Origin of the sequence: Paenibacillus sp. FSL K6-1330 (assembly GCF_037976825.1) — a bacterium.
In the GTDB taxonomy this organism is placed as follows: Bacteria; Bacillota; Bacilli; order Paenibacillales; family Paenibacillaceae; genus Paenibacillus_AQ.
Map to the genome: position 1 here is coordinate 3,785,317 of NZ_CP150269.1, position 230,686 is coordinate 4,016,002.

At 47.5% G+C, this 230,686-nt stretch carries 178 protein-coding genes, 6 pseudogenes and 1 riboswitch (2 of these 185 running past the window's edge); of the genes and pseudogenes, 32 read left to right on the top strand and 152 right to left on the bottom strand.

Annotated elements, in window-relative coordinates; genetic code table 11:
- On the bottom strand, positions 1 to 351 hold the 5' end (the start) of the coding sequence (locus NYE54_RS17060) for a helix-turn-helix transcriptional regulator (protein WP_339264749.1). It extends 528 nt beyond the left edge of the window; only the first 351 of its 879 coding nucleotides appear in the window; the start codon lies at positions 349 to 351; its stop codon lies beyond the left edge, outside the window.
- A gap of 193 nt (positions 352 to 544) precedes the next feature.
- Here NYE54_RS17060 and NYE54_RS17065 point away from each other — a divergent pair, with 193 nt between their 5' ends.
- Both NYE54_RS17065 and NYE54_RS17070 read left to right on the top strand, forming a co-directional pair.
- A complete protein-coding gene (locus NYE54_RS17065) occupies positions 545 to 1,114 on the top strand; it encodes an NAD(P)H-dependent oxidoreductase (RefSeq protein WP_339273527.1) in 570 nt (189 codons plus the stop codon).
- Between the two features lie 23 nt (positions 1,115 to 1,137).
- A complete protein-coding gene (locus NYE54_RS17070) occupies positions 1,138 to 1,440 on the top strand; it encodes a Dabb family protein (protein ID WP_339264751.1) in 303 nt (100 codons plus the stop codon).
- A 406-nt stretch (positions 1,441 to 1,846) separates the two neighbouring features.
- Here the strand turns inward: NYE54_RS17070 and NYE54_RS17075 are convergent.
- A pseudogene (locus tag NYE54_RS17075) lies at positions 1,847 to 2,206 on the bottom strand (MerR family transcriptional regulator); the annotation flags it as partial.
- 200 nt (positions 2,207 to 2,406) lie between these two features.
- Here NYE54_RS17075 and NYE54_RS17080 point away from each other — a divergent pair.
- Complete coding sequence (locus NYE54_RS17080) at positions 2,407 to 3,339, top strand: chlorophyllase (protein WP_339264753.1); 933 nt, start codon at positions 2,407 to 2,409, stop codon at positions 3,337 to 3,339.
- A 229-nt stretch (positions 3,340 to 3,568) separates the two neighbouring features.
- Here the strand turns inward: NYE54_RS17080 and NYE54_RS17085 are convergent, their stop codons facing one another.
- The gene (locus NYE54_RS17085) at positions 3,569 to 4,045 is read right to left on the bottom strand and encodes a MarR family transcriptional regulator (RefSeq protein ID WP_076322703.1); all 477 of its coding nucleotides are present in this window, start codon (positions 4,043 to 4,045) and stop codon (positions 3,569 to 3,571) included.
- 235 nt (positions 4,046 to 4,280) lie between these two features.
- Between NYE54_RS17085 and NYE54_RS17090 the strand changes: the two genes are divergently transcribed.
- Positions 4,281 to 4,682 (top strand): RidA family protein, encoded by a 402-nt coding sequence (locus tag NYE54_RS17090; RefSeq protein WP_063184662.1) that lies wholly within the window; start codon positions 4,281 to 4,283, stop codon positions 4,680 to 4,682.
- A gap of 24 nt (positions 4,683 to 4,706) precedes the next feature.
- A complete protein-coding gene (locus NYE54_RS17095; RefSeq protein ID WP_339264755.1) occupies positions 4,707 to 6,203 on the top strand; it encodes a monooxygenase in 1,497 nt (498 codons plus the stop codon).
- A 321-nt stretch (positions 6,204 to 6,524) separates the two neighbouring features.
- Here the strand turns inward: NYE54_RS17095 and NYE54_RS17100 are convergent, their stop codons facing one another.
- Positions 6,525 to 7,130 carry a TetR/AcrR family transcriptional regulator gene (locus NYE54_RS17100; RefSeq protein ID WP_339264757.1) on the bottom strand — a complete coding sequence of 202 codons (606 nt, stop codon included), beginning with the start codon at positions 7,128 to 7,130 and terminating at the stop codon, positions 6,525 to 6,527.
- Positions 7,131 to 7,325: 195 nt separating this feature from the next.
- On the opposite strand from NYE54_RS17100, the gene NYE54_RS17105 reads away from it, so the two are divergent.
- Together NYE54_RS17105 and NYE54_RS17110 are read left to right on the top strand one after the other, a co-directional pair.
- A complete protein-coding gene (locus tag NYE54_RS17105; RefSeq protein WP_339264759.1) occupies positions 7,326 to 8,105 on the top strand; it encodes a nuclear transport factor 2 family protein in 780 nt (259 codons plus the stop codon).
- 253 nt (positions 8,106 to 8,358) lie between these two features.
- Complete coding sequence (locus NYE54_RS17110; RefSeq protein ID WP_339264761.1) at positions 8,359 to 9,540, top strand: ABC transporter permease; 1,182 nt, start codon at positions 8,359 to 8,361, stop codon at positions 9,538 to 9,540.
- 137 nt (positions 9,541 to 9,677) lie between these two features.
- Here the strand turns inward: NYE54_RS17110 and NYE54_RS17115 are convergent, their stop codons facing one another.
- The 4 genes from NYE54_RS17115 to NYE54_RS17130 form a co-directional block, all read right to left on the bottom strand.
- Positions 9,678 to 10,373, bottom strand: coding sequence for a dihydrofolate reductase family protein (locus NYE54_RS17115; protein ID WP_339264762.1), 696 nt, complete (start codon positions 10,371 to 10,373; stop codon positions 9,678 to 9,680).
- Between the two features lie 143 nt (positions 10,374 to 10,516).
- Positions 10,517 to 10,888 (bottom strand): hypothetical protein, encoded by a 372-nt coding sequence (locus tag NYE54_RS17120; protein ID WP_339264764.1) that lies wholly within the window; start codon positions 10,886 to 10,888, stop codon positions 10,517 to 10,519.
- A 447-nt stretch (positions 10,889 to 11,335) separates the two neighbouring features.
- Positions 11,336 to 11,488 (bottom strand): hypothetical protein, encoded by a 153-nt coding sequence (locus NYE54_RS17125; protein WP_339264766.1) that lies wholly within the window; start codon positions 11,486 to 11,488, stop codon positions 11,336 to 11,338.
- A 929-nt stretch (positions 11,489 to 12,417) separates the two neighbouring features.
- Positions 12,418 to 12,981: a PadR family transcriptional regulator gene (locus NYE54_RS17130; protein ID WP_339264767.1), complete on the bottom strand. Its 564-nt coding sequence runs from the start codon at positions 12,979 to 12,981 to the stop codon at positions 12,418 to 12,420.
- 152 nt (positions 12,982 to 13,133) lie between these two features.
- On the opposite strand from NYE54_RS17130, the gene NYE54_RS17135 reads away from it, so the two are divergent.
- Entirely contained in the window at positions 13,134 to 14,327 is a 1,194-nt protein-coding gene (locus NYE54_RS17135) for an alpha/beta fold hydrolase (protein ID WP_339264769.1), read from the top strand.
- Between the two features lie 421 nt (positions 14,328 to 14,748).
- On the opposite strand, the gene NYE54_RS17140 is transcribed toward NYE54_RS17135, so the two are convergent.
- Complete coding sequence (locus tag NYE54_RS17140; protein ID WP_339264771.1) at positions 14,749 to 15,420, bottom strand: hypothetical protein; 672 nt, start codon at positions 15,418 to 15,420, stop codon at positions 14,749 to 14,751.
- A 649-nt stretch (positions 15,421 to 16,069) separates the two neighbouring features.
- Between NYE54_RS17140 and NYE54_RS17145 the strand changes: the two genes are divergently transcribed.
- The gene (locus NYE54_RS17145; RefSeq protein WP_339264773.1) at positions 16,070 to 16,363 is read left to right on the top strand and encodes a DUF3888 domain-containing protein; all 294 of its coding nucleotides are present in this window, start codon (positions 16,070 to 16,072) and stop codon (positions 16,361 to 16,363) included.
- Positions 16,364 to 16,597: 234 nt separating this feature from the next.
- Here NYE54_RS17145 and NYE54_RS17150 read toward each other — a convergent pair whose 3' ends face one another.
- From NYE54_RS17150 to ppsA, 4 genes are all read right to left on the bottom strand, one after another.
- A complete protein-coding gene (locus NYE54_RS17150; protein ID WP_339264775.1) occupies positions 16,598 to 17,263 on the bottom strand; it encodes a prolyl oligopeptidase family serine peptidase in 666 nt (221 codons plus the stop codon).
- 336 nt (positions 17,264 to 17,599) lie between these two features.
- Positions 17,600 to 18,124, bottom strand: a complete 525-nt coding sequence (locus NYE54_RS17155) for an AAA family ATPase (protein WP_339264777.1) — start codon at positions 18,122 to 18,124, stop codon at positions 17,600 to 17,602.
- 161 nt (positions 18,125 to 18,285) lie between these two features.
- Positions 18,286 to 18,528, bottom strand: coding sequence for a phosphoglycerate mutase family protein (locus NYE54_RS17160; RefSeq protein ID WP_339264778.1), 243 nt, complete (start codon positions 18,526 to 18,528; stop codon positions 18,286 to 18,288).
- Between the two features lie 365 nt (positions 18,529 to 18,893).
- Entirely contained in the window at positions 18,894 to 21,512 is a 2,619-nt protein-coding gene (gene ppsA, locus NYE54_RS17165) for a phosphoenolpyruvate synthase (RefSeq protein WP_339264780.1), read from the bottom strand.
- 143 nt (positions 21,513 to 21,655) lie between these two features.
- On the opposite strand from ppsA, the gene NYE54_RS17170 reads away from it, so the two are divergent.
- Positions 21,656 to 21,877, top strand: a complete 222-nt coding sequence (locus tag NYE54_RS17170) for a hypothetical protein (RefSeq protein ID WP_076323587.1) — start codon at positions 21,656 to 21,658, stop codon at positions 21,875 to 21,877.
- On the opposite strand, the gene helD is transcribed toward NYE54_RS17170, so the two are convergent.
- From helD to NYE54_RS17275, 21 genes and pseudogenes are all read right to left on the bottom strand, one after another.
- Positions 21,874 to 24,279, bottom strand: a complete 2,406-nt coding sequence (helD, locus tag NYE54_RS17175) for an RNA polymerase recycling motor HelD (protein WP_339264783.1) — start codon at positions 24,277 to 24,279, stop codon at positions 21,874 to 21,876. The two genes, NYE54_RS17170 and helD, sit on opposite strands and share 4 nt — an antisense overlap.
- 781 nt (positions 24,280 to 25,060) lie before the next feature.
- The gene (locus NYE54_RS17180) at positions 25,061 to 26,314 is read right to left on the bottom strand and encodes a (Fe-S)-binding protein (protein WP_339273529.1); all 1,254 of its coding nucleotides are present in this window, start codon (positions 26,312 to 26,314) and stop codon (positions 25,061 to 25,063) included.
- Positions 26,315 to 26,447: 133 nt separating this feature from the next.
- The gene (locus NYE54_RS17185) at positions 26,448 to 27,863 is read right to left on the bottom strand and encodes an FAD-linked oxidase C-terminal domain-containing protein (RefSeq protein ID WP_339264785.1); all 1,416 of its coding nucleotides are present in this window, start codon (positions 27,861 to 27,863) and stop codon (positions 26,448 to 26,450) included.
- Between the two features lie 194 nt (positions 27,864 to 28,057).
- Positions 28,058 to 29,251, bottom strand: coding sequence for a phosphopentomutase (locus NYE54_RS17190; protein WP_339264787.1), 1,194 nt, complete (start codon positions 29,249 to 29,251; stop codon positions 28,058 to 28,060).
- Position 29,252: 1 nt separating this feature from the next.
- On the bottom strand, positions 29,253 to 30,416 hold the full coding sequence (locus NYE54_RS17195; protein ID WP_339264789.1) for a YhfX family PLP-dependent enzyme: 1,164 nt from the start codon (positions 30,414 to 30,416) through the stop codon (positions 29,253 to 29,255).
- Positions 30,417 to 30,420: 4 nt separating this feature from the next.
- Entirely contained in the window at positions 30,421 to 31,527 is a 1,107-nt protein-coding gene (locus NYE54_RS17200; RefSeq protein WP_339264791.1) for an aminotransferase class V-fold PLP-dependent enzyme, read from the bottom strand.
- Entirely contained in the window at positions 31,524 to 32,456 is a 933-nt protein-coding gene (locus tag NYE54_RS17205) for a phosphotriesterase (RefSeq protein WP_339264792.1), read from the bottom strand. Before NYE54_RS17205 ends, NYE54_RS17200 begins: the two co-directional genes overlap by 4 nt.
- A gap of 12 nt (positions 32,457 to 32,468) precedes the next feature.
- Positions 32,469 to 33,764: a YhfT family protein gene (locus NYE54_RS17210; RefSeq protein WP_215162919.1), complete on the bottom strand. Its 1,296-nt coding sequence runs from the start codon at positions 33,762 to 33,764 to the stop codon at positions 32,469 to 32,471.
- A gap of 31 nt (positions 33,765 to 33,795) precedes the next feature.
- Positions 33,796 to 34,152, bottom strand: a complete 357-nt coding sequence (locus NYE54_RS17215) for a DUF2620 domain-containing protein (protein WP_339264795.1) — start codon at positions 34,150 to 34,152, stop codon at positions 33,796 to 33,798.
- Between the two features lie 27 nt (positions 34,153 to 34,179).
- Entirely contained in the window at positions 34,180 to 34,524 is a 345-nt protein-coding gene (locus tag NYE54_RS17220) for a PRD domain-containing protein (RefSeq protein WP_339264797.1), read from the bottom strand.
- A gap of 18 nt (positions 34,525 to 34,542) precedes the next feature.
- Entirely contained in the window at positions 34,543 to 35,460 is a 918-nt protein-coding gene (yhfZ, locus tag NYE54_RS17225) for a GntR family transcriptional regulator YhfZ (protein WP_339264799.1), read from the bottom strand.
- Between the two features lie 621 nt (positions 35,461 to 36,081).
- Positions 36,082 to 36,549, bottom strand: a pseudogene (locus NYE54_RS17230) (transposase); the annotation flags it as partial.
- A 364-nt stretch (positions 36,550 to 36,913) separates the two neighbouring features.
- On the bottom strand, positions 36,914 to 37,405 hold the full coding sequence (locus tag NYE54_RS17235; protein ID WP_339264801.1) for an NUDIX domain-containing protein: 492 nt from the start codon (positions 37,403 to 37,405) through the stop codon (positions 36,914 to 36,916).
- 219 nt (positions 37,406 to 37,624) lie between these two features.
- Complete coding sequence (locus tag NYE54_RS17240) at positions 37,625 to 38,215, bottom strand: GNAT family protein (protein WP_339264803.1); 591 nt, start codon at positions 38,213 to 38,215, stop codon at positions 37,625 to 37,627.
- Between the two features lie 236 nt (positions 38,216 to 38,451).
- Positions 38,452 to 39,924: a serine hydrolase domain-containing protein gene (locus tag NYE54_RS17245; protein ID WP_339264805.1), complete on the bottom strand. Its 1,473-nt coding sequence runs from the start codon at positions 39,922 to 39,924 to the stop codon at positions 38,452 to 38,454.
- Between the two features lie 456 nt (positions 39,925 to 40,380).
- Complete coding sequence (locus tag NYE54_RS17250; protein ID WP_339264807.1) at positions 40,381 to 41,685, bottom strand: dienelactone hydrolase family protein; 1,305 nt, start codon at positions 41,683 to 41,685, stop codon at positions 40,381 to 40,383.
- A gap of 178 nt (positions 41,686 to 41,863) precedes the next feature.
- Complete coding sequence (locus NYE54_RS17255; protein ID WP_339264809.1) at positions 41,864 to 42,292, bottom strand: DUF3021 family protein; 429 nt, start codon at positions 42,290 to 42,292, stop codon at positions 41,864 to 41,866.
- A 14-nt stretch (positions 42,293 to 42,306) separates the two neighbouring features.
- On the bottom strand, positions 42,307 to 42,753 hold the full coding sequence (locus NYE54_RS17260) for a LytTR family DNA-binding domain-containing protein (protein ID WP_339264810.1): 447 nt from the start codon (positions 42,751 to 42,753) through the stop codon (positions 42,307 to 42,309).
- Positions 42,754 to 43,547: 794 nt separating this feature from the next.
- A complete protein-coding gene (locus NYE54_RS17265) occupies positions 43,548 to 44,069 on the bottom strand; it encodes an AAA family ATPase (protein WP_339264812.1) in 522 nt (173 codons plus the stop codon).
- A gap of 348 nt (positions 44,070 to 44,417) precedes the next feature.
- Positions 44,418 to 44,903 carry an HIT domain-containing protein gene (locus NYE54_RS17270; RefSeq protein ID WP_339264814.1) on the bottom strand — a complete coding sequence of 162 codons (486 nt, stop codon included), beginning with the start codon at positions 44,901 to 44,903 and terminating at the stop codon, positions 44,418 to 44,420.
- A gap of 449 nt (positions 44,904 to 45,352) precedes the next feature.
- Positions 45,353 to 46,276 carry a 2-dehydropantoate 2-reductase N-terminal domain-containing protein gene (locus tag NYE54_RS17275; RefSeq protein ID WP_339264815.1) on the bottom strand — a complete coding sequence of 308 codons (924 nt, stop codon included), beginning with the start codon at positions 46,274 to 46,276 and terminating at the stop codon, positions 45,353 to 45,355.
- 147 nt (positions 46,277 to 46,423) lie between these two features.
- Between NYE54_RS17275 and NYE54_RS17280 the strand changes: the two genes are divergently transcribed.
- Positions 46,424 to 46,975 carry a TetR/AcrR family transcriptional regulator gene (locus tag NYE54_RS17280; protein WP_339264816.1) on the top strand — a complete coding sequence of 184 codons (552 nt, stop codon included), beginning with the start codon at positions 46,424 to 46,426 and terminating at the stop codon, positions 46,973 to 46,975.
- Positions 46,976 to 47,272: 297 nt separating this feature from the next.
- On the opposite strand, the gene NYE54_RS17285 is transcribed toward NYE54_RS17280, so the two are convergent.
- Both NYE54_RS17285 and NYE54_RS17290 read right to left on the bottom strand, forming a co-directional pair.
- The gene (locus NYE54_RS17285) at positions 47,273 to 47,641 is read right to left on the bottom strand and encodes a VOC family protein (RefSeq protein WP_339264818.1); all 369 of its coding nucleotides are present in this window, start codon (positions 47,639 to 47,641) and stop codon (positions 47,273 to 47,275) included.
- A 667-nt stretch (positions 47,642 to 48,308) separates the two neighbouring features.
- Positions 48,309 to 48,515 (bottom strand): hypothetical protein, encoded by a 207-nt coding sequence (locus NYE54_RS17290; protein ID WP_339264820.1) that lies wholly within the window; start codon positions 48,513 to 48,515, stop codon positions 48,309 to 48,311.
- Between the two features lie 144 nt (positions 48,516 to 48,659).
- On the opposite strand from NYE54_RS17290, the gene NYE54_RS17295 reads away from it, so the two are divergent.
- Entirely contained in the window at positions 48,660 to 49,253 is a 594-nt protein-coding gene (locus NYE54_RS17295; protein WP_339264822.1) for a TetR family transcriptional regulator C-terminal domain-containing protein, read from the top strand.
- Between the two features lie 416 nt (positions 49,254 to 49,669).
- Here the strand turns inward: NYE54_RS17295 and NYE54_RS17300 are convergent, their stop codons facing one another.
- The 30 genes and pseudogenes from NYE54_RS17300 to NYE54_RS17445 all read right to left on the bottom strand — a co-directional run bounded on the left by NYE54_RS17300 (position 49,670) and on the right by NYE54_RS17445 (position 84,164).
- Positions 49,670 to 50,245: a dihydrofolate reductase family protein gene (locus NYE54_RS17300; protein ID WP_339264824.1), complete on the bottom strand. Its 576-nt coding sequence runs from the start codon at positions 50,243 to 50,245 to the stop codon at positions 49,670 to 49,672.
- Between the two features lie 327 nt (positions 50,246 to 50,572).
- A complete protein-coding gene (locus NYE54_RS17305) occupies positions 50,573 to 50,782 on the bottom strand; it encodes a hypothetical protein (RefSeq protein ID WP_339264826.1) in 210 nt (69 codons plus the stop codon).
- Positions 50,783 to 51,429: 647 nt separating this feature from the next.
- Positions 51,430 to 52,353, bottom strand: coding sequence for an alpha/beta fold hydrolase (locus NYE54_RS17310; protein WP_339264828.1), 924 nt, complete (start codon positions 52,351 to 52,353; stop codon positions 51,430 to 51,432).
- A 738-nt stretch (positions 52,354 to 53,091) separates the two neighbouring features.
- Positions 53,092 to 53,685, bottom strand: coding sequence for an AAA family ATPase (locus NYE54_RS17315; RefSeq protein ID WP_339264830.1), 594 nt, complete (start codon positions 53,683 to 53,685; stop codon positions 53,092 to 53,094).
- A 660-nt stretch (positions 53,686 to 54,345) separates the two neighbouring features.
- Positions 54,346 to 54,750 (bottom strand): VOC family protein, encoded by a 405-nt coding sequence (locus NYE54_RS17320; protein WP_076321369.1) that lies wholly within the window; start codon positions 54,748 to 54,750, stop codon positions 54,346 to 54,348.
- A gap of 749 nt (positions 54,751 to 55,499) precedes the next feature.
- Positions 55,500 to 56,510, bottom strand: a complete 1,011-nt coding sequence (locus tag NYE54_RS17325) for an SGNH/GDSL hydrolase family protein (RefSeq protein WP_339264834.1) — start codon at positions 56,508 to 56,510, stop codon at positions 55,500 to 55,502.
- Positions 56,507 to 57,883: an FAD-dependent oxidoreductase gene (locus tag NYE54_RS17330; RefSeq protein ID WP_339264836.1), complete on the bottom strand. Its 1,377-nt coding sequence runs from the start codon at positions 57,881 to 57,883 to the stop codon at positions 56,507 to 56,509. The genes NYE54_RS17325 and NYE54_RS17330 overlap by 4 nt, the downstream gene beginning before the upstream one ends.
- Positions 57,884 to 57,916: 33 nt before the next feature.
- Positions 57,917 to 58,936 carry a glycoside hydrolase family 130 protein gene (locus NYE54_RS17335; RefSeq protein ID WP_339264838.1) on the bottom strand — a complete coding sequence of 340 codons (1,020 nt, stop codon included), beginning with the start codon at positions 58,934 to 58,936 and terminating at the stop codon, positions 57,917 to 57,919.
- A gap of 216 nt (positions 58,937 to 59,152) precedes the next feature.
- The gene (locus tag NYE54_RS17340; RefSeq protein ID WP_339264840.1) at positions 59,153 to 60,055 is read right to left on the bottom strand and encodes a carbohydrate ABC transporter permease; all 903 of its coding nucleotides are present in this window, start codon (positions 60,053 to 60,055) and stop codon (positions 59,153 to 59,155) included.
- A 112-nt stretch (positions 60,056 to 60,167) separates the two neighbouring features.
- Positions 60,168 to 61,067, bottom strand: a complete 900-nt coding sequence (locus tag NYE54_RS17345) for a sugar ABC transporter permease (RefSeq protein ID WP_339264842.1) — start codon at positions 61,065 to 61,067, stop codon at positions 60,168 to 60,170.
- 71 nt (positions 61,068 to 61,138) lie between these two features.
- Positions 61,139 to 62,545 carry a sugar ABC transporter substrate-binding protein gene (locus NYE54_RS17350; RefSeq protein WP_339264844.1) on the bottom strand — a complete coding sequence of 469 codons (1,407 nt, stop codon included), beginning with the start codon at positions 62,543 to 62,545 and terminating at the stop codon, positions 61,139 to 61,141.
- A 130-nt stretch (positions 62,546 to 62,675) separates the two neighbouring features.
- The gene (locus tag NYE54_RS17355; RefSeq protein ID WP_339264846.1) at positions 62,676 to 64,301 is read right to left on the bottom strand and encodes a response regulator; all 1,626 of its coding nucleotides are present in this window, start codon (positions 64,299 to 64,301) and stop codon (positions 62,676 to 62,678) included.
- Complete coding sequence (locus tag NYE54_RS17360) at positions 64,288 to 66,042, bottom strand: sensor histidine kinase (protein WP_339264848.1); 1,755 nt, start codon at positions 66,040 to 66,042, stop codon at positions 64,288 to 64,290. Before NYE54_RS17360 ends, NYE54_RS17355 begins: the two co-directional genes overlap by 14 nt.
- A 305-nt stretch (positions 66,043 to 66,347) precedes the next feature.
- The gene (locus NYE54_RS17365) at positions 66,348 to 69,422 is read right to left on the bottom strand and encodes a family 16 glycoside hydrolase (protein WP_339264850.1); all 3,075 of its coding nucleotides are present in this window, start codon (positions 69,420 to 69,422) and stop codon (positions 66,348 to 66,350) included.
- Positions 69,423 to 69,789: 367 nt separating this feature from the next.
- Positions 69,790 to 69,963, bottom strand: a pseudogene (locus NYE54_RS17370) (IS1595 family transposase); the annotation flags it as partial.
- 100 nt (positions 69,964 to 70,063) lie between these two features.
- Complete coding sequence (locus NYE54_RS17375; RefSeq protein ID WP_339264852.1) at positions 70,064 to 70,300, bottom strand: hypothetical protein; 237 nt, start codon at positions 70,298 to 70,300, stop codon at positions 70,064 to 70,066.
- A 670-nt stretch (positions 70,301 to 70,970) separates the two neighbouring features.
- Entirely contained in the window at positions 70,971 to 71,588 is a 618-nt protein-coding gene (locus NYE54_RS17380; RefSeq protein ID WP_339264854.1) for a hypothetical protein, read from the bottom strand.
- A 52-nt stretch (positions 71,589 to 71,640) separates the two neighbouring features.
- Positions 71,641 to 71,994 (bottom strand): hypothetical protein, encoded by a 354-nt coding sequence (locus NYE54_RS17385; RefSeq protein WP_339264856.1) that lies wholly within the window; start codon positions 71,992 to 71,994, stop codon positions 71,641 to 71,643.
- Between the two features lie 957 nt (positions 71,995 to 72,951).
- The gene (locus NYE54_RS17390) at positions 72,952 to 73,455 is read right to left on the bottom strand and encodes a DUF3600 domain-containing protein (RefSeq protein WP_339264858.1); all 504 of its coding nucleotides are present in this window, start codon (positions 73,453 to 73,455) and stop codon (positions 72,952 to 72,954) included.
- A complete protein-coding gene (locus NYE54_RS17395) occupies positions 73,445 to 74,008 on the bottom strand; it encodes a sigma-70 family RNA polymerase sigma factor (protein ID WP_339264860.1) in 564 nt (187 codons plus the stop codon). Before NYE54_RS17395 ends, NYE54_RS17390 begins: the two co-directional genes overlap by 11 nt.
- A gap of 768 nt (positions 74,009 to 74,776) precedes the next feature.
- Positions 74,777 to 75,925: a hypothetical protein gene (locus NYE54_RS17400; protein ID WP_339264862.1), complete on the bottom strand. Its 1,149-nt coding sequence runs from the start codon at positions 75,923 to 75,925 to the stop codon at positions 74,777 to 74,779.
- A gap of 242 nt (positions 75,926 to 76,167) precedes the next feature.
- A complete protein-coding gene (locus tag NYE54_RS17405) occupies positions 76,168 to 76,401 on the bottom strand; it encodes an XRE family transcriptional regulator (protein ID WP_339264864.1) in 234 nt (77 codons plus the stop codon).
- A 767-nt stretch (positions 76,402 to 77,168) separates the two neighbouring features.
- Positions 77,169 to 77,720 (bottom strand): dihydrofolate reductase family protein, encoded by a 552-nt coding sequence (locus NYE54_RS17410; RefSeq protein ID WP_339264866.1) that lies wholly within the window; start codon positions 77,718 to 77,720, stop codon positions 77,169 to 77,171.
- 276 nt (positions 77,721 to 77,996) lie between these two features.
- On the bottom strand, positions 77,997 to 79,457 hold the full coding sequence (locus NYE54_RS17415) for a multicopper oxidase domain-containing protein (protein WP_339264867.1): 1,461 nt from the start codon (positions 79,455 to 79,457) through the stop codon (positions 77,997 to 77,999).
- A 306-nt stretch (positions 79,458 to 79,763) separates the two neighbouring features.
- Positions 79,764 to 79,895, bottom strand: coding sequence for a hypothetical protein (locus NYE54_RS17420; protein WP_339264869.1), 132 nt, complete (start codon positions 79,893 to 79,895; stop codon positions 79,764 to 79,766).
- Positions 79,896 to 80,273: 378 nt separating this feature from the next.
- Positions 80,274 to 80,624, bottom strand: coding sequence for a VOC family protein (locus tag NYE54_RS17425; RefSeq protein ID WP_339264871.1), 351 nt, complete (start codon positions 80,622 to 80,624; stop codon positions 80,274 to 80,276).
- A gap of 302 nt (positions 80,625 to 80,926) precedes the next feature.
- Positions 80,927 to 81,238 carry a DUF6220 domain-containing protein gene (locus NYE54_RS17430; protein WP_339264873.1) on the bottom strand — a complete coding sequence of 104 codons (312 nt, stop codon included), beginning with the start codon at positions 81,236 to 81,238 and terminating at the stop codon, positions 80,927 to 80,929.
- A 15-nt stretch (positions 81,239 to 81,253) separates the two neighbouring features.
- Complete coding sequence (locus NYE54_RS17435) at positions 81,254 to 81,976, bottom strand: VOC family protein (RefSeq protein WP_339264875.1); 723 nt, start codon at positions 81,974 to 81,976, stop codon at positions 81,254 to 81,256.
- Positions 81,973 to 82,860, bottom strand: a complete 888-nt coding sequence (locus tag NYE54_RS17440; RefSeq protein ID WP_339264877.1) for an RNA polymerase sigma-70 factor — start codon at positions 82,858 to 82,860, stop codon at positions 81,973 to 81,975. Before NYE54_RS17440 ends, NYE54_RS17435 begins: the two co-directional genes overlap by 4 nt.
- Positions 82,861 to 82,889: 29 nt before the next feature.
- Positions 82,890 to 84,164 (bottom strand): NAD(P)/FAD-dependent oxidoreductase, encoded by a 1,275-nt coding sequence (locus NYE54_RS17445; RefSeq protein ID WP_339264879.1) that lies wholly within the window; start codon positions 84,162 to 84,164, stop codon positions 82,890 to 82,892.
- Positions 84,165 to 84,803: 639 nt separating this feature from the next.
- Here NYE54_RS17445 and NYE54_RS17450 point away from each other — a divergent pair.
- On the top strand, positions 84,804 to 86,621 hold the full coding sequence (locus tag NYE54_RS17450; RefSeq protein ID WP_339264881.1) for a DEAD/DEAH box helicase: 1,818 nt from the start codon (positions 84,804 to 84,806) through the stop codon (positions 86,619 to 86,621).
- Positions 86,622 to 87,114: 493 nt separating this feature from the next.
- On the opposite strand, the gene NYE54_RS17455 is transcribed toward NYE54_RS17450, so the two are convergent.
- Both NYE54_RS17455 and NYE54_RS17460 read right to left on the bottom strand, forming a co-directional pair.
- Positions 87,115 to 87,447, bottom strand: a complete 333-nt coding sequence (locus NYE54_RS17455) for a helix-turn-helix domain-containing protein (RefSeq protein WP_339273531.1) — start codon at positions 87,445 to 87,447, stop codon at positions 87,115 to 87,117.
- A 56-nt stretch (positions 87,448 to 87,503) separates the two neighbouring features.
- Complete coding sequence (locus NYE54_RS17460; protein ID WP_339264883.1) at positions 87,504 to 88,097, bottom strand: TetR/AcrR family transcriptional regulator; 594 nt, start codon at positions 88,095 to 88,097, stop codon at positions 87,504 to 87,506.
- 615 nt (positions 88,098 to 88,712) lie between these two features.
- Here NYE54_RS17460 and NYE54_RS17465 point away from each other — a divergent pair.
- Positions 88,713 to 89,885 (top strand): MFS transporter, encoded by a 1,173-nt coding sequence (locus NYE54_RS17465; RefSeq protein ID WP_339264885.1) that lies wholly within the window; start codon positions 88,713 to 88,715, stop codon positions 89,883 to 89,885.
- 72 nt (positions 89,886 to 89,957) lie between these two features.
- Here the strand turns inward: NYE54_RS17465 and NYE54_RS17470 are convergent, their stop codons facing one another.
- The 13 genes from NYE54_RS17470 to NYE54_RS17530 form a co-directional block, all read right to left on the bottom strand.
- Positions 89,958 to 90,461, bottom strand: coding sequence for a hypothetical protein (locus NYE54_RS17470; protein WP_339264887.1), 504 nt, complete (start codon positions 90,459 to 90,461; stop codon positions 89,958 to 89,960).
- Positions 90,462 to 90,687: 226 nt separating this feature from the next.
- Entirely contained in the window at positions 90,688 to 94,533 is a 3,846-nt protein-coding gene (locus NYE54_RS17475; protein ID WP_339264889.1) for a family 43 glycosylhydrolase, read from the bottom strand.
- Between the two features lie 264 nt (positions 94,534 to 94,797).
- Positions 94,798 to 96,627 carry a sensor histidine kinase gene (locus tag NYE54_RS17480; protein ID WP_339264891.1) on the bottom strand — a complete coding sequence of 610 codons (1,830 nt, stop codon included), beginning with the start codon at positions 96,625 to 96,627 and terminating at the stop codon, positions 94,798 to 94,800.
- Between the two features lie 20 nt (positions 96,628 to 96,647).
- Positions 96,648 to 98,090 carry a response regulator gene (locus NYE54_RS17485; RefSeq protein ID WP_339264893.1) on the bottom strand — a complete coding sequence of 481 codons (1,443 nt, stop codon included), beginning with the start codon at positions 98,088 to 98,090 and terminating at the stop codon, positions 96,648 to 96,650.
- Positions 98,091 to 98,196: 106 nt separating this feature from the next.
- Entirely contained in the window at positions 98,197 to 99,798 is a 1,602-nt protein-coding gene (locus tag NYE54_RS17490; RefSeq protein WP_339264895.1) for an extracellular solute-binding protein, read from the bottom strand.
- Positions 99,799 to 99,884: 86 nt separating this feature from the next.
- The gene (locus tag NYE54_RS17495; protein ID WP_339264897.1) at positions 99,885 to 100,781 is read right to left on the bottom strand and encodes a carbohydrate ABC transporter permease; all 897 of its coding nucleotides are present in this window, start codon (positions 100,779 to 100,781) and stop codon (positions 99,885 to 99,887) included.
- On the bottom strand, positions 100,775 to 101,725 hold the full coding sequence (locus NYE54_RS17500) for an ABC transporter permease subunit (protein WP_339264899.1): 951 nt from the start codon (positions 101,723 to 101,725) through the stop codon (positions 100,775 to 100,777). Before NYE54_RS17500 ends, NYE54_RS17495 begins: the two co-directional genes overlap by 7 nt.
- Before the next feature lie 460 nt (positions 101,726 to 102,185).
- Entirely contained in the window at positions 102,186 to 103,427 is a 1,242-nt protein-coding gene (locus tag NYE54_RS17505) for a Gfo/Idh/MocA family oxidoreductase (protein ID WP_339264901.1), read from the bottom strand.
- Between the two features lie 76 nt (positions 103,428 to 103,503).
- Positions 103,504 to 104,325, bottom strand: a complete 822-nt coding sequence (locus NYE54_RS17510) for a sugar phosphate isomerase/epimerase family protein (RefSeq protein WP_339264903.1) — start codon at positions 104,323 to 104,325, stop codon at positions 103,504 to 103,506.
- A gap of 38 nt (positions 104,326 to 104,363) precedes the next feature.
- Positions 104,364 to 105,533, bottom strand: a complete 1,170-nt coding sequence (locus NYE54_RS17515; protein WP_339264905.1) for a dihydrodipicolinate synthase family protein — start codon at positions 105,531 to 105,533, stop codon at positions 104,364 to 104,366.
- A gap of 199 nt (positions 105,534 to 105,732) precedes the next feature.
- On the bottom strand, positions 105,733 to 106,884 hold the full coding sequence (locus tag NYE54_RS17520; protein WP_339264907.1) for a Gfo/Idh/MocA family oxidoreductase: 1,152 nt from the start codon (positions 106,882 to 106,884) through the stop codon (positions 105,733 to 105,735).
- 258 nt (positions 106,885 to 107,142) lie between these two features.
- Positions 107,143 to 107,973, bottom strand: coding sequence for an AraC family transcriptional regulator (locus NYE54_RS17525; RefSeq protein ID WP_339273533.1), 831 nt, complete (start codon positions 107,971 to 107,973; stop codon positions 107,143 to 107,145).
- Between the two features lie 490 nt (positions 107,974 to 108,463).
- Positions 108,464 to 108,892 (bottom strand): MarR family transcriptional regulator, encoded by a 429-nt coding sequence (locus tag NYE54_RS17530; protein ID WP_339264909.1) that lies wholly within the window; start codon positions 108,890 to 108,892, stop codon positions 108,464 to 108,466.
- A gap of 158 nt (positions 108,893 to 109,050) precedes the next feature.
- Here NYE54_RS17530 and NYE54_RS17535 point away from each other — a divergent pair, with 158 nt between their 5' ends.
- Positions 109,051 to 110,361, top strand: a complete 1,311-nt coding sequence (locus NYE54_RS17535) for an amidohydrolase family protein (protein WP_339264911.1) — start codon at positions 109,051 to 109,053, stop codon at positions 110,359 to 110,361.
- A 344-nt stretch (positions 110,362 to 110,705) separates the two neighbouring features.
- Here NYE54_RS17535 and NYE54_RS17540 read toward each other — a convergent pair whose 3' ends face one another.
- The 3 genes from NYE54_RS17540 to NYE54_RS17550 all read right to left on the bottom strand — a co-directional run bounded on the left by NYE54_RS17540 (position 110,706) and on the right by NYE54_RS17550 (position 115,536).
- Positions 110,706 to 112,055 carry a lytic polysaccharide monooxygenase gene (locus tag NYE54_RS17540; RefSeq protein WP_339264913.1) on the bottom strand — a complete coding sequence of 450 codons (1,350 nt, stop codon included), beginning with the start codon at positions 112,053 to 112,055 and terminating at the stop codon, positions 110,706 to 110,708.
- Between the two features lie 805 nt (positions 112,056 to 112,860).
- Positions 112,861 to 113,064: a hypothetical protein gene (locus NYE54_RS17545; RefSeq protein ID WP_339273535.1), complete on the bottom strand. Its 204-nt coding sequence runs from the start codon at positions 113,062 to 113,064 to the stop codon at positions 112,861 to 112,863.
- A 318-nt stretch (positions 113,065 to 113,382) separates the two neighbouring features.
- The gene (locus NYE54_RS17550; protein ID WP_339264914.1) at positions 113,383 to 115,536 is read right to left on the bottom strand and encodes an amino acid adenylation domain-containing protein; all 2,154 of its coding nucleotides are present in this window, start codon (positions 115,534 to 115,536) and stop codon (positions 113,383 to 113,385) included.
- A gap of 229 nt (positions 115,537 to 115,765) precedes the next feature.
- Positions 115,766 to 115,860, bottom strand: a riboswitch (cyclic di-GMP riboswitch).
- A gap of 1,304 nt (positions 115,861 to 117,164) precedes the next feature.
- Between NYE54_RS17550 and NYE54_RS17555 the strand changes: the two genes are divergently transcribed.
- The gene (locus NYE54_RS17555; protein ID WP_339264916.1) at positions 117,165 to 117,503 is read left to right on the top strand and encodes a hypothetical protein; all 339 of its coding nucleotides are present in this window, start codon (positions 117,165 to 117,167) and stop codon (positions 117,501 to 117,503) included.
- A gap of 309 nt (positions 117,504 to 117,812) precedes the next feature.
- On the opposite strand, the gene NYE54_RS17560 is transcribed toward NYE54_RS17555, so the two are convergent.
- From NYE54_RS17560 to NYE54_RS17635, 16 genes are all read right to left on the bottom strand, one after another.
- Entirely contained in the window at positions 117,813 to 118,244 is a 432-nt protein-coding gene (locus NYE54_RS17560) for a universal stress protein (RefSeq protein WP_339264918.1), read from the bottom strand.
- Positions 118,245 to 118,249: 5 nt separating this feature from the next.
- Entirely contained in the window at positions 118,250 to 119,482 is a 1,233-nt protein-coding gene (locus NYE54_RS17565; RefSeq protein WP_339264920.1) for an MFS transporter, read from the bottom strand.
- Between the two features lie 221 nt (positions 119,483 to 119,703).
- Complete coding sequence (locus tag NYE54_RS17570; RefSeq protein WP_339264922.1) at positions 119,704 to 120,264, bottom strand: XRE family transcriptional regulator; 561 nt, start codon at positions 120,262 to 120,264, stop codon at positions 119,704 to 119,706.
- A 417-nt stretch (positions 120,265 to 120,681) separates the two neighbouring features.
- Positions 120,682 to 121,608: an alpha/beta hydrolase gene (locus tag NYE54_RS17575; RefSeq protein WP_339264923.1), complete on the bottom strand. Its 927-nt coding sequence runs from the start codon at positions 121,606 to 121,608 to the stop codon at positions 120,682 to 120,684.
- 676 nt (positions 121,609 to 122,284) lie between these two features.
- The gene (locus NYE54_RS17580) at positions 122,285 to 122,743 is read right to left on the bottom strand and encodes a cupin domain-containing protein (protein WP_339264925.1); all 459 of its coding nucleotides are present in this window, start codon (positions 122,741 to 122,743) and stop codon (positions 122,285 to 122,287) included.
- A 589-nt stretch (positions 122,744 to 123,332) separates the two neighbouring features.
- A complete protein-coding gene (locus NYE54_RS17585) occupies positions 123,333 to 124,706 on the bottom strand; it encodes a M20/M25/M40 family metallo-hydrolase (protein WP_339264927.1) in 1,374 nt (457 codons plus the stop codon).
- 199 nt (positions 124,707 to 124,905) lie between these two features.
- Positions 124,906 to 126,186 (bottom strand): ACP S-malonyltransferase, encoded by a 1,281-nt coding sequence (gene fabD, locus NYE54_RS17590; protein WP_339264928.1) that lies wholly within the window; start codon positions 126,184 to 126,186, stop codon positions 124,906 to 124,908.
- Between the two features lie 22 nt (positions 126,187 to 126,208).
- Complete coding sequence (locus NYE54_RS17595; protein WP_083659573.1) at positions 126,209 to 126,925, bottom strand: alpha/beta fold hydrolase; 717 nt, start codon at positions 126,923 to 126,925, stop codon at positions 126,209 to 126,211.
- A 40-nt stretch (positions 126,926 to 126,965) separates the two neighbouring features.
- Positions 126,966 to 127,937, bottom strand: a complete 972-nt coding sequence (locus NYE54_RS17600; protein WP_339264932.1) for a hypothetical protein — start codon at positions 127,935 to 127,937, stop codon at positions 126,966 to 126,968.
- A 33-nt stretch (positions 127,938 to 127,970) separates the two neighbouring features.
- Positions 127,971 to 138,272, bottom strand: a complete 10,302-nt coding sequence (locus NYE54_RS17605; RefSeq protein WP_339264934.1) for an amino acid adenylation domain-containing protein — start codon at positions 138,270 to 138,272, stop codon at positions 127,971 to 127,973.
- Positions 138,273 to 138,286: 14 nt separating this feature from the next.
- Positions 138,287 to 139,090: a CPBP family intramembrane glutamic endopeptidase gene (locus NYE54_RS17610; protein ID WP_339264935.1), complete on the bottom strand. Its 804-nt coding sequence runs from the start codon at positions 139,088 to 139,090 to the stop codon at positions 138,287 to 138,289.
- Positions 139,087 to 139,896 (bottom strand): type II CAAX endopeptidase family protein, encoded by an 810-nt coding sequence (locus NYE54_RS17615; protein ID WP_339264937.1) that lies wholly within the window; start codon positions 139,894 to 139,896, stop codon positions 139,087 to 139,089. The genes NYE54_RS17610 and NYE54_RS17615 overlap by 4 nt, the downstream gene beginning before the upstream one ends.
- A 4-nt stretch (positions 139,897 to 139,900) precedes the next feature.
- Positions 139,901 to 140,773: a type II CAAX endopeptidase family protein gene (locus NYE54_RS17620; RefSeq protein ID WP_339264939.1), complete on the bottom strand. Its 873-nt coding sequence runs from the start codon at positions 140,771 to 140,773 to the stop codon at positions 139,901 to 139,903.
- 68 nt (positions 140,774 to 140,841) lie between these two features.
- Complete coding sequence (locus NYE54_RS17625) at positions 140,842 to 153,033, bottom strand: amino acid adenylation domain-containing protein (RefSeq protein ID WP_339264941.1); 12,192 nt, start codon at positions 153,031 to 153,033, stop codon at positions 140,842 to 140,844.
- A gap of 28 nt (positions 153,034 to 153,061) precedes the next feature.
- On the bottom strand, positions 153,062 to 153,445 hold the full coding sequence (panD, locus tag NYE54_RS17630; protein ID WP_339264943.1) for an aspartate 1-decarboxylase: 384 nt from the start codon (positions 153,443 to 153,445) through the stop codon (positions 153,062 to 153,064).
- A gap of 766 nt (positions 153,446 to 154,211) precedes the next feature.
- A complete protein-coding gene (locus tag NYE54_RS17635; RefSeq protein ID WP_339264945.1) occupies positions 154,212 to 154,736 on the bottom strand; it encodes a CueP family metal-binding protein in 525 nt (174 codons plus the stop codon).
- A gap of 261 nt (positions 154,737 to 154,997) precedes the next feature.
- Here NYE54_RS17635 and NYE54_RS17640 point away from each other — a divergent pair, with 261 nt between their 5' ends.
- The 3 genes from NYE54_RS17640 (at position 154,998) to NYE54_RS17650 (ending at position 157,606) form a co-directional block, all read left to right on the top strand.
- The gene (locus NYE54_RS17640; protein WP_339264947.1) at positions 154,998 to 155,399 is read left to right on the top strand and encodes a DUF1877 family protein; all 402 of its coding nucleotides are present in this window, start codon (positions 154,998 to 155,000) and stop codon (positions 155,397 to 155,399) included.
- 415 nt (positions 155,400 to 155,814) lie between these two features.
- Positions 155,815 to 156,771: an ABC transporter ATP-binding protein gene (locus tag NYE54_RS17645; protein WP_339264949.1), complete on the top strand. Its 957-nt coding sequence runs from the start codon at positions 155,815 to 155,817 to the stop codon at positions 156,769 to 156,771.
- A 1-nt stretch (position 156,772) separates the two neighbouring features.
- A complete protein-coding gene (locus NYE54_RS17650; protein ID WP_339264950.1) occupies positions 156,773 to 157,606 on the top strand; it encodes an ABC transporter permease in 834 nt (277 codons plus the stop codon).
- A gap of 170 nt (positions 157,607 to 157,776) precedes the next feature.
- Here NYE54_RS17650 and NYE54_RS17655 read toward each other — a convergent pair whose 3' ends face one another.
- From NYE54_RS17655 to NYE54_RS17680, 6 genes are all read right to left on the bottom strand, one after another.
- The gene (locus NYE54_RS17655; RefSeq protein ID WP_339264951.1) at positions 157,777 to 158,703 is read right to left on the bottom strand and encodes a DUF2268 domain-containing protein; all 927 of its coding nucleotides are present in this window, start codon (positions 158,701 to 158,703) and stop codon (positions 157,777 to 157,779) included.
- A 440-nt stretch (positions 158,704 to 159,143) separates the two neighbouring features.
- Complete coding sequence (locus NYE54_RS17660; protein WP_076321415.1) at positions 159,144 to 159,518, bottom strand: cupredoxin domain-containing protein; 375 nt, start codon at positions 159,516 to 159,518, stop codon at positions 159,144 to 159,146.
- Positions 159,519 to 159,576: 58 nt separating this feature from the next.
- Entirely contained in the window at positions 159,577 to 159,771 is a 195-nt protein-coding gene (gene tatA / locus NYE54_RS17665) for a twin-arginine translocase TatA/TatE family subunit (protein ID WP_339264954.1), read from the bottom strand.
- Positions 159,772 to 159,845: 74 nt separating this feature from the next.
- On the bottom strand, positions 159,846 to 161,525 hold the full coding sequence (locus NYE54_RS17670; RefSeq protein WP_339273537.1) for a GMC family oxidoreductase: 1,680 nt from the start codon (positions 161,523 to 161,525) through the stop codon (positions 159,846 to 159,848).
- Between the two features lie 67 nt (positions 161,526 to 161,592).
- Positions 161,593 to 162,369, bottom strand: coding sequence for a gluconate 2-dehydrogenase subunit 3 family protein (locus NYE54_RS17675; RefSeq protein ID WP_339264956.1), 777 nt, complete (start codon positions 162,367 to 162,369; stop codon positions 161,593 to 161,595).
- Between the two features lie 346 nt (positions 162,370 to 162,715).
- Positions 162,716 to 163,141, bottom strand: coding sequence for a DoxX family protein (locus tag NYE54_RS17680; protein ID WP_076321417.1), 426 nt, complete (start codon positions 163,139 to 163,141; stop codon positions 162,716 to 162,718).
- Between the two features lie 407 nt (positions 163,142 to 163,548).
- On the opposite strand from NYE54_RS17680, the gene NYE54_RS17685 reads away from it, so the two are divergent.
- The gene (locus NYE54_RS17685; RefSeq protein WP_339264958.1) at positions 163,549 to 164,541 is read left to right on the top strand and encodes a lysylphosphatidylglycerol synthase domain-containing protein; all 993 of its coding nucleotides are present in this window, start codon (positions 163,549 to 163,551) and stop codon (positions 164,539 to 164,541) included.
- 193 nt (positions 164,542 to 164,734) lie between these two features.
- Here NYE54_RS17685 and NYE54_RS17690 read toward each other — a convergent pair whose 3' ends face one another.
- The 7 genes from NYE54_RS17690 to NYE54_RS17720 all read right to left on the bottom strand — a co-directional run bounded on the left by NYE54_RS17690 (position 164,735) and on the right by NYE54_RS17720 (position 173,625).
- Positions 164,735 to 166,348, bottom strand: a complete 1,614-nt coding sequence (locus NYE54_RS17690; protein WP_339264960.1) for a DUF4179 domain-containing protein — start codon at positions 166,346 to 166,348, stop codon at positions 164,735 to 164,737.
- Positions 166,332 to 166,850, bottom strand: coding sequence for an RNA polymerase sigma factor (locus NYE54_RS17695; RefSeq protein ID WP_339264962.1), 519 nt, complete (start codon positions 166,848 to 166,850; stop codon positions 166,332 to 166,334). Before NYE54_RS17695 ends, NYE54_RS17690 begins: the two co-directional genes overlap by 17 nt.
- A 581-nt stretch (positions 166,851 to 167,431) precedes the next feature.
- Positions 167,432 to 168,511: a ribosome small subunit-dependent GTPase A gene (gene rsgA / locus NYE54_RS17700; protein WP_339264964.1), complete on the bottom strand. Its 1,080-nt coding sequence runs from the start codon at positions 168,509 to 168,511 to the stop codon at positions 167,432 to 167,434.
- A gap of 14 nt (positions 168,512 to 168,525) precedes the next feature.
- The gene (locus NYE54_RS17705; protein ID WP_339264966.1) at positions 168,526 to 169,557 is read right to left on the bottom strand and encodes a phosphotransferase; all 1,032 of its coding nucleotides are present in this window, start codon (positions 169,555 to 169,557) and stop codon (positions 168,526 to 168,528) included.
- A 464-nt stretch (positions 169,558 to 170,021) separates the two neighbouring features.
- Positions 170,022 to 170,939, bottom strand: a complete 918-nt coding sequence (locus tag NYE54_RS17710) for a GNAT family N-acetyltransferase (protein ID WP_339264967.1) — start codon at positions 170,937 to 170,939, stop codon at positions 170,022 to 170,024.
- 295 nt (positions 170,940 to 171,234) lie between these two features.
- Positions 171,235 to 171,645 (bottom strand): helix-turn-helix domain-containing protein, encoded by a 411-nt coding sequence (locus tag NYE54_RS17715; protein WP_339264968.1) that lies wholly within the window; start codon positions 171,643 to 171,645, stop codon positions 171,235 to 171,237.
- A 198-nt stretch (positions 171,646 to 171,843) separates the two neighbouring features.
- Positions 171,844 to 173,625 (bottom strand): flavocytochrome c, encoded by a 1,782-nt coding sequence (locus NYE54_RS17720; protein WP_339264970.1) that lies wholly within the window; start codon positions 173,623 to 173,625, stop codon positions 171,844 to 171,846.
- A 176-nt stretch (positions 173,626 to 173,801) separates the two neighbouring features.
- On the opposite strand from NYE54_RS17720, the gene NYE54_RS17725 reads away from it, so the two are divergent.
- Both NYE54_RS17725 and NYE54_RS17730 read left to right on the top strand, forming a co-directional pair.
- Complete coding sequence (locus tag NYE54_RS17725; RefSeq protein ID WP_339264972.1) at positions 173,802 to 175,406, top strand: sensor histidine kinase; 1,605 nt, start codon at positions 173,802 to 173,804, stop codon at positions 175,404 to 175,406.
- Positions 175,391 to 176,176, top strand: a complete 786-nt coding sequence (locus NYE54_RS17730) for a response regulator (RefSeq protein ID WP_339264974.1) — start codon at positions 175,391 to 175,393, stop codon at positions 176,174 to 176,176. Before NYE54_RS17725 ends, NYE54_RS17730 begins: the two co-directional genes overlap by 16 nt.
- 63 nt (positions 176,177 to 176,239) lie before the next feature.
- On the opposite strand, the gene NYE54_RS17735 is transcribed toward NYE54_RS17730, so the two are convergent.
- Entirely contained in the window at positions 176,240 to 176,455 is a 216-nt protein-coding gene (locus NYE54_RS17735; protein WP_339264975.1) for a hypothetical protein, read from the bottom strand.
- Positions 176,456 to 176,577: 122 nt separating this feature from the next.
- On the opposite strand from NYE54_RS17735, the gene NYE54_RS17740 reads away from it, so the two are divergent.
- Positions 176,578 to 177,555: an Ldh family oxidoreductase gene (locus NYE54_RS17740; protein WP_339264977.1), complete on the top strand. Its 978-nt coding sequence runs from the start codon at positions 176,578 to 176,580 to the stop codon at positions 177,553 to 177,555.
- Here NYE54_RS17740 and NYE54_RS17745 read toward each other — a convergent pair.
- The 11 genes and pseudogenes from NYE54_RS17745 to NYE54_RS17795 all read right to left on the bottom strand — a co-directional run bounded on the left by NYE54_RS17745 (position 177,511) and on the right by NYE54_RS17795 (position 188,740).
- Complete coding sequence (locus tag NYE54_RS17745) at positions 177,511 to 177,771, bottom strand: hypothetical protein (RefSeq protein ID WP_339264979.1); 261 nt, start codon at positions 177,769 to 177,771, stop codon at positions 177,511 to 177,513. The two genes, NYE54_RS17740 and NYE54_RS17745, sit on opposite strands and share 45 nt — an antisense overlap.
- A gap of 220 nt (positions 177,772 to 177,991) precedes the next feature.
- Positions 177,992 to 178,306: a BCCT family transporter gene (locus NYE54_RS17750; RefSeq protein WP_339264980.1), complete on the bottom strand. Its 315-nt coding sequence runs from the start codon at positions 178,304 to 178,306 to the stop codon at positions 177,992 to 177,994.
- Positions 178,307 to 178,824: 518 nt separating this feature from the next.
- Positions 178,825 to 179,100: pseudogene (locus tag NYE54_RS17755) on the bottom strand (phosphoenolpyruvate synthase); the annotation flags it as partial.
- 134 nt (positions 179,101 to 179,234) lie between these two features.
- Positions 179,235 to 180,085, bottom strand: a pseudogene (locus NYE54_RS17760) (aminoglycoside phosphotransferase family protein); the annotation flags it as partial.
- A 308-nt stretch (positions 180,086 to 180,393) separates the two neighbouring features.
- A complete protein-coding gene (locus NYE54_RS17765; RefSeq protein ID WP_339264981.1) occupies positions 180,394 to 181,470 on the bottom strand; it encodes a Gfo/Idh/MocA family oxidoreductase in 1,077 nt (358 codons plus the stop codon).
- Positions 181,471 to 181,488: 18 nt separating this feature from the next.
- Positions 181,489 to 182,472 (bottom strand): Gfo/Idh/MocA family oxidoreductase, encoded by a 984-nt coding sequence (locus NYE54_RS17770; RefSeq protein WP_339264982.1) that lies wholly within the window; start codon positions 182,470 to 182,472, stop codon positions 181,489 to 181,491.
- A gap of 41 nt (positions 182,473 to 182,513) precedes the next feature.
- Positions 182,514 to 183,302, bottom strand: a complete 789-nt coding sequence (locus NYE54_RS17775) for a phytanoyl-CoA dioxygenase family protein (RefSeq protein WP_339264983.1) — start codon at positions 183,300 to 183,302, stop codon at positions 182,514 to 182,516.
- A 79-nt stretch (positions 183,303 to 183,381) separates the two neighbouring features.
- Complete coding sequence (locus NYE54_RS17780) at positions 183,382 to 185,040, bottom strand: extracellular solute-binding protein (protein ID WP_339264985.1); 1,659 nt, start codon at positions 185,038 to 185,040, stop codon at positions 183,382 to 183,384.
- A gap of 90 nt (positions 185,041 to 185,130) precedes the next feature.
- On the bottom strand, positions 185,131 to 186,045 hold the full coding sequence (locus tag NYE54_RS17785) for a carbohydrate ABC transporter permease (protein WP_339264987.1): 915 nt from the start codon (positions 186,043 to 186,045) through the stop codon (positions 185,131 to 185,133).
- 32 nt (positions 186,046 to 186,077) lie between these two features.
- Positions 186,078 to 187,028: an ABC transporter permease subunit gene (locus NYE54_RS17790; RefSeq protein ID WP_339264989.1), complete on the bottom strand. Its 951-nt coding sequence runs from the start codon at positions 187,026 to 187,028 to the stop codon at positions 186,078 to 186,080.
- A 551-nt stretch (positions 187,029 to 187,579) separates the two neighbouring features.
- Entirely contained in the window at positions 187,580 to 188,740 is a 1,161-nt protein-coding gene (locus NYE54_RS17795; protein WP_339264991.1) for a GntR family transcriptional regulator, read from the bottom strand.
- Positions 188,741 to 189,121: 381 nt separating this feature from the next.
- Here NYE54_RS17795 and NYE54_RS17800 point away from each other — a divergent pair, with 381 nt between their 5' ends.
- A complete protein-coding gene (locus NYE54_RS17800; RefSeq protein ID WP_339264993.1) occupies positions 189,122 to 189,619 on the top strand; it encodes a DUF1579 family protein in 498 nt (165 codons plus the stop codon).
- Positions 189,620 to 189,761: 142 nt separating this feature from the next.
- On the opposite strand, the gene NYE54_RS17805 is transcribed toward NYE54_RS17800, so the two are convergent.
- Positions 189,762 to 190,133 carry a helix-turn-helix domain-containing protein gene (locus NYE54_RS17805; protein ID WP_215157267.1) on the bottom strand — a complete coding sequence of 124 codons (372 nt, stop codon included), beginning with the start codon at positions 190,131 to 190,133 and terminating at the stop codon, positions 189,762 to 189,764.
- A gap of 245 nt (positions 190,134 to 190,378) precedes the next feature.
- Here NYE54_RS17805 and NYE54_RS17810 point away from each other — a divergent pair, with 245 nt between their 5' ends.
- Entirely contained in the window at positions 190,379 to 190,954 is a 576-nt protein-coding gene (locus tag NYE54_RS17810; RefSeq protein ID WP_339273539.1) for an NAD(P)H oxidoreductase, read from the top strand.
- A 1,064-nt stretch (positions 190,955 to 192,018) separates the two neighbouring features.
- On the opposite strand, the gene NYE54_RS17815 is transcribed toward NYE54_RS17810, so the two are convergent.
- From NYE54_RS17815 to sufC, 13 genes are all read right to left on the bottom strand, one after another.
- Positions 192,019 to 192,570 (bottom strand): OsmC family protein, encoded by a 552-nt coding sequence (locus tag NYE54_RS17815; protein ID WP_339264996.1) that lies wholly within the window; start codon positions 192,568 to 192,570, stop codon positions 192,019 to 192,021.
- A 115-nt stretch (positions 192,571 to 192,685) separates the two neighbouring features.
- Positions 192,686 to 193,090 carry a winged helix-turn-helix domain-containing protein gene (locus NYE54_RS17820; RefSeq protein ID WP_339264998.1) on the bottom strand — a complete coding sequence of 135 codons (405 nt, stop codon included), beginning with the start codon at positions 193,088 to 193,090 and terminating at the stop codon, positions 192,686 to 192,688.
- Positions 193,091 to 193,234: 144 nt separating this feature from the next.
- Complete coding sequence (locus NYE54_RS17825) at positions 193,235 to 194,200, bottom strand: ABC transporter ATP-binding protein (RefSeq protein ID WP_339265000.1); 966 nt, start codon at positions 194,198 to 194,200, stop codon at positions 193,235 to 193,237.
- A complete protein-coding gene (locus tag NYE54_RS17830) occupies positions 194,193 to 195,176 on the bottom strand; it encodes an ABC transporter ATP-binding protein (protein WP_339265002.1) in 984 nt (327 codons plus the stop codon). The genes NYE54_RS17825 and NYE54_RS17830 overlap by 8 nt, the downstream gene beginning before the upstream one ends.
- Positions 195,177 to 195,183: 7 nt before the next feature.
- The gene (gene opp4C, locus NYE54_RS17835; RefSeq protein WP_339273541.1) at positions 195,184 to 196,068 is read right to left on the bottom strand and encodes an oligopeptide ABC transporter permease; all 885 of its coding nucleotides are present in this window, start codon (positions 196,066 to 196,068) and stop codon (positions 195,184 to 195,186) included.
- A 66-nt stretch (positions 196,069 to 196,134) separates the two neighbouring features.
- Positions 196,135 to 197,088 carry an ABC transporter permease gene (locus NYE54_RS17840; protein ID WP_339265004.1) on the bottom strand — a complete coding sequence of 318 codons (954 nt, stop codon included), beginning with the start codon at positions 197,086 to 197,088 and terminating at the stop codon, positions 196,135 to 196,137.
- A gap of 99 nt (positions 197,089 to 197,187) precedes the next feature.
- Positions 197,188 to 198,936: an ABC transporter substrate-binding protein gene (locus tag NYE54_RS17845; protein ID WP_339265006.1), complete on the bottom strand. Its 1,749-nt coding sequence runs from the start codon at positions 198,934 to 198,936 to the stop codon at positions 197,188 to 197,190.
- Between the two features lie 768 nt (positions 198,937 to 199,704).
- Positions 199,705 to 200,196, bottom strand: coding sequence for a MarR family transcriptional regulator (locus tag NYE54_RS17850; protein ID WP_339273543.1), 492 nt, complete (start codon positions 200,194 to 200,196; stop codon positions 199,705 to 199,707).
- 119 nt (positions 200,197 to 200,315) lie between these two features.
- Entirely contained in the window at positions 200,316 to 201,785 is a 1,470-nt protein-coding gene (locus NYE54_RS17855) for an MDR family MFS transporter (RefSeq protein WP_339265008.1), read from the bottom strand.
- A gap of 96 nt (positions 201,786 to 201,881) precedes the next feature.
- On the bottom strand, positions 201,882 to 202,631 hold the full coding sequence (gene gpmA / locus NYE54_RS17860; RefSeq protein ID WP_339265010.1) for a 2,3-diphosphoglycerate-dependent phosphoglycerate mutase: 750 nt from the start codon (positions 202,629 to 202,631) through the stop codon (positions 201,882 to 201,884).
- 63 nt (positions 202,632 to 202,694) lie between these two features.
- On the bottom strand, positions 202,695 to 204,092 hold the full coding sequence (gene sufB, locus NYE54_RS17865; protein ID WP_076321436.1) for a Fe-S cluster assembly protein SufB: 1,398 nt from the start codon (positions 204,090 to 204,092) through the stop codon (positions 202,695 to 202,697).
- Between the two features lie 15 nt (positions 204,093 to 204,107).
- Positions 204,108 to 205,424 (bottom strand): Fe-S cluster assembly protein SufD, encoded by a 1,317-nt coding sequence (sufD, locus tag NYE54_RS17870; protein ID WP_339265012.1) that lies wholly within the window; start codon positions 205,422 to 205,424, stop codon positions 204,108 to 204,110.
- Positions 205,425 to 205,441: 17 nt separating this feature from the next.
- Positions 205,442 to 206,269 carry a Fe-S cluster assembly ATPase SufC gene (gene sufC, locus NYE54_RS17875; protein ID WP_339265014.1) on the bottom strand — a complete coding sequence of 276 codons (828 nt, stop codon included), beginning with the start codon at positions 206,267 to 206,269 and terminating at the stop codon, positions 205,442 to 205,444.
- Positions 206,270 to 206,501: 232 nt separating this feature from the next.
- Here sufC and NYE54_RS17880 point away from each other — a divergent pair, with 232 nt between their 5' ends.
- Complete coding sequence (locus NYE54_RS17880; RefSeq protein ID WP_076321439.1) at positions 206,502 to 206,894, top strand: metalloregulator ArsR/SmtB family transcription factor; 393 nt, start codon at positions 206,502 to 206,504, stop codon at positions 206,892 to 206,894.
- Positions 206,895 to 206,945: 51 nt separating this feature from the next.
- On the opposite strand, the pseudogene NYE54_RS17885 reads toward NYE54_RS17880, so the two are convergent.
- Together NYE54_RS17885 and NYE54_RS17890 are read right to left on the bottom strand one after the other, a co-directional pair.
- A pseudogene (locus NYE54_RS17885) lies at positions 206,946 to 208,742 on the bottom strand (heavy metal translocating P-type ATPase); the annotation flags it as partial.
- A gap of 236 nt (positions 208,743 to 208,978) precedes the next feature.
- Positions 208,979 to 209,197 (bottom strand): cation transporter, encoded by a 219-nt coding sequence (locus NYE54_RS17890; protein ID WP_076321441.1) that lies wholly within the window; start codon positions 209,195 to 209,197, stop codon positions 208,979 to 208,981.
- Between the two features lie 304 nt (positions 209,198 to 209,501).
- On the opposite strand from NYE54_RS17890, the gene NYE54_RS17895 reads away from it, so the two are divergent.
- Positions 209,502 to 210,455, top strand: a complete 954-nt coding sequence (locus tag NYE54_RS17895) for an AraC family transcriptional regulator (protein WP_339265016.1) — start codon at positions 209,502 to 209,504, stop codon at positions 210,453 to 210,455.
- 162 nt (positions 210,456 to 210,617) lie between these two features.
- Here the strand turns inward: NYE54_RS17895 and NYE54_RS17900 are convergent, their stop codons facing one another.
- Together NYE54_RS17900 and NYE54_RS17905 are read right to left on the bottom strand one after the other, a co-directional pair.
- Positions 210,618 to 211,568, bottom strand: coding sequence for a LacI family DNA-binding transcriptional regulator (locus NYE54_RS17900; RefSeq protein ID WP_339265018.1), 951 nt, complete (start codon positions 211,566 to 211,568; stop codon positions 210,618 to 210,620).
- Positions 211,569 to 212,085: 517 nt separating this feature from the next.
- On the bottom strand, positions 212,086 to 212,565 hold the full coding sequence (locus NYE54_RS17905; protein WP_339265020.1) for a DUF5946 family protein: 480 nt from the start codon (positions 212,563 to 212,565) through the stop codon (positions 212,086 to 212,088).
- 106 nt (positions 212,566 to 212,671) lie between these two features.
- On the opposite strand from NYE54_RS17905, the gene NYE54_RS17910 reads away from it, so the two are divergent.
- Entirely contained in the window at positions 212,672 to 213,586 is a 915-nt protein-coding gene (locus tag NYE54_RS17910) for a DMT family transporter (protein ID WP_339273545.1), read from the top strand.
- A gap of 125 nt (positions 213,587 to 213,711) precedes the next feature.
- Here the strand turns inward: NYE54_RS17910 and NYE54_RS17915 are convergent, their stop codons facing one another.
- Positions 213,712 to 214,548 carry an acyltransferase domain-containing protein gene (locus NYE54_RS17915; RefSeq protein ID WP_339265022.1) on the bottom strand — a complete coding sequence of 279 codons (837 nt, stop codon included), beginning with the start codon at positions 214,546 to 214,548 and terminating at the stop codon, positions 213,712 to 213,714.
- Positions 214,549 to 214,802: 254 nt separating this feature from the next.
- Here NYE54_RS17915 and NYE54_RS17920 point away from each other — a divergent pair, with 254 nt between their 5' ends.
- Positions 214,803 to 215,717: a dihydrodipicolinate synthase family protein gene (locus NYE54_RS17920; protein WP_339265024.1), complete on the top strand. Its 915-nt coding sequence runs from the start codon at positions 214,803 to 214,805 to the stop codon at positions 215,715 to 215,717.
- Positions 215,718 to 215,973: 256 nt separating this feature from the next.
- Here the strand turns inward: NYE54_RS17920 and NYE54_RS17925 are convergent, their stop codons facing one another.
- Positions 215,974 to 216,999 (bottom strand): SGNH/GDSL hydrolase family protein, encoded by a 1,026-nt coding sequence (locus NYE54_RS17925; protein WP_339265026.1) that lies wholly within the window; start codon positions 216,997 to 216,999, stop codon positions 215,974 to 215,976.
- Between the two features lie 266 nt (positions 217,000 to 217,265).
- Between NYE54_RS17925 and NYE54_RS17930 the strand changes: the two genes are divergently transcribed.
- Positions 217,266 to 218,327: a GntR family transcriptional regulator gene (locus NYE54_RS17930; protein WP_339265028.1), complete on the top strand. Its 1,062-nt coding sequence runs from the start codon at positions 217,266 to 217,268 to the stop codon at positions 218,325 to 218,327.
- Between the two features lie 42 nt (positions 218,328 to 218,369).
- The gene (locus NYE54_RS17935; RefSeq protein ID WP_339265029.1) at positions 218,370 to 219,377 is read left to right on the top strand and encodes a GDSL-type esterase/lipase family protein; all 1,008 of its coding nucleotides are present in this window, start codon (positions 218,370 to 218,372) and stop codon (positions 219,375 to 219,377) included.
- A 408-nt stretch (positions 219,378 to 219,785) separates the two neighbouring features.
- Here the strand turns inward: NYE54_RS17935 and NYE54_RS17940 are convergent, their stop codons facing one another.
- From NYE54_RS17940 to NYE54_RS17950, 3 genes are all read right to left on the bottom strand, one after another.
- Positions 219,786 to 221,324 carry an extracellular solute-binding protein gene (locus NYE54_RS17940; protein WP_339265030.1) on the bottom strand — a complete coding sequence of 513 codons (1,539 nt, stop codon included), beginning with the start codon at positions 221,322 to 221,324 and terminating at the stop codon, positions 219,786 to 219,788.
- A gap of 447 nt (positions 221,325 to 221,771) precedes the next feature.
- Complete coding sequence (locus NYE54_RS17945) at positions 221,772 to 222,683, bottom strand: carbohydrate ABC transporter permease (protein WP_339265032.1); 912 nt, start codon at positions 222,681 to 222,683, stop codon at positions 221,772 to 221,774.
- Between the two features lie 126 nt (positions 222,684 to 222,809).
- Complete coding sequence (locus NYE54_RS17950; protein ID WP_339265034.1) at positions 222,810 to 223,721, bottom strand: ABC transporter permease subunit; 912 nt, start codon at positions 223,719 to 223,721, stop codon at positions 222,810 to 222,812.
- 301 nt (positions 223,722 to 224,022) lie between these two features.
- Here NYE54_RS17950 and NYE54_RS17955 point away from each other — a divergent pair, with 301 nt between their 5' ends.
- Complete coding sequence (locus tag NYE54_RS17955; RefSeq protein WP_339265036.1) at positions 224,023 to 226,272, top strand: AraC family transcriptional regulator; 2,250 nt, start codon at positions 224,023 to 224,025, stop codon at positions 226,270 to 226,272.
- A 157-nt stretch (positions 226,273 to 226,429) separates the two neighbouring features.
- On the opposite strand, the gene NYE54_RS17960 is transcribed toward NYE54_RS17955, so the two are convergent.
- The 4 genes from NYE54_RS17960 to NYE54_RS17975 all read right to left on the bottom strand — a co-directional run.
- Positions 226,430 to 228,055 (bottom strand): hypothetical protein, encoded by a 1,626-nt coding sequence (locus NYE54_RS17960; protein WP_339265038.1) that lies wholly within the window; start codon positions 228,053 to 228,055, stop codon positions 226,430 to 226,432.
- A 49-nt stretch (positions 228,056 to 228,104) separates the two neighbouring features.
- Positions 228,105 to 228,242: a hypothetical protein gene (locus tag NYE54_RS17965; protein ID WP_339265040.1), complete on the bottom strand. Its 138-nt coding sequence runs from the start codon at positions 228,240 to 228,242 to the stop codon at positions 228,105 to 228,107.
- 322 nt (positions 228,243 to 228,564) lie between these two features.
- On the bottom strand, positions 228,565 to 228,834 hold the full coding sequence (locus NYE54_RS17970) for a hypothetical protein (protein WP_339265042.1): 270 nt from the start codon (positions 228,832 to 228,834) through the stop codon (positions 228,565 to 228,567).
- A protein-coding gene (locus NYE54_RS17975) for a glycoside hydrolase family 38 C-terminal domain-containing protein (protein ID WP_339265043.1) crosses the window boundary here: on the bottom strand, positions 228,806 to 230,686 show its 3' portion. 1,179 nt of this gene lie beyond the right edge of the window; only the last 1,881 of its 3,060 coding nucleotides appear in the window; its start codon lies off the right edge, out of view; its stop codon occupies positions 228,806 to 228,808. The genes NYE54_RS17970 and NYE54_RS17975 overlap by 29 nt, the downstream gene beginning before the upstream one ends.

Sequence of the window (230,686 nt, forward strand, 5' to 3'; positions counted from 1 at the left end):
ATCCAAAAAACGTTGAAGTTCCGGAGTTACCTTAGAGCGTTGCTTTGTACCGGTCAAGGGAAATTGCTTACGGGCCAGATGGTACAGATGCCTGCGTTCCGATTCATCTAACCGAAGCACTTTCGCTATTCGATCAAGGACCTCAGCGGATACGTTGATATGACGCCCTTGTTCCAAATAAGTGTACCAATCCAGCCCCACGTCTGCCAGCAGAGCTACCTCGCTGCGGCGAAGCCCGGGTGTTCGTCTGCGTCCGGAATCCGGCACCCCTGCTTGCTCTGGGGTTATTCGTTCACGGCGTGAACGCAAAAAACGGGACAATTCCTCATAACGGTCCAATCTGTTGGCCATGTTCTCCATACCTCCTACCCATTCATGAACGTAGGATTCCCAATCCTACGATAACTAGATCTCTTCCTAGCCTCCTCGGGTCCATATAGACTAGTTTATGACCTCCTTAGGAGGAATAGCAAGAATGGATAGACATGGGGGATCAGCCCTACCTGTTCAACGCCATTCAAACCCTATCATAGAGGTGATGAAAATGAAAGTAGCCGCCATAGTCGGAAGCATTCGCAAAGATTCATACAACCTGAAGTTAGCCCGTTATATTCAAAACCGTTATCAGCATCTTATTCAGTTGGATGTGCTGAACATTCGGGATCTCCCCTTTTACGATCAGGATATCGAGTCTGTTCCGCCCCAGCCGGTTATCGATTTTAAGGCGAAAGTCGCTGCTGCCGACGCGGTGTTATGGATCACTCCGGAATATAATTCGACCATTCCCGGCGTCATGGCGAACGCGATTGACTGGTTATCCCGCGTGGATCGAGTCATGATCGGGAAGCCCTCATGGATCGTCGGATCTTCCATGGGATTGTTGGGATCGGTCAAAGCGCAGGGCCATCTGCGTAACATTCTGTTCGCATCCGGTATTTCCTCGCCGCTGTTGCCTGGAAATGAAGTGTACATTGGTCTTGTTCATGAGAAGTTTAACGATAAGGGTGAGCTGACCGATGATCCTACCATTCATTACCTTGATCTTGTAACCGACAATTTCGTGAAATGGATGAAGGAGCTCTCCCAATTGAAGCAGCTCCAAAGTCAAAAATAAACAGAAACCTTGGAGGGAGTAAGATGTTTGAGCATATCGTGCTATTGAAATTCAAGCCCGATGTTTCAATTGAAGCAAAAGAAAGTGCAATAAAGCGCGCGCATGACTTTAAAGGGAACATTCCGGGGATCGTGGAACTTAGCGCCGGGATTAACGTTACGGAGGAAGTAGAGCATATGCAGGGGTTTACGTTGGGGATTCGTGTCACTTTTGAGGATCAAAAGGCTTGCCGGGATTATATTCAGCATCCCCTGCATCAAAGTTTATTGCAATCCATTGGCCCGTTTGTTGAAGGAATCGTCGTTATGGATTACCCGTTTGCTTAATGTTCCCGATACTTGTCATGCTGAAGCATGGCATCTCCGGGAGCACCACAGGTATCCAGGACATCATCCGCCACCTCGAAAAGTCGCATACCGCTCGAATGTTGGGAACGCTCTTCCGATTTGTTTAAGGTTCGTCGAGGCAGACACATGCAGACCGCGTTTCTTACACTCCAATGCAACTTCAATCGGAACCGCATTTATTCCGCTATTAGAGACGATGATGATGGTTTCTCCTGAGGTAAATCGTATCCGGATACCATAATGTTCAAATTTTCATGTTGCACCTGTAACTAAAATTTTCATCATTTTACCTCCAATATTTGATTTGTTGTAACCGCCACAGTTGTAACTGTTCTGATTACAACTCGTGTATAAAAAAGCCCGCATCGAGCTTTAATTATTGGGGCCTACCTTCTTTCAGCTTTATGTCAATAAAATCAACGATCTGCTGAAGCGAGGAAATTTGAATCATAATATGTTCACGTTGACTTCTTAATTGATCCACCAGTTCAGGATAATTAACGGAATCGGAGTCGACTGAGGCAGCCAAAAATGGCCGCATCGCCTCGAGCGACATTCCCGTTTTTTTGAGGCAGGTTATTTGCTTGATCCTATAAATGTCCTCTTTTCGATAAAAGCGATGCCTGTTTTCCTTCCGTTCTGCCTGAGGCAGCAGCATGATCTTTTCGTAATAGCGAATTGTATCCTCGGAAATACCGGTTTGCTCGGCGACTTGCTTGATCGTAAAAGTTTGTTCTTCCATTATGTCTCCTCCCTAATTTGCCGTTTTGAGCATTATACATCTTGGAGCATACTCCAAGTCAAACTTATTTCCATCATTTATCCTTAATCAACTTTTTTGTTTTCGCCCCTTGACTTGGATTCGTCTCCAACTTTTATTATGGGATCTGACAGGGAGAAAACTCCCGGCAAAAATCTATCTTAAGAAGGGCAGGAACATTAATTATGGAACTAAAGATTACCGCACCCTCTCCAGTCGTCTCGGTGAAGCCGATAGTGCTTTCAGCCCCAGGCCGTGGCGAGAATCTGCAAGTGAGAGCCTCCGCGCCGACGACCGGTCGTAACTTACCTATTATTGTTTTCTCACACGGTTCTGGCTCATCGTTGGAGGATTACGGCCCCTTGGTTGACTTCTGGGCTGCACACGGCTTCGTAGTCATTCAACCTACCCATCTCGACTCAAGGACATTGGGTCTCCCTCAGGACGATCCCCGCACACCACGGATATGGCGTTTCCGAGTGGAAGACATGAAGCGCATCCTTGATCAGCTTGATTTCCTGGAATCTGCCGTTCCCGGCCTCAGCGGGCGCCTTGACCGAAGCCGCATCGCCACAGCCGGACACTCCTTCGGCGGCCAGACGGCGGGCAACCTGTTAGGATTGCGAGTCCTCAACCCCGAGACTAAGAAGGAAGAGGACCTGTCCGACTCGCGTATCAAAGCAGGCGTGCTATTCGCCACCGCTGGGCAAGGTGGGGACAGCCTGACACCGTTCGCGGCCGAGAAGATGCCGCATCTGAACGTGAGCTTCGAGCACATGACCAAGCCCACCCTCGTGGTCGTCGGGGATCAGGACGACACTCCTAACAAATATCAGCTGACCGTTCGCGGGCCGGATTGGATGACCGACCCTTACTTCCTCAGCCCGGGAGCCGAGAGCCTGCTCACCCTTTTTGGTGCAGAACACTCACTTGGAGGGATCGCTGGTTACGAGGTTAAAGAAACAACAGACGAAAACCCAGAACGAGTTGCCCTGATCCAGAAGGTTACATGGGCTTACCTTCGACATGTACTCGATATTGAGCAGACCAACTGGTCGGCAGTGAAACAGACTTTGTCCGAGACGACCCATTCAATTGGTCGAATTGAATCCAAATAAAGCTCTAGAGAAAGACAGCGAGCTCCCCCGCCGGCCCAATGCCTGTGAGGGAGCTCACTCTCTTTTTCTGATCAGCACGCAAAAAATTAAAAGATTGTCGGTACCATTCCCCCATCTATTCGGATCGGGGATCCTTTGAAGGCGGAGGCCCCATCTCCCGCCTCGTTTGGCCGGATCGCTTCTTGCCTTCTAAAAGGCGGCGTATTCATGTACAGTTTGTTAAGGTACGTTAGCGATAGAAGTCAACCATATCTCCAAACAGCCGTTTAATAAATTCGAGCTCACTTTCGTTATATCTTTCCAAAAATTCGTACATTCTTTGCTTTTCCTTCGCATGAAGCTCATCATGAGCAGCAAATAGCTTTTTGCCGACAGGCGTTAGCCGAAAATACACTTCCTTTTTGTTGTCGTTGAGCTGGGCTTTTCGCACCCAACCTGCCTTTAGTAATTTATTTGCGATCTTGGAGGTATTTCCTTTACTTAAATTCATTCTCTCCGCGATGGAAGTGAGATTGATCGGCTCCTGCTCTCCGATGCACGCAATGGTGTGCAGTTCCGTCATATTCAAGCTGAATTCCGATTCAATATGCTTCCGGATATCCTCCAGGTATGTGGCAGTTATTCGGGTTTCATATTGCTCTTTTTGCTCAAGAAACTGAACGAAAAATTCATGAATGGCGGTTTTGTTCTTACTGGCAGTATCCATGATTATGCTGGCTCCTCGACTTATTTGTTTTATTATATCATAGATTGTTCTCTGAGAAACAAACGGGCATACTCATATTGAGCTTGGGGTTGACAGAATAAAGAGTGACCAAGTACAATGATATTGTTTCGTATGAAACAAAAATTATATATAACTTTTGTCACTCTCTTTTTAACAAACAATAAAAAAAGATTCTAACGAAACAATATTTAATGAAGGAGGAGCATACCTGCCTATGGAAATCGTGAATCCGAAGACATTGACGGATAAGGTTACATCTGTAATTTCTCATGTCGTGGTAACTACTGCCTCTAAACTGGCCTTCATTTCAGGTCAGGTTTCTGTAGATGAAACGGGAGCATTGGTCGGTTCAGGGGACTATTACGCGCAAGCAATTCAAGTGTTTACCAATCTTAAGTATGCATTGGAAGCCGCGCGGGCGGATCCATTGTACATTGCAAAAATGAATATTTTTGTGGTAAACCACAACCCGGAACTGATTTCGATTATTTTTGACGCCGGATTTCATGTGTTTGGCCCTAACTGGCCGAAGACAGCAAGTACCTATATAGGCGTTCAAGCACTAGCCGATCCTGAATGGCTTATCGAAATAGACGCTATCGTGATCTTCCCATAATATTTAAGAAAAGAGGTTATTTATATGAAATATGAAGTCATCCTTATCGGTGGCGGACCTGTCGGCATGATGTTGGCTGGAGAATTGGCATTAGCCGGTGTAAAGGTCTGCGTTATTGAGCGATTAAAAGAGACAACTCCATATTCACGTGCGCTTACCGTACATCCACGAACCCTTGAAATATTAGATATGCGTGGAGTGAAATCGAAATTAATCAGTAAAGGCCGCTTACTTTCAAGAGGGCATTTTGCCGGATTAGAAACTCCTTTGGATTTTTCGATGTTGGATTCTTCTTCCAATCACACCCTCTTTTTACCGCAAAGTGAGACGGAGCAGGTGTTGGAGGAATGGGCGCTTAGCCTTGGCGCAGAGGTCTGGAGAGAGGTTGAGGCTCTATCTGTGCATCAGGATGAGGATGGGGTTGACGTTAAGATCGCGGGACCTCATGGAGAAACAACGTTAAAATCTGCTTATGTGGTAGGTACGGATGGAGCTAGAAGTTTGGTTCGCAAACATGCAAATATATCATTCGAAGGTACAGATGCGACCTTCACGGCTATTCTGGGCGATGCCGTTCTATCTGATTTAGCTCCTATGAGTGTCATATCCCGGATTACAGAAAAAGGATTGGTCAGCATCATGCCAATCAATGATCATATCTATCGAGTCTTGATGATCGATATGGAGAGACGTAACATCTCTAAGGATGAGACCGTTACATTGGAAGAGTTTCGTTCATCGCTCATCCGTACGACCGGAAGCGACTTGGGATTGAACGATGTGAAATGGATGTCCCGTTTCGGAAATGCTACGCGGCAAGCGGGACGCTATCGGAATGTTCGATTGTTCTTGGCGGGAGATTCGGCGCACATTCATTTTCCCGCTGGTGGACAGGGAATGAACGTCGGCTTACAAGAAGCGATGAACTTAGGCTGGAAGCTTGCAGGAGCAATCAAAGGCTGGGCCCCGGACTGGCTATTGGACAGTTATCATGCCGAACGTTTTCCATGGAATACGGCCTTGCTCCGGAATACCGAGGTCCAAACCCTGCTTCTGGACGTGACTCCTCCTATCACGGAACTGCGAAGCATGCTGGCTGATCTGATTCAAATACCGGAGGCTAATTATCAAATCGCTGCACAAATTTCCGCAATGGATGTACATTATGCACCCGACGCCGAAGCGCCTCCCCATCCTTTAAACGGGAAACGGTTCAAGGATCTCAGCTTAAAGCTGAAAGACGGGCAATTGGTGAACTCCTATCCGCTCCTGCACAAAGGTACTTTTCTTCTGTTGCATTTCCATTCTAATGAACAGAATAGCGGCCAATGGGAAACGTATAGCCATCTTCAAGTTGTACATGCCTCTTTGGCTGAGGCTGACGCGGATTGGAACGACGTCCACACGGCGCTTATTCGGCCGGATGGACATATTGCCTGGGCGATTCCACTATCCGATCCGAATCCAATGCAAACCATAAATGAAGGAATCACTCGCTGGTGCGGAAACATTACGGATTAGTAATTCGTTTGAGGTGTGTAACTGCCTCCCCCTTACCCAGCTAAGGCAAGGTCTGTAGATGATTGAACAAGCACCGTCCTTTATGTCAATGGAATCAAGTTTTTATCCTCAGGTTGGGATAAAACTTGATTCCTTAAATCCCTCTACGTTATGGCTATCTTAGTTTTGATGGTATGTCATTAAAATAGACACCTCTTCAATATAAATCGGCGTTGCAATGGCCTTATCGGCAGGATCAAAAACCTCCAACTTAGAAAGTTACCATGGTTCTAAAAAAAGACGCCCCAGCGCTGAACCATGCTCCTTCTACCCTCGCTAATTTTATTCCTCGACGGCGATGCCGGCAGCTCTTAAATGCCCGTATGCAACGATTCTACTAAACTGAGATGAAACTTCATCTGCAGGAAGGGGTTTATCGTTTTTAATCCACCAAATTACAATCCCCATGAAAGACGATCCGAGGTATTCGAGCAGCAATTCCTTGGATATTGCTAATGGGGAGTTTCCCTGAGCAGGTTTCCACCCCTCCATTAATTTATCTTTAATGATATTCTCCATTTTCGCTTGAAACTGATAGATTCTATTCTCTTCAATTAACATGGAATGATAAAAGGTCATATTTAGGGAAATATGTTTCAGTACCGTTTGCATGACTGTTTCGAGTAGAGAAATACTGAAAGGATTCATGCTGATGGGACAAAGAACGACCGCATCCTTTAATTCGCTCAACAATTCATTCATACATGTATCTAATAAATCAGGTTTATTTTGGTAGTGGAGATAAAAAGTGTTTCGATTGATCATAGCCCGATCGGCAATATCCTGGATCGTTATCGCTTCATATCCCTTTTCCCGAATAAGCTCATAAAACGCTTTTCGAATCGATTGTTTCGTGCGCAGTATTCTTAGGTCGGTTTTCTTGTTCATTGTTTTCGTTCCCCCTAAATTTATTTTTAGGTCGTTAAGCGACAAAGTTTTATGAGTTGTCTGTTATACTTCAAAACTAAAAATATTGAATATTGAGCGTTGTATTAACCTCTACTATAATGAGCATCAGATAAATAAACAACATATTGTTCATTATTTATCTAATGACTAAAAAAATCCAAGGAGGATATTTCAATGACATCCAACCATCAAAATGAGCTTGTTCGTAAGGCAGTCGCCGTACTGGAAAGTTTTGAGAGCGGCAACCCCGAAGCGATTACGGCTTACGTTCATCCAGATCAATATATTCAACACAATCAGGCCTTACTCGATGGTCGTGAAGCCATGCTTGGCGCACTTGATCATTTAAAGGAGATTGGTACTAAGGTAAACATTAAGCGGATTTTAGTCGACGGAAATTATGTTGCTCTTCATTCTGTATATGATTTTCACGGCCCTAAAATCGTATATGATATCTTCCGTTTTGAGAATGGACTAATCGTTGAACATTGGGACAATTTGCAAGAGATGGTGGAGAAGACACCAAGCAAACATACGATGATTGACGGACCGATTACGATTAAGGATATCGACAAGACGGATGCCAACAAAGCACTTGTCAAAAGCTATGTTGAGAACATCTTGCTCGGGAAGAACCCTGACCTGCTTGCCTCTTACTTTGATGGAGATAACTACATTCAGCATAGTCCGCATATTGCAGACGGTCTTTCCGGTCTTCACGCTGCTTTGCAGGCTCTGAAGGAGAAAAATATTGAGTTTGAATATACTCATGTCCATCAAGTAATCGGACAAGGCAATTTTGTTCTTACAGTAAGTGAAGGTCTATTTGATGGTCAACATACTGCTTTCTACGATTTGTTCCGCGTAGAGGATGGAAAGATCGCTGAGCATTGGGACGTAATCGAGGCCATACTGCCGGCAGAAAAACGAAAAAATTCAAACAGTAGATTTTGAAGTTTGTGTAGCTGAATCGGAAGAAAGACATCGCCGAATTTAAGTACGGTGATGTCTTTCGCTTCACGAATGTACTTGAGTGATAAATCGTGTAATCAAATGGATACAGAAGCGTTGCTGCAACGCTATTTTTATTCATTGCAATGAAGTGACCGTGTGGTGCAGCCATATTTATGGTGAACCTTTCACAAATGAACATTGCGGTTGATAATCAACAATCTGTTCATTATAAAGAAATGAGGAGTAAAGGATCATGAAAATGCTGACACAAAAAATGATGTGGCTGGGAATGGTGCTCGTCCTGATCGTGTTGACCGTATTCGGGTTAGCGATGATGGGATCGGTGCTAGGATCGAAGTCAAAGGAGCTCCCGGTGGCCCTCGTTATCCTGGACCAGCCGACGGAGCTGTCGACTGGAGGAACGTTTGCGGTAGGGGAAATGATCCAGGAAAAGTTGTTGTCGAACCCGGCAATGCCCTTCGTCTGGCATGTCGTGGATTCCGAGCAAAAGGCTCGGGAAGGACTGGATAAACGCGAATATTACGGAGCGATGGTGATTCCGGCGGATCTGAGCAGCGGTTTACTCTCGTTAGCAACTCACTCGCCGATTCACCCTAATGTGAAAATCATCTCCAACGAGGGTATGAACACCCAAGCCTCGATGGTCGTAAGACAGGCAATGGGGCAAGCGTTGAAAATGATCAACGGGGAACTGTTGCAGCAGCTGCTTGGGCAAATCGGACAGCAAACGGAGCAGATTCCGGTTCAATCGGCTAAAGCTTTAATGACACCGGTGAACGTTCAGGAGGAAGTCGTGCATCCACCGGGAGCGAATAATGCGTCGGGGAATGCGCCGGGTTTGTTTACCCAGATTATTTGGATCGGCAGCATGGTGACCGGAGTCGTCTTGTTCCTGGCTAGCCAGAAGGCGGTCGCCGCGGGTTCAAGGAGATGGACCGTCAGCGCGCTGCAAGCTATCGGGGGGCTTGCGATCGTCGGCATAGCCTCGTGCTTCACCATATGGATGGCTTCGTCGTGGTACGGCATGGAACTGGCGAACACTGGGGAGACGTGGTTGTTCTTATGGTTGGCTGGATCGGCGTTCTTCTTGTTGCAATCCTCCTTGCTAAATTGGATCGGATTCCGGGCAATACCGCTGCTCGTACTTCTAATGTTCTTCTCCATGCCGCTGTTGAACATGGCTCCGGAGTTCTTGTCGCAGACGACGCGAGATTGGATCTATTCGTGGACGCCACTGCGGTTCGCGGCAGGAGGGTTACGGGAAGTAATGTACTTCGGCGGACTGGACGCAGTTGGCTCAAACGCCTTGATTTTGTGGGGCGTCGCCGTGGGATTTTTGGTTCTGCTGCTCGCTTCCGGATTTAAGGCCGGGCGAGCAACAGATGCGCCCCCTTCTTCTGTTACAGGTGATTAATATAAAGATAAGAACAATCCACGTTTCCGAAATGCCTATTAAGCGAGTATGTTCTTGTCGTCTTACAATTTATGCAGCACTTACTACGCTGTTTTATTGAACTTTCGCCCCTCTAGGTCGCTGGGTCAACCGCAAAACTAAGCTGGAACGTAGGTCAACCTGATCACCTGCTCGCCAATTCGATCGCTTGCCACGAGGTGCAGCGGCGGCCGCGGACCGCCGAAGAATGGCTTGCCGTGACCCAGCACGACTGGATGGAGATAGAGTCGATACTCATCAACTAGACCGAGCTCCGTTAGACTGTGGGCCAACTCCGGCCCGGCAACTTCAATCTTCCCTTCATGCTGAGCCTTTAGCCCACGTATGGCCGCTGCGAGGTCGCCCTCGATCAGAGAAGCGTTCGGACCGACGGACTTTAACGTCCTCGACACCACCCACTTCGGTTTGCTTTGCCACGCCGCTGCGTATTCCCTTTCCGGCGCATCCCATTCAAAATGGTCTCCGTCCCAATATCGCATGGTCTCGTACATGCGGCGCCCGTACAGAATACCCGTCAGACCGCGCACGTCGTCGATGAAATGACGGAATAGCACGGGGTCGGGCTGAAATGCCATATGGTCGACGAACCCGTCCAGAGACTGGTTCAACGCAAAAACAATCTTTGCCATGCGACTGACTCTCCTCCCTGGTTTTCTCGCACATTCATCATCAGGATTACAGGTTCCATATGCATCCTCCTCTAAGTATATTGTATCATCCAACAGCAAGCCCGGTTTCTCATGAATTGCTATAACTATCCTGACCGTTAACTTAATGAAATTGCATGGAAACATAGTTAGATACTTGTCTAATCGGTAATCGGCTCATGTTCTTGTCCATTACGGCAATCGGTACAAGTTCTCGTCATAGTCTCCGACTTCAATCTCTTCGATTCGTCCCAAGGATAAATATGGCTATAAAGGATCCTTTGATTTCTCTATTGATCTTTTGTTTTTAAGTGAAAAATTTCTTCTTTGTCATCCCATTTAATTTCTACTTTAATAGGCATAGTTTCGTTCGTTACTGCACAGCCTGAACAACTAGAAGGCATTTCAATTATTGCTCCTTTGTAGTTCCCCTCTTTAAGTACTTGTTTCCCATCATTAATGGTAATTTCTAAATTATTTAGTTCTTTGCCCGTTGCATTTTTATAACCAAAAATGAACTTTCCACTTTCCTTATCTCCAGTAATGTTTGCTGTGTATTCGCCACTCCAACTTTCACTCTCCCCAGTAAGCGAAATTGATTTAATATTGCATCCGACCAAAGTTAAAATCATAATCAATATCAACACATATTGTTTTTTCATTAAGTCCTCCTCTATAATATTGTTCTAAATAATATGACGCTGGGGACAAGTTATAAGTTCCAGTTAAAACGGTTTCACTTATATGCTGTACCACTAAACTGCCCGTTAGTTTAATATAAGGGCGTCTACCGCCGTCGATGAAATCATATCGGGAATGTAACAATTGTTCTTGTCATTGTGTTTTGACAAGAACTTGAAAACATAAATATAAAAAGCCGCATAATCCGCGGCTTCTAATGTTACTAGGTTTTTGTCACCCGACATATTACTCGTATCATCCCAATACTCGCCAGCGTAGTGTAAATGAGATGCCATATCCTCCAAATGTCTTGGAAGAACAAGTGGAAATTTGAGTTGATACTGTCAAAGCAAGTATCACTGGTAGACTGCTCCTTTATTTTATTTGGTATAGCTGCACCATTCGTCCCACGGAAGAAATTTGATGTTTTACTCCTGCCCGAAATAACGGTACATCGCTTGCGCATACCCCAGCAAAGTAATCGATTCTGCGCCTACTGCATGGAAACTCTCGCCTAAGGCTGCTTTCCGACGCGTGATGGCTTTAAAGAAAACCTGCGACACATCCGTCTGCATGTACATGATGCAAAGTCTCCATACCAAAATTCGGAAGCGCAATTTCTTGTCCGCGCCTAATCTTGTCAAATATCCAGTAATCATGATTGGCCGTTGGATTCATAATTACCCACCCTGGACCTGAAATCTGACCTGGCATGATAACGGTCTCCGGGAAACTCTCCTGTCGGTAAAAGGTTATGCAGGTATTACTCGCTTTTCGCTTTCTGAATCCCATATTCCTCTAATGGGAATTTAGACTGTTCTTCAATGACCGGCATTGTAGTTGCTTTTCCATGCGCCCAAATAAACGAGCAGAAAATATAGTGGGACAGATTCGTCTTTTTCAGGGCTTCTGCCACACATGTTGTATCTTCCAGCGTAAAATTGATGAGATCCACAACAACATCTGCATTTAAGACAGCAATTTTTCTTTCGAATTCTCCATTCGATTCCTTAGCTCGGTCAAGGATGATTTGTTCAACCTCTCCCCAAGCCGCATCTTCCTTGTAGGGTTTACTTTGTCCACGAGTAATACTAATGACCTGACTAACTTAAGAATACTACGCGTTACAAAGGGCAACAGTCCTTCTTTATCGTAGCAACGCAGAGTATGTGCTGAAATATTCATTTTCTCAGCCAATTGTCCGATTGTATAACTCATTTTTTTTCCTCCATTTTTTATGAGGTGTTTTATAAGTGTACAAGTTCTTGTCCTCGACTCCGGACAAGAACTTGTACCGATAAAACAAAAAAAGCCGCTATTTTAGCGACTTTCAATGGGAACATGTTCTTGTCTCTCGACACATATTTTTCCATCTAGCTAACCATAAGCTAATTTCGAACCACTCCTAATAGCCACTAACCCATTCATTGGAACAAGTGTTCCAGAGGAAACATGAAAGATGAAATCCTGTAGGGTTTCCGCGCTCAAACGCTTTTCCCTCCCGTAGATACTATGTGTCTACTCTATTGGCAAGTGTATGCTGCTTTAACATCTCATACATCCTATTGCACCAGAGTATACCTGCCTCCTCGAAATTAATCCCCATTTCTATAACAGAAATTGTAGAGAATAAAGGATGATTAACGTCAGGGTTCTGTTCTTGAAAAGACGAGATTCTCTCCTTATAATCCTTTAGCATGTGTTCATGTTGTTCTTTTTTCTTCCGTATCAGCTCAATCAATGCATCCGGACTTACTAACCAAGAACTGTATTGTTTCAACAGAAAGGTGTCTGTATCACCAACATCAGGAAGCTCTAACACCCAAGACTTTAAGGCGTCAATGCCACTAGGCGTAATTCTGTAAATTTTTCGGGGAGGACGATAGGACTCTTGTTCAATGGCTTGCAGTTCAATAAATCCGGCTTCCTCCAGTTTCGAGAGAGATGGATACAGCTGGTTATTGTTAATTTTGTAGAAATGGGTAATTCTGTTGTTGATCTGCTGCTTCATTTCATATCCGCTTAACGGTTCTCGTGCCAACAATCCTAATATGGTGTACTGGATATTATTCATGAAGTACTCCTTCCCCTCTCTATCTCTGAGTTCGAGTTCAGTCTTTCAATATATAGGTTAATTATAACATAAAACAATATTGACACAATGAATGAGATGAGCTAGTATTCTTTAATAGGTTATATATAACATATGTAAGGATTGTACTAATCATGAAACTTATTTTCGATGATCAGACTTTTTCGTTCGAATTACTTCGCACAATGGGTTACGCAGCTTTTGGTGGAGCGGACGTAGGCGAATGCCTATCTACCGCTTATCGAATCGGGGAAGGCAATTTTGAAAGCTGGTATGAGGAATGGCTTAAGACAGCAATCCGGGCTCATCGGGAAGCTGAAGAGAGCAGCAAGCAAGGCAATAAGACCAGCGCGAGAGAATTCTACTTACGTGCATCTAATTATTACCGCACTGCTGAATTTTTTCTCCATGGCAATCCGGAGGATAAGCGTATTCTTGAGACATGGAGCCTTAGCCGTAGCACATTCAGACAGGCGCTTTCTTTGTTTGATCATCATTGGGAGATTGTTTCGATTTCTTATGAAGATACAGAGCTGCCGGGGTACTTATATTTAGCCGGGAATCAGCCCGGGCCTGTCCTGATTGTTCACGGTGGATATGATTCCACTGCAGAAGAGCTTTATTTTCAAGTCGTTACCTCTGCTTTAGAAAGAGGCTATCATTGCTTGGTATTCGAGGGTCCTGGACAAGGAGCTGTTATCCGCGAGCAGCGAATTCCATTCAGGCATGACTGGGAGGCTGCTGTAACTCCAGTGGTCGATTACCTGACCAAGCGCCCAGAAGTCATCTCCGACAAAATAGCGTTAATGGGTATTAGTTTAGGTGGGTATTTGGCTCCGCGCGCGGCTGCTTATGAACACAGGCTCGCTGCATGCATAGCAAATGACGGTTTATTTTCCTTTCAAGTGGGGGCCATCGCTGAGGCGTTGGGTATAAATACAAGTGACAAATCCGATTTAAGTTCACCAGAGACGGAGAACTTAATCGCGTCGATTATGGCCAAAGATACAGGCACTCGATGGGGAATTGAAAATGGACAGTTCACGTTCCTTGCAACGAATGTAGAAGAACTCGTACGCAAAACTGAACCCTTTACCTTAGAGGGTGTTGCTGAGCAAATCATGTGCCCGGTACTCGTGTGCGAAGCTGAGCATGATCATGCCTTTGCAGGACAACCTGAACGATTATTCCAATCTTTAAAGGGTTCCAAAACATATATGAAATTTACTGCAGAAGATTCTGCTGAAGAACATTGCCATTTTGGAGCATTGAAATTGGCTAACCACCGCATGTTCACCTGGTTAGATCAAGTTTTGAATAAAGATTAAGTTTCTTTTAAAGAATACCGAAGCTTGGTGAAGATTACATCACCTCTTAAGTACCTTTCCCCAACACAGGAAAAAGGCGTTTGTTTTTCTGAAGTTGTCACAGAGCTGCCTGTTCCATATGTATGTTCTTTCTTTATAGCAAAGGAATCGAGTTCTTTTCCTCAGATAGGAACAAGAGCCTGATTCCTTAAATCCTGACCACCCGTCCAACGGGTGGTTTGCTTTTGGGGTATAACCCGTGTTTATATTATCCCCTTTAAGTAGACAGTGTGTAAAAAGCGCATTAAAGTCTACTCGGAGGGGATTTTTTTTATTGGCGAAACACCAAATAATGGAAGATGCATAATTCTGCCCGTTACTTGAATCAAAGCTCCAGCCTTTATAAGGCCGCCTCGACAATGATTGTGTGGATTGTTCCATATCAGTCATTTTTTGTGAGCCTTAATGTTCCCTCTTTCAAGGCAATCGTATCAGAACTTGCATTTATTATGTAAAAGTAATATTGCCTTGATTCCTTAATAGTTAAATTGTAATTCCCCTTTAATTGATCGAAATCTTGCGATGGATTTAGAACACCGTCTTTAACGTAACCAATTAACATATTTTGATTTTCGACCACCTCCGATTTATACTTTTCAAATATATATTCTACATAGTCACCGGCTTTTAGTTCCCACCCCCTTCCATTAGTATCTGTTAAGACGCTTATTGAACCATTTACAGTAATTATCTCAGGGGAAATATATACTCCGTTTTTTTCTTTTGTTTCTAACTCAAATATTGAGGAAGGCATAAAATTTCCTTCCATTATCTTTGTGATAATCCGGTTCTCAGGAAGACCATTTCGTGTTCTATTCTTTAATTCTTCTGGTGAGTACTCGACTCCATTAGAATCAATATATACCCCGTTTCGATATATCATATAACCGCCACTTCCTTCTTTTCCAATCAAATGGCGATTATAATCAGTTATTAACTCTGTTTGTTTTATTTCTTTAGGAATACAAGCAGTAATTGTTGTTAAACCAACAACGATTATACCGATAAACAAACTTTTTCGGATTTTTTTAGAATTATTACTATTAAACACCATAAATATGAATCACCTTTCGTTTAGACGTAATTACCAGACATGTTATATGTTAATTCTACTGGATAAGCTATGATTGTATTGAGCAATCCTGCCCGTTAGCTTAATGAAATTGCATGGAAACATAGTTAAATACTTATCTAATCGGTAATCGGCTCATGTTCTTGTCCTCCGACAACAAAACTTTTAGTTTTATTGATGCTTACTTGAATGTACCTATTTTGGGAAGCTACACAAAAGCCGCTATAATAGCGACTTTCAATGAGACTATGTTTTTGTCCCTCGACATCAACAAAACTCAGATTTTTTATCAGTAGGAAAAGTACCATTTAAAGAACTTAGCATTCAATTCCCTCCAATTTCATTTTTATATAAGTATTCATTGGATTGGTGGGTAAAACCTTCATCCTTTGTCCGTTATATCAACAAATATATCCATCAGATACTTAAACTGCTACCACACTATCCTGCCCGTTGGCTGAATAGGCTGCCGATTATGTCGGCAGCTGTCTTAGAGATGTATTGAAAAATGAAAAGGATCCTACTCACTTTTATGCTATTCCTTGTTTGTATTAATTGTTTTCAAACAACAACCTTTTCTTCAAACAAACCAACTCAAGACTCTGAAGAGCTTAGGTTACAGGATATGCTTATGAACTTACTTTCTCCTTTTATTGAGAAAGATTTGCATAACTATTATTATCCGAAGATTTTTAGTGATATCTCACCTGTTATCGCTCCCTGGAAAATTGGAGTGATTGAAACAAGAAGAGTAAATCATTTCCGTGGCTTTATATTGGAAATTACATTTGAAATTGAACCTACAGATGGTGGACACTGGATCCCAATAGGGAAGGACCGAATGACCTATGAAATTTCTTCTGGACCTAGGGTTAAATTGATTAATCATACTCACCTATCTACATATAAATATCCTCCAGAATAATTACAATATTATATTTAACGCATTATATTATTCTGCCAGTTAGTTTAATAAAAGGGCGTCTACCGCCGTCGTGAAATCATATCGGGAATGTTATCAAGTTCTTGTAATTGTGTTTTGACCAGAACTTAATAACATAAACATATAAAGCCGCATAATCAGCGGCTTCTAATGTTACTATGTTTTTGTCACCCGAACAGAGCTGCCGTCGAGCAAGTTTCCGTTAGTGTAACAACTTCATTTCCTTACCATTAAAGAATGACCTAGAAACCAGCTATATAATTCCGGATTATCGTATGTTTCTGTCCAGGAGTTGTGATTCGACTTAGGATAAATTGTGAAAGAGACATTTCCACCGTTTTCGCGAAGTGCGTCTACCATTTTTTTTGATTCAGCAATAGGAACTATATCATCCTTCGCGCCATGGAATGCCCAGGTGGGTGTTCCTATTAGTTCATGTACACGGTTGGGGTTACCTCCACCACATATTGGAGCGATAGCCGCGAACCTTCCTGGATATTCTGCTGCTAAGTGCCACGTCCCATAACCACCCATGCTTAGCCCCGTCAAGTATAACCGATCTGGATCTACGTTGTAGTTTGCAATGATCTCATCTACTAATGCCATCAATCCGTCTTGTTCAGCATTCCAAAAGGAATCCTCCGGGCATTGAGGGGAAATCGTAATGAATGGAAAAGAAGGATCGCGTTCTGCTATCATAGGAATTCCATGTGCTTTTACCAACTCCAGATCATCTCCACGTTCACCTGCCCCGTGAAGAAATAAGATTAAAGGCCACTTAATTGAGGATTCTTTTTCATAATGATCTGGCAAATGTAAGAGATATTTCATCCGCACTCTTTTTGTTATTTCTTTATCAAAATTATTTACGGTTTGACTCATTGTATCTCCCTCACTTTAGTGATATCTCCCATAGGGGCAAAAATAGAATTTCCCATATTCCCCGAAATTCCTTCAGTTGTATTTTAGCCTTAAACTAAAACAGTATAATCGGAACTTTTTAGTTCGACCATTTCTTTCCCTTGCTTAGTATAGCTACCATCAGGATATCTGATAGCGAGTCGCGGGTTCTGTTCCAAAACTCGTATGATCCTCCCGATCATCTTATCACTCCATTCGTGAATGCTATATAAATATTCCACTCCAAGGCAGCTGATCAATCTGACCAGCTGCCTTCTCATCTTTATTCAACTAACGTCCCCCATTAGCGTAATATGATTAATCTTCGGACCTACCATACAAACATTTTAGAATCGAATCAGCACATTCTTCTGAAGAATTTATGTGTGTGTTGACAGTACAGTCGTACTGTATATCTTTTGCCATCATTTTGTTTTGCCAGTCTGATTGATCTTCAGTTCTATCTCCACGTTCAATATTTCTTTGGCGACAAATTTCCAAAGGACAAAACACTTCAACAATATAAAAGGGGTACCCAGCAAATATGTTCTTAACTTTTTCATAATGGGGTTTTAACTCAGGTCTTTCTACCAAGATGCCATCGATAAGCACATTTTTACCATGATCAGAAAATAGTTTGGCGGTATGATACATCATAATAATTGCATCACTTAAATATTTCCAATAATCTTCTCGAAGATAGTTATCGCCAATTGTATTTTCAAAAAGATCGTTTGCAACCACATAAAAAAACTCATCCGATTTTAACTGAATAGCGTCTACTATAGATGTTTTTCCTGAACTGGTTACTCCGTTCAAGAATACGATTTTTCCTTTGCTCATCTCTAATTCCCCTATTCGTTCAACTTAAATACAGTTTAACAGTTTCAACGTATAAACAGGATTGAGAAAACAATTATAATTGAACTATGCTGCCCATTAGAGTAAGCAGCTGCCAACCGGCAAACTGCTCCATCTGTTCTCCACAAAGGTTTCCCCTTAGCTTAGCGACCAACAGATGGAGAAATAATGAAGTCCATACCATTTTTTATAATAGTTGCCGTCTCAATTGTACGTTTAGTTGGACTTACAAGAACTAAACCATCAGGATCAATTTTAATTTCATTTCGTAGCTGCGTTACTTGAAATTTGCCGTACTCTGTAAGACTAGGATGCGGAGTATTCAACCGATTTGGATAATCGTTGAGATGTTCTCCATGACCATGCCGAATAAATATGAATTCCATTTTCCGCCCTCCTAACATCAAATCCGATATTAGGTATTCTATGATTATATTCAGTAATCCACCCGTTAGCTTAATGAACTAGAGCAGTGAAATGTAGTTAAATGCTTGCTTAATCGGTAATCGGACCATGTTCTTGTCCCTCGACACTCAAAGTGTCACAATTGACATGTCTTCTACTTTTTTAATACGTAATTACGCTTGGCGATCAAACTTTAATTACATGGATATACACAATCTATCTGTAGAACCATTGCTTGCTAAAAGAAAAGCAGGATCAAAACGTAATAAAACACCGCCAGTAATACTGACGGTGTTTTGGTGTCTAAAACTTAAAAACGGCTTTCCAGTATCCCAACTTCTTAACATTACAATAATTCGATATACCCTTCTGTTCCATGCACGCGAATTCGTTGCCCATCTTTTATCAATTTGGTCGCGTTCTCCACACCTACAACCGCTGGCAAGCCATATTCACGTGCTATAACGGCTCCATGGGTCATCAGTCCGCCGACTTCCGTAACTAAGCCTTTTATAGATAAAAACAATGGAGTCCAGCTGGGATCGGTAAAGGCAGTCACAAGTATATCGCCATCTTCCAGATCAGCATCTTCCATATTCTGGATCACCCGTGCCCTCCCTTCGATAACACCCGAAGAAACGGCAAGACCTGCAATAGCTCCGGCGGGGATATTTTCCCTTTTGTACTGACCCGTAATGATTTCGCCATCAGACGTAATCACACGTGGCGGAGTTAGTTTTTCATATAATTTATACTCGTCCTTCCGCTTGCTGATAATCTGGTAATCTAATTTATTTGTGCGAACAACTTCTTGAAGTTCTTCAAAAGCGAGATAGTAAATATCTTCTTTCTCATAAAGAACGCCCGCTTGTACGAGTCGTTCCGCTTCCTTAAGTAAAGCTTGTTTATAAATGAAGTAGCGACTAACAATGTCGTATTTCGGATATTCACGATAACCGCTGAAATTCCGGATCAGGTCGATCATTTGTTTTGTCTCTTCGGCTTTTTGTTCACCATCCGGTAATTGTTTCAATCGGGCCAATAAATCCTCTTTTTTCTCCAAAGCTTCCTGTCGCCCCTGCTCAAATTTTCGTTTGCTGGCGCCAGGCTCAAGGTTTTTGATGTTACTGAGGATCATAGGCACCAGTATACTTGGTTTTTCACTCCAGCGTGTTCTTGTAATATCGATCTCCCCGGCACATCGCATTCCATATTTGTCGAGAAAAGCAGCAATAGCATCACGTACCTGCTGCCCACCTTCGAATTGAACCAATTCATCTAAAAAGCTATCATCCTTTACCTGTTCTAGAAACTCAATTATTTCCGGATAGGGACGAATCACATCTGCAACATCCAGTAGCTCCATTCCCATTTCAGAAGTGACGTTGTTAGGTACAGATAGGGAAAGTGTGTCTGCTACGTTTTTTTCACCTAACCAGTCATCCATTTTTTCATTGATCCATGCAGAAGCATGCATAGCGGCCATAATCACATTCAAATTTTTCAGATCTGACGCAAGCTGCCTCCGTTGCTGCATATCTTCCAGTATACAATCAAATACATCCAATCCTGATTTCGTTTGGAGGTTCTGTTTTAACGCTGATAACGATGTCTCACTGCTCTTAATCAAATTAGCAACAATTGCCGGATCGCTTCCTGCTTCTGCCAGAATATCCGTAGCTGACATACCTATATGGCTTTTTACGGGACCCGGTTCGCTCTGGTCATTCGGGTCCAACTTTATAAAATCTGCCCGCTCTATGATGGTAATAAGCGCGTCTTTTATGAGCGGATCGGAGTGTCCTAAAACACCCAATAAATTTTGCCTGCCAGTTGTCGAAGCCAAGCCCTTCGTGATATCCACAAACAGCCTTCCGCCAGCCGTTTTAAACATGGGGCTGGCACCTGTTAACACCCAAACGGATATCCCAAGCGGTTTAAAAGGATCCGTCATCATTTGCTGATGGCCGACAGACACATACACGTGATTCTCCTGGTCATTTGCTTCAGGAATGGGATATAAAGTGGTGATCGGCCGGCTCTGGACAATATAAAGGGTATCATCAGCCAAACACCATTCGATGTCTTGGGGCTGGCCGAAATGAGCTTCGATCTGTCTTCCTGTGCGTGCCAGTTGTAAAATTTGGTCATCCGTAAGCGTTTGACTCTTTTGCTGATCAGGATTGAGCTGCCGGGTCTCTGTCCCGCCTTCTTGCCGTCCGTAGATCGCGATTTTTTTGGTTGCAATCCTCTTGTCGACGATTTGCTCATCCCGCACTTTATAAACATCGGCAGAAACCAAGCCGGAGACCAGCGCTTCTCCGAGTCCAAAACTGGCATCGATTGAAAGCAACTTTCGGTTTCCGGTAATTGGATCAGCGGTAAATAAAATCCCTGAAGCCTGTGGGAAGACCATCCTTTGAACGATAACGGATAAATATACTTGACTGTGGTCAAATCCATTTTGCATGCGGTAGATGACCGCACGATCCGTAAATAGGGAAGCCCAGCATTTGCTGATATGCTGCAAGATGGCATCGATGCCGATGATGTTTAAATAGGTGTCTTGTTGACCGGCAAAAGAGGCATGCGGCAAATCCTCAGCAGTCGCGCTGGAACGCACAGCATACGCATGTTCCTCGCCAAACCGGGAGAGATAGCTAGTAACAGCTTCTACTACATCAGAAGGAATTTCTACTTCCGAAATGATCTGCCGGATCTTCCTGCTGATTTCCCCAATTTGGTCTCGATCATCTACTTTTAGCATGGTTAGGCGATCCAATAGAGCATGATACACTTCGTTTTGTTCGATGGCTTTTTGATACCCCACGGTTGTAACACAAAATCCCTCGGGTACTTGTATTCCTTCAATTTTTGATAATTTCCCCAAATTCAACCCTTTTCCGCCAACGAGTAAAAGCTGCGTATTTTCCATTTCCTGAAAGCCGAGAATGAAAGTACTCATTCAATATCTCTCCTAACCATTAAATTGATATAAAAACATTTGACAAGAGTTTACCAATGCAGTAATTGGCCAGTTGATGCTGTAACGTTGGAGGGATTATCACGACGATTGTATGGGATGATCCAGCAGTTGAAAGTGTCGTTATGAGCGATGGTTTTTTAGATCAACTGGGACCGGCGGATAAGGCCGGCGGGATAGACGGTGACGGTCCATTTATCATCTTCAGATCGGTGTCGAAGTATTATGAGTTTCGGAATGGCATTATTGACAACGGTGCTGTCCAGAATAACCATGATCATGGCGCCCAAAATTTGCAGAATCATGAGAGCAGCTTATCGCGGCCGACGTCATCCCCGATCCGTTAACAGGGTGCTTTCTCGTACAAATTCGCAGGCAATGCCTGCACGAACGGCGACCAATCGCCCGTCGTGTAAAGATGAAGCCGGTGCATGGCCCGCGTACAAGCCGTATAAAGAAGCTTGCGTTCGTTGTCCCGGCCGTAAGCTTCGGGCGAAGCATCATAGACCAAGACTGCATCGAACTCGACACCCTTGGCGAGATACACAGGAATGATCATCACTCCTTTTTCAAAGCCCGGCGTCTCCTTCGTAATGAGCTGCAGAGCTTCACCTCCATGAATCCGTAACGATTCATAGGCCTCCCGGCTTTCGGCTGCGGTCTTCGTAATGACGGCAATGGAATCGAAGCCCTCGTCCGTTAGCGCCGCGATGTCTGCCAGAATTTGCGAATCACGATTCTCACCGCCGTCCAGTCTCGTCAGAAGGGGCTTTGGGCCACCCCTTTCAAACGGTGCAATGTCTTCCCCGCCCGGAAGCATCGATTTCGTAAATTCAACAATCTCCTTGGTTGAACGATAACTACGTACAAGGCGGACAAGGCGTGTTTCGGTTTCACCGAAAAGGCAGACCAGTGGCGAATCGGCTGCGTCCAAACTTGTAGACTGCATATAAATCGCTTGCCCGAAATCGCCGAGCACCGTCATCCGGGCACGGGGAAACAGCTTTTTTAGATATTCATATTGAAACGCCGAATAATCCTGTCCCTCGTCAACGAAGACATGCCGGATTTCCGTGTTCGTCCGGACGCCTTCGATCAGTTCTCTTAAATACAAATACGGAGTCGCATCCTCGTGGAGCAACTCGCTTCGGAGCAGCGCTTCCTTGGTTTGCTCGCATATTTCAGCCCACAGCGGAGGGACGTCGGCCCCGTTCGTTTTCTCCCGATAAGGGGCTTCGCCCTCAAATAGTTGCCCATATAAACTCTTGATATCGACGAACGAGAATTTCTTTACGTTTTTCCTAAGGGCTTTAAAGCCTTCTTTCACGATCCTTCGGCGAAGCAGCTCTTCCTCCTTAAGGCCGAAGTCAAAGTCGCCTTCATCTCCCCGGCGTTCGTTCTCACGAGTGGCGTATTTTTCTGCAATTTCGAATACTTCCTTCTCTTTATGCAGCATTTCGAAAGCCTCCACGTACTGCTCGGTGTCAAGATAATTCAACTCTTCCTGTACCCAAGGAGCTTCTCGTTCCGCGCGTTCCAGCGAAGCAAGTTCATTCAGCAGCCATTCCTGCAAAAGTAGGACACGATTGAACAACGGCAGGGAGTGGTCATGGCCGTAAAACTCCGCCTTCATTCGCTCCGCGGTAATCAAATCGCGGTCCCGAAACCGAATACCGTTGAACCGCATGCCTTCCCGTCCCAACCACATTGCATAGTTTTGCAGGGCTTGCAGGAAAGCCTCGGATGCTTTATACCCGATCCCCTGAAGGCGAGCCTCGTACCCCGGCGCTCCTTGCGAGGTCAGCACATATTCGATCTGGTCAAAAGGATCCTCCGGCCGCAGCGAGGAGCCGAGCCAATAATCGAGATATTCCTGAAATGTCGTCTGCTGCATATTCTCTTCGCCGAGCTCCGGAAGGACGGTGGAGATATAACCGGCAAACATCGGATTCGGCGAGAAAAGAACGATCTGATCGGCCTTGATCGTCTGGCGGTGTTTGTACAGCAAGTACGCCACTCGCTGCAACGCCGCGGAAGTCTTGCCGCTACCGGCTGCCCCCTGCACGATAAGCATCCGGCTGCTGTCGTCGCGGATGATGGCGTTTTGTTCCTTCTGGATGGTTGCCACGATGCTCTTCATTTGCGAATTTGCGCCTTTGCCGAGCACCTGCTGCAGCATTTCGTCTCCGATCGTTTCGCTCGTGTCAAACATGTTGCGGATTTGCCCGTTTTGAATCTGAAATTGCCGCTTGAGCTCCATCACCCCTTCGAATCGTCCGGACAGCGTGACATAAGACGCCGGGCCGGGGGGGTAGTCGTAGTACAGGCTCGCGATTGGCGTGCGCCAGTCATAAATCAGAAAGCTCAATCCGTCTTCGTCGACGAAGGAAGAGACGCCGATATAAATCTGCTCGCTGAAGTCCAGACCATCCTCCTTAAAGTCGAAGCGTCCGAAATAAGGAGACGGGAGCAGACGGTTCATGCTTTTCCATTGCTCCGTCAGCAGCTTGTGTCGGCGCTCCCGTTCGGCCAATAACGCGGACTGCTGGTTAATCGTGTAGTAAGTCTCTTCGAAATCTCCGCCCGTGCTTGTGTTAATCGTAAGATCTTCCCAAAACCGCTTCCGGATGTCTGAAGCCTGATCACGCAGCCCCTCAACATCCGGCTCCAGTTCGGCGATTCTCGCCTGCAGCTTGTTCCGGACCTGTTCCAGCCGCTCCTGTTCCTCCTGCCAATCCTTCGCCTCCATTTCCCCTCAACACACTCCTTTTTCCGTTTTTTTTTGGGGGTAAAAAAGATTATTGACAAATCAAAATTCCAGATGTACAATTAAAGTAGGGATAAAATATATTGTTGTACACATTTTGATTGTCAATGACGCTAATGATTGTATCATAGCGTTAATTTGCATTCAATTGTTTTTTTGTTGTTACTGTTCGGCAGCGTTGAACACTGGCCCTGATTGTGGACAGTTTCAACAAAACACCGCTGAAAAGGAGCAATTGTCACTCGACAACTGCTCCTTTTTATATCTAAGCTTTAAAGAGAGATATACCGTTCTAACTAAACCTTTTACTCGACATATCCACTACCAGATTCTGCAACATTCCCAATATTTTCTACCGCAATGTAATATGTGCTGGCGGCACATTTGTCCAGGTCACTGTCCCAGTCGTATTTACATAGTTGCCGTAAAGAATCTTAGACCCACTCTCTGATGCTCTTAATGTATACATCATGCTTGCAGTTTCTGTACCAGTGGACGGGTACTGGTAAACTCTCAAATTCACAGAGCCGTATGAGTAATGATTAAAGGTGTCACTAGTGATGATAGTGTTCGGATTAGGTAAGAGATTGTAATAAGCAAAATATCCCTTTGCCGCAAATGGAGCGACAGTTTGTGAGGAATTGTGCTCCGTGATACTTCCAGTAACTACTACCCCACCCTCATCATTCACTGTTACTCCTGCAACCGGATCAGCATATGAAATTAATATATCTCCACATTTTTAGAGTTTAGAAGAATCGGTTCAAATTAATCGTTCATATAAAAAATCCACCACATGCTGCACTTCCATCTTATCGGTGTTGCTGTGCTTTTCTAAGCCCAACTTCATCTGCAGCAAACAGCCCGGATTGCTGGTCAACAGGTATCGCGCCCCGGTAGCATTAACGTTCTCCATCTTATGCTCCAGGATTTGACCTGCCATTTCCGGCTGCATCACATTGTAGATGCCGGCCGACCCGCAGCAGCGATCCGCCTCTTTCATCTCTTCGAAGATCACATTGCCCACCTGACGGATGAGCTGCCTCGGGGCCGCACCGCTACGCATGACGTTTCGCAAATGACACGAATCCTGATAAGTTACCACGATAGGTTCGCGGACTGACACCGATGATTCGGCAAAGGATGGAAGCCTTCCGTATTCCAGCAACAGCTTGCTGATATCCAACACCCTGCTTGCAAACCAAGTCGCTTGTTCTTTCCAAACCGCATCCTCGTGCAGCAGATGATCATATTCGATCAGCAAGGCGCCGCAGCCGCCGGCATTGGAAACAATGTAGTCCACATTCATTTCCTTGAATACCTTGACATTCGTTCTTGCCAAATCTCTGGCCAGTTCCATTTCTCCACTGTGGGCATGCAGCGCTCCGCAACAGACCTGCTCGGGAGGAATGACAACCTCAAACCCTGCTTCGGACAGCAGTTTAACGGAATTGCAATTCGTCTCGGCAAACATCACATCCATAATGCAGCCTCGGAACAATGCGACACGGGCTATTGGCGTGCCTTTGGCCGGATACACGGTCCCAAGCTTCTCCACGACTCCATGTACGCCAGCGTCAGGCAAAATGCTCTCCATTTGTTGCAAGTGGCGGGGAAACAGCTTCATCATGCCGGTTTCTCTTGCAACGCGTCGCAATCCGGATTTCTGATAAAATTTCATCGCTCCGCCAAGTACCTTCAAACGGTTGCGATGCGGGAATATGCCTTTAAAAAACAGCTTGCGCATTCCTTTGACCGGGAGCGAGTGGTTCGGATGATCCTCGATCGCATCCCTGGCCTTCTCAATCAGTTGACCGTATTTCACATCAGCCGGACATACCGGTTCGCATGCCCTGCAGCCGAGGCAGTGATTCATCTGGTCTCGGAACATGCCATCAGGCTCCATCAGTCCGTCAACAACGGCCTTCATTAAAGCGATGCGCCCGCGCGGCGACTCCGGCTCCACGCCGCTTTCCCTGAAAGTAGGGCATGCCGGCAGGCAAAAACCGCAGCGCATGCAGTTGGTCAATTGATCGTAATCCAGTTTTTCTAGCAAGGTGCGGGCCAAAGGATTGGCGTGATCGATTTTCGGTTTCTTGTCCAAGCTTGCTTGAGCCTTCGGCTGCAAATTGATTTGCGTGTTGGTTTGACTAGCCATGATGGATAATCACCCTTTTCTTGGTTTCCTTGGCAAACATTTTGCCCGGGTTTAATATGTTGTCAGGATCAAACGCCTTTTTGATCCCCTTCATGACCTCGACGCCGGAAGCGCCGATTTTCCATTCAAGGAACGGGGCTTTCACCACGCCCACGCCATGCTCGCCGGTTATGGTTCCGCCTAACTCAAGAGCGGCAGCGAAAATTTCCTCAAAAGCTTGCTCCACTCGATGAATCTCTTCTGCATCCCTCGCATCCGTCGTCGCCGTCGGGTGCAGATTTCCGTCGCCAGCATGACCAAAGGTAGCGATGGTGACATTGTATTTTTGGGCAATCTCCTTGATCCGCCGTACCATGTCGGCAATTTTGGAGCGGGGAACGGTAGCGTCCTCTAAAATCGTGGTCGGTCGCAGCCTTGCCAGCGCCGTAAACGCGCTTCTTCTTGCCGTCAGCAACCGCTCAGCTTCCTCTCGGTCAGCGGCAACCTGAATCGAGTCTGCCTGCTCCCGTTCGCATATTCGGCGGATCATCTCAATATCTCTTGCCACGGTTTCGGGATCGCCGTCTTGTTCGATTAGCAGAATCGCTTCCATATCCAGAGGTAGCCCTAGCTTGGCAAAATCGTCAACAACGCGTATGGTCGGATTGTCCATGAACTCCAGCGTCGCCGGAATGATCCGAGATTCGATAATCGCGGATACGGTGCGAGCAGCTCCATACAGGTCGCGAAACATGGCAAGCATGGTCATTTTGGATTTAGGCGGAGGAATCAGCTTGAGCGTCGCCTCCGTTATAATCGCCAGCGTCCCTTCGGATCCGACCAGCAGCTTGGTCAGATCGTACCCGGCCACGTCTTTCATCAGCTTTCCGCCAGTGCGGATGATCTCTCCGTTCGCTAGCACGGCCTCCAGTCCGATCACGTAATCCTTGGTCGTACCGTATTTCAAACCTCGAAGACCGCCGGAGCATTCCGCGATATTGCCGCCGATCGTCGAAATGCGCATGCTGCTTGGATCCGGGGGATAGAACAAGCCCAAGGATTCGATATGGTTAATAAAGTCCGCGGTAATGATGCCCGGTTGAACCCTGGCGACCAGATTGTCCGTATCCAGTTCAAGCAGCCGGTTCATCCGATGCATGACCATGACGACCCCGCCCTGAACCGGGACGGTGCCGCCGCATAAATTGGAACCGGATCCCCTGGAAATCAAGGGGACTTTATAGGCGGATAACACCTTCATGATGGCGGAAACTTGTTCCGTGCTTTTAGGATAGATCACAGCATCCGGGATTGCCTGCAGCATTGGTGTACCGTCATACGAATGGGTAATTCGGGCTTCCTTATCTTCCCGGAAGTGGGCATCGCCGACGATTGCTCGCAACTGCGCGGCGAGAGCCGAGTCTAACATATTAACGTTCCCTCCCTTTTGTTATCCAGCCGGCTGCCTTTCTTTAGAGCATCGCATCGTTGCGATGTCAGAAAGGACCCCGCAACCATCGTAGGGTCCTTTCATGGCAACCTTATAGCCGGAAACGAGTTTACCGGTTGTTTTTCTTTCCAGTCGTATTTCATGTTTCTTAGAAAATCAAATCAGAGCGAAGCTTAGCGTTTTAGGATCAACGACAAGAAGCTGGTTCCGTACTCGGGAGCTCCGATGCCGGCATATTCCGCCATCGTGGCTGCAATATCCGCCATCGTGCTTCGTTCGCCGATGAATACCGGATTAATTTGCTTGCCGACGATCAGTATCGGTGTCTGCTCCCGCGTATGATTGGAGTGACCGATGGTCGGATCATTGCCGTGATCGGCCGTGATGATGAGCATATCTGCATCTCCCATCTCAGGTATGAAGCTATCCAGGAACCGGTCCGAAACTTCGAGCACTTCCTTATACCAGAGGCAGTCCTCCTTGTGGCCGGCAAGATCGGTCTCCTGGACGTTCACCAGGAATATGGCATTTTGTTCAGCCTCCAGATACTTCCGGCGGTAGGTTGCCAGGACATCTTTCGTCTCTACAACTGGATCATTGAACCCGCCCGCCTGAATGACATCCGCCGTTTTTCCAATGCGATATACAGGCAGCCCGCTTCTTTCCGCCATATAAGCGAATTGTTTCTCGAATTCGACCCCATAGCCGAGATGCACCACTTGGTAGCCTTCGCCGTAAACGTTGGCCTTTGGTGCGTCCACTCCCCATTGGCCCGGGTGTTTTTCCATGACGACCGATAAAATTGTATCGATATCCGTCTTTGTATTGCCGAATACGATCACCCGGCTTGTATCCACATGAGCGCGGACGACTTTTCCGATCCTCACGACTTCATCAAAAGGCAGTTTATTCAAATCTCCGACGACATTGATGATGTTGCCGAGCTGCGATTCCAGGTTGTCGCCTACAACGACGGCGCCTTCCACAAGCAGAACCGTTGCGCCCGTAACTGGGATTTCCACTCGATATCCGGCTGCCTCAAGAGCAGACCTGAGCATTGGCCCGATCTCTGACATTAGGCGTTGGGCCGGCATACCGGGCTTGCTTCCCATCAGCTCCTGATGCCCCATGAAGGTATCGGCCCCGTAATGTGCCAGATTGCTGCGGCCATATGCCCCAAGGGGCTCACCTACACCGTCCACCAGCTTGCCAAGCCCTAATCGGTACAGGACCGGAATCTGAAGCGGCACTGTTTCCCGAATATGATTATACGTATGGGCATCCACATCCTCGGGCTTAAGTGTCAGGCAATCCTCCATAGCGCCAATACCGAATCCATCGAGTACAAGCAAGGTGAGTTTTCCCATATTACATCCCTCTTTTCTGGAAATGAACCATTTCCGGTCTGAGGCTGTTTACCCCTCTTACATAAGCGATATGAGCTCTGGTTACAAAAATCTGCGTACGGAACGCATAAATCACGGTATCGCCGACCTTCATCGGCTGCTCCCGATCCAAACATCCGTAGTAATCGATATTTTCTGCGGAATACTGGCTGACCTTCGCCTTCTGGGTTGTAATATCGAGCGGTGTCGAACCGTAAAGCGCCTTTTGCATATGCGACCGCGGATAAAATCCGCCGGCAATCGTATACGCGTACTCATCGTCCATGTGGGAAATCTCCGATACATAAACGATGCTCGGAATTTCAACAAGCTGATCATTATAAGCATGGAGCGGAGTCGTGCCTGTCAGCGCATGGCCCGGCTCGCCATGCGTAACGCCGTGGCGTTTCAGCAGCGGAATGGTATAACAGGTAGTCGCACTTGGCGCATTCACTTGCTCTACTTTAATGCCGTGCGACCGAAGTTTCTCCACCGCGGCCAGCAGCGTCTCCAAATTTGGCGTAAATGCAAAATCCGTGTTCTCCGCGTTGATCTGCAGCACGGGAAAGCTGGTCGCCCCTACAATACGGATTCCCCGCAGCTTCATCATCCCGGGCAGCAGCCCCTCAAGATCATGCAGCAAAAATCCGCCGAATTGTCCGGGAAATATGGCGTCTCCGGGCCGGATGACTCTTAGTATGACATCTTGTACCCGTCCAAGCGCCACAGCGGCCTCCGACAATTGGGCCGCCCGTTCCAAAGAGAACAAGGTTACTACTTCGGGTTTGATCTGGCGGAGCACATCCCCCCATTGGCTTTTGCTTGGCTGTACAATATGCCCAATATTCCCGATACGGCACCCGGCTTCGGACAGGGTATAAGCCTCATCGATGTCCACTGCCACCGCTTGCCTGATTCCGTTTTGTTCGATCAGTTTTCCGGCGTAACCTCCGCGTCCAATTTGTTTAGTCATGTAATAGAGCTTCATATCATGCTGATCCGCCGTTTCGGACAGAACGCGGGCATTATGCATGAGCCCATCCGCATCGATCACATACGTATTGGCCGGTATCTCCCCCCTCTGGTGAAGGATCGCCGCCGCACGGATCAACCCCTCATTCCGTTGTAAAGTCATATCTACAAACATGCAGTTACCCCCTAAATTCCTGCATAACATTTTCTAAGATGCGGATAACCGTATCTGCCGATGCTTTCATCGGGTTGATGCGAAGACCATAATCCTTGAGCTTGGGCTCGCTTTCCAGAAAGCTTCCCGATACCCGATATATCATCGGTACCAGCTCAAAGCGGGATTCCGCCCCTACCGGATAAGTGGCCGCGCCGTAATAGGATGCACGCTCGATAACCGCCGATGCAATCGGCTGCTCCAACTCAACGATGACGTTCTTCGACTGCGAATTCGTGATATATGCTTCCTGGATGCCTGCGACCTCTCCGGCTGCCAGTCGCTGGCACAGCTTCTCCACCTGCTCGTTTTGAATCGCCAGCATGACGGGGGCAAACACCATGCTGCGCAGCAGCTCATGCGCTTCGTATCCCTGCACTTGGCCTCCGCCGGAGTAGTTGCGTTCATGCAGCTTTTCGATCCCTTCCCGTTTGCCGATAATCACGCCAATCCCTTGGGGGCCCATCAGCTTAAATCCGGAGAATGTAGAATAGTCCGCCCCATATTCTGAACCGATTCCCTGCATTTTCATCGCGCAGTAATTATCATCAACCACAATCGGCAGATCGGGACGTTTCTGCTTAACGGACGCGATCAGGTCTTGGAGCCGGTACGTATCGGTCGGCTGCTGCCGCGCGTGCTGCACGTAAAACACCTTGGAATTCCGGTCGCTCTCGAGTAGCTCCGCTACGGCATCCATGTCATTGAAATCGGTATGGGACTGCCGCAGACCCATTAACCGGAAGGTTTCCTTGGTTGTGGTATACATCGGAGCCGTGTGAACGATAACCGAATCCCCCGGGTTGACCATCACGCTCAATATTCCCCGAATCGCTCCTGTTCCGCTTCCACGCACCAGCGCGCAATGCTCCCCGCCAAACGATCGGGCCAGCACCTTTTCGACGCGGGCAGTAACGAGCGGTCTATGGAACTCCGGATGCAGCCCCACATCGCCGATTTGGAAAAACTCATTGTTCGCAAACTCTTTCGTAATTTCATCAATTAACGTAAACTGCAGCTGCTGCGCTTGCTCCATTGTTCGGTTTTTCAGTACCGATTGTTCATATCTCATGCCGGCATGTCACCCGCCTTTCGAATGCTGAATGCCCGCTGCGGATTGGTCACCAGCAGTTTGTTGATCACTGCATCCGTGATTCCCCGGCCGCGCAAAGCAGGTACGAACGACCTTAACACCACGTCATAGCCCTGCCCGCCAAGCGCGCGCAAATGTGATTTTCGGGTCAGATCGGTAGACAACAGCAGCTGGTCCTCGTATCCCTGCTCGATAAACTTCAATAAGGATTCCAAGCGAGCGTTGTCGCTGCGGTAGTTTTCCTTGCCGATCGTATCCATCGCCACAAACGCGCCCGCCTTCAGCACATCCAGTACCACATCATGCTGCTCGTTAAGATCCTGGTGACCGATAATAACCTGATCCAGTGGCATCCCCTCTCCGATAAAAAGCTCGATCTGTTCCAGCGCGCAGGTTCCTAGCGTTGTATGCGTGGATAACGGTAGGCCGGTTTCCTTGGCCGCTGCGACGGCTCCGTGAAACAGCTCTGTCTCGACCGGTTTGAATTCGTTCAGGCTGCTGCCGATCTCGCCGATGACCCCGGGCTTGATACTCGTATCCGCAATGCCCGACCCAATTTCCCGAATCATCCATTCGGCGAATTGATCCCGGTTCCAGTGCAGCTTATCCTCAGGAATAAAAGGATCTTTATAGCATCCCGTGCTTGCAACAATATGGATATTTGAGACTTTACTGATCTCGGCAAGCTTTTGCGCATTTCGCCCCATTCCGTCGTTGGTGACCTCGACGATAGCACGGCCGCCATAGGCATAAAAGCTTTGCAAATCATCCAACACAAGCCCCGTGTCCTGCAGGCATGTATCCTCGTTCTTCTTAATGCGGCTCAAATCCACGTATAGATGCTCGTGACAGGCGCAAACGCCAAGCTCCTCCGGTCGTATGGGTCCAAGTACGGTCTGGATGTACATCTCTCTCTCTCCTTACTGTGGTGGTGTATATAATCCAAGCAGAACCAGTATGTTCCCAAGGATACCGACGGCGATAGCTCCCACAGGACCTACAGCCATGCGGACGATCGGTCGTCCCGCCGCCTCGTTCAACAAATAAAAGCCGGCAATCCCAAAATAGCCGAGTCCCGGCACGATAGCATTGGCTGCATTCGCTCCGCCGATCAGAAGCGCGACCTCAAGGACTCGTGTCATCGCAGTCCGGATACTTTCACCAGAGGCGCGGATACCCGGGTACCGATCCAAAAATTTGGCCATTTTGGACAACAGCTGAATTTCCAAGAAGATGACCAGGGCGCCGAGCAGCGCAGCCACGAGCGGATTCGGAGAAAATATTCCCACTCCGAACACGAACGTAAACCCGACCGGGCCGAATACGCCGGTAGCAATTGCCGTACTGGCGATAAGCGGTACAAACCCGATGGCTTTCGCCAAGGAGGCAATCCCGCCTTCCGTCAATTTCCCGTCCGCCAGCAGGCTAAGCGAGATCGGATCGCCAGCAATCAGCAGGAGGTTCGTGGCAGCCGCGGCCAAACCACCGCTGATCATGACAATCCACGAAAACTTTTTAATGCGCGTCACACGATCTGTAAACATGGAGGCTAACGTTGAGAGGCTCTGATCCTCGGATTTTTCCTTCATTGCAAACGCGATTAGAAACGCCATGCCCACGATCAACGCGATTCCTTCCGGACTCAAAACAACCGGTGTGCCGTCAATTTGAATAAGCTGCTTTGTATTGCTGAAAACAACGAGCTGTCTGGCCAAAGCCGCCACCAGGAATGCGACGACGCCTTTTTTGATCGAGAATTGGAGCGCGATGGCCAGAGCAGGGAATACCATAAAGGATACAACGACAGGCTCGCCGATTTTGTTAAATCCGTCAATAAAATTAAGCGGAAGCATTTCAAACGCTTTCACAACTGCCTGAAGCCCGAAATAAATACCTGCCCCATATACGCCGCCTAGCGCTCCGGCAGCGGCCGTGCTCAGTTTCCCGCGTTTAAAAGACAACCCGATGATATCAGTCCCGAGTAGTATGCTATGGATAAGCAAAATGCTGCCTGATATTGAAATGGGGATCCCGTAACCGATCACGAGCCCAAAGCTCATGGCAAAAGCGGTCACGCCCAGCTCCTTCCGGCTCATCCGCCCTTCGAGATTTTCAGGGACGATAGGTCTAAGTCCATCATTAAACACAGCGATCCCCAGATTGGCCATGATTGCAGTCACGATGCCCAGCCCGATTAACAACAAAGCTTCCAGCATAAGATGTCCCCCTAATCGTTAGACGTAACGCTTACTTAGTAAGTGCTTTCATCAGAAATTCTACTGCCTTCTCTTTATGGTCGCCGGTAAAACCGAATGCTTTCGCGCCTTGAGCGACGGCATAATCCACCTTTTCTTGCGTCGGCGGCTGCCCCGGCATGGAAATCGTGGCGCAATTTGACTTGCCTACCAACGCAATTGCCATGGCCAAAGCACCGCCTCCGCCCGTATAACAAGCACCCACATAATAATCGGCTTGTCCCATTTTCAGAGCCATTGCCGCTTCCAGATCGGATTTCACGGTTACCTCGACGTTGGATCCGCCATGCTGTTTGACCAAAGCTTCGATTTCTTTCTTTTCCACTTGCCCGCCAATCACAATTTTCATGAATCTTCTCCTCTTTTCCGTAAGTTTTTAAATTTCTGAAGCGTTTACAAAGTGCATGATCAGGTACTCTCTTTCCTCATCCGGAAGCTCGTCATCCATCTGGGATTCAATCCATTTCACATTCTCAACGGCTTGGGGAAAATGCGGAGAACGTCTGATTTCCTGCATGATCTCGTCCGGCGGAGCGTTCAGTTCCTCTTCCCGCTCGATCCGTGTGATGGCCATACCCAAATGAGTCACCAGCTTTTTGTATTTCTTCTCGTTGTCTTGTTGTACGAATCTTTCAATCGTAGCCTCACACAGCTTCATGGCGCTGGGTGTGATGGTGTTGGTTGAAAATAAAATATCAAGTCGTTCTCGCAAAGCACTCACGCTTCTCCACGCTCCCTTTCAGTATTTAGGAATGAGCATGCCAAGCTCCACCTGTTTCTGAATTTGTATGACATGATCAGTTGATATCTGATTAAACATAAACTCCATTTTCGTATTGTTTTTGTTGATGACGCACACTGCCTGACTCATTTCCTTGTCCATTTCCAACGCTTCTTTGGAGGAGAGCTCGGATAAAAAGAACGAACCGTTGTCGATTTCATCCACATTCCATACCATAGCGTCAATCGACTTGGCTTTTAGATGCTCCAGCAAGTGCATGTAGTTCAGGTTGATAAATTCGACGTTCTTGTCCTTTACTTCCAGATTCGTCAACACTTGTTGGTCGATGGAGTAACTGTCGATTCCGACTTTCATCCCATCTTGAATCCCGCTTGACTCCTCTGCAAAAACAACCGCATGGCGGGAAACGTATGAAGCGCCTCCGAATTCCTTCACAATGACGAGATCATCGGATTTGCGGATCGCAGACATGGCGGCATATTTGGACACGAGCGCGAAATCATATCGGCCATCAATGACATTGTCCAGACGAATGGTCGCTCCGCGCATAAACGCACAGTGCAGTGGGATGCCGATGTTTTCGAAGCTGGCGTGCATCGCCGTAGCCAATCCCTCGTACTTACGGGAATAGGGAAGTGGCATAACACCAATAATGCTGCTCACCCCGCAGCATTGAAGCAACAGGTCCATGTTTTTGTTACGGAGAAAGGTGCCGAGGTGTCCTCTGGACACAAGCGCAATGCATTGGCTCTCCTCCATTTTTTTCAAAACATTTTGAATCGTCCCACGGCCAACGCCGTATCTGCTCGACAACTCTTCTACTCTTGGAATACGGGAATCCAGTTCAATAAAGAGAAGCTCTTCCGCCAATTTTTTTAAAACAACGCTGCTTTTGGAGTTCAATCCTTGAATCAAGTTACCGTTTCACCCCCCTCAATATACAATATTCTGTATTTTGTATTGAACAAATCATAACATCGTGTTTCATTGACTTCAATACTTTTTTCTATTATACGTCAACTTATTTCACATGAGATTCAGGAGGTGGTTGATATTCCTTTGGTTAATGCGTTCCCATTTGGGAATAGAAGAGTATATTTGATAGAAAGGGCCAATACAACTCATCTATTTGAATTAATTGGAATCTTCTATTTTCGGAAAGTTTTATAAATTATTATAATATATAACAATTTGGGGATTAATTTCATGGTTCATATTATTAAAGCGAGCAATGATGAAACGTTCAACTAAACAAGCGCAGGGATCATTGCCGACAACCTGCAGCCCAACCCGAATAGGGTTTGGGTTGGCTACAGGGAGCACCCCAATCGGAGTGTATAAGAAATTGATCGAACGACACCGGAAAGGTCTCATATTACAATACAATGGTGATAGAACAACAGGATTCACTTACACGAGCATTTTGCATAATTCAATTTTCGATTCGAAGTCAAAGTCTGGCCGCATCCAAAGCTCCGTTTTTGAGATTTGGGTTATAAATGGACAGACGGGCAGAATTTCGGTGAGGCTTAAATTTTAAGCAGCGTTTTGAACGCGTTGCTTCGCGATGGCAAGTGCAGAGGCAAGTAACACAATGGCATTCAAATATTGGTGGGTCGTCACTTTGTGAATCCCGAAAACATGGAGTTGGTCTGCGGTTAAATAGGTCTTCATTCGAGAATTACAGCGTTCCACACTGGTTCGTTTATTGTAAAGTTCCTTCCAGCCTCGGCTTTCTCGATGAGGTAGTGCATAGCGCCTGAGATCCGTTTGACTGTTGATTTTGACGACCATTCCATAATTGCAGGATGAACAAGCGGCCATGCCTAAAGGGCAATCCACTTGACCTGTCGCATGCGGACAACGGAATTTCAAATGTGCCTTCTCCTGCCCCCAATACGTCATGAGAAAGCCCATCGAACAACGGGGTGTGCCTTTGCCGGTGATCCCCGCGGGCGGTTCCTTTTCATTTCGTGGATTCAGCGGGATAATCTATTCGCCCTTGAGCCACGCAATCCTGCCCGTTAGCTTAATAGAATGAGCAAGCTGCTGTAGCCTGCTCAATATTAAGCTTTATTCAACTAACGTGTCCCGTTAGAATTCCTGTAATACGAATAATTTGGGGTTTGAATAAAAACGAGCGCCTCGGTACGATGGGGTTGCGCACGAGGTCACTGCCTAAAAAAGCCCATCTGGAGGTCGCTCGATACCCTAAACACGACAAAACGGACATTCGTATCCTTCGGGCTTATGTGAAAATGATGCTGTCATTTTTTACATTCAACTCCTTTCATATTTCTCCAACCAGCTATTAGACGCAGGCAACTTCTGTTCTTTACGGTATTCTGCCCGTTAGCTTAGCACCAATCTACTTCGAAATACATGTTTGATGTTTGATTGTAAACTCGGGCTTATTTACGTAGTCCGCATAGTTTACGGCTCCGTTAAACTCCAAATAAGCCTGATAGCGAAATCGAACACTTGGCTGTGTAATCAAATCGAGAACTCTATCCTTCGCTACCCAACGGCTGTCGGTTGTTTCTTCAGAGAAAGATAATAATTTCCCACCAATAGGCTGACATACGAAATCAAATCCAACTTGTGTAGGAACATCAGTCACGCCGTCATACCATTTCTGTATCCCTGTATTCGAATAGACACCAACTAAACTGCCAACAGATACATCAATTCCGCTTTCCTCTTTGATTTCACGGATCAAACCATCTATCAGATTTTCTCCAACTTCCACTTGTCCACCAGGGTAAACCCAACCACCGTCACGAGTTTTTACTAAAAGTATATTTCCATGCCCATCTTCTACAAATCCACCAGTGGCTACTATATGCGTTGGAAATGGCATATTACGACCTCCTTATGAAAATAACAATTGTATATTTATTCCTCTGCCATCTTGAACTTTCCTGTCCGTTAGCTTAATGAAATTGCATGGTAACATAGTTAGATACTTATCTAATCGGTAATCGGCTCATGTTCTTGTCCTCGACTCGGGACAAGAACTTGTACCGATAAAACAAAAAAGCCGCTAAATTAGCGACTTTCTTTGGATAGAACTTCTCTTTTATTGGTGTTTAATCTTGCTATACTTACTTTCTATTTCATCAAATTCTTCTCTTGTTATCCCCAACAAAATATTATCATAAAATTTCCCACCCATATAAATAATTCGTCTTCTTCGTCCTTCTTCAATGAATCCGAGATTTTTATGGAATTTAAGTGATGCTTCGTTTATTTCAACACAGCTGGAATTGCATTTTTGCATCCGTAATTCATAGAAGCCATATCGCATAATAATTCTTGTTGCTTCTGATGCGTATCCATTGTTCCTATAACCTCTGTGCACTCCCAAGCCAAAACTAAACACTCCATTTTTGTGGTCTAATGAATTTAAGTTAATGAGTCCAACTAACTGATTATTTGATAGCGTTTCGATAGCAAACATCTTTCTATAATTGTCTTTGAAATTATCATACTTATCCGACACTTCGGCAACGTCTATATCATTCTTAGGAAGTTCGATACCCCATTCCATTAGCCGAATTGCTTCACTATCGGTGCTTTCCAATTTCCATTGTTCCCAATCACTTCTTTGAGTTGCCCTTAGTCTAATTTTAGTACCTTGCCAAAAATAACTTGATTCAATGATTGTCATAATTCATTCCCTATATTTGATATAAATGTAAATTACATCCTTTTCTATTGCGCCATATGTTGGACTTGTCAATTCACCTCTATCAGGCAAGATCATGATTATCCCAGAACGTCCTGTTATTCAACTATCCTGACCGTTAGTTGAACAAAAGCAGCCGATCGCGTAAACGGCTGGCTTCTCTTGTCTTCTATTGAACTAACGTTTCCCGTTAGCTTAATAAACTAAAGAGTCGGCCATTAACTAATCTCAGCAGTTAATTTTACAGCATCGATTCGATTTCCAGCTGGATCGAAATGTATGAATCGCAAATATCCATCGGGGTCTGTGTGAAATTCAAGTTGTTCGTCAATGTGCGCGGTAGCACATTTTAGTGTATTCGTTTGTTGAGAAACCGGAATTAGCTCGTATTTAAACCATGCCCCTTTATTTTTTTGCATGAACAGATAGAGTCTGTTATCCTCAAAGGTCACGACTACGGTGGATCTGGGGTCAATGCCGAAACGGTAGAATGTGTCGTAAAACAACCCGACTGCAAACCGTGGCGTATTGATAATAGTCAGTTGATCTAAAGCCTCGGTCAATTGATCTGCTTGCAATGAATCTATATTTCCTTCCGCAGTACTGTATATTCCCGCATACTTTTCAAGTGTATTTGGGGCTATATCTAACGGCTGTATAGCTCCGGGCTGGGCAACGTCTTCTCCCATCACGATCTTGGCTAAACATTGACTTATAATGTCTATGGGCGTGAGGTTGATATTGCTCAGCACGATAATAGCGATTTCCTCAGCGGTATAACGATTAAACTCCACATAAAACCCATTCATCGTTCCGTTATGCCAGACACGCTTTCTTGGCTTATTATTAATGGATTGCTCCGTTACAACCCAGCCATAGCTCCCGACAGGTGAGGTCATACTCCCGAATAATTGATCACGCACATGTTTTCCAATCAAATCATCCCTATATAACGCCCGATCCCAAAGATAAAGATCATCGATCGTTGAGTACATCACACCTGCTCCCACATGTAGGCACATGTCGACATACTCGGTTGGAATGATTCCTTTGCATATGGAGTACCCTGACGCAAATTGTTTCAGGAGTGTTCTTCCGTCTTCACATCCTGTATTCACTAAATTTAATGGCTTGCAGATGTGTTCAGATATATATCGTTCGTAAGATATCCCCGATGTCTTCTCGATAATGAAACCAAGCAAAATATAAGACGAACTGGTGTAACTGAATCCTTCTCCTGGGGGAAACTGAAGTGGTTTATCCTTAAACGAACCAATGGTTTGTTCTATAGTAGCATACAGCCTCATCGTTTCTTTCCAATAATTTGGGAAACTTGGATAATCAGGTATTCCTGAAGTGTTCGTCAATAAATGGTGGATCGTAATGATGTCGCCATTCGGATAATCTGGTATGTAAATTTGGATAGGATCATCAATGCGAAGCTTTCCCTGCTCTTGCAACTGCAACACCGCCATAGCGGTAAACCCTTTTGTAAGAGAACCGATACGAAACTTGGTTTGTGGGGTGTTGGGTACGTCGTGCTCAAAATTCGCCATGCCATATCCCTTTCGCAGCAATATCTTATTCCCTTCGGCTACCAAGACTGCCCCGTTGAAATACCCCCGATTCGCTAGTGCATCCATGTAATCGTTTAATTTTGCCACTGTGCGTAAAGCATTACTGGTTCTCATTTACTCTCCCCTTTGCTCTTGTGTATAATCTGCAACTGCGGTTTCAGCTTGGCAATTTCCATGTCTTGTTTAGTGCGTACGAGCTAAGCAGCCCAAGACCAATTTTAAGCTTAGTTTCACAATATCACAGGTATAGAAGTGCATATAGCGAGAAAATAATTATAATCAGATTTACCCCTTCCATTAAAGAAATCTGCCCGATAGCTTAATAAGCTAGAGCAGTTAAATGTAATTAAATGCTTATCTAATCGGCAATCGGGACAAGAACTTGTACCGATAAAACAAAAAAAGCCGCTAATAGCGACTTTCAAAGGGACCATGTTCTTGTCCACCGACAGTTCTGTTATCATTTCTTCACACTCATTCTTAACTTCATTGAAAATTTCTCCATATCCCCCCCTTACATCAATACGGTTCAAATTACAGATTCTTCTTACTAACTTATAGAACAGATACTCAATACGTCGCTTTTGGAGCAAACTGACCTTGATTCTTTAGAGCATAGTCAAAGAAACGAAGGATAAGTTCATTTTGTGTTTCAATCGCATAATATTTATCGATATCTGCTTCTTGGCCTTCTTGCAACAGGTTTGCCAATATAGGCGAGAATAAAGGCAGATCGGTTAAACTTAAATGCTTTGCGCCTTTAAAATGAACATTGTATGCACCTTTGAAATTTTTATTTGAAATTCTATTCGCGATATACGAAGAACTGCTGTCGAGCTGTATCCACACATCATCCGAATAAACGTTAAGAAGCGGGATGGTATAAGCTTCGGATTTTGCTTTTAATTCGTTTGTAACTTTATCATACACAAGCTCGCTAAAGAACGGAGCATCTATATTTACTACGGCGTCAATGTCATCGCGTTCTCTGCTCAGTGCTATGCTTGCGGCACCCCCCATAGAATGACCGAACACGCCTATTTTCTGTGTATCGATGCGTTCATATACAGAATCTTTTTTTTGCTCGGCTTGTTCCAGAATCGTATCCATGACAAAATCCATATCATCCGTTCGCAATTTCATCCATTTTTGAGTAAGCTCGAAAAACTCACCAACCGAATAAACCCCTTTATTTGCATTGTTGAATTCTTGCATGTACTCGGAGTTAATCATCACGACCTTTCCATCCTCGGAAACGGTATAAAAAGAATGATAGGGATGGTCAATTGAAACGACGACATAACCATAGCTCGCAAGTTCTGTAAAGGTAGAAGTATTGCTTGTTTTAATACCGAATGCTCCATGGGAGAACACAAGCAAAGGATAGGTTCCGTCTGCCTGTTCAGGATACCAAAATTCCACGTTAACAAACCGATTGTCTTTCTGATCCGTAAACTCTTCGATACGATTCTTGTCCACATAGCTGTAAGTGGCGGTCGCCACTGCATACGGACCTGTCACTTGCGGCAGCCTATGCTGTGGAAAAAGTAAAACAGGAACAAGGGTAATGACTACGGTCAGTGCTAACAAAAGGAATTTCCATACCGTAGAGAAAGCTTTGTAACGCGGGAGGTGTGTTTGTTTGCGCAGGAGCGCAACCATTTCCTTGAACGCTAATATAAAGAGCAAGCCTGCAAACAGTCCCCAAGTGTACTCCCATACGACAACTTTACCCAAGCTCAGCATCATGAATACTATAAACATTGCGATTCTCGTCCAACTCTTTATCTTGCTGCGGCTTTGCTTGGTTACAATGGAATAAACGGTAATTGCTAGCTCGAAGACCAACGTAACAACAAGTATTAAAATCTCCATAAGACTTCTCTGCTCCTCCTCCAACTTTTTATGAGTTGATCATAATAAATGGAAGAGCAGGTGTATACGCATAAACGATAAGCTGTAGCTGAGAGCCAATAGGTTGTAAAAAACAACGCAAAGTATTGTACTTACGCTGCGAATAAGACTTTATTTAGGAACGGTTTGTGTATATCTTCTAAACCTCGTTTTTAAATGTTTTTAGTCTTTCATTGATCTTTTGAGCTTCCTTTTTGTCATTCTTATACGTCAGCAGGCGAACGATAGCGTAAACTACGGCAATTTCCAAAGCCAATAATAGTATGTCGAAAGTGCCGTATACGAGATTCAATAGGACAGCCAGAGAAATTAATAGAGTTTCCAGAAAAAAGAAATGTAAAATCACTCGAAGGCGCATTTTATTCTCGCTAATCGCATGCGGCGTACATAAAATGATTCCGGTCAAAGCACCCAGAAAAGAGAAAGCCATAATTGTAAAAATCGTATTTAATTCGAAACTTGCATCAGGAGCATAGATTTGCCGCAAAATAGTGATGATTATAATGATGGAGGCGAATATAATTAAGAAACCTCTAAGCATTTCTTTTATGAGCTCGGAATACTTCATATAGTTCCCTCCTTTTATAATCCAAGCATATGTTTAAGTATTGGCACATACTGCCGTGAGATGACTACCTTCTCCCCGTTATCCAATAATGCTTGAAAACGGCCGCTGATCGACGGATGAATACTGGAAATCTTGGCTATATTTAGAATGGTGGATTTGGAAGCGCGAAAACAATGTTTCTCTTTGCAAAGTTCCTCCAGTTCATAAAGCTTTTGTTTGACTTCATGAACGTTGTTCTTACAATACGCAAACACTTTTCCGTCAACAGCTTCAAAATAATAAATATCACTAATTTTAATGCGGCTGATCTTATCCTCATGATAACCAAGTATAATGAGTGTTTCGGTTTTTATTTTATTAACGAGCTTATGTATTTCTTCGTCTACTTGGTGACACCTGATGCGGATCTCCTCTTCTTCTGTATTGTCTATTACTTCGATGAAAATTTTGATGAAAATCACCCTCGAAAATTCGAATTAAACTTGTTAACGTTTATAACGTTCGGTCTTTCGTTAGTTGTTAAAAGAAATTCACTCTTGATTATTCCCCATTTTTTCCCATCTCTTCGCTGAAATAACCTATGCCAAAATAGTGGCAAAATCCCTCTTTCACCCGCATTACGCAGCGATTGATATTCGAAATATCCTGCCGGTTAGTTGAACAAAGGTATGTGATCACGTTGATCGACTGCTTTCTTGTTTGATAACGCTAGCAATGAATCAATCCGATAGTTTTGATCGAATCCTTGATTCTCTATTACAAGAAAACATGGCTCTGTGATGTGTAAGTGCGTATCCAAAATGGTTTGCATGAAATTCCTCTTCTCCTATTGCCTGATGTAAGTATTGGAAAAACAGCACTCATGTTTCATTTGATGGAATTAAGTTTCAATTATGGTACTATATATTCTAATTGAAAGGTAATAAAATAAAAAGTACCCAATAAATAATTAGAATTATGTGAGTTTGCCCCACGCCATTGAGCAAATCTGCCCGTTAGCTTAATGAAACATAGTTAGGTACTTATCTAATTGGTATCCGATTATGTTCTTGTCCTTTTCGGCGATAAAATAAAAAAGTCGCTAATATAGCGACTTTCAATGGGACCATGTTTTTGTCCCCCGACATCAGACTACTTAGTGTGCCAGCTGAATATGGTAAATCACCTGAAAAGCCACTCTTATATGGGCAGATTTATACTTTACAAACGATTATAATTAGACAATTATCTAATCGGTAATCGGTATAAGTTCTAATTATGACCAGGCTTTTGGAAAGTCTTTTTCTTGTACCTTCTCTACAATTCTTTCAACACAATTTTCTAGTCCATTGGTGAACGTATCAACTTCAATATCGTAAATCTCTTCCTTATGTACAAAGTCCAATTGTGATCTAGATAATCCTATCCTGCGGTCCCCTCTTTCTTTTTCTCGACGTTCAAGCTCTGTTGTTGGACAATGAACACCCACAAACAATATAGGATACCCGGATAGAATTGCTTTGCAATCCGATCTTATAAATTCGTCATGAATAACATGGTCAATAATAAGATTAACAGCTTTATCAGAAAACATGGTAATCGTTCGATGAAAAAAATACTCGGTTTCAACCGGAATGAGCCGATCGTTGTCCCTATCTTCCATTCGTTCAATAACAACATCAAAATCGTCGATACTGTAATGGTAAAAATCAGGTAGCCGTTTAAGTAATTGTTTGGCTAGTGTTGTCTTCCCCGAGCTTGATACTCCATTCAGGAAAATAATATTCCCTCTTTTCATATGTCCCCCTCAGCTTACGTCATACTAAATGAATTACAAGATGAACGATAGCACTACCCCTCCAGCAAATCACAGATTAAAGACTCGTTGAAGTACTGCACTCTCGTACCAGATACGTAATCTTTGATAAAAGAAAGACCTATCCAGATTGTTGAATTATTTTTGGTAGCTTATTCTTCACATGGTTGAAATTTAAAGACCGCCGATTGTGTCGTCCGGCTGCTTACGTGTCTGTTTCGTTATCATTTCCCGTTAGTGATGTGCTTGATGAGAGAACCATATTTTTCACAACGTTCACGTACTTTCAGGTTCATCTCTACCAGGGTTATCATTCGCTCCTCTTAGACCTTAATTGTTTTCCTTTATCCAAGAACGCAACTTATCAGCATAGTAAGCGCGTTCATCTGGATCGGTCTGAGAACCCTTTGTCAGATAAAGTTGATCATTCACATATCTAGGATAAACATGGAGATGATAATGCCACACGTCTTGATTGCCAGCAGGCTCATTATGTTGCCGCGTAGAAATCCCATCACATCTATATGTACTTTTCATTGCAAACGCGGTAAGCTGAGCCGCACGGTGAATTTCAACAGCATAATCCGCAGGGAGTTCAAAAATGTTCTCGAAATGTTGATTAGGAACAACAAGAACATGTCCTTTATTGTTTGGCCACCATTTGCTCGCTATAAATGCCGTTACATATTCATTCTGGTAAATGTTATCTCTCTGTTTAGTTCCCATATTAACACGGCAAAATGGGCATTCGTATCCTTCAGGCTTATGAGAATATGTTTTCATTTTTTCTTGTTCAATCCCTTCATTTTTTTCCAATTGAGAATATAGACGCAGGCAACCTCTGTTCGTTGCGTTATTCTGCCCGTTAGCTTAATGAAATTGGATGGAAACATAATTAGATACTTGTCTAATCGGTAATCGGACCATGTCCTTGTTCTTTACGGCAATCGGTATAAGTTCTTGTCCCGATAAAACAAAAAAGCCGCTAAAATAGCGACTTTCTTTGGGACTATGTTTTTGTCCCCCGACAGCAAGTTTACCACTTATATTAGGGCTGCTAATTACAACGTATACTTCAATATAAGTACTACCAAATATTGGAGTTGCTTTCGAACTGGAAAATACTTCTTTAACAGAAATCCATTCCTTATCTTCCGTTTCATGATAAATAGCTTCTAATGGAGTCGGAAAAGATCTTTGATTATCTCCAAATAAATAATATTTCGATTTTCATATGAACTACCATAATATTTTAACAAAAAAATTTACTGAACATGTATTTCCGTTTTGATATCATTTTGACTTAAAAATTTCATTAAATCATTACTCAGCTGCACAATCTCATTGTTAGCATTATTCGCATAATCCGGCAACATCATATCGCTAACCATTTTAGTTCCTAGCCATGTCATAAAGAAAAGATCCAAAAATAAGTTTGGAAATTTAAGCACCATTTTAAGCATGGGTGGATCAATTGAAACGCCAGCTTTTTGTATTGCCTTTAGATACGCTTTTAAAGTGACTGTTATTTTGCGTGCCGTCTTTCTGGTTCTGGCTGTTTTTTTGTTCATTATCTTATTCTCAGATTGCAAAACGCTCAACATGGCAATGTCTGATACGGAATGTGTGATTAGATACGCTTGCATATCCTTTTTAATAACGTAGGGAAGCTTTGCTGTTTTAAATAATTTTGCGAGGTTTTCTATGCGTTCTGTCACTACACCATTAATTTCTCCAAATGCCGTTGCCGCTATAATCTTTGGTAGAAATCGAGCATGCAATACTCCATCTTTAATCTGTCCGCCGAAGCCGGGAAAAGCCGGTAAAAGTCTATCCCCTACGATATCCAGCCACGAAGAAAATCCAATTGAATTACTAGTCATCGTAACTATATTTTTGCTTTGATTATCTTTTAGTGCTAACAATGCCGATTCGGACCGATCATAACGAACGGCAACGAAAATAAAATCGTATACATCGTCATTTTCAAGCGTATCAATGACATTCACTTGTATCGATCTAACTGTACCTTTTTCTTTATATTGCAGGCCATTTTCTCTTAATGATTTAAATCTATTAGAATGTGCAAACAGGGTAACGTCAAACCCTGCTTCAATAAGTTTAATTGCGTACATGCTCCCGATGACACCTGCACCAAAAATTAAAATTCTATCTTGTTTTGCTGACATTAAAACCACCCCTACTTATTAACTTTTCCTTTTGATTATCAGACAACATGTTGTATGATGTGATCATAAATCTTTATTATTCCTTGATCAACCATCAGTTTTTTATTATTTGTCGGATGATATCTTATTCGCAAGTAGGAGGGAAACATGAAAAAGCAACCCCAAATAACGGAGAAAACAAAACAAAAGTTTGTAGAGGTTTTTTGTGAGTTATATAGCCAAAAGCCGATTGAGAAAATTTCGATTCAGGAAATTGCGAATAAGTCAGGATATAACCGCAGCACCTTTTATCAATACTTTACTGACATTTACGAATTGTTAGACTCTGTTGAAAATGACTTATTAAATGACATGAAAAAAGAATTGGCGAGTAAAGAACTATCGATGCATACGGTTCAAGATACGCTCTATTGTCTGGACAAAAGAGAACATCTCCTGGTTCTTAGTGCCCTTTTGGGCGATTATGGAAGTACCCATTTTTTAAAACGCTTAAAAAAAGAAATCACTTTGGATCAATTAGAATTAAACGTTCCGCAAAACCATTCCTTAACGCCATACTTAATTGAGTTTTACCTGACAACTTCCCTTTCTTTATTCCGTCTTTGGCTCCAGCGTCAAAAGGATTTATCGTCAGAAGAATTTTTCAAGTTAGTGGAGAACCTATATTCAAGAGGGATTACGCCCTATTTTAAAGAATGAGTCTGTCATTCAAACCAAATCCATATGTTGTATAACAATAAGATAGCATTGAAGACGCATATGTTCGTGAACCTGTTGATAAAACAAAATAGCATAACCAGGAAGAAGTGTTGCTGATAGCTTGACAATTCGTCAATATGAAAAAACTCCCCTCACAGTAACAGGATTTATTATTTCACCTGTCTACCGTATGGGGAGAATACAACTTTTAGGAATAAGGTCTTAATGTTGTAATAACATTTGGCTCACTGTGACAGAAGAAGTTATCACTATTGTTAAGCTAGATATACTTTTGGGTTAGGCTTTACTGTGAAGGGTAACTAGGTAACCGTCTGGGTCGGCAAATGTAAAAGTTCGTCCGAATGGTCCATCTATTGGTGAGGATGTAATCTTTACGCCTGCTGCAATAAGCTTGTCGTGGATTTCTTGCGTATTGGGGGCATGAAGCCACAGAGCGACACCAAGTCCAGGCTGATTACCTGAACCGAGTTCTGTTTCAGGCAACAGGTCACGAAGAGCAAATGCAATAGGCTTTGTTTCAAAGACTACAGCATGAGGTGGCCCTGCCTGTGAGCGAACTAGTCCAAGATAGTTTTGATAGAATTCTGCAGAGCTTTCAAGATTACTCACTTGAAGTGAAATGAAGTCGGGTCCAATTGCTGACATAATGTTAATGTCCTCCTTTGTTATATGGGGTTGTTATGTTGTAATACTGACTTGAGTAAAAAACAATCACAGATAGATTTGGATACTTCTCCAGGGATCTTTTCAAGGAAACCGCCAATACAATGCACATGTCAATGGAAGCTCTTTGTAACTATACGGCATGACTATAACGCACGATTCGTGTCTAGAGCTTTTGTCTCAAAAGCCAGAGCTCTCTACTCATAACTCGCTCGTAGGTTATCCGCCATCGCCTCGAGATAAGCATCGGCGATCCATTCGTTTCATTATAGAGTCATGTAAATAACCTCACTCTCACTTTGGTTGTCTTGATTATACAAGCCCCCTACTGCCAACAGTATGTCAGTAGTCCCATAGATGAGTTAGAAGATAAAATTAAGTTTCTGGTGAGAAAGATGGAGGTGTTATTTTGTTTACGAGTCCCTCCATTTAATTCTGCCTATTAGCTTAATGAATTAACGGCCGTTAATTCATTAAATAGATATCTAATCGGTAACCTCGGCTTATGTTCTTGTCCATTCCGGCAATCGGTACAAGAACTTGTACCGATAAAACAAAAAAGCCGCTAAAAATTGCGGCTCTCAATGGGACCATGTTCTTGTCCCTCGACAGGCCATCCTTTTCAGGATGGCCCCTTCTGTCTTGAAACCTAATCTCTGCCGGTCAACAGTCGTCTTCCTAACTGCAGTCGGGCTTCAAGTTCGATCCTGTTTTTGCAATCTTCGCAGTAATGCATTCCTTTGGAATTTCGTTTCACACGGTCGTAAGCTTGAGTCCCCTCAATGACATAAAACTCTCTTCTGCAACTATTACAGGTGGAACGAAAACGAAAAACTCCATCGATTTCTTCTTGCATTGAATCCCCTCCCGTCAATCAAGTCAAAGCCCAGTACTATTGACGTTATAACTGCGATGCGATATAACTGAATAAATTCTAAATAACACACTGTATTAATTATTTTAATGCAGTGTGCTAAATAAGACAAGGGGGCGTTTACCGTTGCCAAAAGTCGTGGACCACGCTCAAAAGAGAAAACTAATCGCCGAATCAGCATGGAATATCATTGAGGAAAAAGGGGTTGAACATGCGTCAATCCGTGCCGTTGCAGCTGCAGCAGGGTTGTCACCCGGCGCATTGCGGCATTATTTTTCAACACAGGACGAACTGTTGCTATTTATCGTAGATTATTATTTGACAAGAGGAGTTGCCAGAGCAGAAGAGCGCCTGGAAATAAGCCCTATTCCGATGAAGGCTGCGAGGGAAATTCTGTTACAACTGCTTCCTTTGGATGCGGAAAAACGAACTGCTGTCGGCGTCTGGTGGATCTTCGCCATCCGATCCCTCACGAGTTTGGCATTACAAGCTAAAAAAGACGAGCTCACTGACGGACTCCACTACTTGACTAAAGCTGTCCTTGAAATTCTAGCTAAGGCGAAGCTTCTCCCCTCTTCAGTGGACATTCAACTCGAAACATTAAGATTGGCCTCGATTGTGGAAGGCTTGACGATACTCGCATTGCTCCGCCCTGAGCTATACACACCGGAGACCGTTGAGCAGATCATCACCCGCCATCTTCAGGAGCTATGCTCGTAAGCTACGGATGGATGAGCACATAGACGATTCCTGAAAAAAACTTGCCGTTACTTATGGTACGATACTCCGTGTTTTGATCTTCAATTAATCTGCCCGTTAGCTTAATGAAATTGCATGGAAGCATAGTTAGATATTTATCTAATCGGTAATCGGCTCATGCTTTTGTCCTTTACGGCAATAGGTACAAGTTCTTGTCCTAGACTGGGGACAAGAACTTGTACCTATAAAACAAAAAAGCCGCTAAATTAGCGACTTTCTATGGGATTATGTTTTAGTCCCCCAACAGATTCAGTTCAATAGCAAGTTGTGATTGGCAATAGTTATCGAAAAAGTTAGCCGGCTTTGGAGTCGGCTAACTTCAATGTCTTCATTGAGATATCGTGTCACGTTAACGTAATCTACTTTTGGAAATAAGGTCATCTAACCGTCTGGTAAACGAGGCCTAAGGCTCCAGAATCAAATGTCTTGTTTTCGATAAGTTTAAGATTGATCTTCTCCTTGAGACCTTGGAATAACGGCAACCCGCTGCCGATCAGGACGGGAGAAACCGTAATTTTATACTCATCTATTAAATCAAGCTGCATAAGGTAGTGTGCGAACCTAGGACTGCCGAGGATGACCATATCCTTGCCTGGCTGCTGTTTGAGGTTCATGATCTCTTCCTCGACATCTTCTTTCACCAGTCTGGAATTGTTCCATTCGACTTTCTCCAACGTCGTGGAAAAAACGATTTTGGCTGTCTTTTCGATCCACTCGGCATGATTCCTTTCATGCTGCGAGGCTGATGGGTTCGAAGGCACAGATGGCCAGTAACTGTGCATCATCTGATAAGTCCCACGTCCCCAAATGACAGTGTCGGCAGTACTTAGAATTTCTTTCGCGTGCTTCTCCAAATCAGCATCGTAAGAAACCCAGCCAATGTCCATTTCACCGTTCGGCCCTTCTACAAAACCGTCAAGCGATGCGTGCAAAAATAGAACAAGTTTTCTCATTTTCAGTTCTCCTTTGTTCATAGAGATATCTACATTAACTATATTATAGGACATTTCAGCTTGGTTGTTTCTTATGGATTGCTAATCACAAATGGAGTATTTAGTCTAGATTGCGTTCCCGTTAGATATAGTTAGATGCTTATCTAATCGGTAATCGGCTCATGTTCTTGTCCATTACGGCAATCGGTACAAGTTCTTGTCCTTGGCTCGGGACAAGAACTTGTACCGTAAAAACAAAAAAAGCCGCTAATTGCGACTTTCAAAGGGAACATCTACTTTTCCCCCGGCACATGTACGTACCGGTTCCGGTCATTTGTAACACTCCCTTCACTCTTTCTTTTTTTTGAAGAAATCGAACTTGATCACATAATCAAAGAGAGAGGTGATTGCAACAGATCCAAGTGGAATCATTGCGTATGCCCAAGGCGGATTATTTGGAGCTTCACCAGGGGGTGCATCTATTAAAATCTCAAAAAGAACGACACAGTAAATTACGGCCAATACAATACCTGTTACGTTCCTATCTTTTTTACGCATAGCTATTTTTCACCTCCCTTAAACATGAACAACCACTGAAAATAAATCCTCTTATGAAAATTAAAAATAATTATATTGCTTTAATCTGTATTTAAACCATTTTCAAGCAACAATATGAGTTGGCCATGCCACGAGCATTCCTCCAAATTCATATGGGTAACTATTCCACAATTTATTTTAACACGAAATTGAATTCTACTGCCCGTTGCTCCGCCCCCTCCCACGCGATGCGGCAGTCGCCGGATTATCGCCGTTTAAGACGGCAAAGTCGTCAGCAATCTGAATCCAACAGGCGGCGCTTGGTGGAGGCATATTCATCCATGTCGGGACAAGAACTTGTACCGTAAAAACAAAAAAAGCCGCTAATTGCGACTTTCAATGGGACTATATTCTTGTCCCCCGACAGTAAGGAAGTTAGATTTGTTCTGTGAGCTCTTAAACCAGTTTTCTATAAAACTGCGACTGTTACAACCTAAAGGTGCATATTTTTACAACAGCAGCCGCAAGTAGTTGGCTGCTGTTGTAGTAAGGTTCGTTGTATTCAAGTCAATTAAATCAACTTGATGATTTTGTTGAACGTAGGATACAAGAGAAAATGCCGACCAACACGGACGCCTCAGATTAAACACCCTCATTTTGAGTTTACTTTAATTAAATTCCTTTTTAACAAAGTCAATGAGCTGGGACTTCAATGCATCACCGCGCTCTCCCTTATGGTACATATCTGTTCCGTGATAACCACTCTCATCCACAATTAGCTCTTTATCAGTTGCTCCGGATGCTTGATATAATTTTCGCACTTCTTTTTCAATTGAGCCTCCATAATCACCAGGTGAAAAAACAAACAAGGATGGTGCTTTAATCTTTTCGACACTTGGTATTGCATCAAGGGGCCCACATTGTGCAGGAGAAGAAAGAATAATGAGCCCCTCAATAGGCAGCTCTTGACGAACGCCTGCAATGATTGCTGTACTACCGCCACATGATGCTCCTGCCAAAAACACTTTTTGTGCACCCAATCGTTTGAGTTCGCTTAAGGCTGCTTCGGCATCACGATCTATATTCTGATTATCCTCTGGAAAATTCTGTGAGGCACCGTGATTACGATATTCAGGAATAACAACCAGATATCCACTGTCAGCCAGTTCAGTTCCCATGTCAAGAAAAGAGCAAATGCTATAGCCTTGCTCGTGTGCAAGCAGGACTCCTTTATTTCCGCTACCAAGCACAAGTGCTGACAGATACACCCCATCACTGGTTGTCAATGTAGTTGCTTTATCACGTAACTCATCTGGAACACAACTATTCACAAGATGCCCGTTAGAAGAACTCGCCGTTCGATCCGGCCAGGCAGGATCATACTCAACTGGTGGGTTTGATGGTATGTTCGTCACTTCAGCAAGTGGTGTTTCATTCCCGGTCTCAGTTGTGGGGGATGTATTTTGAGGTGGATTAGTTGAAAAATGGTCTTCATTTGACGATACAGGCATTTTTTCGGAGCATCCTGTAATCGTTGCTAACAAAATGAGCAAGACAAGTACCGTTTTTGCTTCTTTAAAAGATACGATCATAGATTTTCCATACCTCCAACTTTCACTGAATTTATAACAGATTGTTCTATTATTGGCTTTTTTCTTGGAATCCTCTGCCTTTGTCACTTGTATAGGGGATTGAACACCGTTTATTCCAGCTCGTTATAACAAAAACGTCTCTCGACGTACTTTCTCAGTATACAGACTTTAGCAGAAGTTTTTCATGCGAGATAAGGATGCTAAGCCTCGGATGTTTATACTTTTTTATCTGTTAATAAAATAGATTCGTCCATTGTATTGTCGCTTGCATTGTTTTCCAACGTCGTCACTTCTACACGTTCTAGAGTCTGGGCGAACATCTTTTCATTTCACGAAGAAATCGATTGATCTGATGCGCATTCTCCTAGAGCGAACACTGTTAAAAGCGTTACTACTGGAAAGCAAAACGATTGGAACATATTTTTTTCTTCATTTTTTGTACCTCCGTGTACTTCGATTTTTCTTCTCCAAAACAATACGAAAATCAATTTTTAGTTTCATATATTTGTTAATATTATTTATTAATATAGTCCAGAGATATCATCATTTATTGAACAAATTGTCAACAAATTGTCTCCGAGTTTCAATCAGTTAGATATTTATCTAATATGTATTTTCGATCATCAAATAATAAGTTCTAAAACCTCCCCGGATTATTCAATGAAACAAAACAACCCCCAATCAAATCATTTGATTGGGGGTTGTTTTGAATATGGTGTTATCTGATGGATACGCCATCTAGGAAACACTAACATTTCTTTTATGTAATTTCTTAAATACCGAGTATTCCTTATTGGACTTAATAAAACTTAATATCTTTTCGGCACATTCTGTTGGATTCATCTCTTCCGTATTTACTTCGAGGTCATATTCATCAAAGCAATATACTTTGCTAAACTGTGAAGCTGCTAGTCCAATCTGTCTATCTCCTCTTGTTTGCTCTCTTCTTATGAGTTCTTCTTTCGAGCATTTTACACCTATAAATAACGTAGGCTGATCGAAAAATTGATCAAGAAACTCATTAAACCTCTTGTCATTGTCGATTACGGTATCTACTATTACATTAAATCCCATTTCTGATAACAATTTAATTGTCGAATGATACACTGAGAATATGGAATCATCAAGTATTTGTGAGACAATCTGATGATCTATTTCTCTTGTAGGTTCATCTGGAAATTTATTATTAATAAAATCATTGTAATTATTAAAAAAATCATCAATTGATAAATGATAAAAAAGAATCTCTTTCTGATTTATCAGTTCAGTCGATATAGAGGTCTTTCCGGAACTTGAAGTTCCATTTAGATAAACTAATATCCCTTTCTTCAATTTAATCATCCCTTCAAAAAATAATCATTTCGTATCTTTCAGATAACGTTATATTCACAAATTTCATAAAATTATCCAACTCAGAAAATATTCGAGAAACGATTGAATTATCCTGCCAGTTAGTTCAACGAGCTGCCGAAGAAGCACGAATACCTCACTTTTTCTCCCCTTGTACCGTTTCTTCAGTTATTGGAACTTTTCAAACTCGTTTTTTAACCAGTACTGATTTTGGATGACAAGAACATTTATACTTTGCCGTCTTCGTTGCAACTTCGCTTAATTACCGATCTGTCTTTGGTTCGGGACAAGAACTGTTCCGATAAAACAAAAAAGCCGCTAAAATAGCGACTTTCTATGGGAGCATTCTTGTCCCTCGACAGGATCCCATAACTGCTCCCATCCCTGCTTGTTTAATCGTTAAAACACAAAAGTCCGCAGTTGCGCGGCTTTTAAGCGTGTATGTTTTTGTCGTCTTAAACCAGTTTTCTATAAAACTGCGACTGTTACAACCTAAATGGTGCATATTTCTACAACAGAAGCCGCAAGTAATTGGCTGCTGTTGTTGTAAGGTGCGTTGTATACAGGTCAATTAAATCAACTTGATGATTTTGTTGAACGTCAATTATTCTGTGGGATGGTGTTCGGTTATGTCCCCAAGAGTCACCCCCTACCGCTGAACCGTTGGATCGCTTCCTCGGTCACCGGCTGGAAAAGGTTAATGAGGTTGCCGTCGGGATCACGGAACAACACAGCACGGTTCCCCCACGGCATCGTGGTCGGTTCCTTTACCCACTCGTCGACAAACGGTTTCAAGCGCTCGTATTCGGCATCGACATCGTGGACGCGGAACTCGAGGATGACAGTGCGATTGTCGGCCGCCACAGCGGAACCAACGCCGAACAGCGGCACCGTCTGGGAGTGACCGATCGCCAGGGTACACGATGGCACAACGAGTTCCGCAAAGGCAGCCGCGGGACGTTCCGCCGAAACACCCATGACTTTCTCATAGAACTCAACAAGACGATCCACATCGTCGGTAATGATACGTACAGAAGCAAAATTCATAAAATACCATCCTTCCTATAATAAATGATACAGTACCATATCATTTTTGGGGCAAGAACAAGCTCTCCACCCCATTATGTTTACTTAATCGATAATAAAATAACGCTACTGACAACGGTATGTCAGTAGCGTTTTAACATTTTCGGGCATTCTCTATGCTAATGTTGATCTCCCCCCCGTTGTCGCATGCACCTGTTTTCGATATGGGCCCCAATTCATCTACCTGCAGACCGTTCTCTTTCAGACGTTAGGTCATTGATTGCCATTCCGCTTGACATGGAAATGCACACGTCCTGTCTGCCACCGGTCCCCCCCTAAAATTCCCCGTGTCGCTGCAATCTCTGACTCTCTAGTATGAATATTTTTACTCATAAATGAATAGATCCAGGATTACATTTGAACTGCAGTCATATGCATATCCTGCGTGGTATGCTCATGAGGTGATCATAGAAGAAAAACCGCCTTTGATTATGCGGCTGGATTGTGTGTATTCCTCTATTGTCTCCCGTTAGAACTCCTGGCACAAGACAAGCAAGATCAACTGATTGAAAACATTACCGTTCATCATCTCATCGTCGGCTTAGATATCGCTTAGGAGGTTCATGTGGTCGTGCAGTCAGCTTTAGAGGTATTGCTGGGACGAGGACCTCAACTTAAGTTGACAAAATTGACGTCCGCTCTATCGTTTCTATTCTGGCGTCATAAGGACTTGAGGCGTTCCCATTGGTCGTAGCAAATATAGTAGAAATTCATCCCTGCACGTTTCTTTGCACTGCCCGTAACGCAATTTCATGAAGATCACGGAAACGCCAGCCTAACAGCTCATACCCCTCGGCACCAGGGTGCAAGCCATCCGTCAGAAAGGTTTCATCCTCTGGGCCGAGCCAGTTCAAGCCATCTTGATAGAACAACTGGCGATCGCCCCGAGCCCTTAGCAGCTCGACGGTCTCACGGATGAGCTCACGCATCATAGGCAGGGTGAAGCCCAGCGAATTGAGCTGCGTTTCGCGGAGAGTGCCATAAATCGGAGAAATGACAAGCAGCGGGGTGTCCCTATGTTTGTCGCGTATCGTCTCCAGCAGACCAATCAGCAGCGGCTTGAACATACGTGGGCTTAAGGTGCCCCCGCCATAGATGTTCACCCCCGCACAAATGGAGATGAAATCGGCCGGCAAGTCGCGAATCAGCCGTCCGATCATCGGTTCCATATGGCAGTTGCCCGAGAAGCCAAGATTGGTCAAGCTGAAACCGCAGGCTTCGGCGGCAATGGCAGGCCAAGCGCGGGAAGGGCTGGAAGCCCCGACGCACTGGGTAATGGAGCTCCCGTACGTAATCCAGCGGGGCCGGGTGTCCGGCAGCGGGACTCCGATAGCTTGAGCCCCAATCCGCAGGCCGGTTACGGTCATTCCTATATTTTGCGGAAGCCAAATCTCCATATCCTTGGTTCCGTCCCCAAGTCCGCTGAACAAGGCTTCTGTCGCTCCGGCGGGTAGGCTGATCGTCTCGCATAATTCTCCTCCTGCCACGCAATCCATGGCGGCATTATCCGCAAGCGGTGCAAAAGATACTGCCACCTCGGTGGAGTCCGTGCGCAGCCGCAGGCGAATACCGGCACACATCTCGGCTTTGCCATCGATTCCCGCGGGTGGATACAGTTCGTAATCCATGTAAGGAATACGCCAGGGCTTGAATCCATTATCCCTGCGCTCGAGCGACACGGCCCCGTGGAACCACTCATCCGTTAATGGAAGCTGCTTCACGTCGCATTCCCTCCCTTCTGCTTCTCAGCCGGAATGAAATCTTCTCCCAGCCATACATCCTGCTCCAGCAGCCGCTGCTGAAGCTCGGCTATGGAAATGCCGCGCGAGACAGTGCCATCCCGCAGCGCCAATGCAGCCGCCGTTCCCGAGGCCTGGCCCATGGAGAAGCAGTTCGGCATGACCCGCAGGGAGCCTTGCACTGCTCGATCCGAAGATACACATCGACCGGCAACCCAAAGGTTGTCGATGCCAATCGGCAGCATGATCCGGTATGGGACGCCGTGTGAAACCCCTGGCGGAAGGTGGTTAAAAGTCATTTCGCTTTTGCTGTTGGCGAGATGAATATCGATGTAATATGCGTTGCGGGCAATGTCATCCGGGAAGGAGCGCGCAGCAATGAAATCATCGACCGTCAGGATATAGTCCCCTTCGATACGCCTAGTCTCACGGATGCCGAGCTGCTCCCCGCTCGCCACCATATGGGCGTGTTCAAAACCCGGCACGTAGCGGCGGAAGAACTGCAGCTGGCGTTCCGCCGTGCGGCGCCCTTCAATCGCCCCCCGCGTCAAATCCTCAGCAAGGGTGCCGTCAACGCCGAATACATGGCCGAAGTTGACGCCAACCAAATAGTCGCTGACCCAAGCAAGGCCGGAGATCGATTTGCGGCCCTCCGGCAGCGCGCCGTCCTCGATCGCCAGCTCCACCGTCTTGTGCAGTTGGCCCGTATCCCCGCTCTCCTCCAGGTACTGTTTGAACCTTGGACGGTCTACATTCGCAAGCAAATAGCACATGCTGCCAGGCTGAAGTTCGCCCGCTTCCCCGCCCTTCTGAAAAGGAACTCCCGCCAGTGCGGCAATATCCCCATCTCCCGAGCAATCGATAATATACCGGCAGGGAATGAAAGATCGTCCTGTCTTGTTTACGACAACGACACCCTCAACCTTCCGGCGGTCCTCAGACCGGACAACTTCGTAAACAAAGGTGTGATACAACGGCGTCACACCGCTTTCCAGAATGGCATCATCATAAACCCGCTTCAGCACTTCGGGATCGATCGGCACCCAATCCAGCATCTCTTGATATTCCTCGCGGTACTGGGGATCGCATGCCTGCTTCATTCGTTCCATCAGCTCAAGGCCGAGACCGCGGATAATCGGCTTCCGCTTATCCGTAAAGGGACAGAAAGCCGGAACGAGCGCAACCGTACCCATGCCGCCAAGGAAGCCTCTCTGCTCCACCAGCATCGTTTGCGCTCCCCCTTTCGCAGCGGCAATGGCCGCGGCGATTCCTGAAGCTCCTCCGCCGATCACCAGCACATCCACTTCGCAGGCAACCGGAATGCTGACGGATGGCAACGTAATATGTCCTTTCATAGAAACCTCTCCATTCTGTATAGCTTTAACTTGTCATAGTTGCTTATTGACTGTGCCTTCCAGACAAAGATGCAGCAAATCATCTACATGCGCAGTTGCCAGGCATTCTACGGTATCGGCCGCGCCGTAGTAGATTTTGACTTCCCCAGTATCCTCCAGAATCATGCCCCCCGGAAAAATAACATGATTGCGAAAGCCTCCATCGGTCTCATAATCAGCTTCCGGGGCAAGCAGCGGCGTCTCCGCCCTGCCGATAATCCGGCCGGGATCGGCAAGATCCAGCAGCAAAATGCCGGACGTATAACGCTTCTTCCAGCTGTCCTCCCAGCCGTTCTTGCCCCGCCTGCGATCAATGTCCACGGCATGGAATAGGGTCAGCCAGCCTTTGTCCGTTTTGACGGGCGGAGCGCCCGGGCCTACCTTGTCATTGGCATAGGCTACATCTTCAACCGCCAGCAGCAGCTTGGAATTGCCCCAGTATTTCAGATCAGGCGAGTCGCTCATCCACATGTCAAAGCGGTCAATCCCGCCCCGACTGTATACAGGCATCGGTCGCTCCAGCCGGACATACTTGCCCCCGATCCGCTCCGGGAACAATACCATGTTGCGGTTGTCCGGCAGCGACAGACTCAACACCTCGAAGGAGCGGAAATCCTCGGTGACGGCGATGCCGCCGCGCAGCCCATGCTTGGTATCGACCGCAAAGCACATATAGCATTGCTCGCCGATTACCGTTAGACGCGGATCATACACACGGATGACCTCTTCATCATGCCAGGACCAGCACGGCTTAGGCTGCACATCCCACTTTATGCCGTCATCACTGAAGGCCAGACCAAGATTCGTTGTATGATGAGGAGCAACAATCCCCTTAAGTTCATCGCCGTAGTCATTGCGAAAAACCATCACATATTTGCCTTTAAATTTGGTAACTCCGGCATTAAAGACCATCGCCGGACCGTAGGGCACATCACCCGGAGTCAGAATCGGATTTCCGGCATACCGCGTAATGATCGGGCTGGAAAACAAAGGTCCCACTATAGAATCTCTCATTTGCATCATGCTCCTTCTAAAGGTTCTTCAAAAAGTTCACTTTTGATCACGAAGTGAATCAGGAAGTAACTCGGCATCGAATCTTGCATTCATACGTGCCTTCCGGTGCTCACGTACCCAAAACGTACGCTCCGCTCCTCAGCCCCTGGCTTCATCCAACCTTCTCGGTGCTGAAAACCGGACTTTTTGTACACGCACTTATATATGGAATTGAGTTTAACCTTTAACTGAACCGGCCGTTACTTGAATAAAGGACTTATTCGCCACAATATAAGCGAGAAGCATCGGCAGGATCGACAGGCATGCTCCCGCCATCATCAAATGAATCTGCATAGCCGCGGAAGAACCGTAACGAAGATTCGCCAACCCGACGGTGAGCGTCTGCAGCTGCGGATTCGTCATTGTGAACACCAGCGGCAGAATATATTCGTTCCAGGCATGGCGGAAGGCAAACAGTCCTGCCACGCCAAGCCCCGGTGTTAGTAGCGGGAGAATGATCCGGAAGAAGGTTCGGACGAACCCGGAGCCGTCCACCATGGCCGCTTCATCAAGCTCGCGGGGAATCGCTTTGAAGAATCCCAGCAGCATAAAAAATGTGCTGGAATGGGCGCTGATCAGAATTAGGATCACTCCCCACAGCGTGGTATTCAAGTTCAGCGCGACCATCAAATCGAATTGCGGGCGCAGCACAATGGCACCAACGGATATAAACATCATCGACGCCTGCGTCGTCACATACAGGGATTTGCCGGGAAAATGGCGGCGATCCACCACATAAGCCGCCATGGCAGCGACCAGCAAGGTGCCGACGGTAACCATAATGCTGACAAATGCGCTGTTCCAGGTATAGCGGGCAAAATTGGCCTGCTTCCAGGCTTCGGCATAATTGACGAACTGCAGCTTGGCCGGCAGCAAGCTTCCTCCGGTCATCATTTCGGCGCCGGTCTTGAGTGAACCGGACAATGTCATCAACAGGGGAAATAATGTCAGTATCGCCGTTATCAATAAAAACAGCCACATCACCGCACGGCCCACTATTTTGCCAGTGTGACCGGAAGGCGGTCGGGCGGCGATTTTACCTCGCGCGTCCGGCTGTTGGGGTAACACCTGTTCGTTCATTTGCTGTTCCTCCTGCACGCCTGCAGCCGTTCATGATCAACCGATCTGCGGCTTGTTGTGAAATCGTAATGGCCCTATGCAAAGTTGCAATGTAGACTTTTTGAACAACCTTCTAATTCAACTTGTTCATTTTACGGCTTAATAAGAAATACAAGCCCGTGATCGCTCCCACAATAACTGCGGTGGCGAAGCCTACGGCGCTGCCGTATCCTAGCTGCTGCTCGACAGGAGAACCCGTGGATACCGGGAACAACAGTTTGTACAGGTAGAGATACATGACCTCGGTTTTGCCGATCGGTCCGCCTTCCGTGATGAGCATAATGCTCTCATAGCCTTTCAGGGATGCGATAATTGCGAGCATGATGACCAACTGGGCTATCGGAGCCAGCATCGGAAGCGTAATGCTCCAAAACCGTCTTCCGGCGTTTGCGCCGTCCATGGCCGCGCTCTCGTATAAATCCTGCGGAATGCTCTGCAGTCCGGCCAGAAACAGCAGCATATAATTGCCGACCGCGCCCCATACCGCCACAATAATGACCGTAAGCATCGCATGCTTCGGCCCGAGCCAGTCGATCGGCTGCGAGACCAGGTGCAGCTTCATCAATACGGTGTTAACCATCCCGTTATAGGAATTGAAGATCGTATAGAACACCACGGAGATAACCGCAGTGCTGATGATTGTCGGCATAAAATAGATTCCTCGCAGCAGATTTCCGCCCCGCAGCTTGCCGTTCAGGACGACCGCGAGCAGCAGGGACAACGGCAGCGTTAGCAGAAGCTTGCCTCCGGCGTAGATAAAGGTATTGCCAACCGATTCCCAGAACAGCGCATCGCGCATCAGGCGACGGAAATTGTCCAGACCAACGAACAGCGCATCGCCATATCCCGCATAGTCATAAAACATATAACGCAGCATCCATAACAAGGGATAGATGCCCAGAGCCAACGTCAAAATGATGCTCGGGGACAGAAACAGAGCATTCTCCCCCCCGCGTTTCCATTTAAAACTCACGATTCGTTCCTCCTTCGGGGAAAGAAAAGGGGCATCCGCCAAAAAGTGCGCGGCAGCCCCATCCTTGCCTGTTATTCTCCCTGCGGTTTAGTTGGATCAAAGGCAGGATTCAGCGTTACAGTGACCTCGCCTTTCTCCACCGCCTTGGACAATGCGGCGTTGTATCTTGTGTTTAAATCTTCCGTAATCGCTTTCAGATCTTCATCGGTAAGGATGTATTTGAAGAATGCATCAGCGTAGGTGGAACCCTCTGGAGTAACGTTTGGCGAAGCAGGCCAGAGCGAGTCGTGTTCCCCAACCAGGAAGCCTTCCATGCCATTGATCTCCGGATCTTTAGCTTGTTCTACAATGCTTGGCACAATGGCTATCCCGAAGCCTTTTTCATGATAGGTCTTCAGAACCTCGTCACCGTGCATATACTGCATGAATTTCCAAGCCGCTTCCTTATTGGCCGATTGGGCGCTGATGCCGAGCCACGTTCCGGCGGACACGATTTCGGAAGTTCCCTTGATCTGACCGTCCAGCGTTGGAGCCAACGCGCCCCCCCAGTTGATTTCAGTCGGGAATTGATCCATGTACACGCCCGGTTCCGTCGAGAAAGAAAGATACATCCCGATTTTGCCTGCGGCGAATTGGGCTCGCAGCGGATCGATGTCCAGCGCTTCCGCGCCAGGCAGAATACTTCCGTCTTTATACATTTGCTTGAAATATTCGATGACCTGCGAGTAAGGCTCGAAATCGAATTGACCTGTCTTCAGATCAAAGCCAAGTCCCTGATAACCGCTCAAAGAAAGAATTTCCCGGACGGAACGGTCAAATGCTTGCTTCGGATTTTTGAAGTTCAGTGCAAAACCATAAATGCCTTCGGCTTTCCCAACTTCAGTAATTTTCTTGGCATCGTCCACCATTTCCTGCAGCGATTTCGGAGGATTCTCGATGCCGGCTTTGGCAAAGAGATCCTTGTTGTAGACCAGACGCATGGTGAGGCCGGTGTTGGCGAGCGAGTACACCTTGCCGTCAAATCGGTTGACATCGTCGATCAGCAAGCTGCCGAACTTCGCTTTCAAGTCATCGGTAAGATACTCGTCAATCGGTTCAAGATACCCTTTTTTGACAAATCCGGACGTATTGGCGCTCTTTAGGCGAAGCACATCCGGCGCCTGGTTGCTGGAAAAGGCAATATCGACGCTTTGCGCGTAATTCTCGGACATGACCGTCAATTCCACCTGGATGTTATCGTCGTTTGTTTCATTAAATTTGTTAATTAATTCCTTAATATACTCCTGATCATGACGGTCGTCAGTCCAGTATTTAAGCTGTACGGGTTGGCCTGTCTCGGTTGATGGAGCTGCTGTTCCGCCGTCAGACTTGCCATTCGTCGTACCACCATTGCCATTGTTGTTGTCGTTCCCGCCGCAGCCTGCGATTCCTGCGGCTAGAACAAGACTCAAGCCGAGACCTAACCATTTTTTTCGCATACATTCTACCCCTTTGATTAACGTTTGTATTGTGAGCTCGTTTTTTATTATAGAATCCCGTACTCGGAAAAGGAGTGAGGCAAATTCACTCTCAAGGGATAGAATTCTATGGTCTCCTGCAGCAAGAGCCTCACGCCTCAGGCCGATCCATGTGATAGCCGGCCCTGAATTCCGACGGGGTCTGGCCAGTGATCTTCTTGAACATCTCGCTGAAATATCTGCGCTCCTCATACCCTACTGCCGCAGCCACTTCCTGCACCTGCGCCCCCTCTACCAGCAGCAGCCTCGCTTTCTGAATGCGTTCCGAGGTGATATACTGTGTGACCGTCATTCCGGTCACCTGCTTGAACAAGCTGGAAAAGTAGCTGGCGCTGAGATGCACATGGGCGGCGCATTCGCCGACGGTAATATCCTCGGACAAGCGGCCCTTGATATAGCCAATGGCCTTATAAATCACCTTCTGCCCTTCGGATAAGCTGTTTCGGCGAACCAGCTCGGCTCCCTCCGTGCACAAGACAAGCAGCTGACGCTGCAAAGAGGCCAGCGGCAGTCCCGCCGTCCCTTGCACCGTTCTGAATCTCTGAATGAGCGGCTGTATCTCCGAATAGGGAACCATTTCGTAAAGCGTGCGGATCGCTGAAGCAGCCAGCTCATCGTACAGGCTGAGGAGATAATCCGGATTTTGCCTTGAGATCCGTTTCTGCAGCGCTTCCGAAATCGCGGACAGCATCGCGTCCGTCCGGACGGCATTCCCAGAACGCAGGGCCAGCAGCAGCTCGTCCTTGTACTCCAGCGCCAGCGGCTCCTGACTGCCGCTCTGGAGGAAATCGTCATACATAATGGCCGCATTGCCTTCGGTGAACAGGTGATGGGAGAGCGCACGATGAGCCTGCCGGTAGGAATCCGGCAGCCCGCTGATCTCCTCCACTCTGCCGCCGACCCCGACCGAGACCGTGAACTTGGTATATCGTTCCATATTCCGGCAGCACTGCTCGGCAATTTCGATCGGACTGGACGGTCCTGTATCGTTCAGTACGGCCAGGTACTGGTCATGACGGGCTCGGAAAAGAACGCTGCGTGCATAATGGGCAAGCGTCTCCTGCATAATGTTCAACAGCGAAAACCGGATCAGCTCCATCTCCTGGATGGACTGCTCGGCAACCTGCTCCCGGAAGCGGTCAATTTCTATCAGCATCACCACGAAGCCGCGCGGCTCCAGCTCAATATTCAGAAACTCCCACCGTTCCGAGGCCTCTTCCCATGAAGTGCGGTGGCTTATGAGCAGCGCAAAGTATTCCTGTCGCAGCGCCGGCATGCTCTCGCGAAGCTTGTTCTCCATTTCCCTCAAACTTATCCGTTTGGACCTCTCTTCCATAACCTCTGCTTTGGCTCGCAGCACAGCCGACATCATATCTTCTTCTGTGAAGGGCTTCACCACAAAATCAAACGCCCCCAGCTGCACCGCCTTCTGCGCATATTCAAAGTCGGCATAGCCGCTGATCAGAATGACCTTGCAGCTGGGGTTCTCTTCCAGCACCAAACGCAGCATGCTCAACCCGTCCATGATCGGCATCCGAATATCGGTAATAACCAGATCCGGACGCAGCCCGTTGATCAGGGTAAGCCCCTCTTCCCCATTGCTCGATACACCTGCGACCCGAATCCCCTGCTCTTCCCAGTTCATCGCGGTCAGTCCGTCCACCACGCTTTTAATATCGTCGATAATGCAAAGACTGATCGCCTCAGGATTGCTCATCCAAATCCTCCCCTTTCTTGGGCAATGAAATCCGTATTTCGGTTCCGAGCTCCGGCACACTGTCTACGTGAAATTCCGCACCGTCCCCATAATAGAGCCGGAGCCGCCGGATCAGATTGGACACCGCATATCCCTTCTTCGACTCCTGCAAAAAGAGTTCGCGCACTTGGGTCTTGTCCATTCCCTTTCCGTTATCACGTACGGAAATCGTCCAGCGTTTCTCATCCCCGCTAATCTCGATTTCGATTAGGCCGCCGTTCTTCAGGTCGCGAAAACCGTGCAAAATGCTGTTCTCCACCAACGGCTGCAAAATGATGCGCGGAATCGAAAGCGATGACAGCTCCGGTTCGCGTACATGGATCTCATAAGAGAATAAGCCTTCATAGCAGCTTAACTGCAGTTCCAGATACTGGCGCACATGCTCCAGTTCTTTCGACAGTGTCGTAATTTCCTGGCCATTGTTCAATCCAAGTTGGAACAGGCGTGAGAGCGACATGACCATTTGCTGCGACGGTTCGATCTGCTTCAATTTCAATTTCCAGTAGATGGTGTTGAGCGTGTTGTACAGAAAATGCGGGTCCATCTGCGCCGACAGCGCCTTGATCTCTGCAGTTCGCTTATGCGTCTGGGCTTCCGTTACCTCATCTATCAACACCACAATCTGTTCCAGCATCCGGTTAAACCGAAATCCCACCTGAGCCAGCTCATCTCCGCTGCCGCTCTCAAAACGGGCGGTCAGATCGTTGTTCTCGACCCGCTTCATCACCTTCAGAAGCCCTTGCAGCGGTTTCAGCAAATAGCGTGAAAATGCGCCCGAAATCAACGTGGTGACGGTAAAAGCAGCCAGCGTAACTCCGGCGATCAGCCATTTGACAAAAACCATGTCCTGGAGCACGTCGGCTCGGGAACGGATGGTGGTCATCGTCCAATCCGCAATGCCGAGACGGGCATAATTAAGCAGATAGGTCTGGCCTTCCATTTCAAAGGGCTGACTTCCCTCCGAGCGGCTCATCATGCCACTCAAATTACCCGTCTCAACTGCCTGCCTGACCAGCGGTTCCTTCACGGGGTAAACCGCCTCTCCATCAGCGTTCAGCAAGAAGCTGGACGCCCCTTCCGCGGTGTTCCCCTGGACCAGCTTGCGGAAACCGTCCTCTCGGATATTCACGACAATATAAACACCGCTGACCGGGGTGTCAAAGATTGGCTCCAGAATAAGCGAAATGACGCGTTCCTTGCCGGAGAAGAGCATATCCTCATGACCCTCCACCCACAGGTTCTTTTTCTCCTGTTCGATGCGCGCATACAGAACGGTATCCTCGAATGCGGTGAGCCGATTTCGGTTCATGGACGAAGGATAGAACTCGCCAATCGGCGTAAATACGTAGATCGATTGGATTAGCGGCTCGGCGATCCGCGCCTGCGAGAAAACGTTGTCAAGATCGTTCAGATGCATGTAATATCTGCTGGCATCCCCGGAGCCGGCATCCTTCAGCATATCGTAGAAAGGCTGGCTGATCATAAACGTCATCATAATCAACATCAGTTTGTTCAGCTTCTCATCCACAATCTGTGCGGATCTGACCACCGTGTCCTGCGTGAGCTTCAGTGCATTTTTTTCCAGCGTCGCAGTCGAGATATAATAAGACAGTCCTCCGGTCATTAGAACAGAAAGCACGATGACGGCCAGAAAAGCGACCTTGAGTTTGTTGCGGAACGATTGCCTGCGGAGGTACTCCAAGCTTTTCACGCCTTCCGTTAAATTCTTTGCTTTGATTATGTCACTGCAGCCCCTGTTCGACAACGTAAAAAAACGAAGCTGTCCCGGGCAGCCATGTCATGGCTTTAGGGGCAGCTCCTTCTTAGGATCCCATGAACGGTGATCGACCTGTGGATCGGCTTTTTTTGAAGATTATTGAATTTATAAGCTTTCAACGGAGCTGAACAATTCTATAATCGCAAGAAAAACTATTGCTAAACGCGGTCTGTCTTCTGTGAATGTACGTCGATAGACGTCTTTCTTACCGGTACAGAATGTTTTGCTAACTAAATCGGGTCAGGCGTCAGAACCAAAGCATCATCAAAAGTTACGCCAGCCGAGGTGGTCCGAAACCCTATTTTCCCTGCTGTCAGTTCTGTTTCGGGATTGGTCCATTCCATTTTTAGTTCCCCATCCACATAACCTTTTATTGTGTTCCCTTCAATGGAAGCCTTCATCGTATACCACTGGTTCGCCTGAGCTGTAAACGGGGTACTGGATACAAGGGTCATGACGTTGCCCACGGATTTGTACAACTCCAGCTCTTGGGCTGTGGAATGGATTCGGAACATATAGAAATTACCTGCATCCTGTACCCTGAAGAGAATGCCTGCGTTGGCATTGGTGATGGGCATTTTCGCTTTGGCTTCATACGTATAATCCGTCCACGAATCGCCGGCAGTAATGACTGCAGTGGCTGCTTGATTCTGAATCAAGGCTTTTGTGCCGTCAGTTGTCACATTCCAGGAACCTGAAGCAGACGTCCAACCTACCGTATTTCCATCTTCAAAATCGTCGCTGAATTGGATGACCGTAGGATCCGGATACACGGGAGGTTCATTCACGTCCGTGACATGGATCGTAAAGGACTTCTCAACATACAGTCCGCCTGAATCTGTGCTCCTCACCTGGATGCTGTAGCTGTCCTTGGCTTCGTAATCAGGCGTTACGGCTAGAATCAACATATTGTCCGATATGGTGAAGCTGCTGTTGTCCACATCCCCTGCACCTGCTGTCAGCATATAAGTAAATGTTTCTTCCGCATCAGGGTCGCTGGTGGAAAAAGTTCCAACCATGCCTCCCGCCGTCGTGTTTTCAACAACACTGTTGTGTGAAAGGGCAATCTCCTCAGGCGCTTTATTGATGAGGCTAACCACGGCATCGTCAAAATGGACGCCGGCCGAGGTGGTCCGAAATCCGATCCCCCCAGCCGTCAATTCGGTGACAGGATTGGTCCATTCCATCTTTAATTCTCCATCCACGTAACAGGATATCGTGTTCCCTTGCATAACCGCCTTAACTGTATACCACTGCTTCTCAATAGCAGTGAACGGCGTACTGTTTACAAGCGTCAGTTGTCCATTCACGGATTTGAACAACTCCAGCTGTTGATTCGATGAATGAATGCGATACATATAATAATTGTTTGCATCCTGCACCCTGAAGACCATGCCCGCGTTGGCATTGGTGATGGGCATTCTTAATCTGGCTTCATAAACGTAATCCGTCCATGAACCCCCGCTATTAGCGGTAATCAGGGAGGTGGTTGTCTGATTCCCGCTGGACAGCACGTGATTCGTGCCGACTGTCGGGACGGTCCAGCCACCGGACATCGATGTCCAACCCGCCGTATTTCCGTCTTCGAAATTGTCGCTGAATAGCGGCGGCTTGGAATTGGCAAAAACGAGACCATATACATTGTTATTAACGGTAACATTCAAGTCGTCCAGGGTTGTTGCAAGCTTCCCTCCAACATAAACATCTGTGAACGTGACGCCGTTAACCCTTCCGCCTTTCGTGGCATTCCCGGAAATTCTGGATTTCTGGGTGCCGGTCTCGCGAACATTGATGTTCTTGACTACAACATTGCTTACATCGCCGGAAGTGCTGGTGGACACTCCAAGCCAATAGTTCCCGAATTGATTGATACCGACGCGTTCGATGTCGATATTCTCAAACGTAATATTTTGGGCGTAACCTTCCTCCGGGAGGGTATTCAGTTGGTATCCATGATCGATAAGCAATGCTCGGGCGCTTTGATACACATACGAATTTCGGATGGTTACGCCGATTTGCGGCTGGGCTACGCCCATGCCAATCTTGAAAGCCGCACATCTTGTCCATGCAAAAGCGTCATCAAAAACCACGTTTTCCAAATGTTCAAGCTCGCCCGGCCAGTCTTTGGACATCCCCGTCTGCAGCCAGGTTTTCGTGGAATAAGTGTCATCGTCCGAGATGGCAATCGAATGTTGAACAAGCACGTTCTGACTTTCATTAATATCGATAACGTCGTTCTCGATTTTGTATAAATCCTGGAATCCCTTAAGATTGTTTATGGTCACATTGTCGGAACGAACCACCATAAACGACCAGAAACCGGCATCCCGCAATATTAAGCCGTCAAAAGTAAAATTGGATGTTGCGATCGGAACGAGCAGGTTATTGAGGAACCCTTCATTTTTATTAGGCGCCGGCATCTTTCGCTCTCGCATCGCAATGCCTTTTCCATCAATGGTTCCCCGTCCCCGTATCGTAATATTGGTGGAATCTACGGCAGTACGAATAAAATACGTTCCATCCGCGTTTCGTGAATCCTTGCGAAAATCAATCACGTAGTCTTCCCCCCTGCCCGTGCCGACAATGACGGCGCCTCCAGCCAGGTAAAAGGTTACGTTGCTTTTTAATGTCAGGTTCCCGCTCTTATAAACACCTGCCGGAACGAAAACTACGCCGCCGCCGGCTTGATGGGCGTCATCGATCGCCTGCTGAATCGCGTCCGATGCCAGCGATGATCCCGTGTTATCCGCGTGGTATGGCGACTGTGTCACATTAAAAATCCCGGCACCTGCGGACGGGGGTATATCCGTTTCCAAGGGGTCTGCCGCGATGACAATCTTCTTCCTCTGGTCATTGATTTTTACGATGACATAGGTTGAGGATGAAAGCGTGAACGTCAGCTTGTTCCCGTTAACTGTGCCTTCGATGTTTTTAGCCTGAGGACTGATGGAGAATGATGTAATCGGCACATTGTTGGTAACTTCGATTCGGACCGTGCCGGAAAAAGAAAATTGGGCATAGTCATAGTCAGCCAGATAACTGATTACAGGAATCGCTTTGTTATCGGCTTTCAATGAAAACACGCTGGATGCGGTATAGATGGATGGCATCGGGTAATTTTGTATCGTGGCAGGTGCTATGGCGCTCTGTGCCAAAGATGTCGGATCAGCGGCATCCGTCATATCCATTGAAGAAATAGAATAGCTATCGATTTTGGCAGCTTCCGCAGCTCGGGGTAACAATCCTGTGATTATAACGGCAAGCACGACCAACAGACTAACTGCTTTTCTTGTAATGGTAATCATAAATACCTCCTCAAGATTATTCATCTGCCGAACAATAATAAGGCAGCGCAGCTCAGTTCGCCCGATTGTATTCTTGCTTGCGTTTTTTTGTGAAGGCGCTAACATTTTATCGGAAGCAAGCAACAGCCGCCCTTTCTGAGGTTCACCCCCCCTCCATCCAAACTTTTCACTGTCACGATGGATTATAATCCCTGCCCGCATAAAAAGGAGTGGGGCAAGCCCACTCTCCAGGGATACATTTTAACTGTTCTCCATGCAATCAAGAAAAAAATGATCTTACAAACAGCCCTCTGCAACGAACGAGAAGACCTCATATTTGGGTTCATTTTATTGAATGTATGATTGAGGGCTTATCTCTGAGAAAATGTGCTTTTCCGCCACGTTTACGTGGCTTACGTTTGGCAATATTCCGCTTGCCCTTTTCCGAGTACAGAAAGTAAGTCTCATCCATTTGAACAATAACTTGAAATGCTTCGGTCGGAATCTGCTTCAAAGCGGAACGAATCTCTTGCCGCCAGTAAAACAAGGTAGCGTGCGTGACTTCATCGGGATGGATTGAGGCAACACGAAGAGCATTCTTGGCTGCGCTTCGTGTTGCCTCAATCCAAAAAAAATCTCCTCGTAGCGAGGAGATCGGTACATTAGATTAGAGCAATCGCGAGCAGCGTGAACAGGCTTAATGTTAAAATGGAGCTGCGAGCCCCGAATCCGAAGGGGAAGAAAGCGGAGGTCGTTACAGTTCCGTTTCTTCGATCTGTCTCCAAGTACACATTATCACAATCCACTTTTACGATTCTTCCTACGTGTACACAACCGTCTCTTGTCGTAATGCGGACTTTCTGGTTCATGAATCGCATGCAGCTATAATAGGCTTCCATCTTATCACCTCTTTCTTTGACAACGCAGCATATGAACGCGTTGGACAAAAGGTCACGGCAGTTATACCCTCTACAATGAATGAGATCGAAGGTTACCGATAATAATGTAGATTCCGCTAGTTTACGAAATTTTGAGAAATTAAACCCTGTCAGCACAAGGCTGGCAGGGTTTAAAAAATGTTATTTGTTTAGAAAAAGAAAGATCTAGTTTTAATAACCAGCAAAATGAAAAGAACTAAGGCAGCTGTCATTTATCTCTAAGGGTTTCAATTCAAAAACAGTCTTCTGGTTCACCACTGCGTTTAGAATTGCTAGAGAAAATCGTAAAAACCGTTTAGACTTGCCTCTGTGTAAAGCATGTCATGTTGAAGCTTACTTCTCTCCGTTTTCATTTTTACTAAGTGCAGGAAAAAATATCCCCAATATGGATTAGTGATAAAAGTTTCGATTGCTTTTTCGCAACCATTCAGCCTTACCTGAAAATGCTGTTTAATTCCCTGCCATAGCATACTTACTCGATAGTTATGATGACTTATGACAGAAAACAAATTAACGACCATTTGTGAACATTCGAAAAAACAAGGTGGAGCTCTCACTGGCGCTGGCCGCAAAGCCAATAGGCGTCACGCGTAAAATCTCGCTTACCTTGCCTGCTGGGCAAACTTTATTATTATCTTCTTCCAACATGAAACACACCAATTACGGTTGTACCTTCAACATCATACAAAGGGATATCGCGACCATCTGGTGATCTACTGTTCTGTATCGCAATGGCATCCTGAGGTGACTTTGGTTGCTCACCGTCTAAATCTTTTTTCAACACGTATCCTGCAGTGCCATCTACACCTATTGCGCTGATTAATTCAGGTTCTGTTTCTGGAGAAGCAGCATCTGCGGAAGAACCGTATGTCTGTCCGTTTTTATTATTGGGATAGTTCATATTCTTAGCTCCAATATGAATAGAACCAATTATGTTTACTCCATCAACATCATACAGTGGAACATTACGACTAAGTTCACCGAGATAATCTTTTTTCAGCACATATCCTGCAATGTCATTTATACTTCCCATATGGATTAAGTCAGGTAGCAATTCAACGGAAGTGGCTTCTTTAACTGAACCATATGACTGCCCATTTTCATTTTCAGGATAGTTAGGAGAATTTGCGGGGCTTTGATTATTCGTGCTTTTAGCAAATGTGCTTTGGTACCCCAGTACACCTCCCACTACACAAACGATAATAACCAGACCAATCAATTTTCTGATGCCTTTAGAATGCACCCTCACATTTTTCACTCCTTTCTCACTCTTCACTCTGTAATCGTTCGTTCCGTCCTTTTCATTTTTTTTCGTAAAAATAACCTCTTTCTATTACCTGGTTTGTATCTTCGGTCACTTCCTCATCAATATCTAGGTTAGCGACTTCATCTCTTGGAAATTGTTTTGGAAAAGGAGCATAATAAAAAACTCCATGTTCAGTTACTACTTTTTCCGCTGGTTCCGTTCGAGCTTTTCTTTCGTATTCAATTTGCCAATCTTCTTTTTTTGGTGGAGTGGTGTCATTATCATTAATAGTCGAGTCTACAACTTGCTTATTATCTATAAGTTCTCTGATTATAAAAAATGCGCTCATTAATACAAGACAACATGATGCAATGATTATAGATCTTCTTAAATACTTCTTATTTTTCATGATCACTCACCCCTTCTCAGATGCTATTTGTTATTCAGGTGAAATTTGGAATAAAACCTCGAACACCCATTACTGTTTACTCTCGTGCTGCTTTTTTACTTGTTACATATCCTATAAAGGAACCAATCAAACTGGCAGCATACACTATTATTACACAGATATATCCGAATGTTTCATATGAAACCGAGGGTAGGAAATACCTTAACCCATATACTGGTCCTAAAATAATTATTCCTACTGGTATTGAAAAAAGTATTGAATCTATAAGATACATTACAAAAACACATGCAATAGAGACAAGATAGTAAATGGAGCTGAACTTAAGAAAACGAATGCTCAGTTTATCCCTATAGTTTTTGAAACCTCCCCATGACATCCACAAAATTAAAAAGAGAATAGTACTCACTAAGTTTATAGTTGATGGTGTGTTGCCTTTTAGGTATGCACTGAAATTAATAATCGTAAACGGTATACTAAGAAGTAAAGCGTAGAATAATTTCAAAATAATCATGGCTTTTTGAGGATTATAGCCGTGCTCAAAGTTATGGTTTCTATAAATTTAGACATCTTCACTTTTCCGTCCCCTTCCTTGCATGGAGGTTATTTCCTTCAACTGAGTAAACACCAATAAAGCAAAAAAAGTTACATAACAAAATTCATTCTTTTCTGAATGATGGTTATAAAAGTGAAAATCTGGCGTCCCATAAGACACGTTCTCCTTCAATCTTTATATCTGCAATATCCATATGTTTGTTCTCAACATGTAAGTGTACGTTCGAGTCAGGAGCCTTTGGATATGGTTCCTTAATCTCCAACTTATACCTTTGATCCGTGTGAGATGGTGCAAGTAGTTTGAAATCGGCAGCATTTTGTAATTTGTATGAATGATAAATTCACATATAATGTGTGAAAAAAAAGGGACCCATCCACATCGGACGGGTCCCTTGCTTCTTTTTCTTACGGCTTGGCGGCTCCGTTAATCTTCTCGAAGAACGGGGCCAGCATGGAGACGAGCTGCTCAAACTGCTGCTGTTCTTCTTTGGTCAGCTTTTCCTCATGTTTGATTCCTTTTTCATCGGTCATCTTCAGCTTTAATTGCACCATCTGCTTGAACAACTCCATAAACTCCTTCAATTCGTCTTCCGTGAGCTTGTCTTTTGCTACTTGAAGCATTCCCTCAATCTCTTGATAACTTTCCTGTGAACCGCCGTGCTGTTCAATGGTTTTAACAGATCCGAATATTTCATCGGCTAGATAGGAAGAAGCAAATACGGCAGAAGGAATCAAGATTGCTACAGCGGCAATACTTGCGAGCATGCGTTTTTTCATAGGAGATCTACCTCTCTTTTCGTTCACAAAATGTTGGTAGGACTGTCGGACACGTCCATACAAATCGGGTGGACAGTGCATCGAATCTGCCACCTGGCGAAGCTCTTCACGCAATTCCTTATCAATGGACATACGCGTCTCCTCCCGTCATTTCGAATCGTTTCCGGAGTTCTTTCAGTGCCAGATGATGCCTGGATTTCACTGTACCAACGGGGATCTGCAGAACTTCTGCGATTTCTTCCAGAGAATAGTCGTGAAAATAGCGCAGGATGACGACCACACGTAGTTTGTACGACAACTGGCGGACAAGGCTGAACAGCTCATGCTGCATTTCGAACTGCTGGACTGCTTTGTCCGTCCAGTCGAACTGTTCACAAGTCATCTGGCGGTTTCGTTCAAAGAGGCGAATTCGTCGCCAGGCCTTTCTTTTCCAATCCTGGACAAGACGGATAGTGATCCCGTGCAACCAAAACCGAAACGGCCGGTTCGGGTCGTACTTGTGAAACGACCGCCACATGCGCATGTAAACTTCATTCACGATATCCTCAATGTCCTGTTTGTTGTAGACGAGAAAAGCAACCGTCCGATAGACGTCTTGGTGAGTCGCCTGATAGACAAGCTGAAAGGCCGACTCGTCGCCCAACGTTGCTTTTTGAAGCCACGGAAGTAACTCTTTATCATTCATAGGGGCCCCTCCTGAACGTGTTACAACCCTTAATTCGCTCCCGTGGAGAAAAAGGTTCAGTAAGAGAATAAACTTTTTGATGATACTCACCATTTTAGGAACTTCTTAAGGTGTATCGCCAATTTTTTTGCACACGGTTACCCCTGTTGTCATGGACGCTGGTACTCCTCCAATGAAAAGCGCATTGCCCTTCAAGTAGAACAATCACATGAACTTTCTCTTTAATGGAATCTTATTAAAGGTTTTGGACTATTCTGCCCGTTAGCTTAGCACCAGGCAGGACATATGTACCAAACAACTTATTTTGTGAGCATGTAAAAAAGAGCTACTTTACGGCAGCTCCTTCAGTGTTTCTGTTGCAGACTTCCTTATTGAATTATCGTACCCGTTTGTTCAGCTACGAGAAACAATCTACTTCGAAATATATGTTTGATGTTTGATTGTAAACTCGGGCTTATTTACGTAGTCCGCATAGTTTACGGCTCCGTTAAACTCCAAATAAGCCTGATGGCGAAATCGAACACTTGGCTGTGTAATCAAATCGAGAACTCTATCCTTCGCTACCCAACGGCTGTCGGTTGTTTCTTCAGAGAAAGATTATAATTCCCCACCAATAGACGTAAAAACGAGTATAAAAAAGGCTAGCCAGAATTTCTGGCTAACCCGATAATCCGTAAATGCCGAATTATCGAATTCTCAAACGACAATTGTTAAGACTCGAGGCTTGCTGTAGAACTGATAATTCCGAGTGGCCGGTTCATCAACCAACTATCTATAAATCGTTGCCAAGAAGATTTGTCCATCCTCTTCCTCGTAATGAAATGACAGCTTGCCTGAACCAAAGTTGTAAATCATGTCATACACGCCATCAGCCTCATTGAAAAATTCATCATTCGGTTTGCCAAGCCACAATTTAACTGTTGACGGGTACAAATTTCGCTTTTCGGCAAAAAGGTTGAATATCATAAGTCTTGAGCTGGAATCCAGCTCATGGAGATAGGAATCGAAGCCTATCGCATAGTTCTGATAGACATAAAATGCACCCCATTCACCGTTTTCCCGCAGCTTGGCTTTTTTAAGTGTACTTTGGAGCGATTTATGAGTCATGCCGAGCTTGATTCCTGGCTGGTCGGGAAGAATCCCTTTCTTGGCAGCAGCCTTCAGGCTTTCGAGATAAGCGCGGTCACCGATTCCTGAATTTGGCCAGGATGGATGATCATAATCCATGTATCGCGTCTCCGTCAAACGCAATTCCAGCTTGCTCACGTTAAGTTTGAACGTATTAACGGCATACTTGAAAACAGCGTTATTGTAAAACTTGAACTGCACCCGTGCATCTGACAGCATGCGAACTCCGTCTTCCCGTCCTGCAGGATAGTAGTTATCCATTTTTTTGCCTTTATGATCGCCGAACTTCACGGGCATCAGCGACCCCGAACGAATAATGAAAGGGGTAACCAGATTGAAATTAGATGTCCCCCATTCTGTAATCATCAGAATATCCGGTGTGCCCTTTTCTTTGCTTCGAATCGTATAATGCCAGGTCTGGGGCAGCGTAACCGAATGCAGGCCAAGGTTCACGGATTGTATCGTACCATACGTCGCTCCTTTTTTGACGAGAGCTGCTTTATATGTACCTGTGTATTGCTTGTCCCCCGGCTTATTTCCGGTCCAGTAGTCCATTTCGGTCAAGGTTGATGATTTTTCATCTTGAGCGTAAATATAAACCGTATAGGAGTTCTGATACGCATCCCTTAAATTAAAAGACAATCTGCTTATCTGTTTTAATTTCTCAACAGGCATGCTCTTCCCCTGTGCCTGTGCGGAATCTGCTGAAATGAACATGCAAAGTCCTGCCAAAAAAATCGCCAGCAGAAAGGCGCACAGCCATGTTTTGTTGCGATAGTACTGAATCATCCTTCGATTTCCCCCTGTTAATAGAGATGATATGTAGTTTATGTCGTATTTAAGTGTATCATCTCCCTAGGGTATTTCCCACCCAAAAAACGTCGATTATTCATTGTTATAATAATAGTTTGTAATCCATACCCACTACTATTTTGCATTGCAAAATCCGCCACCAATCGGAGGCGGATCAATCCATTGCTCAGCTTAATGGATCACATTTGTAGTCTTAACGCAACCTACCACTTATTCCATTAATTCCCCTTTACTTCATTATCGTTCGGAATTAATTCATACAGGGCACGAACATCACAACCGATGGAATCGGCGATCGATATGGCAATTTTGAGTGGCATCACTCTTTTGTTTTCAATAAAGTCGTAAACTCGTTCCGGTTTAAAAAGCAAGTCTTTTGCCAGCCATTCCGCTGACTTTCCGGATTCCATCAATCGTTCATTCAGTAAGCAACGTCCTAGTTCAAATTTCAAGAAGCGACGACCTCCCGCATAAGATAATACTTAACCTTAAGCGTTGTCCATTGCCAGCATGAATATACTTAATAAAGGGCCCCATAACGAAGGATTTCCCCATGCGTCTGGCCAATTTGTTGGGCGAGTTCCATCGCCGGGTTATCGTACCCGTTAGTGAAGCATTTCCTGTTCTTAGAACACAATGATGAATTACATAAATACATCTTTATACCATAATCCCGCAAAGAAGATGATGCCAAATAAGCACATAAGAGCAAATAACGATAATATACCGACCACAGAAATCATGAATACTATTTTTGTGAGTTTCTTAATGGTCCATCCCCACCCATTCCGCTTAATTAGCCATTTGTTAGACACACTTATCTTGTAATTAGTTCTTCATCTTCATTCCTTTCCAGCTAACCCTGCCCGATACTTCAATGAATAGTAGAAAGTGTCCGGTTCCTTGAATTTCAATACATGTCCCTTATCGGTAATTTTTTTTCCGTCCCATGATAATGAAAATGAAAATGTGATCGGACTCTCTTCTCTCCAATCCGTTTCAATAGGTACACCTAACCAATCTCTAATGTAATCAGGATCAGTTAATACGTTCCAAACAACTTTCTTACTTGCATTTATATCTCTGCAATACTTGTATCTTTGCTCGTTAGTTCAGCAAGAAAAAGTTCCACGTCGAAGCAGCCGACAAATGTTTGCCGGCTACATCTTGTGCTCAGTATATATTCGTCTGGCAGTGCCAAGCCGTGGTGGCCTGGCAGTTAACGAACGGGCGTGTAGCGGAGCACTACGACGCCGGAGCCGAAGGATTTGGTCTCGGTCAGCTTCAGATTCAGTCGATCACGAACTCCCCCCAATAATTGGGGGCCACGTCCGGCAACGATTGGCTGTACCAGGAAGTGATACTCATCCACCAAGCCCAGTTGTGCCAGGGTGGAACCGAGGCCGGGACCGCCGTTAACGACTAGGTTCTTCCCTTCTGCCGTAAGCTGTGGCACCTCCTCGGAAACAGGCCCCTTCAACAAGAAAGAGTCCTGCCACGACACGTGATCCAGCGTCCGCGAGAAGACGTACTTGGGTTTCCGATCGAGCTTGCGTGCGAAGTCGACCAAGAGCTGAGGTCCGTCGCCGCTACTGGCAATGGCTGGCCAAGCACTTTCCATCAACTGGTAGATTTCACGTCCGAAAAGCAGACTGTCAGACTGGTCCATCAGGTCCACCGTATACTGGTGGAGATCCTCATCCGCAATCACCTGCGTGTGGTCACAACAACCGTCCAGTGTCACATTCATCATCAGGATTATACGTCCCATATGCAGCCTCCTTATGTCTACATTTTATCATCCAAAAGCAGGCCCAGTTTCTCATGTATTGCTAATGTGCACAGTGCGGGCCAGACCGAATTCAACTTTTGTGATACGGAGGATAATGATTAAACAATTCTTCCCGTTAGCTTAATGAAATTGCATGAAACATAGTTAGATACTTATTGAATCGGTAATCGGCTCATGTTCTTGTCCTTTTCGGCAATCGGTACATCTTTATATGTGAAAACAAAAACGGCGGCCAAGCAGCCACCGTGTCTTATATTAATGGTCATGACTTCCCTTGCTTAACTCTTTCGAAACTTGGGATTCGGTGCCTGGTTCGACAATGACAAACTGCCCCATCATACCGCTATCCTCATGATACAACAAGTGACAGTGATACATGTACGGCGTATCGGGATCAGGATAGCTTCCAAAGTCGACGGCCAGTCTGACTGTAGTGCCATTCGGAATAAAGACCGTATCTTTTCTCCCACGCTCATATAATGGTGGCAATTCTCCATTTTTGTCCATTACGGTGAATGCTGCATCATGAATATGGAAGTTATGATCCCACCCCTTATTCGTGATCTGCCATATTTCACGTGCGCCAGCCGGAACAACCTCATCAATACGATTCATGTCCATTTCCTTGCCATTAATTGCAGATTTCGTTGTAAGTTCAAATTTTCGTAGCTTTACATTTTCGGGCACATCGATGAGCGGCTCAGTGGTAAGGTGATTCGGGAGCTGCGACGAAGCCGATAAACTTGTATCCGCGATAATCTTTACGATATCAAACTCCCCATTCTCAATCCCGTCTTTTCCTGCAAAGCTGTGCAAGATCGTTTCTTCGCCAGCTTCAAACTCCACCACGATCTCAGTACGTTCACCCGGACTTAGCAACAAACGATCTAGTAAAACGGGTTCGGGTAAAAGCCCGGCATCATTGCCGACTAGATAAAATGAACGATTATCCGAAAAGCCGATATTATAAGCTCTCGCATTCGAACCATTCAGTAATCTAAAACGAACCTGACTTGCAGTGATCTCCAGGTAAGGATCGTATGTCCCATTGACTAAGATTTGATTGCCTAACAATCCAAACGGAGTCATACTCATATTTTCGTTAAAAGAACCGTCGCCCTTAAATAACTTATCCTGGATGATAATCGGGATGTCGTTAACACCATATTCCGAAGGCAACTTTTTAGATTCCTCATCCTCAACGATAAATAATCCTGCAAGACCGCGATAAACGTGCTGCGCTGTCTTCCCATGCAAGTGGGGATGATACCATGTAGTCGCGGCAGGCTGCTCGATGGTCCAATAAGGTTCCCAGGTTGCTCCTGCTTCGATCATCTGATGCGGTCCGCCGTCCATTACTGCTGGTAATCGCATCCCATGCCAATGCAAGGTTGAGCTTTCATTCAATTGATTGATCACATCGAAAGAAACTTGGTCGCCGCGCGAAACTCGGAGGGTCGGCCCTAAATAAGATCCGTTAATCCCCCAAGTGGGTGTCTGCTTGCCTTCCAAAAACTCAGTTGATCCTGACTGCATGGTTAAGGCAAAGTGTTTCTTACCCTCTGACTCCGTCATTGGCTCAAGTATTGGCGGAATTTGCAATGGATTTTTAAATTCGAGCTTACCGACGTTAGTGGTCGTATCCCCTTCACATCCGACTAAAGAAAATGCTGATAAAATGAGCAGCAGCGTGAGCAGTTGAAGGTATTTTTTCATTTTCTATACTCGCTTTCCTCATCGTTGATGAAATCAATTTAAATTTTGATCATTTTTTTATTGCTGTTGCAATCAACTCCTGAGCATAATCCCCAAATGGCATTGATAACAAGCACACTGACCATGGCAAAAGGATCCGTGCCAGGGCCCTGCAGCTAACGTGGAAGAATAGGTGATAGAATCGCATTGAGTACAATCACCCAGCGCAAAAAGTTCGGAAGCTTTCCCGTAAACGAAAGGAAGAGCATTAGAATCGGAAACAATTCAACAACCCGAACAAATGGCTTTGCCAGTATGACGAATCCATTAAAGAGCTCCGATGAACGTAACCGGAAACGTGTTCATTTGCCGCAACACAATCCGCACGATGAATTCAAAAAGTATAAACCCTCCTAACATGCCAACAACAAAAGTGAGAAACAGCGTTCCCTTCTTCATTCCTATGTCTCCCCTATGTCTCCTTTTATTCTCAATAGAACATGTGACTCGTTCATGTAATGATCATATTAGATGAATATTGTGAACTTATGACGAAAGGTTGCGGTACCTGTGAATTTTCAAAAAGATATTTCACGAGATCATTTCCCCTAAAGCCGCTACGTTCTCCCGGCTCCCCCATCGTAAAACGACAACAAAAAAGGCCAACCAGAAGATTCTGGCTAACCTGATAAACGAACCGCTAAAAAATAGTAACTTTCAATGGAACAGTGTTTTTTGTCCTCCGACACATTTACATAACTTTCTTATTCGATGTGTCACCTACTCGAACTCATCTGTAGAAGATTTTGAAATGCAACTTTTTGCTCATTTTATTTTTTAAAGATGGATAAGAATATTGATAAGTTTCCCGAATGGGTCCCTAACAAAAAAACGTCGAACCCCCCATGGCTCCTCAGTTGGTCCATACTCAATTGGAATTCCTGCTTCTTTGATCCGAGTTAACGCGTCATCAAGATCATCAACCTCAATTGACAGATCAGGCACAGGTGCCCCAGAGCCTCCCTCTAATAGGAAACTAATCTGAGTGCCCATTTTCTCATGCGAACCGTATGTTGCAATAAATCCCATATCCATTAGTTGATCAAGTCCAAGTACTTCCCCGTAAAAATAAGAAGCTTTGGAAATGTCCTGCGTCTTAACATTTGCAACTATTCGTTTGATCTTCATTTTTCATCCTCCTAAAGTTTTAATATCAAAAATCGATTTCGCTCTATCCATGTAGACGATTGGGAAATTGGAATATAGACGTGAATTAATGTTTTTTAGCTTTTGCTTTATTATTGTTTATGGCAAATTTATAGGCTGTCCCCACAGGATCGCCTATAAATTTGCTTAATCTAATGAATTTTGTTACAGATGCTGTCTACGCTAATCTATCCTTTCGTCATCTCCCTCATTATCAACAACGCGTTCAAGAACAAGCCTAGCGAGATGACGGGATGTGCCGCTGCGGCAAATCCGATTTCTTCCTAGAAGACAGCCGTCGCGAAGATCAAAAGGATTAGGCCGATCAACACCAAACTCTTCATTTTAATGCCCTTGGGCAGTCTGGCCGGAAAAGACAATATAAACAACAATACGGGGATAGGCGCGAAGTACATGGCGAAATTACCGTGCATCCCCCATTGTGTCGAATCTACGAAGAGCGCGAATCCAGCCAAGAAGACCTGTACCGCGATGCAGATCGCAAAAAGCACGTTCAATATGCTAAAACCTAGCCGCGCGTATTGAGCGGAAGCCGGCAGCGAAGAGCGGGTTACGGTCATTTTTTGTACTTCCATTCTTTAATTCCTCCCTTAAACCAGCCTTTCGGAAACCGCCCGAATAAAGTAAGGGTACGGGTCCAATTGAAACTCCCCTTCTTTAGGATCGAGAATGGTCATTCGAATAGGATGAACTTCCGGAATCTTCATCGAAGGATACCATCCGATGGCCAAATCCCCCAGGATGAACATACCGTGCTCGTCACCGAGCATCTGAAACGTCTTTCCGTCCCCGATATAACGCATGACGTCAAATCGAGAATCTAAGCGCTGAATGGCCTCCGATACGCTGCCGCGAAGCGGAAAACCGATCTCGCTGACATTCAGAATGGATTCGTGATTGAAAGGCTCTGTTGAAGCATTGTCCATTCGATGTCGGGCGATGAACTCCACCAGATTCCCCGAAGGATCTTCGAAATAGAAGGCATGGGCATCCGTCCCTTCGAAATAAGCGATATCTTCGTTTGCCTGGATCCCTGCATATGGAAGCGGCTTAGCGGAAAGCACCTGACAGCCTTTGGCCAGAAGCCAGCTTTTCGCTTCGCGAATTTGGTTCTCTGGGATATTCATTGCCAAATGATAGGACGGCAGTATCCCTCCCTCCTCTTCGTGGACGAAAGTCAATCGCGTTTCTCCGGCAATGATCGTGACTGAATGTTCCGTTATATCTGCTAGAGCCAATCCAAGTCTTTCTGTGTAGAACACCTTCATTTCAGCTAACCGGGCGGTTCTCAGTTCCAATTCGATGATTCTCATCTTACTACCTCCTCCACATTCTTGAGTTTGTCAGGATTTGCAACTACATAGATGGAATGAATCCGACTGTCCGAAGCCTCGAACGAATAAACGTATGCAATGCGTCCATCGATCACCATGACGATTCCCGGGCTTCCGTTCACTGTAGTGATGATATAGGAATAGTCGCTGTCCGGACGCCCGAACCAATCCATCCATTGCATATAAAACGGAATGACTTGCGCCGCTCCGACGACGGGCTGCTGCGCGGCCGGCGCCTTGCCGCCTCCATCTGTATAATGGACGGCGTCAGGCGACAACAACTGCAACAGCCGGTTCGCATCCCCCGTGATCACGCTTTGGATGAATTGCCGCACTTGCGTCTCCGTAACGGTGCTCGTTGCTATATCCAGCGGTTCATGGCGGATACCTTTCTTGGCCCGATGGAAAATTTGCCTGCAATTGAAACTGCTTTTCCCCACCATGCCTGCAATCTCGTCGTACGGATATTGAAATATTTCCCGCAGGAGGAACACGGCCCGCTCAACCGCGCTTAGCTGTTGCAGAAGCATCAAATAGGCCGTTGAGATCGTTTCCTTTTGTTGATAAATTTCAGAGGGGTCCAAGCTTGCGTCTTCAAGTTGCACGAGCGGCTCCGGCAACCAAGTCCCCACGTAAACTTCCCGTTGTTTCGCGGACGACTGCAACAGGTTCAGACAACGGTTCGTTACGATTTTGCACAAGTATGCCTTTACGTTCCGGATATTTGCGTCCGAAGGCAATTGGTTCATCGCCAGGAAAGCATCCTGCACGATGTCTTCCGCATCCATAACGCTTCCCAGCATTCGATAGGCCAGTGAGAACAATAACGTCCGATAAGTTTGATATAGTTGTTCCGTGTCCATACAGACCTCCTTTCCGAATATTCGTCTGTTTAGTGCGCGAGAATATGGAGTGCAGCTCGCTTCGCGCTTGCTGCCGCCCCGCCTGCCAAATATTCACCGTGCGACACCCAATCTCCAGCCACGTATAAGCCCTTGATCTGAGGAACGGCAGGCCCCGGATTCTCGACCCGCTTCATATGTGGAAAGTCATGAACGACCGTCATCTTGGGCAAATACTGCTCCGACACCACTTCCCGTCTCCAACCGGGATGAACGAGATCCATGGCTTGTTCAAGTTGTCTGCGGTCTTCCTGGGCATGGCTTCCTTGCACTTGGAACTTGATCATTTGAAACACTTGAACATCATCGTTCTCGCTGAGTTCCAGCCCTTTGATTCGGGATGAGTTGATCATAAGGACCGGCCGATCGATGCCGTAGACGAATTGGTGCTGAGGCGCGGGAAGTCGGCGGAGACCAATATCCAAGCAAGCGGCCGTGATCGGAATGGCCTGCTGCTCCCACGTCCGCAGCGAAGTCAGTTCGGCTGATGGAACCAGCCTGCTTGATATCTTCGGCGATGTCGTCAGGATCACGTAAGGAGTCTCAATCGTTTCGCCATTCTTGCATCGAACTCGCTGCACCCGCCCGTCATCATGCTCAACGGCATTGACTTTCCTGCCTGTAATCAAGACAACGCCGAGCCGACGTGCTTCCGAACACATTTCCTCGATCAGGGATCCCCAGCCTTTCTTCAAATAATACACTCCAGTGATGGAACGCTGCATCTGTCTGAACAAGGATCCCGCCACTTGTAAATCCGGAGCTTGCACATATGTTCCTCCTCGGGCCAGTACGTACAGAAGATGACGTACCATCGGGCTTCCCACGTGCTGTTCCATCCAGTCTCGCAGACTCATGTGTGGAATCGCGGCCGTGTCAAGCTTGAGGATCTTCATGAGGATAGCTCCGAACCTGTATTTGTCCGCAGCCGATAACAAGGGAGTCTTAAGCAGCGAACGGACCGCAGCCGGAAAAGGGTGCACCTGCTCTTTCCAGATTCCGTACGGGGTGAACTCGTCGACTTTTCGAAAAATATTCGGATTTACGTTCAATTCCCGGAAAATGTCGTACGCATCCCCGGCATAGAGTGCATGCGAACCCAAATTGAAGCGTATTCCGTCCTTCTTGTTTGTGATCGCCCTTCCCCCCATCTGATTCTGACTTTCCAAAACGACGACGCGTTTTCCTCCTCTTGCTAAATAAAGAGCTGCGGTCAGTCCGGCAATACCTCCACCAACAACGACCACATCATACTTTGCAATCATTCGAAGAAACCTCCTTCATGCGCTCTCATTAAACAAGACAGGAAGGAGGCCGAAAATGTGACAAAATAAAAACGGCGATGCAGTAAAAAGAGCAACCCGAATAACGCTGCCCCATTGAGTTACAAGAAAATATTTTACTTTAAAGAAAAAAGCCGCATATTATGCGACTTTCAAAGTATTCCATGTTATTGCCGCGCTCGTCCTCAATGTAACCGTCCAAAGATACGTTAGCAGCATAGATCAGTTTAGCCATTTCAATAACTCCCTCCAATTTTCAGTTTCCAACGAGACCAAGGCCTGCCCCTCTGAATTTGAATAAAGAAATATCCATTTCGATATTAACACATATTGGAAGTGTTCTGCCCGTTAAAACTTAATTAAGCGACTTTCTCGCACTGCCTTTTTTAATGGATTACGGCCTGCCGTGTTCATTATTATTTTCGCCTTTTCTCGGACCTACCCGTTGGAGCAACTGATACATAATGCTGCGATTCATTCGGCCAGTTCAGATTCTCTAGTGTGTAATACCTCTTCCATTCAAAGCTAAAAATGGGACCTAACTAATGGAAAACAATGCAAAAGACAAGTCTTCCTATTTTTTTTATCCCTATATTATTTAGGTTAGGAGAGTGATGACAGATGGAAACATTAGAAGTGTGGAAAGAGTTCCTTCGTCCGTATGATAGTTCAAACGATTATGTTAAAGAAATTATCAAAACTGGTCGTCATTTAAGTCGATCTGGAGCAGTCTACAATTATAGCCATGATGAAAAATCAATTCAAGCAAGTGTTGCTGGTAAAAGCGGTGGACATGAAGTGAAAATTCAAGAGTTAAAATACAGTTGTACATGTTCTGTAGCTTCGTTTTGTGAACATATAACGGCTACCTTTTTTTATACAGAACGTATGCAAAATCCCGGACAGTTAGGCGAATTTTTTGATTATTGGAAGACGATCGAAAAAAGAAGCGTATCTTCAGATCGCACGGAAAATCCATTATATAGTGACCAAATGAAGGCTATCAAAAAAAGAAAGACTCCTTTAAAGAAGACTACTGAGCTAACCTGTACATTACGACAATATCAATTAGAGGGTGCTGAATGGTTAGTACATTTAAATAAACATAAAATCGGAGCTTTATTAGCAGATGATATGGGATTAGGAAAAACCATTCAAACCATCGCTTTCTTTAATGAAGTACGTCACATACAAAAAATTTCATTAATTGTTGTACCTACTTCATTAATAGCTAATTGGGAAAAAGAAATCAGTAAATTCGCTCCCAATATTAAAGTCCACATTCACTATGGAACCGAAAGGGAAAAAGATAGCTTCAAAATGTATATAGATAAATTCGATATAATCTTAACAACTTATAGCACACTTACAAATGACCATATTCTCTTCAAGAACATGAATTGGCATATTATTTGTTTGGATGAAGCTCAGCATATAAAAGATGTCCAAACAAAAAGATCCAATATTATACGCTCTTTGAACTGTGAGGGTAAAGTTGCCTTAAGTGGGACTCCTATTGAAAATCGTCTAATGGAGTTATGGTCACTTGTTGAGTTTTTAAATCCAAAGTTTCTGGGTACAGAAGCAGTATTTAAGCAGCTATATGTCCAACCAATCGAACGTGAGCATAATCAAGAAAAGACACAACAGTTACAACAACTCATTCAGCCTTTCATTCTAAGGAGAACAAAAAGGGATGAAAAAATAAAAGGTGATCTACCTGAGAAAATAGAACAAAAGCAATACTGCTCATTAACTGATGAACAAGAAGAGTTATACAAAAAATTGATGCATGAAGTAAAAGAAGAAGCAAAGAAGTTAACGAGGAAAACACGGAAGCCATATATGATGACTATGATTGGAAAATTAAAGCAATTGTGTAATCATCCTGGATTATACTTAAAAGAAGAAAACATAACGAAAATCGCAGAACGTTCTAATAAAGTAGCCCTAGTTGATGAACTGATTAGTACTATTCTTGAGGCAGATGAAAGTGTAATTCTTTTTACTCAGTATGTAAAAATGGGAGAGTTACTACAGCAACATTTAACTGAAAGATTTGATGTCCATGTTCTATTCTTGAACGGTAGTACCTTACAAAAGGAACGGACGAAGATGGTGGATGATTTCCAAAGCAAAAAAACACCTATTTTTATTCTTTCATTGAAAGCTGGAGGAACAGGTTTGAACCTAACAGCAGCTAACCATGTTATACATTTTGATCGTTGGTGGAACCCAGCAGTTGAAAATCAAGCCACCGACCGTGTACACCGCATAGGACAACAAAACTTTGTACAAGTCCATAAACTAATTACTATCAATACATTAGAAGAAAAAATTGATAACATCTTAAGTTATAAACAAGAATTGAGTGAATCCATGTTATCATCTTCGGGTACAAATTCGATCTTTGAGGAAGTTATCGATAATTTAATTTAATTTATCTGAATGAACATATCCGATGAAATACTATAGGGGGTACTTTTTAACTCAAGTACGGTCAGGCGCGAACTAGTAAGGATGGGTTTAAATTTTTAGCGCTATTTCGTTAGACACAGGGTGGTAAACCGTATCTTATTCTCAAATATCATGGCTGCACTAACCTACCCCTTTAGTTGAGAAAAGACTGCCGCCCTTGCGATGTATTTTTATTGTCCGGAGTCACCGCTTCGCTTCATCGTTTTCCGCGCAGGATGAACCGAGCGTTCGCTCGTTATCCAAAAACAATAATTTTCATTGTTCTTTCCTCTTCTTCAACAGACCCCTCTTATTTGATTAGCTCAAACTTAGCATCACTTCAAACTGATGTTAAGAACCCACTTTAAAGTAGGGTACTTACTTAAAAGCAAGCATCAAAAAAAGCTGCCCGAATTCCCGTGGCAGCTTTTGCTTTCAGTGGATTGTAATTGTATACAAGTTCATTGAACCATGTTTATGATACGGACTCTTCATATTTCCGCTTATTATGATTTTTTCCCCAAGCACACATGACTTCTGCTACCGGAATCAATGTTCTGCCGTATTCGCTAAGAGAATATTCTACCTTGGGAGGGATCGCAGAGTAGACCGTTCGATCGACGATACCCTCCCATTCTAAATCTCGGAGATGTTGTGAAAGCATTTTTTGTGAAACATCAGGTATAAGCTTTTCCAGATCGTTGAACATCTTCTTGGATTCAATCAAATGCCATAAAATCATGGGCTTCCATTTGCCAGCTAAAACATGAATGAGTGTCTCAACTGGACATTCACGCCATTTCGAAATATGTAGCAATTGTATTTTGGTGTTTTGTGATGATGTTGATAGGGAGCAATCAAGGATTAACTGACGATAAGGTCTTTGGCTCCGTTCATTACTAAGGGCATAGATTGTTTAACGAATGATTCCGCACTTATTAGACGCCCCTCATTGTTCCAAACGTAAGCCGCCCCATACATCCCCCAGCTTAACATGATAGAAGCTGTATTTATTAAGAGTTGCGAGTTTGGACTCGATTGCATCTTGTCTTTGTCTATAAAGGAAAGAAGTATCGTTTGAATTTTTTCCTTTATTTGAATTTCAAATACAGCTCCAAGCGATGTATACCTTCTTTTGCACATAGTGCTTAGATCTTTGTGAAAATCGCATACACCCAGAAAAATACTCTGAATGGTTTCTTCATTTAATACTTCGTGACCGCTTATTCTACTATTTATGATTTTCATAAAGGATTCCATTAGTCTGGCCTCTAGAATTTCGAATTTATCTACAAAGTGCGCATAAAAAGTCGCTCTGTTAACAGTAGCCCGCTCTGCAATATCCTTAACGGTTATCGATTCAAAGTCCTTATCTTGAATTAATGAAGCAAAAGCGTCTTGAAGCAGTCGCCGTGTACGTATCACTCGAGGATCAGCTTCATTCTTTTTAATTGTCATGGTTAAGATCTCCCCTAATAAAACGACATTATAGAAATGGTGTTGTCTATACAACGGTTTATGGTTATTGATGATTGCGCACCATTCGGTTGATATTATAGCATATAAATACAACATGTGTTGTTCAAACAACTATTGTTGTATTGCAATGCAGAATGCCACTTTTCTAAAAGGAGGAGAGAACCCATGTCGGTTTCACTAACGTCAGTAACGATGGAGCACCAACTTTCTTATGATGTTATTCGAGAACACCGGTCAGTTCGGATCCCGAGATCAAGATTTCGCAGGAGGAATTGACCGAAACATTGCGGTACTCGGAGATTTGGAGCGTTATAAATTGCCGAGAAAATTTACTAAATGGCGGTCCATGCGGGTCACATGCCTGCAGAGACGGCTAAATCGTTCGTGGAATGCTATAGGAGTCAGTCAACAAGCTGGGGGGCTCCTTTGATTTGAGGATTACACCGAACCAATATATGAGTATATGCTCAAATAATGGCATAGTCCTGGCTTTTTATATTTTACCAAACCGAACGTCAGAATGCTTTGTTTTTATATTTCGATATTATTTTTAAAAACATGGTTGTTATTTAAAACACATCAGGAGAGTGAATTATGAAGAGTATATGGAAAGTTTACGTTCTAGCCTTGATCAGCTTTTTAGTTGGAACATCCAATTACATCATTTCCGGTATATTGGACCGGATCGCAGAGACGTTGGGAACAAGCGTCGCGACAGCAGGCCAGCTCATTACGGTCTATTCCCTTGCCTATGCGGTCGGCACGCCTATTTTGATGGCGATGACGGCCAAAATGGACCGGCGTAAGCTCCTCCTTTATTCGCTTGGCCTCTTTATTGCCGCAAATCTACTTACATTTATATTGTCCGGCTTCGGTCTCTTCATTACCGCCAGAATTATTACGGCGTTAGGCGCCGGGGTGGTCACCGTTAACGCGCTCAGCATTGCCGCCAAAATCGCTCCGCCAGGCAAGCAGGCCAGCGCCATCGCCAACGTCACCATGGGCATCACCGCTTCGCTCATCATCGGCGTCCCGCTCGGCAGAATGGTAGCCTCGGCTTTTGGCTGGAAAGCGGTATTTCTGGCCATCGCAATTGTCGGGGTCATCGCCATGTTTGTCATTGCTGCGGTTTTTCCACGGATGCAGGGCGACAAGCCCGTCCCTTTGATCAAACAATTTGCTTTGTTAAAAAAACCTCAGGTTTTGGTTGCTCTAGCGATTACTTTTTTCTGGTTGGGAGGATATTCCCTCGCCTACACTTACATATCCCCTTTTCTGCTAGAGGTGACTCTTTTAAATGATTCTTTGATTAGCGCAGCTCTGTTCGTGTTCGGCGTTGCCAGTTTGATTGGCTCGAAAGTCGGCGGCTACACCGCGGATAAAAGGGGCATCAAATACACGCTCGTTTCAGGGATGGTGCTTCACGTCATTTCATTGATTTTGCTATCCTTAGTCGGACAGTCGGTCATTGCCGTATTCGCCATTTTGATCCTCTGGTCTTTTGCTGCCTGGTCATCCGCTCCGGCGCAGCAATTTAACCTGGTTTCGCTTGTTCCTGAATCCTCGGGCGTCATGCTGAGCTTGAACAGTTCCATGATGCAGCTTGCCATGGCTGTCGGCGCAGGAATCGGCGGGCTGATCGTTAACCGTGTTTCTTTGGCATCCATTACCTGGTTCGCGGCACTCGGCGTAGTCATCGCCATCATTGCCGCGTTTGTATTGTCCAGCATGGCATCACGGCATTCGGCGGAGCAGTCAGCGGATTAAGGGTATGCTAAACATGGAATATTTGTTAAAGGACTCTACTCACTAAGTTGATCTCTCGGATCTTATTCATTCTTAACAAAAAAGGAGACTGCAAATGAACTGCACCCCAATTGTTGGACCAACAATGCGGTGTGGTTTCTTGTTGTTTAGGAAAATGGGCCGAGGTCTCGATGGAAGATAAAAAATCGTTTGAATCCAGCGCTTCAGCCATCTTTTTCGAACCTCATTCAGCGCGATGGCGATAATGATTGGCGCGGGAAAACCGAAGATCAGATTCAGAATACTTAAGGAGAGGGTATTCCAGATGATCTGCAGCGTAGCGTCGGACTGAAATAAAATCTTGAAATACTTGAGTCCCACCCAAGGGCTAGACAAAATGCCATCGCGGAAATTGTAATCCTTGAAAGCGATCACAAGCCCGCCCATAGGAAAATACCGGAATATCACGTAATACAGGATCCCCGGTACGAGCATGAGGAACAACGGAATATTCTGCCGAAACCTCTTGGTCTCGTAAAAGGCTTGTTTGGCCATCGGCACACTGTCCGTTTCGGCGGTCGCAGGTGTTGTTGGCATGTTCTAACCTTCTTTCTTGGTTAATTGCTTTTCGATGATGTTTATACTGTATCGCAGTCCCTCCGGTGCATACCTTAAGAATCTCTAGGTTTTTCTATAGATTTTTTTGTTTTTCGCGTACAGAAAAAAAAAGGACGCGTATTCGCTCGCGTCCTTTTTTGGCGCTTCCCTTTCCCGTTTGCGTTAGCTTTTCATTTAAATGCCAGAGCTTAATGCTTCCTTCAAATTATTGCCGGGACAACAAGAAGCGTGCGTCCCTAAGTAAATAGTTTGCCGCATCGTTCGATATGTGTTTTCCGTCTTGCGCCCGCACCTCGTTAACAAAACTGTTCAAATTGCCATTCTCCAGTTTTTTCTGCAGGCTATTGGCAATTCCGGCATTATCGATCTCCTTGCTCTCGGCAAAACGCGTCACTAATGCCTTTAGCGAATGGATATTTGCTACGGTATAGAACACAACGGTTTTATTGCCTGAGTTGCCGGCTAGATCAACTGAAGACACCACAAGCTCATGCCTTCCTAGCGGCAATGAAAAGAGTGGGATCGTGGTGCCGATCGGATAGGAATACGTATCCAGCGTCACCGTCGTCTTGCTGTTGTCGACCCCTGATGCCGTATCCAGCGTAGTCACTAAAGGGGTCAAATCCTCGCTATCTTCATAGGTGCCGCCATCTCCAGGAATGACAACTTCTATAGTCGGGTCTTTCGTATCCAGCTTAAAGCTGACGGCTTTCGCCATCTCCTCATTCCCTGCTGGATCAACCGAACGATAGGTAACTGTGTAAGTGCCGTCTTGGCTGAATGTGATTGGTGCCGTATAGGTTTGCCAAGTTGTCCCGCCGTCCAGACTGTAGTCGGTTTTTGCAACGCTATCCCGTGGAGCTTTTGCTGACAAACTTACCGTTACCGGATGCGTATACCAGCCATTTTGGCCATTCGGAACTTCTGGCGAAAGAGTCGCGGATGTGATCGGCGCAGTTTTCGATCCTCCCGTAACCATGACTTTGAAATCGTCGAAGTCGATTGAAGCGTTAGCGTAACCGTCGATGCCGAACAGCTGGCCGGTCAACTTACTGCCGCCTGTATGGCGGAAGAGGAAGTCAGTAGCCGCCGGAACAGGATCATCGTTAATATAAACGGTATAAGTCTTGGCGTCCCAGTTTGCCACCATTTTAATTTTGTACCATGTATTGTATGAAGTGTTCTTGACCGGCTTCTTGGACCCCCCATTCTGTACGATGATTTTACCCGTATCGAAAGCTGTGACCATGGAATAATTGCCGGTGCCGCTGTCATTTCTCACCATGGCACCATTGGCGTACTGAAAGCTGCTGTTTAATCTGGCACAATATTCGATGACGATGCGCTGATCCGCTTCTGCCTTGACCTCGCCTGCAAACGGCAGGAACAAATTTGCCTTGCCCGCAACAGCGGTTGTGGTCAGTCGAAGGAACTTATTCCCGTCCTCTTCTTGCACAGTGGCAGTAGCGCCATTGGTTAGAGCTTCGATGGTAATGCCGTAAGGGTACTTGCCCGTCTCATCGCCGGAGAAATCCCGGTAGGCGTTATAGGTCACGCCATCCTCGGTAAGGTTAAGTGAGCCAAGCAGGGCTACTTCCGCTTCAGCAAGGCGATCCAGCGCCTCCTCAAACTGCTCTTCACGCAGATCAGGGTCTACAGACATCTCTTCCGCATGATCCAGCTCAGCCAAGAGAGCATTATACGCATCTTGACTATAGGTTCCCAAGCCTTCGCCCAGCGGATAAGAGAAACCGACTATCCTGCTGCGCATGTTATCTACAATCTCATCAAGACCCCATCCAGGGATCACTTCTACGGAAACGGCAGCAGGAATCTTCTCGCCATTCAGTGTTAATATGACAGGTACCTGAATCGTGCCAAGTGAGTTGAAGTGTATTCCTTCCAGCTTCCAGCTGACCTCGGCGATGCTTATCTCACCCTTGTAATTGACGTCAATAACGCCGGGCAGCCTCGGTGTCACTCCGGAGGGAGTTTTTACTTGAGAAATAATCTGAGGAACCTGAGACGGATCGGGTGTTACCGTTAAGTTGAATTTTGCTTCCTTGCCGCCGTATACGGCTGTAATCACCGTATCCCCCGGCCCAGTGTCATATACCTGACCGGTGACCGTAACCTTGGCCACGTCTGGTTTGCTGCTGAAGTACGTGGCGTCAGCCGACACATCCTGGACTTCATAGGTGTTGTAGCGAGCTGTTAACTGCAGTTCCCCTGTCAGCCCGCTGGTCAGGATGTTGTTCAATCCGCTGATGGCAATGGACTGCACAGACTTAGGTTCAGCGGCAACGGTAACCGTGGCTGTGGCCGTCTTTCCGTTATATGTCGCGGTGATCGTGGCGCTGCCTGTCTTGAGTCCTTTGACCCCCATCCCATCAATATCAGCGACCTCTTTGTTGGAAGAACTGAAGGAAACTCCGCTGTCCACAGGGGAATAGGTAGTGCCTGTTACCGTATACACGGGCAAACTGCGGCTTTCACCTAACCCCAGCGTGTACCCCGGAGAATCGAATAGAATTTCCGACGCAACATCAAGCTTGAATATATCCATGCTGTCAATTTCGGCAAGGTTGGCACCCGTCGAGAAACGGATGGTATTGTTGCCTTGTTTAAGATAGACTTTCACCGTGGAGGCTCCCCAACGATTCCAGCCGGAATAGACGATGTTCAAACGGGCGCCGGAACTGCCGTTAACCGACAAGATATGTGAAGCATCCACCCCATTCGATGAGCCGTTGGCATTGCGCACAGACAGCACATAAAATCCCGCCTCTGGCACGTTGACTGTAAACTGGGCATAATCATTGGCGTTCTTGATATTGGCGATCTTCTTCCCGTCGGAAGCGGTACCTTCCCACCAAACGCCGGGGCCGGTTCCGCCGCTGGGATCTTTCACCAACAGGGCTGCTTCCGCCTCATAGCGCTGACGTGCCGGCTCCCCTGAAGGCTTGGCAATCGGTTTGTTTGGATCGACGGGCTCTCCCAGGTTTGGCGTTCCGTCTGCGTTCCAGATGAATTTCTGCGCTCGGACATTGCGGGTCCACCCTGATCCTGGCCAGCGGGCGGAATGGTAGATAATCCAGTCCTCACTGCCGTCGGGAGAAGTGGTGAGACTGTGGTGACCCGGGCCATAAACGCCGTTGGCGCTGGAGAAAATCGGATTGTCCTGTTTTACCCAGGAGCTGGGGTTCATCAAATCATCGCCAATCTTGGCCGTGATCAGTCCGAGGCAGTAACTGTCTGTCCAGCTTCCGTTTGCGGAATAGACCAAGTTGATGGTGTTACCGCGTATATTGACTTGGGGACCTTCGTTGATCCTGCCCGGGGACGTTTCCCAATCATGGTCAGGCGTCGAAATCAATACCCGCTGCGAGCTGATGGTCCGTGGATCGCTCATTTCCGCTATATATAGATTTTGGAAACTCCCATCCGTTTCCTCCCATCCGGACCAGATGAAATAGTGTTTCTCATTTACAGTCAGGACAGTGCCGTCGATCGCCCAGCGGTCCGTGGAATCGGTTATTTTCCCTTTGAACTCCCAGGTTCCGCTCATCGGACTCTCACTGGCGTTCTCCAGCACATACATGCGGTGGTTTGCGTTGGTTCCGTTGTCAGCCGCGAAGTAAATATACCATTTGTATTTGCCATCGATATCTTTGAGATAGTGCATTTCGGGTGCCCAAACATTGGAACTGTACATTGTACCCTTAACCGGTGTCCAGGCTAGGCTCCTCTCGCCCGCTTCAATGCCGGTGATGGTCATCGATCTGCGGATCATGATGCCGCTGGCGTTGACAAAGACGTTGTAATAATAGCCGTCCGTATGCTTGTAAACCCAAGGGTCGGCCCCTGTCTGCATGATAACATTGTAGAAATCAGACACATCCTTTCCCTCCTGCCGGGATGCCAAATCCGCCCTATCTGGCGTTTGCTCTGCCGCCATAGCCGCTCCGCTCCATTGCGGCAGCATCAGCAGCACCGCGAGACAAAGCAGCAGGTACCTGAATCTTTTCCTATCCCATAAAACCGCTTTCAACTTCATCCATCCCCCTGTCATTGATTTTTTCAGCCATGTCCTCATTCTACTTTCAGAGAAAATTTATAAAATGTACTATCTTAAATTGTTTTGGTAACCGTTTTAGAAAAAGTGTCTTGACCTTCGGATTATACTTAACCCTCTCAACGTCTGATTGATATTGCCGGGAATTCGAAGAAAAAAAGGACACAATCCCCAATTAAGGTATGTGTCCTGAAGAAAAACATTACATTGTAGGTAGTGTGTTAACGTATCGACATAACCTTACTCTTCCGAAGGTTTGCTGTTGTTTAACAGCTTTGGAATCCTCACGGTCACTGTCGTCCCATGGCCGAGCTGGCTTTCTATGGCGATCCCGTAACCCTCTCCGAACAATAGCCGGAGCCTGTTATGGATATTGGATAGTCCAATGCTTGTAGCAGGTTGGCCATCTGGTGCAGGTTCAGGGGATGCCATGCTCAGCTTAGCCTGAAGGGAAGCCAATTGCTCCGGCTCCATGCCCTTCCCGGTATCCGTGATCTGGAAGCACACGTCCCCATGCGCATCTATGCTCCCGGTTACTTGAAGCCGGCCCCCTTGATCCATCCGTTCCAGCCCATGATAGACCGCATTCTCCACAATGGGTTGGAGAATCATCTTGGGGGTTTGCATCTCCAGGAGTCCCTCGTCCACATCGATGTCAATGATAAATTTATTCTCGTACCGGATGGCGATAATGTTCATATAAGCCTGAATACTGTCCAGTTCATCCCTTATCCACACAAGATTATCTTTTTTTATACTGTACCGGAATATTTTGGACATGCAAGATGCAATTTGCGCGATCTCCCTGCTTCCGTATTCCAATCCGATGCTGCTGATGCAATTGAGCGTATTATAGAGAAAATGGGGGTTGATCTGGCTTTGCAGGGCAGAAAACTCCGCCTGCTTCTGACTCAGCTCAGATTCGTATAATCTGGCTTGGGTATTGATCATATCTCTTGCCATCTCTTCCCTTTCATTGATTACCCGGTTAATGTCGCAGGCCAGCATGCCTACTTCATTGGTAGACCGGACTTTAATGCGGAAGCTCATGTCCCGGCTCCCCACTCTCTTCATATCCAGAACAAGTCCCATCACCGGACGCATCAGATTGTTCATAAAGAAACTGCCCATGATAAGCATGCTTAGAATCATCCCAATCCCCACGATAATGCTGACTTTCCGTATAGGGTTCATGTCTGCAGTAAGCTCTTGCACTGGAATCATACTCACAACCCGCCACCCGTCTGCCTGCTCCAAATCCTTAACCTGGACAAGAATATCTTCCCCATCGATAGTTGTTTTGACCCCGTTAAGCAGGATGCCCTTATCCATAGACAGAACTTCCCTGAATAACGCACCTCGGGCATTGGAATTGGTGGAAGCAATCACCTCATCCCGGCTATTCAGAATGTACAAGGTAGAGTTGGGCGTTAATTCCGTATTTTCTACAAGCCCCTGCATTTTGTCCATATTGACCAAAACGGTACAGTAACCCGTTATTTGGGAGAAATAGATTCCCCCGATGGCCTCCACAATCGGCGCTATATAAAAGAACTGTTCCGTTCCTGTTCTGTCGTCTTTTAGAATCGAGGTGAACATCCCCTTGTCCCGCAGCGAAGGATCTTCCTTATACTTCTGGATAAAGGTATCGTAACGATTGAGAAAAAAAATATCTCCGCTTGCTGATGCCAAACTGTAAAGCCGTCTTCCCCGAATATCATTAATTACAATTCCGTCCACGTACGAATTAAAGGATCTCATATATTCCATGAGATCCAATGCATTTGGACCGCTATTAAACGCCCTTTTGTAATCATCATCCACTACAGAAAATTCCTGAACCCGTCTGCTATTGACCGCAATGCTGGTGCTGACCCTGATATCACTAAATGCAGAATCAATTTTGCGGCGTGTTTGTTCTATCATCTGGTTACTGTAATGGGCGGCTCTCTTCTGGGTTAAATTAGAGAAACTATAATAATAATAAAATTCCATGAAAGTAAAAATGATGATTGAGAAAAAAAAGATAAGCCATATCTGATGCTTCAATTTCAGTTTACTGATCTTCATGGCCCGCCGCTCCGTTCATATCAACTTTTTCTGAATTTGGTGGGGGTCATCCCGCAATGCTTCTTGAACACTTTATTGAAATAATAATAATCGACATACCCGGCCTTAATGGCCACTTCTTCAATGGATAGATCCGTCCGCTTCAGGAGCTCACGGGCTTTCTTGATCCTCAGCTCCGACACATATTCAGAGAAGGTTTTGCCCAGGTTTTTTCTGAATAATTGACAGCAATACACCTGGTTAATGAAAAATTGGGCAGATAAATCCTTCAAATACAATTTCTGCTCAAAATGATGGTTGATATAATTGATCATCCTGTTGAAGCAGGACTGGATGTCCCCTTCCTGCAAAGAGCGGCTGTTTCCTATCCTGATGGAGTCGAGAACCTCATGTAAAAAGCTGCATAGCGACTCAAAGTGTTCAAATCGTTCCTTGATCTCGGAATAATTCAGGAATTCCAGTTCCATATCCTTCAATTCCTCAGAATATGCTTTTATAAGGATCCCGACGGCTTGATTCCACAGGTAGACAACCTCAGACATGCCCAGATGATGATCCCTGAAATATGCCTGCAGCCCTTTAATGTACGCTTCCACATCGTCAAATTGATTTCCTTGAAGGATGTGGTGGATTTCATCGATACATGGCTTCACCAGATGAAGCTTCGGCTCGTAGTGAACGACGCCCCCAGCTTCTTCAAGAAAAACCTGGGAAGCGGACAGGTCTGCTTCTTTAATCAGCTTGCTCATGTGCTTTAGTTGATTAGAGATGCTGCTGACGCCCATAACATGGATACCTGTCTTATTCAGAACCCGCTTATCCGAATGTCCTTCCAGACAAGCCCTATGCTCCGTCATCAGGACAACTAGCATTTTTCGGGCTCCAGCTTCAACTTCCACAACATGAACAGGCTTTCCCTCCAAGGAAAGCAGGTTCCTAATATTTTTATGTTCTCCCTCGAAATAGATGGTCAACACCTGATAATAGTACACAGCTGCATCATCGGGAAGCGGTAGGAAGCTCTTTATCTCGTCCTCTTTCGCCGAGGTCATTGCATCCAGAAGGAGTTGGTTGCGTGCTGTGCTTCTTCGGGAGAAGTGCATGGCCAGCTTCGCGATGAAGGGGTCAGCCTTATCGATATCCAGAGGCTTCAGGAAATAATCCAGCGCGCCGTAGCGCAGCGCTTCCTGGGCGTATTCAAATTCCGCATATCCGCTTACGATGACAAACTCAATGTCCAGCCCTTCTACTTTAGCCCTCCTCATCAGATCCAGTCCGGATAACTCAGGCATACGGATGTCCGTAAATACCAAATCGGGTTTATCCGCTTTTATGGCATCCCATGCTTTGTAAGCGCTTTTAAATTGTCCGATAATTTCAAATCCATATTTATCCCAATCGAAGGCGTTGCGGATTCCTTTAATTGCCCACGGCTCATCATCTACAATCATGACCTTGTACATGGGTATCCTCCTGAACATATGGATTTGCCCGAATAATAGCAAAATTATTCGGGAACAGCAACGAAAAAAGGATAAACCACAGACTGGTTTATCCTTATGCCATGGATTACTTGCTCTGTGCTTTGATATCTCTATAATTCTTTATATTCTCATCCTGAACAGCCTGACCGCCGGCGTCCATATATTCTTTCACCAGCTTGTCATACAAGGCGTCGAACTCTGCCGGCTTGGTAACGACCAGCCTGTCACTCATTTGCTTGTTCATGTCACCCAACGTTTTGCCGTACTTGATACTAGCTTCGTTCGAGACGCCGTAATAGAAGCCTGTATAACCATCCGTCGTATTGATCTTGTATGAATCGACAGCCAGTTTTTCATAGCTCTGATCTCCGGCTGCTAAGGCTGCTGCGTACGTTCGGACATTCTTTTCGGTATCGCCCAGCTCTGCACCGTTTACAATTAGAGTATAATCCATATTCAGATTGCTCGTTTGCATATTTTCGCCGGTTTGCGCAATCCCTTGCGGGATGCCGTTTACAAGCTTATGGTTGACGCCTTCTTCACCAAACTGAAGGAAGAACAACACCTCCGGATCAGCCATCCAGTTCAGATACTTTATGGCCAGCTCCGCATTCTTGCTGCTTTTCGGGATGAATGAGAAAATCCCGTTTTCATTGTATATCTCTTTCAGGTATTTCCCCTCATCGTTTTTGAAGGTATCTACAGCAACATAGTTGGCATCAGGTGCATTTTGCTTCAGTGGTTCACGAATTTTTTGTGAAAGTGGATAATCCCAGTTGGCAGCGTAGAAGCCTACCTTGCCATTGGTCACATCGGCATCCGCTTGTTTGGTTGTTTTATCCAGCGCAAAGTCGGGGCTGATCAGCTTTTCATTGTACAGTTTGTTCAGCCATTTATAAGCATCCTTAGTGCCGGGCTTCAGCCAATTGGTGGTGGTAACGAATTCCTCCTCCGACATCGGACCCCAGAACGAAGGAATCAGGTTGCCAAAGGTGTAGTTCATGCCGGAAGCCGCTGTTGCCCACGGAATGACACCATCCACATTACCCGGGTTCTTGTCACGGAAAGCAACGAGGGTATTATATAATTCATCCCGATTCGTTGGAGCAGGCATTCCCAGCTTATCCAGCCAATCCTTGCGAATAAACATGCCGTTCCAAGCAATCAGAGTCCGCTTACCTGGGATCGAGATTTGATTGCCCTCATATTTCCCGTAGGAAAGAACTTTCTCGCCCAGATAAGACTTTAATTGCTGGCCGTGCTTCTCCAACAATTCATCCAGTGTATAGAGGCCACCGCTTTTTGCGAAACGGGTTACGGTATTCCCGTCATAGGTGAAGGAAATATCAGGAGCCTCGTTGGCAGCCATCAACACATTCAGCTTGTCGACTTCTTGGGAACGGGGGACAGGAACAAATTTTACAATGGCGTTATTAGGCTTCCCGAATTTTTCGTTGACATATTTGGTCCACGTGTTGTTGTTCAAGTCCGGTTGTCCCTGAATACCTCTGTCAAACACTTCCACTGTCAAGGTTACTGGGGAACCGGAGCCCGTTTCCGATGCGTTGGACCCTTTTGATACCGTCTCCCCATTGTTATGGCCTGCGCCACCACAGCCTGCCACTCCTACGGCTAGAAGCACTGTGCTAAATAGAATTGCTGCTTTCTTCTTTATGCCCTTATACACTTTAACCACCCTTTCGTTCTTGTGATTGATTCTCTTAAATCATCCGCGAGGCCGGGATCCCCCCTTCATCATAATCTGTTTCCCCCTCAACCCTTGATAGCCCCAGTCATCACACCATCCACGAAATACTTCTGCAGTTTAGGATAGATCAGCAAAATCGGAATCGTTGTAAACATGACACTGGCCGCTTTCAAAGATTCAGGGACAATATAGGAGCCGACACTTCCTTCTCCTCCTTGTTGGCTATCCAACTGCTGATTGGCCGATATGATCTGGTATAGCTTCATCTGCATAGGGTACAGCTCTTTTTTCGTAATGTAGAACAGCGCATCCTGGAATCCATTCCATCTGTCCACCGCATAGAAAAGGCTTAATGTGGCGATCGATGGCAACGAAAGGGGGAGCACAATCTTGATGAGAATGCCCAGATCCGAACACCCGTCAATTGCTGCTGATTCCTCCAGGCTCTCCGGAAGATTGCTGAAGAAGGTTTTTAAGATGATCATATTAAACACGCTCATGGCACCCGGCAAAACCAGGCTCCAAACCGAATTCATCATGCCCAAGTTTTTAACCAGAATATAAGAGGGAATTAAACCGCCGCTGAAATACATGGTGAAGACCAACGCCGTCAAAATAAAGTTTCTTCCCTTCAGCCGCTTCTTCGTTAACGGATACGCTGCACATATGGTCAGGAACATGCATACCAAAGTGTAAAATATCGTAAGCACAATACTGTATCCAAGCGTATAAAGCATATCCATATCGCTCAATATGGTTTTGTACGTTTCTGCTGTGAAGTCTACTGGCCACAGTCCGACCTTTTGAGAAATAATCGCTTCGTTGGAACTGAAAGAAAGCGCAATCATGTACAGAAACGGTACGATACATGTGAAGGACAATGCCACGATAAATACAATGATGGCAATATCCGCTACAGTCATTTTTTTCATCTTGCCCTTATTGCTCGCCACCCTCACCATATCCCATCCTCGCCTAATTTTTTCGCAACAAAGTTTGCAGATAACAGCAGGATCAGGCCGACCACGGATTGGAACAATCCTACCGCCGTTGCCTGGGAGAAATCACCCGAACTAATACCAACTCTATACACGAAAGTACTGATAACATCAGAGTAATCGCTAACCAGTGAATTCCCCATCACAAAGGGACGGTCAAATCCGATAGAAACCATTCTGCCTATTTGGAGAATCAACAAAATATTGATGGTTGACTTAATGCCAGGCAGTGTAATATGCCACATTTTGCGAAGCCTGCTGCAGCCATCAATATCGGAGGCCTCATACAACTCCCTATTGATTCCGGTAATGGCCGCCAAATAAATGATGGTGCCCCATCCGATATTTTGCCATATGCCAACGGTAATATAAGTAATCAACCAAGGTGTTTTCTGCGACAGAAACTCGATTCTTTCAAAACCAAAGCCCGACAGGAAATTGTTGATCATGCCGCCGTTAGAAAACATCAGATAGACCATACCGCCAATAATAACCCAGGATAAAAAGTGGGGCAGATACAACACGGTCTGGGTCATTTTCTTGAATTTTGCTTGTCTTACTTCATTGAGCAAAATCGCCAGAAGAATGGGCGCTGGAAAACCAGCGATCAAGTCCAGAACATTCAGGACCAGCGTATTCTTCAATGCACGGTAGAAGCTGTCCTGCTCAAAAATAAACCGGAACACATCCAGTCCTACCCATTCGCTCCCTCTAATTCCTTCAAAAATGTTGTAATCCTGGAATGCCATCACAAGGCCATAGATGGGTGCATACTTGAAAATCAGGATATACGCCATAGGCAGCAGCAAAAGAAAATATAACAGACCGTCTCTTCTGATATAGTACAGAAAGTTATTTTTCCTTTTTGTTGCGCCGTACTTTCGGGAGCTGTCTAAAACCGCTTTCATTTTTCCCATCCCTCCGACTGTAATAAGGAGCTCTCATGTTTATCATTTTACCTTCAGGATTAAATAAAAAAATGTACTCCCTTAAATCAATTTGGTAATAACTTAAAAAGGTAGTTGTATGTAAACTGTAGAGTGAGGAATTAGTCAGGTAAAGCGCTGGGAGTATTGGATTTGGTGGTAATTTCCTTTTCCGTTGAGGCATTACAAACAAAATAAAGAACCAGAGACCATTTGGTCCTGATTCATTTAAATAGGTAGCTTGCCTCCAAAAATACATAAAATGAATTTTTAATACATGTAACACTGTCGGCTTCCCCTTGCAACAAGAAACCCCATCTTTAACTGTTTTGGAATCCAAAAAACAGTGAAAAGTGGAGTTGCCTCGGAAAAATATTGATTTATGGTTTATCTTTAGATTAAACCTCGACATTGTAAAAAGAAGAGCCCTGAAGGAACGCCTCTAATTGGTCGGTCTACCGTTATTTGTGCGCATATTAGCAGGCAGCTCGAATCGACTGTAGCCCTCCATCCGGAACGGCCGGGTCGGCGTCGCCCAAGGAAGCGGATATTCACTGTACAGTTGCCGCTTCGCTGCCGCTTCTCTCATCTTCTCGGACAAGCTGGGCAGCAAGCGCACGGTGGAATCTCCATCCTCCCGCTCGGTCACGAATCGGCCGGGGATGGCACGAACGGCGCGAGCCGACTCATAGGCGCCGTTGGATACAAGCACGAAGCTTCGGCTTGCCTTGAGCGGCGAGAAGAGTGGTTTCCCTGGGGTTTCAATCGCTTCCATCAGGTTCAGATACATGCTGCACATCAAATCGGTCGGACCAAACGCCAAATCCTCTTCGGCGTCCTGTGCGCGAATTGTCAGCTTGTTCTGGTAATTCCAATGCGCTTCCCCTCGCGTTCCGTACACGGCAATCGAAGGCACTTCGCTTACTTCGTGACAAAGCATGGCGTAAAAATGAACGCTCACACCGTTAGCCATAACGGCGCGAATACAGGAGACATCGTCCCCCTCGATGTCATTGACGTGGTAAAGCTCGGCCTGCACCGATTCCGGGTACAAGTCTGCGGCGCTTCCTCCGGCCGTCAGCAAGCTATGGTGCAGCAAGTGGGCGAACGGATTGTTGAACGTCCCGTCCAGCACATACTGGCCGTCGCTGACCAGTTTGCCGGCCCAGCGGGTTCGATCGTAGTAAGAGCGAAGCCGTTTCCACATGCCAATGCCGACCACATGCTCCACCTGGCCGAGCACACCGGAGCCGATCCTTTCCAGCAGCGTTCGGAACGCCTGGCCCGACGTATTCTGGAAGTTCACCTGGCACAAGCGCCCGGTCTCCATTTGCACCGCGATCATCTCGTCCAAGTCCTGAATCGTTACCGCCGGGGGCTTCTCCACCAGCACGTGAAAGCCCATCCGCATCACCTGGATGCACATCGGCTTGTGGGAGGAGATCGGCGTGACGATGACGACGAAATCGATATCCGGATGCAGCGTGAGCATCTGCACGTAGTCTATATAATGGACAGCCCCAAGCGCGGTCAGCTTGCCGTAAGACTCCTGATGAGCGCCGACATTCGGCTCCGCAAAAGCAGCAACCTGCAGGCTACCCTCGTCGACCAGCTTCTGCATGATATTCACATGTTCAGCGCCGAATCCCCCGATCCCGATCAGCGCGGTGCGATAAATCTTCACATTCCTTCCCTCCAAAGCTATGCCTTGACGTGCCGGGAACGATTCTCCCGGCCCGCCAAAGCTGCAAATTTATAATTCATACATGCTGCAAATAACGTTCCTTGATGAGCGTGAGCGCCTCGTCTCCCGGCATATCCCATACCTGCCGGTTGAAGATTTCCACTTCGATCGCCCCCACGTAACCGGCCGCTTCAACGGCATGACGCATCCGGCGCAACTCGATAACGCCGTCCCCAATCATCCCTCTGCCCATCAACAGGTCGGGTACCGGCACGATCCAATCGGAGACGTGGAAGCCGAGTATACGCCCCCTGGCCCGCTCAATTTGCGCGTACAGCTCGGGGTCCCACCAGACGTGGAACGCATCGACGACGACGCCGACGTCTTGCGAGTCGTGCTGCTCCGCGAGCGTGTTGGCTTGCGCCAGCGTATTGATGACGGAGCGTTCAGCGGCGTACATCGGGTGCAAAGGCTCGATGCCGAGCTTGACTCCGTGCGAGCGGGCGAACGGTACAAGTTCCGCGATCGCTTCTTCGACCGTCTTGCGGGCGAAATCGATATCCCGGTCTGGCGCCGGTCCGCAAACGAGCACGAGTACATCGGTGCCGAGCTCGGCCGCTTCCTCGACAGCGCGGCGATTGTCGTCCATCCGCTCTTTGCGCGCAGGCGCGGTGGCCGCCGGAAAATAACCCCCACGGCACAGGCTGGAGACGCGCAGGCCCGCGTCCCGCACAAGGCGCTTGCTCTCGGCCAGGCCGGTCTCGGCCACTTTATGCCTCCACAGCGCGATCCAAGGCACTTCGGCGTGAACACATGCTTCCACGGCCTCGCGCATAACCAGCCGATCGGTCGTAATCTGGTTCAAGCTGAGTCTGTCTATGGAATGAAGCGGTTCCATGCTGATCCCTCCCGGATTTCAAATATTGCTATACATGATTACGGCCGAATACCCGCTAGCGCCAAGACAGGCTTCATCCGTTCGGCGGCAAGCTCTGGATCGGCCAATAGCCCTGCCCGGTCGGCAAGCACGAACAGCTCGGCCAAATGGACGATCGAGCGCGATCCCTCAGCTCCCCCGATCATGCGGAAATGCGGTTGGTGGCCGTTCAAGTAGGCCATGAACACAATTCCGGTCTTGTAGGCGTACGTCGGCTTCTGGAAAATATGACGCGACAAGGCAACGGTAGGCTCCATAATCGCCTCATAACTGACCAGATCGCCTGCGTCTAGGGCATGAAGCGCCTGGGCGGCGGCCGGCGCGATCGCGTCGAATATGCCGAGGAGCGCATGGCTGTAGCCCTGCTCATCACCTTTGATCAGCTCCGGGTAGTTGAAGTCGTCGCCGGTGTACATTTTGACGCCTTCCGGCAGTAGCCGACGCATCTTGATTTCTTTACCGGCATCGAGAAGCGAAATTTTAATCCCGTCGACCTTGTCCGCGTTTGCCCGAATGACGCGCAAACAAACGTCCATCGCCTCATCCGGATCGTCCTTGCACCCCCAATAGCCGGCCAGAGCGGGATCGAACATGTCGCCGAGCCAATGCAGGATGACCGGCTGTTTCACTTGTCCCAAAATGCACCCATACACCCGCTCGTAGTCCTCGGGCCCTTTCGCGCAAGCGGCAAGTGCGCGACTCGCCATCAGAATGACTTGACCGCCCTCGCCTTCGATGAAGCCGACTTGCTCTTCATAGGCGGCTTCCACGTCGGCGATCGTGACCGACGGTCCCGGAAACAGATGGTCGGTTCCTGCGCCACAGGCGATTTTGCCGCCGACTGAGCGCGCTTCCGCGATCGAAGCGCGGATAAGCTCCTTCGAGCGGTTCCAATCGAGGCCCATGCCGCGCTGCGCGGTATCCATCGCTTCCGCCACGGCCAGACCGAGCGACCACAAATGGTGCCGGTAGGCGAGCGTCGAGTTCCAATCAATCTGCGAATGATGCAGCGGATCTGCGTCCGCAAACGGATCGCAGACGACATGGGCGGCCGAGAAGGCGATGCGGCCCGTAAACGGCTTGGCCGGCACGGAGAACGAGCCTGCTTTGCCCGGAGTATATTCATACAACGCTCCCCCTGCGCGGGGGAGGAGCAGCGATTGGGTCATCTGTACTCCCCTCCTTAAGAGGTAATTAAAAAATCGGCTTTTGATCACGAAGTATAGCTATGAAGCTTACTCGACGTCGAATCTTGAATTCAGCCGGGCCTTCCGCTACTCACGTAGGCTCACCTACGCTGCGTTGCTCAGTCCCTAGCTTCATCCAACCTTCTCGGTGCTGAAAAGCCGATTTTTTTAGTATTTATTTTTACAGGCTCAGCTTCGGCACGTCGATCCAGCGGCGTTCCTGCCACGACTTCAAGCTGAGATCGGCAAGCTGGGTGCCCTTCGCGCCTTCGAGCAAATCCCACGGAAACGGCGTGCCGATGACGACATGCTTCAAGAAGATCTCCCATTGCACCTTAAACGCGTTGTCGTATGACGCGTTGTCCGGCACCTCCACCCATTGGTCACGGAACTGGAACGGGTTCGGAATGTCCGGATTCCATACCGGCTTCGGCGTGTTGACCCGATGCTGCGTCTTGCAGTCCCGCAAACCCGCCACGGCGCTGCCTTCGGTGCCGTCGACCGTAACCGTGAGCAGATCGTCGCGGTCTACGCGCACCGCCCAGGACGAGTTGGCCTGCACGATAATGCCGCCTTCCAGCTCAAATATGGCGTACGCCGCATCGTCCGCCGTACAATCGTACGGAACGCCCTGCTCATCCAGACGTTTCGGAATATGTGTAGCGGCAAGACAGGAAACAGCCTTCACTTCCCCGAACAAATTCTCGAGAACATAGCGCCAGTGTGCAAACATGTCGACGATAATGCCGCCGCCGTCTTCCTTGCGGTAGTTCCACGATGGCCGCTGACCCTGCTGCCAGTCGCCCTCGAACACCCAATAGCCGAACTCCATCCGCACGGACAGGATACGCCCGAAGAAGCCAGAGTCGTTTAAGCGTTTCAGCTTGAGCAATCCTGGCAAAAACAGCTTGTCTTGCACGACACCGTTTCTCACCCCGGCCTCAGCGGCGATGCGGGCCAGTTCAAGCGCCCCTTCGAGATCAACGGCCGTCGGCTTCTCGCAATAAATATGCTTGCCCGCGGCAATCGCCTGCTTGATGCTTTCCGCGCGGCGCACCGTCGTCTGGCTGTCGAAATAAATTTCATTGTACGGATCGGCGAGGCATGCTTCAAGATCGGTGCTCCAACGCTCGACGCCGTGGGCGGCGGCCAGCGACTGCAGCTTGCTCTCCTGCCGACCGACCAGAATCGGGTCGGGCATGATGACGTCTCCGCCTGGTAGCGCGACGCCCCCCTGCTTGCGAATCGCAAGAATCGAACGGATTAAATGCTGGTTGGTTCCCATCCTTCCGGTAACTCCGTTCATAATAATGCCGATGTTGCGAACTACCATCGTTCATTGCCCCCTTCGCTTCGTATAACCGTATTGTAGTCGATGCGAAACCGCTTTTCTTACGATTACGGGAACACGATTCTCAATTTTGGAAGCGAATTATTCGAGCGAAAAACAAAATCCCCGCCGACGTTTAGCCGATGGGGGATGAAGGGGAAAATATGTTTCAATCAATCGGCCGGTCGTCCTTTGATCGTTATCTTGTTCGTTTGATCGCACATTGTGCACTCGCTGTCCATTTGACGGAAGGATCCCTGCCTACTCAGCTTGCGCGGGCGCGTTCAGCTCCCGGTACGTTTTTGGTGACAGCTTGGCGACAGCTTTGAACGACCGGTAAAACGTAGACACGGAATCGTAGCCGACCTCGAAGCAGATCGATATAATGTCCTTACCCGTTTCCACCAGCAACTTCTGGGCGACGCGGATGCGTACCTCAGTCAAATATTGCATCGGTGTCATGTTGTACCGTTCCTTGAAGATGTTGTTCACGTGCCGCGTGCTGATGTCCAGCTTGGAGGCGATGTCCCCAGCGGTCAGCGGATCAAAATACTTCGAATCGATATAGCTGCGAATTTTCTCGGCACGCAGCTTGTTGGAGCTGGAGCCCGCTCCGGCGGCCTCCGTTCCGGCCGATCGAACCAGCAAGAGCAGCAGCTGAGACAGCTGTACTTTGAGCGAAAGCCGAACGAGCGGCGACAGCTCCCTGGACTGCTCGAACAGCATTTTCCTCAGCAGCTGCCGCAGCTCGCTCGCGGCAAACAATCCCGGCTTCATCAGACAGGAAGCCGGGAAATAGGCGTGGAGCAGTTGCGCCCTCATATCCGGATCGAGCACCACCTCATCAAACGCCAACACTAGCAAGGTCAGCCTGGAGTCAGACATGACCGAGTGGACGGAATACGGCACGATCAGCGCCGTATCGTCGACCGCCAGCTTCCGTACTTCCCCCCCCAGCCGGATAGTTCCTTCGCCCTCCAGCACAAACAGCAGCTGGTGCGTCTGGTGATAGTGCTCGGACATAAGATGTCCGCCCGTATGCTTCTGCTCGTATAAATCTATCGCATTCCTGGACAAGTCAATCCATTTCATTGTCACGGCGAAGCCCCCGTTTTTTTGAGCGTTACATTTAAAGCCATTTTAGCGCGATCGGCGGCTTCTATACAACATTTTAGAATAAGCGCAGCCCGGACACCGCAAGTCCCCCCCCCCAGTTGCAGCCTTATTGCGGTCTTCAGGTCCATCTATCCATGCCGTTCGCTCCTTTTTTTCGCGGCAAAAGAATAAAGGGCGATCATTAACGTCACATTCCTGCCTGTTAGCTTAATGAAACTGCATGGAAACATAGTTAGATATACTTATCTAGCCGGTAATCGGTAGGCTCATGTTCTTGTCCTCAACTCGGGATAAGAACTTGTACCGATAAAACAAAAAAGCCGCTAAACTAGCGACTTCCAATGGGATAATATTCTTGTCCCTCGACACCCCTTGGCTTCTATATGTTTTTCCTCGTCGTAAGCGTATAAAATTGGGACAAGCATATTTTGAAAATGTCTCCATAATTTCATTGGAATCATCTTCTTTATATGCGCTCATTGATTTTAATCAACAATTTCTTTAAGACTTGTTTCTCCTCGTCGGTAAGGACTTGAACGATTTCTTCCTCCACCTTTTGGAATGAGTCTTGAAAGTCTTCAATCAGTTCAATCGCTTTTGGCAATACATATATATTTTTTTGCCGTTCATTATTGGCCGGGATTTTGCGCTCGATGAACCCTTTTTGCTCTAGACCTTGAAGCATGCTTGTAATGCTGGCCCCACGTAGATGAAACCGATCTGCAAGGTCCTTTTGAATAAAATGATTATGTTGGTTCTCGTAAATATAGTCGATTACTTTTCCTTGTTGAGCGTTTAACCCCAGTTCTTTTATACTCTCGTCCGCTCTTTTCTTTAACTTAAGACCGATAATCTGAAACAAATCCAGATAAGGCGTATCCTTTCGGGATTGCATGATCGTCCCCCCTTGTGATTGTTAGGAAACTAATTGTAAGCAAATAAACTATACAATGATCCTATAGGCTTGTCAAACAAATATTAGTTTATTGACAGTTAGACATCTAACAGTTATACTCCGGATTGTTGGACGACAAACACTTGGGAGGAATTCAAATGGAGAAGATAACTCAAAATGCTGCGTTAGAACAAGTTACGGCGATTACAAATGTACGTATCTTTGATGGAGATCAAATTATTGCACCCAGACATGTTGTCATTAAAGGGGAATCCATTATTTCAGTGGGCGGAGACCTTCCGGCCGATGCAACGATTATCGATGGAGAAAATGGGACTCTAATGCCTGGTCTGATTGATGCACATGTCCACACCTCAATCGGCGGATTACGAGATGCCTTAAAATTCGGTGTTACAACAGAACTCGAAATGAACGGCGATTTTACTAAAAGAGGGCGCGAGATTCAGTTGAAAAATGTAAATGACGTCGCTGACGTCCGTTCTGCCGGCACAGCGATCAGCGCTCCGGGTGGACACCCAGATGAGTTACTGCCCGATGGAGATGAAATACCGGAATTCGTATTGAAGGAGCTAGAGAAGTTATCCGAGGAAGACCGTGAAGCGATGTTGGCCGCATACGCTCACGATCACGAAGAAATCCCGCAAGTGACGACGGTGGAAGAAGCGATTAAGCATGTGCATACCCAGGTGGAGAATGGAGCCGACTATATTAAGGTCATGATTGAAGAAGGAACGGTCATGGGGGCACCTGGCCTGCCTGTACTAAGCGACGAGATTTTAAAAGCAGCCGTGAAAGAAGCCCACAAGTTGGATAAGCTGGTCATTGCCCACGTCTTGACGGCTCTTTCATCGCAAGAAGCTATCGATTTTGGAGTCGACGGTTTAGGCCATTTATTTATCGACAGACCCGAGTACACATCCGACTTAGTGAAGTCCATAGCGGGTTCAGGCGCTTTTGTTATACCGTGCTTGGTGTTGAATTCATCGATTATTGGAAATCCGGCATCGGAATTGGCGAATGATCCACGTGTTCATTCCAAATTAAGTCCGGACTGGATCGATATTTTGAACTCAAGCTTCAATACGTTTCCGCAAGGTAATATGGAAAACAGCTTTCAGAATGTGATGGATCTTCACCGTGCCGGAGTTGATATTCTGGTAGGGACGGATGTCGCGCCGGTTCCCGTTCCGAACCTTGGCGGTCTTGCTCATGGGGCCAGTGTCCACCACGAAATGCAACTGCTGGTGAAGGCCGGGTTCACTCCGATCGAAGCTCTTCAGTCGGCTACTATCAAACCGGCCCGTTGCTTTGGTCTTCACGATCGCGGCCGTATTACCGAAGGTGCGCGCGCTGATCTTATTCTTGTAAACGGTGATCCGACCACTAATATTTCGGATACCTTGTCGATCAAATCCGTATGGTTCAATGGTTCGCAGCAGCTAGGTTAATCAGATGCGATATCCCTGTATAAGGAAAGCTAAAACTCCATGCCAAAGCATGGAGCTTTAGTTGATTTAATTGATTATTTTAAGTCGATGCTCATTGCTCATCGCAGGGAGCGGTTTGGACTTTGCCGCCCCGCTTCTCGTTGACCCGAATGCATTTCGGGATGAGGCGTACGGCCCGGCAACAATTCCTTCATCCTATTCTCCCCCTTCTAGTCTTATATTTCGCACTGGTAGTATCAGTATGTTAGAGACATTGATGGAATCTATTCGATTGAATCAACCATGAAAAATAAGCCCGCCGCTCTTTGCAAGCGGCGGGCTTCCTGCTCATCTAAAGCACGCGTTTACGGTTGTAGCTGCCAGAGCGCGGGCACGTTACTCGGCTCCCAACCCGGCAAGGAGGTATGGGGCTGGATGCATTTGTACACCTTGCCGTCATAGGATACAAGCGCATTGACCTCATAAGCGGTATTTGGCGCCCATGGCGTTGCACTCGGCCCGTCAGGCGTTGACACTGTCACGGCATTGCTGTCGCCAGATTCATTATTCGACGGGTCGTAAGCGCGGACCGTAAACGTATATTGCGAGTTCGGCGACAAACCGGTAATGACCTTCTCGGTTGCCGTTCCAGTGACGGTAGCGATCACCGTGCTGCCGTTGTAAATCCTGTAACCAGCGATGCCGGAATCATCTGTGGATGCATTCCACATCAACGTGACTGATGTCGACGTCGGGGTGCCCATCACATGCAGGCCGGTCGGATTGGTCGGCGGCGTCACGTCAACCGGTAACTGCGTGGTCGTAAACTGGACACTGTTGCTGCTCGGCGATCGATTGCCGGAAGCGTCGAACGCCTTCACAACTATGTTATAAGTCGTGCCTGCCAATAGATTGGTGAGATTGGCGCTCGTCTGATTGGCAGGTATGGTGGCGATGACATTGACACCGTTGTACACCTCATAACCCGTGACGGCATTGTTGTCCGTCGAGGCCCCCCAAGTCAGCTTGGCCGTCGTTGTGCCAACGTTGCTGACGGCCAAATTAGTCGGCGCCGTAGGCGCAATGCTGTCGCCAGGACCGAATTGGGCATCGATGACGATGTACCAGGCATTTTGGGTATCCGCGATATCCCATACGCCGAGGATGACATTGTAACCGTCTCTTTGCGGCACGTTGCAGGTATGGGTTAACGTGGCCGGCGGCTGCTGGCCATTCCCGTTAATCGTGCAGAACGGAGTCAGATCAAACTGGGCGCGAGTCAACGGTGCATTGGGATTCCAATCCGGCTTGGTGATGAAATAACGGTAGCTTGTCGTGGCATGACGAGCGGTAAAAATCCAAGTGAAGTTGTTGGTGCCGCTCGTCATGTTCACCTTGTTCCAGCGCGTAGCTGATTGCTGGTCAAGCTGAGCGAAGCCGGCAAGGCCGGCGCTGGCGATTTTGCCGTCAGGGGGTCCGGCAGCAGGAAAACCTTTCGGCCCCTCCAGGCTCTGAGGCTCATAGATGATCGGGCCGCAGTTGGTATTCAATCCGTTTTTACACTGGATCGCGCGGCTAGCCGGATCATTAATATATCCGTGGGCTGACACGGTCTTCGAGAACGCGAACATACAAGCGAATACGAGCAGCAATCCGCCGCCAATCAGCATGAATCGCAGGATGAAACGGGAATCCGAACGAGTTTGAAACATCATCACATTACCTCCCATGATTTGGTTTGGTCATGATGCGCCTTTCGTTTTTCGACACCATCTTTAATCGCGATCTTTTGAGCTGCCTCCTCTCTTGAAAATGATCCTCTCAAAGCTGTGCATAACCGTTATCGTGCGGGCATCCGCTCCTTTTTAAGCCGATTTATACAAACTCCTTAGAGCTTATATACTCGTACAAAGTCATGAAAAACAATACCTAATCACATTGTGAGAAGCGTAAAGACAAGCGGGTTAGAAATCTGGGAAGGGGAAATTAAACGTGAGCAACTCTGCTCTACTATATAGAATCAGCTATGTAAACTGCTGATGAATGCTGACATTCATAGTGCGCAACGATGTAGAGATCAAAACCAAGTAGGTACGCTTATGGGTGAAGCCACGGAGGGGATAGTAATCATGTCTTAATATGGAGGAATCTATATATAGGCATAATCTAGTTTCGTCAAAATTGGAGTCGTGTTAGCGGAGTGTCATGAAGACAATCGAAGTTGATGTATGGTTAAACAGAAACGAAAGATATATTACCAGTAATTGGTTGTATATAATTATTGAATAATAACCAAATCATGTCAAGGGTGTAATTTATCTACTCTTTGCTCAAGCTCCTGTGAAGGAGTTTGAATTTATCCTCATATTGCCCATTTTTCATACCGATTGGGTGAACGAAAAACTTGTGGCAAATCACCAATTTTCGCAGTGGAGTTCAGACATTTTCCATCCATCACTTTCTAATACTAATGCAATATCGATTTCACCTGTTTTAAGACTGGTCATAATGTCTAGGAAATCAAACGCGATAAATCATAAGTGATTCTGATACACCCAGCGTAAGGCCACCAATAGGTTCGTTGTCTGTCGTTAAAGCTTGATCATATAGTTCAATGATTTTAAAAGCGTAGGGAAGAAACTGCTCTACGTAGTGGGTTAGTATCATTTTTTTACCCAAACGATCAAAAACAGGCTTTCCGACCTCAGCTTCAAGCTGCTTGATATGTGCAGTAACGGAGGACTGGGCGTAACCTAGATGCTCAGCAGCTTTTTTAACTCTGACAAGAACTTGTACCGATAAACAAAAAAGCCGCTAAAATAGCGACTTTCAATATCACGGATTACTTGTTTCGTATTAAATCCAATTTGCTCTAAATCCTGTGCTATCTCCGATTCATTTGAAAAATGCTTTGTTTTCCTACTCGGACAAAATCCTCGAATTTCGCTAAATCTCAATGAGTCAAATGCGTTTTCGATTCTCTCGGCATCCTTGCCCAGCCAGATCTTTTTCAGCATTTGCTGCGTCGTTTAGCGGTTCGTCTCAGTTGACAAGCATCAGAAGATCAGGGTCCGGCAGAGCTTTTTTATCGACTTTCCCGTTAGGGGTGAGCGGCAAACTTTCCATCTGTACCACAAGAGAGGGCAGGAAATATTCAGGCAAATTACGGGCTAAATACGCTTTGACATCTGTATCGGACAAAACCTGTTTCGCAACAAAGTACGCGCATATTATCGGATTGCCACTCTCGTCGGCTTTGACGGCTACCGCGGCTTTCGAGATTCCGTAGTGTTCCAGCAGCCGAGCCTCGATTTCTCTCGGTTCTACTCGATACCCTCTGATCTTCACTTGATCGTCGATTCGCCCGATAATTTCGATATTGCCATCCGGCAGCCACAGGGCCATATCCCCCGTTCGATATAACCTTTCCCCGAGGAGCGGATGTTCCACAAACTTTGCTTCTGTCAATTCCAGTTGGTTCAAATACCCCCGCGCGATACCGTCCCCTCCAACGCAAAGCTCTCCCACTACTCCGATGGGCTGAAGCTTCAACTGTTTGTCAAGGATATAAGCGGAGGAATTGCATATTGGTCTGCCAATCGGAATGGCGGATTCGAATTCACGTTCAATCGGGAAGTAAGTGGAGAATGTCGTGTTTTCCGTCGGACCGTATATATTGACCATCCGCAGATCGGGACACGTCTTACTTACGGCGTTTACGAGCTTCGGCGACAACGCTTCTCCGCCAACTAGCAAGGTGTTCAACGTACGAAAGATGTCAGGATCCTGTTCGGCCAGATTATGGAACAAAGCTGTAGTCAGAAACCAAGCCGTAATGCGGTGGCCGATGATGGTTTCCTTCAATTTGAGAAGTTCTAATAGATCCTTATCCTTCATCAAATACAAGGTAGATCCGTTCAAAAGGGATCCCCAAATTTCAAAGGTTGACGCATCGAATGCAATTGCGCCGGTTTGCAAAATTCGATGATCAATGGAAAAATTGAAATAATTAGTATTCTTGACCAGTCTTACGATGTTGCGATGTTCAACCATGACTCCTTTCGGTGTCCCCGTTGATTCGGAAGTATAGATGATATACGCTAGACTTTGCGAGGTTACTGCAGATATCGTATGGGGACAGCTGTCATGGTAAAGGTGCGCGTTGTCCCAATAAATTAATTTTCCTTCAAATGCAAAGTCAGGTTTCCAACTGGAAGGGGCCAGCAAAAATCCCGCCCGACTGTCCTCGAGCATATATTCGAGTCTTTCGCACGAAGAATCGGCTTCGATGGGCATATAAGCGCCACCCGCCTTCAATATAGCTGTAAGCCCGACGATCATACTGATAGACCGATCCGCGACAATGCCAACGACGCTCTCCGGCTTTACGCCGTGATCCTGTAGGGCTTTTGCAAGCTGATTCGCGTGTTCGTTCAATTCCCGATAGGACATCTGATGGTCCTCGGTCATGACCGCCGGGCGATCGGGGGTTAAGCGGACCTGTTCCTCAAACAAGTAATGGACCGTTTTGCTGGAAGGATAGTCCGTCTTAGTTCCGCTGAAAGCCTGAATCTGTCTCTCCTCTTCTTCGGACAACAAGTGTATGTCGGCAATCACTTTCTCGGGAAAATCGGCAACATCCTGCACAATACGGCTCAAGTGGTCGCCCATCTGCTCAATCGTTTCCTTTCTGTACAAGCGGGTCGCATAATCAAGGTGTATCATGAGAGATTCCTTCTTAAAAGCTGTCAAAGCAAGCTCAAACATCCCCAACTGATCGGATTTCAAAGGAGTGGTGTTGGCTTTTTGCCAAGTAAACGCCGCTTTGATGAACGGATTGCCGCTCAGATTCTTACGCATATTCCGATCTTCGAGTGCTTGCATCGTGGTATGCTTAACTTCTATCAGAAACTTACCTAATGGCTTATGTACAGTAGGAGAATATCGTATAGGAAGCATCTGGCTTTCCAACGAATACCCAATTACAGGGTCATCCTCGCCGGTATATTTGGCAAGCAGGATTACATAACAAGCCATAAGTGCCATATCCACAGTTATTCCGAAATTGAACGCAAGTTGATAGAGTTTTCGGGTCGTTACAGAATCAAGGCAAAAACTAACCCGGCTTCCTTCATCGTTGGTCCATTCTCCCCACGGAAATTCGTCAATTGATACTTCACATGTCGTTTGTTCCATGACCATCAACTCCCGGATTATCGATTCATTAATGTCTTATTAATAACGAACAGAAGAATCCTCTTCGCATTCTGCGATGAAGAAGTATCCCCCCTCCTGAGCCAATTATGACTGTGGCCTTATCTAACCCCAAACTTAGTTTTTTCTTACAGCGAAGCTAGCCGTTGTTTTTTGGAACGTCAAAAAACCCCCTTTCTTCAAATGAATAAAACGGAGGTCTCCCGTTGTATTCGGCAACTGGCTGGCATCGCGGTCGCAGTAGATCCCGCATTAGCCCCTATAGCTTTGCGTCGCCACCTTTCGGCGGGTTTGCTATTGTCGTACAAAACTGGTATTAAATTGTAAATCATGTTCATATTATGTATTCGATTTACATTTACTGTATCTTGTTTCCAAATGAAAATCGATAGGTCTTTTGTTCAATATTGTCTTTCTAGAATTGTTTTGATGATATTGATAACCATCATGAAACTCTAGGTCATGATAGTTAATCTTTACTAATTTTTGCTTTCGGCGACTTCACTCTACTTCACTTAACTACCTATTAAAACTATTATATTCAAAAGACAGGATATGTTTTACACACAAAAATCGATTAAGAACAGAGATATACACACGTTTTTGTCCCTCGGCAGATTTCCGCAAAATGACGCCATTACTCTAATAGATTCAGTATTATCTGTCTCCTATCCCTGTCTATTCTTCTATTATTACTTGGATATTGGATGTTGGCTGATTAAGGCAATTGTTCCTATTTTTCAACTTCTACCCTATATCCATTGCCCTAACTACGACTACGGACATCATTGGAACCACTACTTTTGTTTCTTGTAATATGGGACAAAAATACCAACGTCAGTAGTATGTTATAACTGGTAACGATATCTCGCTTCCGAAGAGTGGAGCACTCGAAACACAGCACTAATTTTCACAACCATCGGAATCATCTCCTGTAGGGAGATTGAATGCAGCTGTTGTTAAACTAGCCCATTACGGTCCCGTCCATGATTAGTAATTTCCTTCAGGATCCTGTCAATCTGATGGTAGCCACTAACAATCGATTCACCTGATTCGCTGCCTGGTCCTGCGGTCCTCCGCATGCACTGATCGTCATCAGTAGCATCATGCTCGCCACTATGAACGATGACCGCGTCCATCAAAGCCCATGATGTGGGGTCTATCTTGCTGCTGGAGGAGCTTCCGTTTCCGGACTTTCCTGGACAGCTGGAATCGTGGTCGATGGAGCACTAGATTGAGTTGGCGCTGCGCTCTTCACTGCAGCGGATGGAGATGCAGGAGCGGCGGATGGTTGTCTTGAGGCTGTCTTCCCGGTGAAGGCGTTGGCGTTACAACAGGTTCCGTGTCTTGAGATCGAGAGAATACCTCCCCTCAAGGTTGACATCTCCGCTAACGATTTTCTAATCGCTGAAATAGGTGTCAATGAAAGTAAGCACTTGCATCAGGACGATTGGGGTTCGGCCCTGGGATTTGATTGGGCGTACCGCCATTCGGAGGCCGTTAAAGGAATAGCCTACATGGAGGGAATCATAAAACCTCGTAATTGGAGCGAGCTCCCGGAACCTGGACGGAAAACTTTCCGTGCATTACGATCCGTAGAAGGTGAACAGATGGTATTAAAACACAACTCTTTCATCGAGACTAATCTCCTTCCAATCGGCATTCTGCGTAAGTTGACGGAGGAAGAAATGACGGAATATCGCTGGACACTCTCGCTGCCTGGCGAAGGACGCCGACCGACGTTAACCTGGCCGCGACAACTTCCGTTTGATGGAGATCCGGCTGATGTGACGGACATTGTTATCACGTACGGAGAGTGGTTAGCAGAGAGCTCCGTCCCGAAACTCAACTGTGATCCGGGCACTTTGCCGACATCTCATGTTGAGTTTTGTCGTAATTGGCCAATGCAAACGGAGATCACCGTACGTGGACTTCATTATCCCCAGTAATCGACCTCAAGACCGCTTTTGTCAGACGACAAAGCCCATAAAAAACAGGGAGCATACCACCGACAACACTGCTCCCAGTTTTGATGGCATTCGGCTAGAGCAAATCGACTGTTTTTTACAAGCAATCTATTAAGATTGTCGCAACCCGCACCAGACATTAGATAACCATCTAATCGGACAAGTAATCAAAAGGGATATAGAAAACAGCGGCATTGTAGGACACAAATATCCTAGAATGCCGCTGTATGATTCATCTATAACGTTCCCCGTTAGTAAAACAATGCATCATTTCTGCAGTTCCCGAAGGAGTTAATGTACAATCAGGACTGGGCAACTTGATAGCTGTGAAACCTTGTGGCTGACACTTCCAAGCATCATTTCTTTTATGCCCCTTAGCCCACGGCTTCCGATAATAATAAGTTGCTGCTCGGTATCCTTTGCATAATTTAATATTTCACGTGCAGGGTCTCCCTTAAGATGAACTGTTTCCGTGTTAATCCCCGCAGATTTTAATTTAGATTTGGTTTGTTGCAGCTGTTCCAAACTCGCTTTCTCCATTTCGTTCAATAATTCTTCCAAGAAATTCTCGGGTACATATGTCATGCCATTTGACACATAATCCTGGCTGACATTAACCAAGGTAACTTGAGTTTGTTTATTTTGGGCTATTTCAACGGTTGCATCAAGGAGTTTGTTCGTTATTTCAGATTTATCAATGGCCACCATAATTTTGTCAAACATAGTTATCATCCTTTCCGTGGCAGTTCGTAACCATCTCGACTACCTACAACACGATTACTCGCTGCTCCTATACCAACTAAAAAGAGTAAGACCGAAGCCCCAAGAAGAATGAAAAGTGGCAGGTTCCAACTATTTGTTGCATCGTGCAGATATCCTATAAGGGCTGGACCGATTGCGGCAAGAAGATATCCGATCGATTGGGCCATGCCAGATAGTTCCGCTGCTTGATGCGCATTTTCAGTGCGTAACCCGAAAAACATCATGGCCAAACTAAAGGCGAAGCCTCCACCAATTCCGAGTATGATGATCCACAACAGAATGACATTGGAACTTCCGTAAAGAAGTCCGAGCGTCCCCGTCAAAAGCAAAATGGTTGTGATGACCACTAACAAACGTTGGCTAGACATACGCCCAGCAATAACAGGGACAATAAAGGTAAATGGAAGCATCGATAACTGCATGATCGAGAGGAACCATCCAGATTGGTTGGAGTCAATTCCTTGCTGCTTTAAAATTTCAGGCAACCATGCGATCAACACATAGAAAACCATAGACTGTATACCCATAAACAAGGTTACTTGCCAAGCAAGCGGGGATCGCCAAACATTCACATCGTTACTGACCATCTTTTGACTTGTCTTGGCTGTTTGATTCGCTTGATTTCTTAATTGGGGTAACCAACAGAGGATCGATACAAAGCTTAGAATCCCCCATATTCCCAATGCTCCCTGCCATTTTAGCCCTGCGTTCATGGCTAGCGGTACACTGATTCCCGATGCGATTGCTCCACATAAATTCATTGAAATGGAGTAAACTCCTGTCATGGAGCCAATTTTATTTGGGAAATCCCGTTTGATTATACTGGGCAATAATACATTACATATGGCAATGGCGAATCCAAGAACTGCTGTTCCAATAAACAGATTAACTGAGCCAGATAAAGATCGTATTACAATACCAACAGTCAGAAAGATTAGGGCAATCAAAATGATACGCTCAACCCCATATCTTCGTCCTAACTTTGGTACTAGAGGCGATAATAAAGCAAAGGCAAGCAAGGGTACCGTTGTGATCAGGCCTGCTAATGTATTTGAAATATGAACGTCATCCCTTATAAAACTCACTAAAGGACCAACTGAGGTTAAGGGAGTACGTAAATTAGCTGCAATAACAATAATGCCGAGAATGATCAGCCCTATTGAGGATGGTACGGCTTTTTTGTTTTGTTTGTTCGGCATTCTTCATTTCTCCTTCCTGAACTCATACGTAGTGTTTGTTTCCTGCTGATTGAAAAAAACTATGCAATAACATCCGCGCGAACAACAAAAGTATAGTATAATATAATATAAATAACAAGAAGTATTTTATAACATACGTTAACTCATCTGAAAACAAAAATACAACTCTGAATTCCCGTCATGGAATTCAGAGTTGTATTGAATAGTGGCATTTTCGATTTTTAGAAACCATACTTTAAGGATATATGGAGCACTGTTTCGTTATTCGTATGATTGGTATAAGAGTGAGGAAAATCTGCACGAAAACTGATCGTATCATATTGATTCAATGTGTAAATCTCTCCATTGAGTTGAATATCAATGGAACCCGTCATTACTGTTGCAATTTCAGTTGTATTCACATGATGACCTTCAGGGTGATAAGAGCTATTTGGCTGTAAGTAAGCCCGACACATTTCAATATCGTTGCTTTTAAAGACTGGTTCAATGATCCAATTTTTTTGATCATTAGAAAACCGCAGTCCTTCGCCTGCTCGATACAAACTAACAGGGTCTTCTGATTTGAACAAAGCCAATAACGGTAAAGATATGCCTTTTGAAATTTTCCATATAATCGCCAAAGTTGGATTTGTATCGCCACGTTCGATATTCCCCAGAGTAAGTTTGCTTACGCCAGTTAATTCCGCTAAGTCGTCTAAACTCATGTTTTTTTCTTTTCTGTACTTTTTCAAGGCACCGCCGATTTGTAATACAATTTGTTTTGATTCATCGACTTCATCCATTTGATATTCACCTCAACAAATAACTTTATAGCTAGTATATTGTTTATCTAGACTCTTTTCCATAAGATTAGTATTTGATGGTGGACTACACTCCTATGAAAAATTCTAACATCTATGTATTAATATTCCTGTTAGCGTAATCTGCTGGGAAGTTGGTACAGTGTAGTATTCTGTTACTCTAATATTTTTCTGATGAAGAAGTTCTTTAACGATATCTAATGGTAACTTCTCAGTCTGCACCGCGTGTGCTGCAAAGGCATGACTAAAATACTAATTGGTAATCGGCTTATGTTCTTGTCTCTCAGCAATTTTCTTGTCCTCCGACATTTGTCGCTTCAGCCTAAATCAATTAATCTATCGCCTCCGTTAGTTCAATGACTACATCAACAAAAGAACGGAAAAAATGCCGTTCTTTTGTTATTGCACGAATTTTTTATCATCCATATTTGCTTGTTTAACGTCCAACCAATTTGTATTATGCAACATCTCCGAAGAATCCCCATGAAATGCCTTCATGGCTTCCTGATCATCAAACAGCCGATATCTCATCCAAGCCGTCAAGTAACCCCTATGATTGCCACCATTACCTTCAATCGCAGTATGAGCTGCACCTTTTGCCATCCCCATCATAACAGGCGTACTTGCGTTAGTACTATGCAAGGCTAATTGATTCGTTGATACCGGTGAGATTAGAAAATCTCGTGTACCGCCCATAATGAAGAAAGGAACAGTAATGCGTGCTGTATCGTACATATCTTCTGGATCACAATGCTTCAAATCCGGGAGAGCGATGGATACAACCGTCTTAATCAAGGATCCACTTATATAGTTGGTATGAGCATTAATGACCCCAGTAGACCCTTGAGAATGTCCAGCTACACCAATATGTTCCATTTGTATTCTTTGATAAAACAAGCTGTTTGCTAGTTGGTTTTCATTTTTCAAATAATCAATAGCCTCCACAATTTCTTTGCCTGTTCCTGTTGTCTTGCTATAGGAATCTATTACAATGAATCCCCAGCTAGCAAGATGAGTTAAGAGCTCATCATAACGATCTGGCGTGGCATCTGTTCCATTCCCCCAAGAAATAATAGGATAGGATTCGTCTCCTTGAAATGCTGGGTAGTAAATTCTAAATAAAGCCTCACCGCTCGTACTCTTAACTTCTTCTACCTTTACATGATAGCTTCCTTGCTGTGCATAACGCTGCTCAATGCTTCCTTCTGCAAGTTCTGGTACATTAGAATGAATGATTATTTGCATGAAAATTGTTATTGGAACTGCAACGATAAGGACTAAAGCTGACAACCATAAAATCCACTTTCGTTTTTTCAAAACCGACATCACGTGACCTCTACGATAGTCTATAGATTTCTCTATCGTTTTCTCTGTTAAAATATAGAACTAAAGGGATATACGTGAAAGATGTAGTTATGTTTCATTAAACAAGATGCTAGATTGAAAAATAGATACGGAGGACCGAGAATAGCTTAAAAAATACGATTTGCTGTAAGTGCAATAGACTCGAAGTTGATCACCAAAGAGATGTGATGGTTGATACTCCGATGCTTGAGTGAATACAACGCTCGTTATAATAATCAATATAGGACGTGACCACGCTATAAGCTTCTGCTTTGTTAGTAAATAAATTCGAATGTCGTTGCTCAGGTTGATAACCTTCTTCGTTGAAACACCTAATCGACAAAGGTCCTCCACAATGCACCCAATTTTGTGTCAAAATCCTACAATAGGTATAAAAAAAAGCCCAGTGAATCAGGCTTTAGTACTGTTCGTAATGTGGTCACATTGGTCTCATTAGACATCATCCCGCAGAATACAAGGATTGTATCAGGAGATCCTGCCCGCCGGTCGGGAATTATTCTGGCAGCTAGTCCGCTCGAAATTGGTACCGGGGCATCGCTAAAGCCCCGGTTCTGAAACCATGGAGCCCGGAGTATACGTACATTACTGTTGCGGCGGTTTCGGTTTCGGATTTCTCCGGCGAGTAGAAATTAGAATGTTACGCTTGTTCTGCCCAGTTAGCCGGATATGTTACATAGATAAATCGTGCATATTCTGGCACAGAAAATTGAATCCTGCTTCCATTTGGAATCAGGATCACTTCTCCTGGTCCAGCTGACACCTTTGTACCATCGATGATAACGTCCAGATGTCCCTCAATCACATAATCAATTTCATCGTAGTTAAGTGTCCAGTCAAAGGTTGTTTTTTTCATCTCCATGATACCGCAGCCAAGTCTTGGACTTTCCTTTAGCGAAAAAAGATCTTTACAATAGACGATATCATTAGTGTTGCCTGTATCGAGACGATCCTCTTCTGTTACTTTCATATTTGGCACTTTAATAGAAGTAATCCCTCCTGGACCTCTATGAACGTTCTGTTCAAAAGCATCAGCCCCTACTTTTTCCATGATGACTTTACGAACCATCTCTTCAATCATCTTTTTATCGATACTCATGGGTACCCTCCTCTACTTCTTAGGTGCAGTTTTTTGGAACCATTTTACTTGCAATGAGCATAGCAACCATTACAGCCGTGATACACTTTTGAACATCGATTCTGTTCTCGACTAAAAGAGGTGTGAAACAAATTTTTGCCATTTCCTCATCTCCCATACCAGAGAATAAACACAAAAAGGCCTAAAGTTATACCGCTTCCTAACAAGTAGGAATGCTATAACCTTAAGCCTCTTTGCTTTAGTAAGACTACGCCTTTGTAGTCCTCTATTACATTTTAAACGTGAATGAAACGTTTGTTTCACACGCTGTAGATTCAAATTGCATGCTCCCTTAAGTTTATCCTCTACATAGCTATTTACAATAGATAAAACTAAACTTTTTTGTGAACATTCTTCAACGTTGAATCCTTTGCCATCATCTATAACTCCAATCGTGCAAAAGCTGTTGTTGGCAACTCATAGAAATAACGATGTGTCCATGCTCACAATCTTGAAAAGCTATGCAAAAAAAGCGCTTGAAATGGCCATTTGCATTTCAAGCGCTAATAAAATTGTAAATATGCGAATATTCAAAACGTTTTAAAAGGCATCATGGCATCGCTCCGTACCGTTCCAGCACCCGGTAAATCGCATCCGTGCCGAACCCGACCGCTTCTACAGGAATGCGTTCATCAGCCGCATGAATCAGTTTGGTAAACTGCATGTCCTTGGGCAGCGGCATTGGCAGGAAACCGTAGGTTTGGATGCCGAGCCTCGCAAACCATCTTCCGTCCGTTCCTCCGGGCAGCAGCATCGGCACCGGAACGGCCTCCTTATCCGCTTCTTTCAGCACGTCGGACAGCAACCCGAACATCCCCATGTCGGGAGCTTCGGCGCATGGGTCATGACGCAGCACCTCCAGCTCGATCGAATCATGAATCGCGAATCGGCGCAGCTCGTCCATAAATTGCTGCGGAGTGACGCCCGGCAGCGTTCGGCCGTCGAGCTCAACCGTAATTTCGCTTGGATGAACGTTGATTTTCTCGCCGCCGCGAACAACGGTCGCGCTGATCGTATTACGCAGAAGAGGGGCGAATGTCCCTCCCTTTTCCCCCAGCAGCTTCAGGATGAGGCCGCACAGCCGGGGACGCAGCAACCCTCTCAGCAGCAGCGCCGGCAGCAGCGGCAGTGCGGCGGCCATGCCTTCAATCATCAACCGCGCCGCTGGTGTCACACGTATCGGCAGCTTATTCCTGCTAAGCGATTGAAGCATGTTCCCCAATTGCGCCATACAGTCGGCTCCAGGATTGCCCATGGAGCCGTGGCCACCATCTCCTCGAATCGTCGCTTTGAGCCAACAGAGCTGCTTCTCCGCCACCATAATCGGATAAAAGGTTTTTCCCAGCGCATGAAACGAGAAGCCGCCGAATTCGCCGAGCGCATACTTGACGCCCGCAAAATAATCGGCATGCCGCTCTACCAGGAAGGAAGCCCCGTATTCGCCCCCTGCTTCCTCGTCGCTGACAATCGCCAGAATGAGATCGCCACGCAGCGGCAGCTTGCGTACATGCGCGCGGAGGAAAGCCGATACGAGCATCGCCAGGCCGCCTTTCATATCAAGAGCGCCCCGCCCCCAGACGAAGCCGCCCTCGATGTTGCCCCCGAACGGGTCGCGGCTCCAGTCTTGCTTCCCTGTGCCAACGACGTCGACATGCCCGTACAGCAGCAGCGGCGGTGCCTCCCCGCTGCCCTTCATCCTGGCCAGCAGATTGGGCCGGGCCGGATCAAGCGAACAGGTCCGTGTCTCAATGCCCGTATCCTCAAGCAGTTGCCGGATATACATGATGCATGCGGCTTCCTCACCCGGCGGATTTGTTGTGTTAAAGCGGATCAATGCCTGCAAAATCTCCACGGGAGACGGCAGCTCTTCCGGGCGCTTGACTCCATCTTGATCCAACTCGTCATTGTTCAGCCGGATCCCCATGACCCCGCTCCTTCCTAATAAGAGGTTGTTCAAAAAGTCCGCTTTTGATCACGAAGTAACACTGAAAGCATATTCGACATCGAATCTTGAATTCAGCGGGCCTTCCGGTGCTCACGTACCCACTACGTACGTTCCGCTCCTCTGACCCTAGCTTTATCCAACCTTCTCGGTGCTGAAAACCGACCTTTTTGAACACGCACTATAATGGACTGCCCGCGTATGGCCGGTCGGCAGGAGAAACGCCCGGCAAGCTGCGCAGGCCGAACTCATCGCACAGCCTTGCGAGTCGCCGCTCCTGCTCATCGGCGGACGTGCCTTTGGTGCGAAACACCGATTCCAGCATCGCCAGCGCTTGCCGAACATGCGCTTCCGCCACTTGCTCTCCCGTCTCCCGAAGCCGATCAACCAAGCGCTGCACGCCGCGGTAAGGCGAAACGACGCCTTGTTCATATTCGGCCGCGTTCCAGTTGCGGTTGCGGACGCACGTAGCGATAGCCAGACAACGATTCAGCAGATCAATCGAATAAGCGTCCGTTTGCCGGCTTGCGGCAACCAGTTGCGCTTCATCCTCCTTGTCGTCAAAAGCGAATACGCGTAGTCCGTCCGCTGGCGCCAGCCGTTTCAATACATTGCCCGGACCCAGTTCTACGGCAGAGGCAACGCCAATACTTTTCTGAAAGGCAAGGACAGCCGGCCAATTGACAGGGTCCGTCAATCCCCTTGCCAGCATACCCGCGATCTCCGCCGTATTTCCGTATGGCAGACCCGTCAAGGAGGAAACGACGGGAAAATCCATTTCTCCAAACGAGACGCGGCTCAGCACTTCGGCAAATTGTGCCGCCGCCGGCGCCATCAACGGACTATGGAACGGCGCGCTTACCTGCAGCGGAATGACTGCGGCCCCATGGGCGGACAGTCTTTCGGACGCTTCATGGACAGCCTCTTTGTGGCCCGAAATCACCGTTTGCCGGTCTGAATTCATATTCGATACCACAACAATACGGCTTCCGTCCGTGCAGCTTGCGCTGATTTCCAAGCATACTTTGGCGACAACATCGGGACTCGGCCCGTTCACGGCGGCCATTGTGCCGATCCCTGCAGCGGCGGCCCCTTGCATCAACTCGCCGCGGCGGCGTACGAGCCTGAGCGCATCCGGGAACGTTATGGCTCCCGCGCAGGTTAAAGCGGTAATCTCGCCCAGGCTGTGGCCGGCTGCCATCGCAGGCAGGTATCCCCATTCACGACTGTAGACGCTGTACATTGCCACACCAAGCGCAAGAATAGCGGGTTGGGCATTGTCCGTCCTCGTCATCTCCGTTGTCGGTCCCTCATACATCAGGCTGTCAAGGCGCATGCCCAGCGCTTCGTTCGCTTCCTCCATCGTCGCTTTGACAACCGGATACCGCTCGCTCAGCATTTTTCCCATCCCGACGCGCTGCGATCCCTGACCGGGAAACCATATCGCATGTTTGTTCAGCATCTTCCATCACGCTCCTTACGGGTCAGATCGGGGCAGGCGCCTCGGTCAGCTTTTTGTTAATCACCGCTACAACATCGGATTCCCACTCATGCAGGAAAAAATGTCCGCCTTCAAACAGCATCAGCTCGCAGCCTCCCGTCGCGTACCGCTCCCATTCGCCGAGCGGGCCTTTGACGCAGCCGTCATCTTTACCGCTCAAGATGGTGAGCCGGAGCGGCAGCGGCGGCCGCATTCGATGCTCGTATTCGCCGACAAGCTTGAAGTCGGCTCTTAGGATCGGCATAAACATATCCAGCAGCTCCCGATGCCGGAACAGCTCGTCCGGCATGCCGCCAAGCCGCTTCACTTCCTCGAGAAACTCGTCATCCGGAAGCAGATGGGTCCGGCGAGCCTCCTTCTGCTCGCAATGCGGTGCCCCTCTGCCGGAGAGGAAGACTGCCGCAGGCAGCGGGAATCCTTCTTCCCGCAGCGCATGCAGCACCTCATACTCGAGCAGGCTGCCCATGCTGTGGCCGAATAAAGCATAGGAGTCTGAGCCAAGCGCCGTCTCTCTTACCAGCGGCAGCAAATCCCGCACGGCCTCCGCCGCGTCCGCATAGAACGGCTCGTCCATGCGGCTTCCCCTGCCCGCCAGTTCGGCCGGCACCAGACGCACGCCGGGATGCAGCCGGTTCGTCCAGCGTTTGTACACTTGAGCGGAGCCCCCTGCATATGGCAAACAAATTAAAGATATCGTCATAACGCCCGCCTCCCGGGTAACATGTTGACGCAAGCGGCTTTTACGCGCCGGCGACAAGCATGGTCCAGAACGTTTTTTCCTTCGCGAACAAATCGTCCGCGAGCGCCAGCTCTCTGCCGCGTTCGAAGTCCCCCGTCACAAATCGGTCCTTCACCAGATCCCATCCGTCCCTCACTGCGCCAAGCTGACCGGACAGCGACTCATGCAGCGCTTCGCCGATCAGCCCCTTCTCCCGCAGGGAGCGGAGCAGCGACGTGTTGGCGATATGCCGGTTGCAAATGATGTTGACGCCGACAAGGCCATAGGTCAAATGAGCTTGCTTCTTCTCCGGGTCGGAATCTACATTCCACATGCCCTCTATGGAGAACTCGCCAAGCTCCCTCGCCAGCCGCTCCGCATTTTCCACCACTTCAGTCAGCTTCAACTCATAGGGCTGAATTTTTTCCTGCAAGTTGTATACGTAGAAGGCAGGCCCCAAATAGCTCGGGTTCACGTTGTATTCCGAGTTGCCGTACGCCTTGAGCAGCCTTTCCTCCGGCACCTCGTGCTCCTCGTAGCCGGCAAGCGTATCGTCAATGACGTAGAAGACGCCGCGCTCCTTGTCGTATCCATTAAACAGCGAATAATGATACCAATGGAACCTTTTCCAGGCCATACTGCCCGGCAGCCAGTCATACAGATCGACGTTTACGCTCAAGTTGCGTCCGCCCTCCAGCATCGCCCTGATTTCCTCCGGCACCGTCTCCATGCTGCGGAAATGACCGGGCTCGATATAGCGGATCACCTGCGACAGCGGGAATCTGGCCGGATCGTCCATATAATACAGCGTGTCAATAGTCGGATAGCGGAAGTCTTTGTCGGTTGCGGCCTCCCAAGGAAAGTACCGGTAAATGTTCAAATACGCCGCATCCCTGTAGCTGGGATCCTCGGACACCGCTATGGAAAAGGCCTGGTTCAGCATGCAGTTCATCCAAAACTCGTTAAACGGTTTCCTTTTCATTGACAGCTTCATGGTTCGCCGCCCCCTTAGGCTCAGAATTTTGGTTCAAGCAAGCTTGCTTGCCGCAAGCACAGCACTGATTTTTTTCTTTGCTCCGTCTTCGACCAGCGCGTGTATGATCGCCGTATAATCATCCGCCAGCGCCCAGGCATTTTCTTCGTGGAAAAGACTTGTCGCATATTCCAGCGTAAAGCCGATCTTGCCGTCCTGCTCCACCGCTTCAAGCGTCAAATCGAATTTGCTGACGCCCGGATCGAACTCTTTGGGGTCAAATTCAATGCCGCCCGAACGGTAAGCGACGCGATCGATATTTTGCAAAATAAACATCGTAACGAACAGCGGGTTGCGGCTGCGGTCCTGTTCGATTCCCAGCTTTTGCACCAAATCCTCAAACGGGTAATTCTGGTGTTCCAGCGCCCGCAGTACATCCTCATGCAGTTCGGTCAAATAGTCGCCAACGGTCCGGTACGATTCCGGGAAGCTGCGAATCGCGACCGTATTGACGAACATCCCGATCAGCCCTTCCAGCTGCGCATGATTGCGGCCTGCTACCGGTGTGCCGATAATGATATCCTCGTCACCGCTCCATTTGCTCAGCAGCATCGCATAAGCTCCGAGCAGAACGGTGTACAACGTCGTGCCGCGCTCGCGCGCAAACGCCTTGATCTGGAGCGTCAGCCCCTCATCCAGTCTGAAGTTGATCAGACTGCCCTTGAAGTTTTGCAGTTCCGGTCTTGGCAAGGAAGTCTTGAGCTCCAGCGTTGGCAGTTCCCCTTCGAACGCCTCCAGCCAGTAGCGCTCATGCCCCATATAGGCCTCGCTGCCGATTTGTTCTTCTTGCCATACCGTGTAATCCCGGTACTGGATATCCAGCTCTGGCAGCTCGCCGCCGCCGTACAAAGTGGTCAGTTCCTGCAGCAGGACGCTGACGGAGACGCCGTCGGTAATAATATGATGCAAGTCCAGCAGCAGCAAATGGCGCTCCTCGCCAAGCGGAATCAATCCGGCACGGAACAGCGGGAGACTGCCGAGATCGAACGGACGGATAAAGCGCTCCATCAGCGCGCTGATGCCGCCGAATAATCCTTCGTCTCCGCCTTCCGCGAGCAGCTTGCCCGCCGCCATTCTCAGCTTAGCGCCCCGCTCCAACGAAAACACCGGCTCCGCATGCACGCGCTGGCGGAACTCGTCCTCCTCGTGATGGAACGTCGTCCTGAGCGATTCATGGCGGCGCATTATTGCAAGGAAAGCTTCCTCCAATCGCTCCACATCGAGCTTGCCCTGCATATGCACGGCGAACGGCACATGGTACATCGTTGCCTCGCCCGAGATCAGCCCCATCATAAATTGGCGGCGCTGCGCCCTCGACATCGGGTAATGCTCGCACTCCGGCTGCTTCGGAATGCGTGCGGCCGCCACGGTTCCGCTAGTGTCCAGATGGGCCGCTAAACCTTCAAGCGTAGGGTTCATAAAAATATCACGCAGCGGCATTTGGATGCCAAAGCGTTCCGCAATGCGGCTGATCATGCCCGCCGCCTTCAGGGAATGGCCTCCAAGATCGAAAAAGCTGTCCTTGGCGCTGATCGCATCCGTACCGAGCAGTTCCTTCCAAATCTCCGCCAGCTTGCGCTCGGTATCCGTCGACAGCGGAACAAGCTCTCGTGTGCCAGTGTCGGCTGGTCCCGGCTTCGGCAGCGACCTTCTGTCGATTTTGCCCGTTGGCGTAAGCGGAATCGCATCCAGAACGACCATGAAGGCCGGAACCATATAAGAAGGCAGCTTGTCCCCGAGAAATTCGCGCAACTGCGCGGTCAACCGGCCGGATGGCGTGTCGTCGTCTTGCTCTGCATCTGCTGCTGCGACGTTCAACATGACGACATACGCGCAAAGCGCATATTCCCCATCCTCTTCCTCGAATGCGGTAACGACCGTTTCCTTCACCTGCTCATGGCGAAGCAGCAGCTGTTCAATTTCACCGATTTCAATCCGGTGACCCCTGATTTTCACCTGGAAATCGCGGCGTCCCGCGTAGGCGAACTCGCCATTTTCAAGCCTGCGCCCAAGGTCGCCCGTGCGATACATGCGTTCGCCCGGCGCATACGGATTCGGCACAAAAGCGACATCCCATTCGGGATGGCTGAGATACCCGCGCCCGACGCCCGGCCCGCCGATGCAAATTTCGCCCGTCACGCCTGTCGGCTGCAGCTTCAGTCCTTCGTCAAGCACCATCATGAGGGAACCTTCGATCGGCGTACCGATCGAAATCTCCTCGCCTTCGGTCACTTCCCGCATTGAGGTCCACACCGTCGTCTCCGTCGGACCGTACAAATTAAACAATCTGGCTCCGGTAGCGGCGCGCAGCCTGCCGAGCACATCGGCCGTGAGCGGCTCCGCCCCGATCATCAATATGTGCAGCTGTTGCAAACCGTCCGTTTCGCCTCGCTGGTTCATCCACCATTTGAAGCGCGACGGCGTAATTTGCAGCACATCGATGCCGTACGTGTCGATCAGGCCTTGCAGCAAGGCGGCGTCGCCCCGTTCCTCTTCGCTCGCGAGTACAATCCGCATACCCAGCGTGAGCGGAAGCAGATTTTCAACGACAAAAATATCAAAGGAGACCGATGCCATCGCCAGGATGCTCTGGCCCTTCTCAAACGGAATCCGTTCTCGGAAGCCGCTGATGAAATGCGCCAGCCCGCGATGCTCGATCATCACTCCTTTGGGACGCCCGGTCGAGCCCGACGTATACAGCACATACGCCAAATGGTCCGGCTTATGGACTAACTCCGGATTGCCTCTGTCTGCCGCATACAGCTCCGGATCGTCCAGATACCACTCGGCAACGGCTCTCGTTACGACTCCTGCATATGCTTTTTCCGTCAGCAGAAGCGCTTCGCCGCAATCCTCAAGCATCCAGTCGATCCTCTCTTTCGGATAAGCGGGATCAATGGCGACATATGCGCCTCCGGCTTTCAGAATCCCCAAAATGGCGACAAGCAGCAGCGGGCTGCGGGACGCCATCAGCGCGACAATGCGCTCAGGCCCCACACTCTTCGCCCGCAAGGAATGGGCAAGCCGATTCGCGCGTTCGTTCAGCTCGGCGTACGTCACCGTCTCCGTGCCGAATTGAATCGCCGCCGCATCCGGCGTGCGCGCCGCCTGGCGCTCCACCTCCTGGACAAACCCCGTCCATTCCGTCGTGGCTTGCGAGGAAGCCGTCGCATCTCCTTGCTGGTCCGTCGTGTCTTTCTCGGCTCGAGTTTCCATCCTACCATTGCCCCCCTCTCTGCTAGCGGCCAGTACCGGCATGCTTCCTCCGGCCAACAGAGCCAGCAATTGATCCCGCTCGCTTTCACTCATCAGCTCAAGCTCGCCGACCGTGCGATCACGAGATCTGCACATCTCCCTTACGAGTACGGTATAGCTTTCCGCCATGCGGCGCGCGGTTTCTTCATGAAACAAATCCGTTGCGTATTCCAGTTGAAGCTCGATTTCCGCTTCCCGTTCCACCGCTTCCAGAGTCAGGTCAAATTTGCTTGTCCTCGTCTCGAACGGCATCACACCAAAGACGAGCCCGCCTGCTTCCATCACCGCCCGGTCCATATTTTGCAAGACAAACATGGCGTCAAACAAAGGATTGCGGCTTCTGTCGCTATCTGCCTTCAGCCCCTCGACCAGCTCCTCGAAAGGATACGTCTGGCGCGAAAGCGCCTCTACGACATGGTTATGCAGCTCCGCCATGTAGGCCCTTACCGTCTTGTCTCTTGCCGGCCTAGTCCGCAGCGCCAGCGTGTTGACGAACATGCCGATCATGCTATGCGTATCGGCATGTTCCCTGCCGGCGGCGGGAGTGCCCACAATCACTTCGGCCTGCCCGCTGTATTTGGCCAGCATCGCGGCAAAAGCGCCCAGCAGCACCGTATACAGCGTCGTCTTGGCTTCCCGAGCCAGCTTTCGCGCCGCTGCCGTTGTTCGCGCGTCGAGACGGAACGAATATCGGCGGCCCTTATAGCTCGGCAGAGACGGGCGCGGCCGATACGTCGGCAGCTCCAGCACAGAAAGCTTGCCTTCGAAGATTTCCATCCAGTATTGTTTATGTTCCTCATATGTGCCATTTGCAAATCCGGTTTCCTGCCACACCGCATAATCGCTGTATTGCACGCGTAACTCCGGCAGCGCTTGTCCGGCATACAGCTGCGACAGCTCATTCACCAGCAAACCGGAGGATACGCCGTCCGTAATAATGTGATGAACATCGAGCAGCAGCAGATGATCTTCCTCATTCAGCCGCAGCAGCCCCGCCCGCAGCAGCGGCAGCTTGTCCAGATGGAACGGGCGCTGGAAAACTTCCATCAGCCTCGTCACCTCGGCGCCGTCCGGCGGTGCTCCCCGCAGCGCTTCGTCTCCGGTCGACGCGGCACGATCCAGCGTCTCCAGCTTGAACGCATACGGCGGATGAACCATTTGCCTGAACTCGTCCTTTGTCATATGGAAGGTCGTCCGCAAGCTTTCATGGCGCGCGATCAGAGCCGTAAACGCGTCTTCCAGCCTCGCCGCATCCAGCCTGCCCTGCAAGCGGAGCGCAAACGGCACATGATACATGGTGGCGTCTCCGGCCAGCATCTGCATCATATATTGGCGGCGCTGGGCGCGCGACATCGGATACCAATCGCGGCGCTCCGACTTCGGGATCGGCTCGGCCGCCACAGCGGCACCGTCCCGCTCCTTCAGCCAGGCGGCTATTTCCGCAATGGAGGTAAGCTCGAATATCAGGCTAAGTGGAACCAGGGTGCCCGTCGCCTGCTGCAGCTTGCCCGCCAGCACGGCAGCCTTCAAGGAATGGCCGCCAACCTCGAAAAAGTCGTCGTGAATACCAATTGGTCCGGCCGTATCGCCCAACACTTCCTCCCAAATGGCGGCGACGCGCTCTTCCATCCCGTCTCGCGGCAGCTCCGGCTTTCCCCGCTCCCCGAAGTCCGGCTCCGGCAAGGCGCGCCGATCCACTTTCCCGTTCGGCGTCAGCGGTATCGCATCAATTGCCGCGATATAGGCCGGAATCATCGCTTCCGGCAGTTTGTCTTTCAGCTTTCTTCGCCATTCCCGCGAAGGGAGCTTGTCCGAAGCGACTACATAAGCGCACAGCTCCCTGTCGCCGCTTGCCTGCTCGCGGGCGACCACTACCGCATCCTCCACCTCGGGAAGGGAAATCAATTGCGAGCGAACCTCGTTCATTTCAATCCGCACGCCTCTGATTTTTACCTGCTGATCGGCCCGGTCCACATACACAGCGTTGCCGTCAGGCAGCCACTTTGCGATATCGCCGGTGCGATACATGAACCGGCCCTCGTTGTACGGATGCGGCAAAAAGCGCTCAGCTGTCATATCCGGTTTGTTCACATAACCGTCGGCAAGGCCGCTGCCGGCAATATACAGCTCCCCGGCTGCACCGATTGGAGCAAGCTGGCCGCCATAGCCGAATATATAAATTTCGACATTGTGCATCGGCCCGCCAATCGGCACATAGCCGCCGCGATAAGCGCCCGGCTTGTATGCGTACATATTGGAGCAGACCGTCGCCTCCGTAGGGCCGTAGCCGTTAATAATCCGCATCCCGGGATTAAGCTTCGTATACAGCTCCAGCGTTTCGTCTTTAATCGGCTCTACCCCAACGAGCATTTTGTCCAGCGTAATCGCGGAAGCCGATTGTTCCAGCAGCCGCGCAACCTCTTTCAGCAAAGACGGCGGCAAATAAGCGAATGTAATCCGCTCTTCCGCAATCACTTCGGCAATTCGCCGCGGATCAAGCAATTTCGGCTCCGGGTAAAGCACCGTGCACGCCCCGAACATAAGCGGCATAAACAGCTCCGCTACGCTGACGTCAAACGAAATATTGGTGAGGCTGAGGCATCTGTCACCCTCGCCGTATTGTCCGTCAAAAAACGTCCTGAGCGAATGTCCGAAATTGTAAAAGCTGCGGTGCGGCACCATGACGCCCTTCGGCTGACCCGTTGAACCTGAGGTATAGATGACATACATCGGGTCATCAGGATCCTGTGCCCCTGCGGCGGCAGCATCGTCTCCGCCGGAGAACAGCGTCTCATCCGTTATGTCCAGCACCTGCAAGGAGGCCGGCACGACGGTCGTAGATCCGGAACGCGCGCCGTCCGCGATTACCAGCTCCGCGCCGCTGTCCTCTAGCATATAGCGGATGCGCTCCTCTGGATGATGCGGATCTACAGGCAGATAAGCGCCTCCGGCTTTCATAACGGCGAGCATAGCGGTCAGCGTGGGGATGGAGCGCTCCGCCATGATGCCGATTACGCTGCTGCGTCCCACACCTTTGGCGCGCAAGGTTCGCGCCAGCGCATCGGTACGGCGATCCAGCTCCCGATAGGTCATGGATTCACCGCCGCAAGCTACGGCCGGCAGTTCGGGAACGGCCAGCGCCTGTTCCTTAAAGCAATCATGCAGACAGCGCGGCGGCGAAAAGTCCGCTTCGCGTCTCCCCAACGCCAGCATGTGCAGGCGCTCCTCCTCCGTCAGCATCTCCACTTCGCCTAGTGTGGCGTCGGGACGGAGCGTCACGCTGCGCAGCAGCTGCACATAATGCCGCATGAACCGCTCGGCTGTCGCGCGGCGAAACAAATCGGTATTATATTCCACGACAAGCCGCAATTCCGCACCATTCTCCACAGCCTGAATCATTAAATCGTATTTGGCGGTTCCATGCTCAAAGCGCTGGTGGCGATACGACAACCCCTCAGATGAAGCGTTTGGAATACCCAGGTTTTGCATGATGAACATCGTGTCAAACAGCGGACTCCGGCTGGCATCCCTTCTGTCCATCCATTGCGCAATTTCCTCGAATGGATAATCGGCGTGGGCGTAAGCCCCAGTCGCCATCTCTTTCACTTCGGACAAAAAAGCTCTGAACGGCTTGTCCGCGAGCGGATAAGCGCGCAGCGCCAGCGTGCCGGTGAACATGCCCGCGATCGCTTCTAGCACGCGCCTATTCCGTCCAGCAATCGGCGTGCCGACGGCAATGTCCTCGGCCCCTGTATAGTGGGCGAGGAACGTGTAATATGCCGATAGCAGCACCATAAACGGAGTCGTGCCCGATTCGGCCGCTAGGCTGCGCACAGCCTTCGTCAAACCAGCCTCGACGTAGACGTCGAACGTTTCGCCGCGATTGCCTTTGACGAGCGGCCGCGGGGCATCGGTTGGAAGCGCAAGCGTCGGCCAGTCTCCCCGGCATTGCTCGCGCCAATACCGTTCGGCGTTCCCAGAGAGCGGCCTGCTCTCCTGCCATACCGCATAATCCTTGTATTGCAGCGGCAGCGGCGGCAGCGAACCTCCCTGATATAAAGTCATCAGGTCGGACAAAAGAATGCCCGCCGACATGCCATCGGATGCAATATGGTGCATATCAAGAAACAGCACATGGCGCTCCGGCCCCAGCGTCAGCAAAGCTGCGCGGAGCAGCGGAGCCGTATCGAGCCTGAACGGCCGGAACAAGCTTTGCAGCACGGTCTCCGCTTCCGCTTCATCGGCCTCCATGCGAATCAAGCGGAAAGAAATGGCGTCGTGAACACGCTGTCTGATCTCTCCGTCGATGACGTGGAAGGTGGTACGAAGCGTCTCGTGACGCTCTACAATGGCTTGCAGGACGGCCTCCAGCCGATCTGCATCAATAACCCCGTCCAAGTGCAACAATTCAGGCAAATTATAGCTGCGATCATCCGGAATCGCCTGCTGTTGCAAATACATACGTTTCTGCGGCGATGAAACCGGATAATGCTCTTGCGGAGCCGCCTTTGGAATCGGCTCCAGCGTATCGCCGAACAAAGAGTCGGACACTTGGCCGGTCCATGGCCCGTCCTGCACTCTGGTTACTCTTGATCCGCCAACACCTCCAGCCGCCGCTTGCCCGTCACGAGTACCGTACGCCATTTTCCCGTCAATGGTGCTGGCTACCGCTTGCCCGCCGTTCGCCTCTTTCTCGCCGATCCCAACGCCTGCCCCTTGTCGATCATGCCCTGCGCTTGTTCTTTGCGCTGTCACCGCGCCGCTCTCCCTGAGACGCTGCTCGATCAGCGCTGTGAACGAAGGCAGATCCGCATGTCCCAGCAAATCCGCCGCCTGAATGCGTACGCCCACAAGCTCGCTGACCCGGTTTACTATTTTGAGCGCAATAATGGAATCTCCGCCCAGCTCATAAAACCCGGCATTCGCAGGCAATTCGTCATAACCCAGTAGCTCTCCCCAAACATCTGCGACATGCTGCTCCCATTCCAGGCGGGAGCGCTCTCCGGTTAACGTAACGCCGCGGCGACTCTGACTCGTCATCCCGCCGCTCCGCTGAAGCACGGCCTGCCATCTGGCAAACGTCTCGTTCATTTCTTGCCCAAGCTCCTCGGGAATATCTCCACCGAGCGAATATCCGCTCCAGGCGGCAAATGGCATATGAAGCGCTGCTCCAGCCCGCGTCTCCTCCACCCAGCAACGATGAGCATCGAACGGATACGTCGGAAGCGGCAGCCGATGGCAGCGTTGTCCCCGAAAGATTGCCTTCCAGTCGATCTCGTATCCGCCCACGTAACGTTGGCCCAGCTCCAGCGCTTCCAATTCCCGTTCATTTGAACCGGGTTGCTGTCTCATATTCCCGACCGGAGCTGAGTCGGCTGTCCCGAAGAGGACGTTCGGCAGCGCAAGGCCGTTAAGGCCGCTTTCGGCAACAGAATGCAAGGTGTGGACAAGCTCCTCCCAGCCGCTTACCGCAATCGCCAAGCGATACCGATGGGCTCCCCGGCCAACGGCCAAGGTGTAGCAAAGATCGGCTAGGCTGCGGTTCTCATCAGCGCGATGCTCCTGAGCCCAGTCCCGCATCAGCAGGACGAGCCGCTCCAGCGCCGTCATGCTGTGCGCTGACAAGCAGAACAGCTCCGCTCTGTCCGAATGACCCGATGGTGTACCGGTAGGAGCCTCCTCCAGCACAACATGGCAATTGGTCCCGCTCATGCCAAACGCGCTTACTCCACATCTTCTTGCTTCGCCGTTCGTCTCCCATGGCGTCAATTCGTCATTGACATAAACGGGCGAATCCACAAACGGAATGTTGCGGTTGGGCGAGCGATAATGAAGCGTTGGCGGAAGCTGCTTGTGGACAAGTGACAGGATCGCTTTGAGCAGCCCTGCAATGCCGGCGGCATGGTCGAGATGGCCGATATTGGTTTTCAGCGAGCCGATGGCGCAAAATTGCCGCTTATCGGTATATCTCCGGAAGGCGCGCGTCAGCCCGTCGATTTCGATCGGGTCACCGAGCGGGGTTCCCGTGCCATGAGCCTCCATATACGTCAAGGTTTCGGGATCAATGTCCGCATCCTGCCAGGCGCGCACAATGACGTCCTCCTGAGCGAGGGCGTTCGGGGCGGTAATGCCGACCGAACTGCCGTCCTGATTCATCGCGCTGCCTTTGATGACAGCATATATAGGGTCGCCGTCCTCCTGCGCACGCGACAGCGGCTTAAGCAGCAGCGCAATCACCCCGTCGCCAATGCCAGTTCCATCCGCCGAGTCGTCGAATGTTCTGGCCCGGTTGTCGCTTGACTCGATGCCAAGCCGTATACCGGTATCAAGCGGCAGCACGTTAATCTTGACGCTGCCGGCAATCGCCGCCTCACATTCACCGCTGCGAATTGACTGGCATGCCAGATGGACGGCTACCAGTGAGGAGGAGCAGGCGGTGTCCACGCTGATCGCCGGTCCGCGCAAATTAAGCAAATACGAAATCCGGCTCGGTATCATGGAGCTCAGATTGCCTGGCGCCGCCATGGACAAGGCATCCGGGTCCAAAGCTTCGATGATTCGCTTGTAATCATGCTGCGCGTCCCCGTTATAGCCCATAAAGACGCCGGTGCGCGAACCATGCAGCGCAGCTCCGCCGTACCCTGCATTCTCAAGCGCTCCCCAGGCCGTCTGTAGGAACAGGCGTTGCGCTGGACTCATCAGCGAGGCTTCCTTGGGCGAAAGCCGGAAAAAAGAATAGTCAAAACCCGAAATATCTTCGATATACGCCCCGTCAAAAAAGGAAACGGAGCCATATTGCACCTCCATGCGGCGCAAATACGGCTTCAATTCCTCCTTGCGGGAATCCGGAAACCCGCCTACCAGATCCTTACCACTCCGCAGAAGCTCCCAGAATGCTTCATGCGATTCCGCGCGCGGCAGCTTGGCGGATATCCCGACAATCGCAATATCCTTGAGGGAAACATTGGAGACGGATCCCCCGCTCCGCCCCTTCCGCCCGGATGTGTCTTTTTTGGTATCCAGCAAATCCAGTTGAAACATGGCGCCCTTACCTCCTAGTTAGTAATGGAATGGCTTACGGCCTGTTCTTTGTCCGCCCTTCCACCAATCCCGCGCAGCAGCAGCAACATATGCGCCGCGATGCCGAGTCCGCTGATCAGGGCTAGTAATCCAAGTGTACCGGACTGCCAATCGCCCGCCCATTGCAGCACGATATACAAAGTGCCTGTGCTGCACACATGAGCCGCAAGCGACCCCCAAAGCGAATACGACCCGGCGCGAACGGCGCCGTATACGATCGCACCAAGCGCCGCAAATGCGCCGACCGTCACATTCATAAATACCGTTCCGAACAATACGGCCTGGAGCAGAACTGTCCACGGAACCGAAAGACGTTGACGCAGCGTATGGAACAGCATTCCTCGGAAAAGCCATTCTTCCAGCAAAGACCCCAGCAGCAAACTGCCGAACACAAAAATGATCAGGCTGCCGCCAGCGACAAATGCGACCAAATCCGAAATGGGAGGAAAGGTCGCTTTTACCCACGGAAGACGGGTAAAAGCGCTGATAAACAAGCCGAGCCAGACGCCTGTCCCGGCGGAAAGCAGCAAAGATCCGGCCCGCGCAGGAACTAATCCTAAATCCTTCAGCGAAATTTTTTGCCAGCGAAGCAGTGGAATATAGACGGCAAGCACGATGATATTGGATACAATCAGCACAATGCCGGAATTGCCTTTGATCCAGTCTTTCAGCCCGGGATCGCCGACCCAGTTGTAGAGGACTTGATTGACAAGCATCACGACCGCCGCATAAATGACCAAATATAAGACGGTATTTCCCGCTATTCGCAGTCCCTTCACAATGGCGTCACCGCCTCGGAAGTCAGCGTCAAGGAGATCGAAGTGCGATGCTTGACCGCAAGGAATATGCCAACCGCAATCATGGCGGCCGCCACAGCCATCACAACCGACATGACGGTGACGTCCGTCGTCTCCGGCCCGTAATGCCAAAGCAGGTATTGGCTGCCCTGACAGGCGACTTGCGCGGCAATCGGCGCCCAAATGGATTTAAACCAGACATACAAGAGCGCAAATATAACCGCGCCGAGAAAACCGTACAGCGACAGCGGAATGTCTCCGAAAAAGAACAACGCCCCATACAACACGCCCTGAATCACAATTGCGATCCAAACCGGGAGTACGCGTCTGAACTCATTCATCAGAATGCCTCTGAACAACGTCTCCTTGTAAATATTTCCGAGAATCAGGAAAACCAGAAATACATACCATTCCGCACGGTTCAGGTAATCAAACAATTCGCGGAACTGGTACTTGTCCGATGCAATGGCGGGAAGACGGGAGAATGCGACCGTAAACAGGCCGGCTCCAAGCCCGATCCATAAAGCGATCGCTACTGATTTGCCGCCCATCACGCGAAACTTAGCCGCCTTAAACAGATTTTCTTTGAATATAAGCCTCCAGGCCAGCAGCATGAGCGGCAAACCCACCATATCGTTCAAAATAATGACGGTTACCGTGTTCTGTTCAAACCACGTGCTTTTGGGGTACACATAATCGAAAAATAATGTCGTTACGGTAAAAAACCATGCAAAATACAGGCCGATAACAACAGCCACGCGAGCCAGCATCATTCCCCACGCCTTCATGCGGTCAGCCCCCCTTTTGTGCTGCTGACGGCGTGTCAGCCGTCAGAGCTTGACCGGCGCGTGCGCCGATGCCTCCGCTGCCAGAGGTCCGCCAGACATAGACGGTACCTCCAATCAACGCAGCCAGACAGAGCGCTGTAATAATATACAGCGAAACATCGCCCAGCTTGCCAAACCATTCGTAGAACCCGATGTATTTAAACAGAAAGATTGTGCCCATGGTCGTATTCTGTACCAGAATAGGCGCCCACAGCGACCCAGTGCGCAGATACAGTGACCCGTAAATCAGGCCCGAACCGATGCTGATGACTGAAAGCGCCAGGCTCGGCTGGAAGTAGGCGTATGCTGCGGCTTGCAGCACCAGGGCCACATATACCGGCATAACCCTGCGAAGCTCGCTGAAAATGAGACCCCTGAACAATATTTCTTCAAATGCCGGGCCGATCAAACCGGCGCCCAGAATGACATACCAGATCGAATCCCCCCTGATCGTATCGTTGACAAGCGCGGGAATGGACGGAAATTGCCGCGCAATATCGTCAATGACGATCAGGCCGATACTGAACAAACTTCCGGCAAGACCCAAGCCAATCATTAACAAGACGCGCGAGGCTTTCAGCCGTTTAAAGCCCGACGCGCGAAACAGATTTTTTTCCGCATGGGGCCATATCCATCCTTTGATACGAAAGATGAGCAAATAAACAAGCGTAATCAACGTGAACAGAACAGCCATAAACATGGCTGGATTGCGATCCAGAAACTTGGCGAAGGACAGCGTCACTTCGTAATTGTAAGTAGAGCGAAGCAGATAGAGCAGCGCATAAAAGACCCCGAGATAAAGAGCGATATTACCTATCATGATCAACACTTTTTTCACAGGAATGCCCCTTTCTTCCTTCTATCAGATGTATTCTCAGGGTCAGGCTAAGCCCGCCTTGGCCCATGCTACGTCCCCGATTCGGCGCTTCCTATTGCGACGCGATATTGCTCGACCACGCTTGACAGCAGCTCCAGATAACCGGAAGCCCAATCCAGCACCGCTTCCTTGCTGAGGCGCCGGGCGTCGTACGTCCATACTCCGCCAAGCTCTGGCACTTCCGCCCCTCGTGGTGCGGCGGCAGCACCACTCATATACAGCACAACATCGAATCGTTCCAATAGCCCCTCCCGCTCCTTGAACCCGTGCTGCGCTGCTCCTGCAAATAACGGAAATAAGGCAAATCCGGCTTCGGCTTGCGGCTGCTTTCTGATTTGCCGCGGGGTATAACATTCTCCCGCGTTTACCCGTTTGGCAGCATGCCGCAGCAGCGTATCGAAATCCCGCACCTCCCCAAAGTCGATTTCCTTCGGAGCAATCAGCCCGTTGTCCGTCATTGCCGGAAGCACAAGCCGGCCCATGCCGGACTTGCCGCGCCAGAAGTATAGATATACGGCATACGCCGCGGCTTCGACCGTTACCGAGCGGGATGCCGCAAGTTCCGTAAGTCCTTCCGATACCATCGTGTCCAGTTGGAACTGAACGCTGCCGATACGCTCCGCGGCATAACCATTGCAGACGCAGTCGTCTGCCACCGACAGACCGCTCCAGCTCCAGCTGGCGAGCTCCCGATTTCTCGACTTCAGATAAGCCGCAAGCGATGCGATCGTCGGGTAGGTGAACAAATCCGTTACGCCCAGAGCGCCGGGATACAACTCCTCCAGCCGTTGATGCACCCGCACCAGCAGCAGCGATTCTCCCCCAACATCGAAGAAACGATGATGGATGCCGAAGTCGTCCCTTTGCAGAATTTCATGCCATACAGCGGCAATCGCCAGTTCAGTATCGCTTGCCGCTTCGACAAACGGAGTGGCGCTACCCGCCGCCAGCTCCAGCTCCGGCAGCGCCTTCCGGTCGATTTTGCCGTTTGGAGACAGGGGCATGGCTGGCAGTTCCACCACGGCCTGCGGAACCATATAATCCGGCAGGCGCAGCCCTGCAAAATCCCGCAGTTCCTGGTGGTCCACAGGTTCGGAGCCAACGATGTACGCGCATAAATATTCGCTTCCGCTTGTGGCGTCCCGCTTCATAACCACCGCTTCCGAGACCGCCGGATGACCGAGCAGCACATGCTCGATTTCACCACATTCAATGCGCTGGCCCCTTATTTTTACCTGATGGTCGATTCGGCCCAAATATTCGATCGTTCCGTCAGGCAGCCATCTGGCAAGGTCTCCTGTCCGATACATCAGACTGCCCTCCGTAAACGGATTATCGACGAACTTTTCTTCCGTCAAATCGGGCCGGCCGATATAACCCCGCGCCAGACCCGCACCGGATATGCACAGTTCCCCGGCAATGCCGACAGGCTGGAGCTTCATCGATTCGCTCACGATATAAAGCGAGATGTTGTCGATCGGCTTGCCAATCGGTACATTGATCGAAATATCGTTGATCGAAATATCGTCGTCAGAGCAATCGTAATAGGAAACGTCAACCGTCGCCTCGGTCGGGCCGTACAAATTCACAAGCCTGGCATTGAACGGAACTCCGATCCGCTCGCGGAACCTCCGCACCTGATCCGCAGTCAACGCTTCGCCGCTGGCGAACACATGACGCAGGCTCTCCAGCCTGGCATCGCCGCGCAGCAAGCCGGGATCCTCCAAGAACAGGTGCAGCATGGACGGCACAAAATGCATCGTCGTTACGCCATGCCGCGCGATCGTATCCATCATAAGCGCGGGGTCCTTTTCGCCGCCCGGAGGCAGCAGGACCAGCTTGGCTCCCGCAAAGCTCCACCAGAACAGCTCCCAGACCGATACATCAAAAGTAATCGGCGTTTTCTGCATAACGACTCCGCTTGCGTCCAGTCCGTATTGCTTCTGCATCCAGCCGATCCGGTTGACGACGGAATGATGCTCGATCATGACGCCTTTCGGATGTCCGGTCGATCCCGAAGTATACAGCACATAAGCAAGCGAACGTGAATCATGCAGCTTCTCTACAGGGAAGTCGTCCCGCTCCTGCGTCATCACCTCATGAACGTCCGTAAATGGCAGAGACGTCTCCAGCCCTTCCGGGGCTTTGCCCTTCGTCAAGACAAGCTTGGCTCCGGAATTCTCCAGCATGTAGCGGATTCGATCGGGCGGCAAGCTCGGCGTAACAGGCACATAAGCTCCGCCCGCCTTCAGCACGCCAAAGATTGAAATCATCATCTCCAGACTGCGATCCATCACGACGGCCACGCGCTCCTCGCGCTTGATGCCTTGCTTTCTGAGCGTCTGCGCCATCTGGTTCGACCTCCGGTTTAATTCCGCATACGTCAATGCTCCGTTCTCCGCCGCAACCGCAACGGCCTGTGGCGTTTCCGCCGCTTGCCTTTCGAGGTAAACCTCTACCGTATCGCCGTTTGCATACGGCGCTGCCGTGCGATTGAACGCTTCGCTCTGCTTCTGTGCCTCTGCGGAGCCCTGCAGCCCGATCCCTCCGAGCGGTCGCCCCGGCTCCGCCAGTGCAAGGCCGACAATACGGAAATACCATTCCGCCATTCTGCGTATGCTGTCTTCCTTAAACAGCGCCGCCCTATATTCGATTGTCAAAGCTGCGCCTTTTGCGCCCTGATCCGCAATCTCAAACGTCAAGTCCAGCTTCGAAACGCGATTGTCCGGAACTTGCACCTCGAATTGCAAGGCGTCCGCCGCCGTCTGTCCGGCCTCCATATGCTGCATCACAAATATCGTGTCAAACAGCGGATTGCGGCTCAGGTCACGCGGCACATCCAGCATCGTCACCATATGCTCAAACGGGAGCAAGCTGTTGTCCAGCGCCGCAAGCACAATTTCTTTGAGCTGCTCGGCGAACGCTCTGAACGGCAGTTCGCCGGATGGCTGGCTTCGAATCGGCAGCGTATTGACAAACATGCCGACCAGAGACTCGGTTGCGGGATGGAAGCGGCCTGCGATCGGCGTGCCGACAATAAGATCGTCTTGCCCCGTCATCAGATGCAATAACGTATGGTAGGCGGTAAGCCATATATGGAATGGCGTAACGCCCCATTGCTCTGCCGCCGCCGAGGTCCCCTCGACAAGCTCCGCCGGAATCGGCAGAGCAAGCTTGGCACCTTCGAAGCTTTGTTCAGGGGGACGCGGATAATCAGTCGGCAGTTGCAGCACAGGAAGCGTACCCGCTAGCCGGAACGCCCAAAATTGCTCTTGCTGCTTTCTCGCCTCCGAAGCCATCCACTCCTGCTGCCAAACGGCGGCATCCTTATAGTGAATGGGCAGCGGCTGCAAGGAGCCCCCGCGATACAGCTGCTCGAAATCGCGCGCCATCACATTCATGGACACGCCGTCGGCGACGATGTGGTGAATGTCCAGCAGCAGCGTATGCCGACTTTCGCCGTCCGTCGCGAGAAACGCCCGGATTAACGGAGCCTTTCGCAAATCGAACGGGCGGACGACCGCGCGCGCAAATGTATTCAAGTCCGCCGCATCCATCAAGGCATGCACGGCGAGTTCAAACGAAACCCGCTCATGGACATGCTGTACCGGCTTGCCATCTGCCCAGTCAAAGCTGGTGCGCAGCGGTTCATGGCGGTCAATCAGCCCTTGAATCGCCTCGCGAAGCCTGTCCTGATCAAGCTTGCCCGTCAGGTTCAGAGCAAGCGGAAGATTGTAGGCCGTGCTGTCCTGATAAAGCTGCTGCAGCACAAACAGTCTGTTCTGCGCGAGCGACAACGGATAGAACGGCCGGCTCTCAGCCCGGTTAATAACCGCAGCCTGCTTGGGAGCCGCGTTGTCGATGCGGGCCGCCATTTCCCGCAGCAGGGGAGCGTCGAACACATCCTTCATCGCAAACGCCGCTCCATAACGCTGTTCAATCAAGCCCGCAAGCTGCGCGGCTCGCAAGGAATGGCCGCCCAATTGGAAGAAATGGGCTTCTCTCCCGATCGCCACCGGGTTGTCCGGTTCGCTTGCAGCCAGACCGAGCACCTCCCGCCAAAGATCGGCTAGCCGCTGCTCCGTCTGTGTACCCGGTGCCTCGCCGCAAGCCGCCGATTCAGCGAACCGGGGCTGCGGCAGGCGACTGCGGTCGGTTTTGCCGCTCGGGCTTAGCGGAAACGCTTCCATAGCAATGAAATACGAAGGAATCATATACTCCGGCAGCAGTTCCTTAAGTGTAGCCCGAAGGCTCGCTTCCTCCGGCGCCTCCCCTTCCGCTGTCACTAGATATGCGCAAAGAGCTGGCTCTCTCGCATGGTCCGTCACTGCCGTCACCACGGCATCGCGAACTTCCGCCTGTAAGAGCAGTACGTGCTCGATCTCGCCGCATTCGATGCGGAGACCGCGCAGCTTGACCTGATGGTCAAAGCGTCCCAAATATTCAATATTACCGTCCGGTAGCCACCTTGCGCGATCGCCGGTACGGTACAGCTTATCTCCTGCGGTAAACGGATTCGTAACAAAGCTTTGCTCCGTCAAATCCGGCCTGTTGCGATATCCGCGCGCAAGACCGGCACCCGCGATGCACAGCTCGCCGGACACGCCGATCGGCTGCGGTCTTGTCCGCTCGTCCACAATGTAGAGCCGGATGTTATGGATTGGCTTGCCGATCGGAATCGTACCCGCCCCAGCGTCCGGGCAATCGTAATAGCTGACATCGACCGTCGCTTCCGTCGGGCCGTACAGATTAATGAGCCGGCATTGGCGGCCGCCGCGCTCCATCAGGGTGTAAAAACCTGCGACATGCGCGGGCTTGAGCGCTTCGCCGCTCGCAAATACGTATCGCAGGGAACAAAGCTCGCCGCCTCTGCCGCTGTCCGCCGCATAGGGCAAAAAGACACCCAGCATGGACGGCACAAAATGCATAACCGTAACCGCCTGCTCCTCAATCGCGCGCAGCATGACCGATGGCTCCTTCTCCCCGCCGGGCTCCAGCAAATAAAGCGAAGCGCCGGCAAAGCTCCACCAGAACAGCTCCCATACGGAAACGTCGAACGTGATCGGCGTTTTTTGCAAAATAATGTCACGCTCATTCAGTGGATAAGTCGTCTGCATCCAGTTCAGCCGGTTGAGCACCGCGCGGTGCTCCACCATAACGCCTTTGGGTTTGCCGGTGGAGCCTGACGTATAAATGACATACGCCAAATGCTCGGGGCCCGCTTGAGGCGGCAGGTCCGTTTCTTCTTCGCCCTTCGGCATCTCCGATGCAGCAGCAGCCGTAAGCGCATCCAGATCGAGCGTTTCTCCCTGGAAGGCCGGGAGCGTATGAATCCACTTGGCCCCCGCCAGAAGCAGCCTCGCCCCACTATCCTCCAGAATGCCACGGATCCGCTCGTGTGGATGCTCCGGGTCGATCGGCAAATAGGCCCCTCCCGCCTTGAGCACCGCTATGATCGTAATCATCATGGACAACGAGCGCTGAGCGGCAATCGGCACAATCGTTTCGACCACAACCCCCTTGCCTCTTAGCACGGCAGCCATACGTTCCGCGCGGTCGTTCAGCTCCCCATACGTTAGCGATCCTTCGGCAGACCGCACCGCCGTTCGACCCGGCCAACGCTGGGCGGACTCGGCGAACCATCCGTGAATCGTCTTCTCCGCCGGGTACGGATGTCCCGTATCATTCCATGCTGCAAAAACGGCTTCTTCGGCAGGTGTCGCCTGTGCGACATCGCCACAGATCAGGTCGGGGCTGGCGGCCGTTTGCTCCAAAATGTATAGCAGTCGATCCGCCAACCGCTCCATCGTTCCCTTATGGAACAATCCCGTATTATACTCCAGCTCCGCCCGCAGACCGCCTTCGCCATCGCTGTACAGATCGAGCTTGAAGTCCAGCTTGGATGTTCCGTGGTTGACGGGCAAAGGCTCCATGCTCCAGCCGTCGCCGCGCGCCGCCAGCTTCTCGTCTTCAAACTGGTTGTGAACGATCAGCATCGTATCGAACAGCGGGTTACGCGACGGGTCATGGGAATACTGGGCCACTTCCATCATGTGCTCGAAGCTGACATCGCCATGCTCGTATGCAGCAAGCAAACGCCCATGGGTCTCGCCGACAAACGCCAAGATTGGCAGTTCGTCCGCCACCCGCATCCGAATCGGCAAAAACTGGTTGAACATGCCGATCATCCGGGCCGTGTCCGGATGCGTCCGGCCTGCCGCTAAAGAACCAATTGCAAATTCCGACTGATGCGTCGTTCCCTTGAGCAACAGCGCGTAAGCCGCAAAAAGAAGGCTGTTCATGCTCGCTCCGGCGCTTGCGGCCGTCTCTTTCAGTCGTGCGGCGAGCACCGCCGAAATATGAAAGGTATACGTATCGCCCGCAAATGTCTGACGGTCGCCGCGCGGCCGATCCAGCGGCATATCGAGCGGCGCCGGCGGCTCTGCAAGCTGCTCCGTCCAAAACGCTCGGCTTGCCCTGGCCCGCTCCGAGCCGGACTGTCGCTCCTGCCAAACGGCATAATCCTTGTAATGCAGAGCCAAAGATGCAAGTTCCGCGCCGTCGATCAAAGCGGTCAATTCCTCCAGCAGCAGCTTGACGGCTATGCCGTCCGCCGCGATATGGTGAATGTTGAGCAGCAGATAGGCCTCCGCTCCTTCTGATTCAGGCCGGCAATAACATGCGGCGAGCAGCGGCGCTGCGGCGAGCTCGAGCGGCCGGAAAAACTCGCTCAAGCATTCCGGCAGCGGCGTCCCCGTGAGCTCCGCCGTTTGAAGAACAAAATCGGCCGAATCGTGCACAATCTGGGCCGGAACGCCATCAATCCAATGATAGGAGGTCCGCAGCGGCTCATGCCGTTCGATCAACTTCCGAAGCGCTGACGCGATTCTGGTCTCATCCACCACACCCGACAGTTTAAGAGCAAGTGGAATGTGATAGGTTAGTCCGATATCAGCCATGCTTTCCGCCAAAAACATGCGCCGCTGCGAGGGACTGAGCGGATAGGATGCGGCTTTTGGCGCTTCTGCAATAGGTTCGTACGCTTCCTTAGCAGCGCTGTCGATCCAAGCCGCCTGCTCTCTGACCGTCGGCAGCTTGAAAATTTCCTGGAGCGACATGCGCACCCGGCAATGCTTGTAGATTGCCGAGGTCAATGCGGCTGCCTTCAGGGAATGGCCGCCATGCTCAAAGAAGTGGTCAAGCGCGCCAACCTGCCCCGCATGAAGCACTTCTTGCCACAATCCTGCGACAAGGATCTCCGTATCGGTGGCGGGCGCTTCATATGGGACTGCGTACGCCGCTGCGACCGCTGCGCGCTCCGGCGCAGGCAGACGTTTTTTGTCCACCTTGCCGCTCCCGTTCAGCGGCAGCTTCTCCAACTGCACAAACGCGGCGGGAATCATAAATGCCGGCAGCTTGCCTGTCAGTTGGCTCCGAACGCTTGCCTGCCCTTCGGTTTGCTCTGCCACGATATAAGCGCATAAATACCGCGCACCGTCATTCTCGATCAGCGCCACATACGCTTCCTTAACGCCCGCGCAATCCAGCAGCCTGCATTCGATTTCGCCCAATTCAATCCGGTAACCCCGCAGCTTGACCTGACTGTCGATCCGGTCCAGAAACTCCAAATTTCCGTCAGGCAGGCGGCGCACCAGGTCACCGGTTCCGTACACGGTTTCGCCTTCCCGGAATGGATGCGGCCGGAACTTTGAAGCGGTCTGCTCCGGCAAATTCACATAACCGGATGCGACACCGTCACCCGCAATCCACAGCTCCCCCGGCACCCAGTCCGGCTGCAATCGGCTCTGTTCATTGAGTACCAGTGTTTCCGCACGCGCGATCGGCACGCCGATCGGCACGGTGGCCGCTCCTTCACTGTCCCATGTTTTCGTAATCGGATAACAGGTAGCGAACACCGTCGTTTCCGTAGGACCGTAGACATGCAGCAGCACGCCCGATCCAAGCGCGCGGAGCGCTTTGCGGATATGCGGTACGGAAGCCCGCTCTCCGCCAAATAAAATATGGCGCACGCCGCGCAGCGACTCCAGCCCATGATCGACCAGCGTATTGAACAGCGCCGTCGTCACAAAGAATACGGTAATGCCTCTGCCCTCAATCAGCTCGGCCAGTCTCACAACGTCGGCAACCTCTTCCTCTCCAACCAGCGTCAGCTTCGCGCCATTCAACAGCGCTCCGTACAAATCGAACGTTGAACCGTCAAAGGCATAGTTGGAAAGCTGCAACAGCGCATCGTTTTCCGAAATGCTTACATAATCGGTATGGACAGCAATCCGGGACACATTGCGATGCGTGGTCATAATCCCTTTCGGCTTGCCCGTCGATCCGGACGTGTACATGATATAAGCGAGATCGTCTGCCGAGCCATCAAAGTCCAGATTATGGCCGGACTCGCCGTCCCATCTTGTATCGAGTCCATCCATGTCGACGACATCTATGCTGTCTCCGGCAAGCCCTGCGACCATCTCCATCATCGCAGCCGCAGTCACGATCACCCGCGCTTCCGTATCCTGCAGCATAAACAAAATCCGTTCTTCGGGATATTGCGGGTCAATCGGCACATAGACCGCTCCCGCTTTCAGCACAGCCAATATCGCCGTAATCATATCGGGCGAACGCAAGAGCAGCAGAGCCACCTTTGCCCCCGGCGCAACGCCGCGCCGCACAAGCGCGCGCGCAAACCGGTTGGCACGTTCGTTCAGCTCACTGTAGGTATACGCCCTCTCGCCCATTTCAACGGCAATCTGCTGCGGTGACTCCACCGCTTGCCGTTCAAACAGCCTGTGCAGCGACAGCTCTTGCGGCTGGGTGCCGAATGAACGGCCAAGCTGGAGCAGCCGTTCCCGCTCCCCTGCATCAATGGGATCAAGCTCACCAAGCGCCGCATGCGGCTGCGCGGCGACTGCCCGGGCCAGTGCTACATAATGCCGGGCCAATTGCGCGGCGGCCCGCTCATCGTACAAATCCAGCGCATACTCCAGCGTAAATGCGATACTAACGCCGTTATCCGCGCACTCCCAAGTCAGGTCAAACTTGGCCGTGCCGCTGTCCATCTCTTGGGGTGCATAAACGACATTCTTGCCCCTCCATTCGGGCAGCTCCATATTTTGCAGCGTAAACACCGAATCGAACAGCGGATTCCGCCCATATTCCCGTTTCACATTCGCCAACTCGGCTATTTCTTCATAAGGCACATCCCCATTGCCGATAGCCGCAAGCGCCTCCCCATTGACCTGCATCAGCCATTGATCGAAGCGCAAACCGCTTTGCCCGCGCAGGCGGATCGGAACCATGTTGACGAACATCCCGACTACGCTTTGCAGCTCCGGCCTCATCCGTCTTGCGGCTGCCGTGCCGACAATGATGTCGGATTCGCCCGTATATTTCGCCAGCAGCACATAATAAATCGAAAGCAGGACGGTGTATAATGTTACACCCTCGCGTCCAGCCAACGCCCGCAGCGATCCGGCAAGCTCCGGCTCCAGCTCGAAGCGCTCAATTGCCCCGCGGTAGCTTGGCTTCTGCGGCCTTGGACGGGGGGACGGAAGCGCCGGAGACAGCACACCATCCCGAAAGATTTCATGCCAATAAAGCTTCTGACGCTCTAGCCAGCCGCCGCTTCGGCCCGTTTCCTCCCACAGCGCTATATCCCCGCTATGAATGGACAACAGCTCCGGCGCGTTCCCCTCATAAAACCTCGTAAGATCGGACATCAAAATGCCCATCGACGTTCCGTCCGTAATGATATGATGCATATCCAGCAGCAGCACGCTGGACTCGCGCTCCAGGCGCACAAGCTCCATCCGCAGCAGCGGCGCTTGCTCCAGATTAAACGGCTGCAGGAAGCTGCGCTGCCGCATCGTCAGCACAGACGCCGGCCAGCTGCTTCCGTCAACGACGGCAAGCGGAGGCTCAACCGCCTGCTCAATGCGCTGCATCACATTGCCATCTTCCATATAAAAGGACGTCCGCAGCGCCGGATGCCGCTCTATCAGCGCCTGCCACGCCGCGCGGAATCGTTCAATATCGAGCGGGCCCTTCACCTGGACCGTAAACGGCAGATTGTAGCCCAGCAGCCCCGGATTCAGCTCTTCCAAAATGAACAGTCGCTTTTGCGCCGAGGTCGCCGGATAAACCGTCCGCTCCTCCGCTTTGGACACCAGCGGAGGGACGGCGGCGGCAGTTCCTTCGCCCTCTTGCGCCTTTTGCTCCAGCAAAGCGGCCAGCGAACCCACCGTATCATGCAAAAACAGCTCGGTAAGGGTAAGCTCGACGCCAAACGTCTCTTGCAGCCTGGCGGCGGCATAAGCCGCCTTGAGCGAATTGCCTCCTTGTTCGAGAAAGCTGTCCTTCCGGCCTATAGAATCCTTTTTCAACACCTCGCGCCAGATGGTCATGATCCGCTCTTCCGTCTCCATGGCTGGCTCCAAGCCGACATCCCCACGCAAGGCATCGCCGCCTTCCGCATCACACCACTTAAGCGTGGCCGCCGCTTCCAGCTCAGCCAACTCGGCAAGCGTTTCGGCAAACTCGCCTTCGCGCAGCGCTTCCGCCAATACGTAGCGCCTGATTTTACCGGAGGTCGTTTTCGGAATTCGCCGAATGGGGACAACAAAAGCAACGTCCAGACCGGCCGATCTGTTCAGCAGTTTTTTCACCTTAGCCATCAGCGGTACAAATCCGCCGGTCTTGCCGCGATGCTGAATAAAAACGGCGATCGCATCCCGTTTGGTCGTCAGATCCTGAACGGCGGCAATTGCCGTTTTCCCGATTTCGGCCCCTTTCAGGCTACTGATCAACGTCTCCAGGTCATGCGGATACACATTTTGCCCGTTGACGAAAATGACGTCCTTCATGCGGCCCGTCACATATAAACGCCCTTCCAGCAAGAAACCCAAATCTCCCGTATTCAGCCAACCGTCCGGGAAAATCATTTGCTTGTTTACATCGGGCCGCTTATAGTAGCCGCTTGTAACGTTGCGCCCTCTAATATGAATCAAGCCTACGCTGCCTGCTGCCGAAGGGTTTCCCGTTTCGTCACAAATGCGCACCTCGCACTCTTGTACGGGGAAACCCAGCTCGACGATCTCGATCGCGGCATGATCCCCGTGTGCGGCCATTCGTACAGGCTGTCCGACAGCGAGCGATTGGCGATCAAGCAGGACAGTATTCAGGTGATCTTCCGTCCCCGGGAACGTTACGGCCAGACTCGCTTCCGCAAGCCCGTATACCGGGAAAATGCAATTCCCCTTTAACCCGTACGGCTTCATCGCCTCCAGAAAATCGCGGCAATGGGCGGCCGATATCGGTTCGGCCCCGTTAAAAATCAGCCTGACGCAAGACAAATCCCAATCGTCCGCTCCTTCCGGCTTCCAATGCTGCAAAAAATGCACATAACCGAAATTCGGCGAAGAGAGGCATGTCACCCGATGCTTATGCGTAAGTTCCAGCCATTTCATCGGATGAAGCACAAACGTCGAGGTTGGCAAGTGTAGCTGATTCATGCCGCAAAACAGCGGCGAAAGATGAAAGCCGATGAGCCCCATATCATGCGTCAGTGGCAGCCAGCTTAGCGAAGAATCCCTCTCCGTCGACTGCGCCCCAAGGATAATGGCGCGCATGTTCGACAGAATATTGCCGTGCGTTAATACGACCCCCTTCGGATCTCCGGTAGAACCTGATGTAAACTGGATGAATGCGATGTCCGTCTCGGCAGCGTCATATGACTCAGCCTCGGGCCGAACTGCATCCGCAGCCGCTGCAAATATCTCAGCAACCGGCACGCTGCCGGACTCGAGCTGGGCCAGCGCCTCCGCCTCCCCGTGCTTCAAAGCGTAGCCTTGAATTCCCGGCCAAAGCTCTTCATCACAGAGCAATCTCGGCGCTTCCAACTGCTTGCATACCTGGATCAGCTTTTTGTGTCCTTCGTCCGTACGCGCCGCCGTCACAGGTACAGGGACAATGCCGCCGAGCACGCAAGCCCAGAATAGAAGGATAAACCGTTCGTTATCTTCCGTCTGTATAACGGCAAAGTCCCCTGGCTCAAGGCCCTGCTCGCGCAGCAGATGGAGCGCCCTTCCGGCCAATACAAGTAATTGGCCATACGACAAGTAACGCTCCTGACCGCTTTCGCAAAATAAAATTCCCGCATCGTTTTCCTTGCGCGCCAGCAATACGCCGGACAAATTACGGATGGTTCTCATAGTCGGCAGCCCTCCGTTCTGTCTTTTATTACACCGTTGTGGAATGCAGTTCTTGATAATCCTCCGTTACGATGCGATTATGCTCGTCCAAAATGACGACATGCGGACGATACGTCCGGGCTACCGATTCCTCCATCATTGCATAAGAAATAATAATGACGCGGTCGCCCGGCTGCACAAGTCTGGCAGCGGCGCCGTTCAAGCAAACCATACCCGAGCCTCTGGGGCCTGTTATCACATACGTCTCCAGCCTGGCTCCGTTATTTATATTGACAACTTGCACTTTTTCGTTCTCCAGGATGTCCGATGCATCCAAAATATCCTGATCGATGGTTATGCTTCCCACGTAATTCAAATTGGCCTCCGTCACGACAGCACGGTGAATTTTGGACTTATGCATCTCTCTAAACATGAATACACTCTCCTTGTGGAGTAGTCTTTGGAAAAATAAAACTTACTAACTTCTTTATAACGAACGTTATTTTCCAACTTTCTTTTTTAATGATTCAGAGTGCAAACAAACCTACATTGTTTCTCTGTCTTAACGAGAAAGAACAATCTGGAGCAATCAAGCCGTTCAAAAAAGAAATTCTGCGGCAAATTTGTGCGAATGTGACTGTTTCGTACGGAATAAGCAAGTTCATGCTTATGTGTGGGATCATGCTGAGTGGGTTATTTCATGCCATTGTGAGGGGATCATGTTGACTGGCAGCTCATACTTTTTGTGTGGAATATTGCTGATTGGGCATGCTCATGCTATTGGAGAGAGAGTCATGCTAATTAGGCAGGTTAATACTTTGTGCGGGTTCCAGTTGATTGAATATCTTGACAGCAGAAACAAAAAAAACGTGGCTTGTACTTACATCGCAGCAGCTCATCATACAGGCAGTTCAGTACTGCGCAGGGGAGGAAATCATGCCGTGTAACCGGGTGTAGCGGTAATGGACTAAAGTGTTGCTGCGCGATAACTTTTCTCGAATCTCTTACAACCTACCCTTATAGTAGTGCTAAACCTTCACTTGTGATAGGGAGATAATCTTTCAACAGAGGGGTAAATTCTTTTACTTTTTTGAGCATTCCTACCATAAATTAAGAGCCCTATGAAAAAGTTCCTGATTCCACCTATACCCATAAAATAAAAAAGCCTGAACGATCAGGCTTTAATGCTTTATTGTGTGTTATGTTAGTTGCATCGTTGTGGTACAAGTATTGTCATCTTTAAAAGTAGCGATTTCAGATTCTACTGTTTTGCCATCATACTCAATTTTCACTTGATATGTCCGATCTCGCGGTAACCATAGATCAATAAAACCATTCTTTAAAGAAGTAATGTTTTCATCCATCACCACATTACCTTCTTCATCCCGAATAAGCACATCGAAGTTTTTATCTACTAATTCGCCTTGGCACCCCGTTAAATTGTGGATAGCACATTCATGCGTGTATTCAATAAACGGTGCAATCGAAACAAAAAATTCGTTCTCTGGAAGGTCAAAAGAAGTCTTTTTACCATTATCAGTCACAATTAGTTCATGTGATGTAATGGATGCAGTTACATCCTCAAAGGTACCGACACTATACGCATGGACTTTTTCTTTAATTTCCTGTGTCCCCACTTCATTCGATACACTATTATCGTTGTTACAAGCTACTGACACAAGACTTAGTAATAAAACCGAAGCTATGAGCAAACCCTTTTTCATTATTCCACTCCCTTTTTCTTGTCATATTGCAAGGGCAAACTTTTTTGATTGTATCACATTTCCACTTAAGTAATCGGTGCTCAATTTCACACCATTTCCTCCACCTTATCCTAATTATAGATAGAGGCAGCACCCTCAAACTTTACTTTAAACACTTACATTTGACGATTATATCCAAAATTCCTTGAAATACACAATTTCCGGGTGTTACATTTAGATAGTTCAGTAGAGTCACTACTAAAAATGGAGAAGGGTGACAACATGGGGATGTACGGATATTACTTTGCTATTGATGACAAACTGGTGCAGCAAATCGCTACCGGCGAAATTGCATTGGAGAATTTGAAAATAGAGGATTATCCCGGACTGGATATTGATAGATCCTGGGAGGCGATTCACTACTTGCTTTGTGGAGATATAGTCGAAGGTGAGCCCCCTCTTAGCTATGTTGATCCAATGACGACAGAGCGAGGCATCGACTTTGGATCATTCGGTGCGTTTTTCTTGCGTGCAGAGCAAGTTGCACAAGCGCTTCAGATTATTTCTGAGCTGAACGAAGCGCAGCTCCGCTTGCGATATGATTTTCCGACCATGATCAAGGACGAGGTATATCCTCTTGAACCTGGCATGGTTCTACATTTTCTGAATCCAATCATATCGTAAGCGTAACAAAAACCGTTACAGGCTCATGGGTTTCCTCCCCTAACTTCATATGCTCACAATCAATTCGCGATTTTGTCCAGCTTTTCGTTTTCTTCCGCTCTAAGCGAACTCCGCGTACGTTCACTATCATCACCCGCTTTTTCGCGGAATGGCGTTACATATATCTTGTGATCGTAATATTGGGATCGAGAGCTCAGCATGCCGTCTCCGTCTTGAGACAGAGACGAAAACCATTCTGTCGCCCGTCACTCCTTGGCAGAGCAATACGGTATCTTAATATTAACGCCTGCTCATTTACCGTTAAGTATACTTAGGCACCAGCTCAACCACAGCATTGATCAGTCAAAGAATACATACTCTCTCGGGGTTCAGACACGTAGCAGCAAAACCATAGTACCAGCAGAAAGGGGCAAGAATGATGAGGCTGATCTATCAATTAGAGCATGTGAATAAAACGTACAAAAAAGGAAAGGTTATCGCCAATCAAAACATAAGCTTCGACGTTCAACAAGGGGAGATTCTCGGTTTGCTCGGTCCGAATGGAGCAGGAAAATCCACGCTAATCAAGCAGATGGTAGGCCACCTTGCTCCCACCTCAGGTACGGTACGTTATAAAGGAACCAGCGTACAGACCCAAACCAAGCGAGTTGCTCAGGAGGTGGCCTACTACTCGCAAGAGCCTCACGCCCTGACCAGTTTAAAAACCTGGGAAGCTTTGTATTTTACGGGAAGATTGCGGGGTTTGACGAAGGAGTCCGCCGTAAACCAAACAGAGGTATTGTTGGAACGTTTTGGAATGCAGGACCTTCGTCATAAGCTGTTGAAAAACGTCTCTGGCGGACAGAAGCGTTTAATCGGGATTGGTACTTGCTTGATCGGCTTTTCCCCCGTCATGATCCTGGATGAACCGACCAATGAACTAGACCCTAAAAAGAGAAGGCTCGTATGGGATCTGATTCAGGAGCGCAATCGCCAAGGAGTAACCGTAATCTTGGTGACACACAACGTGCTGGAGGCCGAACAGGTCGTAGACAGAGTAGCTGTTGTAAATCACGGCAAGCTATTGGCCATCGATCATGTCAGTGTCTTAAAACAAAAGGTCGATCAGCGGATGAAGCTGGAAATTACGACTTCCTTAGGCGAGAGCGATTATGTTTGCCGAAGCTTAAGCGCGCTGGGACAGTGGACCAAAACAGGAGAAAACCGAATCCGGACACTGATTGAGAAGCAAGATGCCAGCCACGCGATTGAAGTCTTGACTGAGCAGCAGTTACCGATCGAAGAGTATTCATTGGTCCCGCCGAATCTTGAGGATGTCTATTTCCATATCGATGACGAACAGGATCAGCTTGCCAAAACGGAGGTGGTCTAACATGGAACAGATGAAACCATCCATGCAAAATCATGACTTGCAACTGCAAGAAGCGGTCTTTCTCCAAGGGCACCAGCAGCAGAGCATAATCCAACGCAGAATGACGGAATGGCTGATCCTGGCCCGCATTCAATTCTCGATTATCCGCGAGGCATGGGTTTGGATTTTCATCATGGCATGCATGTTTCCTTTAACGACGCTGTTGTTTCTCAAATTCTTTACGGTCGACCCAACGCCGGCTGTCATGACCCGTATTATTACAGGAAATATGCTCTTCGGCTTAATCGTCATGGGCCTCAATTCCATGGCTCAGGAGATATCTTGGCAGAAGCATCAAGGCCACTTCACGTACTATTCGTCCCTGCCGATTGCCAAGGTAAACTTCATCTTCGCCAATCTGCTGCGCGGCTTGATCATGTGCGTACCGTCTTTTATTATCCTGGCGATGATTGGTCAACTTGCTTACGGCATTCAATTCCACTACAGCTGGGGACTTGTCCCTGTATTGCTGCTCACCGTCTTTAGCGTGGTTGGCGCGGGTGTACTGATCGGCTTCTGGTCGCCTAGCCATCAATTGACGAATATGCTGGTCCAGGCGTTGATGATGTTCATCTCGTTTTTGACGCCTGTCATGGTGGATATGGATCAATTGCCTGTGATCTTGCAATGGTTCGCTTATATCTTCCCAACCACTTACGCAGCTGAGGCCATGCGGGAGGTGCTGATATCGGGTTGGTCCGGGTCTGTTGCCTGGAACTCGCTTGTACTCTTGCTTTTCTCGCTGATCTCCATCGTATTGATCTTGAAAAAGGTAGATTGGCGTGTTGAGAAGTAGAGAAAAGTTCTGTCCCTATGCCTCGATTATTCAATGGAAGGTTACCCTTTCCCTCCTTATCCGCTTTAGTGCGCAGTTCATTTTTTCCGAAAAAACGAGAAGGCAGCTGATCACATTGATCGGCTGCCTTCTTATTTTGATTAAGCTATCGTTCCCCGTTAGCTTAATCATTAATAACTAATAATGGTTTCTTCATTCCAAAATTCTTTTACCTCGTCTAGTATTTGAGCAGCAGGTGTTATTGTGGCCTCGAAAATGGTTCTTCCTGTTTTTCTTAAATAATATTGGATTAAATGATATCCGCAAGCGTATCCGGCACTATAAGGCATGTTAACCGGTGTAAAGTTTTGAAGTTTTGCAATCTCGTCACCGTAAAGATACGGAGCAAATTGATCAAACCCAGTTAATTGCAATTGCTCTCTAAGCACAGGCTTTATGCGCCTGTTCAGTGTTTCTGCATTTGTCTTCGTTACCCAAGGGCCGAGCAATTCTTCTCCAAACATGAACGTAGCATAGTTTTCAGCTAATCCTTCACTTACAATCAGCTCGCCCAGATTAACCGTGTGATCCCACTGAATAAATTGATATCGCACATTATGGTTGCATTCGTGCGCCAGCGCAGCCTTCATTCGAGGAATCGTGTACTCATTTGGCAAGAGTGTACCCCAGATAAACCCAGGAATGCCCCCAAAGCCGCTATATCCTTCGTTTATTGCTAAGGCACCGTTTTCCGGATTCCCTAGTTGAATGGTAAACAAATAATCGGACACGGGGAGGTTAATTTCATGCTCTACAAATAGATGCAGGCTTTTCTTCACAGCATGCTCACACTCTAACCAAAATGATTCGGACGAAATCAGCTCGATCTCTGCCGAAATCTGAGGGGTAATCTGATCAGGGGATCGATGCATCATACTATTAAACGTAATAACATCAAAACCATTCGCCTCTTCAGCTTTAAAAGGAATCTGTTGAAGTTGCCATTGTTTCATAAAGGGAGCCATCATTTCGTTTCTGAATAATTCAAGCTTTTCCTCGGGTGAAGCTTGGGCAACTTTTTGATAAATATGATCTGAACGCAGTGATTTTATATTCATTTCTCTCACTCCTAGTTATGTATTCATAGAGAACTATGCACTATGCCCTAACGTCATAGTCAAGAACTTATTATCTTCTAACATGAATCCAACCACAGTCCTTTAGCGTGGACGATTTATTGAATAATACACAAACATTATATTTGAAAAGAAGACGACGATGATATGTCGACTATAGATATATTCATTTATTATCTCTTCCTGCTCGTTACTTCATTAGAGAAGGCCATATCAGCAATCAACTCCTAACTTAAAGTATTATTTCTACGAAAAAACTATCATGTCATCGATTCAGACAATTCTCATAGATTTCTGAATTCACAATATGCAAAAAAAGCGCCGCCAGCGCGAACCTTTATGGTCCGGCTGGTCAACGCTTTCTTGATCTGCCTCCCGCAGTCATCCAGGCGGCAATCCGGCGGTCTCAACCGCATACATATTTATTCAACAATCAAGGTCCCCTTCATATCGCTGTGACCGGCTCCGCACATGACGGAGCAGTGGAATTCATGCTCACCAACTTGATCGGCGGTAAATTCGGTCGAGCCAGGCTGCTGCAGGTCAACGTTGAAATCGGGAATGGCCAGGCCGTGATTTCCATCTTTGTTCTCCAGCGTAATTTTGACTTTTTCGCCCTTTTTGACTTTAATCTCGGTAGGCTCGAACTTAAAGTTTGACGCCGTCACCTTAATTTCTTTTACACCATCCGATCCGCCTGAAGACGAGGACTCGTCCGACGAGCTGCCGCCGCCTCCGCATGCGCTCAGCACCACAACCAGCAGCAAGGTAAGTCCAATCAACATCCATTTTTTCATGTCAAATCCCTCCCGATAAAATAATTAAGTTGCCATCTTCGAACCAAACAAACCATTCCTAGTGATCTTCCTGGCGGCGCCCCGCGTCCTGCTTCTCTTCGTCCTCTTCCGTCAGATGACGAGCGGAGTTGCGGAATTCGTGAAGTGTCGCTCCCACCGCCCTGCCAAGCTGAGGCAGCTTGGACGGTCCGAACAGCAGCAGGGCGAGCAGCAGCAACAGCAGCAGCCCCGGTATTCCAATCGTCGAAAGCATAGCCGATCCCTCCCTTTCCTTGAAGTCTCATGAAGTAGCATGTTAATCGCATAAGCATGGAAGGACTTGCCCGTTCAGACAAGCATGCCTCCCTGTTTCAAATATTTCTGGATCCCTTCCGCCGCCCTGTAGGAGAGCGCGCCGACGGTATCGGTCGGATTGTATCCACTATTATGCGGGAATGCCGAAGCACCCACCACAAACACATTTTCCGCTTCCCACATCTGCAGGTAACTGTTCACGGCCGACGTTTCCGGGTCCGCTCCCATAATGACGCCTCCGGTATTGTGGGTGGACTGGTAAGGAACGATATTATACGGGTCCAGCTTGTCCTTGATCTCCACATGGGAAGGCCCCATTTCCTTCATAACCTCGCCCGCCTTATCTGCCAGATACTTCGTCAGCTCTCGGTCCTGATCTTCGAAATCAAACGTAATCCGCAGCAGCGGTTTGCCGTAAATGTCCTTATAAGTCGGATCCAGATCCAGGTAATGGTGCTTCCAGGGCAGGCTAGCCCCTTGCGTCGCCACGGTCAGCACCCGGTTGGCATACTTTAGTGTGGTCTCCTTCCACTTCTTGCCCCAGGTCGGCGTACCCTGCGGCGCCGGATTGTTCTCGATCGGACGTAGGCCGTTCTGGCTGATCCGGATTCCAGCCCCGTGCAGAAACTTCAAATCGGAATGGTCGAAATTATCCCCGTTGAAGTCGTCGAACTCCATCCCGAGCGCCCCGGCGCCCATGAACGTGCTGAACTCTTCGTCATCGTAAAAGCCGACCGCACGTCCGGAGTTGACCTGATACGCATAATTTCGGCCGATGGTCCCCCGTCCGGTCTTCCGGTTGTAAGGCGTCCCGAGCTTGGAGTTCAACAGCAGGCGCGCATTGTTCAGCATGAAGCTGCCGAGAACGACCACGTCCGCCGGCTGGGTCACCTCTTCCCCGGTCACTGTGTTGATGTACACCACGCCGGTCGCTTTTTTGCCGTCATGGAGAATTTCGGTCACGTTCGAGAAGGTGCGCACCTCCAGCTTGCCGGTGGCCATCGCCGTCGGAATGACGGTAACGACAGGATCCGCCTTGGCACCGTACTCGCAGCCGAACCGCTCACAAAATCCGCAGTACTGGCAGGCTGCCCGGGATATGCCGTCGGGATTTTTGTAGTTCTCGCTCAGGTTTGCCGAAGGGATCATGTACGGATGGTATCCGAGTTTCTTCGACGCCTCTTCGAACCGCTGCAAAATCGGCGTTTTCTTCATCGGCGGGGTCGGAAACGGATGGGACCGTTTGCCAAGCATCGGATTGGCTTCCGATTCCCCCGAAATGCCGGCTACCTGCTCAAACTTGTCGTAGTACGGTTCGATTTCGTCATACGTGATTCCCCAGTCCTGCAGCTGCATGCCCTCGGGAATTTTGCCTTTTCCATACCGTTCCACCGTCTGGTTGTAGATTTCAAAGTCATACGGCAGGAAACGGTGCGTCTGCCCGTTCCAGTGCGATCCGGCACCGCCGAGCCCGTCTCCCAGCAGAAAGGAGCCATAGCTGCGCATCGGCAGCGCCCTCATTGACTCCGAATTGCGGAAGGTGATCGTTTCCTTGGATAGATCCTGCATCAGTTCAAAACGCCGCGCGTACCGGAGCTCGTCATGATCCATGAAATAATCCTCTGTGCTTCGGCTCTTTCCGCGCTCCAATCCGACTACCTGGATGCCCGCTTTGGTCAGTTCGGCCGCAATAATGCCGCCGACCCAACCCATTCCAACAATAACCACTGGTACTTTAGGTAATTTGCCCACGTCTGATGTCCCCTTATATCTGTGAAATTTATTCGCTCATGTGAGCCTGCAGGCTCTTCGGCTTCATCTGAACCAGCCCTTCCTTCGTAATCTGCTGGGCATAACTCATCTGGTTGCCCGGAAACTTCCGCATCTTCCACCCGTTCATATTCCGGTTGCCGCCATAGAGCGGATCCGCGTAGACCCCTTCGATCGTCAAACTTCTCAGCATCTTGAAGAAACTGCTGCTCGTCACCCCGCGCATGGGAAATTTATCCCCCTTTTCCATAGCGGTCAGCACTTCATCCTGCTGCTGAGCCTCAAGTTCCGTAAAAACCTTTTTATACTTTTGCTGGCAGTAACTCTTAAGTCCCTCCAGACCCAACGTGAACATTTCGTTGCGTTTCAGGCGCGACTGCTCTCCCTGCGTTGCCTGGGCTTGGACAAAAGGACCCATCATATAGTCCCGCGCATTATATCCCCAAGGACCTGCAAGCTGATGATCAATAAAAAAGGCTACGCCCAGCGCCTTGGCTCCAGGGCCGTTCTCATCTTCGGGATAAATCCGTTCGACCGCCGCTTCGGTCATTTTAAACTGCTCCTGATTAAAGAACATTAGCGCATCCTGCAACGAAGCTTCCGGCTTGCTGGCCGGTGCGGGGGAGTTGTTTTTCTCAAGATTGTCCGTCAGGACACCCCCGAACACGCTGCCAACGATCAGACCGCCCAGCGTCATACCCGAGGCTTTCAAAAAATTCCGCCGGGATTCATCCGGTTGTTCTGACCGGGCCGGCTTGCTGTTCTTTCCCAATTTCAGTCCTGGCAATATGATCCCTCCAATTGTGATATTGTGGATACAATAATAAAGACCACTTTGAATCAGTTACCCAAAATTTATCTTTTTAAAAAGCAACATTTGTCATCAATCGTCAAAATGCAACTAAGTTCCTAGTAAGAGACCCCGGCGCTTACGTTAGCCTCGCCCAGCTCTTTCATAAAGGAACGACGCACGCAGCGCCAGCCCTATTTACGGCTATGATAAGAATAGAGCGCCTTGCTGCCTGCTTTTTTGGAAACAAAAAAGAGCCCCCGGTTTTCTACCGGAGGGCTGACATGACCACTGATTCAACCATGTGGTAACATCGCAATATTCAAAAGGTTGCAATTGTATTTTAGTGTAAGCGGCTCTTTGCTGGTCGTAGAGCCCACGAAAAGATATTTAGTGCAGCATATGAAAGCGGAAGGATAAGATTAAAACCGTAATCACCATAATCGTTAGCAAATGCATGAGACAATGCCGCACCCGTCATCAAAAAGAAGATTCCTGCGTGAACCCATTCTTTAAGTCGAGGTAAACCTGGCACGACGAGAGTGATGGCTCCAAGCACTTTCCATATCCCGAGAATAGTCAATATGTATAATGGGTAGCCCAGATTCGTAACTAAATCGAGGTTGCCTCCAAATTGCATCAGTTGTCCGATACCACTTAGCATAATAGCTGCTGCGAGTAGTAATGTGACTGACCAATAAGCAACCATTTTTCCGTGGGGCTGGGTATTTACTTTCATGGTCGTTTCCACACCGATCATCTTACTCATTTGTTTCCCTCCTCATTTCTATTAATTACAAAAACGAGTCCCGTTCCATTTCCTAAAGCGATAAAGCTGTCTTTTTCCTCTAGCGTATAATTTGCCATATTCAATCCCTTCCTTTTCTTAGAGTTTTCAATGATTTGTCATTTCGCTTGATGGGTAAATAATAACTTTAAATTATGTCAAAAAATGATACTGTTTTAGGGGAATCGTATCAGCAAATTTAAAAACCAGAAAAACGCTGCTTGAAAGCGGCTATTCATATAGCGTGATGACCTTAGTTAAGTTTCGGTGTACCCCATTTGCTTTAAAAGAAAAGTATGAAATTGATAATTGATACTTAGCTTCGGATTTTAAATGAGAGTCCTTATGGGCATACTAGATATACGATAAACGTAAGGGGAAGAATGCAAATGGCAAAGGTGAAAAAGCAGTTTGCACGATTGGGGAAATTAAAACTCATCTCAACATTATATCGCATGAAAATTGTGAAGATCTTGATTCCTATGATCATCCTCGGAATGATTGTTTGGGCGGGAAAGTCTGAGCTGGGCCGGATTGACTGGGCTGCCACGCTGGAAATCCTTAAGCATCTCGACCCTACACGAATCTTCCTTCTATTGTCTCTATCCCTAGTCGCAGTCGCATCGGTTAGCGTCTATGAGTTTTTGCTTCGGCATCATTTCAAGCTTCCTCTCGGGATCTGGGCGACTTTCCGCTATGCATGGATTGCTAACACGTCAAACAATGTTATAGGATTTGCCGGGATCGTTGGTGCCGCGCTTCGTACCTTCCTATACCGAGGGCGAGGAGTTTCGATACCAACTATAACAGCTTGTATTGCCTTTCTGGCTACTATTACAATTACGGGAGTTTCGCTGCTGGCTTGGGGGGATTTGACCGGGCTGTTTCCGATCGATGCGGTGATTCAATCTCATCGCTGGACCTTGTATGCTGTCTGGGCGATCGCGCTTTATCTGCCGGGGTACCTGCTCTTTCAGCGGACTCCCTTCTATAGCAAATGGCTGAACCGCAATCTGCCCCAGATGAATCTGTCCATAATCGTTGCAGCTGTAGGTGTCTCTGTCGTGGAGTGGCTATTAGCAGGCGTTGCCTTCTGGGCGATTGCGGCGACTCTACTTCCGGAATTTCCTCTTCGAACGGCATTAGGCATTTACACCGTCGCCGTAGCGACTGGTCTTGTCAGTATGACACCCGGCGGCATTGGCGGTTTTGATCTTATTACCCTGCTTGGTCTTCAGTCCCTTGGATACCCTCCTGAAACAAACGCTGCGGTTCTTGTATTATTTCGTTTGATGTACTATTTGATCCCTTGGCTCATTGGACTGGTAATGGGAGGCATTGAGTTTGCACTAGGTCGATACCGTACCCAGTTTGATGTATAAACTTGGTTTATTGCTTGGTAGTGCTGCCCTCTCTAACCAAAATGTCCGATTCCCATATTATTACTCAAACTCTCGTTCCCTCCACTCGCATAGCAGGTGGTTTTATGTTTCGCACGCTATCGCGTGCTCAACTGACTAAAGTCGTAATAAGAGAGCCCACTTAATGTGGACTCTCTTTGGGATTTTAGCTCCATTATAGTTTAACTTCTACGTCCCGATCTGGATCGGTGTATTTATAAATACCAGGGTTTAGTTCAATCATCTCATCCAATGGAATACCACTATAGCTGTCAACATTTATTTCTGTAGAAACCATACCCTTAGGTGTAATTTCAGGTACTACTTCTTTGCCGTTAATTCGCAGAGTTGTTTGGTTAACGCCCCTGAAGCCTGGAGATTCGGATTGTGACTCTACAATCAAACTCTCCCCCTCCATATAATACGTGAACTGAATATCAAATCCATCGACATTGAGTTTGGTATACTGCTTTTCTTGTTTTGGTTTGTTTAGAGTAATCCAGTTCTTCGTAGTATCCCGTTTCTCAACGACAGCATCTTTTAATATCAGCTTCATTGGAACATCAGACCAGTTTTTGTACCACTCCGGAGATTCAAATTGAAATAAATGCTGATAGCTTTCGGGAAGGTTACCTTTCAAAGTCCTCACCCCAGTAATTATGTTATCCCCTATAGCCAATTGTGCTATGTTGTAATGAACAATTCCATTCTTAAGAGAACCTTCTTCGTTTATTAGAATTTGGATATCTAAAGGAGTAATCACAAGTTGTTCTAAAGTGATACGTGATTTTTCTTGGAATTCAGGACTAGTAAGTAATTTATTTGTGTAGATAGCCTCACTTGCTTTTTGACCATCTGCTTTAAAATCGAATTTCCAAGTGCCCAATATCCGCTTTGCTTCTTCAATGTAACTGAAATGAATACTCGCATCCGTCCAATCTGTTTTGGTCATATTGAACACCTGCTCTATCAACAAATCTTTATCTTCGCTCGGTAAAATAGTTGGAATTGCGTCTAATTCTTGATCACCGGTATGAACTACTAAATGAGGATTACCATGTCCTAAGTGAGATGGGGAAGCAGCGACTTTATAGCGGATAACGGTTTGATTTCCATCCTGTCTAACGGACTCAATATGAATCGTTGGATACTGTGCAACTCCTGTAATCATTGTATCTCCGGGTTGATGATTAGAATTCAAGCGAATATCCCGATCACGGTAAAAAATAAGATTTTGTGCTTCGAACGTATATTCCTTCGTGTCATCCTTTAAGGTATCGGGTGTTTCATAGACACCAATGAGTTTCTGGCTGTCCGGATCGTATCCAAAATAACCATATACTTTTGCCTTCGATTTGTATTCACTTGTCATTGTATTTATTTCTGTAGCAAATCCAGTATATTGCGTCAGATCAGTTGGAGTGTCCAGAGACACGAGCATCTTCATTTTTTCTCCATCAGTCACAACACCATTCAAATTCATGGTCACACCTGAACTGGAAGATTGAAGATCATACTGCTGGCCGATACCGTTATTCAATGCATTTGCAACGCTACCTCCTCCGATTCGATCCCAATCAATCGTCACACTTGCGAATACAGGGATGGCGACAAGTAAGAAACAAGAGAAAACGATACTGATAGGAATAACTTTACCGCGTTGCCGAGTAGCCTTTTGAGAAGTTTGCAGATTGACTCGTCGATTGTGTGCTTCATTTTCGATGGCTGTCCACATCAAGTCATAATCCGGCTGAGGAGTACGCCTAACATTTTCAAAAAAACGATTCATTACTTCTCATCTCCTTTAGTTGTGGTTCAACCATTTTATTAAGAAGTTTTAGCCCCTTGTTTAATCTTGATTTTGCAGTTCCTTCGGGTATGTTCATCACTTTAGAAATTTCGGGTACGGTCAATTCGTTGATAAATCGAAGCACAACCACCATTCTAATTTTTTCAGGGAGCTCACTGTATAATCCTTGTAGCTCATCCTTCGTTTCCCGATGATCTAAACATTCTTCTACGGGGTTATAGTCCTGAGTTTTGGATAACAAATAATGACGCACTTCTTTCATCCATCCTGTTTTACGTCTCCTCATAACATTGTTACATTCATTCGAAGCAATTCGTAGAATCCACGATTTCAAGTTCCTTACCTTAGTTCTGTCTGCCAAGATTACTTTGACAAATACCTCTTGGGAAATATCCTCAGCATCAGCCTGATTTTTCATTATATAGTAACAAAAATAATAAACTTGCTCCTTATACATTTCGAAAATCTCTCGATCAGTCATTCTCACGCACCCCCTTTTGTTATTCTCATACATAAGACTGATAAGGCTATGTAATCGTTCATTTTGGTTATACTTATTCTTAACTCGTGACAAGTCTTTGATCGAATTTGAATTGCAATATATTCTTGTCTCGCGACAACAGATCCGCAAGCAGTTCTTTCCACGAAAATCGCCCTTCACCTGATCTCTTACATGTGACATTAGTGAATCGGCAAGCTTTCAGGTTAAATGCAAGCCAATTCATATTAGAAAGTTATTAGACTGCTATTCTCTGCTGTCGTTAAACTATCCTGCCCGTTAGCTGATCGAAAGAGCAGCCCGCTCACATTGCCCGACTGCCTTCTTGTATTTATTGAACTGACACTTCCCGTTAGTTCAGTTTCGAAATAACTCAAGGATATTCAGATTTAGAACTTGTACCGATAAAACAAAAAAAGCCGCTAATATAGCGACTTTCTATGGGATTATGCTTTTGTCCTTCGACGACAACAACAGACTCTGCTAGTCCATTATCTATCAACATTCGGCATTATCTCAATCCAAGCTACATAAAGACTTGTACGATATGCTTATCAGTAAAATCAATGTTTATCGTTAGTACGACGAGTCTCCTTACTCTTCTGCCTTTCCCATACTTTCATCGTTACTTGCTGATGGTCTTTACTGCGTAAATAAGTAGCTTTATCATCAACAAACGCAGCTTCCTTTTTAAGAGTTAGATAACTTTCCCACCGTTCATAGGCAAGGTTTCCGTCCTCAATCGCCATTTTTATCGCACAACCAGGCTCGCTTTGGTGCTTACAATCTGAAAATTTGCATCGTCCTAAAAACTGTTTTACATCAGAAAAGCTCTCTCTCAAGCCTTCAGAAACATTCCACATACCAAGCTCACGCATGCCAGGGGTATCAATAACCATCACGCCGCTGTCCAATCTAATCAGCTGACGATGCGTGGTGGTGTGTCTTCCTTTGCTATCATCTTCTCGAATTTCTTTGACAGACATCACCTTCTTGCCTGCCAAAGCATTGACAAGACTGGATTTTCCCGCACCCGACGATCCAAGAAAAACAATGGTCTTTCCTTTTTTAAAATAGTCTGCAAGTCCGTCAATGCCATAGCCCGTTTTTGCACTGATCGCGTGAACATCCACGTCAATCGCAATTTGTTTGACTGAAGTAAGTTGTGCAGAGTAGTCTTCTATTAAATCTGATTTCGTCAGCACCACAACAGGCACTGCACCCGACTGCCATGATAGAGTTAAATAGCGTTCTAATCGCTTTAGATTCAAATCGTGATTAAGGGATTGCATGATGAATACATAGTCGAAATTAGCAGCAACCGTCTGCTCTTTAATGGTTTTGACATATTCAGACCCATGACCGGATAAGTCATTTCTCGCAAATTTGGATTTGCGTTTTAACGTTTTTATAATAAGGCTTTCACCCTCTGTGTTGTATTGAATTTCTACAAAGTCACCAGTAGTGGGGAATTCCTCAGTACAGTTGTTGAAATAAACACTCGATTTTAGTTTTGCGGTGCATTCACCATACTCGGTAACAAGGCTGTAGCTCCCTTTATGCACAGCGGTAACTCTTGCATAAGTCCCCTCTATGTCTATTGAATAATTTTGAGCCGGAAAGCCGTAGTCTTTTAGATTCATGATACCTCCAATTGTCATTGTTCATTCCTTATCTCAAAGATTTTTTGCAGGGTTTGGATGTGCAGCATTCTTTCATCATCTGTATCTTGGAGTTTGTTTCCTGATCCTGCGTCCATATACCACTCTACAAGCCTGTATCCGAACATCAGTAGAATCAACTCATAAACGCAGTTATTCTCTATGTGTGAAATATCCACATATTCCGAAAAGCCCTTGTAATACGCCGGGATACATCTATGGTAGTATTCAACCATGTTTTCAATATCGGCTTCGTCCGCGATAAGACTTGCCATGTCTTCACCTAAATAGCCCCACCCCGTGGTATCCCAGTCCATGAGTATGGTTTTACTGTCTGAATAGAATATGTTTGCCACCCAAAAATCCCTGTGGCACAGCACGATGGGCAGCTTTTCTATACGGTTGAATATTTCGTCTGCGTTTTCATCAATGTCGATGAGCATATTACATAGGTGTTTCGGGATTTCGCAATCGTCGGAGCGTATATAATCGTACACTCTATTCCATGACCGATAATGAAGATAGAAGTTCTTCATACAATCCACTTTACTCAGGTTGGTCAAGCTCTGTAAAACAACTGGCTGTTCGGCATATAACTTGCCTTGGTACCGTCCTAATTCCTCGGCTGCGCGTTCATACATATCGCCGGTCAAGTCTAATCCCGATATGCCTTCGATATTTTCCATCCAAATCTGCGTTTCGTTTTCTTCTTCGTTCATTTCGGCGTGATAGCATTCAGGCCAACGGAATGATTCAGAAAACAGAGCGCCAAAATTGGATTTATAAAAATCATATTCCCTACGCCAGGAATCGGGATCGCTGTAGCGCTCCCATTTCTTCTGCGTTTTTAAAATAATTCTATAAGGTAACATCCCGCCGTCAGTGGTTTTGGCGTTGCCCGTTATAAGCTGTACATCGCCCACTGTACCACCATGTAATGGTTTGGTCTGAAAATCGGTGCAGATTATTGTTGTACCGAGCATTTTGCTTAAAATCGGTGTCAAAGTTTCGGCTGTTATTTCGCTCATTATGGAGTCCTCCAATCGTTTTTTTAAAAGGTACAACATTTTTATGCCTGTTGTTCGCCGTTCAAATTTACCCAACTAGTTTTTCAGAGGTTATGTTATCGAGTTCAGAAAGCAACTGTGCTACGGTCGATTTTCCACTAGCCATGATCCCTGTGGTTAATATAATGCTTGGCTTCTCCATTAACATATTAAAATCACCATCCTTAGCGTCTACATAAACATCATATTTGAAAAGAAGACAACGATGAAAGGTCGACTATAGATATATTCATTTATAACCTCTTGCTGCCCGTTAGCTTAATGAAATAGCGATTGGAAAATGATTAGATATTTGTCTAACCAGTAATCGGACACGTTCTAGTCCTTTACGGCAATCGGTACAAGTTCGTGACCTCGAATCGGGACATGAACTTGTACCGATATAACAAAAAAAGCCGCTAAATTAGCGACTTTCAAGGGGTCAATTAAGAAAACGACTTACACCATACAAACATATTTCCCAGTGCTTGAAATCCAACTCTTGTGTAGACTCGCATCGCGTCATCTGGTTCTGGATCAAGCGTCCACATTCCCCCATGATTGATGTAGAGTTTACTGACGCCGGCCTCTTTTAACTGTCGCATACACTCGTACAACAGGTTTGTTGCCAATCCCCGCCTTCGATATGTGGGAGCCGTTCCAAACGGTTCGATAATTGCGATATTGTTATCACTGTCGAGCCAGATATTTGCAAAGCCGACAATTTCGTTCGTCTCGTTCACAATAACCAAGTCCAAATCCTGACGGTACGTTGGACAGGACATCAAATGAAGGTAAATCTCGATATCTGGCGCAGTCAAACCAGCTGAACCGCTCATGATATTGACCTTTTGCTCTAAATCGCCCGCCTCGATCGGGCGCACCTTGAACCCCTCGGGAAAATGAGGTTCTTGATTCACATCTTCTAAATCAATAACCCCGGAATACATATACCAGGTATGCTGTTCATATCCCCTGGCTTTGAGCGTTTGTACTCGGGGAAGATCCTCAATATAGCCCCAAATATAAACCTCCTGTCCGTTGCGATCTTCAAGTGACGGACCGCAATAGTGTTGTTCCACCCAAGCGAATATTTCATCTTCTAGATGAATGTATTCAGGCCCGGTAAAGCAATATAGAATTCGATAATGCCCAGGCCAAATAGCACCGATAATGGTGTCATTTTCGATTTCGCAAACCATCAGACTTTGAAGGAATTTTTCACCGCCGAAGGCGCGGTTATAATCAAAATCCGCTAGACTAGGATAAAAACGGCGGGTTGGATCGGCAAACTTTTGAGTAATTACCTTACGTAGTGCCATGTAATCGCTCTCATCTTTGTATTTCCGGAATTTCATCGTCATGCCTATCACTCTCCGGTTCCTCATAGTCTGATGAACAATTTCATATGTTCAATACTTTCAGAGTAATCCAATGTTGAAAAGGACTACAAGTGGAAAAATGGTTATATTTATGTTTTCTAAAGATCGTAAATGTGTAGAATAACATCTCATATAAAAAACCCACTGATGCTTAGTTTGATCAGCGGGTTTAAAAGTATTCTTTGCCATAGATCATCTTGGGTATCCTTCTGCACTTATTAAGTACACCTCCACATAATTAGTTCCGTTTAGATATGTCTCCAATACTTATCAGGTACTATTGGTGTCTTTCTATTTCCGCTTGTTTTTTGATTGAATCAACAGTGAGTGCGAAAGCTTCAGCAGCCTTATATGCATCTAATGCATTTTGAAGTCTTTTTACTTGTTGATTCAACTCATTCCTATTCTCTTTGACCTTTATTGTTGCACGCGCAACGTCAATAAGCTCTTCTCTTGCTGCTTTTATAGCCCGGTTATGAGCTTTTTCAATTATTTGTACTGCCATATGAGTATAAATCGTTGCAAACTCTTTATCGCCAATCTGTTGCTCACGAGCAGCTAAGTCACTCTCACTGATTACCCAATCTCCGGAGTCGTTTTTCGAAGCGGCTATACGCCCGTCATTAATCATGTTTAGAATGGTTTTGTAATGAACCCCAAGTAACAACGCTGCTTCTTTAGCATTCATTATTATTCAACCCCTTATCTATAGTTATCCATATATCAAGAGATAATAAGAAGAAAGTAAACAGGATATCATAGCATTCTTTGATGTGGGCTTCACCAAATTAAGAAAAGAAGTGCTAGCCCGCCATTTAAGAAATAGCTTCTAGCACTTCAAATGATCTTTTTTTTAAAAAATGAATCTTCAAAAAGTCTTACACATCTACTTTGCGACTTCCTGACCAGCAATCCGGCCGTAAGTAACAATATCCGAAATGGCATTTCCGCCCAGACGGTTCGCACCATGAACAACGCCTGTCACTTCTCCAGCAGCGTACAGTCCCGGAATAACCTTACCTTCTGTCGACAGAACACGTGCTTTCGTATCAATGACCAGTCCACCCATTGTATGATGGACCGACGGAACTGCTTTTTGAATATAATACGGGCCTTTTTCCAGCGATACCAAACCACCACGATGGTTGTAATCCAGATCCTTGCCTGTCTTCGCATACTCGTTGACTTTACTTATAGTCTCTTTCAATGTTTCTACATTTACCTTGAAGAAATTAGCCGCATCTTCAATCGTGTCAGCCTTATAGAGCATTCCCTCTCTAACTAATTGATCATACTCATCTTGGTGCACTTCGATCGTCTTGCCGATATCGGCGATTTCCTGATTCCAGAATTGGTAAGCGTAACGCCCTTCTTGTGCTAGAATTGCCTTAGAAATGACATCGCGTCGTTCCAATTCCTCTACAAATCGTGTTCCCCCTTGGTTAATCAGTATCGCGCCATCAAACCGGGAATCGGCCACAAGTGAGATTACACCTGTAGCAGGGTCACAGATCGGATAGGTCTGAATATTCTCCATATTCGTAATATCTGCATTAACTGCTTGAGCCATAACAATCCCGTCACCTGTCGTCCCTGGCGTATCCGTAGACATATAGCTCTCATCCAACTCAGGATTATATTGCTTACGCATCTCAATATTAGAACCAAATCCACCGGACGCTATGATAACGCCTTTGTTCGCATGGAAGGTCACCTTTTGACCATTTGTGCTCGCATCAACGCCAACTATTTTACCACTCTCATCCGTTAGTAGGTTCTCAGCTTTCATGTTTGTCTTGATCTTAACTCCAAGCTCTTCGGCCTTGGTCTTGAGCTTCGTAATCAATTCCGCCCCTGTATGGCCGACAGGAATAAGTGCACGCTTACGGGAATGTCCCCCGAACTGGAAGAGGTGATCGGATAAAAACTCTACTTTTACCTCGTCACGTAACCATTCGGCTGAACCCAGTGCTTGCTCGGACAAAATCTTCACGATTTCCGGCTGGCCTAGATTGTCGCCACCCTTCATCGTATCCTGATAAAATAACTCTGGGCTATCATCGGTAATGCCAAGTGCATGCTGAACCCAGTTGTCAGGCGCATTCATCTCCCCACCGGAGATCAATGTGTTACCGCCAACGGTCGGCATCTTCTCCAGAATAACTACGCTTACTCCGGCATCTGCTGCTTCGAGCGCTGCACTAAAGCCAGCACCGCCCGCGCCGATCACGACGACATCGTACGTTTGTTCCGACTCTTCGGTCTGTTTCGCATCAGTTGTTCCACTACCTGCCACCAGCGCAATTCCCGATTTAACAATCGCATCCTGAATTGCATCCAAATACCCCTTGCTCGTCACACTAGATCCACTAATAACATCTACCTCTGCACTATTTGCCTGCATGACATTTTCCTTTAATTGAGTATATACAGGCTCCGATAGTACTTCATTTTCCTTCTGCTCCAGAACCTTCACATCCGTGATTTTATAATCCGTAAAGGTTACCTCAACTTTAATGTCACCATGCTTACCACTACCTACCCCAATGGCCGTCGTTGTACCATTCGATGCATCCTTTGCGTTTTCTTTCGAGCCGCAAGCTGCCATCGTAAATACAAGTGCCAGCACCATAATAATGGACAATACTCTAGCTGCGTGTTTTCTCATAGTTCCTCCCCTGATAACGTTTGTACTTGAATTTTAAACATTGTGAAAAAATGTGCAATATGTATTATAGGCTATGCATCTCCAAATGTATTTGCACATTTTGGACTTTATTTATACATTTTGGATAAGTGATACTTCTCATTTATAAAGGGAATGCAACATGATGTAATAAAGACATGCACTCAATACAACGAAAAATTACATTATATGCCGGAGGATGCTTTCTCTTACTATTCCTTGCGTTGTTAGTCGCCATACACATAGAGATGGAACGAACGGTCGTCCCACTCAATGAATCACTGACACAGCAAATCGTCAATGCCCGGAGCGAACAAATATCCTATTGGTTTCAGCAGCGGATTGGAGAAGTCGAAATGCTCGCCACCCTTGCTTCTGATCATCACTTGACTCGAGAAGAGCTGTTACGCGAAAGTCGCAAGCTCGAACAACGTCGAGGTCATGACTACGAGTCCATTCGGATTGTTGATCTCCAAGGAAACTCTTGGACGCCGGATAGCAACTCTTTCTCTATATTAAATCGAGACTATTATAAAGAACTGATTTCGTCGAATGCTCCCTGCGTTGTAAGTAACGTTATTGTTTCAAGAGCCAACAAAGCAGAGATTGTTGTTATTCTGTACCGTGTTGAACCGCTAGTTCATGAGGATGCAGCTTACATCGCAGCCGCCGTTCCTATCGGTAAAATGAAAGATATCGCCCAAGACATTTTGGTGTATGACGGTAGAGGATCGCTTATCGTTAATTCAGAATTTCCAGAACTGGATGATTCCAGAGCTAACATGGCTATCTTTACGGCTTCGATTACCGGTGTTCCGGGCTGGAAGCTCATATTCCAAGTGCCGAAATCCCAGCTTACCCAAGGTATGACGAAGACCCAGCGGTCGGCTCTTATGGTAGGAACTGTAGTAGGTATCTTCTTTTTGATACTCGTCCTATTATTGGGCTCCTCCATAGCTAAGCCGATACAGGCGCTGCGTCAATTGATGAGACAAGTGGAAGACGGTGACTGGAGCGTGCGTTCTAACGATAAAAGGCGCGATGAGATTGGAGAGTTAGCGCGTAGTTTCAATCAAATGCTCATTAAGCTATATCAATCCCAGCAAGAAAAGAAGGAAATGGAGCTGCAGATGATTCACGAACAGATTAAGCCCCATTTTCTGTATAATACACTGGATACGATTCAATGGATGGCTGCAAGCCATGACGCAAATGATGTGGTGGACATTGTAGAATCCTTAAGCACGTATTTCCGGCTTGGACTCAGCAGCGGCAGTCAATTTGTAACGCTGGAACAAGAATTTCAACATGTCGAGAGCTACTTAAATATCCAATGTGTTCGGTATGATGATATTCTGGATTACGAATTGAGCTATGACAAGCATTTGGAACAACATCAGATCATTCGGTTCATCCTTCAACCACTCGTTGAAAATGCGATTTATCACGGAATCAAGCCGCTGACAAACCAGAAAAGTAAAATATCAATTCGTGCATATAAACAAGGGGATCAACTGATCGTCACCGTCCTGAATAACGGAGTAGACATTCCTAAATCCAGGCTCGCATCACTTCAGAAGACGTTGCGGGACGGAAAAAAAGACAGAAACGAAGAGATCGGATTCGGTCTATATAGTGTCAACCATCGCATCAAACTTGCTTATGGTGAGCTTTACGGTTTGCAGATCAGTAGTGGACAAGGTGTAACCTGTATGACGATAAATGTACCGCTTGGAGGTAACAACTCATGTGGCAAGTCCTAATCGTGGATGACGAGAAAATTATCCGTAATGGCTTACGGAAATACATCCAAGAGAGTCGGCTGCCTTTTGAACCATCAGGAGAAGCAAGGAATGCTGCTGAGGCTCTGTCTCTAATCGAGGAATCCACACCAGACGTATTGCTAGCGGATATTAACATGCCGGGGTTGAATGGCCTTGATCTGGTCGAAATTGTAACGAGTCGGTATCCTGACATGGTCGTGGTGATTATTAGTGGGTATGATGATTTTAAATATGCGCAAAGAGCCCTGCAAATGCATGCTTATGATTACTTACTGAAGCCGGTACCCAAGAGCGATCTAAACCGAATGCTGTCTAAGTTACACGATCACTTGTGCGGTCTTCATCCTGACGAAGTTACGAAGCTCAAGAATGAGATGACGCAGGAAGCACTCTCGAATGCCTGTGGACTCTCGCCAATTATGGTGAAAATAACAGAATATATCCACTGTCATTACAATGATCCGGAACTGGCCGTACCTCATGTGGCGGAGTTATTTCATATTAATTCCAATTATTTGAGTAAACGAATGAAAAAAGAGGTCGGAGTATCTTTTCTGGAGTATTTGACTGAGCTTCGCATCTCGAAAGCGAAGGAATTATTGGACAACTCCATGCAAAACATCAAAATTGGTGATTTGGCGATCAAAGTAGGCTATAAGAATCAATATTATTTCAGCCGCCTGTTTAAAAACCGAGTTGGAGTGTGTCCGGTAGATTATAAAAATAGTACCAAAATGAATATGTATTGACTATAGAGATACGGATTAACTTGGCATAAATCAGAATTCATCGTAGTTGAGCGATTCGCCAGGTTAACCGATGTATCTCCTTTCGTATTTTCCACTGCTTCTTTCAAGCCCCTTTAGAACGATTTCACCTTTTTCAGAAAAAACATTCCAAACGAAGCAGGTTCCTCTTGGGATGCCCTCTGTGATCTCCAACTTTTTAGATCCAATTTGCGAAGTATTGTAAAGTACTCCTTCAATGTATGGTTTTGAACGAAAGGAACACGGGTCGGAAATTTCCATTATTCTGTGCTCCCTTGCAGGGGTAATTATATTCATAGGATATGAAAAACTTAGAAGGATTAGGTTATCAGCTAAAGAATGATTATGGTATTAAAATCATGGTGGATTGGGAGGGTTACGAGGTGAATGTAGAGCAGAAGGACAGTATCAGAGTTAGGCCTGAAAAGCTCAGGTGCTTCACTTCCGCACTAGCCCGTAAGGCTGGTATGTTGGAAGAACAAGCTGATTTTCTAGCGGAAGTACTCGTAAAAAATGATCTTCGAGGAGTATTCAGTCACGGTTCCCAGCAAATAGCTACCTACGCCCGGATCATGCGAGATGGTTTGATTCATCCAAATCCACAAGTCCACACAGTGAATGAAGCGGCTTCTACGATGGTAGTGGATGGAGACGGAGGACTTGGTTATTTTGCGGCATTTCGGGCAGTGGAAGAGATCGTTGATCGCTGCCGTAATCACGGGATCGCTGCGGCCGTCACACGGAATCACGGACATATCGGAGCAGCTGGAATCTACTCACGCCTCCTTGCGGAACAAGGGCTCGTCGGGTATGTTACGTCTGGGCATCAGTTACACTTAACCACCGAGGAATCGATCATGCGTGCAGCCGGTGGATCACCGATGTCCTTCGCAGTGCCTTCGGGCACTGAAGTACCCATGGTTCTAGACTTTGGGGCAATGCATGACCTCTACCCCTCTCCTCACTTGGAGCAGCTGTTTAAGCTCGCGCCCGGACTTGTATTTCGAAATATGGGATTAGGTTTTATGTGCCAAGCTTTGGGCGGCTTCTTAGCAGGTCTTCGGGTAGTAGAAAAAGACGATGGGAAAAAGTACAAGGGAGCTAATCAAGGCGCGTTGATCATCGCACTGGATATCAGCCGGTTTATACAACCAGATCAGTTCAAAAAAGAAATGGACACTTATATGAGTATAACTAGTAAAATGCAGCCAATGCCCGGATACGATAGAGCAACACTTCCGGGGGTCCTTGAATATGAGCGCGAACAGGATCGAATACACAGTGGGATACCTCTCAGTAAAGAGCAGCAGACGGTGTTAAAAGATGCGGCTGTTGAGTTTGAACTTGAACCGCCATTTTGAGCCGCGCAACTGATTTCCCAGTGTCAGATCATCATACCGCCAGACAACAGAAAGAGAAGCTGCAGCCTCCACCCCTGCAGCTTCTCTTTCACTTACCGTCCCGAGGGTATGCTCGGCGACCGCTTGATACGCTTTGCTTGCCACCCACAATGCCGTTTCGCTGTGGGAGGACTGTACAGCAAATTTGGACTCGCCGACAAATGTCGGGAACGACATCGTAAACATCATCCAGATTGCGAGCGTTTTAGCACGGTGCTGCAGCCACGCACCCTTTGAGCTCCCCTATTTCAGCCCAGCCTCTGATAGATATAGTTTTTATAAAAGACGACTTCATGCTTCTTCTGTTTGGGAACCCGTTTCCCTATCCTTCTCTAAAGCGAGAACCTCCCTTGTTGCTTCTATGAAAGACATCATGATAGGTGAAAGCCACTTGTCTTTATGCCACAACATCTGTGTATACACGTGCAAGTCCGGAATTTGCCATGGAAGAGCAACAAGTTCGCCCCGGTTCGATAGGGACATGAACAAGCGGCTCGGCGACACCAAAGTTTACAAGGCCGACACCAATTCCTGCAGTGAACAACATTCCTAGCCTTGAGAACGTGCTAAACTCCGGCTTCTCATCCTTCTTCCCCAGCCTGACATTGCCAAACTTACTGAAGGCCAGCAATAAGCAAATTCCGATGACAATAAGCGGGATCATCATCGTAAACCAGCTAATTGGCCATGGTACTTGTAAACCCATCCCCATAAGGTGTTCGTCAGATTTTCTGGGTTAACGACAGCCCAGACAGAAAAGATACCTGTGAATATAACCGCCGACCGGAATGTTACTGAACTTTTACTGCCATTCCGATTGGAGGATTGAAGGGAATCCATAGTGTGAAGTCTCCAATCTATGTTGTAGTAAAGCTCTTCCATACATAATATTTACAACTCCCAATCGATAAATTCATCCGTCTCAATTATTTTCGAATCGGATCATATATATCTGTCTATAAGCAGCACACTTAAAGGAATCTAGTTTGAAGAAATGCAGAAAAAAGGATGAGTTCAGATCCATCACCAACATGTGAATCTTACTCATCCTTTTTTAACAGGCTGTTGTCTTTTTATTAATCAATCTCTTGTGAAACATGCTCAGGGAATCCACGAAGTATACGAAAATGGTACTCAGCTATGACAATATTTCGAAATACCCATCAGTCCCATGTATGCGAATTCGCTGCCCATCCTTTATCCGTTTGGTAGCATTCTCCACACCGACTACGGTTTTTCGCTCCAACGAGTTCTGGTGATATCGATTTCTCCAGCACAGCGCATGCCGTATTTGCTGAGATAAGTATAGATCGCGTCCTGGGTTTCCTTCCCGCCTTCCAACTTAACCAGTTCATCCAAAAAGTTGTCGTCTTTGACATGTTGTAAATAATCAATGACTTCCGGATAAGGACGGATCGCATCTGCAACATCGAGTAGCGCCAAACCCATTTCCGAAGTAATATTATGGGGTACGGATTGAGAAAGCGTGTCTGCTGCGTTTTTTTCACTTTTCGAGGTTCGTTACCTGCCCTGCGGACGGTTTTATATCACCCCATGAGTCTATGTCGTCTTGTGATTACCCCGACGGTGACCGTATTGTTTTCGGAGCGGTTTATGTAATAAGTGAAACCATTTATCAATCATTGTTCATTCCTTATCTCATAGATTTTTTGCAGGGTATGGATGTGCAGCGTTCTTTCATTATCCGTTTCTTGGATTTTATTTCCAGATCCTGCGTCCATATACCACTCTACAAGCCTGTATCCGAACATAAGTAGAATCAACTCATAGACACAGTTATCCGTTATGTGTGAAATATCCGCATATTCCGAAAAACCCTTGTAATACGCCGGGATACATCTACGGTAGTATTCAACCATGTATTCGACATCGGCTTCGTCCGCGATTAGACTTGCCATATCTTCACCTAAATAGCCCCACCCCGCGGTATCCCAGTCCATGAGTATGGTTTTACCGTCTGAGAAGAATATGTTTGTCACCCAAAAATCCCTGTGGCACAGAACGATGGGCAGCTTTTCAATACGGTTGAATATTTCGTCTGCGTTCTCATCAATGTCGATGAGCATTTGACATATGTGTTTCGGGATTTCGCAATCGTCGGAGCGTATATAATCGTACACTCTATTCCATGACCGGTAATGAAGATAGAAGTTTTTCATGTAATCCACTTTGCTCAGGTTGGTCAAGCTCTGTAAAACAACTGGCTGTTCGGCATATAATTTGCCTTGGAACCGTCCTAATTCCTCGGCTGCGCGTTCATACATATCGCCAGTCAAATCTAAACCCGATATGCCGTTGATATATTTCATCCATATCTGCGTTTCGTTTTCTTCTTCGTTCATTTCGGCGTGATAGCATTCAGGCAACGGAATGATTCAGAAAACAGAGCGCCAAAATTGGATTTATAAAAATCATATTCCCTACGCCAGGAATCGGGATCGTTGTAGCGTTCCCATTTCTTCTGCGTTTTTCGCTCATTATGAAGTCCTCCAATCGTTTTTTTACAAGGTGAATGGTTAAGGTAAACACCCCTGTCGATTTGTCCGTTATACAGTTTCTGATTTGCTTGTCGCCATACATAATCATCATATTGGAAAAGAAGACAACGATGAAAGGTGGATTATAGATATATTCATTTATTACCTCTTCCTACCAGTTAGCTTAATGAAATCGCGATTGGAAAATGATTAGATCCATCAAACCGGCAAAACAAAAAAGCCGCTAAATTAGCGACTTTCAATGTCTATATGTTCTTGTCATCGGACACAGGATTTGTTCCTAATCAAAATAAACGGTTTTGCCTGTATCTGCGGATATATACACGGCTTCTAATATTTGTGAAACAATCATAGCTTCCCTCGGTTTAACTAAAGGTTCAGTATCGTTTACGATACTGTGAATCCATTGTTTGGCTTCATACTCGAAATCGGTCATTTCTTCTCCCCTGAACAGTTCTCTTGCATTCGGATTCACCTCAATTTTATTCAGGAACAAGCTCCCGTCCCTCTCGCCATTGATCCGCAGTTCATTTTTAGCAAAATCCGCTCCTCCCTTCGTTCCGCACAGCAGGTTGCCACCACCTTTCGCAATGTTGAGGGCCCAACTTGTTTCAATGATGACCGTAGCTCCATTTTTAAATTTCACATACCCGAACGCCGAATCTTCTACCTCGAATTCGTTGGGATCCCAGGCTCCCCATTCGTTCGCGGCATTTTCGGTATGCTTCAGTTTATGGAAGACACTGCCAACGACACTTTCCGGTTCATAGTTATCCATCAACCATAGGATCAGATCAAGGGAATGGGTTCCAATATCGATCATAGGACCGCCCCCTTGCTTCTCTTTATCTAGAAACACGCCCCATGTAGGTACGCCTCGTCTTCGGGTAGCGACAGCTTTTGCAAAATAGATATCTCCAAGTTCCCCATCGGCGATCATCTTTTTTAACAGTTGGCTTTTGGCGTTGGAACGATTCTGGTACCCGACGGTGAGCTTCTTTCCTGTTCGCAAGTGGGCTTCGTACATCGCTTTGGCCTCCGCTCCTGTGACTGCCATTGGTTTTTCGCACATGACATGTTTGCCACTCTCGAGCGCATCAATGGAAATCGTCGCGTGGGAGCTGTTCGGTGTTAGCACATGTACGACCTCAATCTCCTCCATAGCAAGCAGATCCTTGTAATTGGTAAACACCTTAGCGCCTTGCGTGCCGTATTTTTCCGCGGCTTCCTCGGCTCTTTCCGGTTTCAAGTCGCAGAAGCCCACCATTTGTACGTTATCTAACTTGGACAAACACGGCATATGTTTGCCGTTCGCAATCATTCCGCAACCGATGATCCCTACTTTTACGGTTCTCATCGCATTCCCTCCCCCGCGTTATTTAAACTCTACCGTTCGGTTTTCCTTATGAGCGATGTATGCTGCTTCCAATAGCTCCGTCAATTTCGTCCCCTCTTCCAATCCGAAAGGCATCGGCTTGTCATGAATCAATGCATCTGCCCATTGGATGATCGGAAGCGGCTGCTCTTTAGGGAGCTGATTAGGTGAAATCCATCCGGAAAAAGGTACATCGAGCTTCTTCGAGCTGACTCTAACGGTATCATCTGAGATCATCAGGGTGCCCTCCGTGCCGTAAATCTCAAGGGCAGAAGGAGTTTTGTACGTAACAAGGCTTGTTTCGACCAGTGCGACCGCGTTGTTTACGAACTCAATGGAGCACTGCGCATTATCTTCCACTGCACGATTGGTAAAATAATGAAACATGGATGTGATTCTTTTAGGCTTACCGAGCAGCATACTTGCGATGTACATCGGATGACAGCCCAAATCCATCATGGCTCCGCCCCCTGTTTGCTTCTCATCATACCAGTAATCCGGGAGCCAATTATTCAATGCACCGTCGTGGCCGTTACGAATGCGCAAAAGCGTGATGTCTCCTAATACATGGTCATCTACTAGCTGCTTAGCGAACAATTGGTGCGGCCTTGTGAGAGCGGGAAATGAAATGCAGAACTTGACGCCTGCTTTGCGTACTGCTGCAGTAATCCGATCGCATTCTGCTACGGTAAGAGCCATGGCTTTCTCGGTAAAGATGTGTTTGCCGGCCTCAGCAGCTGCTACCATGACGTCTGCATGCATGCTTGTAGGGGCATCCACCACGACGCCATCAATGTCTTCCCGCTCTAGCAGCGTGTCCAAATCCGCTTCAAAATCCGTTCCCAATTGGGCAGCCCATTCGCTTCCGCGTTCAGGCTGTTCGTCCCAGACTGCCGTGAGTTTGACGTTACCGTGAGATTGTAACCTTCTTGCATAATCATCTGCATGCACATGCCACTTACTTAACATCGCAACGTTCAACATGCGTTTCCCCTCCGTCATCGTTTATATTTTTTTACAAGATTTTAGTTTTCTTCAAAGGGAGGTGGCGTATAACTTGCTCCAAATGGCGCATCAGGCCTTGAAAAATCCCCCATTAAAGCTCTTCGCACAGGCGTAGTTCTTTGCATAAAGTTGACATCGTTATGGAAACGGTCCGAGGGCTTTACCCACGGAGGGCTATAGATGTAATGCATGGTATAGCGGTCGTAATCCCAATTATGTTCGTACGTCCGATGCCATACTGCGTTGTGAAACACCAGGACTGACCCTGCAGGCGCGCATACCACATGGCTTATCGGCGTATCCGACTTTGTAGTCCGGATCGAATCCGGCAGAGGAATGAGACTGCGGTGGCTGCCTGGAATGAACTCCATATTCCCCATGCCAGGTTCTTCCTGATCGGTCAATAAAAATGAAGCACGGAGCTGAATAAGGGGGACTGGGTACCCCAGATTCTTAAAATCGAAGGCGCTGGATCCGTCTTGATGCCAGCCTCCCATACCTCCCCTTACCGGCTGCTTCGTATTCCACCCGGACTGCATAATGAATCGGTCGCCAAGTAAACCTCGGATCTTCGGTAAAACCGATGGATGATCCATTAAGTTTTCAAGAGCGTGTTCAGATTCATACCCTCTGCCGACTTGCCCCCAACCGACTGTACCTGCCGCTTCATGAAGTCGAATTGATGCCTGCAGGCATTCTTTGACCTCCTCTTTCGACAGTACATTCGGAATGACAAAATAACCCCACGATTCGAACATAAACTGATCGAGTTCAGTGAATGCGCCTGCTGAAACAATCGGGTTTAACATATGTTGTCGTCCCCTTCCTTACATGTAAAAAGTGATTCGGGATGGCAGTGACACCATCCCATGGATAAACTTCCTTCACTTAGAACCCTACATCATCTCGTTCTGCAGCTTTTTGAGCCACAAACTCCGCCATTTCTTCTACGCCGGCAGCTCTAAATTTTTCTTGAACACTATGAAGCATATCTAGAGCTTCTTGATCTGACGCCGCAAAATACGCTCTCTTAATTTCCTCATCGAAATTCAAACTACTGGTTTTATCTCTATATTCCTGATATTTGGGCCACTCTCTTGCAAGGTAGTTGGCGCTTACTTTGTCTATAATTTTGATAGGCATTTTTGCTGAGAGACTCTCCTCCAACTTTTTCCACTTCGTTTTTTGATCCTCGGGCATAGGCCAAGTAATATCATTGGAGAATGCCCCGATGAATCTTCCTGGAAGATAATTGAGCCCTGCGTCTCTTTTCAGATCCGGGTTATCATCGAATTGTTTTTTCACATCAGGAATCCACCGGGGTAACCCGTTTTCCATGGTGTAGTGCGTTCCTTCGATCCCGAAATACGCAAGCAATCGGCCTTCTTCACTGTTGACATAATCAATGTAACGTAATGCCGCATCAGGATCTTTGATGTTAGCGCTTAAGAACAGGGCAGGGAAACCGGAACGGCCGGGTTTTTCCACTTGCGTTCGGATTTCTCCGCTCTTATTCTTCATCGGTCCGAGTAGTTCATATTGCATTTCCGGATTCGTCTTATAAAGCGTTTTTTGCAAATCATCTAACATCGGCTGGGCTCCGAACACGGCAAGCTTGCCCGTCGTAAGCTTTTCATTCGCTGTTGTACTCGTATTGTTAAAGGCTTCAAGATCAAACAAACCTTCCGTTAATAACTTCCTCATGTATAACAACTTAGCTTCATGGTCCTTGGATTGCGTCCAGTGAATCAGTTTTCCATCCACTTGATGGAAGTCCGAAATCGTGTAATCCGACCACCCGGCTAGGAACTGGCCGGAATCCCATCCATTCCACATCGTTCCGGCCGGGATGACCGGTTTCCCGCCAATATCCTTAAAACCTCCATCTCTGATCTTGACCAATAGATCATATAGTTCTTCTTGCGTATCAATATCCTCCGCTTTTACATTTAAAGCTTTCAGGATATCCCCCCTGGCAAAAAGACCGTAATTCCAATTATGAATGCTCTCAGGGGTGCCGTCCGGGGTCTCCGTAGGAATGAGATAAGTCTTGCCTTCAAAATCGGGACTATTGAGATCGAACTCGGCAAAATCCTTTGCAATCCCGGTAGTCACAAGTCTTTTAATATTCGGGTATTTATCGAGATATGGGGTTAAATCCAGGAGCTGTCCTTCCATGGCTGCCTTCTTGATGACTTGTCCTTCTCCTCCTGTAGTCGACCAGAATGGTGCGTTAACAATATCCGGAACCGTACCGGAAGCAAATATGGTGTTTAGTTTTTCTACTTCGCTTGTTGTGATGGATTCCAGTTTTAACGTTACTCCGGTTTTCTCCCTAATTTTTTGGGCTACAGGATTATTCTCCTGGTCCTGCGGGAAACCGGCTCCGCCACCGTTCCAAGCACTGAGAAAAGTCAAGGTTACCGGTTTTATTTCTTCAGTACCTTGCTCCTTCGGACCTGTGTCAACCGTGCCTGCATCTTCCCCTCCGCCTTTTCCCGTGCATGCCGTCATGGTCACTAAAAGCAGTAAAGCGATTAGTGTCATAACAAGAACACTCCTACGCTTGTTCCTCCTCATACTACAATCCCCTTCCACTGGAAGTTTTTATATAAAAGGCTTTACCTTTTATACCAACTACTCCTTAAGAGAGCCTACCAATACGCCTTTTACAAAATATTTCTGTAGAAATGGATACACACAGATAATCGGGGTCGTAATAATGATGACGAAAGTCATCCTCAAGGCTTCCGGCGTTACTCCTCGCAGTTCCATCTGAGTCTGGGTCATGTTTTGAATAGCAGATCCGCTATTTCCCGACGTCATCGACTGGAAAGAAGCTTCGCTGATCATCTTATTAAGGAACGTAGCTGCAGGCTGCAGTTTTTCATTCTGGATGAAAAACTGACCGGTAAACCAGTCATTCCACACGCCCACTCCGACAAACAAGGCAATGGTAGCAAGCACCGGCATCGAAAGAGGCAATATGATTCTTGCAAATACCGCCAACTCACTTGCTCCGTCGATTCGGGCCGATTCCGACAGAGCTTCAGGGATCCCGTCGAAGAAGGTTTTCATAATAATCGCATTAAAAAAATTATATAGAGAGGGCAATACCAACACCCAAAACGTATCCAGGATGTGTAATTGCCGGAACAGGATAAACGTCGGAATAAGCCCTCCGCTGAACAACGTGGTGAAGAAAAAGAAAAACACGATATATTTTCTTCCGGGCAGACCTTTCCGTGAAAGGGCGTATGCCAGTAAGGCCGTCAAAAATACGGAGCCAACCGTTACCACAATCGTTCGTGTAATGGAAATATAAAACGAATTTAAGATTATAGAGTTGCTAAAAGCTTTCGCATAGTTCTCTAATGTAAAAACTCTAGGAAAAAAATAGATTCCACCCTTCATCGCATCGTAGCCGTCATTGAAGGAAAGGGCTAGAAAATAGATAAATGGATATAGTGCTGTAGCGCAGAATAACAGCAGCACCGAATAGTTAAGCGTCATATACATTTTATCTGCTGTCGTCAGCCTTCTCGCACCCATACACACACCTCCTCATCTTCTGCGCTAGCTGATTACCATAACGATACGTCACTCACGCGCCTGGATATATTATTGACAGCAACAATGAGCAGCAGCGAGATCGCCGATTTGAATAAACCAATGGCCGTGGAATATGCGAGTTGCCCCTGTTGGAGGCCTGTTTTTAGGACATAAGTGTCCAAGATCTCCGAGACGCTTAATGTTGCTGGGGACTGCATCAGCCAGATTTGGTCAAAACCCGCGTTCAGTATTCCGCTGAGGGAGAATATGAGCAGTATGGCTATCGTTGGAACAAGGCATGGAAGCGTAATCTTAAATAGTTTGCTCCATCGACCTGCCCCGTCGATTTCCGCAGCTTCATACAAGTGCGGATCGATATTCGTTAACGCAGCTAAATAAATGATCGAACCCCAGCCTATACCTTTCCAAATGTCAGAAATGATGACCAGTGGATAGAATAATTCCGGCTTTCCCATAAAAAAAATCGGATCCAAACCCATTTGGTACCGAATGTCATTGATAAGCCCTACGTTCGGAGACAGGATTTTTTGAAGTAAGGTAACGACAACGACCCACGAAACGAAGTGCGGCAGATAGGAAATCGTTTGAAACACTCTTTTGATTCTTTTGTGCATGACGGCATTGAGCATTAAGGCTAGAATCAATGGAGCTGGAAATCCGAAAACAAGTTTAAGGGCACTAATGGATAACGTATTTCGGAGTACTTCGTAAAATTTGGAATCGTTTAAAAACTGTACGAAGTATTTGAAGCCTGCCCATGAACTCCCCATGATCCCCAGATTGAATTTGTAATCTTTGAACGCGATTACAATGCCGTACATCGGGTAGTAAGCAAAAACCAGAAACCAGATGATAGCAGGAAGCAAAAACAAATAGATATGCCTGAAATACCATATTTTAGTTAGTTTCCTGTTCTTTTTTAATTGCTCAAATCCGTGGATAACCACACCCTTTGGTACCATTCCCCGTACACCTCCTACTTCGTCGTATCGGATTTTTACGAATCCATTCCCGATAGCTTAGGAACAGAGCCAATTTTCGATGTTTCGACGGTAAATAGCGACTGTCTCCCCCTCCTTCATTGCAAGCGGTTTCATATCTACAATTTAAATATATTCAATATGGTGTAGGAATCATTCCATAATTTTATTTTGTACATCGTGTGCACTGCTCCCTGGGCGTACGATGCGTCGTTTGGGGCATGATCGATGGCTGTCGGCCATGTTCAGGTGTTTTTATTCCTTGGCAAAAATACATTATATTCAATATATACTTATGAAATTGTTTGATAAAAATGTTTATTGAAATAAAGCAACCTGTGAATGGTTTGAAGAGCTTCTGCTGGATTTCTTTATGGATTTGGGACTTATTATGGGAGGATTTCATGAGAGGAAGTTGCAGTTGACGTAGTAGAAGAGCCCGGGGAACCGTCGCTTCCATTGTCAGGTTTTGAATAGAAAGCGCGTCGGACTCGTTATTAGGTTACCTATATAGGGGGAAACGGGTGTTGATATCACGAGGTGGAGAAAACGTTTTTTCCCGTCGTCTCGCCAATCACCAATTCCGGCTCCACTAGGGTTTTAAAGTATTTTCCTTGTTGCCCGTCATCATTGTTAATGACCTCAACCAGCGTGTAAGCCGCGCGGTAGCCCATGTCTCGTTCAAACTGTTTAACATGTGTGAAGGTGCTGTATCCTTCGATGATTGAAGTCGGATCGTCAAAACTGATGATGGATATGTCCTCAGGCACCTTCAATCCAACTTGACGCGCAATCTGATAGATTTTCACTCCAAGACTTCCATTTAGCGTAATATAGGCCGTTGCCATTCGATTTTGGATATAGCGGTACAGTGGATGTGTTTCAGCTTGCTCAAGACTTCCGATTTCAAAACCGGTCACGATGTGGGCAGGGTTTATGAGTGATCCCTTTTCCTTGAAGGCATTCATATATCCATCGATCCGCTCTTGAACGGTGACGGTTTGTATGGGCGAATCGGAGCATATGGCGATTTCACGATGCCCCAGTTCCCACAGATAATTTACAGCCATATTAACGCCAAGCCTACCGTCTGATGCTATATAATGAGTTTCCACCCCAGGAAGGTAACGGTCGATGAGAACAAACGGAAACCCCGCAAATTTCATGCTTAATATTTCCTCGTTGAATAACTCCTCGTCAACCGGGAAAATCAGTAACCCTTCCACTCCGATTTTACTACATGTCTTAATAGCCTCTTTTTCCTTATCAAGATTGCCCTCTGATAAATAAATAACGCAACGGTAACCGTTTTCATTTATCGCTTGCTGAATACCTTGTATAAGTCTAATCGTAAAATAGTCATAAATGCTGGGCAGAATTAGGCCTATCAACCGCGTCCCCATTTCTCCACTGGTTTTATGGATAGGCTTCACGGCAATTTTAGGAGATGTTTCCGGCATTTCATATTCAGGCTCACTTACAAAAGTCCCCTTTCCGGGCACCCTGGTTATGATTCTTTCGTTAACCAAACCGGCCAAGGCATTAACGACAGTAATCTTGCTTACGCCGAAACGCTCCATGAGTTCCTTTTCCGTTGGTATACGGTCTCCAATCTTCAGTACTTTTGACGTTATCAAGTTGCGTATATACTCTTGAACCCTCTGATATAAAGGTATTCTTTCCGTAGAGCTCATCCGAATCACCACATTTCATTCAATATGTTCAATATATAAATTACGAAAGATGCAACCGTTTTATTCCATGTCCTTTCTTTGTTTGTGGTTGGTGCTGTGCCCAAAGGAGCCATTGGGTTATGTTGCAGTGTAAAACAGTCCCCGGCCGTTTAGCCGAGACTTTTCGCCGATTTGGCATTTGGTGGAGAAGATACGCGGCATGCAGGTGGTCACGATTATGCGAAATTCCTACAAAATGGTCGCTTTTGTGCATTCTAAAGGGCAGTTCCGGTTAATAGGTAATTTGGTTATCCCTGAGTAATTAAATGAGCAATTGATAAGAAATCATAACATTTGTTACATGCTATGATATAAGAAACATAGCATGAAAGGAGAATCAAAATGGCAACAAACAATATCAGTGAACAAGAGAATGATGATGCCCTTACTTCACAAAATTCGTCTAAACCAGATCCTGCAATGGCACGCTTGAATGTCTTCGTAGGGAAATGGAATACAGAGGGTGTGATTAAAGCAAGTCCGTCTGGGCCAGCTGATCAGTTGAAAGCAATAGATACCTACGAATGGTTGCCCGGGGGTCATTTTCTTATTCATCATGTTGATGGTCATATGGGGAAAGAAGAGGTTAAGGCTATTGAGATCATTGGCTATGATGCTTCCAGTCAGAAGTACACCACACACTCATATGACAACCAAGGCAATTTCAGTGCATACCAAGCGAACCTAATCGACCGTGCCTGGACAATTTTGGGCAAATCGGAGCGATTCACAGGAATGTTTAGTGAAGATGGCAACACCTTAACAGGTAGTTGGGAGCTGTCAAACGACGGTAAGAATTGGGTACATTGGATGGACATCAAATTGACTAAAGTCATTTAGCTAATAGGCTGGTACCACCCCTTTAATGCACAAAACACCTCCAAGGTTGTCTCTATTGAAGCATTCCCTTGAAGGTGTTTTGATTGATCCCACTCTATGGGGTCAGTCCAATGTTATTTTTTCACCACTACTTTGTACAGCCTTAAAACTCTTCCAAAACCTTGGATTTGTCACCATAAACCCTTTCCAGGTGATCCTCTCCCCAATAGCATAAATAGTCTAGCGCGGGCTTTAATCCCCACCCGTAGGCCGTTAACTCATACTCCACTTTAGGCGGGATCTCTTTATAAACCTTTCTTGCAACAATCTCATCCTTTTCCAGGCCTCTTAGTTGAGTGGTCAGCATTTTTTGAGTAATGTCGGGTATTAACCGTCGAAGCTCAGACGTCCGTTTCCGGCCAGTCATCAAATGATAGATGATTAAGGGCTTCCATTTCCCCCCCATTACTTCTAATGCCGCCTCCACTCCAACTTTATACTTCTTTTGAACGTTATTTTTGCTCTTTTCAGTCATCTCTTATTCCTCCGTTAAAAGGCTGTGTTTTTGCTAGGAACATAAGATTCTTTCATTTCAGTCCGTTATTCAGGTAAGTTTCTAGGGCATCTTTCTAGGGCACTTCCATGTTTCTATGGCACCTCTATCATCCTATAGAACTTGAAAGTGCGTACTTCCAGAGTATTTTGTTACTGTTTATAATAGCATCAGCCATTGACCGTGGCTACGAGTTAGCTGTGAAGAAAGGTAGTGAACATACAGGCATGAGAGTATTGAGCGTTGTTTCGCATCCAAGAAAGGATTCCCTGACTTTTAAGGTTGCCGATCGTTTTGTAAAAGGTCTTGCCGAGGCTGGCCACGACTATGAGATATTGGATTTACACGGGATTGGCTTTGACCCTGTTTTAAAAGGCGTAGATGAACCTGATTGGTCAGCCGAGGAACAGTCCTTTTCCCCTCAGGTAGAAATGGAAATAAGGCGAATGAAGGAGCATGATGCCTTGGCATTTATTTTTCCAATTTGGTGGTGGCATTTGCCAGCTATGCTAAAAGGTTATATTGACCGGGTATGGAACAATGGGTTTGCCTACGGTTCGAACCAGCTTCATCATCAGCATGTCTTGTGGATTGGTTTGGCGGGCGTTTCGAAAGAACAGATGAAAAAGCGTAACTATGATGAAATGATGACGCATCTTCTCAATGTGGGAATTGCAGATTATTGCGGTGTATCCAATTCCAAGGTAGAATTTTTATACGAGACTTTGGATTCCAATCCCAGGCATTATGAGATGCTGCTTAACCAAGCTCATCACTTAGGGCTAAATTATGCCAAGCAGTAAGCTTTAAGTTAAGTCTGAACTATCATATTTGCGTTATTATGCGTGTACGTTGTTGTTTACTCTTGCCTACTGCTGGGGCCACCTTCTGCATACGATTACCTACCTCGTCATAACTGTAACAAATCGCCGTTCCATCAGGCAGCGTTTCTGCTACCATTTTCAGGTTTTCATGCTGTTCATTAAAATCACTATTGTGCAAACCTGTTTAGATCATTATCTAATCGGTAATCGGACCATCTTCGTGTCCTTTACGGCACCAACCTGCCCATTAGTTGAACAAAGGCAGCCGATCTCATAAACGGCTGCCTTCTCTTGTCTTCTATTGAACTAACCTCTCCCGTTAGCATAATGATCAGCAATTCTACTTATGATACGTTTCACCGCCGTATAAATATCTTACAATTTATCAACGTATGTCATGTATTCTTTTTTTCGGCAGATGAAAAATAACGCTTAATTAATACCCTGTTCATTATAGGTGTTCCTTCTTGTTTTGAACCTGTTTCAAGTTATCTAACACTTAAGGATAGTGGTCTTGTCCAAAGAGAGTTGTACTATCAATATATATTTCTTATCGTCGGACGGAAGATTTGCTTTTTATGTGATAAAATGTAATTCATAATAAATGAAGGGGCTGATTTTTTGAACTTATCGATCTTAGCTCTTATCCTTGTCGGGATAATCACTATCTATGCCATTGCATTTACCATGATAATAAAGTCACTTGGCCGGAAATTTAAAGACAAATCTAATATGTATTTTCTATATGCATCCATTATCTTGGTTATCCAATCTTATCTTATAATTAAGGATTTTTTAGGAAAACAGCCTTTAAGTTCAGTCAATATTTTATTTTTCTTAATGGCGTTTATGCTGATTTTCCAAGGAATAAGGCGGAAAAATCAAATAACATAAAATAAGAATCTGTTTGCTTTCTGTAAAGTGTTTTTTCTAAGACAGATGGCTCTTGTTATAAATTATTCTGTGCCCTGTTATAGCATAAAAGGACACACAATACAAATTGTGTGTCCACTTGTTAAGACTATGTATCTATACCTTCATATCTAATAGGAAGAACCTTCTGGCTGGCTAGCAGGCGAGCGATGCACTAATCCACCGGAGATGGATTGCGGATACTTTAGGAGGTTGTATATCGGGCATGCGCGCTCAACCACTTCATGAAGCTCGGCGATGGTTTCGGCGGATTCTTCGGATACGATGTGAATGTTATATTCGATATTATGCGGATATATGGGAATGTCCTCGTATCCCGGTTTGCCAGCAAGCGGGTGCAACTGACCCGTGACTTCGACTTCAAGGGATTCCAGCGATATGCCCCGTTCCGCAGCTTTAATCAACGTAATATGAGTCAGGCAGCTGCCTAATACACCAAGCTGAATTTCAGGTGATGAGGGACCGAGGCTATATCCGGCATAATTCTCAGGGCTGTCGCTGATAATTTGGAAGTCGCGTATACGTATTTCTCGAACGCCGCTGCGGCCTTTCGCCTGTACCTTGGCCGAATAGGTATTCGGCTTGGGGTCTTGCTCCGCTTGAGAACGCAGGGCCTCTGCCGCCGCTTTTTTTTGTGCTAAATAATCATTTAATGTAGTCATGGTATCTCGCTCCTTTACAATTTTGATATTTTTAACAAATAAAAGACACAGCTAAGCAGCTCATCCCTGCTTAAAGCTGTGTCTCCGACGATTCGGTCAACACTCGTTTGCTTGATTATTCCATTTCATTGACGGAATTGGATAACAGGCTGGGGGGCATTCCCAAATAATCGAACAGCCCCTGCTCGGTTTGTTGAACTCGTTCCACTCGTAAACTATAGGTCGATACCGTCTCTCCGACGACATGAACGTTGAGCAGTCCCGCACTGCGCAAATTGAAAATATGATCATGCGTAATGCCTTTGGATATGCCAAGATGTCGAATCACTTCGATAAAAGTACGCGGTTCGCTGCGCAAAAAGTGCAGAATCCGCAAACGGCTCTTCTCGCTCAGACTGCGAAGAAGCCGGTATAAATGAAGCGACGGCTCATCGTCTGCCTCAGCATACGGCTCGATCCTGGATGCATAGTGGCAGAGGGTCAGGCTTCCGTACGAATAAAAGATATTGCCAGGCTGCACTCCTTCTTTGACCTCTTATGATTGACTGGCTGCCGGTATCCAGCAGCCATTTCGCTCATATTTTACAACATTCCGCATCATCCGAACACGCCCCCGGGCATATCCTCAATGTGTTACATAAGGATCCGAAGATGGCGTGCCGCTTCAAACGAGATGACATGCCACGTAATGATCATCCCCCACGTTGCGGAACTCGGGAACGACTTCCTTACACTGCGCCAAGGCATAAGGGCAGCGTGTATGGAACTTGCAGCCAGAAGGCGGTTGAGCCGGACTCGGAATGTCCCCTTTGAGCACGATCCTCTCCCGCTTCAGCCTCGGTACCGGGACAGGGATCGCCGATAGCAATGCTTGGGTATATGGATGCAGCGGACGGCTGAACATTTCGTCACGCGAAGCCATTTCCATCATGGAACCGAGATACATCACCCCGATGCGATTGCACAAATGCTCCACGACACTTAAGTCATGCGAAATGAACAAATAGGTTAATCCGCGATTATGCTGAAGTTTTTGAAACAAATTGATGATTTGTGCCTGGATGGACACATCAAGCGCGGATACCGGCTCATCGGCGATTATGAAATCAGGATTCAGCACCAGAGCGCGGGCAATGCCGATCCGCTGCCGCTGGCCGCCTGAGAACTCGTGCGGAAACCGATTGTAGTGATAGGCAGACAGGCCGCAAGCTTCCAGTACATCCAGCACCTGACCACGAACCTCGGCTTTTTCGGCCAAATCGTGTTCAAGCAGCGCTTCGCCGATTGCGTCTCCGATGCGGATACGCGGGTTAAGCGAGCTGTAGGGGTCCTGAAAGATAAGCTGCATTTTAGGCCTGAGCTTTCGCATCTCCGATTTGGGCAGGTCGTGAAACGGGATACCTTTGTACAGGATGTCCCCGCTGGTTTTCTCATGAAGCCGGAGTATCGTGCGCCCAACCGTGCTTTTGCCGCTGCCGGATTCGCCGACCAGGCCGAACGTTTCTCCAGCCCGAATTGTCAAACTGATATCATCGACCGCTTTGACGTGACCGACGTTACGATTAAGCAGCCCGGCGGTAATGGGAAAATATTTTTTTAAATGTCGTACTTCCAGCAATGCTTCACTCATGCCGCGCCTCCTCTTCATACAACCAACAGGCCGTTCTGTGACCGGGTTCCACTTCTCTTAGTGACGGCTGCCGGGATCGGCAGATGGCCATGCAGCTTTCACAGCGATCATGAAAATAGCAGGATTCTGTCAGTTCAAGCGGATTGGGTACCTGGCCTGGAATGGAGTACAACAGGTCCGAGCGCTGGCCGAGGATCGGTTTGGATTTCAGCAATCCCTTCGTGTAAGGATGTTTCGGACGGTCGAAGATTTCCTCGACGTCTCCCTCCTCGACGATTTTCCCCGCGTACATGACGATGACATAATCCGCCATCTCGGCCACCACACCAAGATCGTGCGTAATCAGCAGAATCGACATATTGGATTGCTCTTTGCTTTCCCTCAGTGTTTCCAGTACCTGCGCCTGGATGGTAACGTCCAATGCCGTCGTCGGTTCGTCGGCAATCAACAGCTTGGGGCTGCACGAGATCGCAATCGCAATCATGATCCGCTGCAGCATCCCTCCCGACAATTGATGGGGATAGGAAGCCGCGATTTGTTCCCCTCGGGAAATGCCGACCAGCTCGATCAGCTCGAGCGCCCGCGTATAGGCTTGTTTTTTGTTCATTTGGCGATGGAGCATAAGCGGCTCCATGATTTGCTTGCCGATCGTAATGACCGGGTTCAGGGAAGACATCGGTTCCTGGAATATGATCGAGATGTCGTTGCCCCGAATTCGGCGCATCTCTTCTTTGCTGATCTTTAGAAGATCCTTGTCCCCGAATTGGATCCGGCCGTTCACCACTTTCCCGTGCGGCCCTTCGACCAGTCCCATGATCGACATGGCCGTGATGCTCTTGCCGCAGCCGGATTCGCCCACGACGCATACCGTTTCGCCTTCGCGGATGCGAAAGCTGATATCGTCCACCGCTTTGACCGTTCCGGTTCCGGATTCGAAATAAGTGCTTAAATGATTGACCTCGATTAATGAATTCATTATCCGTTCACCTGCTTGTATTCTGTTTAGGATCGAGAACGTCCCGCAATCCGTCACCGAAAATGTTGATGGCAATGACCGTCAAAAAAATCGCCAGACCTGGCGGAATCCACAGCCAGGGCCGTTTCTCAAAATCGATGACGTTGTTGGCCGCATCGATCATATTTCCCCAAGTGGGCGTTGGGGGCATGACCCCGAGCCCGAAGAAGCTGAGCACCGATTCCGACAGTATCGCTCCTCCGATGCTAAGTGTGGCGATGACGATCAGAAGCGGGAAGACATTGGGCAGTAGATGGCGAAACAGCTTGCGCTTATCGCTGAGACCCAGCACGTCGGCAGCTATCATATACTCCCGTTCCCGCAAGGTCAGCATTTGGCTGCGGACGAGCCGCGCCACGCCGGGCCAGCCGATGACGCTAAGCATGAGCATGACCAGATACAGCCGATAGTCGGTTGGAACCTTCCAATCCGACATTAACGCCCCCATGATGAAGAGAATCGGAAGCCCCGGGATCGTAAACAACAAATCGGCGGTTCGCATGATCAACTGATCGACTACTCCACGATAATAACCCGAAATGACGCCGAGAACCGTCCCGATTGTCATGGATAACGCCATGGACGCAAGGCCGACCGTGAGTGAAATTCGGCCTGCTTGCAAGAGCCGGGTCAGCACATCGCGGCCAAGCAGGTCCGTTCCCAGCCAATGCTTGCCGCTTGGGGGCTGGTGCATCATGGCGGGATTGATTTTGCCATCCGCATATGGGGAGAACAAGGGACCGATAAAGCAAACAACAAACATCAACACGATGAAGGCGAAGCCAGTTACGGCCAGCTTGTTTTTCTTGAGCTTCCGAGTGGATTGCTTCCATAAGGAGTCTGAAACCTCCATTCCTCTGCTGGCTTTTCCGGCTTGACTTGCCGTCGTTGGAATCGACAAAGGTAGTTCCTCCTTTCTTTAAAGCCTGACCCGGGGATCGGAAGTGTGGTAGAGGATATCGGATATGAGCGTCCCGACGACCGTCAAGATAGCCAAAAACATGGTAAAGCCCATGAGGAGCGGATAATCCCGCACCGTGAAAGATTGCATGTACAACTGGCCGATGCCCGGCCAATTGAATATCTTCTCAATGATGATGGAGCCGCCGAACAGGCCCGGCAATTCGAAGCCAATCAACGTAATCGCGGGCAGCATCGCGTTTTTCAATGCGTGGCGGAACAGCACCGTTCTTTCCTTCAACCCTTTTGCACGGGCGGTGCGGACATAATCCTGCCGGATCACCTCCAGCATGTTGCTCCGGAAATAACGGGTGAGCGACCCGACGCCAAGCAAAATCATGACGGCTGCCGGAAGCAGCATATGGTGCAGCACCTCGACGACGTAGTCCCAGCCCTCGGCCCGGCTCCCTGTCGTGATCATTCCACCCGGCGGGAGAATTTTTAAATCGACGGCGAATACTTTGATCAGGAATAACCCGATGAAGAACGAAGGAATCGACATCGCGGCGAAGATGCCGATCATCACCAGGGTATCCAGCAGCGAGTATTGCTTATAGGCCGTAAGAACACCCACGACGACCGCAATGAACCAGGTGAAGAACGTCGAAACCACCGCCAGCAGAAAGGAGTTCCATATGTAATCCTGAAACAGGTCCAGGACGGGGCGCTGCTGGGCCAAAGAATAACCGAAATCGCCTTTGAAAATGTTGGCCATCCAGTTCACGTATCGTTCAATGACAGGCTTGTTCAACCCGTGAATTTCCCTTAGTTCCGCCTTGCGCTCCTCGCTCAAACTCAAGTTGTTGTCTACATAGTCGCCTGGCGTTAAGGAATACAAGATAAAGATTAACAAGGACGCGCCAATTAATATCAAGAGCATGTACAAGCATCTTCGGAGCAAATAGGTTCTCATGTTCTCTCCTTCATCAGTCATCTCCTTGCCTGATGGATTCAGGCAGGAGATGTCTTCTTTGATAGAGCTGTCTAATCTTCCCTCCAGCTGCCAGCTCGCTTATTGCAGATTCCAACCCGGCAAGCTGTATGCGATACCCGCGAGCGGGTTCAACTCAAAACCGTCGATGCGTCCGTTGATTGCGATGACTGATTTCGTATAGTTGGTAAACATGATCGGCAATTCGTCATTCAATATTTTGAACATTTCGTGGTAAATCGCTTTACGCTTTTCGACGTCGCCAGTCGCAAGACCCTGGGCGTAAAGCTCTTCGATGCGTGGATTGTCGTAGCCCTTCGTTTCTCCTTTGATGAACCGCTCCACCCCTTGCGAAGGATCACTGATAATCGTCGTGGAGAACGAAGCCATGTCATAATCGCCGTTATTGACCTTGGATACAAGCGTGTTGAAATCCGGGAATTGCTCAGGCACGAAATCAACTCCGATTTCTTGATAGTTCTCTTTGGCGACGGCAATGAAAATATCGGTATTCGGGCTCTTCGATCCCAAATAGTTGATACGGAGCTTGACCCCGTCCTTCTCCCGAATGCCGTCTGCGCCGACCGTCCAGCCCGCTTCGTCCAGCAATTGTTTTGCTCTTTCCGGATCATACGGATACGGGTTGATGCCTTCCTCGGTATAAGACCACAGAATCGGAGATGATGGAATGTTGGCGATCGACGCTGCCCCTTGCCTGGAATCCACGTAAATCAGCTGACGATTCAGACCGTAAGTCAAGGCTTGGCGAACCCGCTTGTCTTTCAATTGATCCCTCTCCAGATTGAATTGATTATAGCCGTAGTTACTGGCCGTGGACGGAATCAAGTTTAAGAAGCCAAGGGATTTCAGTTTCTCGATGTTATCTGTCGTAGCTGAAAAGCTACCATAGTCGACTTCCCCGGTTTCGATAAACTGCCAAGTGTCTCCCTCCGTGGTCTTGTAGATGAAGTATTCGGTCTTCGGTTTGCCTAACACATAGTGTTCATTGGCGACAAAACGCACTTCTTGGCCTGGAATGAACTTCTCCAGCTTGTAAGGTCCGTTCGTGATCGGATTGGCGTGCAGGTTCTTAATATAATCCAGGTTGCCGAACTGATAATCCTTTCCATAGTACACTTTGGACAATATCGGTCCACCAAGCACTGTCAACGCCGTTGCGTTGGTCTCTTCCAGCGTCACGGAAATGGTTCGCTCATCGATAATTTGAATGCCTTCAATGGAATCCGCCTTACCGTCCTTGTAGGCTTGACCACCTTTGATCTTCGTCTCCACCACGCTGTTGAGGCCGTCATAAGACGGGTCATGAAGCAAGGTCCATGTAAATTCCACATCCTCGGTTGTCATGGGGGAACCATCGCTGTACTTCAGTCCTTCGCGAAGATAATATGTATAAGTCAGCTTATCCTCGGAAATGTCCCATTTCTCCGCGAGACCCGGAACTGGCAAACCGCCGGTGTCGACGCGGACAAGCGGTGTGTACAGGACAGAGTTTACGTTCCCGTCATAGCCCACTTGGGTGAAGTATGGTGTGAAGGCCCCGCTCGGATTCACCAGCGTCACGATAATCGCATCATTGCGCTGCTTCGCCCTGTCCGGGAGCTTGTTTAGATCGGTTGCGGTCAAGGGTTCTTCGAGTAAATGGCCCTCCGTCCCCTGCTCAGCCGGCTCACTGGAGGCAGTCGCTGGGGGAGTTGACGGCGGCGATGCCTCCGGCTCGTTGTTGGTAGATGCGGATGAGCAAGCAGACAGTATTAGGAATAGCGTCAATAACCCTAACCATAACAAACCGTAATATCGTTGTTTTCTCATAGAAACCACCTTTGTCTTTTTTAAAACCTAGCTTCCAAGTAAAATTATAATTCAAATAGGATAAGTAGGATTTATAGCCAAACTGATGCATCAGTAAGATCATTTTAGCCAGCGTTATTGATTCTGTAAATAGCTAACTTCCGCGTGTTTCTGCCTAAACAGAAACATTCTGACGACTTTTGAACACTACAATGCCGGCCTTAGATTGGCCGGCATTTGTCCAAATGCTGAATATCATATCTTCTTCGGTTCTTCAACGCTTACGATGGATTTCGTCAATCCATTCATGTTCTTTCATCCTAGTTTTCGAATGGAACGACATGCTTCGTGATAGGAAGAAATCGAATGTGCACGCTCCGTTCAATCCCTAAGTTCAGAATCCGTTTTTGCACCGATGGTCTCTTGGGCACCTAGACATTCCGCTAATCCGAATTAAGATGCTATTTGTCCAAATGTTGAGTCTTCCATATCAGTCAAATTTAGTATTTCACATACGGTTCGAGCATTTAATTTTTTTAAAAAAAATCTTTTACGTGGCTTTTGCACGTCGTTTTGCATCCTAATTGCACTTAAATACGGATTAAAGTCTGTTGAAGATATGCTTAAATACAAAAAAAGCCACATTTCATGTGACTTTCAAGATACCATGCTCTTATCGTCCGATAGGAATGTGAACACTTTTGTATCATTAGACATTAACGCTATCGGAGGACTAGAAACATCTATCAAAAGTTGAATAACCAATTCACGAGGCATCAGGCCGCTCGCCTACTCCTGCTCTTTGTTAGCCCAATGGGAGGATACGCTTTGCAGAAATCGCAGAATAACGTGTAATTCCGCTTCCTTAAACGGCTCAAGCAGCTGCATAAACCTCTCCTCCTCCAGCTTGTGAAGTTGTTGATGAAGCTCAAAAACCCGTCTGCCCTTCTCCGTTAAACTGAAGTAGACTTCCTTCTTATTATCATTCAGTTGCCTTCGATGGATATAGCCTTCCTCCAACAGCTTCGCGCTGATCTTCGTAATGCCGGCCTTGGACAAGTTCATCTTCACTGCAAGCGCCGTATTGTTGATCGGCTCGTTGTTGCCGATGCAGTCGATCACGTGCACGCTAGTCAAATGACGCGGGATCGACTCCAATTGCTGCTCTTGTGCATAACGAAAAATCTTGTCCTGCTCCGATTCGATCCTTTGCTCGCTCAGATGCACAAAATGAACAACCTGATCCTGGACCAGCCATTTGATCGTCTCCAATGAATTCATCATCTCGCACCTTCCGTAACACAAATTATAGTTTACCGAGAAACAATCGTATCATGTTCCGATACCAGGGAGCAACGTTCCTCTACCAAAGATACGAGATGGTTAACGCAGGGATTCCTTCAGGCTCTGTCGATTCCCCGTTCCTTCTGCCGCGCTTTGCAAATTGCAAAAACAAATGGTAGTGCCAGCACGACAATAAGCGTTGATAAAATGTTCAAATCGTTGATGCCCATCGTTGTGGACAGGTGGGCCAAGTTCGGTCCGACTTCCCCATCGGTCAGCCTTGCGGCGTGGTCAGCCGTACGTGAAGATAGCAGCGTGGTGAATAGAGCCACACCGAACGATACGAATACATTCCGCAGCCAGTTCTGAATGGAGGAGGCGTGTCCGATATATTCGCGGGAAATCTCCTCCATCCCGGCCGTCGTCGCCGGCATCAGCACCAGGGCGAGACCTAGACTGCGGACCGTCATCCACAAGAGCGTATATGCAGATGAGCTGTCGATTTTCAGCCACGCTAGCGGCAAATTTCCTGCGGCCATCAACAGTACGCCAACAAGCAGTAGCGGCATGGGGCCAACCACTTTGTACAGCCGACCGACAACCAAGGACATAATCGCCATGGCACATGTAGCTGGTAACAGAATCATCCCCGAATCAAGTGGCGAATGTCCCTGAACATTTTGCAAGAAAACGGGAACGAGGAGCATGCCCGAAAAAAAGTTGATCATCACGATACACAGCAATATCACCGTCGACGTGAATCGCCGATTCAGAAATACTTTGAGCTGTAGAAGCGGCGTGTCGATTGACATCTCGCGCCAAAGAAACAGTGCTAGCGCCAATAGCCCGCCTCCCAGACAAAGCAGCGTACGGGCCGAGCCCCATCCCCAACCGGAGCCTTGCGACAACGTGATCAACAGCAGCGAACTTGCGGCGATGACCGTCAGAAGCCCCCATACATCGAAACCCTTCGGTACTTTCAGACGATAGTAAGGAATGAAGAAAACGGCAACAACGATCGCAAGCACGCCTAGCGGCACATTGGTCCAGAAGAGCCACTTCCAGGAGCCGTGCTGGATAAGCCAACCTGCGTAAGTCGGTCCAATGGCTGGCGCCACGATCGAAGCTGCGATCCAGATGCTCATGGTGACAGACTGCTGGTGCCTGGGGATGATTTGAAATATCATGGTCATCGACGCCGGCACTATAATACCGCAGAACGCGCCCTGAACAATGCGGAAGGCGATCAGCATCGACGCGTTCCAAGACAAGGCGCACAGTACGGAAGCAATCGTCATGCCAAGCAAGGCGAAAATATACAATCGCTTATAACTGAAGCGTTGGCCGAAATAGCCAGCTGTAGGCGCGAAGGTCCCGAGCGCCAACATGAAGCCTGTCAGTGTCCATTGCACAACACTTAAGTCGGTTGCAAATTCTTTTTGCAAGACCGGCAAAGCTATATTAATCGTATTGCTATTCAACAGCGAAAGGAAGTTTCCCATGAAAATCGCTACAATTAATGGTATAAGCTTTAGGGGCTTCTGAGTTTGTTGCTCTTGCATGTTCATTACATTCGTTTTTTTCATATCAGGTTCTACCGCCCCTCCACTTACATTGTTTACTAGTTAACTAAAATAATAGATCCACACGCATCATCGACAGTTTCAATCCAATTCTTGCCCTTATTCCATAATCTTATCTGGCTCGGCAACCTGCTTGATCTTACTCTCGAGATGCTTCTCGCTTCCTAGGTAATATCTCTGAACCGGATGTAGTCGGTCATCAAGATTATATACAAGCGGAATACCCGTTGGGATGTTCAAATCAATAATCTCTTTTGAGCTGAGATTTTCCAGAAACATGATTAATGCCCGTAGACTATTGCCGTGTGCAGCGATAATGACATTTTTACCCGCTTTAATCTGCGGTGCAATTTCCTTATCCCAATAATCCCTAACCCGAACAACCGTTTCCTTGAGGCTTTCCGTTAACGGGATAAGCTCGTCATCCATGTCGCGATATTTAATATCGTATCTTGGATAACGGGCATCGTCCTTTGTCAAAGCAGGGGGCAGCACATCATAGCTTCTGCGCCATAATTGAACCTGCGCTTCTCCATATTTCTCAGCGGTTGTTGTTTTGCTTAAACCTTGAAGCGCACCATAATGGCGCTCATTAAGCTGCCATGTTTTATATACAGGGATCCACAGCAAATCCATTTCTTCCAGCACATAATCTAGTGTTTTAATCGCTCGCTTTAAATATGAGGTATAGGCTACATCAAATACCAACTGTTCTTCCTTAAGTAATTTGCCGGCATGTAAAGCCTCCTGGATGCCTTTATCCGACAAGTTTACATCCATCCAGCCTGTAAATAAATTCGCTTTGTTCCACAGACTTTCTCCATGTCTAATCAAAACCAATTTATGCATCTCTCTCCCATCCTTTCTGATGAACTCAGTTGCAACCTCAAAATTCTGGACAGATGATAGGACTTACCCTATGCTGCCTTCCATCTCCAGCTTGATGAGCCTGTTCATTTCAACCGCATATTCCATTGGCAGTTCTTTCGTAAACGGCTCGATGAAGCCCATCACAATCATCTGGGTCGCTTCGTCTTCAGACAGGCCTCGACTCATCAAGTAAAAGAGCTGGTCCTCGGATACCTTGGAAACGGTCGCCTCGTGCTCAAGCGTGACATTGTCGTTCTTGATCTCGTTATAAGGGATCGTATCCGACGTGGACTCATTATCAAGAATGAGCGTGTCGCATTTGATGTTCGATTTGGCTCCTGAAGCTTTGCGTCCAAAGGAAGCCAGACCGCGATACGTGACTTTACCACCATGCTTGCTGATCGATTTTGATATGATAGTCGAGGTCGTATCCGGAGCCAGGTGAATCATTTTGGCCCCGGCATCTTGATGCTGTCCTTTGCCAGCGACTGCAATCGAAAGTACCGAACCCCTGGCTCCGCGGCCTTTTAACAATACGGAAGGGTATTTCATGGTCAGTTTCGAACCAATATTGCCGTCCACCCATTCCATTGTTGCATTTTCTTCGGCTACCGCCCGCTTTGTCACCATGTTGTAAATATTTGGCGCCCAATTCTGAATGGTTGTATATCGCGCACGGGAATTTCGCTTACAGATGATTTCCACAACGGCACTATGTAGCGAATTCGTGCTGTAAATCGGTGCCGTGCAGCCTTCTACATAATGCACAAAGCTGTCCTCTTCCGTAATGATGAGCGTCCTTTCGAATTGTCCCATGTTCTCCGAATTGATGCGGAAGTAAGCTTGCAATGGGACTTCGCATTTTATCCCTTTTGGAACATAAACAAAGCTTCCTCCGGACCATACCGCGCTGTTAAGTGCGGCAAATTTGTTATCGCTCGGCGGAATAATGGTGCCAAAATACTGGCGCAGCAGATCCGGGTGCTCGCGCAGCGCCGTATCCGTGTCTGTGAAGATGACCCCTTGCTCCTCTAACTCTTTCTGGATGCTGTGATACACGACTTCGGATTCATATTGGGCGGACACGCCGGCAAGAAACTTCTGTTCCGCTTCCGGTATGCCAAGCTTGTCAAAGGTTTGCTTAATCTCAATCGGCACTTCCTCCCAGGTCTTCCCCTGCTTCTCGGAAGGCTTGACATAATATTGAATATCATTGAAGTCCAGTGCTCGCAGATCGCCGCCCCATGCAGGCATCGGCATACTTTGGAACAATTCCAGCGATTTCAGACGAAAGTCGAGCATCCAGCCCGGTTCTCCCTTCATCTCCGATATGGTAGCAACAATCTCACGCGTCAGTCCCTTCCCGGATTGGAACACCGCTTGATGCGCATCTTTGAAACCATACTGATATTCTCCCAGCTCCATCAATTCCTTGGCCATTTGTTGTCATCCTCCTTATTCAGATATGCTTGCTTCATCTAGTTCCTTGATTTGCCCCAGCTTATGTTCCACGAGTGCTTGCATCTGAGTGGCTACACCTTCCAGCGGTACTTCGGCCACGACGGGAGCGAGGAAACCATACACGATTAGCCGCTCGGCCTCTACGCGGCTAATGCCTCTGGACATCATATAATACAGCTGTTCCGGATTGACTTGTCCGACGCTGGCGGCGTGTCCGGCTTTCACATCGTCTTCATCAATCAACAGGATCGGATTGGCGTCGCCGCGCGCGTCGGGATGCAGCATCAATATTTTTTCCGTCTGCTGTCCGTTCGCCCCGCTTGCTCCCTTCTCAATTTTGGTGATCCCGTTCAATATTGCGGTTGACTGCTCTCTCATCACTGCTCTGATTACCATATCGCTTGGCGAATTTTTGCCAAAATGGACCGTCCGGGCTGTGATATTCATAGTCTGATTGCCGGATCCTACCAAGATTGATTTTATATCCGAACGTGCCCCTTCGCCTTTGAGTATGGATGCCGTATCGCTCATCGACTTGCCCCAATTCATTTCGCCATTCAACCAATTCACACTTCCGTCTTGTTCAACGATTGCGCGCCGATAGGTCAGGTCGATCACGTCTCTTTCCAGTTGGTGCAATGACACGACATTGACTGCTGCACCTTCGCCAACGAATACTTCCATAATGGCTTGATTCACTGCCACACTCTTATCTAATGAGGACATGGTATTCTCCACAAGCGTTACGGAACTACGCTTCTCGGCTACCACCAAAACATGCGGCATAAAGAGCGTATCGGATTCGTCTACAAAAAATAGCGTCTGCAGCGGGGTCTCTACATGAACCCCCTGAGGAATGTAAATAAAGGCTCCGCCGCTCCAGTGCGCGGCATGCTGCGCAGTAAGCAGATTCTCTTCAGTCTGCACGGCTTGCATGAAATGAGGCTTTACAAGTTCCGGATACTGCCTTGCTGCTGTTTCCAGATCGGTCAGAATAATTCCCTGCTTCTGAAGTTCTTTTGACAAGCACTTTATTAATGGGCCCGAATTCCGCTGTACCAACATATTGTCCGTGTACACCCATTTCCTGATGGATTCCGGCAATTCATCGAAAGATCTCATCTGCTCTGGCTTACGGCAAATCCCTTGCTGCTCTAATGGCCACCGCTGCAGATTCGTCTTTTCCAGCTTGGGTAGCTGCAGGGTGCTGACGGCATCCAAGCCTCTTTTCCTCAACTTGTCCAGCCAATCCGGTTCTGCTTCAAATTGAAGCTGTCCTGATAACTGGTTTTCTGCACTGTTCATTGTCATGTTACGGCTCTCCCCTTTCAGATACGCGGTGACTTGGTTTGCATCGGAATTTGAAACGACTCTTCTTCATCCGGCGTCGCCGCTTCTTCTGTAATACCCAGCTCTTCTTTGATCCACTCATATCCGTCTGCTTCTAACCGCTCCGCTAATTCCGGCCCTCCAGACTTTACGATGGTTCCTTGCATCATCACATGTACAAAGTCCGGCTTAATATAATTAAGGAGTCGCTGATAGTGCGTAATAATTAAGAATCCTCGGTCTGCACTGCGCAAAGAATTGACCCCTTCAGCAACGATGCGCAGGGCATCGATGTCCAGACCGGAGTCGATTTCATCCAGAATGACCAATGACGGCTCAAGCATTATCATTTGCAAAATTTCATTTCGCTTTTTCTCCCCCCCGGAAAAGCCCTCGTTCAAGTAACGATGCATAAATTCAGGGTTCATCTCCAACGTCTGCATGCTTGCTTCCATCATGCGCACTAATTTGATCAACGAGATTTCCTGGCCTTCTTCACGTTTTGCATTGATCGCACTACGCATGAAATCGGAATTCGTGACTCCCGTGATCTCACTCGGATATTGCATGGCCAGAAACAATCCTGCCCGTGCCCTTTCATCCACTTCCATCTCCAGCAGATCTTCTCCGTTCAGCGTAACCCTTCCCTCTGTTACTTCGTACTTGGGATGCCCCATCAAAGCGGAGGCCAATGTACTCTTCCCTGTTCCATTCGGTCCCATCACGACATGAATTTCTCCCCCATTTACCGCAAGGCTCAGACCTTTCAAGATTTCCTTACCCTCAACTGCCGCCTTCAATTGTTCTATTCGCAGACTCACTGTCATTTCATCGCCACTCCTTTTCATATGTGTTGATCATATTTTGTTTACTAGTTAACATAATAATTGATAATGATTCTCATTGTCAACTATCTTTTTGAGAATAACCGTAAATATACCGGTGATGGAAAGCAAAAGTCCCGGATTCCTTGACTAGATATCAGGTAATGCATAGGCTAAAATAGAATGAGCATACTGATCGTTTCATTCAAATGAATACTTATTTGAAGGAGTGTCCATGAAAAAAGACAAGGAAATACTTCACGACCACGGACAAGATTTAAGCCATGCTTTAAAGCAAATGCCTGATGTGGAATATTTTCTGGACGGAGCCACCGTCTTTCAACAGCTTTGCGACGGCACACGTTTGCGAATCCTTTGGTTGCTCTGTCATTGCGAGGAGTGCGGGAACAATATTTCAGCCGCTCTTGGCATAAGTGCCGCTTCCGTTTCTCATCACTTGAAATTGCTGAAGCTTCACGGACTGATCAAAAGCAGACGTGCGGGGAAAGAAGTTTATTATTCACTCGCCGACAATGAAAGAGCACGTCTGGTTCATCAAATGATCGATGATTTTTTTCAAATGACTTGTCCGAAGAAAGGACTTGCAGATCACAACCTCAATCGATAAAAAAGGAGGCGTGTTACTCACAGAATCTATCCGGTAACACCCCCCTCAACATTAAGCCAGCGCTCTCTCCCCTTGCTCTCGGGCTACTGTTTTTTGCGTATTGAGTTTTTTCACGTTCAGTGCCCGGATTGCGTTGATAATTGCAATGACGGATACTCCAACATCAGCAAATACTGCTCCCCACATGGTTGTGATGCCAAGCGCTCCCAGAACCAGTACAATTCCCTTGACACCCAGAGCAAAAATGATGTTTTGTTTGACGATACGGAGCGTCTTTTTGCTTATCTTCATCACGGTGGCGATTTTGGATGGCTCATCGGTCATGATCACAACATCCGCAGCTTCAATCGCCGCATCGGAACCCAAGCCGCCCATGGCTATGCCGATATCGGCGCGAGCAAGAACAGGTGCGTCATTGATGCCGTCACCGACAAAAGCCAGTTTTCCGTTGGCACTTTTCTCCTTCATTAATTCTTCCATTCGTTCAACTTTATCCGCTGGCAACAACTCGGTATAGGCTTTGTCTAGTTTGAGCGTTGCGGCAACCTTTTTCCCCACGGCATCAGCATCACCGGTCAGCATAACGGTCTGCTTGATTCCTGCCGATCTCAAAGCTGCGATAGCGCGCGCAGCGTCCTCCTTAATTTCATCCTCAATGAGGATATATCCTATATACTCCCTGTTTACAGCCAGATGAACTACGGTACCTACAAGATTCTTTTCTTTGAAGGAGATGCGTTCACGTTTCATGAGCTTGGCATTGCCTGCCAACACGACCTTGCCATCGATCACAGATTTCACACCATGACCGGCGATTTCTTCGATATCTTTGATGCGGGTGGAATCAATGGTTCTACCAAATGCCTTCTTGATACTCTGTGCGATAGGATGGTTGGAGTAATCCTCCGCATAGGCTGCCAATTCCAATAGCTCCGGACTTGTCATTTTGTCGGAATGCATCTCACTGACCGCGAAGCTGCCTTTTGTCAGTGTACCGGTTTTATCAAACACGACCATCTCTGTTTTTGCCAGAGCCTCAAGATAGTTGCTTCCCTTCACTAATACGCCGGATTTGGATGCCCCGCCGATTCCCCCAAAAAAGCTGAGCGGTACCGAAATAACCAAAGCACAGGGACAGGAAATGACAAGGAAGGTCAGCGCTCGTTCAACCCACATACCAAATGACTGACCTGTGATAAGCGGTGGAATGATGGCCAAAATGACCGCCGCGAAAACAACGATCGGCGTATAGTATCGAGCGAATTTTGTGATAAAGTTTTCACTCTTGCTCTTTTTGTCGGAAGAATTCTCAACTAACTCCAGTATTTTCGCTACCGTAGACTGGCCGTATTCTTTGTTTACTTGGATTGTCAGTTTACCGGTTTGGTTGATGCAGCCGCTAATCACATTTTCTCCGGCATGTACTTCCCGCGGAACAGACTCTCCCGTAAGAGCTGATGTATCGATTGCGGAGAAACCGTCTGTAACAACACCGTCCAGAGGGATACGCTCTCCAGGCTTCACCACAACGATTTCATTAACCTGTACTTCTTCCGGGTCGACCTGTATCAATTCCCCATTTCTTAGCACATTGGCATAGTCGGGACGAATATCCATCAGTTCGGATATGGACCTGCGGGATTTGGAAACGGCATAGGATTGAAACAGTTCGCCGACCTGATAAAACAGCATAACAGCGATACCTTCCGAATACTCGCCAAGACAGAATGCCCCGATCGTGGCCACTGACATCAAGAAGTTCTCGTCGAAGACCTGTCCTCGAGAAATATTTCTTATCGCTTTCCAGATGATGTCTCCTCCAACGATGAGATATGTGGCGAGATATAGCAGAAATTCAGCGATGCCCTCTAACTTTAGGAGTAGTGCCGCTACGAAACCAACAGATGCAATAATGATACGCACCAACTGTTTTACTTCCTTTTTTGACATGTCTCTATCCTCCTCCTATTTGAAAAAGCAGCGGCTGTATCATCACAACCACTGCTGAATCAAATAGCGCAATTTGAATGTGGCTAACCATGTTCATTCGTTATGGACCATATCGAGAAACTTGCATCTATCGCTTAAGCCTCAATGGATACATCCGGTTCAAGTTTTTTTATAACCTTCTTGGATTCCTCAAGAACGGCATTAAATTTATCATCCGGAGCCTCCAGAATCATCCTCTGCCCCATAAAGTTAACTTTAACCTCGGTCACATCAGACAGCTTGCGAATACCATTTTCGATCTTCGCCGCGCAATTCGCACAATCCAGATTGCTCAGTTTATAAGTTTTTTTCATAAAAAAACTACTCCCTTCAAATATCGAATTTTTTATAACAATCAAACCATATATCAATCAAATGATCGTTTGATTGTTTAAAAGTATACTCTCTCCAATGTTTTTTTCAATAAAATTTGGAAAGTGAATCTGTTTGGGCTAAAAGTTCGACGGTTTGGAATAATTTTTAGCGATACTGTATGTAAACGAACTCATACTGCCTATTGATTCCCAATGGAAAACCGAGACTCTAGGAAATTGTCTATTCGAATTCGTATATATTAAGATGGGAAATAGAAATAATAATCGGAGGAGAAACCAACCTATGGGAGCATCTGCTTTTTCACATTTTAGTACAGGCATGATTGTTGCACGGAACCATGACCACATTGTTTATCAGCTGGATCCTAAGGATGGGCAAGGTACTGCCTCGGTGTATGCTGTAATGCCTGGTGTTGAAGTGATTAGCTTAAGCTTTCAGGCGAGCCGTTTTATACCAACACTTCACTCCAAACGTAACATTCTGGAACTAAATCACTGTCAAGAAGGACGAGCCGAGTGTAAAATGAAGGACGGGTGCCTGCAATATATAGGCGAAGGTGATTTGTTCATGAACACAATGAGCAACCACAGTGATTGCATTGAGCTTCCATTGGGCTGCTATAAAGGGATAAACATTACGATTGATTTGGAAAAGTTAGCAGAACAGCTATCGGATTATTTGCCCGATCTTCCCATTGATCTTCAAGGAATGGCTAATCGTTTTTTTGTAAACGATGAGTGCTTTTTTATACAGGCCAAGGAAGAGATTCAGCATATCTTCTGTGGTATGTACTCGGTTCCTATCGAGGCCAAATCCACTTATTTCCGGCTTAAAGTACTAGAAATGTTAATATATCTTTATTACTTTGATATAGCCAGTGAGACACAAAAGACGATTTATGCAAGGCAGCAAGTTGATATTATCAAACAGATTCAAAAGAGAATGACAGAAGATTTTGAACGAAGATTTACGATTGAGGAACTAGCTCAGCAATACTGTATCAGTCCGACTGTACTAAAGACTACTTTCAAAGGAGTATACGGCGTTTCCATTGCGGCATATATGAAAGAATATCGGATCAGGCAGGCTGCTTCCATGTTACATAAGACTTCAAAAAGCATCGGGGATATTGCCTTGGCGGTGGGGTACAAAAGTCAGAGTAAATTCGGGGCTGCTTTTAAAGAGATTTATGAAATGAGTCCTCTCGAATATCGAAATCAAATCAGACTAAATTAACTTCCGTTGAATATTGGTAACTTCATAGATAAAACTTAAAAAGCCGCTATAATAGCGGCTTTTAATGAAACCATGTTTTTGCCCATCGACAAAGCTTTAAAACTCTTCTAAAACCTTGGATTTGTCGCCATTCCATCAGCATTATTAAAGATGAGCTCCTAACTATATCGATTGACGTACAATGATGTGGTAAGGAATCTCTACCTTATCCTTTGATTTCTCAATTGTAAGATCAAAGGCTTGTTCACCGACTTTCACCAATTGATGATCAACCGTAGACAGGTGCAGCCCAATTCCAACGGGCTGATTCTCTTGGCCAATGATCGCCAGATCCTCTGGCACCCCCAGTTGAATGCTCCTTGCATACTGATAAATGCCTGTCGCAACCTCATCGCCGTTCGCATAAACAGCGGTTGGTCTAAGATCCATATTAAGTAGTTGTTGTGCTGCTCTTACCCCGTCATCAATGCTGTAGCAATCCGTGATATGGTATGCTGGCGACAGATCACCAAATATATACTGATACGCTTTTATTGTCAGCTGTGTACTATTACTCTCTTCTCCTCTTGCTGTCGTAAAAGCGACTCGTGAATGCCCTCTATCCTTTAACAGTTGAAACGTGTCTACATAAGATGCATATCGATCCATGTAAGCACAGCCAATCTCAGGATGATCCGTAAACTCGCATGCGACGATCGTCCCATACTTGGTATATGGCATAATGGCATCCCAAGTGTTCGAACGAGAGGTAATGATAATTCCATCCAGTTGTTTATTTTTCAGCATATTTAAGCAGCTAAGCTCTTTTTCAGGATCGTACTTTGTAGGGAGAACCATCACGGAATAATCACGTTCAACCGATCGATTAAGTACACCATGAAGCAGTTGATCAAAGGCTTGATTGTTGTTGTATGGCATGATCACACCGATACTTCTTGTTTCCTTTCGGATTAAATCGACAGCTAAGCGATTTGGCGTATAGTCCATTTCATCAATCACACGCTGAACAGCTGCCCGCTTCGATTCAGATACATAAGGATGTTGATTCAGCACCCTTGATACGGTTGATACGGATACTCCTGCACGCTTTGCGATATCATTAATATTTGCCATTGTCACCTTCTCCTATATCTCACACTTCATACACTAGTCTTACACCAAATCAGCATGTAAAACAACAATCAGCTTCCCACAAGTGTAATCACACTAATGAGAACCTTAACCTAGATTGGCCGCTTATATCCAATATTCCTTGAAATACACAATTCCCCAGATGTTACATTTAGTTTGTGCAATATAACTCTACTAAAAAAATCAAGAAATAAGCGCAAAAAAGACCCCACCAGTGCCGGAAGAGTCTTTGGTCGTAAAATGCATGTTGGATGTAGTAGACGCCTGGTTATCGAGCAGGCATTGATACTGAAGTTCGTATCCCTGATCAGAGGCATACTTGCGGATTGAACACACCACTTCGCGATCGAGCGTATTTCCCCTAAAAGGCGTCAGAGTCAGTACGCCGCAATCCGCAATTTGCGCATTCTTCCAAGAATAGATGCTGGCAGCGCTGACCCATCGGTTTTGCTCAAAAGAGCCGCACGCCGTTTGACTTGGTTCTGATTCGCATCATTCATCATAAAACAAGCGCTCTCATCTCTTTAAGTGTCGTACGCCCCCACTGCTCAATGAGCTTACAATAGCTTTCGGCGTCATGCATCTGTGCAGCCACGTCGGCAATCGTCATGGTCCAAGCCACCTTGGGGAGAGGCGACGCATTCACTGGCCTTCGAATCCCCTTGGTGCTCCCTGGTCCTCTGGCCATATCTTGGCGAATCAACTCCGTAGCGTAGCCTTCTTCCAGATGCTTCCGTAATGCAGTTTGGACCCAGACATACATCTCATCGCTATAGCCTTCATGTTGAACCATGTAAGATGCAACAGTGAGAAAGTGAACCCGTCCATAGCTAGGATCGGTGAATTCAAGTGCCATAAATTCGTTAAAAATCGATTGACATGTATTCCCCATAGGTAGATGGGCACTGCATTTTTCGCAAGTATTCGACAGGATTTCCCCTCCTAACAGCTCATAATCCCCTCTTTCCTTTAGAATCATAATCCTTAACCTTGCGAGAAAGTCAATACCTAAATGAATGGAGTCGCATGGAGCGATTCATTGATCTAAACCTAATATTCATCGGTATACCTTGGCAATTGATTTGATGAAATTATGGCACTATGCACTAATCGTTTTTTTAGGAGACTGCAGTTATGGGGTTTTGTCCACTTTTGTCAAATTGGCGTATGCAGCAGGTTTCACCGTGTCCGCTGTAACCGGAGGACAGTATCTCTTCGGTGTTGTGCTTACTTGGCTTGCCGTGTTATTTACTAAAAAGAAAAAACTGACTCGAATACAAACTTCAAGGCTTATCTTATCCGGAGTTCCATTCGGGTTAACGGGCATATTTTATTATCAAGCCTTACAAACTTTAAACGCATCTCTTGCTATCGTTTTTTTGTTCCAATTTGTTTGGATCGGAGCTTTGTTGGAGTGGGGATTCCATAAGAAAAAACCGACCAAGACGAAACTTATTTCCATCGCATTGCTTCTGGTTGGTTCCATGTTGGCTGCCAAAATCCTATTTCAGGAACCCTTGGCGTTGTCTTGGCAGGGAAGCTTTTGGGGAATGCTTGCGGCATTATCCTTTTCCACATTCGTTTTTTTGAGTGGGTCGGTTGAAAAGGAGACCCCTCCTATTTTAAAAAGCGCACTTCTTTCCACGGGAGGCGCATTGACCATATTTATCGTATTTCCGCCAACGTTTTTGTTTGACTTGGATGTACTTATGGGAATCATTCCTTACGGATTAGCTCTGGGCATATTCGGCGGCGTCCTTCCACCACTTCTGTATTCGATTGGAATGCCGCATGTTGGTTCGGGATTGGGAACCATTCTTACGTCATCCGAATTGCCGGTTGTCGTTATCATGTCCTCTTTAGTGCTGGGAGAAGCCATAAGCTGGCCTCAGTGGATAGGGGTGATTATTATTCTATACGGGATTGTTAACAGTAACATTCGATTTGATATTTGGAACAAGAAATCTATAAATAGAGCTGACAACCATTATGTAAGCTAAATGTTTGTGTCCAAAAAGCCCGCTAACCAAATGTGATATGCTCCTTTTCAAGTAGATAGCGTAAAAAAATATGAATCCCTCAGTTCAATTGAATAGAATTGAGGGACACTTGCTCTTTTTGCGTGTCACACCTCTTGATCAAAGTGGTTATTAGTTTCCGGCACATATATACCACAGCCCCGGCCAAGCTTTCCACCATTTTGTAAAAACGCTTTCGCTGCACACTGCAAACTCGTTTCCTCTCCATATTCGGAAGGATCCGCTGTGACTCGATTGAAGATTCGCTGCTCGGCTTCCCTCGATGCTTCATCGACCTCATAAATATGGAACAGCCGCTGAAAGCGTAGAATGTTCGATTCGGCTTTCAGGATATTATCAAGACCGGGATACAGCAGCCAAGAGCGGCAAGTGTAGATTGGCGGAATGCCTCTAAAGAATGCCCGGGCTAACGAAAAGGAGTGTTCCACCTCTTGCGGGGTTAGCGGCTCCCCTTCCGGGATGTGCACATTCAGCACGAGCTGATGCTTCTCCACTGTCAGGTTCCCTTCCTTTAAGTCGCTTTCAAAAGCGATAGGCTGAAACTGCAGCCTGCCAAGGCGGAACAGCCGGAGCCGGACATGCTCTTGAAGCCAGTTGTACTCCTCAATGCCGTACTCGCCGTAATCCCGGTAACAAACCTCGCACCAAACCCGAATGTCCGAAAACGTATCGAAATAGATTTTGTCGGCGATTCCCCGAACTCGGTACTCCCCATAAGCATCAATGGAAAATCTCGCGAAAAGGTAAAGCAGTTTTTGCCTGTACCCGGCTGCTCCTGTAATATGCTGGAAGAATGAATGGCGATCCGTCTGAAAACGTTGCTTTAACTCCGCGTATTCACTCTCCTCCATGTCGTAGTCTACAATGATCCGGACAGCTACTTCCCCCAGTTGGATTCCTTTGCAAAACTCAAGTAAATGCATGAAATCATCACTCCCCTGAACGCACAGCAATGTCTGCCCTTTGACGAATACGCGAGGGGCAACCAGTGTTATGACATCTTGTTTGATTTTAAATCGGCTTCCACTGTTTTACGTATTAATAGCGTTGCCGTTCCCGTAATATTTTCGCAGAAAAATTGGCACTGCTAATTGATTGGAAATTGGCACTGTAAAGTAGTCCAATTCATTTCTTATAATCCAATTATAATTCTTCGCGATTGTAAAGGTATCATTTCATGTTCCACGGATTATCTGCTTTTCCATTAACACCACTTAATGAGACGGGTATAGACGAACAGTCTATTGTGACCTTGATACAACGTTTAGTTAACGCCGGCGTCGACTCCATTGGCGCGCTCGGCTCAACCGGAAATTATGCATACCTGGACCGGGATGAGCGGTCCCGTGTACTTCAACTTGTTATCCATTCAGCAGAAGGAATTCCCGTAATGACGAGTATAAGTGCGATCCGCACCCTTGATGTACTTCGATATGCTGAATATGCACAAAAATTAGGAGCAAGCGCCGTCTTACTTGCTCCTTTCTCCTATCAAACACTAATGGATGAAGAGGTATTTAAACTTTACGAACAAGTGACCCGCTCACTTTCCGTACCATTATGTGTATATGATAATCCGAGTACCACCCATTTTCAATTTAGCGATGAGTTACATGGTCGGATTGCTGAACTACCAAACGTCTGTTCGATAAAGATCCCCGGAGTCCCTTCTAATTTAGCGGAAGCTAGATCGCGAGTTAACAATCTACGATCCGTAATTCCTCCCCATGTAACCATAGGGATCAGTGGAGATCCGTTTGGAGTCATTGGCTTGAGTGCAGGCTGTGAAGCGTGGTATTCAGCTCTCGCAGGGATATTTCCAAAAACTTGCCTCCAGTTAACTCGTTTGGTCCAGGCAGGGTATCTTGACGAAGCAAAACGATTATCGCACCTTCTAGACCCTCTATGGAAGCTATTCTTTAAATACGGTAGTCTTCGCGTTGTATCCACGGCAGCAGAAATCAGCGATCTTGTTTCAAGCCCAAGCCTTCCTCTGCCCTTACAGTCATTGAGCCCATCGGCCAGAAAAGATTTGGAGGCCATATTAGAAGATTTGCAGACATTAGAATCCTCTGATACTCCTTTTTTGTGATTTTTTTTAAAATAACTCGTCCCCTGTCATGCAGCAAATTCAAAAAGAAAGTCTTATAAAAACGACCGTCCCCATATTCAATCAGGGAACGGTCGTTTTTATTTCGATCGTCACGTTTCTTTTCCTCCGAAAGCTGCATTCTGGATCGAGCTGAATGAATCCATTTTTTCGGAAAATGACCCACGCTCCAGTTTATAGCATGATGCTCCTCATGTATTCGCCGCTCTGATTTAGCGACTCTGTTAAATCAATGATTTCAAAACACGCATTCCGTGGCGATCGACGGACGCTTAAGCAATTCCCATCCGGTCTTGGCGGATATAAAAGAGGCTAGTTCCCATCCCATTCGGTAATGCGTCTGATAGCCGGGATGATATCGGCCGCCCCATCCTTCCACCTCCGGATGAATCAACCCCAGATCAACTACGAATACCTTCCCGTTTCCGCTTTGATTGAAATAGGACACGACCTTATTCACGCTCGCAAGATAGTTGTTATTCATGGTTCCGACACAGCAAAAGACGTAGGGATTGTTATACTTTTCCTGGATAACCTGAATGAATTCAATATAAGCGGCAATATACGCCTCATCGTCAATTGGCGTAGAATAATCGTTCTGGCCCAAATTAATGACGATTCCATCAGGCATATACCGGGAAAAGTCCCATGGCGCCGTCCCTTTGCCGAGCGTTCCCGAAAAATGTTCCGGTAATCCTTGCTTGTTCCCTACCGCATCCTGCCAAACGCCAATTCCGCATATGGCCATCGTATGATATTCCGCATTCAACATTCTGGCGCTGATCCCGACATAAGACATGTATCCGTCGTCAAGATGCGGAGCTTCAGCGAGCACATGCGGATGACCGATCCCTGCTCCATCCGTGATGGAATCCCCAAAGTATTCAAGCCGGACAGGTTTTGCCGCGGGCGGGGCAAGGAAGCTTCCGCCGTCAGGCAGAGAAAAATGATGAAATGCTATACTTCCGGTGAGGATCCCCGTTCGCTTGTGGATCTCTAAAGTGTGTTCACCCTCCGGCAGCCCCTGTTCGATTATGTATTCATGTACCCCCTTCTTCAAATTGATCCAATTACGAGCGACGCCGTCCACTACGATTTCAACATAATCCTGGCCGTCGGAATCCTCAGCCGTCATCGAGATGGCCGTACCTCGGAAGGCAACAAAAACCGCGCTGTTGACCCATCCGCATTTCGGCTTCTCTTTCTCGGTCAGATCGAATCTCCCCATCAGCCTGGCATATTTGGTAAAGTTAAACTCCAACATAATTCCTCCCTTCAACTTTTGCATAGACTAACGAAGTCCTTATAGTAAAATAAAGTATACTTTATTTTGTTAATAACTATATTTATATTATCAATCGATATACTTTTAGTCAATTACTAAGCAATGAATCCCCTTAATTTATACGTATACATATGCATGAAATTCAAGATAAAAGCCTTGATTTCAATGCATTAATAAAGTATACTTTTATAAAATCATTTGAAGTACCGTGATTAAGCACCAGTCTGTAAAAGAGGAGAATTTTTGTGAACGAGCCGAAGTACATGAAGGTAAAACAAGCGCTGCTGCATCAGATTCAAGTCGGCAAGCTTCGCTCTGGCGATAAGCTGCCGAATGAAGAAGATCTTATGAAACAATTTCATGTAAGCGGAATAACGATTCGAAAAGCAATGACGGAACTGGCCAACGAGGGCGTAATCACCAGAATCAAAAGAAAGGGCTCTTTTGTAAATGGAGATCAAGCCGCAGACCATTCGAGTCACTTGATCGCGTTCATTTTATCGGCGGAGGACAATTACGATGTATCGTATATGAAAATCATCAAAGGCGCCCAGCAAGTGGCCGCCGAATTCAATTACTCCTTAATCGTGGAATGGAGCAACGAAAATTTGGCCGTTGAACAAGCATCCATTCAGAAAATGCTGGACCGGAAAGTCGACGGCTTCTTGATTTATCCGTTCGATCCGATCCAGAGCAAGGATAACTACCTATTCATCGAACAAAATAACATCCCCTATCTATTGGTAGACCGGTACAATGTGGATCATCCCAGCTATTTTTCCGGATGCAACAATTATGACGGAGCGATCCTGGCTACCCGGGAGTTGATCCGTCTGAAGCACACCAAAATAAAGTTCGCAAGCTATCACTTCTTTCTTCATTCCGAGCAGGAGCGGTTCGCCGGCTATTGCAGCGCCATGCGTCACGCAGGGTTTCCGTTAACCGACGATAACTTGCTGACCCGCGTGGACTATGACGCACTAGCCGACAGTATTTTGAAGCGGAATGTTACTGCTTTGTTTTGCTGCAATGACAAACTTGCCATAGAAATGATCGAGAAGCTGACGGACCGCGGCATTAGAATTCCGCAGGATGTTTCCATTATGGGATTCGACGATTGGGACCATTCCAGCAACCTCTCGATCGGATTGTCTACCGTCCGGCAAGATTTCGAGGAAATCGGCAGAAACGCTGCGCATTTACTCCACCAAGTTATTCAAGGCAAAACTCTTGGAGGAAACACGAAAATATTGTCTGGCGTTTCTTTGGTGATTCGGGAGTCTACATGCGAGAACCCTTACGGGTAACGTTGTCAGCTCAAATAAATCAATGAGAGGAAGGAATGCGTTATGAAATTCGACTTTGCGTCTTCCAGTCTGAGGCACGGGCTCTTTCATCAAGAAACGGATGGCATCTCCTGTTTTCTTCCCGGAAGTGCGATAACCGTACGCTTTCAAGGACGGGAAATAACGGCCGAGATCGAGGATGTCAACGGAGAGGGGAAAAGCTGGCTTAACGTCTATATCGACGATCTTCCGGTAAGGGTGATGAGAATCGATCCGGATAACCGGCTGTACCAGCTTGCGGATGATCTGGAAGATGCGCCCCATACCTTAACGCTGCAGAAACGTACGGAGGCGGCATTCGGCAGCATTAAATTTACCGATTTAACTACGGAGAACGGAGCTCTTCTGAGCCCGCCAGCCCCTCTTCCCCATCGCCTGCTCATCATTGGTGATTCGATCACGTGCGGCTTTGGTAACGAGGCGCAGATTCCCTGCGACTGCGATGCTTCACGCGAAAATATCGCGCTCGCTTACAGCTCGCTGACCGGTCAACTTTTGAATGCCGAAACTTTGATTGTGGGCGCGTCCGGCACGGGATGCTATCAGAATTTCGGCGGTGGCCAAGAAGGCCGCATGTCGGATTATTTCATGGAAACCATCTGTCCTGATCTTGATCAACAAGCCATAGATCCGTTTCATCCTGAAATGGTTGTCGTTAATCTCGGAACCAATGATTGGTCCGCGCCCATCGAGCCTGCGGATTACCTTGAACAATATCGCAAATTGACGGGTTTTATTCGCGATAGATATCCATCGGCCCCTTTGTTCTGCGCAATCGGTCCGATGACGCTGGATCCCGCTCCCCATTTGAAGGCTCTCGTCCAGCGTCTCCACGAAGAAGGCGACGACAACATTCATTTCGTGGAGTTTCCGCTCATCAAGCGGCCGGAAGACGGAATGGGAGGCTGCGGGCATCCCTCCGTCAAGAAGCATCGGCAAATGGCTGAACAGTTGGCCGGGACAATCCGTCAGGTTATCTCCGGTCCTGCCCCGTTTACCGGAAGCCGTTAGAAAATAACAACGACCCGCCAAAAGAACCGCTTCCTATGCGTAGCGGTCCAATCTTATCAAGGACGATTTCGTCAAAATATCTATACATGCCTCATAATCACTTCGATATATTTTGCGAGTCGATGCAGAAAGAAACGGACTAGCGTAAAGTCATACGCTAGTCCGTTTCTGTTTGTTCATTATTCGCCATTTGGAGCTGCTTTCGCTCCACATGGGACACTCCCCATTGATGTAAGGATACCAAAATCGGGGACAGAGGCATCGTTCTCGAACCGGAATCCACATAAAACGAACTCCACATCATTTCGTAAATAATAAAAAAGCCTGTTGAAGATTTTCAACAGGCTGACCACTTCCTATTGGAAGCGGTCCTTTTTTTGCGGGCATTGTTCCAGTGAACAGCAATCTCTATTTTACCAAGAAGGCATCGACCTGATTCTGCAGCTCCGTCTGGATTGGCTTGAGCACCGCTTCGCCTTCCGTTTTAAATCTGGCAAAGTATTCGTCCGGTTCAAGCGCCCCGTTAAATAGTCCGCTATAGTATTTGGCCTGAATAGTCGCAAACTGGGCCACTTCGTTCTTCACCGGAGTCGGATCGAAAGTGAAGCCGGTGAGGATGTCCTTCGTGAAGTTGTCGGCTTTCATAATGAATTGACTGTACTTCTGAGTCTCTTCGTCCGTACCAGCCCACTCCCGCTCTAACGTAGGATTCAACATGAGCTGGAACGAGATGATACCGCCATCGTTGTTCAGCGTTTCGTATTGATGCTCGCCGACCGATTTCCAGTTCACGCCTTCAATTCCGTGTTCCAACAAATCATAATTCTCCTGCCGGTTCGCCCAATCGAGGAACATCATCGCGCGGTCTTTATGCTTGCTCGTCTTTACAATGCAGATGAAGTTATCCATCTTGAAATTGGAAATGTTTTTCCCTTGGGTAAGGTCAAACAGACGCACGGCTTCCAACTCGCCGCTCGGAACGACCTGTTTCAGTTGGTCGTTGAACGATTGGGGAACCCCAAAGGCCATTTGGGGCGTAGCCGCCACTTTATTCTGAAGCTGCATTTCTGCCGGACTGCTTTTATTCGTCAAAACGTCCTGCGACATGACTTTGTCCACGAACAGCTTGCGGACATCCTGGATGCCGGACCAGATCTTAGGTTCCTGGGTTTCAAAGAAGTTGTAGACCTTCCCATCGTTGCCCTTGTAATACAGCATCAAGCTGGCTCCAGCAAAATTCGTTGGACGAATGTTGATGCTGGTATCGTCACGGATCAGCCAGTTGACCCAGCTGTAGGTGACGTCGTCTGCGCCTGCGAGTAGCGGTGTAATACCGGACTTACCGTCACGAACGGCATAGAGATAAGTTTTAAGATCCTCATACGTCTTTACGGGCGGCAAGTTGAACTGCTCCCTCAGGTCCTTTCGGATGAAGACTGCTCTCTGTTGAGTATAGGCGCTTCCCAAGGGAACGCCGTAGATGTTGCCGTTAATTTTGTTGGCGTCCCACATTTGTTGCGGCCTCGTCTTTTTTACGTTGGGGCCGTATTGCTCCAGCAGTTCGCTTAATTCTTCGTAATAGCCCTGGGAAGCCATCGTGTCCAAATGCAGCCACGGGGCATCAAACATCAAATCCACGTTCTCTCCCGAAGCCAGCATGACGTTGGTCTTCTGATTCAGATCGGCAAAGTCGACAAATGTAAATTTAACCTGCGTATTGATTTCGGTTTTTAGTCGCTTGTTGACTTCGGTCAGCACCTCGTCATAGTTAGCCCCCTTTGCCCCCGGAATGACAACCTCCAAAGTGACCGGTTCAAGGGACGGATCGCCGGTTTCCCCGGAATCACCCGGCGCGGAGGCATCCCCGCCGGATCCGGAGCACCCGGACAATGCGATGGCTAGTCCGAGCAGCGTCGTCGCCAAGAACTTGCGTTTTGATTTGGCCATGTAAATTACTCCCTTCAAATCATCATCTTATAGTGCGTGTTCAAAAAGTCAGGTTTTCAGGACCAAGAAGATTGGATGAAGCTAGGGACGCCTGGTAGCGCGGCAGCGTAAAGGACCGTAATGACCTTATTTGCCCATTTCCCGGCTATTTCCCGCTGTAACGGACTCCAGAGGCCTTATTGGTCCCTCATGGCGGCCATTTAGCCGCTTTTGACCGAAATAAGGTCTCCTCGGTCCGTTAGAATCGGGAACTACCACAAAGCGGACTAATAGCGTTTTTGGTGTCCGTTAGCTTAATGGAGGCTACGTGAGCAACTGAAATGTTTCCGCAGGAAACATGCTCCGGGAACATACGCTTTGGCCCGGCTGAATTCAAGATTCGACGTCGAATCCGCTTCATGATCTGCTTCGTCATGCATAGACGACTTTTTGAACAACCTCTTATATTCAACCTTTCACCGAACCGAGCGTCAGACCTTTGACAAAATACTTCTGAACCATTGGATAGACAAGTATAATTGGGCCGATCGTCAGGCATACCGTTGCCAACTTGACCCCTTCCGCCGGCGGCAGCGTAAGCACATTGCCGTGATTGAGCGATGTGAGCTGCATCTGCGACATGAGCTGCCGAAGAAGCAGCTGAAGCGGGTACATATCGCTGTTATCGATAAACAGAAGGGACAGCCACCAATCGTTCCAATATTGCAGTGCGTAGAACAAGCTGATCGTTGCAATAACCGGCGTTGAGATCGGCCGGATAATTTTGAAGAAGATCGTCCACTCTCCGGCGCCGTCCATGTTAGCCGATTCGTTCAGCTCATAAGGCAACGAGCGATAGAACGAGACTAAGATAAACGCAAAAAACGGATTCATGACGTAAGGGAGCACAAGCGCCCACAGCGTATCTTTCAGATGCAGCCATTGAACGACCAGAAGATAGAAGCCGACGAGCCCCGAGCCAAACACCATCGGCACGTAGGTCATAAACGAGAGGAAGCCTCGGTATCGGTTCTTCGGATGGGCCAGCACGTAAGCAAACAACGCAGTGACGACGAGGCCGATAACGGTTCCGATGGCTGTTACCGCAATAGTGATGCCATAGCTGGTAAACATTTGCTCGCCCTGAAGGAGGAAACGATACGACTCCAGCGTAAATTCAGCGGGCCATATGGAGTATCCGTTCACCGCCAAGCTTCGGGTGCTGGAGAATGAATTAATGACCATCAGCCAAAAAGGAAGTAAACAAGCCAGCGCAAATATAATCAAAAACAGTCCGAACAACAACACCGCCATTTTATCGGAGAACTCGGTTGTCCGTTGGACTGGTGGGGGCGGGATCAGAGCATCCGGACGATTCATTTGGAATTCACCTCCCTTACATTCCGCAAAATTAAAGTGCGTGTCCAAAAAGTCAGTTCAAGATTCGATGTTGAGTCCACTTCATAATTTGTTTTGTCATGGAAAGATGACATTTTGAACAAGCTCTTAAAATAATCTGGAGTCTTTATCGATTTTCCGAACCAACGCATTAAACGAAACGACGGCGATAAGCCCCATGATAGACTGATAGAATATGATAGCCGATGACATGCTGAAATTGCCAAGCTGCCTTAACGCCCGATAGGAATATGTATCGATGACATCAGTCGTCGGGAATAGAATTCCGTTGTCCCCGATAATTCCGTAGATCATGCCGAAATCCCCGTAGAAGATCCGTCCGACTCCCAAAAGGACGAGAATGATGATTTGCGGCTTCAGCAAGGGCAGCGTAATGTATTTCATCTGCTGCAGCCTCGTGGCTCCATCCAGGCGGGCGCTCTCATAATAATCGGTGGAGAAACCTGTAATGGCAGCGAGCAGAATAATCGAGTAGTAACCGGCACTCTTCCAGATTCGCGTTAAGGTTAGAATAATCGGCCATACCCAGGGGGTCTGGTACCAATCGACAGCTTGAAGCCCGGTCATGCCCAGCACGCGGTTAATCAGGCCGTCCGTATTGTTGAATAAAATGAATGCCATATACCCCACGACGACCCAGGAAATGAAATAAGGAAGGAAGATGACGGATTGAATCGTGCGTTTAAACCATTTCAAGCGAATCTCATTCAAGAAAAGAGCAATGAGAAGCGCAAAAACCATCTCGAAAATAATGAACAGCGCATTTAAATAAACCGTATTGACCGTCACTTGAATCCAATCCCGATTGGAGAAAAAGAAGCGAAAGTTGTCCAGCCCCACCCAATCACTGCCCCATATGCCTTTGCTGATCTGAAAGTCTTTGAACGCTAGCAGATGTCCGGACAGAGGAATATAGGAGAAGACAACGAGAAAAATGATTCCCGGTATCGCCATCGTATACAAGCCCCGGTTCTTTACAAGATCCCTAAACATTCTCAATTTATAGTATCCCTCCATTCGATCTGGTCTGTCCGATGTGGCCATATCCTGACAGTGTTTATTATGTACGGAAGGAGGAATTCGGAATAGTCCTCATTGTGTCACAAAGGGTATTCAACTTAGGGATTGTGCGGTAAATCGGGCTTTCAGCATCATCTTTATTTCTACTTTGTCAAAATGAGGACTTCACACAAGGGTCAGGATATGATTGAGTAAAGAGGTCACGGCTCGTTTCTTCTATCGAACCGTTACGTTATACCCTTAAACCGTCAATCCATCAGCAAGGGGTGCTGGCTTATATATGAAGATCAAACCTATTTTACAGAAGACCTATTTTCGAACCTTTCTTGTACTGACCACCGTTCTGATCTGTTCCATGATTCCCTTCGTCTATTTACTGTCTGCAGAATTCGCAAAATACACCATGCTGGAGGTGCGCAGCAATTCGCAGAACGAAGTCAACAACCTGGCTTCGAAGGCCGAAATGATTCTCGGCAATTTGAAAGCTAACGGGCTCAGCATGTACGCCGATCAGAATATTCAGAACTGGTTCTTCAATACAAGCAAAGATCCGCTCATCGACCATGCTGCGCTCGTCGCCCAATCCAACTTCATGTCCACCGAACCACTCATCCAGCGATCCTATCTGATTAATTTGAAGCAAAATCTTGTCGTCGATTCCAAAGCCGGAATCGTCCGTAATGAATCCTTTGCCGACCCGAGCATGCTGGAGCGTGTGAAGTCATTCCACCCCCAATATTTGCGCTTCTTTAATCATTCGCTGGATGGCTCGGACTCCCTGGCCCTTATTCTGCCCGCAACCCCCGAGAAGCCGTCTGACTTCTACCTCGTGCTGCTCGTTGATAAACCGCTGCTGTCGAAGCTTCTGTTCGGCCAAACGATCGCCTCGGAGCAAGACATTCGGATTCTCGACGAGCATGGGCAACTTCTATTGGGCGTATCCAATCCCGCGCTGAGCGGACAGCTTTATCAAGCGAGCCGGGAGCTGCAGGACAGCGATTTTCAAGTTCGGCTCCCCCATCAGAGATGGTTCGTCAATACAGCCAAGCTGACTACTGAAAATTGGTCGGTATACTACTCGAACGAGTATCATATTTTGACACGCCACATCTCCTTATTCCAGCACAAATTGATAACGTATACATTGCTGCTACTGGCACTCCTCTCCTTGTTGTTCTTCTGGAGTTCTCGCCGTTCCTTGCGTTCCATCACCTTCTTGTCGGAAAAGCTGAAGGGAAAGGTTGCATTCGCAAACTCCACGTTCGATGCCAAGCCGGATATCCAATGGATCCACGACGGCATCGATATGCTGCTGAACAACGTGGAGCAGCTTCATGCATCCATGAGAAACCAATCCGAGCTCGTTCGAACGGAACTACTCGCCCAGTGGATGCTGCACGGGACGCCGGGTACCAAGGGCTATGAATATATCCATACCCAGACCAAGCTCGCTTCCTGCGACGTTCTGTTTTTGGCCGTTCTTCGGATCGAAGCCTATACGGTCTTTTGCGAACGTTACGATTTCCCCTCCCGGAAATTGATCAAGTACGCCATACGCAATATTAGCGAAGAAGTGTTTGGTGCAGGTTCTTATGCGGCCGAAGGCTTGGATATGGGCGGCGATCACCTTATCCTGGTCATCGGAGGCCAAGAATTGGACGAGCTTCAGCTACAACGTCTTCTGGAGGAGATCCACCATCAGGTCGCACGCATTCTGAACGTTGATACAACGGCTGCAGTCAGCAATGCCTATGACTTCGGCGCTAATATCCGAAACATCTATGATCATATCTACGAATTGACGAAACTGCGATTTCTTAACGGAGAGAAGCAAATTTTTCTGGAGAGCGATTATGAAGAGTTTATGGCAGGGTATCCTTCTGCGTCTGAGGCGCTGGAGACAGCCGAGATCATCAAGTCGATCCGCCGCGGCCGCCCGGAGACCGCGCTCGTTCTGCTGCGTCAGCAGATGAAGCACGTCCATGAGCTTCCTTATCGCGACTGTAAGCTTAACCTGACCTACTTTACTTATGACCTGCTCAAAAATTTTAACAAGTCCAGCGTTCTGCATGAAATCAGCAGCATCCATCAATTGCTGGAGCGGTACAGCACGCTGTCCGAGTTTCAAGCATGGCTGGAGAGCATCGTCACGAAGCTCGCATCCGAGACCGAAGTTCCGAAATCTTCGAACCGCAAGGAAGAGATCGTCTTGGAGATTAAAGAATACGTGGACAACCACTTGCAGGATGCGCAATTATCGATCGAGCAGATAGCCGACAATTTTTCCTTCTCCGTCAGCTATATCCGGCAGCTATTCAAAGAGATCATGAACGTGTCATTGTCCGAGTACATCCTTCAGGAACGAATCGAGAGAGTGAAGGAGAAACTGATCTCCAGCCAGCTCTCGGTGCTGGAGATTGCAGATCAATGCGGTTTCATATCCAAAGGGCATTTTTTTTCCGCATTCAAGAAGTTCACGAATCTAACTCCGAAGCAGTATCGGGAAATCCACGGGGACTCCCCTAGTTAAGATATCGCGCTTGCCAGCTTATCATGGAGAAGCGGCAGCTAAGTATGCTTGTTTTGCAGGAACAGATCCAAGTCGAAAAGGACCTTTCCCGTAAAGCCCCACAGTGCTTACGGAAAGGTCCTTATTCGTTTATCCAAAAAGCTCTGGCGCCCTGACGCTATTTACCGTTCGTTTCTTGAACCGGCTCAAGACCCAGCTTCGGATTCGCCAAGTCGAGTTTATACATGATCTGATTGTAGTTATACCGTGGCGTTGGGACATGATTCGTGAATGTATTCGTATAGGTTCCTTCGAAGTAGATGACCCGGCCGCCGTCCTTGTTGAAGTATTCATGCTGGGCTACGTTATAAAAAGTATAGTCGTTATGCGTAATGATATGCTTGGCATTGGTCCAAGGACCTTGAGGCGATGGTGCTTCCGCGTACCAGACTTCCCCAAGTACCGATGTCTTGCCTTGTATCTGCTGCGCGATCATCACGTAACGCTGCCGATATTCATTCCATTCAATGGAGCTTTGGGCGATTTGAACGTCTTCACCGGTATCGATATCCTTCAATTGATAATAACGCGGGTCGTCAGCTTTGATCAGCCCTAATTGGATCAGCTCTTTCTCTTGTTCTTGGTTGAGCGGCTGAGTGTCCTTTTTCCAGCCCCATACGAGCTTACCGTCCGCGTCGCGTTCCAGCGACGTTTGAGCCCCGTTGTATGTCGTTCCCGGCGTCAGGCAAGTAAACGATTCGTATTGGGTATAGTCGATGATGGCGTCATAGCTGGCAGCAACGCGCAAATTCGGAATTCGGTGTTCGGTAAAGAGCCAGTATCCCTTACCCCCCTCCTCGTAGAAGGTCGCCTGTCCGCCCGGATGACGCCAGTCGTCTTTGGAAGGGAACTGGACGACCTGCTCGAACTCCTTCGTCGTGTCGTTAAAGGCAAGAATACCGAAGGCGGTGGGTTCAGGATTGTGCGTGCTGTAGCCAGCGAGCAGACGTTCCTGTCCGGCGCTGTCCTTGGCGGTCATCAGACCGAATACCCAGGCTATGCCTGCACCATCAGGCAGAGGCGGCACCAAACTTTTGACGAAACCGTCTTGATTCGTAAAATAGTCCAGATTCACACCGATATCCGGGTCCAGTCCCCCCTTACTCGGAAGCTTCGAAGTCGCACCCGTCACGCGGAAGTTCCCCAGCGGATAGGCCGGTCTGTCCGTATCGCCCCAGAACCAGTACAGTTTATTGTTGTACTCGATCGTCTGCACGGAATCCTGTCCCATGACCAAGCCGTTGATCAGCGGCTCGTTAATGGGCGGCTTCTGGCCAACGAGTAAGCTGTCGCGATAAATGCCTTGGCCTGTCAGCCGGTACAGCCGCTCTGCAATGTTGATCCGATTCATCTCGAGCGTTACACTGCCGTTTGGCTTAACCTCTACAGCCTGCCCCCGGTAGCCAAACATATCGGCAGGAATGTCGTAGCCGTCACTCGACATATGGAAGAAGACCGTCTGATCCATCAGACCTGGCTCGTCAAATGCCACAATACCGGCACTGTCCGTATAATACAACACACTGTTCGTCGTCTTCAGTTGGACATGTGGGATGCCCCTGCCTGTCTCGGCATCCACCACCTTGATCATGAATGGCCCCTGGACCTTTATCTTCTCGCTGCTCACATTCGGCTCGGCGCTGCTTCCCGCCGCCTGCACTGCCATCGCGGCGCCCGGCGCCGTCATGGCCATCAGCAGGATACAAGTCCATATCCCCGCACGTTTCCACTGTTTCATTTTCATTTCTCATACCTCCCGAACTTTTGGCCTTTTGATAGAAGAAATCGTTGCTCTAACCCGATACCGTCTGTTCAATCCATATTTCTACTGCCATGGTTACCCAAATACCTCTGGATGTGTTTGGTTTATCGCGTCCAAGCGATCGAAGCGACACTGAGCGGCATTGCTTCTCCGTTGATGAACTCCTCACTAACCACCTCCTTTCGCAGCATGGGAGCAATGCGATGTTCCAGATCGAGCAATAAAAACATCTATCCACGTGCTTATTCAATGAAGCCAGACCACATTTAACGGGAGTTTTGTTCTTGCGATATGAGGAAGCTCCGTCTCGAAGTACATTATGTAAGCGGATACATTAATCTTTGTGAGTAACAGCCGCACAAGCTGCGCGGCTGTTCTCTGTAAAGAAATGTCTTTCGAACCCATAAATCTGCTTATGAATATCAATGAAGTCCGATTTCCCTGTCCCCCCTAATATATAGTAGGAATTATTCCACCTAAGACAGTTGACGTTAGGAACCCATGCGCATTCGCGACCAATCGAAGCTAATCGCCTCCAGCAGTGCGCGTGCAAGCAGCAGATGGCCCGTCAAGCTCGGATGCACCCGATCGGACACCAGCGCAGTCGGATGTACGTAGTCGAAATGGCTGGCGAAAGCCGCCTGCGTATCCACAAACAATGCGCCTACCCGCTCCGCAACCCTTTTGGTAGCCCGTCCGAACTCATCCATCCGGCTGCGCATGCGATCTTGGTCATTCGGCTCCAGATAGAACGGCGTCATTCGGCCGGAGCCTGATCGTCTTCACCTCGAACGGACGGAACTTAAGTGATACCTCTTCGCCCTCCTGCGGCAAAGCCGCCAACTTCTCCTCCAGCATGTTTGTCTCATAAACCGCCGCAACGGACAGCCCGAAGTGAAGCCCGCACGCTACGGAAGCTCCCTTGCTCTCGTACAGACGCACGATCCAATCGCCCGATCCGTCTTCGGCAAGCTTGACCGTCTCCGCGATCACATTGGCTTGATCGATGAAGAGCAGCGATTGCGCCTCCCGGCCTCCTCCGGACACGAGGCTGACAGGATAGTTCAGCTCGTAAGCTTCCTGTACGACAGGACTATCCAGAAACGCGCCGTTCCAGAACGTAAATCCATATGCAAAATGGTGCGTCCCTTGATCCGACGTCTCATCCGGCCACGTCGGAGCCCGAAGCAGCGTTAGGCTCATCGTGTTGCCGTTCACGGAAATCCCGTATTTGCAATCGTTCAGCAGCGCGAAGCCGCGATTCGCTTCAGCAAGCGCCGACCATTTATGCTGAACCACTTCGTAACGATCCGAATCATGCGGACGCGAAGCATGATTCGGTCTCTTGACATAACCGAACTGGATCTCCTGCAACGACTCGTTCGCATGAACGCGAACCGGGAAATCGACTTTTAGCAGCTTGTTCTTCTCGCACCAGTGAACCGTCGTATGGAATTCCACTCGACGGCTGCCGGCGCGCAAACGGATATCCTGGACCATGGTCGATTGGTTCAGTTCGCGCTCAACCCGAATATTGGCGAAGAGCGGTCCGTTTGCGGTAACGGATACCTTGGCGTTTGTTTTCAGTTCGACGGGTGCCAAGCGGTAGCGCCGATCGATCTCCCAAGCATCGAAATCCGAATTTTGATCCCTATACATCCGCATGACGTTGCAGCGATCCGCCGCCCATTCCGTGCCGGTCTCCTTGTCAAAAATACGAGTCAACTCTCCCAGTTCGTTCATTTCGAGCGCAATCCATTCGTTCTCTAGACGCGATTCCGTTGCAAGGACCGCAGACGTTGCTGGAGCATCTCCCGCTTCCACTTCTTCAGTCTTGTACGTTGACCAGCCCATGGAAGGCGCCTCTACCTCGGCGTAGCGAAGGCCTTCGTGCATTTGCACCGGCAGAACCACTCCATTCTCATCCGCAATTCCATGGATGCCGGCAGGTAACGCGACCAGTTCCTTTCTCGGCCAGGACAGCGAGTTAAAGACGGTAACCCGGGAGGCATCGTCGTCCGTGAGCGCATCTCTTGCGTCTGAAGCCATGTCATATACGTTCTGATTCAATTCCTTCAGCTCCAGCTGCGCCTCTTCGTGGACGCGATGAATGGAGGAACCCGGCAGAATATCGTGGAATTGGTTCAGCAGCAGAACCTTCCATAACCGTTCCAAGTCCTCGTAAGGGTAAGCTCGGTTATTAAGCAGCTTCGCCGCAGCCCCCCAAAGCTCCACCTCGCGGAAACCGATTTCCGCCTTCCGGTTTAGCTTTTTGATGATCGCTTGCGTCGTGTAGGTCCCGCGATGAGCGGGATAATAGAGCTCTCCTACATATTTGGCGTCAGGAATGCCTTTTTCGATCTGATCCTCAAAAAATTCGATCGGCGAGCCATGCTTTGTCTTGGGGACGCCCTCCAAATTGCCGAGCCTGCGCATAAACTCGAGATCGTCCCGATTGGATCCGCCGCCTCCGTCGCCATGTCCGAACTGGGTGAGACGTGTGGAAATTCCTTCAAGCTGGACGCGATCGCTCCACTGATGGATCAAGAACGACGGGTTGATCCGAATTGGATAGTAATCGCCGTAATTCATCAGATGCGTCAAAATTTGCGA

Excerpts from the sequence above, each read along its gene's own strand:
- NYE54_RS17435 (WP_339264875.1), bottom strand. The coding sequence starts at position 81,976 with ATGAGAATCATCGAATTGGAACTGAGAACCGCCCGGTTAGCTGAAATG.
- NYE54_RS17375 (WP_339264852.1), bottom strand. The coding sequence starts at position 70,300 with ATGGAAGCCTATTATAGCTGCATGCGATTCATGAACCAGAAAGTCCGC.
- NYE54_RS17800 (WP_339264993.1), top strand. The coding sequence starts at position 189,122 with ATGGCAACAAACAATATCAGTGAACAAGAGAATGATGATGCCCTTACT.
- NYE54_RS17185 (WP_339264785.1), bottom strand. The coding sequence starts at position 27,863 with ATGTTAGACTCGGCTCTCGCCGCGCAGTTGCGAGCAATCGTCGGCGAT.
- NYE54_RS17265 (WP_339264812.1), bottom strand. The coding sequence starts at position 44,069 with ATGAAAAGAGGGAATATTATTTTCCTGAATGGAGTATCAAGCTCGGGG.
- ppsA (WP_339264780.1), bottom strand. The coding sequence starts at position 21,512 with ATGAGTACTTTCATTCTCGGCTTTCAGGAAATGGAAAATACGCAGCTT.
- NYE54_RS17095 (WP_339264755.1), top strand. The coding sequence starts at position 4,707 with ATGAAATATGAAGTCATCCTTATCGGTGGCGGACCTGTCGGCATGATG.
- NYE54_RS17845 (WP_339265006.1), bottom strand. The coding sequence starts at position 198,936 with ATGAGAAAACAACGATATTACGGTTTGTTATGGTTAGGGTTATTGACG.
- NYE54_RS17855 (WP_339265008.1), bottom strand. The coding sequence starts at position 201,785 with ATGAAAAAAACGAATGTAATGAACATGCAAGAGCAACAAACTCAGAAG.
- NYE54_RS17795 (WP_339264991.1), bottom strand. The coding sequence starts at position 188,740 with ATGAGCTCTACGGAAAGAATACCTTTATATCAGAGGGTTCAAGAGTAT.
- NYE54_RS17205 (WP_339264792.1), bottom strand. The coding sequence starts at position 32,456 with ATGTACATCCAGACCGTACTTGGACCCATACGACCGGAGGAGCTTGGC.
- NYE54_RS17340 (WP_339264840.1), bottom strand. The coding sequence starts at position 60,055 with ATGAACGAACAGGTGTTACCCCAACAGCCGGACGCGCGAGGTAAAATC.
- NYE54_RS17355 (WP_339264846.1), bottom strand. The coding sequence starts at position 64,301 with ATGAGCAATCCTGAGGCGATCAGTCTTTGCATTATCGACGATATTAAA.
- NYE54_RS17150 (WP_339264775.1), bottom strand. The coding sequence starts at position 17,263 with ATGAGTCAAACCGTAAATAATTTTGATAAAGAAATAACAAAAAGAGTG.
- NYE54_RS17390 (WP_339264858.1), bottom strand. The coding sequence starts at position 73,455 with ATGTCCATTGATAAGGAATTGCGTGAAGAGCTTCGCCAGGTGGCAGAT.
- NYE54_RS17750 (WP_339264980.1), bottom strand. The coding sequence starts at position 178,306 with ATGGGGATGGGTTTACAAGTACCATGGCCAATTAGCTGGTTTACGATG.
- NYE54_RS17580 (WP_339264925.1), bottom strand. The coding sequence starts at position 122,743 with ATGAGTATCGATAAAAAGATGATTGAAGAGATGGTTCGTAAAGTCATC.
- tatA (WP_339264954.1), bottom strand. The coding sequence starts at position 159,771 with ATGCTTTCGACGATTGGAATACCGGGGCTGCTGCTGTTGCTGCTGCTC.
- panD (WP_339264943.1), bottom strand. The coding sequence starts at position 153,445 with ATGTTTAGAGAGATGCATAAGTCCAAAATTCACCGTGCTGTCGTGACG.
- NYE54_RS17940 (WP_339265030.1), bottom strand. The coding sequence starts at position 221,324 with ATGGCCAAATCAAAACGCAAGTTCTTGGCGACGACGCTGCTCGGACTA.
- rsgA (WP_339264964.1), bottom strand. The coding sequence starts at position 168,511 with ATGAATCTAAAAGACTACGGCTTTCCGGCTCAAAATTATTCAATAGAC.
- NYE54_RS17720 (WP_339264970.1), bottom strand. The coding sequence starts at position 173,625 with ATGAGAAAACACGCAGCTAGAGTATTGTCCATTATTATGGTGCTGGCA.
- NYE54_RS17710 (WP_339264967.1), bottom strand. The coding sequence starts at position 170,939 with ATGACGATGAAATTCCGGAAATACAAAGATGAGAGCGATTACATGGCA.
- NYE54_RS17715 (WP_339264968.1), bottom strand. The coding sequence starts at position 171,645 with ATGAATGCTAAAGAAGCAGCGTTGTTACTTGGGGTTCATTACAAAACC.
- NYE54_RS17385 (WP_339264856.1), bottom strand. The coding sequence starts at position 71,994 with ATGAAAAATAAGAAGTATTTAAGAAGATCTATAATCATTGCATCATGT.
- NYE54_RS17110 (WP_339264761.1), top strand. The coding sequence starts at position 8,359 with ATGAAAATGCTGACACAAAAAATGATGTGGCTGGGAATGGTGCTCGTC.
- NYE54_RS17290 (WP_339264820.1), bottom strand. The coding sequence starts at position 48,515 with ATGCAAGAAGAAATCGATGGAGTTTTTCGTTTTCGTTCCACCTGTAAT.
- NYE54_RS17920 (WP_339265024.1), top strand. The coding sequence starts at position 214,803 with ATGTTCCACGGATTATCTGCTTTTCCATTAACACCACTTAATGAGACG.
- NYE54_RS17625 (WP_339264941.1), bottom strand. The coding sequence starts at position 153,033 with ATGAGAACCATCCGTAATTTGTCCGGCGTATTGCTGGCGCGCAAGGAA.
- NYE54_RS17070 (WP_339264751.1), top strand. The coding sequence starts at position 1,138 with ATGTTTGAGCATATCGTGCTATTGAAATTCAAGCCCGATGTTTCAATT.
- NYE54_RS17550 (WP_339264914.1), bottom strand. The coding sequence starts at position 115,536 with ATGGAACAAACGACATGTGAAGTATCAATTGACGAATTTCCGTGGGGA.
- NYE54_RS17555 (WP_339264916.1), top strand. The coding sequence starts at position 117,165 with ATGGTATTAAAACACAACTCTTTCATCGAGACTAATCTCCTTCCAATC.
- NYE54_RS17245 (WP_339264805.1), bottom strand. The coding sequence starts at position 39,924 with ATGAGAACCAGTAATGCTTTACGCACAGTGGCAAAATTAAACGATTAC.
- opp4C (WP_339273541.1), bottom strand. The coding sequence starts at position 196,068 with ATGGAGGTTTCAGACTCCTTATGGAAGCAATCCACTCGGAAGCTCAAG.
- NYE54_RS17400 (WP_339264862.1), bottom strand. The coding sequence starts at position 75,925 with ATGATTCAGTACTATCGCAACAAAACATGGCTGTGCGCCTTTCTGCTG.
- NYE54_RS17255 (WP_339264809.1), bottom strand. The coding sequence starts at position 42,292 with ATGAAGTATTCCGAGCTCATAAAAGAAATGCTTAGAGGTTTCTTAATT.
- NYE54_RS17705 (WP_339264966.1), bottom strand. The coding sequence starts at position 169,557 with ATGAGCGAAATAACAGCCGAAACTTTGACACCGATTTTAAGCAAAATG.
- NYE54_RS17925 (WP_339265026.1), bottom strand. The coding sequence starts at position 216,999 with ATGTTGGAGTTTAACTTTACCAAATATGCCAGGCTGATGGGGAGATTC.
- NYE54_RS17650 (WP_339264950.1), top strand. The coding sequence starts at position 156,773 with ATGGAACAGATGAAACCATCCATGCAAAATCATGACTTGCAACTGCAA.
- NYE54_RS17170 (WP_076323587.1), top strand. The coding sequence starts at position 21,656 with ATGAGCGATGGTTTTTTAGATCAACTGGGACCGGCGGATAAGGCCGGC.
- NYE54_RS17770 (WP_339264982.1), bottom strand. The coding sequence starts at position 182,472 with ATGTTGAACGTTGCGATGTTAAGTAAGTGGCATGTGCATGCAGATGAT.
- NYE54_RS17765 (WP_339264981.1), bottom strand. The coding sequence starts at position 181,470 with ATGAGAACCGTAAAAGTAGGGATCATCGGTTGCGGAATGATTGCGAAC.
- NYE54_RS17495 (WP_339264897.1), bottom strand. The coding sequence starts at position 100,781 with ATGGTGAGGGTGGCGAGCAATAAGGGCAAGATGAAAAAAATGACTGTA.
- NYE54_RS17880 (WP_076321439.1), top strand. The coding sequence starts at position 206,502 with ATGAAAAAAGACAAGGAAATACTTCACGACCACGGACAAGATTTAAGC.
- NYE54_RS17470 (WP_339264887.1), bottom strand. The coding sequence starts at position 90,461 with ATGCCAACAACACCTGCGACCGCCGAAACGGACAGTGTGCCGATGGCC.
- NYE54_RS17450 (WP_339264881.1), top strand. The coding sequence starts at position 84,804 with ATGGAAACATTAGAAGTGTGGAAAGAGTTCCTTCGTCCGTATGATAGT.
- NYE54_RS17810 (WP_339273539.1), top strand. The coding sequence starts at position 190,379 with ATGAGAGTATTGAGCGTTGTTTCGCATCCAAGAAAGGATTCCCTGACT.
- NYE54_RS17655 (WP_339264951.1), bottom strand. The coding sequence starts at position 158,703 with ATGAATATAAAATCACTGCGTTCAGATCATATTTATCAAAAAGTTGCC.
- NYE54_RS17210 (WP_215162919.1), bottom strand. The coding sequence starts at position 33,764 with ATGCTGGAAGCTTTGTTGTTAATCGGGCTGGGCATCGTGACTGCAATC.
- NYE54_RS17660 (WP_076321415.1), bottom strand. The coding sequence starts at position 159,518 with ATGAAAAAATGGATGTTGATTGGACTTACCTTGCTGCTGGTTGTGGTG.
- NYE54_RS17500 (WP_339264899.1), bottom strand. The coding sequence starts at position 101,725 with ATGAAAGCGGTTTTAGACAGCTCCCGAAAGTACGGCGCAACAAAAAGG.
- NYE54_RS17485 (WP_339264893.1), bottom strand. The coding sequence starts at position 98,090 with ATGTACAAGGTCATGATTGTAGATGATGAGCCGTGGGCAATTAAAGGA.
- NYE54_RS17935 (WP_339265029.1), top strand. The coding sequence starts at position 218,370 with ATGAAATTCGACTTTGCGTCTTCCAGTCTGAGGCACGGGCTCTTTCAT.
- NYE54_RS17600 (WP_339264932.1), bottom strand. The coding sequence starts at position 127,937 with ATGAAGCTGTCAATGAAAAGGAAACCGTTTAACGAGTTTTGGATGAAC.
- NYE54_RS17695 (WP_339264962.1), bottom strand. The coding sequence starts at position 166,850 with ATGACTGATCGAGAGATTTTCGAAATGTATAAGGAGCAAGTTTATTAT.
- NYE54_RS17955 (WP_339265036.1), top strand. The coding sequence starts at position 224,023 with ATGAAGATCAAACCTATTTTACAGAAGACCTATTTTCGAACCTTTCTT.
- NYE54_RS17775 (WP_339264983.1), bottom strand. The coding sequence starts at position 183,302 with ATGTTAAACCCGATTGTTTCAGCAGGCGCATTCACTGAACTCGATCAG.
- NYE54_RS17305 (WP_339264826.1), bottom strand. The coding sequence starts at position 50,782 with ATGCGTAAAAAAGATAGGAACGTAACAGGTATTGTATTGGCCGTAATT.
- NYE54_RS17190 (WP_339264787.1), bottom strand. The coding sequence starts at position 29,251 with ATGGGAAAACTCACCTTGCTTGTACTCGATGGATTCGGTATTGGCGCT.
- NYE54_RS17560 (WP_339264918.1), bottom strand. The coding sequence starts at position 118,244 with ATGTTTGACAAAATTATGGTGGCCATTGATAAATCTGAAATAACGAAC.
- NYE54_RS17410 (WP_339264866.1), bottom strand. The coding sequence starts at position 77,720 with ATGGGACGTATAATCCTGATGATGAATGTGACACTGGACGGTTGTTGT.
- NYE54_RS17595 (WP_083659573.1), bottom strand. The coding sequence starts at position 126,925 with ATGACGATATCTTTAATTTGTTTGCCATATGCAGGGGGCTCCGCTCAA.
- NYE54_RS17960 (WP_339265038.1), bottom strand. The coding sequence starts at position 228,055 with ATGAAAATGAAACAGTGGAAACGTGCGGGGATATGGACTTGTATCCTG.
- NYE54_RS17970 (WP_339265042.1), bottom strand. The coding sequence starts at position 228,834 with ATGACGCCGTTCTATCTGGAGCCGAATGACCAAGATCGCATGCGCAGC.
- NYE54_RS17335 (WP_339264838.1), bottom strand. The coding sequence starts at position 58,936 with ATGAGAGATTCTATAGTGGGACCTTTGTTTTCCAGCCCGATCATTACG.
- NYE54_RS17200 (WP_339264791.1), bottom strand. The coding sequence starts at position 31,527 with ATGAGATATGAACAATCGGTACTGAAAAACCGAACAATGGAGCAAGCG.
- gpmA (WP_339265010.1), bottom strand. The coding sequence starts at position 202,631 with ATGCATAAATTGGTTTTGATTAGACATGGAGAAAGTCTGTGGAACAAA.
- NYE54_RS17145 (WP_339264773.1), top strand. The coding sequence starts at position 16,070 with ATGAACTTACTTTCTCCTTTTATTGAGAAAGATTTGCATAACTATTAT.
- NYE54_RS17730 (WP_339264974.1), top strand. The coding sequence starts at position 175,391 with ATGTGGCAAGTCCTAATCGTGGATGACGAGAAAATTATCCGTAATGGC.
- NYE54_RS17905 (WP_339265020.1), bottom strand. The coding sequence starts at position 212,565 with ATGATTCTAAAGGAAAGAGGGGATTATGAGCTGTTAGGAGGGGAAATC.
- NYE54_RS17540 (WP_339264913.1), bottom strand. The coding sequence starts at position 112,055 with ATGATGTTTCAAACTCGTTCGGATTCCCGTTTCATCCTGCGATTCATG.
- NYE54_RS17465 (WP_339264885.1), top strand. The coding sequence starts at position 88,713 with ATGAAGAGTATATGGAAAGTTTACGTTCTAGCCTTGATCAGCTTTTTA.
- NYE54_RS17815 (WP_339264996.1), bottom strand. The coding sequence starts at position 192,570 with ATGACTACATTAAATGATTATTTAGCACAAAAAAAAGCGGCGGCAGAG.
- NYE54_RS17085 (WP_076322703.1), bottom strand. The coding sequence starts at position 4,045 with ATGGATACTGCCAGTAAGAACAAAACCGCCATTCATGAATTTTTCGTT.
- NYE54_RS17215 (WP_339264795.1), bottom strand. The coding sequence starts at position 34,152 with ATGAAAATTGTGATTGGCGGGCAAGTGGAAAAGAAAGAAATCGAAGCT.
- NYE54_RS17910 (WP_339273545.1), top strand. The coding sequence starts at position 212,672 with ATGAAATTATGGCACTATGCACTAATCGTTTTTTTAGGAGACTGCAGT.
- NYE54_RS17780 (WP_339264985.1), bottom strand. The coding sequence starts at position 185,040 with ATGACACTAATCGCTTTACTGCTTTTAGTGACCATGACGGCATGCACG.
- NYE54_RS17180 (WP_339273529.1), bottom strand. The coding sequence starts at position 26,314 with ATGCGCTGCGGTTTTTGCCTGCCGGCATGCCCTACTTTCAGGGAAAGC.
- fabD (WP_339264928.1), bottom strand. The coding sequence starts at position 126,186 with ATGCTGAACAAACATGCGATATGGTTTCCCGGTCAGGGATCGCAGCGC.
- NYE54_RS17285 (WP_339264818.1), bottom strand. The coding sequence starts at position 47,641 with ATGTCAGCAATTGGACCCGACTTCATTTCACTTCAAGTGAGTAATCTT.
- NYE54_RS17785 (WP_339264987.1), bottom strand. The coding sequence starts at position 186,045 with ATGGGTGCGAGAAGGCTGACGACAGCAGATAAAATGTATATGACGCTT.
- NYE54_RS17640 (WP_339264947.1), top strand. The coding sequence starts at position 154,998 with ATGGGGATGTACGGATATTACTTTGCTATTGATGACAAACTGGTGCAG.
- NYE54_RS17310 (WP_339264828.1), bottom strand. The coding sequence starts at position 52,353 with ATGATCGTATCTTTTAAAGAAGCAAAAACGGTACTTGTCTTGCTCATT.
- NYE54_RS17670 (WP_339273537.1), bottom strand. The coding sequence starts at position 161,525 with ATGGGTTGGGTCGGCGGCATTATTGCGGCCGAACTGACCAAAGCGGGC.
- NYE54_RS17300 (WP_339264824.1), bottom strand. The coding sequence starts at position 50,245 with ATGAGAAAACTTGTTCTATTTTTGCACGCATCGCTTGACGGTTTTGTA.
- NYE54_RS17635 (WP_339264945.1), bottom strand. The coding sequence starts at position 154,736 with ATGAAAAAGGGTTTGCTCATAGCTTCGGTTTTATTACTAAGTCTTGTG.
- NYE54_RS17460 (WP_339264883.1), bottom strand. The coding sequence starts at position 88,097 with ATGACAATTAAAAAGAATGAAGCTGATCCTCGAGTGATACGTACACGG.
- NYE54_RS17585 (WP_339264927.1), bottom strand. The coding sequence starts at position 124,706 with ATGGGGATCCGGCTGAACAATGACGAGTTGGATCAAGATGGAGTCAAG.
- NYE54_RS17645 (WP_339264949.1), top strand. The coding sequence starts at position 155,815 with ATGATGAGGCTGATCTATCAATTAGAGCATGTGAATAAAACGTACAAA.
- NYE54_RS17840 (WP_339265004.1), bottom strand. The coding sequence starts at position 197,088 with ATGAGAACCTATTTGCTCCGAAGATGCTTGTACATGCTCTTGATATTA.
- NYE54_RS17365 (WP_339264850.1), bottom strand. The coding sequence starts at position 69,422 with ATGATTACCATTACAAGAAAAGCAGTTAGTCTGTTGGTCGTGCTTGCC.
- NYE54_RS17945 (WP_339265032.1), bottom strand. The coding sequence starts at position 222,683 with ATGAATCGTCCGGATGCTCTGATCCCGCCCCCACCAGTCCAACGGACA.
- NYE54_RS17570 (WP_339264922.1), bottom strand. The coding sequence starts at position 120,264 with ATGGATGAAGTCGATGAATCAAAACAAATTGTATTACAAATCGGCGGT.
- NYE54_RS17100 (WP_339264757.1), bottom strand. The coding sequence starts at position 7,130 with ATGAACAAGAAAACCGACCTAAGAATACTGCGCACGAAACAATCGATT.
- NYE54_RS17790 (WP_339264989.1), bottom strand. The coding sequence starts at position 187,028 with ATGGTACCAAAGGGTGTGGTTATCCACGGATTTGAGCAATTAAAAAAG.
- sufD (WP_339265012.1), bottom strand. The coding sequence starts at position 205,424 with ATGACAATGAACAGTGCAGAAAACCAGTTATCAGGACAGCTTCAATTT.
- NYE54_RS17320 (WP_076321369.1), bottom strand. The coding sequence starts at position 54,750 with ATGAATTTTGCTTCTGTACGTATCATTACCGACGATGTGGATCGTCTT.
- NYE54_RS17850 (WP_339273543.1), bottom strand. The coding sequence starts at position 200,196 with ATGAATTCATTGGAGACGATCAAATGGCTGGTCCAGGATCAGGTTGTT.
- NYE54_RS17275 (WP_339264815.1), bottom strand. The coding sequence starts at position 46,276 with ATGTCAGCAAAACAAGATAGAATTTTAATTTTTGGTGCAGGTGTCATC.
- sufB (WP_076321436.1), bottom strand. The coding sequence starts at position 204,092 with ATGGCCAAGGAATTGATGGAGCTGGGAGAATATCAGTATGGTTTCAAA.
- NYE54_RS17440 (WP_339264877.1), bottom strand. The coding sequence starts at position 82,860 with ATGGACACGGAACAACTATATCAAACTTATCGGACGTTATTGTTCTCA.
- NYE54_RS17125 (WP_339264766.1), bottom strand. The coding sequence starts at position 11,488 with ATGTACATGCAGACGGATGTGTCGCAGGTTTTCTTTAAAGCCATCACG.
- NYE54_RS17280 (WP_339264816.1), top strand. The coding sequence starts at position 46,424 with ATGAAAAAGCAACCCCAAATAACGGAGAAAACAAAACAAAAGTTTGTA.
- NYE54_RS17830 (WP_339265002.1), bottom strand. The coding sequence starts at position 195,176 with ATGAATTCATTAATCGAGGTCAATCATTTAAGCACTTATTTCGAATCC.
- NYE54_RS17330 (WP_339264836.1), bottom strand. The coding sequence starts at position 57,883 with ATGAAAGGACATATTACGTTGCCATCCGTCAGCATTCCGGTTGCCTGC.
- NYE54_RS17090 (WP_063184662.1), top strand. The coding sequence starts at position 4,281 with ATGGAAATCGTGAATCCGAAGACATTGACGGATAAGGTTACATCTGTA.
- NYE54_RS17240 (WP_339264803.1), bottom strand. The coding sequence starts at position 38,215 with ATGACAATCATTGAATCAAGTTATTTTTGGCAAGGTACTAAAATTAGA.
- NYE54_RS17525 (WP_339273533.1), bottom strand. The coding sequence starts at position 107,973 with ATGAAATGGATTGACTTGTCCAGGAATGCGATAGATTTATACGAGCAG.
- NYE54_RS17735 (WP_339264975.1), bottom strand. The coding sequence starts at position 176,455 with ATGGAAATTTCCGACCCGTGTTCCTTTCGTTCAAAACCATACATTGAA.
- NYE54_RS17900 (WP_339265018.1), bottom strand. The coding sequence starts at position 211,568 with ATGGCAAATATTAATGATATCGCAAAGCGTGCAGGAGTATCCGTATCA.
- NYE54_RS17825 (WP_339265000.1), bottom strand. The coding sequence starts at position 194,200 with ATGAGTGAAGCATTGCTGGAAGTACGACATTTAAAAAAATATTTTCCC.
- NYE54_RS17250 (WP_339264807.1), bottom strand. The coding sequence starts at position 41,685 with ATGGAGATTTTAATACTTGTTGTTACGTTGGTCTTCGAGCTAGCAATT.
- NYE54_RS17725 (WP_339264972.1), top strand. The coding sequence starts at position 173,802 with ATGCACTCAATACAACGAAAAATTACATTATATGCCGGAGGATGCTTT.
- sufC (WP_339265014.1), bottom strand. The coding sequence starts at position 206,269 with ATGACAGTGAGTCTGCGAATAGAACAATTGAAGGCGGCAGTTGAGGGT.
- NYE54_RS17235 (WP_339264801.1), bottom strand. The coding sequence starts at position 37,405 with ATGCCATTTCCAACGCATATAGTAGCCACTGGTGGATTTGTAGAAGAT.
- NYE54_RS17395 (WP_339264860.1), bottom strand. The coding sequence starts at position 74,008 with ATGAATGATAAAGAGTTACTTCCGTGGCTTCAAAAAGCAACGTTGGGC.
- NYE54_RS17430 (WP_339264873.1), bottom strand. The coding sequence starts at position 81,238 with ATGGAAGTACAAAAAATGACCGTAACCCGCTCTTCGCTGCCGGCTTCC.
- NYE54_RS17425 (WP_339264871.1), bottom strand. The coding sequence starts at position 80,624 with ATGAAGATCAAACGAATAGTTGCAAATGTTAAGACGCAGGACATTTCC.
- NYE54_RS17350 (WP_339264844.1), bottom strand. The coding sequence starts at position 62,545 with ATGCGAAAAAAATGGTTAGGTCTCGGCTTGAGTCTTGTTCTAGCCGCA.
- NYE54_RS17480 (WP_339264891.1), bottom strand. The coding sequence starts at position 96,627 with ATGAAGATCAGTAAACTGAAATTGAAGCATCAGATATGGCTTATCTTT.
- NYE54_RS17565 (WP_339264920.1), bottom strand. The coding sequence starts at position 119,482 with ATGCCGAACAAACAAAACAAAAAAGCCGTACCATCCTCAATAGGGCTG.
- NYE54_RS17155 (WP_339264777.1), bottom strand. The coding sequence starts at position 18,124 with ATGAGCAAAGGAAAAATCGTATTCTTGAACGGAGTAACCAGTTCAGGA.
- helD (WP_339264783.1), bottom strand. The coding sequence starts at position 24,279 with ATGGAGGCGAAGGATTGGCAGGAGGAACAGGAGCGGCTGGAACAGGTC.
- NYE54_RS17680 (WP_076321417.1), bottom strand. The coding sequence starts at position 163,141 with ATGAGTAAGATGATCGGTGTGGAAACGACCATGAAAGTAAATACCCAG.
- NYE54_RS17195 (WP_339264789.1), bottom strand. The coding sequence starts at position 30,416 with ATGTTTGTAGATATGACTTTACAACGGAATGAGGGGTTGATCCGTGCG.
- NYE54_RS17605 (WP_339264934.1), bottom strand. The coding sequence starts at position 138,272 with ATGTTTCAACTGGATTTGCTGGATACCAAAAAAGACACATCCGGGCGG.
- NYE54_RS17415 (WP_339264867.1), bottom strand. The coding sequence starts at position 79,457 with ATGAAAAAATACCTTCAACTGCTCACGCTGCTGCTCATTTTATCAGCA.
- NYE54_RS17685 (WP_339264958.1), top strand. The coding sequence starts at position 163,549 with ATGGCAAAGGTGAAAAAGCAGTTTGCACGATTGGGGAAATTAAAACTC.
- NYE54_RS17120 (WP_339264764.1), bottom strand. The coding sequence starts at position 10,888 with ATGAAAAAACAATATGTGTTGATATTGATTATGATTTTAACTTTGGTC.
- NYE54_RS17080 (WP_339264753.1), top strand. The coding sequence starts at position 2,407 with ATGGAACTAAAGATTACCGCACCCTCTCCAGTCGTCTCGGTGAAGCCG.
- NYE54_RS17160 (WP_339264778.1), bottom strand. The coding sequence starts at position 18,528 with ATGGAATTCATATTTATTCGGCATGGTCATGGAGAACATCTCAACGAT.
- NYE54_RS17515 (WP_339264905.1), bottom strand. The coding sequence starts at position 105,533 with ATGACCCAATCGCTGCTCCTCCCCCGCGCAGGGGGAGCGTTGTATGAA.
- NYE54_RS17805 (WP_215157267.1), bottom strand. The coding sequence starts at position 190,133 with ATGACTGAAAAGAGCAAAAATAACGTTCAAAAGAAGTATAAAGTTGGA.
- NYE54_RS17105 (WP_339264759.1), top strand. The coding sequence starts at position 7,326 with ATGACATCCAACCATCAAAATGAGCTTGTTCGTAAGGCAGTCGCCGTA.
- NYE54_RS17520 (WP_339264907.1), bottom strand. The coding sequence starts at position 106,884 with ATGGTAGTTCGCAACATCGGCATTATTATGAACGGAGTTACCGGAAGG.
- NYE54_RS17140 (WP_339264771.1), bottom strand. The coding sequence starts at position 15,420 with ATGGTGTTTAATAGTAATAATTCTAAAAAAATCCGAAAAAGTTTGTTT.
- NYE54_RS17130 (WP_339264767.1), bottom strand. The coding sequence starts at position 12,981 with ATGAATAATATCCAGTACACCATATTAGGATTGTTGGCACGAGAACCG.
- NYE54_RS17535 (WP_339264911.1), top strand. The coding sequence starts at position 109,051 with ATGGAGAAGATAACTCAAAATGCTGCGTTAGAACAAGTTACGGCGATT.
- NYE54_RS17115 (WP_339264762.1), bottom strand. The coding sequence starts at position 10,373 with ATGTTTCCATGCAATTTCATTAAGTTAACGGTCAGGATAGTTATAGCA.
- NYE54_RS17065 (WP_339273527.1), top strand. The coding sequence starts at position 545 with ATGAAAGTAGCCGCCATAGTCGGAAGCATTCGCAAAGATTCATACAAC.
- NYE54_RS17575 (WP_339264923.1), bottom strand. The coding sequence starts at position 121,608 with ATGTCGGTTTTGAAAAAACGAAAGTGGATTTTATGGTTGTCAGCTTTA.
- NYE54_RS17895 (WP_339265016.1), top strand. The coding sequence starts at position 209,502 with ATGGGAGCATCTGCTTTTTCACATTTTAGTACAGGCATGATTGTTGCA.
- NYE54_RS17690 (WP_339264960.1), bottom strand. The coding sequence starts at position 166,348 with ATGAATCGTTTTTTTGAAAATGTTAGGCGTACTCCTCAGCCGGATTAT.
- NYE54_RS17745 (WP_339264979.1), bottom strand. The coding sequence starts at position 177,771 with ATGTCGTTCCCGACATTTGTCGGCGAGTCCAAATTTGCTGTACAGTCC.
- NYE54_RS17510 (WP_339264903.1), bottom strand. The coding sequence starts at position 104,325 with ATGGAACCGCTTCATTCCATAGACAGACTCAGCTTGAACCAGATTACG.
- NYE54_RS17890 (WP_076321441.1), bottom strand. The coding sequence starts at position 209,197 with ATGAAAAAAACTTATAAACTGAGCAATCTGGATTGTGCGAATTGCGCG.
- NYE54_RS17420 (WP_339264869.1), bottom strand. The coding sequence starts at position 79,895 with ATGAAGAAGGGAACGCTGTTTCTCACTTTTGTTGTTGGCATGTTAGGA.
- NYE54_RS17135 (WP_339264769.1), top strand. The coding sequence starts at position 13,134 with ATGAAACTTATTTTCGATGATCAGACTTTTTCGTTCGAATTACTTCGC.
- NYE54_RS17615 (WP_339264937.1), bottom strand. The coding sequence starts at position 139,896 with ATGAAGGCGTGGGGAATGATGCTGGCTCGCGTGGCTGTTGTTATCGGC.
- NYE54_RS17445 (WP_339264879.1), bottom strand. The coding sequence starts at position 84,164 with ATGATTGCAAAGTATGATGTGGTCGTTGTTGGTGGAGGTATTGCCGGA.
- NYE54_RS17530 (WP_339264909.1), bottom strand. The coding sequence starts at position 108,892 with ATGCAATCCCGAAAGGATACGCCTTATCTGGATTTGTTTCAGATTATC.
- NYE54_RS17915 (WP_339265022.1), bottom strand. The coding sequence starts at position 214,548 with ATGCATTTACTTGAGTTTTGCAAAGGAATCCAACTGGGGGAAGTAGCT.